The organism is Pseudomonas mosselii (assembly GCF_019823065.1).
In the GTDB taxonomy this organism is placed as follows: domain Bacteria; phylum Pseudomonadota; class Gammaproteobacteria; order Pseudomonadales; family Pseudomonadaceae; genus Aquipseudomonas; species Aquipseudomonas mosselii.
In genome coordinates, this window is record NZ_CP081966.1 from 3772402 (window position 1) to 3997954 (window position 225553).

A 225553-nucleotide genomic window follows, 5' to 3' on the forward strand; every position below is an offset into this window, starting at 1 on the left:
ACTGAGGTGCCCGACGATGCGCAAGTGCTTGCACTGGCCGCTCAGGTACTGACGGGAGGCCTCCTCGATATAGGGCCAATCGATGGCGGCTTCATGCAGCCCTCCCAGTTTGACCATCTCCTGATCGATCGCCTGGTAGGTTTCATCCTCGATATCGAAATAACCCGCTGGCGCGAGCGGGTCGACGGGCGCCAGCAACCTGGCGACCTCCTCGGTCGACACCGGCGCTACCAACGACATGCTGTGCGCGCCTGGTCGATCAACGGGTCCAACCCCTGCGCATCGAAACGCAAGCCATCCAGGGCCGGATGATCACTGACCACAAGGATGCGCTGGGCACCCTGCAGTACCTTGATCTGTTCGATGGCGGGCAAACCGCGACCGGCATCCAGCACCTGGCCATTTTCAAGCACCTGCCAGGCAAGCGAGCGGGTCGACCGGTGCTCCGTGCGCAGTTGCAGGGTCACCCGGTTGCCCTGGACGGGTTCGGCAGTGAGCAACTGCAGCCTGGAGATGTTCTGTACACAGCTCACGGCAAGATAGGGGCGCGGCTCGGAGGTTGCGATAGCTGGTGCGGAAATCACTACCTGCCGCCGCCCTGTCCGCTTGTCGTCCTCGAACCCCAGGATGAATGCCAGATTGTCGGGCGCTCGTCGGGCCTCGTTGGCCATCACTCGGGCCACGCTCGGGGCATCGAGCTCCGGGGCCGACCATCGCCTGCCGATCGCCGGCACGCGCGCCGGCGTCCCCGCCGCTTCATCGAAACACGCCAGGCGCTCGACATTGGAAACAATCCCCGTGCAGTCTCGCACGGGGGCTGCAAAGGTCGGTTCCAGCAGCGCGAACCATGCCAGACCAAGCACGCAACTATATGGATTGCACACCAGAATTAGACCTCACGGCTCGATGTAACTTCTTATTAAAAACATGCGAAGCAATAGAAAAAAGCCAATTGGCCATCGCTAAACAACAGACTTGACGCAAGCCTAGAACAACCTAACCATCACAAACAATCAAATATTTTTTTACATTTTTAGGCTCGACTTTGATTACTTCATTTCAGCATCGTCTAAAGGCAATTTACAGCACCGAAACATTAACGCGTATATAAAAAAATAAATATGTAGGACCCCTCCTACAAAATTCTAAAAAACTTCCCACAAGCACAACACCCCACAAACTTCAGCATCAGGAATAAACTTACATCATGTCCAGAAACTCAAGTTCCGTCGCGCCCAAAGAGCGCATCAACATCAAATATGTTCCCGCCACGGGGGATCAACAGGCCGAGGTTGAACTGCCCCACAAGATGCTGGTGCTGGGTGACTTCGGCCTGGTCGACAACCGCAACCTGGAGGACCGCCAGCCCATGCGCATCGACAAGCACAGCTTCGACAGCGTGCTCAAGGATGCCGACGTCAAGCTGAGCCTCTCGGTCCCTTCGGCACTCAACCCTGTCGCCGACGCCGAGCTGGCGGTCGAGCTGCGGTTCAGGACGATCAACGACTTCGGCCCCGACCAGATTGCCCGCCAGGTGCCGGAGCTGAACAAGCTGCTGGCGCTGCGCGAGGCCCTGGTCGCCCTGAAAGGCCCGCTGGGCAATGTCCCGGCATTTCGCCGGCACCTGCAGCACCTGCTGACGGACCAGCAGGCACGCAAGCAACTCGCGCAGGAGCTGGACCTGGTACTCGAAGCCCCGCCAGCGGAATGAAAACGCACTTCTGACAGATGGCATATGACATAGACAACGGAGCGTCTCGGATGTCCACCACCAACAACACGACAACCACTGCCGATACCACGACTGAAACCATCGGCAACTCGACACTGCTCGACCAGATCATGGTCGAAACCATGCTGGTACCCAGCCAGGAGGGATACCAGATCGCCAGGCAAGGCGTGGCGGCCTTTATATCGGAGATGCTGAAAACCGATGACCCGGACCAACTGGTCAACAAACATCGGGTCGACCAGATGATTGCCGAGGTCGACCGACTTCTCGGCAAACAAATGGATGCCATTCTTCATCAGCCCGAATTCCAGGCGCTGGAGTCCGCGTGGCGCGGATTGAAACTTCTGGTCGACCGTACCGACTTTCGCGAGAACATCAAGCTGGAAGTCCTGCATGTCAGCAAGAGCGACTTGCTCGATGACTTCGACAATGCCGCGGACATCACTTGCAGCGGGCTTTACAAACATGTCTACACCGCTGGTTACGGACAGTTTGGCGGTGAGCCCGTGGCGGCCATGATCGGCAACTACAACTTCGGCCCTTCTTCGCCTGACATCAAGCTTCTGAGCTATGTCGCCTCCGTGGGCGCGATGTCGCATGCCCCCTTCATCACCGCCCCAGCTCCCGAGTTTTTCAACCTGAGCAGCTTCGAGGACCTGCCTGACCTCAAGGAGGTCAAGGACATCTTCGAAGGACCACGCTTCGCCAAGTGGCGATCGTTGCGCGACAGTGAAGATGCCCGCCATATCGGCCTGGTGCTGCCGCGCTTCATGCTGCGCTCGGTCTATGACCGCCAGGAACACCCCATCAGCAGCTTCAGCTACGACGAAAACATCGACGCTCGACACCAGAACTACCTGTGGGGTAACGCCGCCTTCCTGATGGCCAGATGCATCAACGACAGCTTTGCCCGTTATCGCTGGTGCCCGAACATCATCGGCCCACAATCCGGTGGCGCCGTGGACGACCTGCCGGTGCACCTGTACGAGGCCCTTGGGCAGTTGCAGGCGAAGATCCCGACCGAGGTGCTGGTCTCCGATCGCAAGGAGTTCGAGCTGGCCGAAGAGGGCTTCATCGCCCTGACCATGCGCAAGGACAGCGACAACGCCGCGTTCTTCTCGGCCAACTCGGTGCAGAAACCCAAGCAGTTCCCCAAAACGTCCGAAGGCTTGCAGGCACAGACCAACTACAAGCTCGGCACCCAGCTGCCGTATCTGTTCATCGTCAACCGGCTCGCCCACTACATCAAGGTGCTGCAACGCGAGCAGATCGGCAGCTGGAAGGAGCGCAACGACCTCGAGGGTGAGCTCAACCGCTGGCTCAAGCAGTACATCGCCGACCAGGAAAACCCCTCGGCCGACATCCGCAGTCGCCGCCCCCTGCGTGCCGCGCAGATCGAAGTCACCGACGTCGCGGGCGATCCGGGCTGGTACCAGGTCTCGCTCGCGGTGCGCCCACACTTCAAGTACATGGGGGCGAACTTCGAGATCTCCCTGGTCGGCCGGCTCGACACCCAATGAGCAGCCTCTTCGACCGCCTGGCCAGCGACGCTGCCGCTGGCCGCCGAGAAAGCACCGGGCGCACCGTCGAGCGGATCAAACGCCACCTCGAGATGCTGCTCAACGCCCGTCGGGGCTGCTCGCAGAGCAGCCCCGACCTCGGCTTGCGCGACTTCAACGGCCATGACCAGGGCAGCGGCGACCTGCTGCGTCAGGTGAGCTCGGACATCCAGCGCACGATCCGACACTACGAGCCGAGGATCCAGGTGCTGAACCTGCAGGGGCAACCGGACGCGGACAACCCGCTGGAACTGCACTTTCGCCTGGATTGCCAAGTGCGGGTGGAAAACCACGCCGAACAGCTGCAGATCGAACTGCTGGTCAACGGCCACAACCGCAACACCCAGGTGAGGTAGGCCATGTCGTTGAAGGACCGCTTCGGCGAAGAACTGCGCTACCTGCGCGAACTGGGGGAGGACTTTGCGCGGGACAACCCCCAGCTCAGCCGCTATCTGGGCAAGGACAGTGGCGATCCCGGTGTCGAGCGCCTGCTGGAAGGCTTCGCTTTCCTGATCGCCAAGCTGCGCCTGAAACTCGAGGACGAGGTGCCGGAGCTGACCCATGGCATGCTGCAGCTGCTCTGGCCGAATTACCTGCGCCCCCTGCCCAGCGCGACGATCATTCAGTTCTCGCCCCTGGACGCTTCGCTCAGCCAAGCCCAGATCGTTCCCAGAGGCTCACGTCTGTTTTCCCGGCCGGTCGATGGCGTGGATTGCGAATTCCGCACCTGCACCGAGGTGAAGCTCTACCCCTTCACGCTCGGTGAGGTGGGCGCGACCCTGACGCCCGACAGCTCAGTCATTCACCTCCAGCTCGAGACCCAGGTGCAACGCCCGCTGAACACCCTGGGCTGCGACAGCCTGGAGTTCCACCTCGGTGGCGAGCGCAGCAACGCCCAGACCCTTTACCTGTGGCTGGCGCAATACCTTGAGCACATCAGCGTGACCATCGACGGCCAGGTGCGTCGCCTGCCGGCCAACCACCTGAGCTTCTCCGGCTTCGGCCCCGACGAGGCGTTGCTCCCCTACCCGCGCAATGTGTTCGATGGCTACCGGATCCTCCAGGAGTACCTGGTCTTCCCGCAACGCTTTCACTTCTTCAGCCTGGCCGGCCTGGACAGGGTCTGGCCGGCGCACGCCAGCTCCACGATACGCATCGAGTTCCACCTCGCGCGCCCACTGCCGGGCTCGACGCGGATCGGCCCCGATGACTTCAGGCTGTTCTGCGCCCCTGCCGTCAATCTGTTCGTGCACGGCGCCGAGCCCATCGACCTGTCCGGAACGGCTGACCAGCATCGCCTGGTACCCCATGGCCTGCGCCGCGACAGCCATGAAATCTTCAGCGTCGACCGGGTGATCAGCACCCGCACCAGCGCAGATGGCAGCCCTGGCGAGCAACTGCGGGTGTTCCAGCCTTTCGAGTCGTTCGCCCACGAGATCGAGCATGTGCAGGGACGCACCGCGCTGTACTACCGCTGCCGGGTCGAGCAGTCGCTGCTCGGTGACGGGCTGGATCACCAGATCGCCTTCGTGCGGGGCGACGAAAGCCAGTTCATCGGTCACATGGAAACCGCCTCGATCGAGCTGACCTGCACCAATCGGGACCTGCCGATGGCGCTGGGCCTGGGCGATATCAATGTCATCAACCAGGCCACCGCGCCGTTGATCCGCTACCGCAACATCTGCCTGCCGACCCGTCCGTACCGCCCGGTGCTGGATGGTCAGTTGCAGTGGACACTCATCTCCAACCTCTCGCTCAACTACCTGTCGCTGCTCTCGGCCGCCCCGCTCAAGGCGGTGATCGGCGCCTACGATTTCGCCGCCCTGCACGACATCCAGCAGGCCAGGACCACGCGCAAGCGCCTGGACGGCATCGGCGAGGCGCACACCGAACCGCTGGACTGGTTGATCAAGGGCCTGCCCATTCGCGGCCTGCGTACCCGCCTGCGGCTCGACCAGAAGGCTTTTCTCTGCGAAGGCGATCTGTACCTGTTCGGCTGCGTGCTGTCCCACTTCTTCGCCCTCTACGCGAGCATCAACTCCTTCCACCAGCTGGAAGTGATCAATACCACCAACAACGAGCACTACACATGGCCACTGCTGACCGGCAGACAACCGCTGATCTAGCCGAAACGCTGCTCGCCGAGGCTCACCGGCACAGTTTCTTCCAACTGCTGGAACGGCTGCATGGCTTGCACGGTGACGACCTCGAGCCGCGCTGGCCAGATACCGCCACACGCCAGCGCGTGCACCTTGCCAGCGACCCGCGGCTCAGCTTTCCAGTGGCCGATGTGCTGGCCGCCGAGCGGATCGCCGAGACGCCGTCGCGCTATCGCGTGCGCACCACCTTCCTGGGGCTGCACGGCACCGACTCGCCCCTGCCCAGCTACTACCTCGACGAACTGGCCTACGAATACGCCCAGGGCATTGGCGCGCGCCCCGCGCTGTTCGATTTCTTCAACCACTGCCTGCTCAGCCTGTTGCACCGCATCTGGCGCAAATACCGCTACTACGTGCGTTTCCAGACCGGGGCAAGCGATGACTTCTCGCGCTACGCCTTCGCCCTGATCGGCCTCGCCGACGAACGTCTGCGTGGCGACACGCCGTTGCCCTGGAGCCGCCTGCTGAGTTTCGTCGGCGTCATTGCCAGCCGCAGCCGGGCACCCGGTGTGGTCGCCGGGATCATTGCCCACTGCTTCGATCTGCCGTCGGTGCAAATCCGCGAGTTCGAGACCCGCACGGTGACCATCTCACACCGCCAGGTGGTGCGCCTGGGCCGCTGCAATGGGCAACTGGGCGAGAGCTTCATGCTCGGCGACCGCACGCGAACCCGCAGCAGCAAGTTCACCTTGCTGATCGGCGACCTCGACCTGGCACGCCTGCGCAGCCTGCTGCCCGGCGGCGTCGACTTCGAGCGACTGCGTGCACTGATCGATTTCCTGCTCCGCGACGGCCTGGCCTATGACCTCGAGCTGCGCCTGAAACCCCGTGAACTGCCACCGTTCCGCCTGCACCGCGAGCAGGGTGCGCACCTGGGCTGGACCAGCTTCATCGAAGACCGCAAGGGTGAAGTCAGCCCGATCGTGCGGATACGGGGGCGCGCATGACCAGACTCGCCCTCAGCATCGACAATCTTGATCGCCTGCACCACGGCGTCGTCGCGGGCCATCTGTTCGACCGCGATGGCGGCATCATCGGCAGCCACAAGGCCGACTGGTTGCTGCTGGATCGCGAGCGGCGGATTCACCCCGCCCATTGTGCGATCCGCTGGCTGGAGGGCGGCTTCTGCGTGATCGACCTCTGTGGCCAGACCCTGCTCAACGACAGCCCGCTGCCGCCCGGCCCCGACGTGCCGGTGCGCGTGGGCGATGGCGACTGCTTGCAGGTCGGCCCCTATCAACTGCACGCCCGCTATCAAGCCGGGCCAAGCGATCAAAGCTTTATCCGCGGCAACCTGGATGACCTGCTCAAGCCTGGCCGGCAGGCGCTCGCAGCGCTGCTGGACAGCTCGTTGGCCAGCCCCTGGCATCCCGTGCCCCGTACAGCGAGTCTCCCGGTCGATATCTGCACGCTGTTCGATCGACTGCAGGCCCCGGATCCCCTGGCCGCACTGACTGCACCGCAGCATCCGGCCCAGCTTGGGGCAAGCGCCCTGCAGCGACTCATCGCCGGAGGGAAGCCATGACGCTTCATCCACTGAGGGTGGCCACGCTCCTGCTTGCCCTCGGGTCGGCCACAGGCTGCACGGCCCTCGGCAAGATCGGCCAGGTGGTGATGGACCCTTCCATCCCGGTGGGTGCGCTGTCGGACCAGCCCACCGAGGTCGCCTTCAGCCTGCACGCCAGCCCAACCATCAACACCAACCCCCACAGCCTCGATGCGACGGTACCCGGTGAAGCAATGGAGCCCACGCCTTATGCCGTCAGCCTCCGTGCGAGCGATCCGCTTGCGTTGACTGAGCAGGTCGCCGGTCTGCTGGAGCATCTTCAAGCGCTGTTTCCAGCCATGTCCCCCGTGGAGCCGAACGACGAACAGGCACCGGCCCATTCACCCACGGAGCATGAAGGCCCAGGCAGTTATGACGCCAAGGACGTCCGGTTCGACGTGGCCGCCCCCAGCCAGAAAGCGACGTCCTCGATCGCCACGCCCGTCGCGATCAAGATCCTGCAACTGCGTGACGACTCGCTGCTGCGCAACAGCCTGTATACGCAACTCGACCAGGACCTCGCCAAGGCCCTGCGCAGCACCTACATCCGCGACGACGACTACCTGCTGGCACCGGGGCAGTTCAAGTTCGTGCGCTTCGAGCCCATCGCCGCCGACACGCGCTTCATCGCCGTGATCGCCAAGTTCAACGACATCACCAATGCCGACTGGCGGCAGGTGATACGCATCGCGCCACGCGGCCGTCAGGTCGTGCTCGCCGTGACCCTCGATGGCACGCAGATCCTGCTGCAGGAGGAAAGCTGATGCCCCGCCTGCAAGTCTCCACCCTCCCCCATTATTTGGAGCGCCCATGAGCTCACGCAATCCAGTTCTCTGGCCCGAAGGCATGTTCGTCAAGCCACAGCATTTCCAGCAACAGGCCAGGGCCAGCGACGCCGCGGTCCAGCAGCGCGTCAGCAGCCTGAATGCGGCGTTCTACGGTTTCAGCGAACTGCAGCTGAACCAGGAGTACCTGAGCCTTGGCAAGGTGGCCATCACCCGGGCCCGCGGCATCATGCCGGACGGCACGGTATTCGACATTCCCGGCGACCTGCCGCCGCCGCCCGCCCTGGAAATCACCGACGACGGCACGCAACGCAACGAGGTGTTCCTGTGCCTGCCTTTGCGCACCGAAGGAGGACGCGAAGTCAGCTGGCCCGAGAGCGGCGGCAACTACCGCTACGGCGCCCAGCCCCTGGAGATCAAGGACACCCACAGCGCCGACGGCGACCTGGTGCAGGTAGACCTGGCGGTCCCCAACCTTCAACTCATGCGCGAGACCGAGGACAACAGCGCCTACTCCCGGCTGCCCCTTGCCTGGATCCTCGAGCGCCGGCCCGACGGCAGCCTGCTGCTGGACGACGACTTCTATCCCACCTGTGTCTCGATTCAGGCCGCCCCGGCACTCAAGCGCTTTCTCGACGAAGTCAGCAACACCTTGCGCGAGCGCGCGCGCAACCTCGCGGCGCGTATCGGCTCGCCCGGCCAGTCGGGGGTGGCCGATATCCGCGACTTCAATCTGCTGCAAGCCATGAACCGTTGGTGGCCGTGCTTCCAGCACCTGGCCCGTCAGCCCCATACCCACCCTGAGCAGCTGTACCTGAGCCTGAGCCAGGCGTGCGGCGAGCTGCTGACCTTCACCGACGACGAGCGCCTGCCGCCGGAGCCGCCAGCCTACCGGCACAACGCCCTGCGCCAGTCATTCAAGCCGCTGGAGGATGCACTGCGCCGTACCCTGAGCATCGTCCGGCAACCGCGGGCCGTTTCCCTGCCATTGGTGGAGCAGCCGTTCGGCGTGCTGACCGTGACCCTGGACGATCGCCGCCTGATCGACGAGGCAACCTTCATCCTCGCGGTGCATGCCGACCTGCCCGCCGAGACGTTCCAGCAGTCGTTCCTGCAGAAAACCAAGATCACCTCCCTCGAGGCACTGGCTGACCTGGTGCCGCTGCAACTGCCCGGCATTGCGCTGCGACCGATGCCCGTGGCGCCGCGGGAGCTGCCGTTTCATGCCGGCTTCAGCTACTTCGAGCTCGACCGGCGCAGCCCGAACTGGGCCGCGATGAAGGACAGCAACGGCTTTGGTCTGCATGTCGCGGGGGAGTTCCCGGGGCTCCAGTTGCAGTTCTGGGCGATACGGAGCGAATGAAATGACCGAAGCAGCCAACAATCGCCCCACTGAGCCGGGCGCCAGCCTACTGAGCGTGCTCGCCGGCGAGAGCCAGACACAGCAGTCCGCGCCGGCCTCCGCCAGCGCGATGGACCACCCGGACTACGTACCCGACCCGGACTTCCAGCTCCGTGGAGCCTTCAGCAACCAGATGATCGATGCGGCGATGCCCCTGTTCGGCCTGGTGATGCGTCTGCGCAAGCAGGAAAGCCACCGGGATATCCCGTTTCTCTACAACGCCGTCTACAACCAGATCAACGCCATCATCGAGGAGATGCGCCGGTACGACTACGAGCCGGCCCAGCTGCAGGCCCACTCCTACGCGCTGTGCCTGTATATCGACGAGGCCGTGATGTCCACGCCATGGGGCAAGAGCTCGCTGTGGAGTCAGAAGCCCCTGCTCAGTGTCTTCCACCACGAGACCTGGGGCGGCGAGAAGATCTTCACCGTGCTGTCGCGCATGATGCAGGAGCCCAAGCGCTACCAGGACGTCCTGGAGTTCATCTACCTGTGCCTGTGCCTGGGCCTGCGCGGCAAGTACGGCATCGACCCCAAGGGCGACGAGGCACTGCAGGCCCTCATTCTCAAACTGCGCGAAATCATCCTCGAACTGCGTGGCCCGCCCCCGGACCTCTTCGGCGACCCGCTGGCCAACGTCGCCCCGCGAGACGTGCGCCTGCGCCGCGAATGGCCCTGGTGGAGCCCACTGGTGGTTTCGGCGATCACCCTGGCCGGGCTGTACGGCTACTACCGCTACCGCCTGGACCTGCTCACCCGCGAGGCGATCGAGGCGCTGAACACCCTGCTGCAGCCGTGAACGGCGCGCCCGCAGCAATGGATTTTCGGGGCCTGCGCCCCGTTGACAAGCCCATCGAGCCCGATGGCCACGCCACTTCCCGTGTGCGTGCTTACCCACATGGATGCAGGAGATATCTGCCATGCCAACACCCGCTTACATCAAGATCGAAGGCAAGACCCAAGGCCTGCTCACCGCAGGCGCCTTCACCTCCGACTCCGTCGGCAACGTGTTTGTCGAAGGCCATGAAGACGAGATCCTGGTGCAGGAAATCAAGCACAAGGTGACCGTGCCAACCGACCCGCAAAGCGGCCAGCCGACCGGGCAGCGGGTACACAAGCCGTTCATCTTCACCAGTGCGCTGAACAAGGCGACCCCGCTGATGTACAACGCCCTGGCGTCCGGTGAAATGCTGCCCAAGGTCACGGTCAACTGGTACCGCACCTCGGTGGAGGGCAAGCAGGAGCACTTCTTCACCACCGAGCTCACCGACGCCACCATCGTCGATATCAACACCGTCATGCCCCATGCCCAGGACAAGGAGAACGCCGACTTCACGCAGTTGATCGAGGTGTCCCTGGCCTACCGCAAGATCACCTGGGATCACACCGTCGCGGGCACCGCGGGCGCCGACGACTGGCGCGCGCCCGTCGTCTGACCCGACCGCAGGGTTCCGGGCAGGCGCGCCTGCCCGGGCTTCAGTCACCGTCAGAAGGCGGACAGGGACTTTCCATGCCTAATCAATCCGAACTGAGCTACCGCTTCGAGCCCCTGGCCAGCCAGGACCCGTTCGAGGTGGTCTCCTTCACCCTGGACGAAGCCCTCAGCACCCCGTTCCGGCTGGTGCTCGAACTGGTCAGCTACGAAGACAACGTCGACTTCGCCCACCTGCTCGACAAGCCCGCGCTGTTCACCATCCTGCGCGGCCAGCGCCCGATGCGCCATGTACACGGCCTGATCAGCGCCTTCAGCCAGGGCGACACCGGCAACTGCCGCACCCGCTACCAGGCCGTGGTCGAGCCCAAGCTGGCCCGCGCCGGGCTGCGTTCGAACTGGCGCATCTTCCAGCAACAAAGCGTGCCGCAGATCCTCGAAACCCTGTTCAAGGCCCAGCGCATCACCGACTTCGAACTGGGCCACAGCTTCTCTCACGCACCCCGCGAGTTCTGCGTCCAGGCCGGCGAAACCGACCTCGCCTTCATCACCCGCCTGGCCGCCGAGGAAGGCTTCATCTACCGCTTCGTCCACAGCGCCAAGGGCCACCGCCTGCTCGTCAGCGACCGCGTGCTGACCCTGGGCATGATCAGCTCCAGCCTGGTCAAGCCCGAGGACGATGACGACGACGAAGGCTTCATTGACGACGACTACCCCGACCCACTCGCCGTGCTCTACCACGCCAACAGCGGCGGCGACCAGGCCCGCCCCTGCCTGCGCCGCCTGCACTACCGCGAGCAGGTGCGCACGGCCCGCCAGGTGCAGCGCGACTACTCCTTCACCCATCCGGCCTACCACCTGCAGCAGGAATTCAACGCCAGCGACCTGCAGCACCAGGCCGACGACTACGAGCGCTTCGACTACCCCGGCCGCTACAAGCGCGACGAAGTCGGCCTCCCCTTCACCCGCACCCGCCTTGCCACCCTGCGCCACGATGCGCGCATCGCCGAGGTCGAAGGCGACGACGTGCGCCTGCAGCCGGGCCTGAGCTTCGACCTGGTCGAACACCCCCGCGCAGACCTCAACATGCATTGGCGGGTGGCCAGCGTGCGCCACGAGGGCGCGCAGTTCACCAGCCTGCAGGAGGAAGCCGCCGGCGCCGAGCAAGGCACGCGCTACACGCAAAAGGCCCTGCTGGTGCCCGGGCGCATCGAGTGGCGCCCCGAGGCGCCGCCCAAGCCGCGCATCGACGGCCCGCACATGGCCACGGTGGTCGGCCCCGAGGGCGAGGAGATCTTTTGCGACGAGTGGGGCCGGGTCAAGGTCAGCTTCCCCTGGGACCGCGAGAGCCGCGACAACGAGTACAGCTCCTGCTGGGTGCGGGTGTCCCAGGGCTGGGCCGGCGGCGGCTGGGGCGCCATGGCCATCCCACGGATCGGCCAGGACGTGGTCATCCAGTACGTCAACGCCGATCCCGACCAGCCGATGATCACCGGGCGCACCTACTGCGGCAACCAGCGGCCGCCCTACGAACTGCCCAAGCACCGCACGCGTATGACCATCAAGAGCAAGACCCACAAGGGGCAAGGTTTCAACGAGCTGCGCTTCGAGGATGAGCTGGGGCAGGAAGAGGTGTTCATCCATGCGCAGCGGGATCAGAACAATGTGGTCAAGCATGATGAGACCACGCAGGTTGGCAATGATCGCTCTGAACGAGTCGGGCGAGATGAACAGATCACTCTAGGCCGCAACCGTAGCGAGGAAGTGGGTAATGACGAGCATCTGGTAATCGGCAGAGATCGTCATGAGCAAATTGGCCAGGATGACACGCTGGAGGTCGGTCGCCACCGCACCATCATTACCGGCCAGGATCGCACCGAACAGGTCGGCAATCATCGCTATGACAAGACCACCGCAAATCACTCGGTAGATGTTGGCGGCAATCTGGAGCAACAGGTGGCCGGTCATGTCGCGCTGATGGCCGGACAAGCCATTCGCCATGAAACCCAGGTCATTGAACTCAGCGTATCGCAAAGCCTTGTCATCAAGGCGCCAGGAGCGACGCTACGTCTCGACGCAAGCGGCATGACGCTCGACGCCATCGCGATAAACATCAAAGGCCCGGTAACCCAGACAGCGGCAGGCGGTTCACGCCAACTGGCGATCAACGCGACCCCGGAGCCTGGGGAAGCCATTTGCGTCAGCTGTTTGCTCAAGGCCATCGCAGAGGGTCGAAATGTCGTTCGCATGGAAGGGGAAGGCTAATGAAAGGTACCTTCTACGACCGGTTATTGGCTCCCTTGTATCAATCGGAGCGCTATCGGCTATCCACCCTCCTCGAACTGTCACGGCTTGACGACGAACAGCTGGAAAAGCTCGGGCAGCGAAAAGAGGTGTTGCACTCACTGATGCCGCAGAAGGCGCTCAGCCATTTGCAGCAGGTCGGTACGGTACTGTGCGCTCCAGACGCCAGCGCCCGTTTGCAAGGCCAGTCCGACTTTTTCTGGCAGCTCACCGACCTGTGCAAGGATGCCATCTGTGGCTGGATCGTCAGCGCGCTGCCGGCCAAGGACCTGGCCGTACACCTGGCACAAGCCAACACTCTTCTGGCCCCAGACGGTCATCGCTACCTGTTGCGCTATCACACCGAGCAGGGCCTGCGTGTGCTGCACGCTCGTCAGGATCTACCCGACATCCTCGACTGGCTAGCCCCTATCCATACCTGGTGGGTGCCCTACCCCGATGCCGCCCGGCAACTCTGGTACGACTTTTCCGGCGGCGACCAGCCTGAGGTCAGAGCGCTCGATGGCCTCAGGCTTGATCAGGCCTGCTGGCAGGCATTGGCAGGAGATTCATTGGCCTATGGGCTTGCCGACCAGCTCAAGCACGCCCTGCGCACGAGTGGCAAACCTGAACAATGTCATGTCGTACGTTTGGGCCTCGCGCAGAGGCTCCTGGCCTTTGCACGTGAATCAGGCCTCGTACGGCAGGAAGACCAGATTGCCTATGTGATTTTCATGGCGCTGCTGGGTGAGGGCCTGACGAGCGATCCCGTCTGGCAAGCCGCCATCAATGACGCCCTCGACAAGCAAACGTCGCTCGTCGAGTCGGTACAAACCCACCTGCATGAACAGCTTCGCTGAGGACATCGGATGTTCGACTTCAACAAACTGCTCGAAATCAATCGGCAAGCCTGCGAGGCCCTGGAGGCCCCCTTCGCCAGCGGGCCCGCCGTCCATTGCACGCGCACCTTCACCATCCTGCCCCTGCGCTATGCGGCCGTTGCCGGCACTACCGGCCAGCGCCTGCGCTTGCCAACCCTGCCCGATCACCTGCGCCATCCCTACAGTGTTGCCACGCTCCAGCAGGCCGACTATGCCATTCGGCCACTGCGCCAAGGCTTCCTGTACGTCATGGAGAAACGCAAGCGCAGCGGGCAGCACAACCTGCACCCGCCCTATCGCATTGCGGCGAACGGTTCTTTGTCGCTGGTTGCCCCCGGGCAGTCCGAGCCGGACGCCACAGATGTCCACACCCTGCGCGACATGATTCGCAACACGGCCTTGGCGTTCAACGTCCATGACCTCGAAGACCTGGCCGAGCTGCGCCTGTTCTACAGCCCCGACCCGTTGACCGAAGCGGCCCAGCAGCAACTGCTGCGTCGACGCGACAGGCTGCCGGCCGTGGATGTTGCCGCTTTCACCGGCCTTGGCTGCCCGACGCCCAGGCCCTATGTGCTGCGCCATGACCAACTGGACCTGGTCGCCGATTTCGCTGCGCAAACCGACAGCTCATTGCGCAAGCTGCTGGACAACCAGCTGTTCAGTGAAACCAGCGTCCACTCGCTGACGGCAGCCCGGTACATGCTGGGCCCGGTTGCCGGCAAACCCGAAGCCCGTGGTATCGCGGTGGTGGTGGAAGATGCCATCGGCATCACCCAGCAACTCAATGCCTGGCGCAACGCGGGCATGGAACACCTGAAGGATTGGCTGCAAGCCTCGGAGTCGGTCGCGGGAAAACCCGGCCCCAGCAACGAGCGCAAGGTGCTGGTCGCCCAGGCCTTCACCGAACTGCATCAGCAATTCAGTGAGCGCAAGGTCGCCGCGCTGGTCGACCGTCACAAAGAGGCCATGCGCGCCCACCTCGCCGGTGCCGACCAGGGCGCCAACCCGCAGATGGCCGCCTGGTGGGCGCAGGCCAAGGAAGGCATTCTCGATACCGCAGGCGCACTCAGGCGCCAGGACCTTGAGGCCCGGGGGAACAACGGCGAGTTCGCCCGGCAGTTCGAGGCGCGTTACCTGCCACACGTCGACCTCAAGGCCATGCATGACCAGCTGGCCTGGTTCGAATCCCACGGCCTCGAAGCGCAGCGCCTGGCCGACGTGCGGGCCGACGACCACCTCGCCTGGCTGCAATCTGAGCAGCTGCTCGCGGCCCTGGCCTACTACGACGAGAACGACCTGCGCAGCGGCCTGTGCTTCGCTCACCAGACCGGGCTCAGCGTGGTCGGCATGGAGGGCGTGCCAGCCGGGGCGCGGCTGCTCGCCCAGTGGTGGCATGCCGACACGCTGACGCCCGACAACCTGGCCCTGCGTTCCTTCGTCTTCAACCAGCGCGCCATTGCCGAGGTGCTGGAGCAGACACGCCAGGCGTTGCAAGCGCTGCCACCGGAATACGATCACTGGCAGCAGGTGGACACTTCACTCAAGTACGCCAAGGAACTCGCCTCGCAGTTCAGCCGGGTGGACGGCCACCTCGACCAGCTGGCCCAGCACAGCGCCCTCAACACCGCCGGGGCCTTGGCCTGGCTGGGTCAACTGGGGCGCCAGAGCCTGCAGGCCGGCGCCCCCGGCAACATGGATCGCCTGCTATACCGGCGCCTGGGCACCTACCTCATCGCCTCGCTGGGCGAGCAAGCCATCAACCTGCGCCTGAGTGAACACGCACTCGAGGGTGACACCCCCTCGCGAGGACGGGTGGCGGCCCCCATGGTCCGACGCCTTGATCGCGCCTATGTGGAGACGTTGCAGGGCGCTCATGCTCATTCGTTCTATCGGCTTCGGCTGGCCAGTGGCCTGCTCCTGCTGGAGGCGGGACTGCTCCTGTTGCAGGGGCAGCGGGATGACAAGGACCGGCGTTTCTGGAGCGAGGTGGTGGCCGCAGGATTGGCCAGTGCGGCAGCGGGATTCGAGCTACTGGCAGTGGGGACGGAACAGACCCTGCTGGGCGTCGAGCGGAACAGCGCGATTGCGCGGGGAGCGGACATCAGCCTGGGGCGTTATCGGCTATGGGGGGCGGGGTTGGCTGCGGTGGGGGGCGTTGTCAGTATTACGTGGGACGTTTCAGATGCGAGAGAAGCCGACGTTCGATCTAAATCATTGCTGGCGACGACTTATTGGCTGCGAGCTGGATCTACGACCGCCCTACTTTTGGGGCAGGGAGGAATAACGTTTTCACAAGCGAGTGCGTTTTTCCAATGGCTATCAATGAGTGCCAACCAAACATGGAGAAGCAGCTTATACGCTACCCTTTCCACTCTTTCCGCACGGCTAGCCGCGAACCGAGCAGCCATGATGTTTCTGAGTCGCTTGAGCTGGATAGGCGGCGCAATTGTACTCGGCACCACTATAACCTTGCTCATCATCGATGATGACGCAATGGAGAAGTGGTGCAGCAAATGTTGCTTCCGCCTTAAATCATCCAACAAAGGATACATAAAGGACACCGAAGAACTCGAAGCCTTATTCAGCGCCATGAGTGAGGTCATATAATGTATTTTGTTGAATGGCTTGCATGGCTGGCCGCCATTGACCCCAAAGAAAAACGCGAAGCCTTTAAAAAGCAGAACAGAACAATTAAGAACAGAGGGGTGTACGAAAGCGAAGACGAAGAATACGTTGCAGCCGCAAAAAAATCAGTATGCAAAACCCCAAAAAGCCGTGGCCCAGTCTACGTGTACAACGAGCATGTGCTCGAAATGCGCTGCGGCATGTGGGAGGACAAGCGCGGGCTGATCAGTATATTATCTCTCACCATAATAATGCTGATAATCAGCGGACTAGAAATTGCTTCCCACTCGATAATGATATTGATCGATCTTGCTTCTAATTATCAGGGAGAGCCGTATGGTGAGAGGCTATATCTAGCAGTTTTCTTTCTCAGCACAACCCTCTGCATCTTGTGGTTTTACCTGAAATATGTTTTCCGTTTCACACGCTTTGAAATGTTCACGTCACGCCACTTGTTGATACGCTTCAACCGCACCACCCAACAAGTCTACCTCCACCGCCCGCCATATTGCGGAGGGATCGTCACGCTCCCGTGGAACGGCGTATCGTCCAGCGGCTCTGATAAAAAGTATGCTCCGCCAGGTGGCATGGGCATGCCTCTGGAACTCATATGGTCGCCCGTGTTCACTGGCACACTGCGTCCCGAACTGATCTGGGTAGGCAAATCCGCCAATAATTTCGCGGAGCTTCAAGCCGAATGGGAGTTCATCCGTCGCTTCATGGATGAGGGCCCAGAGGGTCTACCGCCCCCCCACATCACCTCGCACTTCCCCTGGCCCTGGCAAGCCTTCACGCCTCAATTCGAAGGCCTGACCCACTACTTCCGCAGTTCCTCACGGGTCATCAAATGCGGCCTGCTACTGCTCTCTCCTGCCTTCCTGATCATCGGAACAGGCCACTGGGTGAGTCTCCTGCTGTGCTGGAAGCCTCGATGGCCCAGGATCATCCGTGAAGCCGGCCTGCCGGGAAAACCCATCCCGGCACTAACCACAGTTGACGATTACCCACCCCATATCCAGGAGAGACTGCGGGAGAACGCCTACCTCTGGACTATACGCCCAGGCAAACGACCGGAGAGGAAACCCCGTGTCTCTAAACGTCGACCCAAGAGCCAAAGTCAAACTCCCAATATCGAGAAGGATGCGCCCCATGAGGTCGACAGTATCGATCAGCCATAGAGAGCAGCCTGATCTCAGTCGGCATGGAGGATGTAGCATCCAGGGAACGACCGCTTGCCCAGTAACGGTTCCGCCAACGCCCGGCAGATGATCGGCTACGTGCACAGCGCGGCGCTGCTGCGTTTTGCCGGGCAGCACATGACGCAGCTCGTCGTGCCGCTCAGGGCGGGCGAATACCTGAAGCTGCTCAACGAAGGCCTGCAGGCGCGCACCGATGCGCTGCTGGGCCAGCTGGACCAGGCCTTTCGCAAACCCGCCGCGCACAAGGTCAACGCCATGCTGCTCAGCGGCGCCATCACCGCGGCGGTGTCCGGCAAGCACGGCAAGATCGTGGAACTGGTGCTCTGGACTCTGGAGAGCGCCGAGGACCTGCAGGAACGGTTGCAGCACCTGCAGGCCAGCGCGGGTACCGGCACTGGCGAGGCGTTGCGCAGCGTGCGCATAGGGGCGGACAGCCTGCAATACCAGGCCGCCCACAGCCTGCGCCTGCTCAACCTGAGTGCGGAGCAGACCCGTGCCCTGGCCCGTGAGGCCATGGGCAACCTGCGCAGTGGCTTGTCTGGCTTGGGGCCGGGCCGCGCGGACTTGATGTTGAGCCTGGGTGGGTTGTGGTTCCAGCAAGACAGCCTGCGCAGGAATCATGACGCGCTGAACGCGACCCCAGGCAATGCGGAGGCCGAAGCGTTGGCAGCGGTGTGGTCGTCGTCCATTGGGATTTTGGGGTTGAGTATTGAAGCGACAGGGAAAGCGATCGAGAAAATGCGACCTGCTCGGGCCGCCGTAACGGCGGGATCGACATTGATGCAGGGAACGCAACTTGTGAGGTACGGTGGTGCCATTGCTGCCGTGGCCGGTATTGCAGATGGGGCTAATTATTTATTAGCAGCTCAACGAACAGCCTCTCAGGGAGACCACCCATCCAAAACCTCCTACTACGCATCTGGTATATTTGCGTTTGTTTCAGCAATTGCAGGAGCAAGTACACTGTTATTTGGCACTGCCTTTCTGGGACCAGTAGGGGTAGCCATAATATTTGCACTCTCATCTTATGTACTAGCGACGACTGCCAAGAAGAAAGAATCCTCCCCATTGGAAGTCTGGGCACGCCAGTCCAGATGGGGATTACCGGTTTCGCATCGCGAATGGCAGATCGCAGGAGACAACGATAACGCTATAGGCGCTCTCAACGCTGCTTTATTGGGCATTACTGCCCACGTCTCAATAGACATAAATTTCAAAGAAACCCACCCTCCAAAAACGATAGAACCGTTCGTCACGGTCAGGGACAACTTTTCCATCCCACTCGAGACACGCCTGGACTACACAATCACCATTCCAAACTTCATTCAAGAACGGGCAAGATACGAATGGACACTGGTAATTTACTCACCGGGAAGAAACACTGTGCCGACCGTGCACTCCGGAGACAGCGACAAGACAAGAACAGGGCTACATGAGAGCACCGCTAGTCCAGAGGATAGTTCCAGCCGAGGAGAAACCCTAAAAATAGAAGGCAGCATACCAACCGCAGATCTCAACACTATCGATGCGTTTGAGTTAACAGTCAACTATTGGCCCGACAGGGACGACACCACAAACCTAGCGAGACTAGTAAAAAAACAAGACAAACTGGACACAAGGGGATAAAAATGAAACGACCTACCCTGACTCCTCCATGTTCAGGCTGGAAAGAAGACTTCAATCTTCCAAGCGAACCTACCAAGATAGAACCATCACCCGAATTATTAAATGCAAACTACCAAGACAGCATCTACCTGGAAATATCCCGACACTCAATTTTCATGCGAGAGCTACTGCTTTTACTAGCACTAGCCAGCATCCCAGTGCTCATCCTATCCATATATACGCTAATAGATACCATAGCACATCGCCAACATGAACTATTCTTAATTGTAGTTATTGCAACATTAACAGGGATATGGCAGGCGGCATCATTCATCCGCGCAATCCTTCTCACCCCGCGCGATGAACCAATACGCTTCAACCGTGTCCGCCAAAAAATTTACGCCTACAACTTCAATTTCTGTTGGTGGAACCCCTTCATTCCATGGCCAATAAAAATCGTCAGCTACGACTGGAAGGATGTACGCGCAGAACGCTGGAGAAAACAAGCCGTAACCCACCAAGGTTCGCACCTCGTAAAAACAGGGATCATGCTGTCCATCGTGGAACCAGGCACCAATAACGTTATCGACCGATTCCCATTGAACAACGAATACGGTGAAGCATCAATTTGGGCCTATGTATGCACTTACATGCAACATGGCCTCTCCGCTGTCCCTCCCGCCCCGCTCAATAGAGACCACAACGATATCCTCTGGTGCCAATCCGCCATGCGTCTAGCACCAGAAGTCAAGTGGCCAGAAGCGATCGACCACGAATCACGAACGGCCCCACAAACCGCTCCACTTGCCCAGGTAGAGTCGCCATGAAGCCTGTCGTCCTCGTCGGCCATCGCCACCTTTGCCCTCTCCACGGGGAAGGCACTGTCATCAGTGGCGCGGCCAATGCCACAGTGAATGGTCGTGCAATTGCACGCATGGGGGATGAACTCAGCTGCGGTGCGGTCATCGAGACTGGTGCCGCGCATACGCTAATTGAGGGCAGCCCTGCGGCGCGCCAGGGAGACAAGACAAGCCATGGCGGCACACTGATAGAAGGTGAACCCGCCTGGCTGATCGAATAGGGCTAGCTAGAGTCGCCGAGCATCATCATGACGGGCGCCACGCAATGCACCCTGCGTGTGAAGAGGGGGACTGCCAGCGAGAACAGATAACCCGGCCACAATCAGATCCCCACCGTGGCCACCCAATCACTGGAATGCACCTGCAACCACCAAATCCCAGGCACAAAAAAAGAGGCCTTCCGGCCTCTTCTTTGTGATCCCAGCGACGCACTGCGGATCGAATTTGGAGCGGGAAACGAGTCATGCACTAGAGCGCTAAGTCTCTGTTTCCCAATCACTTTCTCCACTGTGGTGATCAGCGAAGAACTCAATTATAGCCTTGTTTTTCGCCCTCGGCAACAAAGTTCATCCAACCACTTCCACCAGCGTCCAAGGATGATCCATCCACCCGTCGTTACGCCTGATGCGTCCAGCTGCTGAGCGGGTTCGCTATCGAACTCCAACTTGCGACGATCATGACTTGCGCTCGCTCCGCAGGCAGCGCGGGGTGGTGTCGCGTGGACTACCTGGCACCTGGACGGCTGTAGGACACAACCGCCGGCATCGGAACACCGCAAGTACTCATCTTTACATCGCTGCGGCTAACTTCGCCGGAGCGCAACGCGGCGCCAGTGTAGTGGCAGCCAGCCTCAACGAAGGCGTGCAGCAATCCGGTTCATCTGCTCGATCTCCGCGCGCTGGCCATCGGAAATCGCTTGGCATAGGTTGACGAGTTCCGGATCTGAGAGCTGCGCCTCGCGGCACATGAGGATCGCTCCCGAATGGTGCGGGACCATAGACGCGATGAACTGTCGATCGCCGATTCCGGTTTGAGCACGGGTAGCGGCAAAAGAACCGAGTGTGAGAACGGCAAACAAGCCGTACAGCACGAGATTGAGCCGCCGGTTTGGAAACATGCCGGGCATTGTCGCTAGCATGAAGATGCCCATTGGCGCCCACATAGTGACCGCCATGTAGAGCATGTTGAGATTGTTTCTGAAGTCCCTGGCGCCGTCGATCATGCTGAACATTACGAAGTACATGACGACGAGGCCCAACACCATGTTCACCCAGAACTTGGCGTATGGTCGGCCGTGCTTACCCATCTGACCGGATGTGTGATGTTGATGTTCATGGGAATGTTCAGCCATCTCCGTCTCCTATGTGCTGGGGCAACCTGGCAGGGTCACTGGTACTGCGGCAGATACTTTGTCGATATATCAGCATGTGGAGCGATGCATCACTAACCGCTGATTTCCAGTCCCCAACTGGACGTAGGGGCGTCGAACGCTTCAACTCGCTGGTCTTGAACCGTCTGGATATCAGACCATACCAAATCGGTCTTGATGGGCTTTGCGCCACCTATGACGCTGGTACCGTGAGCGCCAATATCGAGCTTGCGTCCTCATCGCTCGATGGGCCGGCAACTGATCGATTCTTGCATATCAAGCAAGACAAGGCCACCTGCGGCGGACGCCAATGGCCTCCTCCGCCTTCGCTTAGGGCATCGCCTCAAGCGTCCGTCGCAGGCCATAACGACACAACAGCCCTTGGGCAAGAAAGGAGCCGGTGATGTAGCGCACCCGAAAGGAGACGAAGACATGCACAAGGACATTTCAACATCAAAGGTGTTCTATCGTCCCATCGAGGCGGCCATCCGATGGGCTGGGTTGCTGCGGTATCTCCCGATGATCCTGGCCACGATCGCGTCACCGCGTGTCCTGCCTCGGTCGCTGAACTGCCCTCGATGGAATGAGTGCCGGCTGCACTCGGAACGTATCTATGACGGCATCCTCAACGGAGAGCTGCCCTACGGCAAGAACGGGATCACGCTCAATGATCCGAACCTGCTCAATTCTCTGGATCTGACTGTTCGCCATGTCGATCTAAAACGCTGGATGCGCACCCACTATCCCGAGCACCGGCCAGGATTTCTGTTCAGCCGTGGCGAACGCATGGCGCATCCTTTCATCACCATGGAAACAGGACAGGCGATCCTCGTGGAGCGGCTGGCCCTTCAGGCCGCGCTTGAACAAGCCCGACGTGAGATGCGAGAACTGCAGGAGCAGCACGACACGCTACTCAAGCAATCCTCGGTGCTGTTGGCATCCAAGCAATGCGAGATCAGCGAACGGGCGGAAACGACCTATCTCAACATCATTGGAGGGATGTTGACGCTGATGCTGAGCCAGTCGCCTTCAGGCGTGCCCTATTCCAGCTTCAAAACGCAGGAGGCCCTTGTCTCTGCATTGGTCGCCCACTACGGCGGCACCATGGGCATCACTGAGCGCACCTTAAACGGAAAGTTCGCCAACGCTAAGAGGTACGTTCGTAGCGCAAGCGCATGAGGTTATCCAGCTTGTATGTGCAATCGCGGAGATTGCATTTGCAATGTCTTTCCGCAGCCAGGTCTATTGAATAGAGGTCACGCCAACAAACGCCACCGAGCGTTCAGGAGTGACCGCCATGTCGCAGACCCCTGTACTCCCGCCGAACGAGCGCCGCATCCTGCGGCTCGATGAAGTCGAAGCGAAGTCCGGCTTCAAACGCGCCCACATCTACAACCTGATGAAGAAGCGCCAGTTCCCTCAGGCGCTGCGCCTGGGCGTGCGCGCTGTCGGCTGGGATTCGATCGAAATCGACCAGTGGATCGCCGAGCGCCTCAACCACCGGACCTGACCCGCTCTCCCGCGGACTTCCCATTCCCAGCCGGAGAGCGCCATGCAGGTCGTGTCCATCATTTCAACGAAGGGCGGCGTCGGCAAGACCACGACGGCCGCCAACCTGGGCGGGCTCGCCGCGGACGCGGGCCTGCGCGTGCTGCTGCTCGATCTCGACGTGCAGCCCACCTTGTCCTCCTACTACGAACTGACCCAGCGCGCGCCGGGCGGCATCTATGAGCTGTTGGCCTTCAACGAGCGCGACCTTGGCCAGCTCGTGTCCCGCACGATCATCGCGGGCCTGGACCTGGTGCTGTCCGACGACCACCGGGGCGAGCTGAACACGTTGTTGCTGCATGCGCCGGATGGCCGCCTGCGGTTGCGGCATCTGCTGCCAGCACTTGCTCCCCTCTACGACCTGGTGCTGATCGACACCCAGGGCGCGCGTTCCGTGCTGCTGGAGATGGCGGTGCTCGCCTCCGATCTCGCGCTGTCGCCCGTCACGCCGGAGATCCTCGCGGCACGCGAGCTGCGGCGCGGCACCATGCAGTTGCTCGAAGACATTGCGCCGTACCGGCACCTGGGCATCGAACCGCCGCCGCTGCACTTGCTCATCAACCGCGTCCACCCGGTGTCCGCCAACGCACGGCTGATCCAGCAGGCCTTGCGCGACCTGTTCCAGGACAGCGCCGGCATCCGCGTGCTCGCCACCGACGTGCCGGCCATAGAAGCGTATCCACGTGCCGCAACGCGCGGCCTGCCGGTGCATCGGGTCGAGCACCGCCAGCCGCCCGGCAGAGTCGCCCCTGCCGCGCTCGACACGATGCGCGCGCTCGCCAGCGAGTTGTTCCCGCAATGGCAGGACCGACTGGCTCAAGTATCCGGCCGCCCGCAGCGACCTCTTGATCCTGGGAGGCCCCATGGCGAACGCACATGAGCTGGCCCGCGGCCACAAGCGGCTGCGCGCCCTGATCGAGTTCGCGGTCGGTGAGGGCTGGCACGTCAAGCGCACGCCGGGCGGGCACCTCAAGTTCACCAAGGCCGGCTGCGCGGCGATCTACACGAGTTCGACAGCGAGTGACCACCGGGCCGAATTGAACGCCCGTGCGCAGATCCGCCGCGCCGAGCGAGAGGCCCGCATGGCGCCGGCCGGCGGTCGTGGGGACTGCGAGGGGTGCGGCCATGGCTGACATGACCTCGCAGGACATGGCAGGCAAGCTGCTCGCGGCCGGCTTCGAGCGCAGCGGCCCAGCGGCTACGGCCTTGAGCGACCCGATCGCGGACACGCCCATGGTCGTGACGCTGGACCAGTTGCGGCCCTACGACCATGACCCGCGCATGAAGCGCAACCCGGCTTACGAGGAAATCAAGGCATCCATCCGCGAGCGCGGCCTGGACGCGGCGCCGGCCATCACGCGCAGGCCCGGCGAGGACCACTACATCATCCGCAACGGCGGCAACACGCGACTGGCGATCCTGCGCGAACTCTGGTCGGAGACCAAGGAAGAACGCTTCTTCCGCATATCGTGCCTGTTCCGACCATGGCCGGAGCGCGGTGAAATCGTCGCGCTGACCGGGCATCTTGCCGAGAACGAACTGCGCGGCGGCCTCACGTTCATCGAGCGCGCGCTCGGCGTCGAGAAAGCACGGGAGTTCTACGAGCAGGAGAGCGGCGCCGCCCTGAGCCAGTCGGAACTGGCCCGCCGCCTGGCGGCCGATGGCTTCCCCGTCCAGCGGTCGCACATCACCCGCATGGCCGACGCGGTGCGCTACCTGCTGCCCGCCATTCCCACTGTGCTCTATGGCGGCCTGGGGCGCCACCAGGTCGAGCGGCTGTCGGTCATGCGCACGGCCTGCAAACGCACCTGGGAGCACTACGCCAAGGACCGTTCGCTGCCGCTGGACTTCGACAGTTTCTTTCAGGAGGTGCTGGCGCAGTTCGACACGCAGGGCGACGAGTTCGCGCCGCAGCGCGTGCAAGACGAGCTGATCGGCCAGATGTCCGAGCTGCTGGGCATCGGCTACGACGTGCTGGCGCTGGACCTGACCGAATCGGAAAGCCGCCACCGGGCGCTGGTCAGTGACCCGACGCCACCTGCGGCGCAGCCGGCGTTGCCTTCGCCCACCGCCGGCACGCCGACTCCGCCGGGCGCAGCATCGTCCATCGCCACGCCTGCAGCGGCGGCCGGTCCTCCACCCGCCAGCCCTCCGGCGTCCGAGCCCACCTTGCGCCACGACGACACGGCGGTTGGCGAAGCGGCCACGGGAAGCCAGCCGGCCGCACCGGGCGATCTGCTTCGCGAGCACATCGTCTCGCCAGCACCGACGACAGAACGGCTCCAATCGATCCAGCGCATGGTCGCCGACCAGTTGGGCGATGCGCTGCCGCCCGACTTCTCGGCGAGCGTGCTGCAGTCCATCCCGGTGCAAGCCGGCGGACTCTATCCGATCTCCGACGTCTGGTACATCGACGCCGGCCTGGACACGCCCGATCGGCTGCGCATCCACATCGCGCAGTTCGCGCGCGAGATCGCCGGGGAGGCAGGCCTGGACGAGTGCATCGAGGATCGCGCCGATGGCATCGGGTTTGCGTGCCGCGCCCGCGGCCAAGCCCCGTCGCCGCTCGGCCGCGCGGTGCTGACGCTGCTCACTTCCCTGACGGGTCAGCCCGTCGCCGAAGCGGGCCTGGACGGCGCGCAGCTCGCCGCCGACCTGCCGACCCTGTTGCACGGCCAGAGCCAAGGCCATGGCAGCGGCGCAAGGCGCTTGAGCGACACGGCGTTGGTCAAGCTCTTTCGGCTGCTGCGCCTCGCCCGGCGTCTGCTGGACCTGGAAGCCGGCACCACGGCGCCCGGGACGTGAGCGAGGGAGGCCGCATGTCCACATCGCATCCGCTCAACCAGGCCGTGATTGCCCAGGCGCTGTATGACCTTCGCAACGGCCAACTGCGCCGCTGCAAGGCCATGGGCTTCGGCGAGGCCGAGCTGGATGCGCTCAAGCACCCCGCGCTGATCAGCGTGCTGGCCAACGCCAGCGTCTCGTGGTGCTCGGTCACGGTCAACCGCGAAGTGCTGCAGCGCCTGCTCAACCAGGCACAGGACGTGGAGAAGGAAATCGCCACGGTCGATCGCATGCTGCGGCTGGGGGCCAGCACGGAGATGGTCAGCCGCTTCTATGGCCTGACCCATCAGGAAGTCGCCCTGCGGCGGGAGATCCTCGGCCTGCCCAAGCGCAAGGGGCGCCACCCCGTCCTGGACGAGACCCAGGACACCGAACTGTGGCGGCAATGGAAAGCCGTGACCAGCAGCAGGAACGTCGATCTGGAGGACGAGACCTCGATTCTCGATGCGGCCATGGACCTGGCCGAGGGCATGTCGCTGCCGCTCTCGGTGGTCTGGGCCGCGATCAGGAACTGGGTCGATCAGGGATTGGGCTAGGCCATGGCCGTGGACGACACCGCCCCACGAGCCCAGCGCCCTGGCCCCATCGCACTCGCCGACCTGTTCGACGCTGCGCTGAAGGACCTCGCGCCCAAGTCCAGCTCTGGCGCTCCCGCGTCCCTGCCTGCTCCAACGCCCACGCCTCCTACGTCCGGCGACGCCTTCCTGTTCAGTGGCAATCGGCACGAGAGCGTGCCGCGGCGGCTGTTCCTCGACCGCCGCCTGACACCGCTGGAGCGCAACGCCTGGCAGGTGTTCCGATTGATGCTCAACGACGATGGCGTCACGGCATTTCCCACCTATGAGCAGTTGCGCCCCTGGCTGGCGTCGATGCCCTGCGCAGGCCAGGCCTCCCATGAGACCGTGGCGCGGGCGCTGACGCTGCTGCGCCTGACGCGCTGGCTGAGCCTCGTGCGACGACGGCGCGACCCCAAGACCGGTCGCATCCTCGGCAACCTCTACGTCCTGCACGACGAACCGCTGACGCCGTTCGAGGCGATGCAACTCGACGCCGACTACCTGGCCCTGGTCAGCCAGTCGCTGGGGCATTCGGCCAAGGCCGTCCAGGTGGTGGGACTCAACACCCTCCAGGAGATCGCGGACGACCCGATGCTGTCCGGACGCACCTTGCCGTCGCGGCTGCAAGTGCTCGCCGAGCGCCTGGCCGACCAGGGCATCACCGCCTCCGAAAGTTATCCACAGGAGGATGCGGTCCACGATTCCGAAGAAGGGCCCGCGAGCCTTCTTCGGAATGGCGATCGCCCATCTTCGGAATCCGAAGCAGGGCCGAAACCCGCGCCAGACGGCGCTCTTCGGAATTCGAAGCAGGACCGTACAGTACGTAGTAGTCGTATTGATGAAGTACGTACTACCGCGCAGGCGCGTGCGCTGGGCGACCTGCAATGGCCCAAGCGCTTCGCGGAACTGAAGGCGGAACAGCAGGCCGGAGCCAAGATGGCGTTGCAGCAGGTGGACGCTGCCCTGCGGCAGGCCGTGCTGGACGAATGGGCCGCACGGTGCGGCAAGCATGGCATCCGCAACCCCGCCGGTTATCTGTTCGGCATCATCCAGCGCGCCATGCGCGGCGAGTTCAATGCCTGGGCCAAGCAGACCGGCCCGGCACCGCCAACACCATCGGCGGCGCGAGCGCCACCAACCGAGCCGCCGCGCAACGTCGTGCCGCCCGAGGTGGCCCGGCAGCACATCGAGCGCCTGCGCGATCTGCTGCGCAAATCCTGAGCACAGGGCTTGTCAAAGCCGTGAAGTAGATCTCCATGGCGGTCGGCAGAAACGGTCCCCTGGGGACGGCTGTGCGGTGAAGCGCCGGGCGACGGCGCGACATGCTGCGCAAAACCTGAGTAGAGCGCATGCAAGACCATGAAGCAGACCTCCATGGCGCTCAACGGAACGGTCCCCTGGGGACGGCTGCGCGGCGAAGGATCGTGTCGAACGGCAGCGCGACGTGCGGTGCAGCACGCATACCGTCAACAACCGAGGACGGGAACGCCGATGTGAGTGCCCATCTGCGGAGCGGTCCCCAGGGGACCGTTGCGCGCTGCGCCGCCAGCGCGCACAGAACCGGGGGTCGGCTCATTTCGGTTTGTTGACTGACTGCCTTCCGCTGCATGCGGATGCTGGCGGCTCCCTGTCCACCAGCGAGCGATCACCATGGCAACCAGCAACGAACCATTGCAACTCAACCTCGGCTCCCTGCGCAGCGCGATGTCGCTGACGCTGCACACCCACCACGCCTCGCGCATCTGGCATGGCCGCGCCGCCGCCGAGGGGCGACCCGGCATCGTCGGCCTGAACGGCTACATCGCCGTGATGAACAAGATGAAGCGCGGCTCGGAGCAGGACGCCCCGTACAGCGACTGGTGGATGTTGCGCATCGAGGAAAAGCTCGACCAGACCAGGACCACGTTGCAATCGCTGCGCGAGCAGGTTGACCAGGCACTGGCCGGCGTGCCTGCGGCGTTGAGCCTGGGTGAGAACCTCAACGTGCAGCCGGTGAAGCTCCCCTTGTTCGTGAACGCGCAGCTCGGCTTTGCCGCCGTCTATCTGCTGGCCGACTACGACGACATCGCCCGCAAGCTGATCCTCGCCCACCACACCGCGCTGATCGATCGCTCGACGTTGGAGCGCTGGCTCAACGAAGGTGCCCACGCGCTGCGCAGCCTGTTCAGCCTGGCCCAGCAATACCGCTACTCGGGCTGCACCCGCGACGACTTCGCGGCCAAGAACGCCGCAGCTCGGGCAGCATTGGAGAAGTTCGGCGAACTGCCGCAGGACGTGCTCGAAGGCATGCGCCGCTCGAAGTTTGCGCCGCCCGTCGTGCGCCGTGGTCTGCAACAGCGTGGTGATAGCGCTGCCGCAGCCGCATCTCCCACCGACGAAGGCGCTGCCGCCGATTCGGCCGAGGCCAAGTCCACAGCCGCCGGCGAGGACGAACCGGCATGAGCGACCCGAACCGCGAACCGCGCTACTTCCGTCGTCTGGAACAGCCAGCCTTCATGCGGCTGGAACACGCGGCCTCTCTAAAAGGCCTTTTAAAGCCTTTTAAAGGTAAAGGGGACTTCGAGGCCTGGGCCAGCCAGTGCTTCGCCATGCGCGACGAGTTGATTGCCCTGGCGCAGCGACAGGTGCTGCCACAGGCGTGCGGGCATCCCTTCCACCTGCTTCCCGTCGAGCTGGCCCAGCAGACCACTGGCGCAGGCACGACCTTTCTTCGCTGGCGCAAGCACGATCGATCGGCCATGGGCGTGGCGTTGTGGCAGGAGCTGATGGCGAGCCCCAGCACGCCGGTCAACCTGCTGCACGACCTGCACGAGATCGAACTGCAGCGCGTCATGCTGAACATGCAGATCAGCCTGCTGCACACCCTGGGCAGGCAAGCACAGGAATGCGCCAGCAAGGCCGCGCAGGCGGACAACACCTACCTGCGCCGGCTCGCGTCCGTTCCTGCCGCAGTGCGCGATCGGTGATTGCGCCTGCCATCCGAGCACGCGCCCGAGCCCAACGAGGCACGGGTATTTCAACCACCACGGAGATTCCAACATGAGCACACAATTCATCGGCGAGGGCAACATCGGATCGCCTCCCGAGTACCGCGAATTCCCCAATGGCAACGACGATCCTCGCCGGTTGCTCCGGCTGAACGTGTACTTCGACAACCCCGTCCCCACCAAGGGCGGCGAGTTCGAGGACCGCGGCGGCTTCTGGGCGCCGGTGGAACTCTGGCACCACGACGCCGACCGCTGGCAGCAGCTCTACCAGAAGGGCATGCGGGTGCTGGTCGTCGGCCGCATGGAGCGCGACCCCTGGACGGACAACGAAGATCAGCCGCGTGAGACTTGGCAGGTCAACGCGCGCAGTGTCGGCATCCTGCCGTACCGCATCGAGTCTGTGGCCCTCAGCCCGAAGCCACAGGAGGCAGAGCCGAAGCCCCAGGCCACCCAGGAATCGACGGCGCCGAAAGAGACCAAGCGCAGGAAGTGATCGGGCATGGAGGGCGGCTGCCGCAGTGCTTCGCCGCCCTCCATGCGCTGCGAATTATCCCCAGGGGATAGCTCCACCAACGTCCACCGAGTTCCACGCGCGCTCCCGGAAATCGCGGCTCTCGGCCCGCACACTTCCGGCCACGCACCTTCCCCGCACTCGCCATTTCATCGGCGTGAAAGCGGTCGCTGCCGCATGCGGCTTGTTTGCTGCTGCCAGGGGCTGCGCTCGGCATCCTCGATCCCAGCAACTCCATGAACAACAGGAATCGGGATGGACGGATATGCGGCTGTTCTTGTGCGAGAAGCCCTCCCAGGGCAAAGACATTGGCCGGATTCTCGGCGCCACGCAGCGCGGTGAAGGCTGCCTCAACGGTTCCGGCGTCACGGTCACCTGGTGCATCGGCCATCTCGTGGAGGCGGCGCCGCCCGAGGCCTACGACGAGCAGCTCAAACGATGGTCCGTTGAGCAGTTGCCCATCATTCCCCAGCACTGGCGGGTCGAGGTCAAACCGAAGACCGCCACGCAATTCAAGGTCGTCAAGGCGCTCTTGGCGAAGGCGACTCACCTGGTTATCGCCACCGATGCCGACCGCGAGGGCGAATTGATCGCCCGCGAGATCGTGGAGCTTTGCGGCTACCGCGGCCCCATCGAACGCCTGTGGCTGTCGGCGCTCAACGATGCGTCCATTCGGGCGGCACTGGGCAAGCTGCGGCCTTCGGCCGAGACGCTTTCGATGTACCACTCGGCGCTGGCGCGCTCCCGTGCGGATTGGCTCGTGGGCATGAACCTGAGCCGGCTGTTCACGGTGCTGGGGCGACAGGCGGGTTACGACGGCGTGCTGTCGGTCGGCCGCGTACAGACCCCGACGCTCAAGCTCGTTGTGGACCGCGACCGCGAGATCGCGCGCTTCGTGTCCGTACCATACTGGGCCATCGCCGTGTCCCTGTTCGCAGGCGGTTCGACTTTCGCCGCGCAATGGGTTCCACCCGATGCGTGCACCGACGACGCAGGCCGCTGCCTGCGGCAGCCGGTCGCACAGCAGACCATGCAGCAGATCCGCGCTGCGGGCAGTGCCCACGTCGTGTCGGTGGAGACTGAGCGTGTCCGCGAAGGCCCGCCGCTGCCGTTCGACCTGGGCACCTTGCAGGAAGTGTGTTCCAAGCAGCTTGGGCTGGACGTGCAGGAAACCTTGGAGATTGCCCAAGCCCTGTACGAGACGCACAAGGCCACGACGTACCCCCGCTCGGACTCCGGCTACCTGCCCGAGAGCATGTTTGCCGAAGTGCCCACCGTTCTCGACAGCCTGCTCAAGACCGATCCCTCGCTGCGCTCGATCATGGGCCAGCTCGACCGCTCGCAGCGCTCGCGCGCCTGGAACGATGGCAAGGTCACGGCGCACCACGGCATCATCCCGACGCTCGAACCGGCGAAGCTCTCCGCCATGAGCGAGAAGGAACTGGCCGTGTACAGGCTCATCCGGTCGCATTACCTGGCGCAGTTCCTCCCTCACCACGAGTTCGACCGCACTGTGGCCAAGTTTTCGTGCGGGGGGCAGAACCTGGCGGCCACGGGCAAGCAGGTTGTCATCCCGGGTTGGCGCCAGGTGCTCGCCGAGCCGCAGGCCGAAGACGGTGATGGCGAGGGCGATACTGCGGTCCGCGCCCAGGTGCTGCCCGCGCTGCCGAAACTGTATGAGGGCCTGGCATGCCAGGTGGCCGACGTCGATCTCAAGGCACTCAAGACGCTGCCGCCCAAACCGTACACGCAAGGCGAGTTGGTCAAGTCCATGAAAGGCGTCGCCAAGCTGGTGTCCGATCCCCGCCTGAAGCAGAAGCTCAAGGATACGGTTGGCATCGGCACCGAAGCGACGCGGGCCAACATCATCGGCGGCCTGATCGCTCGCGGCTACCTCGTGAAGAAGGGGCGCGCCATCCGCGCCTCGGATGCGGCTTTCACTTTGATCGATGCCGTGCCTGCGGCGATTGCCGACCCTGGCACCACCGCCGTCTGGGAACAGGCGCTCGACATGATCGAGGCCGGACAGCTCACCCTGGACGTGTTCATCGGCAAGCAGGCCGCGTGGATTTCGCAGTTGATTGCGCAGTACGGCAGCGCCTCCCTGTCCATCAAGGTTCCCCAAGGGCCGGCATGCCCGCAGTGCGGCGCACCCACGCGCCAGCGCAGCGGCAAGAGCGGCCCGTTCTGGTCGTGCAGCCGCTACCCGGACTGCAAAGGCACGCTGCCAGTCGAATCCGGCAGCTCCAAGCGCGGCGCCTCGCGCCCGCGCCGTAGCGGCCGCAAAGGCTCCTGACCGCCCCCGTTCCCCGTGAGCCGTGCCCGCCTTCGGCGGCGTGGCCCCTGTCCCGCACTCCGCCGCATGCCCTGCGGGACGCCCAGCGCGCAACGCCTTCTTGATCCGTGTGCGCGTCCCGCCCAGCCGTCCCCGGCCGCGGGACCTGAAGGTAGCTTCTCTGCGAGCCGCACCACGCGCGTTCTGTTGATCTGCGTTTCTTCCGCCCTCTGCGAAGGGTCTCCCGGTGGCTTGCCAGGCTGCACGAGCCACCGGGAGACCCTTCGTGGTCAGCGGTAATCGGTGCCGGTGCCCGCCGGTGCAAAAACGGGCTCCCTTTGTGCGCGGATGTGCGCCAGACGATGCCGGCCCCAGCCACGACATGGGCCGGGTGTGATTGCTTGATGAGCAGACGGTTCTAGCGACGACCGGGCCTGCCAATCAGCCCACGGGTGGTTCCTCTTTTCTCCCGAGCCGAAGGCCGTTGGGCCTTCGGCGCCATTCTCCTGCCCATCAACGTCCCGGCCCGGCCATTGGCCTGGGCCACACGAACAGGAGAGACGACATGCACCCTCAACCTTGCGCACCGCTGCTGTACGGCAGACGGAGGTCGAGAACGGCATGCCCGCCTATCGCGCGGCCATCGCCAATGGTACGCTCGGCTGCAGCCGAGGCCGTAGCCCAAAGGCTGGACTACCTCTTTTGCAGAGGTAAACCTCGGGATGAACTGGGCGAAAACATGCCTTATGTGCCCGCCTTACGGCGAGCTGTTTCCGATGCTTCGCGCAGGATTTCCCGCCCCCCATTCGCTGCGATTGCGGCCACGATGACGCCCAGCACCAGATCCGGGATGTTCGACCCGAACCCCATCACCAGCACCCCGGACAGCACAATCGCACCATTGACGATGGAGTCGTTGCTGGTAAAGATCGCTGACGCCTTGAAGTTCACATCTTCCCCGCGATGGCGGCGCAGTAGTCTGAGGCACACTAGGTTCAAAGCCGCGTTCAGCGCGGCCATGGCCATCATGGCTGGGCCGACAGGCTCTTCCCCTCCAGCGAAGCGGCGTAGGACTTCCAACAGCAGCAGCGCGGCCAGGCCGATTAGCAAGAAACCCGACAAGCGGGCCGCGCCCACCTTGACCGTTGCCGCACGACCGACGGCATACAGGCTAACCGCATAGACCGACGCATCGGCGAGGTTGTCCAACCCGGCGCCCATCAGCGCCGTAGAGCCAGCCCAGATGCCAAGGGCAATGCCGGCGGCGGACTGCGTCAGGTTGATCAGCAACACAGTCAGAAGAATCTTTCGGTCCTTCGCATCGCTCGCATCTAGGCGGCCCAACTCGTCGTTTTCGTGATTTCTGTGGTTTTCAGCCATGCATTGTTCCTTCCAAATCGATGGATGCTGAAGCCTGTAGCGGCTGGAGAGTCAAGGCGCAGATGCAACGAACTTGCCACAGGGTCTTCCCGGACGCCCTTGACTCTACCGTAGCTAGAAGGTTTTCCAATCCAGTCAGAGCTTTAGGACAGAACAGATGAGCACCAATGCGCCCCCTTCATTGCGACTGTCATCCGGTATGGCTGCTATCCACTGATCCGTGGCGCCACTGCGGTTGTGCTCTTCGGCGAGCTCGCGACCGGCCGGCCGTCTTTTCCGACGGAGCTACTCACAGTGATCGTCGCGCTCGCTTGTGCCGCCTTGCTAGAGGGCGGGCGGCCTTTCCACTCCCCGTTGAGCCAGTAGCGGCGTTCCAAGCTGTGGTTGGCCGTCGGCGCATGGCTCGGCTTCTTGGTCGTGCATCTGGCCTTCCAGCACTCCAATCTGGGATACCGGGTCGGGCCGTTGGGATTGTTGATCGGGGTGGCTGAAGCCCATCGCTGGCATCACAAGCGTGAGCACGAAGACGCCCAAGTCAACTACGGCGATTTCTGGATGCCCGGGGGCCACTTGTTCAGCGCTTTCCGGTCGCAAAAGCACACGCTGGGCGCCAAAGAGTGACACTCAAGAAAGATGGACTTTCCAATGGACTACGGCCCGCAGCTTGTCTATCCCTTCCGGAGCCGGCCAGCAGCGGCAAACGCTTGCGCTGCTGGCTATACGATCTTGCCCACGTCGCATTCTTGCGCGAGTCGGGCCTTGCGGCTTCTTGCGAAGCGATCGCGAGTTGCGTGGCGTGCCCATGAGTCGGGCCGCGTCGTGGCGCACTGCTACCTTGGCCTGCACCTGCACCTGCGCAGCCACGCCGCGATGCTCGGTCTGGCCTGGAGAACCCGTAAGGTGGCGGAGATTGCGGCGCGCAGGTCGTCCGGCTCGCGCTGGCTCCTGTGGGCCACGCCCTCGGTCGCACGCCGTCTCAAAACGTCAGAATCGCGCGCTTTCGCATGATGGAGCGCGGCACGTGGCTCTCAGAACTGGACCCGATCACTTCCAGCACCGATGACACGCTCGAGCTTCAGGCGGGCTCGGCCAAGCTGTTGAGAATGCCGCACTCGCGCGAGGTTCGGGCGCTATCGCAGGAGCGTCGCAGATCCATTAACTCGCGCTCCAAGGCGCGCAATTCCTTCATCTTGGTCCGCACTTGCGCGATATGAGCGTCGACCAGCGCGTTCACCTCGCCGCAGCCCAACTCTGGCCGATCCCGTAAGTTCAGCAGTTGACGGATCTCATCCAGCGTCATGTCCTTCGCCCGGCAGCGGCGGATGAACAGCAAGCGCTGCAAATGGACTTCGTCATAGAGCCTGAAGTTGCCCTCGCTACGTGCAGGCTCGGGCAGCAAGCCTTCTGACTCGTAAAAGCGCACGGTCTGCACCAAGCAATCTGCCTTCTTGCCCAGTTCACCGATCCGCATCATGGTTGCTTCCTATAAAAAACTTGACTCTATATCTACTAGAGGTTTTCTAATGATGGCATCCGGGGAAAACCTTGTCAATGAAGAGCGATCTATGAACAAAGAACCTTCCAGCCCATGCGCCTGCTCCGGCGGCAATGGCCAACAGACGGCGTGCGCCAGTGAGCAGGCCAGCACTGAAACCACCGTTTTCCACGTGAGCAACATGGATTGCCGCAATGAGGAAGCACTGGTGCGGCGAACGCTGGAGGGCATGCCCGGTGTCGAGCGGCTCCTGTTCGATCTTCCGCAGCGTTTGTTGACCATTTCGCACCGCGAAGTCTCGGCCGATGCCTTGGAGCAAGCGCTGAATTCGGTGGGCATGAAGGCTCAGGCTGTCCGAGACGCCGCCGTGTCGACCACCTACCGCATCGAGAACATGGACTGCCCGAGCGAGGAGAAACTCATCCGCTCGCACCTCGGGGCAGTCGAGGGAATTCAGGACCTCGACTTCGACCTCGCTGAGCGCACCCTGTCGGTGAAACACCTCGCTCAGGCACGCGCGCAGATGGAGCAGGTCCTGGCCTCGATCGGCATGCGCGCCAAGGAGCAGACCTTCGGCCACACGGGGCCGATCGAAGCCGCGGCTGTGATCCCATCCTCGGCCCTGCAGCAGCAACCAACCGCTGCCGTTTCCGCGCCGCCGATCGGCGAGCGGGTGACGTACCGGATCGAGAACATGGATTGCCCGACGGAAGAAGCGCTGATCCGCGACCGGCTGGGCAAGCTGCCGGGTGTGACCGCGCTCGACTTCAATCTGATGCAGCGTGTGCTGGGAGTCCAGCACACGCTGGCGACCTCAGCGCCGATCGAGAAGGCGCTTGCTTCCATTGGAATGCAGGCTGCGCGGCAGGACATGCAGACAGCCACCACGGTACTTCGCATCGCGAAGATGGACTGTCCGACCGAGGAAAGTCTGATCCGCGGCAAGCTGCAAGGCATGCCGGGCGTGCAGGGAATGGATTTCAACCTGATGCAGCGCACGCTCACGGTTCGGCACACACCCGACGCGATCAAGCCGGCAGTCGAAGCCATCGAATCGCTGGGCATGGAAGCCGAGGTCCAGAGGACTGATGAGCCGCGCGATGCCCCGGTGGCCGCGCACAAGACCAATTGGTGGCCGATGGCGGTTTCGGGCGTTGCGGCGGTGGCCGCCGAAGGCGTGTACTGGGTCAACGACGGCAATCATTGGGCCGTGATCGTGCTGGCACTGGTTTCGATCTTCACCGGCGGCCTCAGCACCTACAAGAAGGGCTGGATCGCGCTGAAGAACCTCAACCTGAACATGAACGCCCTGATGGCCATCGCGGTCACCGGCGGCATGGCGATCGGCCACTGGCCGGAGGCCGCCATGGTCATGTTCCTGTTCGCGTTGGCGGAAGTGATCGAGGCGAAGTCGCTGGACCGCGCCCGCAACGCCATTCGGGGGCTGATGGACTTGGCGCCCGAGACCGCGACCGTGCGGCAGGCCGATGGCTCATGGACAGAGCTGCCGGCCAAGGAGGTCGCAAAGGGCGCGGTGGTCCGCGTGCGTCCTGGCGAGCGCATCGCACTGGACGGCCTGATCACCTCGGGTCGATCGGCCATCAACCAGGCGCCCATCACCGGCGAGAGCCTGCCCGTCGAGAAGGCCGAAGGTGACCAGGTCTTCGCCGGAACCATCAATGAGACCGGCTCTTTCGAATACAAGGTGACCGCAGGCGCCAGCGACTCGACGCTCGCGCGCATCATCCATGCCGTGGAGTCCGCGCAGGGCAGCCGTGCGCCCACGCAGCGCTTCGTCGACCAGTTCGCCCGCGTCTACACGCCGGCGGTGTTCGCGGTGTCCGTGCTGGTTGCCGTCGTGCCGCCGCTCGCCTTCGGCGGCGCATGGTTTGACTGGGTCTACAAGGCCCTGGTACTGCTGGTGATCGCCTGCCCCTGCGCTCTGGTCATCTCCACGCCGGTCACCATCGTCAGCGGCTTGGCCGCTGCCGCCCGACGCGGCATCCTGATCAAGGGTGGCGTCTACCTGGAGGGCGGGCGCAAGCTCAAGGCGTTGGCCCTGGACAAGACCGGCACACTCACACATGGCAAGCCCGAGCAGACCGACTTCGTGCCGCTGATCGGCGAGGCGCAGGAAGTTGCCGCCTGGGCCGCAAGCCTCGCGGCACGCTCGGACCATCCTGTGTCTCAGGCCATCGCCCGCAAGGCGAACCGTGACGGCATCGCGCTGCACGAGGTCGACGACTTCGCGGCGCTGCCTGGCCGCGGCGTGCGCGGCCGCGTCGCCGGGCGCATGTTGCACATGGGCAACCACAGGCTCGCCCAGGAGCTGGGCCTGAGCGAAGCGACGCTCCAGGCTCGGCTGGAGACCCTGGAGCGCCAAGGCAAGACAGCGATCCTGCTGATGGACGATGCGACCGTGCTCGGCATTTTTGCAGTGGCCGACACCGTGAAGGAAACCAGCCGTGAGGCGGTGGCCGACCTGCAGGCGCTGGGTGTGCGCACGCTGATGCTGACGGGGGACAACCAGCACACGGCCGCGGCCATCGCTGCCCAGGTCGGAATCTCTGAAGCCCGTGGTGACCAACTGCCCGAAGACAAGCTCAAGACCATCGAAAGCCTGGTCGGCGGCGAGGGCCAGGTGGGCATGGTGGGCGACGGCATCAACGATTCGCCCGCGCTCGCCCGTGCCGACATCGGCTTCGCCATGGGCGCGGCCGGCACCGACACCGCGATCGAAACAGCCGACGTCGCCCTGATGGACGACGACCTGCGCAAGATCCCCGCCTTCATCCGGCTGTCGCGTAGCACTGCGGCGATCCTCACGCAGAACATCGTTCTGGCCCTTGGCATCAAGGCGGTGTTCCTTGCGTTGACGTTCACAGGGCATGCCACCATGTGGATGGCTGTGTTCGCTGACATGGGGGCAAGTCTTTTGGTTGTCGTCAATGGGCTGCGCCTCCTGAAGTTCAAGGCGGCATGAACAATGGATGAACCATCTCTTCGCAAGACGCAGTGGTACTCACTCGCGATCGTTATATTCGCCGGCGATCAGGCAGCTAAGAGCTACATTGACGCGACAACTCCCTTGGGTTGGTCGCACGAGGTGGCGTCATTCTTCAACCTAGTTCACGCTCTCAATCCCGGCGCGGCGTTCAGCTTCCTTGCTGGCGCGGGCGGCTGGCAGCGGTGGTTTTTTCTGGCGATCGCGTTCGCAATATCGGCATGGCTCGCATGGCTGCTCTCCCGGCCGCTGCGCAAAACGGAAGGCCTTTCGTACAGCCTCATTCTGGGCGGCGCATTGGGCAACGCGTTCGACCGCGCCACGCGCGGGCACGTTATCGACTACATCGACTTTCACCTGCACGGCTGGCACTGGCCCGCCTTCAACATCGCTGACATGGCCATCGTGGGCGGGGCGATCGCGCTGGTGGCCCAGTCGTTCATGAGCGTGGAGAACCCGGCCGCCACAAAGGAGTCCCAGTGACATTGGGACGATCCGGAAATTCGCAATGCACACGGTGCAGGACACCAATCTGAAGAGAACGGCCCCCAGCATGAGCGGCCGCGGCTTGGCCCTCATGCTAGCGCCCACCGCCGCTTTTGCTGCAACGCCCTGTTGCGATGGCGGCGATTGCTGCAACGACGTCGCAATGCCTTGCTGTGAATAAACAGCACGCAAGCCAGTTGACCTGGCAATTATGAAAGTCCATCACGGCGATGCTGGCCTTTTTCGTTCCAATGAGCCGTCACGGAGAGGTGATGATGAAGCTATGCCGGGATCCTGCAAGCTTTAGGACGGTCTTCTTTACCGCATAGCGATATGCTGATGTCACCCGTTCGCCTCGCCTGGCAAGTACAAGTAGTTCGTCGCGGTTTTCTGGCCGTGTCCGCCCGCTTCGCTGGCCCTTTTGCCCCAAACAAGCGCAATCATGCCTGCGTTACCACCAAAGTTCGCCCCCGCCAGTTGCTGTTCCTAAAGGGCATCAAGCTCAACGCCATCGCCGACCGGCCAGCGTATTTCGCATCGCTGCGTGCCCGTCGGGGCCAGCCCATCGTCATCCTCGCAGAGCTGGGACCGGACGAGGCATTCGCCCTGTGGAAGCAGCATGTACTGGGCGACAGGCCTCGCTGACCCAGTTTCGCCTCATCCTCCTGACAGCCCCGCACTTATTGCGGGGCTTTCTTTTTTCCGCGTTCGCCAATCGGGGCTGTTGCAAATGCCGATTTCCGGCTGACGCGGCTCGCCTCGCGCATGAAGCTGCCCGCATGTGTCGCTGATTCGTCAGCACCATGCCAGCAGCCAGAGTTTCCAGGCTGCCGCGGATTCTTTCCGCGCTACCCGCCAGTCCGCCATCGCATCGAGTCTGCGGACGCGCGTCACCCGTGACGCCGATGCTTTTTTCTCAACCGCGTGCGGGAGCTGCCATCCCGTGAGGGACGAGGCCCCGCTTTTTCCAAGGAGCCCGTCCATGTCCCAGCAAGCCTCTTTCGGCCAGTTGGCCTTGATCCATTGCGGCAAGTTCCTGCCGCTCGAAATCCTGCATAGCGCCGCCGGCCACTACATCGGCACGCGCGATACAGAAGGTCCCGTTTCGCGGGAATCCTGCCAGTACTTCCGCAGCTATGCCGCGGCTCAACGTGCCCTCGAAAGAGGCGGCTGGTCCCAGCTCGCCACACCCTGATCCAACTGGAGGAACCACGTCATGAACCAGCTTTTGCCCCAGGAAGTCGTCGATCAGATCATGCGGGAAGAGCAGCATTTCGCCGCCGCGCCCCAAGCCTTCTTCGAGGTCTGGAAGCGCGGCGTCGAGATCGCAGGCCCGCAATGGTTTGGCGACGGCACGCGCGAAGGCCTGAACCAGGCAAAGAGCAAGTGGGATCTGCGTCCCGACATGCTGCGTGCCAACGACGCACTCGGCGTCCTGAGCAGCGGGGAACGCATGTTCCTGTCCGCCATGTTCAGCTTCTACAACGCGCGCGAGGGCGGTGCCATGCTCAAGCGCTGCCACTTCCAAGGACTGTCGGACTTCGATGGTCTCGATCTGCAACGTCGCCAGGTGATCGCCGACCTGCTGCTGAACTACAGCGGTTGGTGAGCCGGTCCCTGGCACACCTTCATCACTGCGTTCACGGGACCCCATGAGGGACATGCGCCTCGTTCGAGGCCATGTCCCTCGCGTTTTCTCCCCGCCCAGCGCCATCCGGCATCAGGCGGTTTCCCCTGCGGATGCCATCGTCCGCAAGGGCTGGCTCCGTTCATTCATCGAAAGGAGCCTTCATGGCCAACAACTACTACGAAGCCACCGGCGTTCTCGTGCTCGACCGTGTGACGCCCGTCATCCAGGCGCTGTTCGGCGCCTTCGCGCTGGACGAGAGCCACCCCGGCAACGGGCAGGCCTACATCGCCCAGATCGCCGAGACCACCAATCCGCAATGGCCGGACGTGCTCGATGGCCTGGAAGACCTGGCCACGCAACTCGGTATTCCGATGCCGGACGACGAAGGGCTGTCGATCCCGCCGCTGCTCGAACTGCTCGCCGTGCACTTCCGTGCCGATGAGGACGAAGAGCTGGGGAACTTGATCGACCGTCATTCGTTCGAGGACACCGCCGATCTCGACGCATTGTTTCTGATCGCCACCCGGTTCGATGACGGGCACCACCTGACCGCCATCCAGTTCGAGGGCTGCTGGTACTGCAGCAAGCCGCGGCTGTTCGAGTTCGGCGGCAACGGCTGCTACCTGAGCCGCGAGGTCCGCTTCATCAGCTCCTCCTCCCAGGCCCTCCAGCTCGGCGACCAATTGCGCAAGACCATTGTGGCCGCCGACATCGAAGAGGCTTCGGCCCTGATCGCGCTGGAGACCATCAATCTGCTGGCGGGCGTCAGCGACGAGCCATTCCGCATGAATTTGCGCCGGCGCGTCGCCGAGCGATTGGCCCAAACGCCAACGATCAGCGTCACCTGACGCTGTTTCCTTTCTTTCCACCCACCGGGGTCAATTCCCGGTGGCGGGGATTTGCTCCATCATTATTCTGTTGGAGAAATCCCATGTCCCAGAATCCCAATCCCTTTCTACGCGGCTACTGGAATCTGAAAATCGTCCGCACGCTGTCCATCAGCTACGAGGACGGAAGCCCGCATGTTTGGCGAAACATCCACCCGAGCCAGCAGCACCTCTGCGACGCGGCGCTGGTTTCTTCTCCTTGCATCATCACCAGCGACTTCGCGGTGGTCAGGACTGGCACCGAACCTGTCGGCGCCGCACTGATCGCCGAATGCGACGCGGCTGAAGGGGGCAGCGGCGAAGGCATGGTGGGTGCCGTGGTGTACGCGATCCACGGCGACGACTTCGACGGCCGCCCCGTCCACATTGGCGACACCTATTCGGCCGAGGCCGCACGGGAAGTCGTGCAGCGGTTGAGCTTCGAGACCGGCTACTACAGCCGGTGCTGGGAAATCAGCAGCGCGCACATCAGCCGCGAAACCGGCCAGTACCTGGCCAACCTGGCTGACCTCGCGACGCCGGAGGCCTTTTTGTTCATCGCGTTCCGGATTCCCTACAGCCCGGCGATCGGCGTCAAGCTGATCTCCACGCCCTGGACGGACCAGCACCTGCAGGACGTCGAGGGGATCGCCGCCGAGCAGCTTCGGCAGGAGCACCGCAGCAAGGGCATGCCGGACGAGCTGGCACAGATCCTTGAACTGGCCGGCCAGGCCGACGTGCGCATCCTCATCCTCGATGCCGACGCACCCGTGTTGCCGGGCCTATCGCTGGCCGGCGAATAGCTGCCACACACATCCCCGGCCTTCCTTGTCCTCACCGCATGCCGGCCCGGTCTCCCGCCAGAGAGCCGGGCCGGCGCACTTTCACAGGAGCGATCCCATGTTCCCCGACCTCATCACACCCGCATCCGACTTCGAGCACCAACTCGGAGCCTGCGTCAACGCCATGAGCCAGGAAGATGCCATCGGCCAGATCCTGGTATTCGAGCGCATGAGCGGCACGCTGCACATGCGCCATATCGCCAGCGCCGACCTGGTGGACACCGACGTGGACGACTACGAAATGGTCGTCTTCGACGGTGGCAACACAAGCGGCGACACGTGGAAACACGTGTTCTTTCCGCGTCAGCGCGAGCACTACTTCGTGTACCAAGCCTGATTCCTCCAGCCCCTTTCGAGGGGCTTTTTCTTGCCCGCAGCACAGGAAAACGGTTGTGGTGCGGTGCCGTTTCCTGCGGGCAGGCAGACCGCCCCAGGGCCATGCTTGCCCCATGTTCGTCGGCGTTGCCGGCACATGCCCAGGCAGTCGAGACCTTCGAGGCTGCAAGCGCGGGAAACCGTGCTGGTCGTTTCTTCCTACGGACCTACCGCGTCCATCCACGCCACCCACAAGGGACCTCTCCCTTGCGGGCGGGGAATCCCTTGTTTTTCCTCAAGGAGTTTCCCCATGGATCGTTCCCTCATCAAATCCATGATGCCTTCGCTGGTCGCAGGCCATGTGCCCCGCAACGTGCGGTCGTTCAAGTACCGCGTGTTCGATGATCAGCCGCTGTCCTCAACGCTGGGCTTCGCCATCGACCCCCAACCCTTCGACGGCAAGGTGGTCGCCGCGACCGACGATGCCATCGTCGTCAAGCTCAAGCCTTCCGAGTTCGCGGTGCTCGATCCCAGCCTGGTGACCACGGTTCCTGCCGAAGGCGCCAAGGTGCATGTCCAACCCTATGCCCGTCGTCGCTTCGACGGACTGCGCGCGGACACGCCGGAGGTCATCACCGAGGAGACTTCGGACGGCACGCCGTACACCATCACGAGGCACATCCTCGGCTCGGCGCCGGCCAAGCTGCCCATTCCCACGCCGCAGTGCATGGAGTTGGGCCAGCTCATCGAGCAGTTGGAGGAGATGCCGGCCCCCGATCGCTTCCGGCGCATCACCCACATGCTGGTGGATGCCGGTGCCCGCGACTTCACCTGGGTCGATCCCACGCCCTCCAAGATCATCGAGACCCCGCCGGCGATCAGCTTCACGGTCTCGACCGCGAAGTTCGAGGGCCGGGTGACGATCCTCTACGACCGCGGCGGAGACACCTACGTGGTGGAACTGCACCGTCAGAACGGTGAATCGGTCGAACTGGTCGATCGGCACGACGAGGTGTATTTCGACATGCTCGGCGAAGTGCTGGAGAGGCTCATCGACGACGGGCGCTGGCGCCAGATCGACGTGAGCATCCTCGACGCGAAAGCGGCCCGCAAGCGCCAGGCCGTCCCGGCATGACGCCCCGCAGCGAAACCGGGCGGTCCTGCGGCTGACCCGAGGCATCCGCCACGGCGTTCCAGCCGTTCCGGCCGCGTGCACTACAGGCCCTTCATCCCATCGGATGGAGGCCTTTCTCATTCTTCCACACAGGAGATTTCATCCATGTCACTGCGATTCAAAGGCGCTGACCTGCGCCCCGTGCTGACCGAAGCCATCGCCAATCAGGGGTCGTCTCAGAAAACGGAAAAAAATCGTACGCTAAGAGCCGAAGTGGGCCCTTTAGCAGCAATGCAAAGCTGCGATCAACGGGCAGGAAACATTGCCATGGTGCGCGTTGCACTCTCTCACTAGCGTCGACAGGGCCTCTTCCATCCGCGTGAGGTCCGCCATGCGTGCGCGCACATCGGCCAGCCGGTGAGCAGCCAGTTCGGCCGCCTCGCTGCAATGGGTGCCGTCCTCCAGTTTCAGGAGCTGGCCGACTTCATCCAGGCTGAATCCCAGGCGCTGGGCTGACTTCACGAACTTCACCCGCGCCACGTCCGCCTGCCCGTAGCGGCGGATGCGACCGTAGGGCCGCTCCGGCTGGGGTAGCAAGCCCTTGAGCTGATAGAAGCGGATCGTCTCCACGTTGACCCGGGCTGCCTTGGCGAAGGCCCCGATGGTCAGATTCTCTTGAGCGTTCTCCATGGCGCTTGACTCCGTAGTTGACTACGGAAGTAACGTTACAGCATCAAGCGAAGTCCCGGAAGGAGAACCTTATGTCGGAACCCAAGAACGGCTGCGGCGCACTGGCGACCGGCGGCGTCGCGGCCGTCCTCGCCTCGGCCTGCTGCCTCGGCCCCCTTGTCCTGGTCGCGCTCGGCTTCTCTGGCGCGTGGATCGGCAACCTGACCGTGCTGGAGCCGTATCGGCCGATCTTCATCGGCGCAGCGCTCATCGCGCTGTTCTTCGCCTGGCGCAGCATCTTCCGACCAGCCCATGCCTGCAAGCCCGGCGACGTTTGCGCCGTGCCCCAAGTGCGGACTGCCTACAAGGTGATCTTCTGGATCGTGGCCGCCCTGGTTCTGGTTGCCCTCGCGTTTCCCTACGTCCTGCCGCTGTTCTACTGAAAGGAGATCACCATGAAGAAACTCACCACCCTCACCACCCTCATCGCCCTGGCCGCCGCTCTAAGCGCGCCCGCCTGGGCTGCCACCAAGACCGTCACCCTGTCGGTGCCCGGCATGACCTGCGCCGCGTGCCCGATCACGGTCAAGACGGCTCTGTCCAAGGTCGCCGGCGTCGAGAAGGCCGAAGTCAGCTTCGAGAAGCGGGAGGCCGTCGTCACCTTCGACGAGGCCAAGACCAATGCCGACGCCTTGACCAAGGCCACCGCAAACGCGGGTTACCCGTCCAGCGTCAAGCAGTGAGGGCGTAATCATGGCCGAGGCGATCACCCTCCACATCGAAGGCATGACCTGCACGTCGTGCGCCGAGCACGTCCAGCAGGCTTTGACGAACGTGCCCGGCGTGCGCGCGGCCTCGGTGTCCTATCCGCAGCGGCAGGCCGAAATCGAGGCGGATGCAGGCGTGAGCGTGGCCCCGCTGGTTGCCGCAGTGGCCACGCTCGGCTATCGCGCACGGCTTACCGACACGCCGAACAAGCCTGCCGGCCTGCTAGACAAGGCGCTGGGCTGGCTCGGTGGCGAAACGAAGCATGTTGGCGGTGAACAAGCGCTGCACGTGGCTGTGATAGGCAGCGGCGGCGCGGCGATGGCGGCTGCCTTGAAGGCCGTGGAGCAAGGCGCCCGCGTCACGCTGATCGAGCGCGGCACCATCGGCGGCACCTGCGTCAATGTCGGCTGCGTGCCGTCCAAGATCATGATCCGCGCCGCGCACATCGTCCACCTGCGCCGCGAAAGCCCGTTCGATGCTGGCCTGCCGGCCGCAGCGCCCGCTGTACTGCGCGAGCGGCTGCTGGCCCAGCAACAAGGCCGCGTCGAGGAGCTGCGCCATGCCAAGTACGAAGGCATCCTGGCAAGCACTCCGGCCATCACCGTGCTGCGCGGCGAGGCCCGGTTCAGGGACACGCGCACGCTGACCGTGGCGACCGCTGACGGCGGCACGCACGAGGTGAACTTCGACCGCTGCCTGATTGCCACCGGCGCGAGCCCGGCGCTTCCGCCAATCCCGGGCCTTGCGGACACACCCCACTGGACCTCCACCGAGGCGCTGGAAAGCAGCTCGCTCCCCGAGCGGCTGGCCGTGATTGGTTCCTCCGTGGTGGCGGTCGAGTTGGCGCAAGCCTTCGCCCGGCTGGGCAGCCAGGTCACGATCCTGGCGCGCAGCACGCTGTTCTTCCGAGAAGACCCGGCCATCGGGGAAGCCGTAACAGACGCCTTCCGCGCCGAGGGCATCGAGGTGCTGGACCACACCCAGGCGAGCCACGTTGCCTATGCGGGCGGGGAATTCGTGCTCACCACCGGGCAGGGGGAAGTGCGCGCCGACAAGCTGCTGGTCGCCACCGGTCGCGCGCCGAACACGCGCAGCCTGAACCTTGAAGCGGCAGGCGTCGAAGTCAATGCGCAGGGAGCCATCGTCATCGACCGCGCCATGCGCACGAGCGCACCGCACATCTTTGCTGCCGGCGACTGCACCGACCAGCCGCAGTTCGTCTATGTGGCGGCGGCGGCCGGCACGCGCGCCGCGATCAACATGACCGGCGGCGACGCGGCGCTGGACCTGACGGCGATGCCGGCGGTGGTGTTCACCGATCCGCAGGTGGCGACCGTGGGCTACAGCGAGGCGGAAGCGCACCACGACGGCATCGAGACCGACAGCCGGCTGCTGACGCTCGACAACGTGCCGAGGGCGCTCGCCAACTTCGACACGCGCGGCTTCATCAAGCTGGTGGCGGAAGCTGGCTCAGGGCGGCTGATCGGCGTACAGGCGGTCGCGCCGGAAGCGGGCGAACTGATCCAGACGGCCGCGCTGGCGATCCGCCACCGGATGACCGTGCAGGAGCTGGCCGACCAGTTGTTCCCCTACCTGACCATGGTCGAGGGACTGAAGCTCGCGGCGCAGACCTTCAACAAGGACGTGAAGCAACTGTCCTGTTGCGCCGGATGAGGAAAAGGGAGGTGTTCGATGAACGCCTACAGCCGCGCCAACCGCCGCATCTACGCGGCCTTGTCCGATCCCCTGTCGGCCACCCACCGGCACCGCCTCGACGATCTGCTCAAGCGCCACGACAACGGCAAGACGACCTGGCTGGCCTGGCTGCGCCAGTCGCCCGTCAAGCCGAACTCGCGCCACATACTCGAACACATCGAGCGCCTCAAAGCCTGGCAGGCGCTCGACCTGCCTTCCGGCATCGAGCGGTCGGTGCACCAGAACCGCCTGCTCAAGATCGCCCGCGAAGGCGGCCAGATGACGCCCGCCGATCTGGCCAAGTTCGAGGCACAGCGCCGCTACGCGACCCTGGTGCGCTCGCCATCGAGGGCATGGCCACCGTCACCGACGAAATCATCGACCTGCACGACCGCATCCTGGGCAAGCTGTTCAACGCTGCCAAGCACAAGCATCAGCAGCAGTTCCAGGCGTCCGGCAAGGCGATCAACGCCAAGGTGCGGCTGGCCACCTCGATCAAGCAGGGCACGGTGACGGCCTCGCTGATGCTCAGGAAACTCGGCAGCTACCCGCGCCAGAACGGCCTGGCCGTGGCGCTGCGCGAGCTGGGCCGCATCGAGCGAACGCTGTTCATCCTGGACTGGCTGCAAAGCGTCGAGCTGCGCCGCCGCGTGCATGCCGGACTGAACAAGGGCGAAGCCCGCAACGCGCTAGCCCGCGCCGTGTTCTTCAACCGGCTGGGCGAAATCCGCGACCGCAGTTTCGAGCAGCAGCGCTACCGGGCCAGCGGCCTCAACCTGGTGACGGCGGCCATAGTGTTGTGGAACACGGTCTATCTGGAACGGGCCTCAAACGCCTTACGCGGTCACGGCCAGACTGTCGATGACGCCCTGTTGCAGTACCTGTCGCCGCTGGGCTGGGAGCACATCAACCTGACCGGCGATTACCTCTGGCGCAGCAGCGCCAAGATCGGCGCGGGCAAGTTCAGGCCGCTACGACCGCTGCAACCGGCTTAGCGTACGATTTTTTCCGTTTTCTGAGACGTCCCCAATCAGTGCCGCATTGTCCTGGTCAAGGATCAGGGCGTGTACTTCCTCGCCGAGCGTGGGGAGCGTCGCCCGGATGGGCGCCAGGCACTGCTCGCCTACGCCGTCGGATGCAACCCGGACACCGACCCGTTCGATGACTGGTGGCACCTCGCCGGCCGCGAGCTGGGCGGCGATGACTTCGCGGAGTATTTCGACCCGAAGGACGGCCTGTTCACGCGCCTCCAGCACTCGGCGGACGATCTCGTGCTTTCCGCCACCGCCACGCACCTGTCCTTAGCAGTGGTGCCTCCCGCCTGACGCGGCAACCGCCTCGCAGCCCCCGCATCGGGGGCCTTCTTTTGTTCGCACCGCCGCCATCGCCGCGCGTGCGCGTTTGTCTCCAGCCGCCGAGGCACGCCCCGCCGGCCACAACGCCGGCATGCCACCGGAGACAACCGCATGAACACGCCATCGACCTCGCCGAGGCTGCACCTCCTACCGGTGTCGCTGCGCACGGCCAATGCATTCGTTCTGTCGCACCATCGCCACCACCGCCCGGTCCAGGGCGCGAAGTTCGCCCTGGCCGTCACGCTGAGCGACAGCGACCTGATCCACGGCGTGGCCATTGTCGGCCGCCCGGTCGCGCGGCACCTGGACGCTGGAAGTCACGCGGCTGTGCACCGACGGCACACCCAGCGCCTGCAGCAAGCTCTACGGCGCGGCCTGGCAGGCGGCAAGGGCGCTGGGCTACATACGCCTGCTCACCTACACCATGCCCGACGAAGGTGGCGCCAGCCTGCGCGCCGCCGGCTGGCGGCTGATCGGCGCGCGCGGTGGCGGCGCCTGGAGCCGTCCCGGCCGTCCGCGCGCCGATACCCCCGAGCACCTGCGCGGCGCCAAGTGCCTGTGACAGGCGCCGGGTGGCGCGGACAAAGGGAAGCGCCCGGGTGCCGATTGATTGCTGCCGCGCGCGCGAGGCCCCGCCATGCTGGCCCCATGCCTGCTGACGTCGTCAGCGACATGCCAGGCAACCATCGGTCTTCGAGGTTGCGGCGCAGTTCCCACTGCGTGACCGAGCCAGCTCGCACCGCATCCTTCCGCGAGCGGCCACCAGCCTCTGGTGGCGGATGCTTTCGCCTTATCAACCCACCGCGGGGTCACGCACCTTCCCCGCATGCGTGGGCCGGTGTGTCTCCGCTTCATCCCAATGGAGATTCACCATGAACACCACGTCCAACGAGAAATCGTATTTCGACCTCCACACCTCGGGCATCGGCTACATCCAGCGTGTCCGTGAAGTGCCCGTCCGGGGCGGCCGCCGTGCGCAGCCTTTCCTGGCATGCACCATCGCCGCGCTGGTCGGCCCCGCCCGGGACCCCAGCTACCGCTACTTCGACGTCAAGGTCTCGGGTGCCGAGGCCAAGAAGCTCGTTCAGCGCTACATCGGCGTTGACGATCCCAAGCAGCGCCCGCTGGTGCGCTTTCGCCTCGGTGACCTGTGGGGCGATGTGTACATCCGCGACAAGGGTGAGCAGAAGGGTCAGGCCGCCGCGTCCCTCAAGGCGCGACTGCTCAAGGCCGAACTGATCGACCGGGCCGAACTGGCTTCGATCGAGCAGCACGAGTTGATCACCCGCGGCATCGGCTATCTCAATCGTGTGAAGGACGTCACCCCAAAAGCTGGCGACTCGTTCCTCTCTTGCACCGTCGCGGCACTGGCCGGGCCTGTCGATGAACCGGAGTATCGGTACTTCGACACCATCGTCGCCACCCCGGAAGCCGAGCACCTGGTTCGCCGGTGCGTTCAGGCCGTCGAGGGTGACCGCAAGGTGCTGATCGCCTTCCGTCTGAACGACATGAAGATCGATCCGTACATCCGCACCAAGGGTGAGCACGCCGGGGAACCGGCCGCCAGCCTGGAATCGACGCTGGTCCACATCGGTCTCATCAAGATCGACGGCACCCAGGTCTATCCGACGAGCCAGGCGCAAGCCGAGGCGCCGCCGGCCGAAGACGCATCCGCGTCCGAAGCCGACGATGCCATCGACACGGCCACCGAGCCCGCCGAGCGCGAGCCCGAGGCGCAAGTCCAGGAGCAGGAGCCGGCATTGGCTGCTTCGTTCTGATCCGGCACGGCCTCTCACGGGGCCTTGTCGCTTTTCCTCCCCACGTACGCCGCGTCCCCAGGACGCGTGCTTGCGCATTTCATCCCCCGAGTTCCGCGTGGTCTCACGGCCACGCGGTTGTCGAATTTCTCAAAGGAGATCAGCCATGTCTCTGGTATCCCGCTTTGCTCCGCAATCCCCGATCCTGCGCTCTGATCGCCCACTCTCGGACGACCGCATTCGTGCCGTCGTTCCGTCGATCTTCGCCGACGCTCCACATGGGAGCCGGTCCGATCGGTATGCCTACATACCGACCTCGACCGTGCTGACCAAGCTGCGCCAGGAGGGCTTCGAGCCCTTCATGGTGTGTCAGACGCGCGTGCGCAACGAAGACCGGCGCGAGTACACGAAGCACCTCATCCGACTTCGCCATGCAAGCCAGATCAACGGCGACGAGGCGAACGAGATCATCCTGCTCAACAGCCATGACGGCACGAGCAGCTATCAGATGCTCGCCGGCATGTTCCGGTTCGTCTGCCACAACGGCCTGGTTTGCGGTGACACCACCGCAGACATCCGCGTTCCCCACAAGGGCGACGTGGCCAGCCAGGTGATCGAAGGTGCCTACGGAGTCCTCGAAGGTTTCGAGCGCGTGCATAACGCGCGCGATGCGATGCGCACCATCACCCTCGATGAGGGCGAAGCGGAGGTCTTTGCGAACTCTGCGCTCGCACTCAAGTACGACGATCCGGCCAAGTCCACGCCTGTCACCGAGAGCCAACTGCTGGCCCCTCGGCGATGGGACGACCGCAAGAACGACCTGTGGGCCGTCTTCAACCGCGTCCAGGAGAACCTAGTCAAAGGGGGCCTGAACGGACGCACGGCCAACGGCCGCAATCAGCGCACCCGTCCGGTGCAAGGCATCGACCAGAACCTGCGCCTGAACCGGGCGTTGTGGCTGCTGGCCGAAGGCATGCGCCAGCTCAAGGCGTGATGCCACGCGGACCTCGCCCACCTCGGGCGAGGCCATTTCCTCTCATCCACCGGGTGCCGTCGGCGGCCCGTCATTCATCATCAGGAGAACCATCATGGCAACCCCATCGGCTTCCGAGAAATCTGTTGCGCCCATCGTCGTCCCCGGCCAGCTCACGCTGCGTACCATCCGCGGCAAGAACGGCCCGTTCACGGTTGGCCGCCTCGCGACGCACCTCGGTACTTTCGAGGTCAAAGACCCGGAGCTGGAGCAGTACCCCGAAGGCAAGTACGACGGGGAATTCATCATCAGGTACATCTTCCCGAAGTCCTATCCGGTCGGCGGCGGCATGCGGTTCGAGATCCGTGCCAGCCTCGACGGCATGACGCTCAACGGCATCGACAAACTCAGCCGCGACGAAGCCCGCAGCTTCGCCACCCAGGACGTCGATCCGCTCGATGAAGAGCAAGGGGCGCAGCCTGCGGCAACGCCGGCCAAGCCCACCAAAGCGTCCAGGCCCGCCAAGCCCGCACCCGTGCAGGCGTCCGCGGACCCGCTGGTCGATACCACGCCCTTCGGCGTGGATGCGCCACCGCCTGCTACGGCCGCTGCCCCCGGCAGCACCGAAGACGGTGACGCCGCGCTCTTCGGCCTGCTGTGGCCGCTGGGCGAGTCCGTGAAACTGGATTCGACCATCGACCGCCGCACCCTGCGCGCGCAGATCGCCCGCCTGGGCGAGCTGGGCTACGCGCTGGACTTCAAGACGCAGGAGTGGAGCCGCCAGGCCGAACCAAAACCTGCGTGATCGCAGACGCCGCATGCGCGGTGTTCTTCATCCACCCGCCGGGGTTCCTTTCCCATGCGGGGGAGGCCCTGGCCATTTTCTGGAGGTCTCCATCATGTCCACCATCGCTTGCGATACCCCGCGTTCAACGCTGGATGAACCCGCGTGGCGGGACCTTTGCAAAGCGGCCGCCGCACACGCCCAGCGCGGTTGCGGCTTGTCCTACGACCACTACGTGACGCTCTTCAGTTCGGCGATCGACGCACAGGCCAATCGTTTGCCGGATGAGCAACGTGCTCAGGCTCTCGAAATCGCGGCCCAGGAATGGGACTACGCAACACCTGCCGAACGGCAGGAAACCCAGGACTGGAATGCGGAGCATGGCTATTGCTCGCACGGGATCGAGTTCGGCTACTGCCCGGCCGGTTGTGATCGAGACGATGACGACTGGGATTGAGGGCGACGCATAGGTTCCTTCGCCGCAGATGCGGCATTCCATCACCCGCTGGGGGTTCTTCCCCACGGGGAGGCCTTCAGCTCAACTTTTCGAGGAGGCCTCTCATGGGCTGGTATTTCTCAAACCAATCGCGGTCCGAACTGATCGCGGAACTGATCGCACCGCAAGAGACCGAGCGCGCCAGCGTCAAGGTCATCGCTCACACCCTGCGCGGCAACGTGCTGTGGTCCGTCGCCGAAGTGACCGCCAAGGTCGAAGGCGTGCATCGTGATCTCGCACCGGGCCAGTCCCTGCGCTACATCCGCTGCGATCTGCTTGAACGAAGCGGCGGCCAGTGGGGCTACAAGTCCTTGGACGAGTCCATGCACCCGTACTACTACACGTGCCCGCTGTCCTATCTGGACCTCGCACCGGAGCAGTCCGCCGACTGGCGTGCAGGCGTTCGCGCCTACCACGCCCGGCGGCGCACACCCACGGCATCCGCGGCATCCGCCGCGGCGTCGATGGCCTGAGCCAGGAGGAACCGACATGGACCCGATCCTGGCAACGCTTCCGCCCTCGTTGCTGGCACTCGTTGAAGGGAGTTTGTCCAACGACGAAGTGTCCTCCGACGAGGAAATGCTGGCGTACTTCATCGACAACGGCCTCACCGAGGACCAGGCACGGCAGGCACTGACCTACCGCGACCAGTACCTCAACAACATCTACCTGGAAGGCTTCACGCCGATCACTTCGGCGGACGAGCCGCTTCACTTCAACCCGCACACCCGGCAGTTCGAGCCGGACTGAGCGGTTTTCTTCCACCCCCTGGGGCAGTACTTGCCCCAGCGGGCGGTGCTGTTCCCGTTCATCCGAGGACACCACCATGCCCGCAAACACTTCTTCCACGCTGTACCGCATCGACGAATGCCCGGACGTGATGGCCGACGCCTGCGTCGGCGATGACCAGGGCAACCTGATCTTCCTGTCCATCTGGGCGCGGGACACCGCCGTCCAGCAGTTCCTCGCTCGCCTGACCCTCGGGCGCGACGAGCAGGGACTGGACCAGTTCCACGTCATCACCGACCAGGGCGGCAGCGTCCCGGTATTCATCGGCAACGTCGATCGCCTGGAAAAGCGCATCACGCGCGCGTACCGGCGGACGCTGTTCGGCTCGCTGTCCAACGTGTGGCTGTTCGACCGGCGCTGCGTCAAGCCCGACAAGGCCAACGCCAGCGCATTGGCACTGCTGCCACGCGACAGCGCCCACAGGCTTGACCGCCTGTGGATGCTGGTGCGGGACACCTGCCCGTTGCCGCTGCTCGATCACTGGCGCGAGACCGTGCTGGAACTGCTGCAAACCCGCGAGATGCTGGCCCGCCTTCCGTTCGCCCTCGGGCCGCTGGAAGGCCATCGGCTCGCCATCGACGTGCCGGCGCTGACCCTGGCGCTCGGCTCCCTGATCCGCAGCGACGCGCTCACCGCCTATCCGTATCCGGCCAAGATTTGGACGCCGGAAGCGGTAGCGGCTTGACCCACCCTCGGAGGCACGCCTTGGCGTACTTCCGTGTTTCATCCCCGCCAACCAGGAGACTTCCATGGCCCTCATGTTCCCGCGGCTCGCCCGCAATTTCGTCAAGAACGGATATTTCCCGACCGACGAACCCACGCTCGAAAGAGCGCTCAACGCACTGATGCCCAGCGACGGGCCGATGTGCATCCTCGATCCCTGCGCCGGCGAAGGCGTGGCGATCGCCGAAGCCGCCCATGCCCTCGGGCGCGAGCAGGCAAAGGCGTTCGCCGTCGAGTTCGACGCGGAGCGGGCGCGCCATGCCCGCGGCCTGGTCGATCACTGCCTGCACGCGGACCTGATGGACACGATGGTCTCCAAGCAGTCCTTCGGGCTGCTCTGGCTCAACCCGCCGTATGGGGACCTGTCCAAGGACGTCAACGGCAACATCGGCTATCAGGGCCAGGGCCGTGCCCGCCTTGAAAAGCTGTTCTACCAGCGCACGCTCTCGCTGCTGCAATACGGCGGCGTGCTGGTTTTCATCGTCCCCGGCTACGTGCTCGACGCGGAGTTGGTCGGCTGGCTGACGCGCCACTACACGGACCTGCGCATCTACCGAGCGGTGGAGACGCAGTTCAAGCAGGTGGTGATCTTCGGACGCCGGGTGCGCCAGCGCGAGCAGGTGCCCGATGGCGTCAAGGCCGTGCGCAATCTGCTGTTGCAGGTAGGGCAAGGCGAAGTCGAAGCCGAGGAACTGCCGAGCGAGTGGCCGTTCCTGCCGTACATCGTCCCCGCCAGCCCGGCCGAGCCAGAGCATTTCTTCCGCGTGACGATGGAGCCCGAGCAGTTCGCCGATGAGGTTGGCAGGCTGCAAGGCTTGTGGCCATCGCAGGACACGCACCTGGGGGCTGCGCAGCAATCGCTGCGTCCACCGGCGCGGGCCTTGTCCCGCTGGCATCTCGCCCTGGCTCTGGCCGCGGGTGCGATCTCGGGGGTTGTGCGCTCCAAGACCGGGCGCGTGCTCGTCGTCAAAGGTGACACCCACAAGGACAAGACGCTCCAGCGGGAGTTCACCGAACGCGAAGACGGCTCCATCGCCGAGACCCGCATCCTCACCGACAAGTTCGTTCCCGTCATCCGCGCGTGGGACATGACACCTGGCTCCGCGACACGGGGCGAGGTGTTGACCATTCGCTGATCCACCGGACGCGCTGCCGTCCTGCTGTACCAACTCGAAGGAGAAACACCATGATCCCCAATCCGTTCAAGCGGCCTGCGCCGCACAAGCAACCGTTGTTCGCACCGAGTACGTTGAAGTTGAGCGAGAAGGTGCATTGGCTGGCCCGGCGAGGCCTGATCGACCCCTTGGCCTATGTCCAGCGCCATGTGCGCGGGGACTGGGGCGAGATCGATGAGGCCACACGCCAAGCCAACGACGTGGCGATCCAACAGGACAACCTAATGATCTCGCAGTTCAGGATCACGCCGGACCTGGCGCTGATCGTCAAGACCAGCGAGGACCACCAGACCACGGTGGTCCAGCTTCCCGAAGAGCGGGACCTGATCTGAGGCCCCACATCGTCATCCTCATCCACCTGACGGAGCCACTTCACTCCGGCAGGGGTGTCGTGGCTCAATGACTCATCAAGGAGGAGCCCATGGCATCGCATCGCATCGAAACCTACTGCCAGCGGCTGGCGTTCCCCATCGGGGCGCTCATCTTCAGCAGAGGTGTAGACCGCCTGGTCCGCGCGGGTCGCCTGGACCCGATCCCGTACTTCAGGCGCCACACCCGTGGCGACTGGGGCGACGTCAACATCCAGCAATGGCAGACGAACAGCAGCGCGCTTCAATCGGGCGCGTCGCTGGAATCGCACTACGTGATCCATCCGGGGCTCGCCATTCGCATCGTCACCGATTCGCAGCGCTGCGCAACCGTCATCGTGCTTCCGTCCGAAGACTGAGCACGGTTCACCTGCGGGCCGCCCAGGCCAGCACCTTCAACCACCCTCAGCCACGCGTCGATTCTCTTCCCACCACGGGGCATGCCATTGCCCCGCTGGGGGTGGTGCATGCCCCATTTTTCTTTGGAGCATCACCATGTCCCTCGATCTCGAAACCACTGCCGCTGAATCCGCGCCCGTACAGGGCGAACTGCTCGACGCGGAATCTTCCCCTCTGACCCTGAGCCTTCAGGATTTTGTCGGCGAGTTCGGCGACGAACTACTCGACGCCCTCAACAGCGCTAATCCGCCGGTCTATACCGGCCAACCGCAGGCGCACCGGCAACTGGTGGTCGCCAGCCTCAAGCGCAAGCTGTTCCCAGCCCAGGCCGAAGTCGTCCACGCCGCCGCCGAGCTGCTGATCGACCGTGGCGAACGTGCTGCGATCGTCAATGGCGAGATGGGCTGCGGCAAGACGACCGTCGGCATTGCCACGGCCGCCGTGCTCAACGCCGAAGGCTATCGCCGCACTCTGGTGCTGTCGCCGCCCCACCTGGTTTACAAGTGGCGGCGCGAGATCCAGGAGACGGTGGCCGGTGCCAAGGTGTGGGTACTCAACGGGCCGGATACGCTCGTCAAGCTCATCAAGCTGCGCGAGCAGTTGGGCGTGCAGCCCACGGGCCAGGAGTTCTTCGTCCTGGGGCGCGTCAGGATGCGGATGGGCTTTCACTGGAAGCCTGTCTTCACCACGCGGCGCACCCGCCACGGCGACGTGGCGGCCTGCCCGGACTGCGGCACGGTCATCACCGACCTCGACGGCGAGCCGGTCAACCCGATCGCGCTCCAAGCCGAGGAGTGCCGCAGGAAGTGCGGCCACTGCGCCGCGCCCCTGTGGACACTGATCCGCCCGCGCAGTCTGTCCGGCAGCGACCAGTCCTCGGCCGTGCTCAAAGCCTTAAAGCGCATACCGACCATCGGAGAGGTCACCGCGCAGAAGCTGATGCAAAAGTTCGGTGACGGGTTCCTGGCGTCGATGCTCGGCGACAACATCCATGAGTTCATCAACCTCATGGATGGCAACGGCGAGCTGGTGTTTTCCGACCGTCAGGCCACGCGCATGGAACGTGCGATGGCCAACATGGAGTTCGGCTTTGGCGAGGGCGGCTATCAGCCGTCCGAGTTCATCAAACGCTACCTGCCGCAAGGCACGTTCGACCTGCTCATCGCCGATGAGGCACATGAGTACAAGAACGGGGGCAGTGCCCAGGGCCAGGCCATGGGCGTGCTGGCGGCGAAGGCTCGCAAGACCTTGCTGCTGACCGGCACGTTGATGGGCGGCTACGGGGACGACCTGTTCCACCTGCTGTTCCGAGCCCTTCCGGGGCGGATGATCGAAGACGGCTACCGCCCGACCACGAGCGGCAGCATGACCTCGGCTGCGATGGCGTTCATGCGCGATCACGGGGTGTTGAAGGACATCTACTCCGAGAGCACCGGCACGGCGCACAAGACGGCCAAGGGCACCAAGGTATCGGTGCGCACGGTCAAGGCCCCGGGGTTTGGCCCCAAGGGCGTGCTGCGCTGCATCCTGCCGTTCACGATCTTTCTCAAGCTCAAGGACATCGGTGGCAACGTCCTGCCGCCGTATGACGAGGAGTTCCGTGAAGTCGCGATGGACACGGCGCAAGCCGCGGCCTACCGCGATCTGGCGGGTCGGCTGACCGCGGAGCTGAAACAGGCTCTGGCGCGACGCGATACGACCTTGCTGGGTGTGGTCCTCAACGTGCTGCTGGCCTGGCCGGATTGCTGCTTCCGGTCGGAGACCGTGGTGCATCCGCGCACGCGCAACACCTTGGCGTTTGTCCCGGCTCAGTTCAACGAGTTCGAGATCAGCCCCAAGGAGCGTGAGCTGATCGACATCTGCAAAGAGGAGAAGGCGCAGGGCCGCAAGGTCCTGGCCTACACGGTCTATACCGGCACGCGCGACACCACGTCGCGCCTGAAGGTGTTGCTGGAGCAGGAAGGCTTCAAGGTGGCGGTGCTGCGCGCGAGCGTGGATGCCAGCCGCCGCGAAGACTGGATCGCCGAGCAACTGGACCGTGGCATCGACGTGCTCATCACCAACCCCGAGTTGGTCAAGACGGGGCTGGACCTGTTGGAGTTCCCGACGATCGTGTTCATGCAGTCGGGCTACAACGTGTACTCGCTCCAGCAGGCGGCACGCCGCTCCTGGCGCATCGGGCAGAAGCAGCCCGTGCGTGTGATCTACCTCGGCTACGCCGGTTCCTCGCAGATGACCTGCCTGGAGCTGATGGCCAAGAAGATCATGGTCTCGCAGTCCACCTCGGGCGACGTGCCCGAATCCGGGCTCGATGTCCTGAACCAGGACGGTGATTCCGTCGAGGTCGCACTGGCCCGGCAGCTTGTCGCCGCATGACACGTTCCACTTACGGCCCTTCGGGGCCGTTTTTTTTGCCGCTCCCGGTAAATCGGACGCTGCCTGGTTCGCATTGTTTGCTGCCGCTCGCGGCCTGAGCGGCGATGGTGAGGGCTGGATGTTTCAGGACGCCGAGCTATGTGCCCCTCTCCACCGTGGTTTCACTATCCCGAACGCCGCCTTCTGGCGGGATTTCTCGGCCTGCTGTGGTCGGTGCTGGCCGGTGGCTGCGCGACGACGACTGCGCCGGTCGCGCCCGACACCATCGCGGAAGTCTTGGCCGCGCCTGAACCCGAGGCTTCCGAGTACATCCCGGTCGTGCGCTACGCCCGCTACACACTGGTCGAACTGGCACCCATGGCGGCGCAGCGCGACCTGTTGTTGCAGACCATCGACGTGTCCATGCCCGAGGATGCCCGCGCCACGGTCGGGGATGGGCTTCGGCACGTGCTCAAACGCAGCGGCTATGGCCTGTGCCAGACCGCGCATGCCGTGATCGAGCTGTACGCGCTGCCGTTGCCGGCGGTACACCTGCACCTCGGCCCCATGACCTTGCGCGATGCGCTGCTCACGCTGGCTGGCCCGGCCTGGGAACTGCACGCGGATGACCGCGCACGGCAAATCTGCTTCGAGCGGCCCGGCGATCGCGCGGTCGCCGAGTCCCCATCCGAGCCACCCGCCACCGAGGCGGTGCAGACGTTCCCGCTGGCACCCATGGTTTCGGGAGGCCAGCCATGAACGCCCCGCAACCTGCCCAGCGATCGACCGCCGCCGTGGTGGTGCAGAGCCTGATGTGGCTCTGGTTGATCTTCCTCAGCGTCTTGGCGGCCCTGGGCTACCAGGCCCTCAGCGACCAGGCCGACCAGGAGCGGCTGGATTCCCGCCTGCAACGCCTGGAAGCGCAGGCAACTGGCTTGGCCGAGACGATCGAGGCCATCCAGCAGCGCCCGGCCGTCGCGACGGACGCTGACCTCAAAGACACCCGCCAGATTCTGGAAGCACGCGCGGCCCAGGTCGAGAAATCTCTCAGTGGCTACGCAGCGGCCGACGACCTCCAGGCGCTGCGCGCGGAGGTCGAGCAGATCAAGGCGCGCCAAGCCGCCGCGCGTGCCACCGCACCCGCCCAGCGGCGCGCATCGCGCACGTCCGCCGCCTCCAAGACCGAGCTGCCGCCGCTGCCATTCCGCGTCGTCGGCGCCGAACTGCGCGCCGGCCAGCGCAGCGTGTCCGTCGCGCCGAGCATCGGGGACTTCACGCCCGCCCAACTTCAGGTGCTGCTGCCCGGGGATGCGGTCGGCCCGTGGCGCCTGCAGGCGATCGAGGGCAACACCGCAGTGTTCCAGGCCGGCAACCAGACCCGCCGCGTGGCGATTCCCTGACCGGAGCACCCCATGAAGCCGTCGATCCTCCTTTTCGCGGTCCTGGTGGCGTCGTCGCAATGGCCCGCCTGGGCGCAGCAGCCCGCAACGACCTCGGCGCGCAACGCACAGAGCCAGGAGCGCCCGCTGGCCGCCCGCGTGCTGGACGACCGGGTGGCAACCGAATGGGGCTTGCAGCCACAAGAATGGGCACGCTACCGCGAGCTGATGGATGGGCCGCTGGGTATCTACTCGCCCAACCTGGACCCGCTGTCCGCCCTGGGCATCGAAGCTCGCACGGACGAAGAACGGCGCCGCTATGCGGAACTGCAGGTGCAGGTGGAAGCGCGCCGCGTCGAGAAGCTGCTCGCCTACCAGCGCGCCTACGACGAGGCCTGGCAGCGCCTGAATCCGGGGATGCAGCGCGTGAACCTGCCCGACGACAAGCCGGGCGCCGGCCCATCCAGCAGTCCCTTGCGCGGCAGCGGCCGCATGGCGGTGTTCGTCAAGGACGGCTGCGCAGCCTGCGGACAGCTCGTGCAGCGCCTGCAATCCTCGGGCGCGGAGTTCGACCTGTACATGGTGGGCAGCCGCCAGGATGACGCGCGCATCCGCGACTGGGCCAAGCGCGCGCAGATCGACCCGGCGCGCGTGCGCGCCGGCAGCATCACGCTCAACCACGACGGCGGCCGCTGGCTGTCACTGGGCCTGCCCGGCGATCTGCCCGCCGCCGTGCGCGAAGTGAACGGCCAATGGCAGCGCCAGCCGTAGCCATGCCCCTGCGCGCACTGGTGCTCACTGCCGGCCTGTATGCCGTTGCCGCCCTGGCCCAGGAGGTTCCGCCACCGGCTTACCAGCTTGCCGCCCAGCGCGCAGGCATCCCCTCGACCGTGCTCTACGCCGTGGCCTTGCAGGAGAGCGGCATCCGGCGCAACGGGCGCCTGGTGCCGTGGCCGTGGTCCCTCAACGTCGCCGGCCAGTCGCGCCGCTTCGCCACGCGCGCCGACGCCTGCGCTGGCCTGCAGCAGGCGATGCGCGCCACGCCGCACACGCGCATTGATGCGGGCCTGGGCCAGATCAACCTCGGCTACCACAAGCACCGCTTTACCGGCGCGTGCGACCTGCTGGATCCGTATCGCAACCTGGCCGTTGCCGCCGAGATCCTGAAGGAGCAGCACACCCCCGGCGAGGACTGGCTGCTGGCGATCGGCCGCTACCACCGCCCCGCAGGCGGCGAGCCCGCCGCCCGCTATCGGCGCAGCGTGTCGCGCCACCTTGCCCGCGTGCAGGGCACGCGACCAGCCGCCGCGGTCCTCGCGGCGCGCCAGGAGACCTCCCCATGACGAAACCCCATCCCGCCCATCTCGCGTTCACGGGCCTACTCATGCTGCTGTCAGGCCTGCCGCTGGCCTCGCGTGCCGGCGAGCCACTGATCGTTGTCGAGGACCGTGGCGGCACGTCGGCATTGCCGTACTACGAAGCCCTGAATCTCCAGCCGCGCGCCAACGCACCGGCGCGGCCGTCCATCCCGACGCCCCAGGTTCCTGCCACACGGGCGGACGAAGCCGCGATGCTGCCGGTGCGCAGCGCCAAGCTCACGCCCGGCACCGTCGCGCGACGGGTGATCGAAGCGCCCGGCCTGCGGCCGTTCGTGGTCATCGGCGACGACGAGGCTTCCCGGGCCTGGTTGCAGCGCCGCGCCGCCGCTTTGCGCGAACGTGGCGCGGTCGGCCTGGTCGTCAACGTCGAGACCGCGCAGGGCCTGGCGCGGCTGCGCGCCCTGGTGCCGGGCGTGCCGCTCGCGCCCGTGGCCGGCGACGACCTGGCCGATCGCCTGGGCCTGCGGCACTACCCGGCGCTGATCACGGCCACCGGCATCGAGCAATGAAGCCATGTCGGGCAAACAGCCGGTCGAGGTTCTGCTACGCCCAGCGGTGGAGCTATACACCGTCGCGGCGTGTGCAGGCGCCGCGTTTCTGTGCCTGGTGGCCCCATGGTCGCTCGCGCTGAGCCCGGCCATGGGCATCGGCAGCGCCTTGGCGTTCGGCGCCTACGGCGCGATCCGCTACCGCGATGCCCGCATCATCCTGCGCTACCGGCGCAACATCCGCCGTCTGCCGCGTTACGTGATGACCAGCAAGGACGTGCCGGTCAGCCAGCAGCGCCTATTCGTGGGGCGCGGCTTTCTCTGGGAGCAGAAGCACACGCATCGGCTGATGCAGACGTACCGGCCCGAGTTCCGCCGCTACGTCGAGCCGACGCCGGCCTACCGGCTGACCAGGCGCCTGGAGGAACGGCTGGAGTTCGCGCCATTGCCGCTCTCGCGCCTGCCGAAGCTCACCGGCTGGGACGCGCCTTTCAACCCCGTGCGCCCGTTGCCGCCTGTCGGCGGCCTGCCAAGGCTGCACGGCATCGAGCCCGACGAAGTGGACGTCAGCCTGCCGCTGGGCGAGCGCGTCGGGCACTCGCTGGTGCTGGGCACCACGCGGGTGGGCAAGACGCGCCTGGCCGAGTTGTTCGTCACGCAGGACATCCGTCGCAGGAATGCTGCCGGCGAGCATGAGGTCGTCATCGTCATCGACCCCAAGGGGGATGCCGATCTCTTGAAACGGATGTACGTCGAAGCCCAGCGCGCTGGCCGCGAAGGCGAGTTCTACATCTTCCACTTGGGCTGGCCGGAAATCAGCGCCCGCTACAACGCCGTGGGCCGCTTCGGTCGGATCTCGGAAGTGGCGACACGCATCGCGGGGCAGCTCTCCGGCGAAGGCAACAGCGCGGCGTTCCGCGAGTTCGCATGGCGCTTCGTGAACATCATCGCCCGCGCCCTGGTGGAACTGGGGCAGCGCCCGGACTACATGCTGATCCAGCGCCACGTCATCAACATCGACGCGCTGTTCATTGAGTACGCCCAGCACTACTTTGCCAAGACGGAGCCCAAGGCCTGGGAGGTGATCGTCCAGATCGAGGCCAAGCTCAACGAGAAGAACATCCCAAGGAACATGATCGGGCGCGAGAAGCGTGTGGTGGCGCTGGAGCAATACCTCTCCCAGGCGCGCAACTACGACCCTGTGCTCGATGGCCTGCGCTCGGCGGTGCGCTACGACAAGACCTACTTCGACAAGATCGTTGCATCGCTGCTGCCGCTGCTGGAAAAGCTCACGAGCGGCAAGATCGCCCAGCTCCTGGCGCCGAACTACTCCGACCTGGCCGACCCGCGCCCGATCTTCGACTGGATGCAGGTGATCAGGAAGCGCGCCGTCGTCTATGTCGGCTTGGACGCGCTGTCCGATGCGGAGGTCGCCGCAGCGGTCGGCAACTCGATGTTCAGCGATCTCGTCTCGGTGGCTGGGCACATCTACAAGCACGGAATCGACGATGGCCTGCCGGGCGCATCGGCTGGTGCGCGCGTGCCGATCAACGTGCATGCGGACGAGTTCAATGAATTGATGGGTGACGAGTTCATTCCGCTCATCAACAAGGGCGGTGGCGCGGGCCTGCAAGTCACCGCCTACACGCAAACGCTTTCGGACATCGAGGCCCGCATCGGCAACCGCGCGAAGGCCGGCCAAGTGATCGGGAATTTCAACAATTTATTCATGTTGCGCGTGCGCGAGACGGCCACCGCGGAACTGCTGACGAGGCAGTTGCCGAAGGTCGAGGTCTATACGACCACCATCGTCTCGGGCGCGACGGACAGCTCAGACATCCGCGGCGCGACGGACTTCACGTCGAACACCCAGGACCGCATCAGCATGGCCAGCGTGCCGATGATCGAGCCGTCACACGTCGTCGGTCTGCCCAAGGGCCAATGCTTCGCGCTGCTGCAGGGCGGCCAGCTTTGGAAGGTGCGCATGCCGCTTCCGGCGCCAGACCCCGATGAAGTGATGCCGACGGACTTGCAGCAACTGGCCGGGTATATGCGCCAGAGCTACAGCGAGGCCACGCAGTGGTGGGAGTTCACCAGTTCCGCAGCCTTGCCGCATGCAGCCTTGCCCGACGACCTGCTGGATGACGCCGCTCCAGCCGAGCCTGACGCGGTGGCCACCGGCGCCGACGACAGCACCGGCGAGGCCGCACCATGAAGGATGCCGCCTCGACCGCGCAGCGGGAGCAGAACCAGCGCCAGGGGCTGATCGTCGGCACCATCACCTTGCCGTTCCGGCTGCTCGGGGTGCTCATCGGCTCGCTGCTGTTCTCGATCGTGGTGGAGTGCGTCGGCATGCACCTGTTCTGGAAGGACCAGGGCTGGCGCCACTCCCAGCAGATGCTGCAGTACGAACTCGGGCACCTGTCCAACCACTTCACGCGCAGCGTGGTGGTGCAGGAGCCCGGGCGCACGGCGCACGAGCTGGTGGATACCGGGTACGAGTGGGTGTTCGTGCGCTCGGGGTTGCTGGAGCGCATGAGCCAGACCGCCGAGCGCGCCCGCGCGGCCAGCCACGGGCAGAGCCGCAACTTCCGCTACTACATCAGCCAAGTCTATGTCTGGGCCGAAAGCTACCTGATCGCTGCGGCCTTCACGACGCTCACCTTCCTGGTGCGCCTGCTGGTCCTGGTACTCACGCTGCCGCTGATCCTCACTGCAGCATTCGTCGGCCTGATCGACGGCCTGGTGCGACGGGATGTGCGCCGGTTCGGCGCGGGCCGCGAATCCGGCTTCATCTACCACCGCGCGAAGGCCAGCCTGATGCCGTTGGCCGTGCTGCCTTGGGTCACCTATCTCGCACTGCCCATAGCGGTGCATCCTCTGGTCATCCTGCTGCCCAGCGCGGCGTTGCTGGGGATGGCAGTCAGCCTGACCGCAGGCAGCTTCAAGAAGTACTTATGAGGTGACACGGGCGGCACTGCTCTGCAAAGCCGTGTGCCGTTCATCGGTTCTGCAGGGTATCAAGAGCAGCATCCAACGCCGTAACCGCCTCGACGACCGTTCTTACCGTCGCCCGATCGAACTCATGATCGCGCTGAGCGTCGTGCACACCGCTATTGAGGTAACCCCATTCAATACTCGTACCGCTGACATTGAGCAGCCTGACCAACGCCCCTACGGCATCCGGCGCACCCGCATGTTGCGCCGCGATACGCTCGACGGCCGACCGCAACTTGGTGCATTTATTGTTCAGCTCCCAAGGCGCGCGGGGCCCGCTCAGCTTGATGTCGATCCGGCCGTCCGCCCGCCGACCCAGCCACGTCCACAGGCGGTCCGTCAGACTCTCCAGCGCCGGCCGGGCCTGGCGCAGTGCCTCGCGTTTCTCGTCAGCCGCCAACGCCTGCTGGGCCAGAAGAACATAGTTCTTCGCTGGCGGGTCGCTGTCGACCCGCAGTTCGTGCTCTCCCTGATGCGGGAGAAACTTGTAGCGCTTGATGGCCGCGGCGCGGCGCACGCCCAACTCCTGCTGGATGCGGTGCAGGAACTCCTCTGCGTGCGAGGTGAGGATAACCTGCTTGCCGTGGAGCAAACCGTCCTCGAAGAAGGTACGCCAGATGCCATCGCGATGGTCGTCGTCTATCGCATTGACGACGTCATCGAAGATGACCACGGGGCAGCCCTGCGCGAGGTTCTTGGCAAGCAGAATCGCCAGACCCAAGCATTTGATGTGCCCTTCGCTGAAGACGATCAACGCGTCGTAGCGCACGCCCGGCTCGCCGGCGAACTCCACCTCGATCTTGCCGTTCTCGGCCACGGGCAACCACAGCGCGTGCAGCAGATCGCCGGGCGGATCGGCCCGGTTGAATGCGTTGTAGAGATGGCGGGCTTGGTCTCCCAGCCCCTGTAGCAGAACCCCCGGCAGAGCGGTCAGGTATGCCTGAATCTCGGGTAGGAAGCCGTCGTAGGCGGCCTTGACCCGCTGATGGTGCACCACCACCGGCATTTCGTCCGTGGCCGCCTGGATCAGGCCGCGGTTCGCGTCGTCGAATTGGGCCACGGTTTGGCGGGCGGCCGCCAGCTCCTGATCCGCAGTCGTGCGCATGGTCCGCAGCCGTTCGATCTCCAGCTGATGCTGTTGCAGGCGGTCCCGCTCCTGGGCCATCGCGCCGCGCTGGGCATGCACGTCGCGCGCCTGCGCGTCGAAGCCTTCGATGATCTGTGCGATCCGTAAGAGGGCTTGCCAGGCGCGCTGGTCCCCATTCACCCAGCCGCCGAGCCAATTGCCCGCCGACGTGGGAGGCAGCAGTGGCAGGCCCGCGGCCTGCGATTCGGCAGGACAAGCGACCCCAGCCGCCGCCACCACGCGGCGCATTTCGTCCCACAGCGCTCGGACCGCCTCGCTCAACTGCGTCCGATGCCCGGCCTCTTGCTGCTGCAGGACGGCCAGTTGCGCGAGCTGCTCCAGGCCCATTCGCGCCCTGGCGAACGGGTCCTGTGCCACAGCGGCCAGTCCGGTTCCACATGCCGGACACGCGGTCGCCCCGTCCGCCAACGCTTGCACGGCCTCGTAGAGCTTCGCGTACGACACCTCGCCCGCGCGGGCCGCGAGTTGCGCGGAAGACGCTTGCCACAGTCCCTGGACGCGGTAGGCCTCTGCCAGCAACGCTTGCAGGCGGGCCTGGGTCACCTCGTGAATGGCAGGCGGGTTGGCGTCCAGCTGAGCCTGGACATACGGTAGCCGTCCTTGCTGCTGCGGCGTACCCAGCAGCCAGTCCACGCAGGCTTGATAGGTCGCGCCAGGTGACATGCGCTGCGCCAAAGCTTGTTCCAGGCCCTCGACCGCTGCGATCTTCTGCGGGTAGGCGGCGATGGTCTGTTCGGAGTTCGCCAACCGCAGGCGACGCTGCGCCAGCTGCGCCGCCTGCACGCCGGCAAGCATCAGGTCCTGATCGAGCGAGGGGTTGAAGCCGCGCACGAACTCGCTGAACTGGTCCACGCCGAACAGGGTGGCGATGAGCTGGCGCTGATCGCTCGGGGTCCGCGCGGCGATTCGGGCGAAATCGTCGAGGCGGTTCTTCTCGATGAAGCAGAAGCGATACTCAGCTTCGTCGGGCTGGACGGCCTGCGCTTCGCCCGCCGCCGTAGACGACAGGACTGGCGCGACGTGGCGGCGCAGGCGAGCGTTGTTGCAGTACGTCCGCTGGTCGACCCGCTTGGCCTGCGCTTCGCTGATCGAACCGAGCATCGCCACTTCCAAGGCTTCGCAGAAGCTGCTCTTGCCGGTGCCGTTGGCACCGTAGACCAAGGTGATGTCATGGCTGAGGTCGAACGTCTCCTGCCGCATGAATCCTCGAAACGGCCCGACTTCGAGCTGGTGCAGTCGCCCGAGCGCCGGCCCGTTTTCGGGGCCGCGCGCGTCCCCGTCGTAGGCGACAGGCATCTGCGCCAGATGCGCGATGGCCAGCGGCGCCAAGCGCGTGGAGCGCCCCCGGCGTGCAGCACCGACCTCGGCCAGTGGCTGCAGGTGATCGAGCACCAGGTGCGCCAGCCGGCGCACGTCGTCGTGCACGTGCCGCTGCGCCAAGTGCGCCAGGAACCGGTGGTACTCCGAACGTATGCTTGCCACAGCGCCCCCTCACTTGGTCAACCACTGACCGTAAGCCTCCACATCGATCATGGGGACCGTTCCACTGAACTGAAGCTGCGCGATCAGCTTGAAAAGAAACGCGGTCGCCGGCTTGTTTTCGTTGGTGTAGCTGTACGCGCCGCTGGCTTGGTCATAGAAAAAGTGCCCGTGGGCGGCAACGCATCCGATGTCCAGACGCCCCTCGGTGAGGTTTGCGTTCAGCGCCTTGTCCATGGATGGACCCAATGCAGGACTCCATTCGCTCTCGAAGGTGAGCAAGCCACCCAGAATCGGAATCAACGGCTTCGCTGGGTAGGTCCCGCCAGCGTGCGGGATCGGCAGGCTCGTGCGGTGCAGCCTGCGCACACTGGCGACCTTCTCCTGGGCATAGGCCACAAGCCCCGCGTCAGCCGTCTGCTTGGCCTCGAAAACGGCGTACACGCTTTCGGCTGGAATGATCGTCTCGTTCTCGTAGGTGAAGATAAAAGGCGAATATTGCCGATCAAACACCACCACATCGATCTGCTGGCTGAAGTTCCCCAGGCTGTCCACCACATGCGCCTTGGCCGCCTGGTACCGTTTGGGCAGATAGGTATCCAGCATGTCGATCCAGACGTTCTCGCTCGCATCCCCCTTCGTACCCGGGTGACCGAAGGTCTTGCGTACTACGGACAAGCGCTGCTGGATGTCCTCATGCAGGGACGACAGGAGCTGGGAAAGCGACCACTGGGACATGCTGTACCTCGATGGGACGTGTATGGAAGCCGATGGAATCAGGACAGTGGGAACTTGGGGCCAAACAGTGCGCGCCAGGCGCGAAGCGCTTCGATATTGCGACCACGACGCGCGTGGTCGATGGCGATGCTTGCGTCTTGGCTCGCCTGGAACAGCAGCTGCTGCGCGCGCTGCTTGCGCGCGGCATCCATATCGTTGCTGATCGCCGGGCCAAGTCCGGCGGGATCCGGCCACTCGTCATGAACTCGATCGGCAAGCGTGGCAAAGAACGACTGGATCTCGCGATCGAACGATCCTCCCCAGCCGCCGTAAAGACACTCAAGGGCCATTACCTCGATCAGGAACGAGGGCTTCACCGGCTTCAGATCGCCGTGCTTGGGATTGTTGTTCCAGTACTTCACCATGCGCACGAGACCTTTCCACTCATTGCCATAGGCTTGGTGCGCTGCGGTCGCCTTGTCCTTATGGATCTCCGGGTCCGTCTTGATCCACTTTCCGGACGCCGTATCGGGGATCTCATACTGGTCGCCGGTATCGAATGCGGGCACCGCATCCACGCTGACCACCCGGTAGTCCGTGTTGTCCTCCGCGTCGATGTGAACACCGAAATCCACGTTGATCGAGCGCGCCTGTTTGCGCACGGCCGCCGAACCGTATTTCTCCACCAATGCAGAGTGGAAATCATCCAGCACTACCGATGCGGCCTTGCCGTGGTAATGCTTCTCCGAGTCCTTCAGCACGAAGAAGATGTCGATATCCTTGAGCGGCTTCGTCTTCGTGTATCGAGCATAGGAACCGGTCAGGAAGCTGCGCGCAATGCCGAACTTGGTCTGCAGGTAGTCCCGCACTTCGTTCTGGCGTTGCGAGGCATTCTTCTGTTCGCGTTCGTTGAGTTCCAGACGCGACTTGAACTTGCGAAAAGCTTCATCGATCGACAGCATCAGCGTTGCCTCCAATATCCGGCCTGACCCGCCAGGCCGCTGTGTTCGACAGTCGAGCCTAGGCTCTGCTTGACCATTCCATCCGTCGAGCGATAACTTCCTTTGCTCCATCCCTCCACATCAGGTCGCCCTGGCTTTGTATCGAGCATTAACTTGTACTTGGCCTGCGATGGCAGCAGCCCAGCTTTCTTGATCGCGTACTTCAACTGCTCGGTATCTGTCCAGAAGCTGCCGTCGCCATCGGACCACCCATACACGATGTCGATATCCCATCGGGTCACGAGCTTGTCGGTTGCCGGGTTGTAGATCTCCAGAATCACCTTGCGCAGATCACCGGTCCCGAGCCACGTCTTGATGGCTCGGGTATTGCTCTCCCAGCGATCCGCAAAGTGCTCAGGGTCCAGCCCACTGAGCAGGATGATGTCTTTCAAGCTCTTGAGGATGTTGTCGGTCACATAGGTAACCGAGTGCGTGTACGAGTAGGTGGCGACGGTGCTCATGACTTGAGGAAACCTCCGAGGTCGAGCGACAGCGCTTGCCCAGCATCGGCCTGCGCCTGCGTGGCAATTCCTTGGCTCAAGTCCCGTGCAATGATGCGAGAACTGTGCTTTTTGAGCGCGCTTTGCACCCAGCCGAGCTGCTCCTTCGGACACGGCAGCGAGACTCCCCAGTCTCCCTTCAACGGCTCGAACCCCAAGACTTCTTCGTTGGCATCATCACCATAGATCGCGTCTTCGTCGAAGAGGCAGTAGATCCTGGTCCGTGGTCCATCGCATGTCGCAACGATGGGCGCGCTCTTGGGTGCCTGGTCGGCGATCAAGCTGGCGGCCACGCCCGTCACGGCCCTGAGTTCAGAGCGAGCCGTGCCGTCCTTGCCCTGAGTGAGCAGTTCGACAATGGCATCCCATGTCTGCAACGCATCGCGGTGCGGCGAGCTGCGAAACGTCCGGCTGACAACGGTGGTCATTTTTGCTTCCCTCCTTGAAGGCGCATTTGCTTTGCCTGTCGTATCGCACTGCGCAAGTGCTCTACGGAAAGCTTGTTCGGATCGATAGCCACTTGCGGGTCGGCCGCGAGGGCGTTGGCTACGACCTTGCGAATGGCCCGACCATCCAATCCGACGCACTCGCCAGCGCACGCGTCGAACTGGTGAGCCGAGGAAAGCTTGCCAATCCCCGGAAATGTCTTTGCCAGGCCATTCAGGCAGTCCACTAGGATCTGCTTGCAGGCATCCTTGCCGGGCAGTGGCACCTCCATCACCATGTCGCAACGAGATAGGAAGGCACTGTCGACGGCCTGTGGGAAGTTGCTGGTGGCCACGAACAGCAGATGCGGGTTGCGTTCGGCCAACATGTCCAACTGCACCAACACCGCGTCGGTGGCCCGGTGCACATCAACCGGGTTGGCTTCCAGGCTGAGCTTCGCTCGATCAGCCGCAAGCGTTTCGACCTCGTCCAGAAGGACGATCGTCGGGCCCGCCGCTGCGGATTCTGCGATCGATTGCGAGAACAGGTCTGCCACGGCGCGTTGAGTCTTTCCCATTGCAGAGCTCGTCAGCGTGTGAGGCTCCACTTCCAGCAATCGAAACTTCGCAGAAGAAAAAGATTCGGCCACACGATGCGCCAAGCCCCGTGCCAAGGAGGTCTTCCCAGTCCCCGGCGGGCCGACCAACAAGATCACGCCGTGCAGGGGGAGTACCGTGCGCTCCACCTTGGGGCGCACCGTGAAGTTGACGATCGCTTGTGACAGCAACTGTTTTTTGATGGCTTCGTCCATCACGATCGAATCCCACAAGTCACCCAGCGACTTATCCGGCAGCTTCCAGCTTCGATGGATGCCTTTCGGCAAAGTGGCGTCTGATGAAGGATTCTTGGTCATCCGTGGCTCTCGGCGGGTCAGAGAATGGTGCGATAGGTCGCCAGCACCTTGGTCGTTTGCACAAGGCCTTGGCGCAGCAGGATTTCGAGATAGCGGTCCACATCGATCGGCGGATGCTTGAGTTGGGCACGCTGGCGCTGCGCAGCCGACACTACGGCGGCCGCATCCAGATCCAGCAGGTTGTCCACAAACTCATCGGGGTGCTGCGATTCGATGCCGTACGGAGCCAGCAGATCGTTCGGGAAATCACGTTCGTTGAACGTCACAATCACGCTCGCACCGCAGCGAATCGCCGCAGCCAGGACGTGCCGATCGTTCGGATCGGGTAATGTCAGGCCTGCCACGAGCGCTTCGTAGCCCTCCACCAAGCCGTCCGGAATGGCCCTGTCCATGAGATCCGACGTCCTGTCGACCTGAACCCGGGTGAGATCGGGGCGGTTGATCAACAGATTGCGTTTCCACTCCTCATGAATGGCTTGGCTCCACCGCGCCCGGAAGCGGCCAGACAGGCCGAGCCACATCAGGAAATCCCGCAGTGGCGCGGGATATAGAACGCACGCGTCGTAGACGGCGGTGAATGGGGAATGCCTCATTCGTATCCCATTCCCAACTCTTGCGACTGCTGAGCGAGTTCGGCCATCGCCTGCTCACTGGCGCGCTCGCGCGCTTCCTTGTACTGCATCAGATCGGCGAACCTCACCCTGCGGTGCTTGCCGGTGCGATGAAATGCCAACACCCCATCTTCTAGCAGCTTGACGAAATGGGGACGGGACACGTTGAGCAAGTCCGCCGCCTCTTGGGTCGTCAGCTCTGCATGGACGGGCACCACCTTTACTGCATTGCCATCGGCCAACTCGGCCAGGATGTCGACCAGCAGGCGTAAAGCCGAGGTAGGCAGTTCCACCTGATGAGCCTGTTTGTGGTCATCAAAGATCTGGATGTGCTGCGTCTCGAACTGGGTTGCGAGGTAAGCCGCCAAGGCACGTTGACCCTGGACGGCTGCCTTAACCTCTCCCGCGGCGGGAAGGGTCATCTTGGATTGGGCAGTGGCGGTGGTCATGGGTAGCTCCTAAGCGAAAACGGTTGCAGAGCCGATCATATTCGAAACACTCGAAAAACGCAATAATCGAAACTCCACCCGGGCTTTTGTAGGTTCGCTCGCGGTATGCCCAATCCGGTCGTCCGCCAGTTCCTATTGTTTGCGGCCTAAAACAGCCCTGATCTCCACGATCACCCCATTGCTGATCACACAGGAATGGCGCGATGGTGGCTTCGATCTGGCTGCGCGCCGCGCATCGCGGCGTGCCCACTTTTCTCGTGACGGCCCTCCTGCTGGGTCAGTCCCAGATGGCCTTGGCCGAGTCTCCGGCACAGCGCCAGGAGCTGGTCGCCGCACTGCGCCAGCTCGACGCGCTGGAGCGCACCGTCGCGGACAGCGCCGCGCATGCCCCCATCCAGCCGGGCGAGCGCTACCACTTCGACTACCCGCGGCTGCTGGCTGACCTGGCGCGCGTTCGCGCCGGCATCCAGTTTCACCTGACGCCATCGCGCGCTCAGCCGCGCGACCCCTCCGAACTGGCCGGCGACTACCGCACCGAGCGGGCGGCCGAGCCGCTGCCGGCGACGACTGCGGGGGGCAAGCAATGAACGGCGCCCAGGTCTCGGCATTTCAAGCCAACAGCGGCATCGCGCCTTCCGCAATGGCGACCGTCCTGGTCGGCGTCGTGTTCGCGGTCCTGCTCGTGTGGGGCGTCTGGGCCATCCGAACGGCCTACGTGGGGTGGTCCGAGAGCCGCCTCAACCAGCGCCAGTTCCTCGGCGTCTGCATCCGCTTCGTCGCGATGTACCTCGTCCTGAGTTTCTTCCTTCTGTCCTGACCTGAAAGGCCCGACCATGCACAACCGCATCCTCACTTCCCGTCTCGCCCAGCGCGCCGCCATGGCCCTGGGCGCCGCCGCGCTGCCCGCGCTGTCGTTCGCGCAAGGCCTGCCGCAGTTGGAGAACCCGACGCGCGGCACCGGCAACGGCATCATGGAGACGATCCGCAACTACGGCTACGACATCATCATGCTCGTGGCCCTGCTGGTGGTGGCGTCGATGTTCATCGGCGTCTGCTACCACGCCTACGGAACCTACGCGGAGATCCACACCGGCCGCAAGACGTGGGGCCAATTCGGCCTCACGGTCGCCATCGGCGCCGTGTTGCTCGTGATCGGCATCTGGCTGCTCACCGAAGCCACGGGCATCCTGTAAGGCGAGGCCGGTATGTCCGAGCAGCAGCACGTCCGTGCGGACGGGACGGTCACGTTCCTTCCGCACCGGCTCAACCGCCATCCCGTTGTCGTGCGCGGCCTCACCGCCGACGAGCTGTGGATCTGCTGCGGCCTGTCCGGCGCCGCCGGCCTGCTGGTCGGCGCGCCGCTTTCGTGGGTGTTCCGCACGATCGCCATCGCACCGACGTTCGTTGTCCTGGGCGTGGCCTTGGGCGTGTTCATCGGCGGCGGCATCCTGCGCCGCCTCAAGCGTGGGCGCCCCGACACCTGGCTTTATCGGCAGTTGCAGTGGCGCATCGCAACGGGCCATCCGCTGATGGCCGGCTGGGTGGGCGGCCACGTGCTGATCTCGCGCTCGGGCTTCTGGTCCACCCGCAGGAGCATGCGATGAGTCGCTTCAAGAACGAGATCGCCCACCTGCAGGCGCACATCAAGACCTTGCGCCTGGGCGCGGGCGCGCTGGTCATTGTCGCCCTGGTCATGGGCGGCGGCTGGTGGAGCGCGCCGCGCGACCTGACCATCCACGTCCCGCCCGACCTGCGCTCTGGCAGTACCCGCAAGTGGTGGGAAGTGCCGCCCGAATCGGTCTATGCGTTCACGTTCTACGTGTTCCAGACGCTGAACCGCTGGCCGACCAATGGCGAAGAAGACTACTCGCGCAACCTCCACACGCTCTCGCCGTACCTCACCCCGTCCTGCCAGGCCTTCCTTCGCGCGGACTACGACTACCGCCGCTCCACCGGCGAGCTACGCCAGCGCGTGCGCGGCATCTACGAGATTCCCGGCCGCGGCTATGGCGACGACCCCACGGCGCGCGTGCGCACCGTGTCCGATCGCGACTGGGTGGTGACGCTGGACATCACGGCGGACGAGTACTACGGCGCCGAGCAGGTCAAGCGCGCCCTGGTGCGTTATCCGATCAAGGTCACGCGGGTGGACGTCGATCCCGCCCGCAACCCGTTCGGCCTGGCGCTGGACTGCTACGAAGGCGCGCCCCAGCGCATCAGTGCACCGGAGCCGGCGCGCCCGGCGTCGAGTGGCCTGTCTCCGCAAGCGCCTCAAGGAGGAAACACCCCATGAAGCATCCTGTACTCGCGCTGCTGGGGCTACTGGCCGTGGCCGCGGCACCCGTCGCCCAGGCGGTGGAGATCCTGCGTTGGGAACGCATGCCACTGGCAGTGCCGCTGAAGGTCGGTCAGGAACGCATCGTGTTCATCGACCGGAACGTGCGCGTGGGCGTGCCCGCGGGCGTGGGCGAACGCCTGCGCGTGCAGAGTGCGGGTGGCGCGGTGTACCTGCGCGCCAGCGAGCCGATCGAGCCCACGCGGTTGCAACTGCAGGACGCCGACACGGGCGCGCTGATCCTGCTGGACATCGCAGCCGAACCGCCCAAGGACGGGGAAGCCGAGCTGGAGCCGGTGCGCATCGTCGAGGGTGACAGCGCACCGGGACGCTATGGCGAGCAGGCCGACAGTGCCGAGGCCCCGGCACGCGCCCAGGGCCAGGCAGGTGCGCGGACCGCGCGGCGCGAAACTCCGGTCCCTGTCGTGCTGACGCGCTTCGCCGCGCAGAACCTCTACGCACCGCTGCGCACCGTCGAGCCGCTTCCGGGCGTCATGCGGGTCAACCTGCCCCGCGACCTCGACCTGGACACACTGATGCCAACGCTGCCGGTGCGCGCGGTCGCGCTCGCGTCGTGGCGCCTGGAAGACCAATGGGTGACTGCCGTGCGCCTTACCAACACCGGCGCCGACTGGGTCGCGCTCGACCCGCGCGTGCTGCAAGGCGATTTCCTCACCGCCACCTTCCAGCACGAGGCGCTGGGCCCGCGCGGCACGCCCGAGGACACGACCGTCCTCTACCTGGTCACGGGCGGCCGCGGCCTCGCGCAGTCGCTGCTGCCGGCGATTCACCGCTTCGACCCTGCCGTGCATCTGCCGCAGCCGGACGGCGACGAGAACGCCAAGGAGGCCCGCCATGCGCAGTAACGGCCTGCTCAAGTGGCTGATGATCCCTGTCGCCATCCTGGTGCTGTTCGTCGGTATCCGGCTGTTCTCGGGTGGAGGCAGCACGGCGCCACCCGCGGCGGACAACGGCGCCCAGCTCACGCCCGAGGAAATGAAGGCGCTGGGCATCGAAGGCGACACCCCGCGCGACACCGTGGCGACGCTCGTTGCCCAAGTGAAGCAGTTGCGCACCGAGCTTCAGACCGCGCTCTCGGACAACAAGTCGCAGCGTGAAGAGAACCAGCGACTGCGCCAGCGCGAGAACTCCATCGACCAGCGCATCAACTCGGCGCTCGAATCCGAGCGGTCCAACCTGCGCCGCGACCAGGAGCAGGCGGCCAGCGCGCGCCAGCAGACCGAAGGGCTGCTCGCCGACCTGCAGCGGCGCCTGGACAGCATCGGCGGGCGCGGCGGCGGCCATGCGGACCTGCCCGTGGGCCTGGGGCTGCAGGGCGGCGACGAGGCCGGCATGGAGGGCGGCGTGCGGTGGGTCGAGCCGGACGACGCAAAGCCCGCCGAGGGGCGCAACGGCGGTCGTGGCGCGAGCGGCGGAATGAGCTTCCCCACGAGCTTCGGCCCGGCGCAGAGCACGCTCGAAACCACCGCGGAAACCGTGGCCAACGCGGGCGCCCGCGCCTCTGGGGTCAAGAGTGCCAAGCCGGTCTATACCGTGCCGACCAACTCCACGCTCATGGGTTCGGTCGCCATGACCGCGCTGATCGGCCGCGTGCCGATCGACGGCACGGTCAACGATCCCTATCCGTTCAAAGTCCTGGTCGGGCCGGACAACCTGACCGCCAATGGCATCGACATTCCCGACGTGGCCGGCGCCGTGTTCAGCGGCACCGCATCGGGCGACTGGACGCTTTCGTGCGTGCGCGGCCAGGTGCGCAGCATCACGTTCGTCTTCAACGACGGCACGATCCGCACGATCCCCGAAGACCGCGAGGGCAACCAGCAGAACAACCAGCAACGCGACGGCTTGGGCTGGATCAGCGACCCGCACGGCATCCCCTGCGTCAGCGGCGAGCGGCGCAGCAACGCCCAGCAGTACCTCGGCTCGCAGGCCCTGATCACCGCGGCCGGTGCCGGCGTGGCCTCGCTCATCGAGAGCGACAGCGGCCGCATGTCCTATGTCGGCTCGGACGGCTCCATCGGCACCGTGGGCATCACCGGCCAGGAAGCGGTCGGCCAGATTCTCGCGGGCGGTGTCCGGGACATGTCGGCCTGGGTCAACAAGCTCTACGGCCAGGCGTTCGCCGCCGTCTATGTGCAGCCCGGCGCCAAGGTCGCCGTCCACCTCGAAAAACCGCTCGCCATCGACTTCGATCCCGAAGGCCGCAAGGTCGATCACCGCGCAGGAGAAAGCCATGCTCTCGAACTCGATTAAGGGCCTGGTGCTGGCCCTCGCCGTCGCGGTGCTCGGCGGCTGCGCCACCAGCAAGGAAAAGCTGCTGACCCACGGTGACCGCACGATGATGGACATCTGGCAGCAGGAGGCCGGCGACGGCGGTGGCGCAGCCGGACGGAACGCCGGCCGCCAGCTGCTCGATGCGCGCCAGAGCCTGCGTCGGCCCCTGACCGACGCCGACGTGCAGGCCGCACCTGTCGAGCAGATGCGCTACACGCGCACCGCGCGCAATGAGGTCCACCGCCAGTTCCAGCGCCTGCCCAATCCCGATCTCGTGATGTACGTGTACCCGCATCTGGCCGGCACCGATCCCGTGCCGGTGCCCGGCTACACGACCGTCTTCCCGCTCTACCAGCGCATCCAGTACGCGATGCCGGGCGAGCGCGTGGAGGACTACTGATGCGGTGGAAACTCCCATGGCCGAAGCTGGCCGGCGCCGGCTCCAGTAGCCCGGCTAGCGATGAGCAGCCGGACAGCTGGCAGCGCCACGTCGAGGCCTTGCGCCAGGCCGGCATCCCCGAACCCGGTTCGGCAGTCCACGGCCGCAAGCCAGCGACCGTGGCCGACGAGCAGGCGCTGTACGACGTTGCGCCGTCCTTCGTGGAACTGCTGCCCTGGGTGGAGTTCTTGCCCGGGTCGAAATCGATGCTCCTGGAGGATGGCCAATCGGTGGCGGCGTTCTACGAACTGGTGCCGCTGGGCACCGAAGGCCGGGAACCCGGCTGGCTCGCGCATGCCCGCGACGCCCTGGAAAACGCGCTTCAGGACAGTTTCGATGAACTGGACGAGAACCCGTGGGTGCTCCAGCTCTATGCCCAGGACGAACCGAGCTTCGACCAGTACATGCAGACCTTGCGCGATTACGTGCAGCCACGTGCGCGCGGCTCGGCGTTCACCGAGTTCTACTTGCGCTTCTTCGGCCACCACCTGCGCGCTGTGGCCAAGCCCGGCGGCCTGTTCGAGGACACGGTGGTTACGCGGCTGCGCTGGCGCGGGCAGACGCGGCGTGTGCGCATGGTGGTGTACCGCCGCGCGAGCGGACAGGGACAGGCAAACCGCCGCGGCCAGACACCCGAGCAGATGCTGGGCATCGTCTGCGACCGCCTATGCGGCGGCCTGGCGAACGCCGGCATCCAGGCCCGGCGCATGGTTGCAGCGGACGTTCACGACTGGCTGCTGCGATGGTTCAACCCGCGCCCCACGCTGCTCGGCCCTGGGGTGGAGGACCGGGAGCGCTTCTACGCGTTGGCGCGCTATCCGGACAGTACCGAGGAAAGCGAGGCCGGCGAGATCGAGTTGGCGAGCGGGCGGGATTTCAGCCAGCGGCTGTTCTTTGGGCAGCCGCGCTCGGACGTGGCGCAAGGGGCCTGGTACTTCGACGGCATGCCGCACCGCGTGCTGATCACCGACCGGCTGCGCATGCCGCCCGGCACCGGGCACCTGACCGGCGAGACCCGCAAGGGAGACGCGATCAACACGCTATTCGATCAGATGCCCGAGGACACCTTGATGTGTCTCACCATGGTGGCCACGCCGCAGGACGTCCTCGAATCGGACCTCAACCATCTGGCGAAGAAAGCTGTGGGCGAGACGCTGGCGTCGGAGCAGACGCTCAAGGACGTGCATGAAGCCCGCTCCCTGATCGGCAGCGCGCACAAGCTCTACCGGGGCACTCTGGCGTTCTACCTACGCGGGCGCGACGAGGCGGAACTGGATCGGCGCGGCCTGGACCTCGCGAACGTGATGCTCAACGCCGGCCTGCAGCCGGTGCGCGAGGACGACGAGGTGGCGCCGCTCAACAGCTACCTGCGCTGGCTGCCGTGCTGCTACAACCCCGGCAAGGACCGGCGCCGGTGGTACACGCAACTGATGTTCGCCCAGCACGCGGCGAACCTGTCGCCGGTGTGGGGCCGCGCCCAGGGCACGGGGCACCCCGGCATCACGATGTTCAATCGCGGAGGCGGCCCGATTACGTTTGACCCCTTGAACAGGTTGGATCGGCAGATGAATGCCCATCTGTTCCTGTTCGGTCCCACGGGCTCGGGCAAGAGCGCCACGCTCAACAACCTGCTGAACCAGGTCACCGCGATCTATCGGCCGCGCCTCTTCATCGTGGAAGCCGGCAACAGCTTCGGCTTGTTCAGCGACTTCGCCAGGCGCCTGGGGCTGACCGTGAACCGGGTCAAGCTGGCACCCGGCTCGGGCATCAGCCTGGCGCCGTTCGCCGACGCACGCCGGCTGATCGAAACGCCCAGCGACGTGCAGACGCTCGATGCCGATGCACTGGACGAAGACCTGCCACCGGATGCCTCGGCCATGGAGGCGGACGAGCAGCGCGACGTGCTGGGCGAGCTGGAGATCACGGCACGGCTGATGATCACGGGCGGCGAAGACAAGGAAGAAGCGCGGATGACGCGGGCCGACCGCTCGCTGATCCGCCAGTGCATCCTCGACGCGGCCGAACATTGCGTGGCAGAGAAGCGCACTGTGCTCACGCGCGATGTGCGCAATGCGCTGCGCACCCGCGGCCAGGACCCGACGTTGCCCGAGATGCGGCGCGTGCGGCTGCTGGAGATGGCGGACGCGATGGACATGTTCTGCCAAGGCACGGACGGCGAGATGTTCGACCGCGACGGCACGCCGTGGCCCGAGGCCGACATCACGCTGGTCGATCTGGCGACCTACGCCCGCGAGGGCTACAACGCGCAGCTCTCGATCGCGTACATCAGCCTCATCAGCACGGTGAACAACATCGCGGAGCGTGACCAGTATCTCGGCCGCCCGATCATCAACGTGACCGACGAAGGCCACGTGATCACCAAGAACCCGCTGCTCGCGCCGTATACCGTGAAAATTACAAAAATGTGGCGCAAGCTGGGGGCCTGGTACTGGCTAGCTACACAAAATATTGACGACCTACCGCGCGCCGCGGAGCCGATGCTCAACATGATCGAGTGGTGGATCTGCCTGTCGATGCCCCCCGATGAAGTGGAGAAGATCGCGCGGTTCCGCGAACTGAGCCAAGCGCAGAAAGCGCTGATGCTCTCGGCACGCAAGGAAGCGGGCAAGTTCACCGAGGGCGTCATCCTCTCCAAGAGCATGGAGGTGCTCTTCCGCGCCGTGCCGCCGAGCCTGTATCTCGCGCTCGCGCAGACCGAACCCGAAGAGAAGGCCGAGCGCTACCAGCTCATGCAGCAGCACGGCGTCAGCGAGTTGGATGCCGCCTTCAAGGTGGCCGAGAAGATCGACCGGGCACGCGGCATCGAGTCGCCGGCCCTGGACCTGCCCTGAATCTGCCGTACACCGGAGAACGCCATGGAACAGAAACGCCCATCCATTCCGATGCAGGTCCAGGCGTTCCGTCGTCGGCGCTGGCAGTTCCGCTGGCCCTGGGCATTGGCCGCGGTGCTGGTTGCGCTGCTGCTGATCTGGCTCGTGTCACGTTCGCCAGGCGGGTCCACACCTCAGACTTCGGCGCCAGTCAGCGACACGCAGGTGGCTGGGCCTCCGTGGCAGATGGGCAATCCGGAAGGGCGTTTCACGCTGACGCTCTACGCGGACCTCGAATGCCCGTTCTGCCGGTCCTATTTTCCAGTGCTCAAGCGTTGGGTGGCCGGCAATGCGGACGTGACCTTGCAATGGCACCACCTGCCGTTGGCCGCGCATGAGCCAGCCGCGTCCGCCGAAGCGCGCCTGGCGGAATGCGCGGGCGAAGCCGGCAGCCATGCCGCCTTTTGGCAGGCCGTCGAATGGGTCTATGCCCACACGCGGAGCGACGGCCAGGGCTTGCCTGAAGGGCTGCGCTACCCCGACCTCACTCCAGCGATCGAGCAGTGTCTGGCGAGCGAGCGGCCCGATGCACCGATCCGCGCCCAGACGGCGGAAGCCACGAACAGCGGCGTGATCGCCACGCCATCGCTGCGGCTGCACGATCGCGAAACCGGCAAGGCGATCCTGCTGCAGGGCCCGATCGAGGGCGATGCCTTGCTGTCGGCCATGGACATGCTCGCGGCCGGCGATCCCGCCGCCATACCCACATCGGAAATGCCTGCCGACGTCGTCGGCGACATGCCCAGGTAGCCCCGGTCTTCAAGGCTACGGCGCAGTCCGCTGCGCTGACCGCAACCCGTTCGCCTCGCATCCTGGCCGCGAACGATCACCGCCACCGCGGTGATGGATGCACCTTGTTCGTTCCCCAGGAGGGCTTGCCCTCCCCGGGCGCGCGCCCTCCGATCTCACCATTTGGAGGTTCGCCATGTCTTTCGTCGTCAATGACTCCTGCCTGGAGTCGCTTTCCGCCATCGCTGCCCAGCACGAGGACTGGATCATCCAGCAAGCCATTGCGCTGCTGGAGAAGCGGGTTTTCAAAGCGGGTCCGAAACTCCTCGACCCCACGGCCGTGCGCGACTACCTGCGCGTGAAGCTGGTGGCCGAGCCCAACGAAATATTCGTCGCTGTGTTCCTGGACAGCATGCACCAGGTACTGGCCTACGAGCCGCTGTTCAGGGGCACGATCAACGCGACTTCGGTCTATCCGCGTGTCGTTGTGCAGCGTGTTCTGCAGTTGAATGCGGCCGCGGTGGTCTTCGCGCACCAGCACCCCTCGGGCATTTCCGAGCCGTCGAGCGCGGATCGCATGCTGACCCAGCAACTGCAGGCCGCGCTGGCGCTCATCGATGTGCGGGTACTGGACCACATCATCGTCGGCCAGGGTGCCCCGTTCTCCTTTGCGGAGTCCGGCCTGCTGTAAGGGTTGTACTGCTTCGTTGATCAGCGCGGAGGCTTCGGCCTCCGCATTTTTCTGCGCGGCGACACAAGCAGGTATGCGGGGTGGCCGCGATGCGCATTGTTTGTTGGGGCCGCATGGGGTTCGGCGTTTGACTATGGCCCTGATCAACTTCCGGGGTGCAAGACATGCCAGGAGCTTTTACCCGGTTCGCACCAGGCTGGCGAACCCTTGGCCTGGCCATCGTGCTGCCGGCGTCGTTCGCGGCATTCAGCCCGGCCGCGTTCGCCGCCGACGTGGTGGTCGTCACCGACAGCCGCCACCCGGTCAAGACCATGGGCGGCGAGCGGCTGATCGAGCTGGACCGGGCATCCGGGCTCGAAGCAGAGCTTTCCGCAGATCTGCCAGCCGACCCCGAGCGCGCAGCAGCCATCGTCCGGCAACGCCTGAACCAAGGCGGCACCGACCTTCAGCGCCGCATTGGCACCGCCTACCAGGGCATCACCGACGCATGGAGTTTGGGTGTCACGACCATCCCGGCCGTCGTGGTGGACCAACGCTATGTGGTCTATGGCGAGCCTGACGTGGCCCGGGCCGTGTCCTGCATCGAGCAGCACCGGAGGAGGCAACCGTGACCTATCGCCCATTCGACCTGCTGCGCCGCCTGCGCGTCGCCGTGGCCTCGCTGCTGCTGGTCAGCGCCACGGGCAGCTACGCCCTGAACACCGTCACCATCGTGTCCTCCGTCATGTCGCCGGACTGCCTGGAGTACCGGGTGGTGGGCATCTGCTACTGGCTGTATTGCACCTATGGCGGCTGCTCGGTGCGCACGTCCACCAAGGTCCGGCACTACGTCCCCGATGCGGTCGTCTCCAGCTACAGCAACACCGGAGAGAACCCCTGGGTCGAAGTGCGAGCGATGAGCATGCCGAACGCCTCGGCCCAGGCAGGCGGCGACGGCACCACCAACGAAGACCACGAAAACAACCTCGCCAAATTCAAGAACGCCGATGTCATCGGCCATCCCGGCGGCGAGGTGTTCAACCAGTTCGCCTCGTCCTCGGGCTATTTTTGCCAAGGCGCGGGAACGGCCTTCATGCCGTATCTGCTCAGCACCTTGGACACGCTGGCCTGGCGCTACAACGTGCCCGAGATGGCCTACCCGGAGGCGCTGATCCCGGGCCGGCGCGAGGTCGGTGCGCGCACCACGATGAACCTCTGGGGCAATGTCTATCCGCGCGGCGGCTTCCTGCACCAGACCGACGACCACAAATCCGGGGCGGTCGTGGCTCAGCGCGCCGGTGACGTCGTCACGCGGCGCGGGCAGTTGCACGTGTACCAGCCGCTGCTCGCCAACGCGCGTGATGGCTACTGGCCGGCCGGCGCGCTGATGGAAGGTGATGCCTCGACCGGCAAGTGGCAGGAACTGACGCCGCGCCTGTCGAACACCTGCGTGGTGTTCCCCCACAGCGGCACGCTGACCCAAGCCCAGCAAGGCGACTACGCGTGGGCGCTGTGGCGTCCGTATGCGTGCTGCGAACGCCGGGGCCAGGTGTTCCTCGGCAGCGTCGATTTCCTCTGAGGTGCCACGATGAAGCGTCCTGAACCGAAGAACCTGTCCACCAAGGCGTGCCGCCTGCTGCGCCCGACGGCACTGGCCGGCACGCTCGCCCTGGTCTGCGGCCTGGCGTGGGCACAGGTCGGATACCAGAACAGCGGCCCCGTCATTGGCGATGACGTCATGTACTCGATCGGCGGCGGCAGCGCGGTGTCCATGGGCCGCGCGGCCGGCATGCGCTCCATCGGGGTCGGTGTGGGGTGGAACAGCAACCTGATCTGCGGCGACATGAGCATCCAGACCACGCTGCGCAATCAGCTCAACGGCATCACGAACGGCTTTCAGCAGATCATGAGCAACGTAATCCAGAGCGCCACCAGCGCGGTAGCGTCCCTGCCGGCGCTGATCATTCAGCGCGCCGATCCGGGCCTGTACAACCTGCTGACCAACGGCGTGCTGCAGGCGCGGCTGGACTTCGACCGCTCCAAGCTGACGTGCCGCGCCATGGCGGAGAAGATGGCCGAGACAGCGGGTGGCCAGCTTGGCTGGAGCCAGATGGCCGAAGGCATGGCCTTGCGTGACGCGGTTGGCAGCAACGATGCCGTGTCGGCCGTCGAGCAGGCCGAGACGCGCCGCGGCAACGACGGCGTGCCCTGGGTGGGTGGCAGCAATGCTGGTGGCGCAGGCCAGTCCGCCATCCGGGTGGTCGGCGACGTCACCCGCGCGGGCTACAACCTGGTCAACGGTCGTGGCGTGACGGACACATCCTCCATCGCGTCCGCCAGTTGTGCGAGCCTGTCCTGCCAGACCTGGACGTCGCCGCAGCAGGCGACCGAATGGGCCACGCGGGTCCTCGGAGAGCAGGTGCAGCGCACCTGCGACTCCTGCACCAAGACCGAGACGGTGCCCGGCGTCGGGCTGACGCCGCTGATCCAGGAAGAGTACGAGGCGAAGCTGGAGGTCCTTCAGGAGCTGGTTTCCGGCACGCGCACTACCACCTTTGAGAACCTGCGCGAGGCTGGCAGCACGTCGCTGCCAATCACGCGTGGCGTGATCGAGGCGCTGCGCGACGAGCCGGACCAGGACCTTCTGGCGCGGCGCCTCGCGTCGGAGGTGGCGCTGTCGTCGGTGCTGGAAAAAGCGCTGCTGCTCCAGCGCACGCTGCTCACGGGCAAGAAGGAGCCCAACGTCGCAGCCAACGAACTCGCGGTCAAGGCCGTGAACCACGAGAGCGACACGCTCGACCGGGAGATCCGCAACCTGAAGACGGAGCTGGAGCTTCGGCGCGAGCTGGCAAACAACTCACCGATGGCCATCATCCAGCGGCACGGTACGCGCGCGGCAGGCTCGCGCGGCATCTACGAGGGTGATCCGGTACCCGACCGCCTCGACCAGTTGCAGAAGGGCAATCCAGGAGCCAGGCCATGAGCGCGGCGCGCATGACTTGGCGCCCCTTGCGCTGGCTGTTCAGCCGGCGCGCGGCGAAGGCGCTGCTGTGGACGGTGCTGATCGTTGCCGCCGCGGTCGCGGCCAACATCGCCGGCATCTACCTGGTCGGCAGCGTTGCCGGCTGGGAGCGGTGGCTCGCCGCCGCTGCGGGTTACTTATTCGTGTGGCGGCTGTGTCTATACGGGGCGACGGTGTACGGGTGGATCTGGATGCGCCGCCGGCTGCTGGTACGTGAGGACGACGCCCAGGCGCGGCACCGCCTGGTGCGCACCGAGATCGCAGGCGTCGTCGCCATCGTGGCGCTGGAAGCCAGCCTGTTGATGCAGGGCTGAGAGGAGATTCGGGCCATGACTCTGTTCACGACCGACTACCTGGAGTATTACCTTACGCTGGTGTCCTGGATCGTCAACAACGGCATCTGGGCCGTGCTGGTATCCAGCGGCGTCTTCGCGCTGCCTTTCGTGGCGATCATCGTGCAGGAGTGGTTGAAGGCCCGTGCAGAAGGCGCCGACGAGGGCAATAAAGGCGTGCTGAGCGCCGCCCGCATCGAGAACCGGGTCTTCGTCGCCATCGTGGTGGTGATGTTCGCGGGCATCCCGTTCATCGACGTGGACCTCAACACCATCCAGTACGACAGCTCGCGCTCGGCGCAATGCCAGGTCAGTGTGCCGCAGCCCTCGAATACCGGCTGGTCGCAATCTTTCAGCACCATCAACAACCAGTCGGCGAAGGTGCCGGTGTGGTGGGCGTTCATGCACGCGCTCTCGCGCGCCGTCACGGGCGCTTCAGTGGCAGCGATCCCGTGCGGCACGGACCTGCGGCAGATGCGCATGGAGATCGACGCGACTCGCATTGACGACCCAGTGTTGGCTCAGGAAGTAGCGGATTTCTCGCGGGATTGCTATGGGGCTGCGCGGGCGAAATTGTTCATGCAGCGGCCTCAACTCGATGAGCAGCAGCTGCACGACGTAACCTGGATCGGCTCACGCTTCTTCACGGACACGAACGGCTACTACGACACATACCGTTCCAGCACCCCGCGCGAGGACTGGCCCTATGACAGCACGCGCGACGCAGGGCTTGCGCAGGTGGCCAGCGGCGGCGGCTATCCGACCTGCAGGCAATGGTGGGCCGATGGCAGCAATGGACTGCGGGCACGCTTGCTGGGTCAGGTGGACCCGAGCCTGCTCAATCGCCTGGCGGGCTGGGCTGGCTTCCTGAGCCGTGCCGAGGTGGACGATTCGGTGATCCGCGCGATCGCGTCACCGCGACAGCAGAAGCTGAACCAAGGCAGCGTCTATACGGACTACGGTGGCCAGATCGAAATGACCGACCCAAACATCATCACCCGGGCGGCGGCCGACGTAGGACTGGCGGTAGGCTCGCTGGGCTACTTCCCCTCCATGGATGCAATGCGCCAGGCTCTTCCGATGGTGCTGGCGCTCTTGAAGATGGCGCTGGTTGTCTGCATTCCGGTGGTGCTCATGGTTAGCACCTACAACCTGAAAACACTCGTGACGGTCAGCGTGGTGCAGTTTGCGCTGTTCTTCGTGGATTTCTGGTTCCAACTCGCGCGCTGGATCGACAGCACCATTCTGGACGCGCTCTACGGATGGGGCTGGGGATGGAACCGGCCGCATACGAATTTCGATCCGGTCATGGGCCTCAACAATGCCTTCGGAGACATGCTGTTGAATTTCGTCATGGCGACGATGTTCATCGTGCTGCCCTTGTTCTGGGTAACCGCCTTGGGATGGGCGGGCTACGCCGTGGGGGGCATGTTGCAAGGGCTTGCTGCTGGTACGGCAGGCGCCAAAGCGGCCGGCGGCAAAGCCGCCGACATGGCCTTTGGCGGCGCTATGAAGTGGGCATCGACACCCAGCAAGAGGAAGTAGTGCCTTGCTTCTTCGCTAGGTCTCATCAGATGGATCATGTGAATCTATCCGATACTCATCGTGGGTATAGAGGCCAAAACCGGCGTGCCCGTGCCGCCACTCTGGTTCGGGCGGCTCCCATTCGACGGTATCGTGCCCCCGGGCCACAAACACCAGCGCGACCAGCAGCAACGCCAGCCAGAAAGCAACGTAGAGCAGCAGCCCCAGGACAGCCAGTTTGCCGGCCCACAGCAGCGCGGCGGCGGCAGCCAACGGCACACCCTTGGACACCAACCAGTTCGACGCCCGACGTTCGCTGCGCGCATAGGCGCGCCACCCGCGGCCAAGGGCGCGGCCGAGGCGTTCCGCAGTGCTGATGCGGGTCGTGGTGCTCATGGTCGTCTCCTGCTACTGAGGGATGCCTATTCCAATTTGGTCCATTTCATTCTGCTGCGGGCTTCAAAGTGCTTCATGACGCTTCGTCATCCGGTTCCACCGGGCCGGGGTCAGGCTCCACGTCGACGCGATACGTGGCAACGAAGTGCGGCCAGTCCACATGGTCCACCAGGTCGATGTCATCGACAACGCCTACCTTTGCTGCCGCACGCTCGAACAGGGCGATGCTCTTGGCGGGATAGTTGTTGCGCGACGGATAGAGCACCCCGTCGAACAGCGCTTGGCCGTCGTCTCCGAGAATTGCATGCACCTGGGCGGACACTTGCTGCGTGTGCGTGTAGTCGCGGCTGGCCAACTGCTCCAGGTTCAGGCCGAAGTAGCCCGCCATGACGCCCGGCGCCGTGAGGTCGGCCAAGAGCACATCGTCCATCACGCCTACTGCGCGCACCATCCGGGCCTGGACTTCTTTCAGCGCGATCGAGCGCTTCGTGTCCGCAAGCCACTGGTGCTTATGAAACACCGACTCCATCAGCGCCGTGGGCAGGTCGCGCCCCAGGTAGAGCACGCCGTAGGCCCGCGCCGGGTCATCGTAGCGATTGGTGCTGCTGCGGCCATAGTACAGCGGGCTGCCCCGATAGACGACGCGGCTCACATGCTGGAGCAGTTCACCGGCATCGATCAGGAACGAAGGCAGCTCGTGGCTCATGGCGATCTCGCTTCAATGCACCTGAACGCCCAGTACGTTGAACACGGCATCGGCCACGTCATCGATCGTGCTGTGCGTCACCGCATCCACCGGGGAGCGGCCGCCCAAGCCTTCGAGCGGTTCGGACAGCGCGCGGTAGATCGTCCAGGGGTCGATGCCCTCGACCTCCTGAAGCACGGTTTGGGTCAACTGCTGCTTTACCGGGTCGAGCTGCCAGTCGGGCAGCTTCTGACCGCGCGGCCCCACGTTCAGCGCCAACAGCCGACGGGCGAGGATGTCCTTGTAGATCTGCTGGCGCGACTTGTCCGCCAGCTTGGCGTACTCGGGGATCGGCAGGTTATGCGGCTGGTTGAAGGCTTCCAGCAACACGGCGCGGCCTCGCTGGACGTCGGTTTCAGTCGGTGCCCAGCGCGTTTCGGTGCGCAGCGCGGCCGCCTTGCGTGCCAGGGCCTGCCCCACCGTCTCTCCGTCCAAGTTGGCGGGCAGCTTCACCGCCTCCACGCGCTCGTGAATGAAAGCCTGCAACTCGGCCGCGAAAGCCGGCGCATCCCGGATTTCGACGGTATCCGCGAAGCGGCGCACATCCTCCACCGTGACGCGCGGCAGGCGATCGGCAATGAATTCAATGGCATTGGGCATGGTGATCTCCCAGGCAGGTTTGAGACAGGATTCACTCTAGTCTCTATTGTCGCTTTTGTCAACTTTGTCGCCTTTCGAGAACCTGCCCGGCGGAAGCGGCGTCCACTCAGCATAGAGCGCGACCAGCACCGGCTCGCCGTCCAATCCATTCCACCGAGTTCCCCATTGACGCTGGAATCGCATCCCGTGCCCCGCTATACCGAAACGGTGAAAGGCCAGAGGGCCGAAATGGCAAGGGAACGGGGTGCAAGGGGAAAGGCCCTACCTCGAAAAGGCCAAAAGGCCTCCCGATCGGCCCGTCATCAGGACACCCACATGCTTTCCCTGTTCCAGCGAAAACGGCCCGCGGTCGCTACCGCTCCAACGCCACCACCCGCATCCGACCTCCCGAAAGGGTTGATGCGGCCCGAGTCGGCCGCATCGCTGCTGGCCACCCCGCGTCGGCAGAAGCTGCTGGAGCACATCTGGCAGCGCACGTCTCTGTCGCGCAAGCAGTTCGCCGTCCTGTACCGCGCGCCGCTGGAGCGCTACGCCGAACTGGTTCAGGCCTTCCCGGCTTCCGAATCGCATCATCATGCGTACCCGGGCGGGATGCTCGACCATGGCCTGGAGATCGTTGCCTATGCCCTCAAGCTGCGGCAGTCCCATCTGCTTCCCATCGGCGCAAGCCCCGAGGACCAAGCTGCGCAGGCTGAAGCCTGGACTGCTGCGGTCGCCTATGCCGCGTTGTTGCACGACATCGGCAAGATCGCCGTCGATCTGCACGTCGAACTGGCCGATGGCTCGCTGTGGCACCCGTGGTACGGTCCGCTGCACCAGCCGTACCGCTTCCGCTACCGCGACGATCGCGAATACCGCCTGCATAGCGCGGCGACGGGCTTGCTCTACCGCCAACTGCTGGACACCCAACTCCTGGACTGGCTCAGTGACTATCGCGACCTGTGGGGACCGCTGCTCTACGTCCTGGCCGGCCAGTACGAGCATGCCGGTGTGCTGGGCGAACTCGTGGTGCAGGCCGACCGCGCCTCCGTGGCCCAGGAACTGGGCGGCGATCCGGCGCGCGCCATGGCCGCGCCCAAGCACGCGCTGCAACGCAAGCTGCTTGACGGGTTGCGCTACCTGCTCAAGGAAGAGTTGAAGTTGAATCAGCCCGAGGCCTCCGATGGCTGGCTCACCGAGGATGCCTTGTGGCTGGTGAGCAAGACGGTCTCGGACAAGCTGCGCGCGCACCTGTTATCGCAGGGCATCGATGGCATCCCTGCGAACAACACCGCCGTCTTCAACGTGCTGCAGGACCACGGCATGTTGCAGCCCACACTGGACGGGAAGGCGGTCTGGCGGGCGACCGTGACCAGCAACGCCGGCTGGACCCACTCATTCACGCTGCTGCGCCTCGCACCTGCGCTGATCTGGGAGGCTGGCGAGCGACCGGCGCCGTTCGCCGGGACGGTAGCGATCGACACGTCACCTGTCGAGAAGCACGCCGCTGCGGCATCGTCGCCGGAGGTCGCGGCGAAACCGACCCCAGGAGGTCAGGAATCGCCGCCATGGGAAGGCGGCAGCGCTGCTGACCCAATTATCGCCCCCCTGGCTGAGGCCATGCCCGACGTCATGGAGGATCTGCTGACGATGGTAGGAATGGGCGATTCGTCCGCCACACAGCAGGATGAGTCAACCATCCCCACCGAACTCTCTGCCACACGCCCTGAAGCACCACCACCATCGATCGTGGCATCTTCACCCTCATCACCGGCGCCCGCGGCCACACCAGCAGCGACAACGGTGCAGCCATCTGGCGAGCACTTCATGGCATGGCTGAAACAGGGGATTGCCTCGCGTCGGCTCATCATCAATGACGCGAAGGCACTCGTGCATACCGTCAGCGATACCGCATACTTGGTCAGCCCAGGAGTGTTCCAGCGATACGCTCAAGAGCATCCGCAGTTGGCAGCCATTGCCCGCCAGGAAAAACTGGAGCCGTGGCAGTGGGCACAAAAGCGCTTCGAGAAGCTGGCCGCGCACCGCAAGCAGGCCAGCGGCCTGAACATCTGGACTTGTCACGTCTCAGGGCCGCGCAAATCGCGGCAGTTGCACGGCTACCTGTTGACGCAGCCCGGTGCGTTGTTCGAGCGAGTGCCGCCCAACAACCCCTACTTGTGCCTCTTCAACGAGGAGGCGGGGCGTGAAGTCTCGCTGGCTGCGAAATGAGGATATCCAGTGGGCGCGGTCCGGATGCCCGCTCTTCGGTGCACAGGTCAGAGCGTAACCCCATGGGAAATGCCCTGCTGCGCCGCCCGGTATCGTCCGGGGGTCATACCCGTCCAGTGGCGGAACGCGCGGTGGAAGACGGCAGGGGCACTGAAGCCCAAAGCATCGGATATCTCCTCCAGTGAGCTGTCGTTGCGCACAAGGTGGAGGATGGCCAGATCCCTGCGCAACTCATCCTTGATGCCCTGGAACGACAGCCCTTCCTGCTGCAGCTTGCGCATCAATGTCCGCGAGGACATGTGCAGCCGGCTGGAAACATCGTCCAGCGTCCGTCCGAGATCCACATGCAGCAGCTCACGCACCTTCAGCCGGAGGGCGTGCTGGTGGTAGGAGGTGAAAATCCAGTCGCGCGGCGCCCGCTCCAGGAAGCTGCGCGCGTCGGACGCGCTGCGTTTCGGCCGGACCTTTGCGAGTTCGGCGTGAAAGGTGATCTGAGAGAGGGGTCCGCAGAAATCGATCGGGGCCGGAAACAGGATCGAATAGTCGGCTGCAAATGATGGGCGTGGAAAAGCGAAGGCCACACTGCGCACCGGGACCTCTCGGCCGGCGAGCCATGACACGATGCCGTGCGTCAGCTTCAGCATCAGTGCGTGCCCGAATCGGTTCCCCCCCGCTTTGGAAGACCGCGGGACAAGTTCCAAGCGCAAGGAGGCGTCTGCCTTCGTGAGACTCAGCCTGTAGTCGTCCAGCAGCAGGTTCCAGACCTGCGTGAAGCGATACAGCGCTACCTCGATGCTTGGCGCGTCCATGACCGCTCGGACGATGTACTTCAAAGCGCCGGTCCGTATGGGCCGGCTCCACAGTCCCATCATTTCATCGCCGGTGGCAGCGGCGCTTCGTCGGTACAGCCCGACCAGTTGATCGTGCGTCAGACGCGAGCCGGGGTGGCTGATGAATGCCTTCACGATGCCGGCCTGCTGCAGGCAGCGATCCAGGGCCTGGTCCGAGCACAGCGAGCGCAGGCTGCGCAGCAGGTCCTCCACCAGATCGCATGAGACCGTGGCCGCCGCGACGGCATTTGGGCTCGCAGGAAGTCCTCTTGGCGGCCTGACGAGATTGTCAGTTTTTGCAAATTTCACGGCGCTATTGGCAATTGAGCCCAGCATCCCCGGTAAGTAATCTACGGGCATGGAAAAGGTAAAGGCCCCTCAATAGTATCGGCTGCGAGGTTCGACCGCGATTCCGGCGGTCTCTCTGCACTTCGCGCCCAGGCCAGGCTCAGTGCGCAAGAATTGGCAACATTGGCATAGATCCTCGGCCTTGAACGGATGGTCCGCTTCAGTGCGGGCCATGCCGTCACCGCAGCGGCGAGGCGGCCGATGCCTGCCGGACCGAGCATATCGACCTGCCCGCCGCAGACCACCATGTTCATGACCCACTGCAAGGAGAACTTCATGTCCGAGCCCATTCTGCTGACCTCCGAACAAGACAACATCGGCATCGTCACGCTCAACATGGCGCACAAGCGCAACGCGCTCAATGAGGAAGCGATCGCCGCCATCGACGCCTATTTCTCAGCGGTGCCCAGCCACATCCGGGCCATCCTCCTGACGGCCAAGGGCGATCACTTCTGTGCCGGCCTGGACCTCAAGGAACATCACGACAAGGCACGCAGCGGCGTCGAGTTCATGCGCGTCTGCCAGGGCTGGCACCGCGCGTTCGACAAGATCCAGCATGGCGGCATTCCCGTGGTCGCCTGCCTGCAGGGAGCGGTCGTGGGCGGCGGGCTGGAACTGGCCAGCGCAGCCCACGTGCGCGTTGCCGACAGCCGCACCTTCTTCGCACTGCCCGAGGGCACCCGAGGCATCTTCACGGGCGGCGGCGCCACGGTGCGCACTGCGCGGATCATCTCCGCCCCTCGCATGGTGGAGATGATGCTCACCGGACGGGTCCTCGATGCGCGGGAGGGCCGCGAACTGGGTTTGGCCCACTACGTATGCGACATCGCGAAAGGCGACACGCCCGCACCCGAGTTCGCCCTGACCCTCGCAAAGAAGATCGCGGGCAATGCGCCCCTTTCAAACTACGCCATCGTCAGCGCCATCAGCCGCATCGCCGACATGTCGGCCACGGACGGGCTGTTCACCGAGGGGCTGGTGATGGCCATGATCCAGCAGGGTGACGATGTGCAGGAGCGCCTGGGCGATTTCGTGAACAAGAAGGCGCACAAGGTCCAACTGAATGCTTGATCTTCAAGACGCGCGCTACCGGCCTCGGCCAGCGATGCGCGACCGCGTCATGGCTGGGCTCAGGTCACTTGCAAGGACCCCCTGGCGCCCATCAGCAACTCCACCACATCGGGTGCGTTGATGACGCTAAAACGCGGGTCCATCTGCGCGGCGGTCATACCGTTGTGGATCATGCACGAGCCGCAGATGGCAATGCGACCTCCATTTTCCAAGAATTTCTCCAGCAGATCGGCAACGGGTTCGAAAGGCTTGCCGATGTCCAATCCAGCGGCCGCGCCGGGTTGTCCCAGTTCCACGGCTTCCACCATCAGGATGATGGTCGCCGTATGTCCCTTGAGCAGCGCGTTGAGCGCCATGATGAAGGTCACGGTCACCTTGTTGGGATTGCTTCTTCCGTCAAAAATGGTCGCAACGAAGTCGGTGGTCTGCATGGCTAGGTCCTTGTGATAAACAGCGACTGTGGGGATGCGAGTTGGAGGGTGCAAAGCTCTGGCACCGGATGCAGGCGGTCCGCGGCGCCGCACGACGGACCGGGCCCAGGCTACGGGGCGCTGGCCGGCGCGCCCGGAATGCTGGACAGCGCCGCGAACTCGTTGAAGGCGGCCACCGCGTTCGATGCGTACATCGCCGACGGACCCCCTCCCATATAGATGGCCACGCCCAGGGCCTCATGGACCTCCGCAGCCGTCGCGCCGAGCTTGACCAATGCCTTGGCATGAAAGCCGATGCAGCCATCGCACCGCGCGGCCACGCCGATCGCCAACGCGATCAGCTCTTTCGTCTTGGCGTCGAGTGCGCCGTCGGCGATCGCTGCCTTGCCCATCTCACCAAAACTCTTCATGACCTGCGGCACTCCCTTGTGCAGGGGCGCCAGGTGAGCCACCACGTCCTGCGTCAGTTGCCGGTAACTTGTCGTCATCGCGAACTCCTCATGGTTTTGGAACATCGAATATGAAACCGGGTTGACCCGCACGCTCGACCGGACCCAGACGGCTTCATGGCGCAGCGGCCGCCGCCGACTGCCGGCGGTTGCGCCAAGCCAGCCAACCCAGCAGGGCCAGCACGAGCGCGATGAGGGGCAGCATCAGGCCGTTGATGGTTTCCCAGCCCGAGGTGTTCAGCAGCCGGCCCGACCCGAACGAGGCGACGGCCACGGTGCCGAACACCAGGAAATCGTTGAGTGCCTGCACCTTGGCGCGCTCGGGCGCGGTGTAGCAGTCGGTCACCAGCGCCGTGGCGCCGATGAAGCCGAAATTCCAGCCCACGCCCAGCAGGATCAGCGAGCCCCAGAAGTGCAGAAGTTCGAGGCCGGCCAGGGCCAGCAGGCCAGAGGTGCCGATCAACACCAGTCCGCACGCCGTGATGGCGGTCTTGCCGAAACGCGCGATCAGGTGGCCGGTGAAGAAGCTCGGCGCAAACATGGCGAGCACGTGCCACTGGATGCCCAGCGCCGCCTCGCCCACGGTGTGGCCGCAACCCACCATGGCCATCGGCGCGGCCGTCATGATGAAAGCCATCAGGCCGTAGGACACGATGCCCGCCGTGACGGCCACGACGAAGCCTGGACTGCGCGCGATCACTGCCAGCGGGCGCGCCGCGCCCACGACGGCGGACGCCTGGGGCGGCGGCATGCGCAGCATCAGCAGCAGCGGCAAGGCCAGCAGCGCCAGGCCCGCCTGCCCGAGGAAGCTGCCAGCGAACGGCGCCATGGGCCAGGCGTCGCGCGTCCAGATGACGACCTGCGGGCCGATGACCGCGGCGATCAGGCCGCCGATCATGATGCGCGAGATGACGGTGGCGCGCTGCGGCGGCGGCACCGCATCGCTGGCCGCGAAGCGGTAGCTCTGCACGCACGCGCCGTAGAAGCCAGCCATCGCCGTGCCCACGCAGAAGGTCTCGAAACTGCCCCACAGGACGCCCAATGCGGCGATGAGCCCGGACACCGAACCCAGCAGCGCCCCCAACGCATAGGCCGCGCGCCGGCCCAGACGACGCATCAGCAGGGCCGCAGGGATGGTCGACAGCGCCAGCCCCAGGTTGTAGAGGCTGACCGGCAGTGTGGCCAGCGAAGGGTTGCTGGCCAGCATCTGACCCACGATGCCGCCCAGCGAAATGATGATGGGTGGCGCGGCGCCGCCCAGCGATTGGGCGGCCATCAGCAGGCCCACATTGCGGCGGGCATCTGTCGCAGCGGGCGGTGGCAGCGAAGCAGGTGGCGTCATGAACGAATCAGGAATGAGGTGTCAGGCGAACCCACGCCGCAGCATGAGAACACCGGCAGGAAGACCTGCCGCACTTCCTGCCTTCGAGGAAGTGCCTTGATATTTTATTAGCTTATGCTAAATTAGATACATGTTAAATACAAGCTGCCATGATGGTTGACAAGAAAGACCAGTCGTTTCTACAGGACGGCGCGGCCAAGGCTGCGGCCATGCTGCGGACGGTCGGCAATGAGCATCGCCTGCTCGTTCTCTGCCTGCTGATCGAGCATGGCGAGATGACCGTCGGTGCCCTGCACGAAAACGTGGCGCTGAGCCAGTCCGCCTTGTCCCAGCACCTGGCCAAGATGCGCGAGGAAGGCCTGGTGACCTATCGGCGAGAGTCGCAGACCCTGCACTACCGTATCGACAACCCCGACGTGGCCAAGCTCATCGCCACGCTCAAGGCCATCTTCTGTCCCTGATCCACCCTCGGAGGCCATTGCCATGTCCCTGAAATCCATCTCGCCCCAAGCTGCCAGCGAACTCATGAACCAGGGTGCCGTTCTGGTGGACATCCGTGCGGCGGACGAACATGCCCGTGAGCGCATCGCGCAGGCACGCCATGTGCCGATGGACCGCTTGCGAAGCGGCGGCCTGCCGCTCGACGGCGCTTCGGCAATCATCTTCCACTGCCGCTCGGGCAACCGGACGCGGGTGAACGCCCCGACGCTGGGGGCATGCACGGCCTGCGAGGCCTACGTGCTTGAAGGCGGGCTGGACGCCTGGAAGAAGGCCGGCCTGCCCGTCGTGGCGGACGCCTCTCAACCCCTGGAGCTGCAACGGCAGGTGCAGATTGTTGCGGGGTCCTTGATCGTGCTGGGTGCCGTGCTGGGCGCCACGATTTCGCCATGGTTCCATGTGCTTTCGGGCTTCGTGGGCGCGGGGCTGGTCTTCGCCGGTGTCTCGGGGTTCTGTGGGCTCGCGCGCGTGCTGATGCGCATGCCCTGGAACCGCCGCGCGCTGGCCGGCTGAGTCTACGGGTGGGGAAGCGATTTCTTCACTCGGCCGCCGGTCGGCAAGAACATGCGACGGCAAGTTTTTAATTTTGAGTTAATTCGACCCGGACACCATCTGGCATGTGAGAACGACCCACAAACATCCGATCAAGGGAGCTTGGGCGACAACAGACGGGTCATACATTCAGCGAGGCAAAGACACCGTGAAGATCGAACCCTTCTTTGACGAGGACACCAGCACCTTCAGCTACATCGTGCTGGACACGAAAAGCGGTCAGTGCGCCATCATCGACAGCGTGCTCGGCTACGATCCTAAATCCGGCCGCACCTCGCGCGCCGGCGCGGACCGCATGGCCGAGCGCGTGCGGGAACTGGGGGCGAGCGTCCAGTGGATTCTGGAGACGCATGTGCACGCAGATCACCTGAGCGCCGCGCCGTATCTCCATTCGTGCCTGGGCGGCCGAACCGGCATTGGGGCGAACATCCGTACCGTACAGCAGGTGTTCGGCCAGCTCTTCAACGCCGAGCCGGCCTTCGCGCGTGACGGCCGGCAGTTTGATCGTCTGTTCGACGACGGCGAGACCTTCATGCTCGGCACGCTGCAGGTGCGGGCCATGCATACCCCCGGCCATACGCCCGCTTGCATGACCTATCTGGTCCAGGACAACGCCACACCTGAAGCGCCTGCCGCAGCCTTCGTGGGCGACACGCTGTTCATGCCCGACTATGGCACGGCGCGTTGCGACTTTCCGGGTGGCGACGCGCGCACACTGTTCCGCTCGATCGGCCGCGTGCTGTCGCTGCCGCCGGAGACCGTGCTCTACATGTGCCACGACTACCGCCCCGGGGGGCGCGAGCTTCAATGGAAGACCACCGTGGCCGAGGAGCGTGCGCACAACATCCATGTGCGTGACGGCATCAGCGAGGATGACTTCGCGGCCACGCGCGAGCAGCGCGACGCCACGCTGGCGATGCCCGTGCTTCTGCTGCCCTCCGTGCAGGTGAACATGCGGGCCGGCGAGTTGCCGCCTGCCGAATCCAACGGCGTCCACTACCTCAAGATTCCCATCGATGCCCTCTGAGAGCGGCACCGACCGGCTGAAAGGACAATTTCCGGGCAGGAGACCCTCATGGACATCAAAGCCTTGGACCAGGGACTGGCCGTCAGCGGCCAGATCGCTGCCACCGACCTGCAGGCCATCGCCGAGGCTGGCTACCGCTCGGTGATCTGCAATCGGCCCGATGGAGAAGCGGGCGATCAGCCCGGCTTCAGCGAAATCGAGCAGGCCGCCCAGTCACTGGGTATGGCGGCGACCTACCTGCCCGTCGAGTCCGGCAAAGTGACCGACCAGCAGGCCCAGGCCTTCGGGACGCTGATGACGCAACTGCCCGGCCCGGTGTTCGCCTACTGCCGCACCGGCACGCGCTCGGCCACGCTGTGGGCGCTGAGCCAGGCGCAGCGTCAGCCGTTGGCCTCCATCCTCGAAGCCGCGCGCGGTGCCGGCTACGACCTGTCCGGCGTGGCCCGGCGCATCGCCAACGGCGGGCGCACACCCACCGAAGTCGTGGACGCCACGCATGACATCGTGATCGTCGGCGCGGGCGCGGCGGGCATCGCGGTGGCGTCCAGCCTGCTCGCGCGCAAGCCGGACGCGGACATCGCCGTCATCGACCCGGCGGATGTGCACTACTACCAGCCGGGGTGGACGATGGTGGGCGCGGGCATCTTTCCGCCTGCGCACACGGCGCGCACGATGGCGAGCGTGCTTCCGCGCGGCGTCAAGTGGATCAAGATGGCCGTCGCCGCGTTCGAGCCCGAGCGCGACGCCCTCGTGCTCGATGGCTGCCGCGTCGTCAAGTACCAGCAGCTCGTGGTCTGCCCGGGCCTGAAACTCGACTGGAACGGCATCGAGGGCCTACCTGAAACACTGGGCCGCAACGGCGTCACCTCCAACTACCGCTACGACCTCGCGCCCTACACCTGGGAACTGGTGCAGAACCTCAAGAGCGGCCAGGCCCTGTTCACGCAGCCGCCCATGCCCATCAAATGCGCGGGTGCGCCGCAGAAGGCGATGTACCTCTCGGCCGATCACTGGAAGCGGCAGGGCGTGCTCAAGAACATCCACATCGAGTTCTGCAACGCGGGAGGCGTGCTCTTCGGCGTGCCGGACTACGTGCCCGCGCTCATGGAGTACGTGAAGGCTTATGGCATCGATCTGCAATTCAGCAACCAGCTCGTGGCCGTCGATGGCGCAGCGCATGAAGCCACCTTCATCCGCACGAACGCCGACGGCACCAAGGAGCGCGTCACCCGTCCATTTGACCTGCTGCACGCCGTGCCGCCACAGAAGGCGCCGGACTTCATCCGAGTGAGCCCGCTGGCGGACGCTGCGGGCTGGGTGGACGTGGACCCGTCGAGCCTGCGCCACAAGAAGTACGCCAACGTCTTCGCACTCGGCGACTGCACCAACACCACCAATGCCAAGACTGCTGCGGCCGCACGCAAGCAGGCGCCGGTGGTCGCGCACAACCTGCTCGCCGCCCGGAGCGGGTCCACGCGCCTGGCCAGCTATGACGGCTATGGCTCCTGCCCGCTCACTGTCGAGCGCGGCAAGATCGTGCTGGCGGAATTTGCCTACGGCGGCAAGCTGGCGCCTTCGTTTCCGAAATGGTTCATCGACGGCAAGCGGCCGTCATCGCTGGCGTGGCTGCTGAAGGAACGCATCCTGCCGCCGGTCTATTGGGACGGCATGCTCAAGGGCCGCGAATGGCTCGCGCATCCTGTCCTCTCGGACGGGTGAGCCGCCGCATGCGTCATCGCCGGGACATGGGAAACCGACGCTCATAGTGCGGGCGAAAGGAGGAGCGGCATTCGGCCCTCCGAGCCTCAACAGCGGCTATCCCTGCCAGGGGAGACTGTCCTTCGGGATGCGGGTGGTTATAACGGATACGTGCGTCCACTGTGATTTCCTGGCACTAGGCGAACAAGCGATCGTCCCGCCCCCTGCCGATGCTGACCCCAGGCGCAGCGCCGGTGTCTGCCGCGAGGCGGCCGAGACCTTCGCGTCACGACGATTCGAATATCCGGGCCGACTGTATTTGGATCTCGCCATCCAGACAGTCCACGGTCAAAGAGCGCGGGGCACCTCGAAAAACACTCTTAACTTTCGCTTAATCGAGGCTGACCATCATTCCCGTGATTCACATGCGACATTCATAAAAACAATGCTGAGGCAAGCCCTGATGGAACACTATCGCCAACACCAGTGGTTGGCATCGGAACCAATTCGGATGGTTGCGCGCCATTTCTGGAGCGCCCATGAATGAAAGCCTAGGGTTTCTCCTTGCTCTGAGCTTTATCGTCTCGCTGGCGGCTCTGGGCGCGTTGATCTGGTCCATCGTGACGCGCCAGATCCATGCGGGAAAGAAGGAGGCTTCGACCATATTTCTGGAGGGCGAGGCCGGCTCCCCGGATGATCCATCTTCATTCGATGAAGGGGCGGCCGAGCATCGATTCGACGCCTTGCGTGCCGGCGTCGACGCCCCGGGTCGGAACGTCGTACTGGTCCTGTCCATCGCTTCCTTCCTGTTCCTGATCGTTGGCTCGCTGTTCGGGATGATCGCCTCGCTGAAGTTGCACTGGCCCGACTGGCTGGCGAGTCAGGCGTTCACCACCTTCGGGCGCGCGCGCACCGTCCATCTGAATCTGGTCGCGTACGGCTGGCTGTCCACAGGGGGCATAGCGGTCGCGCTCTGGATCATCCCTCGCATGTTTCATACGCCCCTGCGAAGGCCCGCAATGGCGATGGTGGGCGCGGTGCTGTGGGCCCTCGGCGTGGCGGCCGGTGCCATTGCCATTGCCAATGGATGGAGCGACGGCCTGGAGTGGCTCGAAATCCCATGGCAGATCGACATCGTCCTGGCCCTCGGCGGCTTCTTCATCGCATGGTCCGCCATCGCGACGACCCGAAAACGCAACGTTCACCACATCTACGTCAGCGGCTGGTACTACCTCGCGGGACTGGCATGGTTCCCCATTCTGTTCTTCATCGCGAATATCCCGGGCCTGCATTCAGGCGTGCAGCAAGCCACCACCAACTGGTGGTTCGCGCATAACGTGCTTGGCCTCTGGCTGACACCGCTGGGGCTGGGTGCTGCCTATTACCTGATTCCCAAGATCATCGGCAAGCCGATCTATTCGTATAGCGTTTCGCTGCTGGGCTTCTGGGGCCTTGCCTTGTTCTACAGCCAGGTGGGTATTCATCACCTGATCGGTGGGCCCGTGCCGACGTGGGTGGTCACGCTGTCGATCGTGCACAGCGTCATGATGTTCATTCCTGTCATCGCGGTGGCGATCAATCAGCACGTGACGGTCGCGCAGAATTTCTGGGCGTTCAAGGAGTCCATGGCGCTGCGCTTCGTGTCCACGGGCGCATTGATGTACACGGCCGCATCCTTCCAGGGATCGCTGGAGGCTGTACGGGCCATCAACTCGATCACCCACTTCACGCACTACACGGTGGGGCATGCGCACCTGGGAGCTTACGCATTCGTCTCCATCGTGCTGTTCGGCGCCTTCTACTATCTCTTGCCCTACCTGACGGGCAAGAACTGGCCCTGTCCGCGACTCATCGCCATCCACTATTGGCTGACGGTCCTGGGTTTTCTGATCTATTTCCTGTCATTGACCATCGGCGGTTTCCTGCAAGGCATGTCGCTGCTCGATCCACAGACCAGTTTCGCTGACATCACCCGCAACATCGTGCCGTATCTCGAAGGTCGATCGGTGGGCGGCGGCATGATGACGCTGGGACACTTCGTCTTTGCCTTCCATGCGATGGCCCTACTCTGGTCGAAACGGCGAGGTGACGCATGAACCGGCTGATTCCATTGTTCGTCGGCGCTGTCGGAATCTTGGTGTTCGCGACCGTCATGCTCGTGGTGCTCCCCGGCCTGCAGGTCCGTACGGTCCAGGCACCTGCGCAGTTGCAGAACTACACGATCGAACAGCTAAGAGGCCGTGCGCAGTACGTGGCCAATGGCTGTGTCTACTGTCACAGCCAGCAGCCTCGTTCGAGTGGCCAGACGCTGGCGGATCAGGCCCGGGGCTGGGGAAGGCCGTCCACGCCGGGCGACTACGCCTACGACGCTCCCCAACTGCTCGGGACGATGCGCACCGGCCCCGATTTGCTGAATGTCGGGGTGCGCCTGCCGAGCCGGGACTGGCAATTGACCCACCTGTACCAGCCCAGGGCCATCTTCGACTGGAGCATCATGCCTTCGTACCCCTTCCTCTTCGAGGTCAAGGAGAAGGCCGCGCCCGGCGAGGTCGTGGTCAAGTTGCCGCAGGAGTACCGTCCCGCGGACGGGAAAGTGGTGGTGGCCCGACAGGAGGCGCTCGACCTGGTCGCGTACCTGTTGAGCCTGGACCGTTCCTACCCCGTCAGCGCCAAAGAGGCGACATTGCGTGATCGTGGCTACGATCCGAAAACTCAGAAGGGCCCGCGTCAATGAGGGGCGAGATGAAATCCGAGCTGAGCGGCAAGGGGCGTCGTGTTCAAGACGTAGACCCGACATTCGACCCCTGGGAGCAATCGCGTCCCATTCCCTTGTTTGTGCTGGCCATCTTCCTGGCGCTGGCGATCTGGGGCGCTTTGAGCTACATCGCCGACCTGGCGCCGAATCGCGGGGCGGCGATTGGCGGGACCGTTGCGCCGAAGCAGCAGGCGCCCGCAGTTCCCGATGACGCGCCGGTGCTCGTCTTTCAGGGCAACGACATCGTCTGGGCCTGCGCGTCATGTCACGGCGACCACGGTGCTGGCGCGGGGCTGACGCCCGCGCTGGCCGGCCTGTCCGAAGCCTACATCGCGAAGCAACTCCACGACTTCGCTACCGGAAGCCGCCCCAACGAGTCCATGCGGTACGTGGCCAGTGCAATGAGCGCCGAGGAGATCGGGCAAGTCTCGGCCTATTACGCTGCGCTGCCGCACGTTGCCGGGCCGCCCGTCGATCTGGGCGGAGACGCGGCGCGTGGAGAGGCACTGAGCCGAACGGGCGACTGGAAAAAGGATATCCCGGCGTGCGTGACCTGTCATGGCCAGCAGGGTGAGGGTGTCGGCGGCCATTTCCCTGCGCTGGCGGGTCAGCAGCCCGAGTACATCTTCCACCAGTTGGTCTCATGGAAAGGCGGCCATCGCCACAATTCGCCGCAATCCTTGATGGATGACATCGCGTCGCGCATGTCGGACCAAGACATGCGCGATGTGGCTCAGTATTTCGGATCTTTGCGTCCGGGCAGCAAAGGAGGCAATCATGACGAACAACGGTGATCGCCGCTCTGCGCACACGGGGACACTCCGGCGTGCCGGTTATGCTGCGGCGCTGGGTCTCCTGCTGTTTTCGGCAGGTTACGGCGTCTACGAGAGCGGCGTGATGGGGTATCTGTACAGCGCGATCAGCGGCAAAACGGTCACGATTCCTTCGGCCGCGCCCTATTCGAGAGCAGATATGGAAGCTGCTCGCAAGGCCTACGCAAAAGACGCCAAGGCGTCTCCGCCCGGTATGCCCGTCGGTGCGGACGGCTACTACCTCCCGCCTGCGGAGGATGACATTCCGAAAGGACCCTATGGCGATGCCATCCGGCGAGGAATGAAAATCTTCACCGACACTGGCGCCATGGTCAAAGACCACGTGGGCAATTCGCTGGCCTGCGCGAACTGCCACCTCGACTCGGGACGGCGAGAGAATGCCGCACCGATGTGGGCGGCCTATGCGTCCTACCCCGCTTTTCGCAGCAAGACCGGGACCATCAGCACGCTCGAAGACCGGATCATGGGCTGTTTCACCTATTCGATGAACGCCCAGGCGTCGTCCTCCGGGAAACCGCCGCCCGCTGGCAGCGATGTGTACCGCGATCTCATGACCTATATGGCCTGGATGGCCGATGGGCTGCCCGCCGGCAACAAGCCGCGCGGAGCGCTCTATCCCAAGGTGCCGAAACCAAAGGACGACTACGACGTGGGCCGAGGTCTGGCGGTCTATCAACAAAATTGCGCACTGTGCCATGGTCCTGATGGACAGGGCACGCGGGAGGAAAACGGCAAGATGAGATTTCCCCCGCTTTGGGGACCCGAGTCGTACAACTGGGGCGCCGGCATGGCCCGCATCGATACTGCAGCGGGCTTTATCTGGGCGAACATGCCGCTTGGAAAGCCATACAGTCTGACAGAACAGGAGGCCTGGGACGTGGCGGCATTCATCAACAGCCACGAACGCCCCAAGGACACACGCCAGACCGGAACCGTGGCTGAGGCGCTGGAGAAATACCACGAAGGTGAGCAAAGCTACTACGGGAAGGTCGTGGGCGGAAAACTGCTTGGGGTTGGAACGGATGCCAAGAGCGGACCGTAGTTCCGGTGGGGATTTCGACTATGAGCAGGCCCGTGTGGCGGGCCGGATGGTGTTTTTCGTAGACGGGCTTTGGTGCGTGAGCTGTGCGATGGCCTTGCAGCGCGTCCTGCAGCGTGTGCCCGGCGTGGTCTCGGCGACGGTGAATTTCACCTCCGGTTCGGCGCTGGTGACCTGGGTCCCGGAGTCGATCGACTTCCCCTTGCTGCTGCGAAAGGCCGAGGGTCTGGGCTACGCACTGTCCCCGTTGAAAGGCAGCGACGAGCTGGAAGCGGCCCTGCAGCGGCAGGCCAGGAAGATCCGCTTGCAGTTGACCGTCGCGGTCGTCTTCGGGATGTGGAGCATGCTGGGCTCATGGGTGCTTTACCTGAACGCCGACGAGGCGGCGGCGCTCGTCATCGCCTGGGCCAGCGTCGTAGCAAGCCTTCCCGTCGTCGGATATTCGGCGTGGGATTTCTACCGCGCCGCCGCCCGTTCGCTGCGCGCCGGGATCGCAGGGATGGACGTCTTTGCCTCTGTTGCTGTCCTTGGCTCCCTCTTTGTGTCGGTCGGGTCCCTGGCCATGGGGTCCGTGGCGATTTACACCGACGCCGCCACCATGTTGATCACTTTTCTGCTGATCGGAAGATTGATCGAAATCCATGCCCGGCAGGAGAGCGGACTTGCCGTACAAGCATTGCGCAGCCTTGCGCCGGAAACCGCGACGAAGCTGACTTCTGCCGGCGGCGAAAAGGCCGAGAGCACCGTCCTGCTGGCAGAGCTCGCGCCCGGTGATACCGTTTTGATACGCGCCAACGAGCGCATCGCGGTCGATGGCATCGTCGTAGCGGGACAGTCGGCCGTCGATCTCTCGCTGCTGCAAGGCGAGTCCGCGCCTCGCAGCGTTCAGCCTGGCGAACGGGTCTTCGCCGGGTCCGTGAACCTGCGCGGACCTCTGACGGTCCACGTGACCGCCGGTGCGGGGGACCGACGATTGGACGTGCTCGGCCTGCGCATGCTTGAGCTGTTTGGCGCTCGTTCGTCGTTGTCCGAGACGGCCGAGCGCTTCGTCCGGATACTGCTCCCGGTCGTGGTGACGGCATCTCTGCTCGCCTTCGTCCATTACCTGTGGAACGGCTCAAGCGCAGACCAGGCGTTGCTCGGTGCGCTGAGCCTTCTGGTCGCAGCCTGCCCTTGCGCGGTCGGTCTGGCGATGCCGCTGGCCTACGCCTTTACCTGCCGCGAGGCCGCGCGGCGCGGCGTCCTCCTGAGAGACTCCGCGAGCGTCGAAGCGCTCGCCAGGGCAAGGATCATGGCGTTCGACAAGACCGGCACATTGACGTGCGGTCAGATGCGTATCGTCAGCATCCAGACGCGGCACGGGGGGGCCGAACAGGACCTCATCGACCTTGCGGCAAGGGCCGAGGCCGGCGTCGCGCACCCCATTGCACACGCGGTGGTCCTCGCGGCCCGGCAGTCTGGAATGAGCAGCGCGTGCGAGCCCGACGGATGCCAGGTGACGGCGTGCGCGAAAGGCGTGACGATGCATGTCCCCGGCGGCGAGACCGTGTGGGTGGGTGAAAGGCATTGGCTGCTCGCCGCGGGAGTCGAGGGCATGCCGCCGGAAGATGGCCTGCCAGGGCTGGTACACGTAGCCAATGGCCGGGATTGGCTCGGCTCCTTGCGTCTGCAGGATGCCCCTCGCGACGACGCCCGTTCGTCACTGCAGCGGTTACGTGCGCAGGGATTGAAACTCTGGTTGCTGACCGGGGATTCCAGCGCAGCGTCCGAACGCCTGACGGCTGACCTGGGCATAGACTTCGACCGGGTCGAGGCCGATTGCTCTCCGGAAGAAAAAGCCGACATCGTGGCAAAGAGCCCAGCGCCTGTCGCATTCGTGGGCGACGGCGCCAACGATGGCCTGGTCCTGGCCCAGGCAGCCTGCGGAATCGCCATCCCAGGATCGAGTTCCGTGGCTGTTTCCGCAGCCGGGGTGGTGATCGCGCACGGCAGCGTGGGCGCTGTCGTCGAGACCCGTGAGTTGGCTCGCAAGTTTGATCGCATCGTCCGGCAGAATCTCGCATTTTCCGTCGTGTACAACCTCGCCGTGATTGTCGTGCTGTTCGAAGCAGGCGTGACGCCCTTTGCCGCCGCGCTCGCCATGCTGGCCAGCAGCGCGTCGGTGCTCCTGAACACCTGCAGGCTGCTGCAGGGCCGCGTCGTCTGTGACAAGTCGATGCAGGCCAAGCCGGCTGCGTCCTGAAAGGAGCACTGGAATGCTCAGGCTGTGAGCAGGCTTGCGCGGTGGCGAAATGCCGCGACCTTGGCGTTTGCCGGTAGCGCACATGCGTTGACGTTCGCCCCGGATCCGTTGCCCCAGTGGTCGCTGCCCATCGTTCAAATCCTCGCGCTGGCGGTGCTGGCACGCGCCAGCTTTGCCGCCGAGCGCGGCCGGCAGGCATTCCTTCGCGGATGGGCGTTCGGCTTCGTCAATTTTGCGGTCGGCTTGTACTGGCTGTTCATCAGCATCCATGACTACGGTGGTTTGTCCGCGCCACTGGCCGGTGCGAGCGTCGTGGCGCTGTCTGCCTTTCTCGCGCTGTTTCCCGCTCTTGCCTGCGCGATCAGCAAGTGGCTGCAGTCTCGCACTCGGCGGGGAGCAGCGCTGTCACAAGTGCTGGTCTGGTCAGCTGTCTGGGCCGCCTCGGAATGGCTGCGCGGCGTGCTGTTCTCGGGCTTTCCGTGGCTGAACATTGGCTACGCCCATGTGGACAGCCCCTTGGTCGGCTGGGCGCCGTTGCTGGGCGTGCATGGCGTCGCGCTGCTCGCGGCGTGCGCCTCGGGGACCGTGGCGTTCCTGTCGCGTCCGGCCGCGGCTTCCATGCGCTCGAACGTGTCTTTGCTGGCGACGGTGCTGATCCTGATCGCCACGGGATGGACACTTACTCGCCTCGATTGGTCGACGGCCGAAGGCGAGCCGCTGCATCTGAGGCTAGTGCAGGGAAACATCGATCAATCGCAGAAGTTCGACCCGACCCTGCTTGAAGACGGCATCGCCAGTCACTTGCGGCTGGCCGCACAGCCACCGGGCCCCGGAGAGCCGCATCCGGACCTGATCGTCTTGCCAGAGACCGTCGTGCCCGTATTCCAAGACCAGCTCGACCCGATGATTTGGAAAACCTGGCTCGACGTAGCGGCGAACCAGCGCAGCACGATCGCGATGGGCGTCCCTTTGCACAGCATGGCGGCCGACGGCAGTTCGCGCTACACCAACAGCGCCATCGGCTTCGACTCCGGCACGCCGTTGCAGCAGCTTGTCGACGCCTCCGTGCCGCTACGCTACGACAAGCACCACCTCGTGCCCTGGGGCGAATATGTACCGGCTGGGTTCGAGTGGTTCACGCGGATGCTGAAAATGCCGCTGGGTGACTTCGATCGTGGAGCCCCGGTCCAGAGACCATTCTCGGTGAATGATCAGCATTTGGCGTTCAACATTTGCTACGAGGATGTTTTCGGTTCCGAGCTGCTCCCGTCGCTCCTGCCGACCCCAGGCGCAGGACCCGGCGCGAGCGTGCTCGTGAACTTGAGCAACCTCGCTTGGTTCGGCCAGACCTGGGCGCTTCGCCAGCATCTGCAGATCGGGCGGTTGCGCAGCATCGAGACCGCTCGGCCTATGGTGACCTCCACGAATACAGGCATCACGGCCTCGATCGATCCGAAAGGACGGGTCGTTGCCGCTCTGCCGCCACATCGGCCGGGCGTGTTGTCCGCGACCGTACAAGGCATGAGCGGCCTGACGCCGTATGTTCGCTATGGCGACCAGCCGGTCCTGTTGCTGGTAGGGATAGTATTGGCTGCTCTCGTACGGCGCCCGACCCCACGGTAGTCGCAAGAGCGGCAGCCGCACGAGCACCGCCATGCGCCTGATCCCTGGCGGATGCCTACTCCGAAGTCAGGCGCTGGATCGAACGAAGGCGAACCACATCAGCACGCCTGCGTCCATTGGCTGTGACCGCGCTATCCCTGGCAGGGTCCGAACCTACGGTTTTGAATCCAAGCCACGCCCTGCAGGCCTAGCTTGACCTTTTTTGGGTGCGGGGTCGGTGGGCACGAGAAATTTCGCAACCAGGCCTCCGCCTTCCCGGGGTTCGAGATTCAGGGCCCCACCAAATCTCTCTGCAATGGCCCGAACGATCGAAATGCCCAGGCCCGCCCCGTCCTTGCTCTTTCGGCCCTGATCACCGCGCCAGAAACGTTGGCCAATTTGGCATGCCTGCTCGGCAGTCAGCCCGGGGCCACGGTCCGACACGCTAATCACACACTGCTGTGCATTCGGATCCAGGAACACGCCCACCTCGATGGCCGTATCTCGCGGCGAATAGCGCATCGCGTTGTCAACCAGATTGCGAACCGCCGTTTCCAGCATCGACTTGGGCACCGGGGTTCCGATGTCCTCGCCGCTGACGTTCAACGACAAGCGCTCTTTTTCTGCGGCCTTCCACTGTTCCAGCACGCCGCCGACGGAAGCGACCACCGAAGTGCAACCATCCGCCTTGTCGGCAGACGTCTCGGCGCGGGCCAGTATCATCATCTGGTCCAAGGTGCGCCTCAGCCGCTTCACGCCTTCCTCTGCACTGGAAAGAGAGGACGCCACCTCGTCGCCTTCACTGATCCGGGCCACCTGCAGGTGCGTATCGATCACGGTCAACGGCGTGCGCAGCTCGTGCGCCGCGGCGTCGGTGAATGCCCGTTGGCTGGCGAGTGTCCGTGCCAGGCGCTTGAGAAGCCCATTCATTGCGTCCAGAACCGGGCGCAGTTCCGAGGGTGAATGGTTGACGGCGATCGGGGACGTGTCGTCCGCGTGTTTGTCGCGCAATTGCTGCGACAGAGCCTCCAGGGGGGCGAGCCCCCGTCCGATGCCGATCCAAAGGGCAGCCAGGCCGCCCAGGAAGGCAATCAAGAAGGGCACGCCAGCCACGCTTAGCAATTCGTTGATCAGCATATCCCGCTGATCCACGCGATCCGCCGTCGTGATCTGGTAGCCATTGGCACGAAGAACGTAGACCCTCCACTGATGTCCCAAAACGTCCCGCGTGCTGAAGCCGGCCGGCAGTGACTCGAACTCCGAGTGAGGTCCGGTGGTCGTTCGTGCCAGGATCTCTCCCTGCAAAGACCGGATTTCGCATGCGATGCCCTCCTTGCCGCTGACGCGCACCGCCTCGGTGAAGTCGTTGGACGCTGCATTCGGAGCCAGCGCGGCGCGTTCAAGAAGCCCCGACACCATGCGTGCCGACATGGCAAGACGACCGTCGAGGGTCCGGTCGAGATTGGAATGAACGCCGCGCATCATCCAGCCGGCGGCAGCGCCCCACAGAACCAACAGCGAAATGCCGGCGATCAGAACGGCGCGCAGCCGCAGGCTCATGATGCAAGCCTCCAGCCCAGCCGATAGCCGAGCCCACGGACCGTCTCGATGGCTTCGGCGCCGAGCTTGCGGCGGATGTTGTGGATATGCACATTCAGCGCGTTGCTGCCGATCTCTTCCCCGAGGCCGTACAAGCGCTCGTTGAGCATGTCGGGCGGGACCCACCGGCCATCGGCGTTGGCGAGATGGGCCAGCAGATCGACCTCGCGGCGCGACAAGGAGACGGGCTCGCCCTGGAACCAGGCCAGCCCGCTCTCCGGCTCCAGCCGCAGGGGACCGGCCGAGATGACCTGGGCCGCACGGCCTTGCGTGCGTCTGACCAGCGCATGCAACCGGGCTGCGAGTTCACGCAGGTCGAACGGTTTGATCATGTAGTCGTCGGCACCTTCATGCAGCCCTTTGAGCCTGTGTTCGATGGCGTCCCGCGCCGTGAGGATCAGGACGGGCAATTGAGGTTCGACGGCCCGCATGCTGGCCAGCAACTCCATGCCGTCCCGGTCAGGCAGCCCGAGATCGAGCACCAGGGCATGGAAGGTGTCTTCCGCATGCGTGGCTTCGGCTTCTTCTGCGGTGCCGACGTGATGCACCGCGATGCCGTGCTTGTGCAGACCGGCCACGATCCCCCGTCCGATCAGTTTGTCGTCTTCCACCAACAGTATTCGCATGGCGCCTACCAACCTGAATTTGCTTGTTTGACACGCTCATGTTAGGCCAGAAATGACAGCAAGGTAGGACGCAAGTTCCCGCTAATTCTCAGTTAATCGGGAGAAGACATGATTTTGAAGATTGCCCCTTGAGGGCGCACCTTCCAGGGATGCCCATGTGCATGAACTATGACCCGGCCCATGCTTGAAGCTCTCGATCTCGCGGGCGTTCGCGGGGAGCGCCGCCTGTTTGACCATTTGACTTTCCGGATCGTGCCGGGCGAGTGCCTGTCGGTGCACGGCGAGAACGGCAGCGGGAAGACCACGCTATTGCGAACGCTTGCAGGGTTCGCTACGCCTGCTGCTGGCAGAGTCTTGTGGAAAGGAAAGCCGCTGCGCAACCAGTGGAGTGAATACCAACGCGAACTGGTTTACAACGGCCATGGCATTGGACTCAAAGAAGACCTGAATGCCTTGGACAACCTGCTTGCCGCGGCCGCCATCGCTGGTGAGCCGGTCACCACGGAATGCGTGGAATCAGCGTTGGACGAAGTTGGCTTGGCCGAGCACAGGCACTTGCCGTTCCGGATGTTGTCACAAGGCCAAAAGCGTCGTGCAAGCCTGGCTCGATTGCTCCTCTACAGGAGGAAGTTGTGGATTCTCGATGAGCCCTCCACAGCGCTGGACCAATTCGGTGCGCGATGGCTTGGTGAACTGATCCATCGGCACCAGTCACGCGGCGGCATGGTCGTTCTGACGAGTCACCAGGAGCTGGCCTTGAAAACTTCTCAGACCGTCCGGATGGGGGCATGAGCCGGCCCCTCGTTGCCAATCCGGTATTTGTCGTGATGCGCCGGGACTTGAAGCTCGCCTTGCTCCGAAGGTCAGACGCGCTGATACCTCTTTGCTTCTTTGTCGTGGTCGTCAGTCTGTTTCCATTGGGTATCGGCCCCGAGCGCGAAATGCTCCGACGGATCGCTCCGGGCGTCCTGTGGGTATCGGCGTTGCTGGCCAGCATGCTTTCGCTCAATCGCCTGTTCGAGCAGGATCACGCCGATGGCACGCTGGAGCAGATGATGCTGTCGCCAGCGCCGTTGGCCATGTTGGTCGTCGGCAAGATCGCGGCGCATTGGCTGTTGTCCGGTTTGCCCTTGGCCTTGCTTGCGCCCGCGCTGGCATTGCAGTTCGACCTGCCTGCCTTGTCCCTCTGGATTTTGACCGCATCGCTCGTTATCGGTACGCCGGTGCTCAGCCTCATCGGCGCCGTCGGCGCGGGGCTGACGCTGGGCGTACGCGCAGGGGGTGTCCTCGTTGCTGTGCTGGTGCTGCCGCTCTACATCCCGGTGCTGATCTTCGGTGCCGGCGCGGTCGATGCGTCGATCATCGGTCAGGGAGCGTCGGCCAACCTCTCTTTGCTCGCCGCCGTGTTCGTCTTGGCGGCGTTCTTCACGCCATTCGCAGCGAGTGCATCGCTGCGCATCGCACTGGAGTACTGAGGAGCGAAGCGTATGGTCAACTGGTTCAAGTTTTCATCTCCCAAGGCGTTCTACCCACTCGCGGGGAAGCTCGTCCCTTGGCTCGGCGTGACCGCCGCGGCGCTGTCGCTCGCGGGCGTCTATGTGGGGTTCTTCTTGGCACCCACCGACGCCCAGCAGGGAGAGGGGTATCGCATCATCTTCCTGCACGTGCCGGTTTCATGGATGTCCATGGTCATCTATCTGGCGATGGCGTTCTGGGCCGGCATTGGCCTGGTGTTCAACAGCCGCCTGTCGGCAATGATGGCCTCGGCGCTGGCCCCCACGGGTGCACTGTTCACCTTCCTTTCTCTGTGGACCGGCGCCTTGTGGGGAAAGCCGATGTGGGGAACCTGGTGGGTCTGGGATGCGCGGCTGACCTCTGAACTAGTCCTGCTGTTTCTGTACATCGGTTTCATCGCACTCCAGTCGGCGATCGAAGATCGTCGCCGTGCCGACCGGGCAGGCGCCGTGCTGGCACTGGTCGGCGTGGTGAACATCCCTGTGATCTATTTCTCCGTGCAGTGGTGGAACACCTTGCACCAGGGCGCCTCGGTATCGCTGACTCGTTCGCCCTCCATGGCGACGGTCATGTTGTTGGGCATGCTGATCATGGTTCTTGCGGCCTGGGCTTACACGGCTGCGGCGGCGCTGGCGCGTGTGCGCTGCATCATCCTGGAACGCGAACATCACGCCGGCTGGCTGCAGGACATCGAGGAGGTGAAGCGATGAACTGGGCCAGTGTGGGTGAGTTCCTGGCGATGGGCGGATATGGCGTGTACGTTTGGGGATCCGTCCTGACGACGGTGGTGTTGCTCTGGACTGAATGCCGAATGCTCCGGCGCCGGCGCCGAGCAGCGCTATGGCGCATCCAGTCGGAATTGCTGGGCAAGGAGGCGCGGCGTGAAGCCACGAAATAGACGCATCGCACTCATCGTCGCCGGGCTATCCGCCCTCGGCATCGCCACCGCGCTGGTGCTCAATGCCTTTCAGAGCAACCTTGTGTTCTTCTTCACGCCCTCGCAGGTCAGTGCCGGGGAGGCACCACTGGAGCGCACCTTTCGAGTCGGCGGCATGGTGGAACGAGGTAGTCTGAAGCGCCAGCGTGGTGAGCTTGCCGTGCAGTTCGTCATCACCGATACGGTCAAAGCAATCCCGGTCACGTATTCGGGCATCTTGCCTGACCTGTTCAGTGAAGGAAAAGGGGTGGTTGTTCAAGGACGGCTGGACAGTGCCGGCCTCTTTCGCGCCGAGGAGGTGCTGGCCAAGCACGACGAGAACTACATGCCGCCCGAGGCCCAGCATGCGCTGGACGAAGTCCAGAAGAAGCCGGCTTCAAGGAAGCCTTGACCCATGATTCCAGAAATCGGCCACCTCGCCCTCATCGCTGCCTTGTTCGTGGCACTCGCTCAAGGTGTTCTTGCCCTGGCCGGCGCGGCGCGAGCCAACCTCACCTGGATCGCGTTCGCCCGCCCCGCTGCACGCGCTCAATTCCTGTTGGTGATGGTCGGTTTTGCCGCGCTCACCTGGGCCTTTGTCGCGAAGGACTACTCGGTCGCCTACGTCGCTCAAAACTCCAATTCTCAGCTCCCGCTGGGCTACAGAATGGCCGCGGTCTGGGGCGGACATGAGGGTTCGCTCCTGCTCTGGCTGCTGATGCAGACCGGCTGGGCCTATGCGGTCAGCCGGTTGTCGAAACAGCTTCCGGATGCCATGGTGGCGCGCGTTCTGGGCGTGCTCGGCCTGGTGACGGCCGGCTTCCTGCTGTTCGTCCTGTTGACCTCCAATCCCTTCGAGCGACTTTTCCCGGTACCGCAAGATGGATGGGATCTGAATCCGCTCCTGCAGGATATCGGCTTGATCTTTCATCCACCGCTGCTTTACATGGGGTACGTCGGATTTTCGGTGGCCTTCGCATTCGCGATTGCTGCATTGCTTGCCGGACAACTGGACTCGACGTGGGCACGCTGGTCTCGTCCCTGGGCCACCGCAGCCTGGGCAAATCTGACGGTCGGAATCGCCTTGGGGAGTTGGTGGGCCTACTACGAGTTGGGCTGGGGGGGCTGGTGGTTTTGGGACCCGGTCGAGAACTCGTCGTTCATCCCCTGGCTGGTGGGCACCGCCTTGATCCACTCTTTGGCGGTGACGGAAAAGCGGGCCAGTTTCAAGAACTGGACGGTGCTGCTCTCGATCGGCGCATTTTCTTGCTCGCTTTTGGGTGCCTTTCTGGTGCGCTCGGGCGTACTGACTTCTGTGCATGCATTTGCCACCGATCCGCGACGCGGGTTATTCATTCTGATTCTGCTGACGGTCATTGTGGGCACGTCGCTCGCTTTGTTCGCATGGCGAGCCCCTAAGGTCGGCATGGGAGGACGGTTCGACATGGTCTCCAGGGAGTCCTTGCTGCTGGTCAACAATGTGCTGTTGGTCGTCACTGCCGGCGCTGTCGCGCTCGGTACGCTGTACCCACTGCTCGTCGATGCGCTGGGCCTGGGCAAGCTCTCCGTGGGGCCGCCATACTTCAATGCGGTGTTCGTGCCATTGATGATCCCCGCGTTGCTTCTGATTGCGGTAGGACCCGCCGCCAATTGGAAGGCCGCCCAGTTCGGTGCCATCTTCAGGCAGTTGCGCGTGCCGATGATTGCTGCACCCCTGGTGGGCCTGACCGCCCCGTTCGTGCTGGGGCACTGGTCAGCTTCTGCGGCGTTGGGCTTGATGCTCGCCACGTGGATTGCGGTGTCGGTGGTGACGGGCATCTTCGGCCGAATGCGCGCCACCCGCGGCGGGTTGCGTGCCCAGCCACGCAGTTGGCTTGGGATGCATATGGCGCATCTGGGCATCGCGGTATTCGTGACTGGCGTGACCATCGTCAGTGGGTATGAGACCGAGCGAGACGTTCGATTGGCCCAGGGCGAGTCCGTCAGCATCGGCGGCTACGACCTCACTTTGATCGGCGTCAGAAGCACGCGGGGGCCCAACTACGTGGCGCAGATAGGCGATATCGAACTGTCGCGCGACGGCAAGGTCTTGCGTCGGCTGCATCCGGAAAAGCGCAATTACCCGGCCTCGCAGATGCCGATGACCGAGGTGGCGATCGATGCAAACGGACTGCGCCACGTCTACGCGGCGCTCGGCGAACCGCTCGGCGACGGTGTTTGGAGCGTTCGTGTCTACCACAAGCCATTCGTTGACTGGATCTGGATCGGCTGCATCCTGATGGCGCTTGGCGGTGGCTTGGCCATCAGCGATCGTCGATACCGTCTGAAGCCTCGCCGTCAACACGTCGCTCCGCCATTGCCCGAGGCCGCATCATGAACCGTTTCCTATGGCCGCTGCTCGGATTCCTTGTCTTGGTGTCGTTCCTCGCAGTGGGCCTGACGCTCAAGCCCAGCGAGGTGCCATCGCCCTTGATCAACAAGCCCGCGCCGCGCTTCAGCCTTCCGCAACTGCAAGCTCCGGACCTGACCTTCTCATCCGAGAGCATGATCGGGAAAGTTTGGGTACTGAACGTGTGGGCTTCCTGGTGCGCGCCCTGTCTTGAGGAGCATCCTGTCATCACCGAATTGGCCAGCAGGCATGCTGTTTCGGTGGTCGGCATGAACTACAAGGACACGCCCCAGAACGCCATCGCCTGGCTACGGCGCAATGGCAATGCCTTTGAAACGACGGTCTCCGATGCGCATGGGGCGGTCGGCATCGACTTCGGGGTGTACGGCGTGCCGGAAACCTATGTGATCGATAAGGCAGGCATCATTCGCTACAAGCACACCGGGGCGATTGACGCGGGGGAAATGCGCGGCGAGCTGCTGCCGCTGGTGCGGGAGCTTGAGAAATGATTCTCTGGCGGGTGGCATTGTTTTTCTTTCTGTTCACGGCTCCGGTCTGGGCCAGCGACCAAGCGGCCGAGGACCGAATGCTGGGCATTGCATCCGAGTTACGTTGCCTGGTTTGCCAGAATGAATCGATTGCAGCTTCGCAGGCCGATCTTGCCGCTGACTTGCGCCAACAGATCCGCGAGCAGATCCGTGCCGGCAAGAGCGATGACGACATCCGGACTTATATGGTCGAGCGATACGGCGATTTCGTGCTCTATCGCCCGCCCTTGAAGCCGACAACGATGTTGCTTTGGTTTGGCCCGTTCGTGGTGCTTGCCTTGGGCATTGTGGTCTTGGTCATGAATCTGCGCAGCCGAAACCGCAAGCCGAAGCATGCTGCACTCAATGAAGAGGAGCGCAGACACGCGGACGCGCTGCTGGCTCCGCCACACAATGTACTGGACGAAACATGAGCATCGTTTTCCTGACTCTGGCGTCGGTGCTCGTGGGAGGCGTCTCGATATGGCTTTCTTTCGTTCTCTGGCGAGGGGGACATGGTGCGAGCGACCAAGTTGCCCCTGAAAGCGTGAACGTCGCGGTACTGCGCGATCAATGGGCGGAGTTGGAGAGAGACCACATCAATGGCACGTTGTCGGCCAATGAATTGGCCGATGCAAGATCTGATCTTCAGCGGCGAGCGCTGAATGAAACTGCTGCTCCTCCGTTGAAATTGGGGCCGCCTGCTGGAAGCAAGCGGGCAGCGATCACTGTCGCCATTCTGCTGCCGATCGCGACAGCGCTCACCTATTCGTACCTGGGAAATCCGGCCGCCACGGACCCGTCACAGGTTCGCAGCGCGAGCATGACGACGCAAACCGATGTGCAAGCAATGGTGGCCTCTCTTCAGGCACGGCTGGCCCAGCACCCCGATGATCCTGGAGGCTGGCTCATGCTGGCGCGTTCCTACCGTTACTTCGGCGATCATGAGCAAGCCGTCAATGCCTTCACCCACGCCAATGAGCTGGTCCAGAACGATCCACAGGCGTTGGCGGAGTACGCGGAGTCGCTGTCCAGAATCCGTGGCTCCGGTTTTGAGGGAGAGCCCACTCGTCTGCTTGAGCGCGCCTTGTCGCTCGATCCCAATGCAGCCCTGCCTCTGACTCTGGCCGGCGCTGCTGCGGTGCAGCGCCGGGACTATCAAACGGCCATCGCGCACTGGGAGAAGCTGCTCGGGATGATGCCCCCCGATTCCGAGGCGGCGAAAGTCGTCGCGGCCGGGATTGAACGGGCCCGGACGGAGCAGGCGGAACTCGCCCATGGTCGATCACCAGAGCCAAGCGCAAAGCCTTGATGGCATCCCCGTCCCCCACGGGCCATTGGGGGGACCTTTAGTTTCGCTTAATCGGGTCATCGCATGATCCAGGCAGCTTTGCTTGGAGGACTCGGATTTGGCTTTTTATCGGCGCATCGTAGCGATCTTTCTCCTGTGTGGTTGTGCGGTCGGCAGTGCGTGGGCGGACGGCCTTTTTCCCTCCTGGGGCCGCAGCGAGCGGCAATTTCTGGACGTTGCCGAAGTTCTCAAGCTGGACGCTGTGCAGCAGCAGGGCGATTCGTTCTCGGCCGCTGGACACGTTGCCGATGGCTACTACGTTTATCGCCATGCCATCAAGTTGGTCGATGCGCAGGGCCATGAAGTCAGCCTGACGCTTCCGGCAGGAACAGCCAAACACGACGAATTCTTTGGCGATACGGAAATCTATACGGGCGATGCCCTCAATCTGCGCTTTCCCGCCACCGCCCCCGGCCCGCTGACACTGCATTGGCAAGGGTGCGCGGAGGCAGGTATCTGCTATCCGCCGCAGACCATGAATGTGGCATTGCCGGCAGTGGTGGCCGGCACATCCCCGACCGGCAATGACTCCGTACAGCGGAGTTCGGCTTTGACCTCCACCAACACAGTCAGCTTGGGCGGAGCTACCGAGGTGGCAGAGGATCAAGCGGCAGCGCAGCGCCTAGCAGCATTGGGCCCCGTGTGGGGAACACTGCTGTTTTTTGGCTTCGGCTTGCTGCTCGCTTTCACACCATGCTCGCTCCCGATGATCCCCATCGTCTCCACCATGGTCGTCGGCAGCCAGGCCAAGCCGCGGCGGGCTTTCTTCCTCTCTCTGTCCTATGTCCTGGCGATGGCGGGCACCTACGCCGCGGTGGGCGTGGCCGCTGGCTTGGCCGGGGCCAACCTGCAAGCCACACTGCAATCGCCTTGGCTGCTCGGAGCGTTTGCAGCCTTGTTCCTGGTCCTGGCGAGTTCACTGTTCGGCCTGTTCGAGCTGCAGATGCCCTCGGCGCTGATCAATCGGGTCGAATCCGCCGGTAGAGATCGCTCGGGCGGGAGCATCTCCGGCGCGGCGGCGCTGGGCTTCCTCTCGGCGCTTCTGGTCGGGCCTTGCATGACCGCTCCATTGGCAGGCGCATTGCTGTACATCGGGCAGACCGGCAGCGCGGTCTACGGTGGCATGGCCTTGTTCGCGCTGGGTTTGGGCATGGGACTGCCCCTGCTGGCCATCGCCGTGTTCGGTGCCCGGGTCCTGCCACGGCCTGGCGCGTGGATGGACCGCGTGCGCGTGGCATTCGGCTACGTCATGGTGGGCATGGCCGTGATGATGCTGACGCGCTTCCTGCCCGGCACGGTCAGCCTGGTTCTGTGGGGCGCATGGGTCTTGTCGGTGGCGATTGGCCTGATCGCGTGGGGCCAGGCCGTGGCAGCGAAGCATCGGCTGGCATGGTCGCTGCGGTCCGGCGCCGTCTTCGCCGGCTTGTGGTCCATCCTGATGCTGGTCGGCGCGGCCTCTGGCGGCGAATCGGCATTGCAGCCGCTGGCCCACCTGCGCGGTGGTTCGACTTCGCCAGCACCGGCGGCGGGCGGCGTCGCTTACCTGCAGGCGAAATCGGTCGAGGACGTGGATGCGCATTTGGCACAGGCCGCTTCGCGCGGCCAATGGACCCTGATCGACTTCTACGCCGACTGGTGCGTCAGTTGCCATGTGATCGAACGCAACGTATTCGGCGACCCCGCCGTCGCGTCCCGCCTGGCCCGGATGCAGGTCGTGCGACCAGATGTGACGCGCAATGATGCGACCGATCAGGCCTTGCTCAAGCATTGGGGTGTCATGGGGCCGCCCACGCTCATTCTGGTTGGCCCGGACGGTACGGAACGCCGGGACCTGCGCGTCGTCGGTGAGATCGATGCCCGCGCCTTCCTGGTGCGCTTGGACAAGGCAGGTTCCTGATGATCAGCGTAGGTCCGTTCTCCGTCCAAGTCGTTGCCGTCTTCCTGGCCGTCCTGCTGGCCTGGGCGGTGGCGCGCATGGTTGCCAAGCGGTTGCCCGACTCTCCGTACAAGGCGGCCGGCGGAATGTTGCTGGACGCCGCTTTTGTGGGGTTTGTGGCGGCTCGCCTCGGCTACATCGCGCAATGGTGGGAAGAGTACGCGCAGTCGCCGATGTCCATGATTTCCATTGGCGACCAAGGCTTTTCGTGGTGGGTCGGTGTCCTGGCAGCGCTGGCGCTCATCTGGTGGCGCACCCGTGCGGTTCGGGCATTGCGCCGGCCTGTATTGGCGGGAGTTGCGGTCGGACTCGCAGCCTGGTTTGCTACCGGGGGCGTACTGGCTCTGCTGCAGCGCTCGGCACCGCCGTTGCCAGCGTTGACGCTCGCAACGCTCGATGAACAGCCAGTCGTCCTGAATTCCTATGCTGGGCGGCCCGTCGTGCTCAACCTCTGGGCGTCGTGGTGTCCACCATGCCGTCGCGAGATGCCGGTGTTCGAGCAGGCACAAGCGCAGTATCCCGATATCGCTTTTGTCATGGTCAACCAGGGAGAGAGCGCCCAGCAAGCCCGCGCCTTTCTTGAGAGCGAACGCCTGCATCTCAAGGATGTGCTGCTCGACCCCGCTTCCCAGACCATGCAGGCCGTCGCATCGCGAGGCCTGCCCACCACCTTGTTCTTCGATGAGCAAGGACGCCTGGTGGATACCCATCTGGGCGAACTCACGATGGCCAGCCTCAAACACACGGTGTCGCGCCGATTCGCGCCAGCCCAACAGATCAAGACAGACAAGGAGTAACCATGTTTGCACAACGCTCGCACATTTCGTTCCTGCTGGCCGCCAGCTTCATGGTGGTCACCGGCTGCAGCAAGGCAGAGACGGCTGACAAGCCGGCCGTCCTCAAGGCGCTGGAAGGTCAGGGCCTGACCGTCACGCAGGAATTCAAGGTCGGCGGCGGTCTGCGCGCCTTCGCTGCCGTCGCGGGTGACCGGCCCATTGCCGTGTACATCACGAGCGATGGCAATGCCATCGTGGGAACTCGCCTGAACGCCAAGGGCGAGCCAATGGACGAAGCGGACCTGGAAAAGCTGGCCGCCAAGCCGGTCAGCGACAAGGAATGGTCGCAGCTGCAGTCGTCCACCTGGGTGCTGGACGGCAAGGCAGATGCGCCGCGCGTCATCTACACCTTCAGCGATGCCAACTGCCCCTATTGCAACGCCTTCTGGGAAGCTGCACGCCCCTGGGTGGATTCCGGCAAGGTCCAGTTGCGGCACATTCTGGTAGGCATCATCAAGGATGACAGCCCGGCCAAAGCCGCGGCCATTCTTGGCGCGCCTGACCGGAGTGCGGCGTTGTTGACGAACGAGCGGCAGTTTGGCCAGGGCGGGATTACGCCAGCCAAGAGCGTGCCTGCCGATGTGCGCAAGATCCTCGATGACAACCTGGCACTCATGGCGAGCACCGGCTTCCGGGGGACGCCCGGCATCGTTGTACGCGGCCCCAATGGGATCCTCAAGAAGTACAACGGCATGCCGCGAGGGGCGCAATTGGGTGAAGTGCTGGGGCCGCGCTGAACCAGCCGCCCAGGCGCCGAACCTGATGGCCGCTTCTCTCAGCCCGCATCTCAGGCTGCTCAACGGAAATTGCACAAAGGATCATTCACTATGCTCTCGCTGACGGGTGGAGTGCTGGGCCTCATCATCGGAGCCGTGCTGGGATTGACTGGCGCCGGCGGCGGCATCTTCGCGGTGCCGGCGCTGGTGTTCGGCCTGGGCATGGACATCCGTCAGGCCGCGCCCGTGGCGCTGCTCGCCGTGGGAGCAGCGGCGACCCTGGGCGCTTTGCAGGGCTTGCGCCAGGGGGTAGTTCGGTACAAGGCAGCGATGATGTTGGCGGCTGCCGGCGCCGTGACGGCTTCGCTGGGCGTGCAGTTTGCCCACTGGCTTTCGCCTCGATGGCTGAACCTGATCTTCGTCGCCATCATGCTCGTGGTGGCCTACCGGATGTTCATGTCATCTCGCGGCAGCCAGACGCAGGACGATCTGGCTGACGAGCCAGCCCGGGTCTGCAAGATCTCCAAGGACACCGGCCGCTTCGTCTGGAACGTGCGAACAGCGACCACGCTGGGGAGCATCGGCATCGTCTCCGGTTTGGCCACGGGCATGTTGGGGGTGGGCGGCGGATTCATCATCGTCCCGGCTCTGGCGCATTTCAGCGAGCTGCGCATGCACAGCATCGTCGCGACCTCGCTCATGGTGATCGCGCTGCTGTCCGCTGTAACCGTGTTCATCGCGTGGAGTCATGGCATGACGCTCACCGCGCCCGCCTGGACATTCGTTCTCACGGCGCTCGTGGGCATGTCGCTCGGCCGTGTTCTGGCACGCAGGATTCCCTCAAAGATGCTCCAGCGGGTGTTTTCGATCACCTGCGTGGCCGTGGCGGCCCTCATGCTCATGCGCAATGTTGGCTAGAGGTCCGATGTTCGATTAATTGATTGTGGACGGGAAAATTCAATGCAGACAAGGAAAGTAGATGTCGCCATCATTGGCGCGGGAACCGCTGGCAGCACCGCATTCCATGCGCTGAAAGCGACAGGCAAACAGGTGGTTCTGATCGATCGGGGGCCATTGGGGACGACCTGCGCGCGCGTCGGATGCATGCCCTCGAAGGCGGCCCTGCATGCCGGCATGCACTGGAAGGTCGCCAAGGCACTGGCAGCGAGCGCCACGCCATCGACCCAAGGGCCGCAGGCCTTATGGTCCCACGCCCGCCAGACCAGGGATGCGCTGGCCGGCGCCGCCGCGGAGCGCACGCGCAAGGCGGCTGGCGAGAGCCTGATCATGGCCGAAGCGCGCTTCGTCGCGCCGGGCATCTTGCAGGCAGGTGAACAACGGATCGAGGCCAGCGCCTTCATCGTGGCGACGGGCTCTCGCCCGGTGGTCCCCAAAGCGCTCGACGGCGTTGCCTCCCGCATCCTGACCACCGATACCCTGTTCGACCTGGGCGTCCTGCCCGCACGGATGGGAATCCTGGGACTGGGCGCCATCGGGCTGGAACTCGGCCTGGCCCTGTCTCGCTTGGATGTGCAGGTGGTCGCGGCAGACCAGAAAGACGCCATCGGCGGCATCCAGGACCCCGATGTCCTGGAGCGGGCGATCGCCAGGTTCGAGACCGAGTTGCCGATGTGGTTGGGCGCCGCCGTCGAAGTCAGCCTTGAAGGCGACCAGGTGCGCATGCGCGCCGGCGAGCGCGACGCGCTCGTGGATCGGCTTCTCGTCGTGACGGGACGACAACCCAATACCGAGGCGCTCGATCTCGCCGCGGCCGGCATCTCCTTGGATCAGGCTGGCCGACCGAGCATCGACCCCGCGACCATGCAGGCCTGCGGGCCGTCCCAGGTGCCGATTTTCTTCGCAGGCGATGTGCAGCCGGATCGCCCTCTGATGCACGAGGCCGCGGACGAGGGTCAGATGGCAGCGCAAGCCGCACTGGCGAGCTTGCGCGGCGAAAGTTGGCCGGGCGCATCCCGGCGCGTGCCGATCACGATCCTGTTCACCGACCCGGATGCGTGCGCAGTCGGCATGACCTACGAGGCGGCGGTGCAGGAAGGCGCGGTCGTCGGCACCGCGGAAGGCAGCGGCAACGGGCGCTCCAAGATTCTTGGTGCTCCGGAAAACCTGCTGCACATCTATGCCGACCCCGGCTCAGGCGCCTTGCTCGGTGCCAGCATGCTCCTGACGCAAGGCGAGCACCTGGCGCACCTGATCGCTTGGGCGATCCAGGCGAAGCAGACCGTCAACGATCTGCTGGCCATGCCGTACTACCACCCCTCCATCGAGGAGATGCTGCAAAGCGCCTTGAAATCCGCATCCCAGCAGATGCGCCCGTGAACAACCCTTCTGACTGCACCACCGACCGACCATGACCCAAGACACCCAGCGCCCCACATTGAAAGTGATCCTCCACGCACCGACGGCAGAAGCCTTTGAGCGTGCGCGAAGCAATGCAACCAATCTCAAGCGCGCGGCGCCCGATGCCGATGTGCGCATCGTTGCGAACGCGCAAGCCGTCGCCGCCGCCCTGGACACGGCACCTTCCGACCTCGACGCGCTCACCTGGGTATGCCCGAACACACTTTCGCGGATCGGCAGGGACAACAGAGAGCCGCTCGAAGTACTGGACGGGCCTGCTGTTATCGAGATGGCGCGCATGCAGCAAGCGGGATGGATCTACATACGGGCGTAGCACGCGACTGCCGGTTCGGCATGGGGGGGCTGAGACCATGGAATTACGACATCTGCGCTATTTCATGGCCCTGGCTGAAGAGTTGCATTTCACGCGCGCCGCCGAGCGCCTGCACATCGAACAGCCCCCCTTGTCCCGTGCCATCAAAGAACTGGAGGACGAGCTAGGGGTCGTGCTGTTCGACCGGAACCGCCGTGGAACCGTGCTGACGTCGGCGGGTGTTGTCTTTCTTCAAGATATCCGCAGATTGTTCACCGTGCTCGAACAGGCACGCGAAAACGCCCAGGCCGTGGCAGCAGGTTTGCGAGGCAGTCTGCGCATCGCGATTTCCGACGGGGCAATCGATGCTCGCCTGTCGGCATTTCTGGCCCGGTGCCGCGCGGAGGAGCCGGAGATCGAGATACGGCTGTCCGAGGTTCCGCTGGCCGAGCAGTTGCGCGGCCTGCGGTCCGGGGATTTCATGATCGGATTCGCGCATACGGCCGACGTCGGCGACGACATACGGGCTGAGCCCATCTGGCGAGATCCATTGGTCATTGCCGTGCCGGCACGGCACGCACTGCTCGCCCACAAAAAGGTCCCGCTCCAAGAAGTCGGGATCCATCCACTGGTCTTGTGCGATCCCCATGCGTGCGAGGGCTACTGCCGGGAACTGACACGACTGCTGCAGGTGCTTGAGCACAAGTTGAACGTCGTCGAGGAGGTGTCCTCGCTGGACATGATGCTCACCTTGGTCGGTGCTGGTTACGGTATCGGCTTTCTCGCGGCGAGCAAGATTCCGGTTTGCCAACGCCCGGACGTGGTGATCCGTCCCCTGGCCATCGATTCAGCCGTCATCACGACTTACTTGCTGCGGGCCGACAGCAGTGATTTGTCGGCTTCGCTGGAGCGGTTCATCGTTCGCCTACGTGACTCTGCGAGCGGCTGAAGGCCCCGCTGGCAGACACCCTCAAAGATCGGTTTCGGCACGAAGATTGCGCTCGGTGGCCGCCATCAATTCAGCCGCGCTTATCCCAAGTGCTACTGAAATTTTCAGTATGAGGGGCAGCGTGGGCACGTGCTCTCCACGCTCGATCTTGCCCATGTGCGAGCGCGAAATGCCTGCCCGAGATGCGAACTCGTCTTGCGCGACTCCTTGTGCGACGCGCGCAGCGCGCACGGCCTGTCCGAAAGCTGTCGCCGCTGCGGATTCATACGTTGTTGTGCCAGAAGGACGGCCTGGCTGAATGGTTGATTTCTGCATTAGCAGAAGCGTCAAACAATCTGCCAAAATTAACCACGTTAAAGATAACGGCGTTAAACTTCACTCTTGACCACGATGCAAGTTCACCTACTCGGCCAGAACACTTTTTGGGGGCTCGCATGCATGATGCCACCAGCCAGTTTCCCCATCTCAGGCTTGCGATAGCACCTGGGGTGCCATCCTCATGCTTCTCCTCGCTTCTCGCCCTGCAACGCGCGGAAGAGCCGGAAATCACTATCGCGTTCTTTGAGACATCAAGTGACGACCTGGTGACGGGCATTGATGAAGGTCGTTACGACGCAGGAATGTCGCTTCGGGCCGTAAGCGCTCCGTCTCTGAAAAGCCAACCCTTGTGGATCGAGAACATCGCTGTTGCCATGCCATTGTGGTCCCCCTTGCTCGCCCAGACAAAGCTTACGATCGCCGAACTTTTGGACTACCCCGTGTTTCGCTGGCCGGCAGAAAGCTGCTCACTACTGGATCAGCGGCTGTCATCCCTCCCGTCTTTAAGCCGGCAGAGCGTCCAGCATGTGACCTCGTTCGACATGTTGGCGCTATGGGTCGGCGCTGGCTATGGTGTCGGGATCACCGCGCAATCGCGCATCGAGCGCGCTGATGCATGGGGGATCACCGCCCGGCCGCTGGCCGAGGGGCCCTACGAGGTCGTGACTCATCTGCAGCGCCTCAAAGGACGAACTAACGCGGTTTCTGAGCGGTTCGAGCGCAGAGCGATGCAGGTAGCCAAGGATAGTGCAGTCCAATCGAATACCCGATAGCGCGCCCGCGCTGAGCGTTCCCTGATGTGCAGACGCCAGGCGTCCGGCGATCTGCTGGACATGCATGATCGTCTGCTCGATTTCTCGACGGCGCATACCGGCGCCGTGTCCTTCGCTCCCGCACAGCGTGCTGAGCGAACTCATGCAGGCGGTGCAGATGTAGCGCGGGGGCCGTAAGGCCCCCGCGAGGGCTGTAACCCTATGCGCCGTCCAAGGCGACAGCGCTCTCCATCAGCCGGCGAACACTCTGGCGCACCTCTTCGGAGATAGGCCGCGGCGGTACGACCTCGGGAGCATTCGCATGTGGCTCGCTGCCTGCGATGATCTGTACCACCATGCCCAGATTGCTTGGCGTCACGATGTCGATGGCCGCGCGGTCACCCAGGTCGGGATGTGGCTGGGTCAGCATGCGGTAAAGCTCCCATGAATCCGCCTGGGGGTACTGGCGCATGAGCACCTGGGCCAGCTTGTGTTTGAGCGGCACCAGTTGCCAATCGGGAACTCGCTGCCCCCGGTTGCCCAGGCTGATGGAGAGCAGCTTGCCCGCCTTCAACTCGCGGTTGATCTGGTCCTTGGACTTTCCAGCCAACTTGCCGAACAGGGGCACCGGCAGACTGCTCGGCGATTCGTAGATGGCCAGCATTTCCTCGCGCTCGCGCTGGATGGCCGACACCTCGGGTTCTGGCGCATGAGTCGGGGATGGCGGCACCTGCGACAACCGTTGGAAGGTGATGCCCCCTTCGTTCGGCGTCACGACGATGGGGGTGGCCACCACCGGCGGAACGGGAGGCGCAGAGGAAGCTGCAACGATGGCGTCGGGCTTGTCCTCCTCCGCCATGGCCGGTACGCCCTCGATGTGGATAGTGAGGTGCGCGCTGGCCGCTTCGACTTGGCCCTGTTCGAGCAAGTCGAGGCGGTCGGCCCAGTCCTGCATCATCCGGCGGCGCGGTTCCACGTACTTGGCGTGGTTGTAGGCCGAACTCACCTTGTTTGGGTCGGAATGCGAAAGCTGCGCGTCCACCCAAATCTTGGGATAGCCGATCTCGTTGAGTGCCGTCGAGATGGTTCCACGAATACCGTGGCCGGTCAGTTTGTCCTCGTAGCCCATCCGCTTCAAGGCGGCGTTGAGCGTGTTCTCGCTGATGCGCTTCTTGAGTTCGCTGCGGTGCGTCAGCAGGTGGCGCTGGGCGGGCCGCATCACCCCCAGGAGGTAGCGCACGATCTCGATGGCCTGAAGGGACAGCGGCACGATGTAGGGCGGTACGTCCTGCGGCCGCTTCCCCGCTTTGCGCATCTCGTCCTGAAGCTGCTTGACGATCTGCGGGGGGATGATCCAAAGCCCACGGTCGAGGTCGAACTGATCCGGGGTCGCCAGCCGCAGTTCGCCGGTGCGCACGCCGGTCAAGAACAGCAGGCGGATACCGAGCTGGGTTTGCCAGCCGCGCGGGTTGTAGAGCCTGAGCTTCTGGAGGAACTCGGGAAGCTCGGGCAGGTGCAGGTAGGGGTTATGGGTCACCGCGGGCTTGGGCTCGGCCACTACGTCCAGGTCCGTGGCCGGATTGGCCTCCATGCCCTCGACGATGACGAGCGCATAGCGGAATAGCTGCCCCAGCCAGGTCCGGACCTTTTCGGCAGTGGTGAAGGCCTCGCGCTTCTCGATCCGCGCCAGGACGCCCAGGAGTTGCGGCCTGCGAATGTCATAGATCGACATCTGCTTGAGGCTGGGCAGCACGTCTTTCTCGAAGATCCGCTTGATCTGCGACAGTGTGCTGTTCCGGCCTTCCTTGAGTTCCTTGGCGCGGTGCTCGACCCAAGCATCGAAGACTGCCTTGAATGTGTAGTCCGAGGCCAGCTTGACCGCATGCCGTTTCTGCTTGCGGTCGGTGTGGGGGTTGATGCCTTGGGCCAGGAGCGCCCTGGCTTCGTCGCGCAAGGTGCGGGCTTCGCGCAGGCCGATCTCGGGATAGTTGCCCAGGGATATGCGTTTTTGCTTGCCGAGCCAGTAGTAGCGCAGGTGCCACGATTTGCCGCCGGTGGGGGCGACCACCAGGCCGAGGCCATCGGTATCGGGGATGCTGTAGGTTTTCTTGGCGGCCTTGGCTTGCCGCACGGTCAGATCAGAGAGTGCCATCATCAAACTCCTAAGTCGTGAGACTTAGGCTCAATGCTGCTGGTCATCCCGATCCAACCCCAGCAACAACCCGGAACCGGCACCACCCGCATTCTCTGGCCTCAATTTTGGCCTCAAAAACGCTGGCTGTCGGTGGATTTCCGTGGCTTTGGCTGGAATGAAAAAAGGGGCCGAAGCCCCTAATTTCAATGACTTACAGACGTCAGTGGAAGTCTGTAGATCAAAACTTGGAGCGGGAAACGAGACTCGAACTCGCGACCCCGACCTTGGCAAGGTCGTGCTCTACCAACTGAGCTATTCCCGCGTCGTGATGGGTGCCATTCTAGCGATTTCCAGAACGGCGTCAACCCCTTGATTCAAAAAAACTTTTACTTCTGCTCCGAACCTTCGCGCAGGTGCGGCCAGGCGGCCAGCAGGTAGTGCACCATCGAGATCAGGGTCAGGCCCGCCGCGACCAGCAGCAGCCCATAGCCCAGCACCACCCAGAAGGTCAGCAGCGGCGGGTTGGCCAGCAGGATCACCAGCGCCAGCATCTGCGCGGCGGTCTTCCACTTGCCCAGGTTCGACACCGCCACGTGGGCGCGGGCGCCGAGCTCGGCCATCCACTCGCGCAGCGCCGAGACGACAATCTCGCGGCCGATGATCACCGCCGCCGGCAGCGTCAGCCAGAAGTTGGCGTGCACCTGCACCAGCAGGACCAGGGCCACGGCGACCATCAGCTTGTCGGCCACCGGGTCGAGGAAGGCGCCGAACGGGGTGCTCTGCTGCAAGCGACGCGCCAGGTAGCCGTCGAGCCAGTCGGTGGCGGCGGCGATGGCGAACACCGTGCTGGCGGCCATGTAGCTCCAGTGATAGGGCACATAGAACAGCAGGATGAAGATCGGGATGAGCAGGACGCGTAGAACGGTGAGCAGGTTTGGAATATTCATCGGTACGACTGGCTGCGAGTTGAACCCGGCATTCTACTCGCTATGCAGGCTGGCATAAATCGACTCGGCAAGCTTTTTACTGATGCCGGGGGCTTTGGCGATCTCGTCGACACTGGCGCGGTTGAGCTCCTGCAGGCCGCCGAAATGTTTCAGCAGGTCGCGACGGCGCTTGGGGCCGACCCCGGCGACGTCCTCCAGGCTCGATGTGCGCCGGGCCTTGCCGCGCCGGGCGCGGTGGCCGGTGATGGCAAAACGGTGGGCTTCGTCGCGAATCTGCTGGATCAGGTGCAGGGCCGGCGAGTCGCCCTTGAGGGTGAACTCGTGGGCCACGTCGTTCAGGTACAGGGTCTCGAAACCGGCCTTGCGGGTCACGCCCTTGGCCACCCCCAGCAGCGTCAGGTCAGCAAAGCCCAGTTCCTGCATCACGTCGCGGGCCATGTTCAACTGGCCCTTGCCGCCGTCCACCAACAATACGTCGGGCAACTTGCCCTCGCCGTCCTTGATCCGCCCATAGCGGCGCTGCAAGGCCTGGTGCATGGCCGCGTAGTCGTCGCCAGCGGTAACGCCTTCGATGTTGAAGCGGCGGTAGTCGGACTTGAGCGGGCCTTCGGGGCCGAACACCACGCAGCTGGCCACGGTGGCTTCGCCGCTGGAGTGGCTGATGTCGTAGCACTCCAGGCGTTGCGGCACCTCGTCCAGGTCGAGCACCTGGGCCAGCGCCTCGAAGCGCGCGGCCATGTGCTGGCGGTTGGCCAGGCGGGCATTGAGGGCCTGCTCGGCGTTGGTCACCGCCAACTGCTGCCAGCGCGCGCGGGTGCCGCGCACCCGGTGGCTGATGCTGATTTCGCGGCCGCGCAGGGTCTGCAGCGCCTCGCTGATGGCGGCGAAGTCGTCGTGCACCACGTTGACGATCAGCTCGCCCGGCAGCTCGCGCTCGGCGTTGCCCAGGTAGTATTGGGAGAGGAACGCGGCCATGACTTCGGCCACCTCCTCCTCGATGCCCACCTGGGGAAAGAAGTTCTTGCTGCCCAGCACCCGGCCGCCACGCACGCTGATCAGGTGCACGCAGGCGCCGCCCGGGTTGACGAAGGCCGCCACCACGTCGACGTCGCCGGAGCCGCCCTCCATGTACTGCTGATCCTGGACCCGGCGCAGCAGGGCGATCTGGTCGCGCAGCTCGGCGGCCTTCTCGAAGTTCAGGGCCATGGCGGCCTTTTCCATCTCGGCGCTGAGCTCGTTGCCCAGTTGCTGGCTGCGGCCTTCGAGGAACATCACCGAATGGCGCACGTCCGCGGCGTACTCCTCGGCGGCGACCAGCCCCACGCACGGACCCTTGCAGCGCTTGATCTGGTACTGCAGGCACGGGCGGGTGCGGTTGGCGTAGTAACTGTCCTCGCACTGGCGCACCGAGAACGCCTTCTGCAACAGGCTCAGGCTCTCGCGGATGGCACCGGCGCTGGGGTACGGGCCGAAATAACGGCCCTTGGCCTTCTTCGCGCCACGGTGGATGCCCAGGCGCGGGAATTCACCGTCGGACAGGAACACGTACGGGTAGGACTTATCGTCGCGCAGCAGGATGTTGTAGGGCGGCCGCCACTCCTTGATCAGCGTCTGCTCAAGCAGCAGCGCCTCGGTCTCGTTGGCAGTGATGGTGGTTTCGACCTGGGCGATGCGCCCCACCAGGGCAGCCGTCTTCGGCGCCAGCCCGGTCTTGCGGAAATAGCTGGCCAGGCGCTTCTTGAGGTTCTTGGCCTTGCCCACGTACAGCAGCCGGGCCTCGGCGTCGAACATCCGGTACACGCCCGGGCGACCGCTGCAGGTCGCCAGGAACGCGCTTGCATCAAAAGGTTGTGACATGAGGTGTGCTTACAGACTTGCGTCGACCATACCGTGGCGGACGGCCAGCAAGGTCAGTTCGACGTCGCTGGTGACCGAGAGTTTTTCGAAGATTCGATAACGGTAAGTATTGACGGTCTTGGGGGACAGACACAACTTGTCAGAGATGATCTGCACCTTCTGGCAGCCGACGATCATCAGCGCAATCTGGATTTCCCGCTCGGACAGCGCGTCAAACGGCGAGCCCTGGGGCTGGAACGACTTGAGCGCCAGCTGCTGGGCAATCTGCGGGCTGATGTAACGCTGGCCGGCGAAGGCCAGGCGAATCGCCTGGACCATTTCGTCGAGCCCGGCACCCTTGGTGAGGTAGCCCGCGGCACCCGCCTGCAACAGGCGGGTGGGGAACGGGTCTTCCTCGCACACGGTTACCGCGACCACCTTGATGTCCGGATGGCTGCGCAACAGCTTGCGCGTGGCTTCCAGACCACCGATCCCTGGCATCTTCACGTCCATCAGGACCACATCCGGCTTGAGCTCGCGGGCCAGCTTGAGGGCGGACTCGCCAGAGTCCGCCTCCCCCACCACCTGCAGCCCGTCGATGTCGGCCAGCATGCGTGTGATGCCGGTACGCACCAGATCGTGATCGTCGACCACCAGGACCCTAATCAAGCAGACACCTCGTCAGTGGGGCGATTGGATCCCGCCACCTTAACAAAATTTTTCACAACGAACCTAGCGCAAAGCGTCATGGAAATATGCCTGCCGGTCAGGCCGCCGAATGCGCAGCACTTGCGCCCCCCCCTCCTCGCCCGCCAGGCGGTTGAGCAGGTGCCAGACCGCGGCTTGGTCGGCCGAAGGCAGGCGGCGGAACGCGTCGAGCAGACGGTTTTCGTCGGACGTGAGGCTGTCCAGCGGCGCGGGGGTGTGCACGCCGCTCAGCACATAGAGCGCATCGACGCCCTTGCTGGCGACGGCCGCGAGGTAATCCATGCGCGGCGTGCGTTCGCCGCTCTCGTATTTGCCCTGGGCGTTGGGCTCGACACCGCCGATATCGCCAAAGATACGCTGGGTCAGCCCCAAGCGTTCGCGCTCTTCTCTGAGTCGCGGACCGAATCCGTTCATCTGCTTGCCTCCTTTGCATGAATGGAAGACGGGTGCATCCCGCACCCGAGTGAATGCTTGCGCAGTCGTCCGGCACTATGCCAATTGGATCCAATCCTTGCAAGCCATCATTGCGCCACAGCCGGACGGCTGGTGGACATGGAAGCGCCCGACGACAGACGAAAATAGCACTTCCAAGAATCAGAAAAATCACCCAAGTCAGTAAAAAAGCGTACATCGAAGCACGACTGAAACGGCGGGAAAAGTGTCGAAAAACGCCATTTTGGCGTCATTTTATCGGCACAAACAAGCATATCATTTTTTTGACGCCCAACTTTTATCTAACTTTAACTCATTGTTTTAAAAGTAATTTTTAACTCATTCACAACACACTTAGAATTTATCAAAACAACAACACAACAAAGCTTGCCGAACTATCAGAAAACTCCTTAGGATGTAAAAAGACCACCAAGAAACAGCCTGCATCGCTATATATCTAGCGCGGCCTGATCCTGCGCGTCTGGCATCTTCACAACTTCTTGAACTGAGTATCTCGGCCGGCCTTGCGCCGCGCCTGGGGAGAGGGATCTATGAACATCAGTATCTTCGGACTTGGCTATGTGGGGGCGGTCTGCGCCGGCTGCCTGTCGGCACGCGGGCACCAGGTACTGGGGGTGGACGTCGCCCAGGCGAAGATTGACATGATCAACCAGGGCCGCTCGCCCATCGTCGAGCCAGGCCTGGAACAGCTGCTGCTCGACGGCGTGCGCCAGGGCCGCCTGCGCGGCACCACCGATGTCCAGGCGGCGATCCTGGCCACCGAACTGTCGCTACTGTGCGTCGGCACGCCAAGCAAGGCCAATGGCGACCTCGACCTAGTGTACATGGAAGCGGTGTGCCGGGAGATCGGCGCGGCCCTGCGCGACAAGGCGAGCCGTCATACCGTGGTGGTGCGCAGCACGGTGCTGCCGGGCACGGTGAAGAACGTGGTCATCCCGCTCCTCGAACAGGCCTCGGGCAAGCAGGCCGGGCGTGATTTCGGCGTGGCGGTCAACCCGGAGTTCCTGCGCGAGAGCACGGCGATCCAGGACTACGACTTCCCCGCCATGACCGTGATCGGCGAACTCGACAGCCGCTCGGGCGACCTGCTCGCCGCGCTGTACGAAGGCCTCGACGCCCCGGTGATCCGCAAGTCGATCGAGGTCGCCGAGCTGATCAAGTACACCTGCAACGTCTGGCACGCCACCAAGGTCAGCTTCGCCAACGAGATCGGCAACATCGCCAAGGCCTCGGGGGTCGACGGCCGCGAGGTGATGGACGTGGTCTGCCAGGACTACAAGCTCAACCTGTCGCGCTACTACCTGCGCCCGGGCTTCGCCTTCGGCGGCTCGTGCCTGCCCAAGGACGTGCGCGCCCTCACCTACCGCGCCAGCCAGCTGGACGTGGCGCACCCACTGCTGGCCTCGATCATGGACAGCAATCGCAACCAGGTAGAGAACGCCTTCGACCTGGTGACCCGGGCCGGCAAGCGCCGCATCGCCCTGCTCGGGCTGGCCTTCAAGGCCAACAGCGACGACCTGCGCGAAAGCCCGCTGGTGACCCTGGCCGAACAACTGATCGGCAAGGGCTACGACCTGCGCATCTTCGATGCCAACGTCGACCACGCCCGTCAGTTCGGCGCCAACCGCCAATACATCGAGCAGCAGATTCCCCATGTCAGCGCCCTGCTGCGCAGCGACCTGCAGCAGGTCATCGACGAGGCCGAGGTGATCGTGCTGGGCAACAACGACGAGCGCTTCGTCCAGGCCCTGGACGTCGGCAACGGCAAGCAGGTGATCGACTTGGTCGGCTTCATGGCCGGCAGCAGCGACGCCCAACGCCACGGCATCTGCTGGTAAGGCACGCCGCCGCCCGCCGTCACGGCGGGCCCCGACCCAAGGAGCTACAACGCCATGGAACGACAGCAACAGCGGCCTTTCGCGGCCCCGGCGTACATGCGCGCGGCGGCCGGCTTCTGCGCCTGGGCGCTGCTCGCCGGGCTGATCGCCCTGGCCGCGCAGATGGTCGCGCCACAGTACCTGGACCCCAGCCACCACCAATTCATCTTCATCATCGGCACCCTGGGCATGTGGCGCTACGGCAACGCCATCGTCCACTACCTGCGCGGCATGTACTTTTTGCACTGGCGCTTCCCACGCCTGCGCCGCCGGGTCGAGCGCCTGGGCGACGCGGCCTTGCCGTCGCACATGTTCATGGTGGTGACCAGTTTTCGCATCCCCACCCATACCACCTTCAAGGTGTACCAGTCGGTGTTCCAGGAGGTGCAGCGGCTCAAGGTGCCGTGCACGGTGATTGCCTCGATCGTCGAGAAGGGCGACGAGCAGTTCATCAAGGACATCATGCGCGACGAGGTGCAGGGACGCGACGACATCGACCTGGTGATCGTCCGCGCCCGCGGCACCGGCAAGCGCGATGGCCTGGCCCATGCCTTCCGCGCGCTGTCGCGGCAGATGCCGCTGGACGACGCGGTGGTCGGCGTGGTCGACGGCGACACCATGATGCTACCCGGCTGCGTCGAGCGGGCGGTCAAGCTGTTCGCCGTGCTGCCCGACGTCGGCGGCCTGACCACCAACGAGTTCTGCGAGGTCGAAGGCAGCCGCTGGATGCGCCAGTGGCACTCGATGCGCTTCGTCCAGCGGCACATCAACATGTGCTCGATGGCCCTGTCGCACCGGGTGCTGACCCTCACCGGGCGGCTGTCGTTCTTCCGCGCCGGGGTGATGACCGACCCTGGCTTCATCCGCGATGTCGAGGCGGATTTTCTCGAGCACTGGCGCCTGGGCCGCTTCCAGTTCCTCACCGGCGACGACAAGTCGAGCTGGCTGAGCCTGATGCGCGCCGGCTGGGACACCTTCTACGTGCCCGACAGCCACACCCTGACCGTCGAGCACCCGCCCAGCGACAGTTTCTGGGTGGCCACCCGCCAGCTGATGTTCCGCTGGTACGGCAACTCGCTGCGCCAGAACTTTCGCGCCACCGCCCTGCTCGGCCGCGCGCGCCTGGGACTGTTCACCCTCTATGTACTGCTCGACCAGCGGGTGTCGATGTGGACCTGCCTGATGGGCCTGACCGCCTCGGTGGTGGCCGGCCTGGTGTTCGGCATCCAGTACCTGCTGGTGTACCTGTTCTGGGTGCTGGTCTCGCGCAGCCTGGTGACGGTGCTGTTCGTCTTCGCCGGGCACCCGGTCAGCCCGATGTACCCGTTCGTTCTCTATTACAACCAGATCGTCGGTTCGCTGATGAAGGTCTACGCGATGTTCCACATGGACCAGCAACGCTGGACGCGGCAGAAGACCACCCTGGCCACCGGCAGCGTCGACTTCGACGCCAGCCTCAACCGCTGGTCCTCGAAGGCGATGCTGTGCTCCTCGATCGCCATCTTCTTCGGGGTCATCACCGTTCTCCTGGAACTCACGCAACGTTAAGGAAAGGCGCCTGCACATGAGTACTTCGAATACCCCGGCGGCCCCGGGCAAGACCGCGGCCAACATCGTCCACGAGGCCATCGACGAGCGTCAGTACGTGCGCACCCGCATGCACGCCCGGGTGCGCCTGTCCGGCGCCGGACACGAACCGTTCGAGGCCGACCTTGCCGATATCTCGCTGGGTGGCATCGGCCTGCTGCACGAGGCGCCACTGACCGTCGGCGCGCTGTACGACGCCTCGATCCAGCTGCGTCTGAACCAGGTGGACCTGTCGATCGACGGCAAGGTGCGCATCGTCTCCCAGCGCGGCAAGGAGGTCGGCGCGCAGTTCGTCGACCTCGACGCGCAAAAGCGCGACATCCTGCGCTACCTGATCAGCGCTTATCTGTCGGGCGAAGTCGCAGACATCAATGGCCTGTTCAACGTGATGCAGCGCGAGAACTACATCAAGGCGCGCAAACACCAGCAGGCCAGCGCCCGCACCCCGGCCGAGCGCCTCAAGGCCGTGGCCGGCACCGCGCTTTACGCCGCCGCCGGCCTGGCCGCCCTGGGCTTCGTTGGCTACAAGGGCTACCTGCTGTTCTTCCGCATCCCGGCGCTGCAGGCCACGGTCGCCGGCAATGCCCAGGTCATCAGCATGCCGGACAACGGCTACGTGAAGTACCTGCTGCCGGACGGCGCCAGCGAGGTGCAGGCCGGCCAGCCGCTGGCGAACATCTCCACCCAGTTGGCCACCAGCTTCACCAGCCCGGCGGACATGAAGGCTCTGGCCGACCTCGCCCCGGGCGACCTGCAGGCGCTGCTGGGCCGCGCCAGCGTCGAGACGGTGATCAACAGCCCGTGCGACTGCCAGGTCTGGTACCCGTCGCCGCCGCTGAACGGCTATGGCTACAAGGCCGCGCCGATGATGCACCTGCTGCCGAAGAACGAGGGCTTGTTCGTGCGCGCCAACGTGCCGTTCGACAAGCTCGCCGATGTCGGCCGCGTGCGCTCGGTGGACATGCAGGTGTTCGGCCTCGACCAGCACTTCAGCGGCACCGTGGTCGACGCCCGCTCCGACGAGCTGAACCACAACCTGGCGCTGACCATCCAGCCGGACAGCCCACTGCCGGCGGCGGCCTACCAGAAGGCCGTGGCGGTCGACCTGTACCTGGGCCTGCCGTTCGGCAACGGCAACTGAGGGCCGCTCATGAACGCCAAGAAAGCCCCGCGCCTGTTGCTGGCCGGTCTCGGCCTGGCCTGGGCCGGCAGCGGCTGGGCCGGGCAGAGCCTGGAGCAGATCCGCTACGCGCTGTACAAGGACCCAAGCGCCGACGTCACGAGCGACCTGCGCGCCCTCGCCGAGCGTGGCGACCTGGCCTCCAAGCAGCTGCTCGGCGATGTGCTGGCCAACAGCGACAATGCCAACCGCCAGGACATCGTGAGCCTGTACCAGGAGGCCTTCGCCGATGGCCACGGCCAGATCCCGGCGCTGGCCTCGCTGGCACGCCTGCTCGACCGCACCCCGCGCCTGCAGCGCAGCCACGAGGCGTGGGTGCGTCAGGCCCTGGCCCGCTACCCCAACGACCGTGATCCGCGCAGCACCAGCACCAGCCTGGAGGTGTTCCTGGTCTATCCGCAGCTGTTCCCCGGCGAGCGCGCCGCCGAACTGCTGGCGCTGTACGAACAGAGCTGCCTGCTCAACTGCCGCCCCGAGCTATACCGCGCCGTGGTCGCCGAGCGCCAGGGCGACCGAGCCGCCGCCGAGCGCTGGTACCAGCAGGCGGCACGCATCGACCCGCGCGGCATCGAGCGCTACTACCGCTTCCTCGGCGAGCGCCAGGACCCGGCCTTCCTCGCCTTCGCCCGTAGCCTGGAGCCAGAGATGGCCAGTCTGCCGGTGGAGGTGGTGCAGCGCATCGGCGCGCTGCTGGACAGCATCCACGGCACCACCCGCGCCGAGCTGGATGCCGAGCGCGAGCAGCGCCAGAGTCGCGCCATGGGCCCCAAGGTCGAGCCGACGCCCGAGCAACTGGCCCGCGACAAGGCCGACGACCAGCTGCGCGCCGACGGCATCGCCGAGGCCCAGCGCTGGCTGGACAACGCCGTCGCCCGCGGCTACCTGCCGGCGCAGGTGTCCAAGGCCAACTTCATGATTTCCAACCCCACCGAGCACAACGCCGAGCAGGCCCAGGCGCTGATCGCCCAGGTGCGGGCCAAGGACCCGACCCGGGCCAAGGCGCTGGACGCGGCGTTCTACATGGTCAACAACTGGCTGACCCTGGATCCGCAAAAGTCCCAGGCGCTGATCGACGAACTGATCGCCGCCCATTACCCCGACGCGCAACTGCTGCTGGGCGACCTGTACAGCAAGGGCGGCCTCGACCAGCCCGACCAGGAACGCGCCCTGGCCATCTGGCAGCGACTGGCCGAACAGGGCTCGACCGCGGCCTGGTACCGCATGGCCACTGTGCACCTGCGCGGCCGGGCCATCTGCCACGACCCGGTCAAGGCCTACACCTACGCCCGCATCGCCCTAGACCTGGGCGAGACCCGTGCCCGTGGCCTGATCAAGCGGTTGGACAAGACCTTGCCCAAGGATGACATCGAGCGCGCCCTGGCCGCGCGCAACGATCTGTTGAAGGAGGCCACCCTGTGAAAGCCCATCCACCCCTGCTCGGCGCCCTGCTCGCCCTGGCGCCCCTGACAGTGCTGGCGGGCGAGGAAGTCACCGGCCCCGAGGCCGACAGCAGCGCGCCGGTGCGCGTCGCGACCGTTGACGGCAGCGAGCCGGTGATCACCTCGGAGTTCTTCAACAAGCTCACCGTGCAGACCGGCTACGGGCCTCAGGACGCCCAGGTCGGCCGCGAGCGCGAAAGCTTCTACAGCCTGCGCTACGAGCCGTCGTTCGCCTGGTACTCGCCGGAAAAACGCTGGGCCAGATGGATGGTCTACGGCCGCCTGTGGCTGACCTACGACTCCAGCCAGTCGAGCAACCTGGCCAACGAGTCGACCAACAACAATGAACGCGAGCAACCCGAGGGCTGGTACGCCGAGCTGCGCGAGCTGTACGTCAAGCGCAACCTGATCGGCGACGACCCGCGTTTTTCGCTGTCGTTCGGTCGCCAGCGCTTCTACGACGACTACGGTATCTGGTGGGACGACAGCCTGGAGTCGCTGCGCTTCAACTACCAGGACACCTTCAGCGATGCCTTCGTCGCGGTCGGACAGAAATTTCGCAACTACAACACCGACGTCAATTCGCTGGCCGCAAGCGAAGCGCGCACGCTGTACCTGATGGGCCAGTACGCCTATCGCTGGAGCCCGAACAACCAGGTCGGCATGCGCCTGATGCAGGAGAACGACCGCAGCGGCCACGACGTCGACGACCGCTACGACTTCAAGGGTTGGCGCTACGGGTTGTTCTTCAAGGGCGACAATCTGCCGCTGGCCAGCGACTACCACCTGGAACTGGCGGCACTGGACGGCACGATGGACAACACCGCCGGCAACGGCGTCACCAGCACCGGCCACGGCAGCCGCGGCTGGGCAGCGCTGGGCGAGGTCGGCAAGCGTTTCGAGACCTTGCCCTGGACCCCGCGCGTGGCCCTGCGCGGCGGCCTGACCGACAAGCCGGACGACGACAACGACGGCTTTCGGCTCAACCCGATCCAGTCCGACCGCATCACCCGCCAGGGCTCGTACAGCACGCGCCTGGCCAGCTCGTTCGTCGCCCTCGACCTGCGCAACCTGAGCTACTACGGCTTGGCCCTGGAGACCCGGCCCACGGCGCGCAGCGCCCTGGACCTGCGGGTGACCCAGCTCAACCTGCGCGATGAAGGCGGCGCCCTGCCGATCCGCATGGCCGCCGATGCCCGCGCCCGGCGCCAGAGCGAACTGAACGCCGGCCTGCATGGCAAGGGCGACAACGTCGGCCAGATGATCGACCTCAACTACTACTGGAAGATGTTCCCGGTAGCCCTCGACGGCAAGCACCTGGACGTCAACACCCTGGTCAGCGCCAGCTACCTCAACGCAGGCAGCGCGCTGGACAGCGGCGACGACTACCAGCTGAGTGTCGGCGTGGTGATCAGCTACTAAGGACCGGCCAGCATGATCTTCGCCTCCAACGTCTTCCTGTTCCTCTACCTGCCGCTGTTCCTGGCCATCTACTACCTGGCCCGGCCGCAGTGGCGCTCGCTGGTGATCGTCGCCGCCAGCTACGTGTTCTACGCCTGGTGGCGCCCGGACTTTTTGCTGCTGTTCGTCGCCATCACCGCCTGGAACTACGGCTTCGGTCTGCTCATCAAGGCGCGCCTGGACGCCGGCGACAAACGCCGCGCCCTGCGCCTGCTGTGGCTTGGCGTGGTCGGCAACCTGGCCACGCTCGGCTACTTCAAGTACGCCAACTTCGGCGCCGAGGTGCTGGCCCTGCTGCTGGCGCCGCTAGGCATCAACACCTGGACCCTGGAAAACATCTTCCTGCCGCTGGGTATCTCGTTCTACGTGTTCCATGCCCTGAGCTACATCGTCGACATCTACCGCAAGGATGCCACGCCCACCCGTAGCTTCATCGACTTCGCCGCCTTCGTCGCGCTGTTCCCGCACCTGGTGGCGGGGCCGATCCTGCGCTACAGCCAGCTCGCCCCGCAGCTGCGCCAGCGCAGCCACTCGCTTGAGCTGTTCTCGCTGGGGGTGTGCCGTTTCATGCTCGGCTTCATCATGAAGGTGCTGATCGCCGACCGCCTGGCGCCGATCAACGTGCTGTTCGTCGGCGAAGGCACCCTGCAATTCAGCGATGCCTGGTTCGGCCTGGTGGTCTCGACCCTGCAGCTGTACTTCGACTTCGCCGGCTACAGCCACATGGCCCTGGGCCTGGCGCTGATGATGGGGTTCCGCTTCCCGGAAAACTTCAACCAGCCCTATGTGTCGCAGAGCATCACCGAGTTCTGGTCGCGCTGGCACATGACCCTGGCGCATTTCTTGCGCGACTACGTGTACCTGCCGCTGGTACGCAAGCGCGTGGCCGGCGCCCTGCCGGCGCTGGTATGGACCATGCTGCTGTCGGGCCTGTGGCACGGGGCCAGTTTCGCCTTCATCTGCTGGGGGCTTTTCTTCGGCATCGGCATGGTGCTGGAGCGCAGGTTCAACCTCGCGACCAAGGTCACCACGCCCTATCACCTGGGTCGCAACCTGCGCACCGCGCTGCTGATCATCCTGAGCATGCCGCTGTTCTTCACCATGGACCTGCGCCACAGCCTGCAGATCTACCAGGCGCTGCTGGGCTTCAACGGTTTCGGTTCGCTGGAGCTCTACGTGCTCGGCGCCTCGAAGATGGCCATGGCCTTCGCCCTGGTGGCGGTCGCCTGGCTGATCCTGGCCGGGATCAACAACGTGCGCTTCTACGCCGGCAACAAGGAAGGCTACTTCATGCGTCACGTCGGCGTGCTGCACAGCCTGCTGCTGTGGGGCGGCTTCCTGCTGGCGCTGAGCAGCCTGGCGGCCAGTTCGTTCTCGCCGTTCCTGTATTTCCAGTTCTAGGAGAGTGCCATGTACCCGGTGATGAATTCGGCCGGCAAGGCCAACGGTGTGGTCTTCGCCCTGGCGCTGGCGGCGATGTTCGTCTATTCGCTGCCGCCGGTGCTGAGCTTCGCCCGCGCCCAGACCGACAGCTGGAACCTGTTTGTCGATGGCAAGCTGCTGCGCAAGTTCGAACAGGTCTACGACAAGCGCCTGTTCCTGCGCGCACCTTCACAGCGGCTGTGGGCCGACGCCCAGTTCCAGCTGTTCGGCGAAGGCACCAAGGGCGTGGTGCTGGGCAAGGACGGCTGGCTCTACACCAACCAGGAATACCGCGTGCCCAACGACCTGGACGCCAGCCTGGCGAGCCAGCTGGAGCAAATCGTCAAAGTCCAGAGGCAACTGGCCGAGCACGGCAAGCACCTGGTGCTGCTGCCGCTGCCGATGAAGCTGGATATCTACGCCAGACACGCCGAGCGCGCCTTCGATCCGCGGGTGCACAGCCTCTACGACCGCTTCGTCGCCGACCTGCAGCTACGCCGGCTGGACGTGGTGCCACTGCGCGACGCCTACCTGCGCCACCTGGCCGGCCCACGGCTGTTCCTCAAGTCCGACACCCACTGGAGCCCGGACGGCGCGCGCCTGTCGGCCTATGAACTGGCCCGCCAGCGCCCGCAGCTGCTCGGCGACCAGGTGTACGTCTCGCACAAGGCCGGTGACAAGACGGTCAATGGCGACCTGATGAACTACCTGCAGTTCGACCATGCGCGCCTGGCGCCGCAGTTCGGCCCCAACCCGATCGAGCTGTACGAGACCCTCCAGGCCGAACAGGACAGCGACGCGCTGTTCGCCGAACAGTCGCAAAGCCTGCTGCTGGTGGGCACCAGCTACAGCAAGATCGACGACTGGAACTTCGTCGGGTTCCTCAAGGAGGCGCTCAACCGCGACCTGCTGTCCATCGCCGTGGAGGCCCGCGGGCCGTTCGAGGCGATGAACCAGTTCCTCGCCGGCGACCAGTTGCAGAACCCGCAGATCGATACCGTGGTCTGGGAGTTCCCCCTGCGCACCCTGTTGGCCCATCGTCCCGGCGCGCTGACCCGCAGCGCCCAGCCCGGGCATTTCTGACGTCCCTAGGAGAACCTGATGAAGCTTTCACCCCTGTTCACCGCCCTGGCGCTGGCCGCCGCCAGCCACACTGCCCTGGCCGCCGAAGGCAACGCCGACCTGTACGACGCCGTGGCCCCGGCCGATTCGGCGTTCGTGCGCGTACTCAACCTGTCCGACAGCAATGTCGAGGTGGCCCTGAGCGGCAAGCTCAACCCGCAGAAGGTCGCCCCCGGTCAGCTCAGCGGCTACCGCTTCGTGCCGGCCGGCGTGCACAGGATCGGCATCGGCGCCAAGGCCATCGAACCGAACCTGGCGGCCAACGCCGCCAGCACCGTGGTCTATGACGGCAAGCAGTTGCAGTTGATCGCCGACCAGTACGTCAACGAGCCGAAGAAGGCCCAGGTGGCCTTCTACAACCTGACGCCAGCCCAGGCCACGCTGCGCACCGCCGACGGCAAGCACGAGGTGGTCAAGGCCCTGGCCAGTGGCCAGACCGGCGCGCGCATGGTCAACGAGATCAAGATCGACTTCGCCGCCTATGTCGGCGACCAGGAAGTGGCCAGCTTCGACGAGCTGTTCCTCAAGAAGGGCCGCTCGTACAGCTATGTGCTGCTGCCAGGCAACCGCAGCCTGAGCCTGGCCAACAGCATCGACCCGACCGAGTGACGCCGTGCCGCACGCAAGGATGACTGGCCCATGAACACCCTCCTCCCCCTCGGCCTTGCGGCCACCCTGGCCCTGCTCGGCACGCAGGCAAAGGCCGCCGAGCCCGCCCGGCCCGGCTGCGAAAACCTGCAGTGCATGGTCTGCCCGGCCCTGGCCGAACCGCAGCACTATGCCGAAGGGCGCATGAAGCTGATGCGCCAGATCGTCCCCGGCAAGGAGCGCTGGCTGTTCCGCTCGATGGTCGACCTGACCAATGACTTCGGCATTCCCGCGCCCATGCGCCCGGAGTTCGCCCGGCTGATGAACGCGTTCCACCGCCAGGGCATCCAGGTGGCCATGGCGATCCAGCCGACCCGCGGCCTGATGCACCGCGACAAGCTCTACCCCGATCAACTGCACGGATTCGACTACCCGCGCGCCAGCCGCAACCTAGACAGCTACCTGGGGCAACTGCGTCAGGCCGGTGCGGTGGTGGCGCCGATGATGCAGTTGGTGCGCCAGCCACCCCAGGCTGAGTACTTCTTCCGCCGCGACCACCACTGGACGCCGAGCGGCGCCGAGGCGACGGCCAAACTGATGGCCGAAGAGATCCGCCGCCAGCCGTTCTACGACAGCCTGACCAAAAAGCGCTACAGCACCGAGCCCGGCGTGATGGTGCCCAAGGACGGCACCCTGAACCTGGCCTTGAGCTACATCTGCGGCAACAACTACGGTTTCCAGTACGTGCGCGGCTACCAGACCGTGCCGCTGACCGACAGCAGCGATGCCCTGTTCGACGAGGCGCCCGACCCCGAGGTGATCCTGGTCGGCGACAGCAACGCCGCGGCTCGCGAGGACGAGAGCAAGCAGTTCAACTTCGACGGCTACCTGAAACAGTACCTGGAGGCGGATGTCCTCAACTACGCCCTGCCCGGCGTGGGCGAGGACGGCTCGCTGCTGGAGTACCTGCTGTCCGCCGACTACAAGCCCGAGGCGCCGCCCAAGCTGATCGTCTGGGAACTGCCGGCCAACTACCGCCTGGATTCGCCGTTGATGTACCGCCAGTTGGTGCCGGCGATACACGGCGGCTGCAAGGCGTCCAGGGAAATCCTTGGCACGAAATTGCAGCATCCGCCACTCAAGGTCGGCGAGCGCATAGAGTTGCTGAGCAATGCTGGCGGCGCCCGGCAGGCCGTGTCCAAGGGCTTTCTCGATATCCGCCTGAGCGACAGGAGCGTCAAGGACTTCTACATCATCGTCTATTACGACAATGGCGCCCGCGACAAGGTGTGGTTCCGCCGCGAGGCGGCCGTAAGCGGCGGCCAGTACTACCTGGAACTGAGCAAGGCCCCCGAGTTCGCCGGCGCCAACCTGCTTTCGGTGTTCCTCGAACCAACCAAGGCCGGCACCGCCGCCACCGATGTGGAGACCCGCCTGTGCCTGTGAAACCGGCCCCTGGGGTGCTCCTGCTACTTGCAATCGCCCTGCTGCCCCTCCCCACCCACGCAGCTCAATCGATCTGGCCCGCCCGCGCCACCGCGCAATCGGCCATGATCGGCGACTACCGCACCCTCACCTGCAGCAAGGCGCCGCCACCGCCCTACACCGCCAGCCTGCACCTGCAAAGCAAGTACGACCCGCGCGACGCCAGCAAGTCCACCCTGCGCGCCAGCCCCGATGCCGACAGCGAGCGCGTCGCCCGGCAGATCAAGCAGTTCGTCGGCGGCCTGATCCAGGCCGGCAAGCGCTTCCAGAACGCCAGCAAGCCGCAGCAGGCCAACATGGCCCTGGCCTGCCAGGACCAGTGGCTGGAACACTGGGCGCAAGCGGGCGCCCTGCTCGACCCGGACGCCAGCAACACCGGCATGGCAGCGCGCAAGTGGGCCCTGGCGGCCATGGCCGGCGCGGTGCTGCTGACCCAGGCGGCAGCCGACGGCAAGGCGCCGCTCAGCCCCGCGCAACGACGCTGGTTCAACCAGCTCGGCGAGCAGGTGATCCGCGAATACGACCCGCGCCGCCAGTCCACCACGGTCTACTTCAACAACCACGACTACTGGGCCGCCTGGGCGGTGGCCGCCGCCGGCATGCTGGTGGACCGCGACGACTTCATCCGCTGGGCCGACGGCAACCTGCGCCGGGGCCTGGCCCAGGCCGTGCGCAGTGGCGACCAGGCCTACCTGCCGCTGGAAGTGGCGCGCAGCAAGCTGGCCGCCAACTACAGCCAGTACGCCCTGGTGCCGCTGGTGCTTCTTGGCGAGTCGGCCCGGGCCAACGGCCTGGCCTGGAGCGAGGACGACCAACGCACCCTCGACCAGCTGGCCACCTTCGCCGCCCGCAGCGTGCTCGCCCCGGACTCCCTGCCCCAGCTCAAGGGCCAGCGCCAGGCCGACGTCGCGCCCTACAAGCTGGCCTGGCTGATCCCGTTCCTGGCCCGTCGACCCGAGCATGCCCTCGCCCGCCAGCTCTACGACAGCGAGGACGGCGAAGTGGACAACTACAGCCAGATCGGCGGCCCGCTCAAGCCGGCCTACCCCAACCTGCCTTGATCAAGGACGCTCCCATGGCACCGTTCAGCCGCTTTTATTTCACCTGCCTGGCCGCCCTGCTGCTGGCGACCACCGCGCGGGCCGCGCCGGTGATGGACACATTGCCCCAGGCGCAGCACCAGCAGCAGCTGGAGCAACTGCGCCACCAGACCCGTCAGGCGGTGACCTTCGAGCAGGCGCGCCGCCCGCCACCTGCGGGCCGCGCCAGCGTCAGCCTGCAGCCGATGTTCTCGTCCCAGGCCGGCAGCTGGCCGTTCGAGCCGTTCGTCAACAACGGCCTGTTCCGCGCCATCGCCGGCTACCAGGCGCATCACCCCCAGGCCGTGGTGCTGCGCGGTGGCAGCATCACCTTGGCGCAGCTGCACGATGCGCTGCACGACCCACGGGTGCTCAAGCGCTACAAGGACGGCTACCTGCTGAGCTACCCGTTGATGATCGGCGCCGATGCGGGGCTGCGGCTGGAGGGCACGCGCCTCTACCTGTACAGCTTCTCCGGTACCGCACTGATCAACCAGGGCTGGCTGGGGCTGAACCAATCGACGCTGGAAAGCGTCGCCGGCGACAAGCCCGGCAACACCGACCGTGCCTGGCGGCCCTTCGTGGTGGCCTGGGCTGGCAGCCATACCGAGGTGATCGGCTCGACGCTCAAGCGCCTGGGCTACAACGCCAACCTGTCCCGCGGCCTGAGCACCGCGCTCAGCACCCAGCAGGCGGCCAGTACGCGTCCCGCCACGCTGCTGGTGGAAGCCAGCCATTTCAGCGAGCTGTCCAGCGCGGTGGAGCTGCAGCACAGCCAGGCGACCATCATCGACAGCCGTTTCGAAGGCTCGCAGCAGTATGCCATCGACACCCGCGACAGCCAGCTGAGCCTGCGTGGCAACCAGTTGCGCGGCGTCGACAACAACAGCGGCGTGCGCCTGCGTGGCCAGACCCGGGCATTGATCGAAAACAACCTGATCCTCGGCGCCACCAAGGCCGCCATCGAGATCAGCGACCAGCACGGCACCGTGCTGCTGGCCGGCAATCGCATCGGCGACAGCCGTGGGCATGGCATCCAGCTGCGCGACCTCGCGCCGACGGCCGAAGCCCCGTTGCTGATCGACGACAACCTGCTGGCCAGCAGCCAGGGCAGCGCGGTGGATGCCAGCGAGGTCACGGGCCTGACGCTGGTGGGTAACCGGATCGGCAATACGCCGGAGTACGCCATCAGCCTGCGCAACGCCACGCCGCAGCCCGGGCCGCTGGTGATCAGCGGCAATCGCCTGGGGCAGGTGGGTAAGGCCGTGGTGCGGGTCGAGGGGGTGCGCGAGGTCGAGTTGGGGGGCAATCGCTTCGATGGCAAGGCACTGCTGCAGAACCTGCTGGCCGGCGACCTGCTGGCGTTGCAGGGGCCGGTGCTGGAGGCAATGCTGGTACAGGAACAGATGGTCAGGGTGCGCCAGGACTGAAAAATACACGGCCCCTGAGCGGCCTTGTGTCGCGAAAGGGGCGCGGAGCGACCCCAGGATTTCAGCGTAAAAGCAAAGATCGCCGGGGGCCGCGTTGCGGCCCTTTCGCGACGCAAGGCCGCTCACAGGATCGTGTCAGGGCACCGGACGCTGCATCCGCACGAAACACTCGTCCATCCCGACCTCGACGAACCCTCGGCGCTGATACAGGCGCCGCGCCGGGTTGCTGCTGAACACCATCAGCCGCAGCCACGGCAACCGGCGCTGTACAGTCCAGCCAGCCAACTGCTCCAGCACCCAGCCGCCCACGCCCCGGCCACGATGCTCGGGCAGCAGATGCAGCTCGCGGATATACAGCGCCTGGCGGTCCTGGCTGAGGCTGCAAAAGCCCAGCACCCGATCGTCCTCGACCACCAGCCACTGTTCGCGCCAGCCCCAGGCTTCATCGAAGGCTTCCTCGATCCACAACAGGTCGAATTCGCGGTAATACGGCAGCATGGCGCGGCGCGTGAGGTCACGGGCAAACGTGAGGTGTTCGTCGGTCGCAGGGATCAGTTCAAGGGGCATAACACACCGGCGAACTGGCCGGCCCACGGCGCTCCAGTTCGTCCTCAAGCCACCGGGCCAGCACCTGGGCGTTGTTGTGCTCGGAGTCCTTGCCGGCGTACAGCAAGGTCAGGTCGCCTTTGCCGGCCAGGTCCAGCAGCGGATACCAGTGCTCGGGGTGGGCGGCCAACTCCTGCTGGTAGCGCTGGGTGAAACCGGCAAAGTCGAGCTCGCCGGCGTGAAACGCCTTGCGCAGTGCGTCGGACGGCGCCACTTCACGCAGCCACTGCCCGTGCAGGTCCTCCTTGCGTTTGTTGCGCGGCCAAAGACGATCGACCAGCACGCGTTGGCCATCCCCGCCCTCGAGCGCCTCGTAGACGCGTTTACAGCGAATCATGCAGCACTCCTGCGACATCGTTCCCCAGACAGCCTAGGGCCTTCATTGATCGAGGTCACGCCCTGGTAACGAATTGTTTCTATGCTGAAGACTTTCGGCACCACCGCCCGACGCCAACCGGAGCCCTCATGGCAACCCCGTCCCTGGCCAGCCAGTCCGACCTGACCCTGCCCAGCCCGCGCCCTCACCTTGCCCACAAACCCGGACGCGCCACCCTCACCCTGTTCTTCGGCCTGCTGCTGGCCGGCCTGGCCTACACCTTCTGGAGCCTGAAGCAGGATGTCAGCGCCAGCGGCACCGTGGTCACCACCGTCACCCCCTTCCTGCTGCTGGGCCTGGCCCTGCTGATCGCCCTGGGCTTCGAGTTCGTCAACGGCTTCCACGACACCGCCAATGCCGTGGCCACGGTGATCTACACCCATTCGCTGCCGGCGCCGGTGGCGGTGGTCTGGTCTGGGTTGTGCAATTTCCTCGGCGTGCTGCTCTCCAGCGGCGCGGTGGCCTTCGGCATCATCGCCCTGCTGCCGGTGGAGCTGATCCTGCAGGTCGGCTCGTCGACCGGCTTCGCCATGGTCTTCGCCCTGCTGCTGGCGGCGATCATCTGGAACCTCGGCACCTGGTGGCTGGGCCTGCCAGCGTCGTCCTCGCACACCCTGATCGGCTCGATCATCGGCGTGGGCGTGGCCAACGCGCTGATGCACGGGCGCGACGGCACCAGCGGCGTGGACTGGACCCAGGCCAGCAAGGTCGGCTACGCCCTGCTGTTCTCGCCGCTGATCGGCTTCGCCTGCGCCGCCCTGCTGCTGCTCGCCCTGCGCGCGCTGGTCAAGCGCCGCGAACTGTACCAGGCGCCAGAAGGCCAGACGCCGCCGCCCTGGTGGATCCGCGGCGTGCTGATCCTCACCTGCACTGGCGTGTCGTTCGCCCACGGCTCCAACGATGGCCAGAAAGGCATGGGCCTGATCATGCTGATCCTGGTCGGCACCCTGCCGATGGCCTATGCGCTGAACAAGACCATGCCCAACGAGCAGGCCCTGCAGTTCTCGGCGGTCGCCGAGGTCACCCGCCAGGCCTTGGTGCGCGCAGTACCGTCCCCTGCCCCGGCCGATCCACGCCAGGTCCTGACCACGTTCATCGGCGAGCCCAAGGCCAGTGCCGAGCTGATCCCGGCGCTGGCCGCGCTGACCGGCATGATTGGCGAGGAAGTCAAAGGCTACGGCTCGCTCAAGCGCGTGCCGGCCGAGGCCATGGCCAACGTGCGCAACGACATGTACCTGACCAGCGAGGCCATCCGCCTGATCGACAAGCACCAACTGGCCCGCTACGACGCCGATACCCGCCGCCATGTGCAACTGTTCAAGCGCCAATTGGACGACGCAACCCGCTATATCCCGCTGTGGGTCAAGGTGGCGGTGGCCATCGCCCTGGGCCTGGGCACCATGGTCGGCTGGCGGCGCATCGTGGTGACGGTGGGCGAGAAGATCGGCAAGACCCACCTGAGCTATGCCCAGGGCGCTTCGGCCGAGGTGGTGGCGATGTGTACCATCGGCGCCGCGGACCTGTTCGGCCTGCCGGTGTCGACCACTCACGTGCTGAGTTCAGGCGTGGCCGGGAGCATGGTGGCCAATGGCTCGGGGATTCAACGCAAGACGCTGGTCAACCTGCTGATGGCCTGGGTATTGACGTTGCCGGCTGCAATGTTGCTGGCGGGTTGCTTGTACTGGTTGCTGAACCAGATCCTCTGAGGACTCGCGACGGGGGCGCCTTGCGCCCCCAGCAAGGTTATTCCGGGATCTTCAGGCCACGCTGTACAGCCGGGCGTTCAAGGAACTTCGCCAACACCCGCTGTACTTCCGTGAAATCATCGAACCCCACCAGCTCGCGCGCGTTGTAGCGCTCCACCAGGTTGCGCACCCAGGGGAAGATGGCGATATCGGCGATGCTGTACGCATCGACCATCCACTCCCGCCCCTGCAGGTGCCGGTCGAGCACGCCCAGCAGGCGCTTGGACTCATTGACGTAGCGATCCCGGGGCCGCTTGTCCTCGTACGCCTTGCCGGCGAAGAAGTGAAAGAACCCCACCTGGCCGAACATCGGCCCGATGCCGCCCATCTGGAACATCAGCCACTGCAAGGTCTGGTAGCGCTGGGCAGGGTCCTGGCTGAGCAACTGCCCGCTCTTCTCGGCCAGGTACTGCAGGATCGCCCCGGACTCGAACAACGGCAGCGGCTGGCCACCAGGGCCATCGGGGTCGAGGATTGCCGGAATCTTGTTGTTGGCGCTCAGGGAGATGAACTCGGGGCTCAGCTGGTCGTCGTTGTCGAAACTGATCTTGTGCACCTCGTAAGGCAGGCCGATCTCTTCGAGCATGATCGAGACCTTGACGCCGTTGGGCGTGGCCAGCGAATACAGCTGCAGGCGCTCGGGATGCCGGGCCGGCCATTTGCGGGTGATGGGGAATACGGAAAGATCGGTCATGTTCGCGCCCTGAAGGTTGAGGGACTCAATTTAAAGACTGTCGGGCGTCCTGACCATCACCCAGTCTCGGTGTCGCTCGTCACCGCAGGGAAAGATCGCCTCGCCCACCTTGCGAAAGCCATTGCGCCCGTAGAACCGGATGGCCCTGGCGTTGAGTTCGTTGACGGTCAGGCGGACCGGGCCACGGGTATGGGCCAGGATAGCCTCGAGCAGTGACTGCGCGGCACCCGTGCCGTGGGCGGCGGGCAGCACATAGCAACGGGAAATCTCCACCAGATGATCGGCCGCGGCGATCCCCAGCTCACCGGGCGCCAGGTCCAGCATGCTGTAGCCCAGCACCTGGCCGCCCTCCTCGACCACCAGCAGGCGCTTGTGCGGGTGGCGCAGGTGCGCCTGGAAATGCTCGGGCTGCAGGTTGTGGGCGATGTAGTGCCGCTGCGCCGCCGGAGCGCTGTCGGGCGGACTGGCCAGGGCGAAGGTGGCCTGGCCGATGTGGCTCAGGGCTGTACAGTCATTGCTGCGGGCCTGGCGGATCTGGTAGGGCATGGCAACATCCTGTCGGGCATCCGGATCACCCTCGACAATGCCAGCCCCTCCCAACCGGCGCAAGGTTCAGGCGTCGCCGTGGGCTTGCCGCTTGAGCTTCTCGGTATCGACCCGTACGAACACTGAATCGGCGGTAACGGTCAGCACATCCCCAGCCCAGACCTCGCAGATCACTCGGCTCTTGCGCCCCACCTCACCCTCGACCCGTGCCTTGAGCAGCAGCTCGACGCCCATCGGGGTGGGTTTGAGGTAGGTCAGGCTCAGTTGGCCGGTAACACAGTCGATACGCGGCAGGCTGCCGGGCTCGCGGCCTTCGGCGCGGTAGTGGTGGGCCATGGCGGTCCAGTTGGAATGGCAATCGACCAGCATGGCCAGCAGGCCGCCGTAGACCAGGCCGGGCCAGCCGATGAAGGTCGGGTCGGGGGAATGACGGCACAGCAGGTGGACGCCGTCGTCATCCCAGTGACTCTGCACATGCAGGCCGCTGGGGTGGGAGCACCCGCAACCGTAGCATGTGCCATCAGGGGCGGCGAGTTGTTGCAGGGAGGGGGCTTGTTCGGTCATACACGTCCTTGGCTTGTTGGTATTGGGAAGGAGGCTGACTGCCGATGGTAGCCCCATGCTTCCCGGCCGCCAAATGGAGGGGGCCGCCATATGCCCCCTGAGCGTATCAGGCCGCCTGCCACGCCGAGCCCCGCTTGCGCCGCTGGGTCAGCGAAACCAGCAGGATGAACAGGGTCACCCCCGCGGTCATCAGTGTTTCATAGCGGTAGGCATCGCTGAACAGCATGTAGCCCAGCACCATGACGATGGTGCCGATCACCAGCCAGGTCAGCCACGGGAACAGCCACATCTTCAGCTCCGGCGTGCGCCCCTCGCGCTCGGCACGGGCCCGCATGCGCAGTTGCGACACGGCGATCACCAAGTACACCAGCAAGGCGATGGCGCCGGTGGTAGATAGCAGGAACCCGAACACCTTGCCGGGAAACACGTAGTTGACCAGGCAGCCGGCAAAGCCCGCCAGGGTCGAGAGAACGACCGCCACGGTGGGCACGCCCGCGCCGGAGATCCGCCTGGTCATAAGCAGTGCCTGGCCACGGGCCCCCAGCGAGTAGAGCATGCGCGAGGCGGTGTACAGCCCTGAGTTCATGCAACTGGTGACCGCCACCAGCACGACGATGTCGACCAGCAGCTTGGCGCCGGGCACGTTGAGCACTTCCAGCACCCGCTGGAACGAGCCCACCGCCTTGAGCCCCGGATCGTTCCAGGCCACCAGCGAAACCACCAGGAAGATCGACGCCAGGTAAAAAATGGCGATGCGGTACACCACCAGGTTGGTGGCGCGGCGGATCTTGTCCTTGGGGTTGGCTGTCTCGTCGGCGGCGATGGTGACGATCTCGGCGCCGAAGAACGAGAAGATGGTGATCAGCACGCCGCCGAGCACGGTGCCGAAGCCATTGGGCATGAAGCCGCCGGCGTCCCACAGGCGACTGACGCCGGAGACGTCGGCCAGTGGCCAGACGCCGAACACCGCCAGGCTGCAGACCACGATGAAGGCAATGATGGCCAGTACCTTGACCAGGGCGAACCAGTACTCGAACGCGCCGAAGTTCTTCACGCTGACCAGGTTGGTGCCCGACAGCACGATCATGATCAGGAAGGCGAACAGCCAGGACGGCACCTGCGGGAAGTAGGCATGGAGGATATCCGCGCCAGCGATGGCCTCGACCGGGATGATCAGCACCCAGAACCACCAGTACAGCCAGCCGATGGTGAAGCCGGCCCAGGGGCCGATGGCTTCGCTGGCGTAGGTGGAGAACGAGCCGCTGTTGGGGTTGGCGATGGCCATTTCACCGAGCATGCGCATCACCAGCAGCACCAGCAGGCCGGTCATGGCGTAGGAGATGAGAATAGCCGGGCCGGCGGTGGCGATGGCGTTGGACGAGCCAATGAAAAGGCCGGCGCCGATGATGCCGGCAATAGAGATCATCGATACCTGACGTGAAGTCAGGCCATGCTGCAAGGACCGCTGTTTTTTGTTGTCTGGCGATGCCATGGAGAACCCTCGAGTGGGTCGGCCGCAACGAAGGCGGCTGAAAGTGGCGGCAGCGTTCCTGTGGGGGCGGGCATGCCGGCAAGGGCATCGGCACGCGTCTCCCACACGTCTCGGACTTGTTGCGGGAATTGGCTACCGGCGTATTTTTGTATTGATGGACCTGTCGGTTGCCAGGGTCCAGCCAGGCCAGTATTCATCTCCAGGCAGGTCACAACAAACGACCTTTTCGCAAAACATCATTCCAACTAGGAATCAATACGCTTCACATCCTGCTCAGAATCTTCTGTCATGAAGCTTGCAGAGAGAGCCTTCAGACATCAGGAATTAAACGAATGAGAGCAATCGAATAATTCGTTTGCGCCACCGATTCCCGACGCGCTTGGATACGACCTGACTCGAACAACAGGCCGCGTGCAGATGAATCAGGAAAATATCAGCCAGTCCATCGCCATCGTTCACCCGATCACCCTTTCCCATGGACGCAACGCCGAAGTCTGGGACACCGCCGGCAAACGCTACATCGACTTCGTCGGCGGCATCGGCGTGCTCAACCTGGGCCACTGTAACCCGGCGGTGGTCGAGGCGATCCAGCAGCAGGCCGCGCGCCTGACCCACTATGCCTTCAACGCCGCGCCCCACGGTCCGTACCTGGAACTGATGGAGCGCCTGTGCCAGTTCGTCCCGGTCAGCTATCCGCTGACGGGCATGCTGACCAACAGCGGCGCGGAAGCGGCGGAAAATGCCCTCAAGGTCGCCCGCGGCGCCACCGGCAAACGGGCCATCGTCGCCTTCGACGGCGGTTTCCACGGCCGTACCCTGGCCACCCTCAACCTCAACGGCAAGGTCGCCCCGTACAAGCAGCGCGTGGGCGAACTGCCCGGCCCGGTCTATCACCTGCCCTACCCCAGTCCGGACACCGGGGTGAGCTGCAAGCAGGCGCTCCAGGCTATGGAGCGCCTGTTCAGCGTGGAGCTGGCGGTGGAGGACGTGGCCGCGTTCATCTTCGAGCCGGTGCAGGGCGAAGGCGGTTTCCTCGCCCTCGACCCCGCCTTCGCCCAGGCCCTGCGCCGCTTCTGCGACGAGCATGGGATCCTGATCATTATCGATGAGATTCAGTCCGGCTTCGGTCGCACCGGCCAGCGCTTCGCCTTCCCACGGCTGGGTATCGAACCGGACCTTCTGCTGCTGGCCAAGAGCATCGCCGGCGGCATGCCGCTGGGCGCGGTGGTCGGGCGACAGGCGATCATGGGCGCGCTGCCCAAGGGCGGGCTGGGCGGCACCTACTCGGGCAACCCGATCGCCTGCGCGGCGGCGCTGGCGAGCCTGGCGCAGATGACCGACGCGAATATCGCCACCTGGGGCGAACGGCAGGAACAGGCCATCGTGGCGCGTCACGCGCGCTGGAAAGCGTCGGGAAGGTGCGCCGCGCTCGGTCGCCTGACCGGTACAGGGGCCATGCGCGGGCTGGAGATGGTCAACCCGGACGGCAGCCCGGCGCCGACGCAACTGGCCAAGGTGCTCGAGGCGGCGCGTGGCAAAGGCCTGCTGCTGATGCCCAGCGGCAAGGCGCGGCATATCATCCGCCTGCTGGCACCGCTGACCATCGAGCCCGAGGTGCTCGAGGAAGGGTTGGATATCCTCGAGCAGTGCCTCATGGAGCTGGGCTGAGGGTTACAGGCCCAGCTCTTCGGGGGGGGGCATGTCGCATTCGAAGGCGATCCAGCCGCCTTCGAGCTCGGCGTGGCCGTTGACGATCGGGCCGTAGTAACTCAGGCCGTTCTCCAAGGTGACGCAGATGTGCGTGGCGCCTTTTTCCGGTGCCCCGAGGGTACCGACGAAATGCACTTTCTTCAGCACCTCGGTCACCGCCTCAAGGCCCACGCGCATGTTGGTGTTCTCCGAGGCCTCGGTATCGCCCCCACGGTCTTCGGCGCTGATGGTCACGGTGGCGGTGTACGGGTACTTGGTACTCAAGCGGGGTTACCTCAACAGGTGTATTAGGCGTATGGGCGCGTAGAGTACGGCAGGCGTTCCCGGTTGTCTCTACCGACCTCATCGCGGGGCAAGCCCGCTCCCACGCTGGCCATCGAGCATGGCCTCCCCTGCCCCGATCTGTTAGGGTGCCCGCCGATGCACGCCATACCACGCGAGGATACCGAGTGAGCGCCGAACAACCCCTGATCGCCGACCTGTTCGAGGTCGACAAACGCCTGACCCTCAAGCCCGTCGTGGACTTCAACGCCTACCTGCGCAACGCTTTCGGCGACGGCCCCTGCCGCTGCCACCGCTGCGTCGAGGGCAGTGGCGACGAAAGCGGCTACGAACACCGTCACAGCTTCGAGCTGGAAGGCCGCACCCTGCACCGGCGCTTCGCCAGCACCGCCGGCAGCGACGTGCTGATGGTGCTGAAAAAAGCCTGGTTGTCGTACACCAAGGCCGAGCTGATCACCGTCGGCGTGCTAGACATGACCACCCTCAAGTCATTCACCGAAGCCGCCCTGCACGAACGCCTGCTGGCCCTGCTGCCGGCCAGCGGCCTGGCCCGCGAAAGCGAAGGCCAGTGGCAGTTGCAGGTGCTCGCCGACTGACGGTCGCCCCGGCAGGATTCTCCCGCTCTGCTACCTTGGGAGAATCCTCACCCACAGGTGACCGACCATGGCCCGCACGACCCCCATCGAGCTGTACCGCAACATCGGTATCGTTGCCCACGTGGATGCCGGCAAGACCACCACCACCGAGCGGATCCTGTTCTACACCGGGGTCAACCACAAGATGGGCGAGGTGCACGACGGCGCCGCGACCATGGACTGGATGGCCCAGGAGCAGGAGCGCGGCATCACCATCACCTCGGCGGCCACCACGGCCTTCTGGCAAGGCTCGACCAAGCAGTTCGAGCACAAGTACCGCTTCAACATCATCGACACCCCCGGCCACGTCGACTTCACCATCGAGGTCGAGCGCTCGCTGCGCGTGCTCGATGGCGCGGTGGTGGTGTTCAGCGGCGCCGACGGCGTCGAGCCGCAGTCCGAGACCGTATGGCGCCAGGCCAACAAGTACCATGTGCCGCGCCTGGCCTACATCAACAAGATGGACCGCCAGGGCGCGGATTTTCTGCGGGTGGTGAAGCAGATTGACCAGCGCCTGGGCCACCATCCGGTGCCAATCCAGCTGGCCATCGGCAGCGAGGAAAACTTCATCGGCCAGATCGACCTGGTGAAGATGAAGGCCATCTACTGGAACGACGCCGACCAGGGCACCAGCTACCGCGAAGAAGCCATTCCCGCCGAACTGCAGGATCTGGCCGACGAATGGCGTGCCCATATGATCGAGGCTGCGGCCGATGCCAACGAAGAGCTGACCCTGAAATTCCTCGAAGGCGAAGAATTCACCACCGAGGAAATCAAGGCCGCCCTGCGCCAGCGCACCATCGCCAACGAGATCGTGCCGACCATCCTCGGCTCATCGTTCAAGAACAAGGGCGTGCCGCTGATGCTCGACGCCGTGATCGACTACCTGCCCGCCCCCAGCGAGATCCCGGCGATCAAGGGCACCGACCCGGACGACGAGGAAAAACACCTGGAGCGCCACGCCGACGACAACGAGCCGTTCTCGGCCCTGGCCTTCAAGATCGCCACCGACCCGTTCGTCGGCACCCTGACCTTCGCCCGGGTGTATTCCGGCGTGCTCAGCTCCGGCAACGCCGTGCTCAACTCGGTCAAGGGCAAGAAGGAACGCATCGGCCGCATGGTGCAGATGCACGCCAACCAGCGCGCCGAGATCAAGGACGTGTGCGCCGGCGACATCGCCGCGCTGATCGGCATGAAGGACGTCACCACCGGCGACACCCTGTGCGACATGGACAAGCCGATCATCCTCGAACGCATGGACTTCCCCGACCCGGTGATCTCGGTGGCGGTGGAGCCCAAGACCAAGGGCGACCAGGAGAAGATGGGCATCGCCCTGGGCAAGCTGGCCCAGGAGGACCCGTCGTTCCGGGTCAAGACCGACGAGGAGACCGGCCAGACCATCATCTCCGGCATGGGCGAGCTGCACCTGGACATCATCGTCGATCGCATGCGCCGCGAGTTCAACGTCGAGGCCAACATCGGCAAGCCGCAGGTGGCCTACCGCGAGAAGATCCGCAACACCTGCGAGATCGAAGGCCGCTTCGTCCGCCAGTCCGGCGGGCGTGGCCAGTATGGGCATTGCTGGATCCGCTTCGCCCCGGGCGACGAAGGCAAGGAAGGCCTGGAGTTCATCAACGAAGTCGTCGGCGGCGTGGTGCCACGCGAGTACATCCCGGCGATCCAGAAAGGCATCGAGGAGCAGATGAAGAACGGCGTACTTGCCGGCTATCCGCTGATCAACCTCAAGGCGGCGGTGTATGACGGCTCGTACCACGACGTCGACTCCAACGAGATGGCCTACAAGATCGCCGCGTCCATGGCCACCAAGCAGTTGTCGCAGAAAGGCGGCGCGGTGCTGCTGGAGCCGGTGATGAAGGTCGAGGTGGTGACCCCCGAGGAGTACCAGGGCGACATCCTCGGCGACCTGAGCCGGCGCCGGGGGATGATCCAGGATGGCGACGAGACCCCGGCCGGCAAGGTGATCCGTGCCGAGGTACCGCTGGGCGAGATGTTCGGCTACGCCACCTCGATGCGCTCGATGACCCAGGGGCGGGCCAGTTTCTCGATGGAGTTCACCCGCTATGCCGAGGCGCCGGCGAGCATTGCCGATGCCATCGTGAAGAAGAATCGCGGGGAAGCCTGAAACTTCGCGGTGGAGCCTAACGAAAAAAGGGGCGATCCTTGCGGATCGCCCCTTTTTGATTTGGTAGGCACAATTGGACTCGAACCAACGACCCCCACCATGTCAAGGTGGTGCTCTAACCAACTGAGCTATGTGCCTGTCGTGTGGGGCGCATTCTACGCGATCCAAATGCACTGTCAACCATTTTTTTCACGCTAAGCTACTGAATCTTAAAATATTTATAGAAGGCCAGGGTTCAGCGTCAGGCAAAGGATTTTCACCGGACGACTAGCGGGTGTTTATTATTATTGATAGCATCGGTACATTCGTTAAAAATATAAAACACGAGGTTCCTCGAGCATGGCCAACACCCCCTACCCCCAGTCCTACTACGCCGCCTCGGCCAACCCGGTGCCGCCACGTCCGGCGCTGCAGGGTGAGGTGGAAACCGATGTGTGCATCATCGGTGCCGGCTACACCGGCCTGTCCAGCGCCCTGTTCCTGCTGGAGAACGGCTTCAAGGTGAGTATCGTCGAGGCCGCCAAGGTCGGCTTCGGCGCTTCGGGCCGCAACGGCGGCCAGATCGTCAACAGCTACAGCCGCGACATTGACGTCATCGAACGTACCGTCGGCCCCAAGCAGGCACAACTGCTGGGCCAGATGGCCTTCGAGGGCGGGCGCATCATCCGTGAACGCGTGGCCAAGTACAACATCCAGTGCGACCTGAAGGACGGCGGCGTATTCGCCGCGCTGACCAGCAAGCAGATGGGCCACCTGGAATCGCAGAAGCGCCTGTGGGAACGCTTCGGCCACACCCAGTTGGAGCTGATGGACCAGAAGCGCATCCGTGAAGTGGTGGCCTGCGACAACTATGTGGGCGGCATGCTCGACATGAGCGGCGGCCATATCCATCCGCTGAACCTGGCCCTGGGCGAAGCTGCCGCGGTCGAGTCCCTGGGCGGCATCATCTACGAGCAGACCCCGGCCGTGCGCATCGAGCGTGGCGCCAACCCCGTCGTGCACACCCCGCAGGGCAAGGTCCGCGCCAAGTTCATCATCGTCGCCGGCAACGCCTACCTGGGCAACCTGGTGCCGGAACTGGCGGCCAAGTCGATGCCGTGCGGCACCCAGGTCATCACCACCGAGCCGCTGGGCGACGAACTGGCGCGCACCCTGCTGCCGCAGGACTACTGCGTCGAGGACTGCAACTACCTGCTCGACTACTACCGTTTGACCAGCGACAAGCGCCTGATCTTCGGTGGCGGCGTGGTGTACGGCGCGCGCGACCCGGCGAACATCGAGGCGATCATCCGTCCGAAGATGCTCAAGGCCTTCCCGCAGCTCAAAAACGTCAAGATCGACTACGCCTGGACCGGCAACTTCCTGCTGACCCTGTCGCGCCTGCCGCAGGTCGGCCGTATCGGCGACAACATCTACTACTCCCAGGGCTGCTCGGGCCACGGCGTGACCTACACCCACCTGGCGGGCAAGGTGCTGGCCGAGGCCCTGCGCGGCCAGGCCGAGCGCTTCGACGCCTTCGCCGGCCTGCCGCACTACCCGTTCCCGGGTGGCCAGATGCTGCGTGTGCCGTTCAGCGCCATCGGCGCCTGGTACTACAGCCTGCGCGACCGCCTGGGCTTCTGATCCAGCGCCAACCGGAAAGCCCGCTCCCCTGAGCGGGCTTTTTCGTTTCCACACGGCATGCTCTCAACCCGCTTCACGGTAGGGATTGCGCGGATCCTGGGTCCAGTTCATGTACGGCTTGCCGGTCTCCTGCGCCTGCATGTCGATGCAGCCCTCCACCGGGCATGTGATCTGGCACAGGTTGCAGCCGACGCACTCGGCCTCGATCACGCTGTAGGCGTGGGTGCCGTCGGCCTTCGGGGTGCTGGCGATGGCCTGGTGCGAGGTGTCCTCGCAGGCGATGTGGCAGCGCCCACAGCCGATGCAGGCGTCCTGGTCGATACGAGCCACCGACTTGTAGTTGATGTCCAGGTACTTCCAGTCGGTGGTGTGCCCCACGGCCTGGCCGCGAAACGCCTCGAGGCTGCGGTGGCCGTGCTGGTCCATCCAGCGCGCCAGGCCGTCCTTCATGTCGTCGACGATGCGAAAACCGTGCAGCATCGCCGCCGTGCACACCTGCACCGCGCCACTGCCCAGGGCGATGAACTCGGCGGCATCGCGCCAGGTGCCGATACCGCCGATACCGCAGATCGGCAGGCCGTGGGTCTCGGGGTCGCGGGCAATTTCGGCGACCATGTTCAGGGCGATCGGCTTGACCGCCGAACCGCAATAGCCGCCATGGGTGCTCTGGTCGCCGACGATGGGGTGGGCGACCATGCGGTCGAGGTCGACGCTGGTGATCGAGTTGATCGTGTTGATCAGCGACACCGCGTCCGCCCCGCCCCGGTGCGCGGCGCGTGCCGACTGACGAATATCAGTGATGTTGGGGGTGAGCTTGACGATTACCGGCAGCGCGCAGTGGGTCTTGCACCAGCGGGTGACCATTTCCACGTACTCCGGCACCTGGCCGACGGCCGCGCCCATGCCGCGCTCGGGCATGCCGTGGGGGCAGCCGAAGTTGAGCTCGATGCCATCGGCACCGGTGGCTTCCACCAAGGGCAGGATGAACTTCCAGGACTCTTCCACGCACGGCACCATCAGCGACACGATCAGCGCGCGGTCGGGCCAGTCCTTCTTCACCTGGGTGATCTCGCGCAGGTTGATCTCCAGCGAGCGGTCGGTGATCAGCTCGATGTTGTTGATGCCCTGCACCTGCCGGTTGGGGCCGAAGTGCGCCGAGTAGCGCGACGACACATTGACCGCCGCCGGGTCCTCGCCCAGGGTCTTCCAGACCACCCCGCCCCACCCGGCCTCGAAGGCGCGGACCACGTTGTAGGCCTTGTCGGTGGGTGGCGCGGAGGCCAGCCAGAACGGATTGGGCGCCTTGATGCCGGCAAATTCGATGGACAGGTCGGCCATTTACGCAGCCTCCACGTTGAGCATGAGTTGGGCATGGATGGCTTCGGCGGCCAGCTTGCCATGTTGCACGGCCTGGACGGTGAGGTCCTGGCCCAGCGCGGTGCAGTCGCCGCCGGCATAGATACCGGGGATGGAGGTCTGCATGTGCGCGTCCACCTGGATGCGCTCACCGTCGCGGGCCAGTTGCGCCGCCAGCGGGTCGGCCAGGCTTGCGTCATCGAAGCGTTGGCCGATGGCCTTGAAGATCGCGTCGGCGGCCAGCTCGAAGGTTTCGCCGGTATCGCCCAGGCGTCCGTCGATCAGTTGGGTGCGCGCGAAGCGCATGCCGCGCACGCGCCCGGCATCATCCAGCAGCACGGCCTCGGGCCTGGCCCAGGTGTGCAGACGCACCTGGTTGTGCTTGGCGATCTCCTGTTCATGAGCGGTGGCGCCCATGTCGGACACGCCACGGCGGTAAACCAGGTTGACGTCGCGGGCCCCCAGGCAACTCATCTGCACGGCCATGTCGATGGCGGTGTTGCCGGCGCCTAGCACCAGGCAGCGGTCGGCCAGCGGCAGCTGGGTGAGGTCGTCGGCCTGGCGCAGCTCGCGGATGTACGTGGTGGCGGCGAGCAGGCCCGGGGCGTCCTCGTCCGCCAGGCCCAGCTGGCGCGCGGCATCCAGGCCCAGGCCGAGGAACACCGCGTCGTGCTGGGCATGCAGCTCTCCCAGCGACAGGTTGGCGCCCAGGCGCTGGCCATGGCGGATCTCGATACCGCCGATGCCCAGCAGGAACTCCACCTCGCGCTGGGCGTAGTCGTCCACCAGCTTGTAGCGGGCGATGCCGTACTCATTGAGGCCACCGGCTTTCTCCCGCGCCTCGAAGATCACCACGTCGTGGCCGTGCATGGCCAGGCGGTGCGCGCAGGACAGCCCGGCGGGGCCGGCGCCGACCACGGCGATGCGCTTGCCGCTGGCCGGCGAGCGCTGGAACGGATGTTCGGTGAAGCCGGCGTGGTCCAGGGCGTAGCGCTGCAGCTGGCCGATCAGCACCGGCGCGCATTCCTGGGCGTTGTTGCGCACGCAGGCCTGCTGGCAGAGGATCTCGGTGGGGCACACCCGGGCGCAGCTGCCGCCGAGGATGTTGGCCGAAAGAATGCGTTCGGCGGCGCCCTGCAGGTTCTCGTCGCTGATGCGGTGGATGAACGAGGGGATGTCGATCTCGCTGGGGCACGCATTGACGCAGGGCGCGTCGTAGCAGTACAGGCAGCGCGCGCTCTCGACGGCGGCCTGGCGGGCGGTGAGTGGGGGCGCGAGGTCGCTGAAGGCCTCGGCCAGCTGGTCGGCGCCGGCCCGGGGGCGCGGCAAGTGGTTCAGGGCGTCGATCACGGTTGTAGCCTCTCGCTTTTTTATGGGCTCAGGCGGCGGTCACTCGCCTGTCCGTTCTGGGGGATGGCAGTCAACAGGAGCATGGGTGTTGTTATCAGGGGGCGCTTGCGCCCCTTTCGCGACACAAGGCCGCTCCCACAGCCAAAGCACCGATCCCTGTGGGAGCGGCCTTGCGTCGCGATGGGCTACGAAGCGGCCCCAATGGCCTCAGCGCTGAACCGGTGTCGGCCGCTGATGCTCGGCACGCCGCTCCAGCACCTCGTACACCGATGGGTACGCCGGCCGCTCCACATAGCGCCCCGCGCCCGGCTCGGCGCGCAGGTCGCCATCTGCCCAGAGCACCTTGCCCTGGCTGATGGTATGGCTGGGGATACCGCGCACGGTGCGGCCTTCGAAGATGTTGAAGTCGACCCGCTGGTGATGGGTCTGGGCGCTGATCGTGCGCGTGCCCTGCGGATCCCACAGCACCAGGTCGGCGTCGGCGCCGACGCGGATGGCGCCTTTGCGCGGGAACAGGTTGAAGATCTTCGCGGTGTTGGTGGAGGTGAGCGCGACGAACTCGTGGATCGACAGGCGCCCGCTGTTCACCCCGGCATCCCACAGCACCGCCATGCGGTCCTCGATGCCGGCGGTGCCGTTGGGGATGCGGCTGAAGTCGTCGCGGCCCATGGCCTTCTGCTCGGCGCAGAAGCAGCAGTGGTCGGTGGCGGTGGTGTGCAGGTTGCCCGACTGCAGGCCGCGCCACAGCGCCTCCTGATGCTCGCGCGGCCGGAACGGCGGGCTCATCACGTAGCCGGCGGCTGTGGCCCAGTCCGGGTCGCGGTAGACGCTGTCGTCCAGCAACAGGTGGCCCGGCAGCACCTCGCCGTACACCGGCTGGCCCTTGGCCCGGGCATAGGTGATCTCATCCAGCGCCTCGCGGCTGGAGACATGCACCAGGTACAGCGGCGTGCCAAGGGTCTCGGCGATGCGGATGGCGCGGCTGGCGGCCTCGCCCTCGACCTGCGACGGGCGCGACAGCGGATGCGCCTCGGGCCCGGTTAGGCCCTGGGCCAGCAGCTTCTTCTGCAGGTGATAGACCAACTCGCCGTTCTCGGCGTGCACTGTCGGCACCGCGCCCAGTTGCAGGCAGCGTTCGAAGCTGGCCACCAGGGTGTCGTCGGCGGCCATGATCGCGTTCTTGTAGGCCATGAAGTGCTTGAAGCTGTTCACCCCGTGCTTGGCCACCAGCTCGCCCATCTCCTCGGCGACCTGCTCGCTCCACCAGGTGATGGCGACATGGAAGCCGTAGTCGCTCGCGCTCTTCTGCGCCCAGCCACGCCAGGTATGGAAGGCCTCGAGCAGCGATTGCTGCGGATTGGGGATAACGAAGTCGATGATCGAGGTAGTGCCCCCGGCCAGGCCCGCGGCGGTGCCACTGAAAAAGTCCTCGCTGGCCACCGTGCCCATGAACGGCAGTTGCATGTGGGTGTGCGGGTCGATGCCGCCGGGCATCAGGTACTGGCCTGAGCCGTCGAGGACTTCGCAATCGGTGGGGGTTTCGAGGTGGCTGCCGATGGCGCGGATCAGACCATCGACACACAGGACATCTGCACGGTAGCTCTCTTCATGGGTAACCACGGTGGCGCCACGGATCAACAGGGACATGCCGTTTTCCTCGCAGGCTGACCGGTCTTCTGGCCGGTTCTTGGAATAGTTTCGGGCCGGGCGCTGGAGGTGACGCGTTCAATCCTGTCAGGCCTGACAAGAATCGAGGCTAGTATCTGATCGGATATTCATCAAGAAAAAATATATGCAAATATTATATTTTGTAACTGTTTGATTTTTAATAAAAAATTTAACAATTAACCAAAATGTGACACCCCTTCACCATTTTGACGCACTTGACAGGAAGCCAAATTGGTCAAGATTTTCTACGCAAAATCAGCAGTTTGTTTCCTGGCTGGAAGGCGCAGGCCGCGCCAGTGGTTTTCCAGGTTGCACCCGTTTGAACCACGCGGGTGGCGGACCGGCCAGACAGACGGCGCACCAGGGTGCCCACCCCACCCTCGTCGTCGCGCTGAAGAATGCCCTTGCAAGACAGTGAGTTACCTCCGGTTGGCGGCGGCCGCCGGGAAGGCGCGGGCTTTCCCGGCACGTTTGTTGAAAACGCAGGCCACAACCGCCTGGCCGGACCGGAGGAGCAGTACTGCTGGTGTGTGTACTCCGGCCATCGCGGCAGCCCGATGAGCGACAACTACAAGAAAAAAGACCTGGAGAACCCCATGCAACAGAGCAGATCGCAAGTGGTCGAGCAGCATGGCCTGTTCGAGCTCGACGCCGGCAGCGACGTCCTCGACAGCCCCCGCTACAACCACGACATCGCCCCGACCAAGGTGCACCAGCGCACCTGGAACAAGTGGCACATCACCGCGCTGTGGGTGGGCATGTCCATCTGCGTGCCCACCTATACCCTCGGCGGCGTGCTCACCGCCTACTTCGGCCTGAGCGTGGGCGAGGCGCTGCTGGCGATCCTGCTGGCCAACCTCATCGTGCTGATTCCGCTGACCCTCAACGCCTTCCCCGGCACCAAGTACGGCATCCCCTTCCCGGTGCTGCTGCGCGCCTCGTTCGGCATCTTCGGCTCCAACGTGCCGTGCCTGATCCGCGCCGTGGTGGCCTGTGGTTGGTTCGGCATCCAGACGATGTTCGGCGGGCTGGCCATCCACCTGTTCCTCGGCTCGCTGTTCCCCGAGTGGAAGGCACTGGGCGGCACCGGCGAGGTGATCGGCTTCATGCTGTTCTGGTCGCTGAACCTGTGGGTGGTGCTGCGCGGCGCCGAGTCGATCAAGTGGCTGGAGACGCTATCGGCGCCGCTGCTGGTGGCGGTGGGTGTCGGCCTGCTGTTCTGGGCGCTGCCGCACATGTCGATGAGCGAACTGCTGGCGCAGCCGCCCAAGCGCCCCGAGGGCGCCAGCGTGGTCGGCTACTTCTGCGCCGGGCTTACCGCGATGGTCGGCTTCTGGGCCACGCTATCGCTGAACATCCCCGATTTCAGCCGTTACGCGAAGAGCCAGAAGGACCAGATCCTCGGGCAGATCTTCGGCCTGCCGCTGACCATGTTCCTGTTCGCTTCGCTGGGCGTGATCATGACCGCCGCTTCCGCCTCGCTGGTGGGCCAGACAGTGTCCGACCCGGTGAGCCTGATCGGCCATATCCAGAGCCCCGGCTGGGTGGCCCTGGCCATGGCGCTGATCATCATCGCCACGCTGTCGACCAACACCGCGGCCAACATCGTCTCGCCCACCAACGACTTCCAGAACATTGCCCCGCGGCTGATCGGGCGCAGCCGCGCGGTCTGGCTGACCGGCTTCATCGGCCTGGCGCTGATGGGTCACGAGCTGCTCAAGAAGCTCGGCTGGATCGTCTCCGACCTGAGCCTGGAGAGCGTGTACTCCAACTGGCTGCTGGGCTACTCCAGCCTGCTCGGGCCAATTGCCGGGATCATGGTGGTGGACTATTTCCTGGTCCGCCGCCAGCACCTGGACCTGGCCGGGCTGTACCGCGACGACGTGTACCCGGCCTGGAACTGGGCCGGGTTCGTCGCCTTCGGCGTGCCGGTGGCGCTGACCGTGATGGCCATCGGCAACAGCAGTTTCAGCTGGTTCTACGACTATGGCTGGTTCACCGGCTCGCTGCTCGGCGGCGGGCTCTACTACGCCCTCGGTGGCCTCGCGGTGCGCGGACCGGCGCGGCTGGCCAAGCCGTTGCCTTGATGCACTGCAGCTCCCACGTGATGCCAAAAACAACAGCCTGAGGAGATACCCATGACCACCCTCGCCAAGGAAGTTCTGCAATCGAGCAAGCAGCACATCGACAGCGCCCGCCTGTGGCAGTCACTGATGGACCTCGCCCACCTCGGCGCCACGGCCAAGGGCGGCGTCTGCCGCCTGGCGCTGACCGACCTCGACCGCCAGGCCCGCGACCTGTTCGTGCAGTGGTGCGAGGCGGCCGGCTGCACGGTGAGCATCGATGCGGTCGGCAACATCTTCGCCCGCCGCCCCGGGCGCAACGCCAAGCTGCCGCCGGTGATGACCGGCAGCCATATCGATACCCAGCCCACCGGCGGCAAGTTCGACGGCTGCTTTGGCGTGATGGCCGGGCTGGAGGTGATCCGCACCCTCAACGACCTGGGCGTGGAGACCGAGGCGCCGCTGGAGGTGGTGGTGTGGACCAACGAGGAAGGCTCGCGCTTCGCCCCGTGCATGATGGGTTCGGGGGTGTTCGCCAACAAGTTCACCCTCGAAGAGACCTTGGCCAAGCGCGACGCCCAGGGCGTGAGCGTCGGCGAGGCACTGAACGCCATCGGCTACGCCGGCAGCCGCGTCGTGACCGGCCACCCGGTGGGCGCCTATTTCGAGGCGCACATCGAACAGGGCCCGATCCTCGAGGACCAGCGCAAGACCATCGGCGTGGTGCTCGGCGCCCTTGGCCAGAAATGGTTCGACCTGACCCTGCGCGGCGTCGAGGCCCACGCCGGTCCCACGCCGATGCACCTGCGCAAGGACGCCCTGGTCGGCGCCGCCGCCGTGGTCGAGGCGGTCAACCGCACCGCCCTCGCCCACCAGCCCCATGCCTGCGGCACGGTCGGCTGCCTGCAGGCCTATCCAGGCTCACGCAACGTGATCCCCGGCGAAGTGCGCATGACCCTGGACTTCCGTCATCTCGAAGGCGAGCAACTGGACGCGATGATCGCCGAAGTGCGCCAGGTGATCGAGGCCACAACTGCGAAACACGGGCTGAGCTACGAGCTGGTACCCACCGCCGACTTCCCGGCCCTGTACTTCGACAAGGGCTGTGTCGAGGCGGTGCGCGACTCGGCGCGCAACCTGGGCCTGGCGCACATGGACATCGTCAGCGGCGCAGGCCACGACGCGATCTTCCTCGCCGAGCTGGGCCCGGCCGGGATGATCTTCGTGCCCTGCGAAGGCGGCATCAGCCACAACGAAATCGAGAACGCCGCCCCTGGGGATCTCGCGGCCGGTTGCGCGGTGCTGTTGCGGGCGATGCTGGCGGCGTCGGAGGCGATTGCCGGCGGGCGTTTGGCGGCCTAGCAGGCGATAAAGGACCGCGCGGGCTTGGCCCGCGACGCAGGCAACGAGGTGCATGGCACAGGCGGTGCCGGTGTTGGCGGGGCAAGCGCGTGTTACACATGCACCTTCCAAGAACCTTGGCTGAGCCCGGAGCAGGCCACTGGCCGCAAAATTCCCGCGTGCGGCGGTATACTCGCCAGCTTTCGAACCGCACCCGGGAATCCGCCATGCAGCAAGTCCTGCTCATCGTCGATGTGCAATCCACCTTCAGCCCCTCCGAGAAACTGGTGGATGGCATCCGCGTGCTGTCGGCGAACATTCCCACCATCGCCTCGATCGAACTGCACGACGAGCAGGCCACCCCGTTCCAGCGCCAGCTCGGCTGGCACCCGGCCGCTGAGGATGTGGCCCTGGTCGAGGCGGACAAGGTGTTCATCAAGCATGGCTATGGCCAGACCGCCGAGACACTGGACTACATCAAGCAGCTGGGCGTCGAACGCGTGCTCGTGTGCGGGCTGCAGACCGAAACCTGCGTGCTGGCTGCCGGCTTCGCCCTGTTCGATGCAGGCCTGACGCCGACACTGGTCACCGACCTGACCATGGGCTCCTCGCTGGACCGTTCCGGTCAGCTGGGCATCGACCTGTGGAAACACCACTTCGGCCACGTCACCACCGCCGCCGAAGTGCTGGCAGGGCTGCGCGCCCCGCGAGACAACCCATGACCCCCAAGCGCGTATTGATCGTCGAGGACGACGCCGATGGTGCAAGCATCCTGGAGGCCTACCTGAAGCGCGACGGTTTCGAGGTGGACATCGCCGAGGACGGCGCCCGCGGGCTTGCCCTGTTCCGTCAGCGCACGCCGGCGATCGTGCTGCTGGACATGATGCTGCCAAAAATCTCCGGCCCGGAGCTGCTGACCGAGATCCGCCGCAGCGCCGACACCCCGGTGATCATGGTCACCGCCATCGGCGACGAGCCGGACAAGATCGGCGCCCTGCGCTACGGCGCCGACGACTACGTGGTCAAGCCTTGCAACCCCAAGGAGGTGGTGGCCCGGGTACACGCGGTGCTGCGCCGCTACGGCACGCCGGCAGACAATCGCCAGCGCCTCGAGTGTCAGGGCGTCTGGGTCGACGCCGAGCGCTTCGTGGCCGGAGTACGGACCCGCGATGGCGAGGAGCAGGTGCTCGACCTGACCCGTTCGGAACTGCTTCTGCTCGCCGCGCTGCTGCGCACACCGACCAAGGCCTTCAGCCGCGAGGAACTGCTTGAGCTGTGCATGCCCGAGAGCGATGCGCTGGTGCGCATCATCGACACCCACGTGCACAACCTGCGGCGCAAGCTCGAAGCCCTGGGCATCAGCGGCGTGCTGGTGACCGTGCGCTCCGTTGGCTACCGGTTCCGCTGACCGCTTATGCGCAAACGTCCGCTGTGGCTGTGGGTCGGCCTGAGAATGACCCTGCTCGCCGTCGGCGCGGTGATCACCATTACCGTGTGCATGTACCTGTACTTCTGGATCAGCGACTACCTGGTGCTGCAATCGATGCGACCCGAGGACCGCGCCGCGCTGGTGGCCGGCCTTGCCGATGTGCCGCGCAACGAGTCCAGGCTGTGGCAGTTGCTGCAGACCTACTACGACATCCACGACTTTCTTCCCGGCCCCGGTAACAGCATCGACTGGCTGGTGCTCTACGGCTTCGTCATCGTGATCATTCCGTTCACCTTGATGGTCGGCCTGTACCTGTCCAGGCCGCTGTCCCGGCAGTTCCGCCAGATCGCCGTAGGGGCACGGCGGGTGGCCGAGGGCGACCTCAGCGTGCGGGTCAGCCAGCACCCGCGCCAGCCCAAGGAAATGCAGCGCCTGTGCACCGACTTCAACAAGCTGGTCGAACGCCTGGCGCTGTATGAAAGCGAAGTGGCCGAGTCGAGCTCCAACCTGGCCCATGAACTGCGCACCCCGCTCAATGCCGCGCTGGGTCGGGTGCAGGGCATGCTCGACGAGGTGTTCCCGCTGTGCCCTGAGCAATTGCGCCTGGTGCAGAACCAGCTGTACAACCTCAACACCCTGGTGGGCGACCTGCACCTGCTGTCCCTGGCCCATGCCGGGCAGCTGCCCCTGCACATCAGCCTGTTCTCCCCGGCCAGGCTGGTCGAGGAGCGTCTGGCCTGGTTCGCGCCGCAATTCGAGGCCGCCAGGATGCAGTTGCACACGGCGCTTGCCGATGACGTGGTGATCGAGGCCGACCCGGCGCGGATCGGCCAGTTGATCAACATCCTGATCGAGAATGCCCTCAAGTACGCCTCCGACGGCCGCGAGCTCAGTGTCGCCGTGCGCCAGGCCAAAGACTGCGTGCAGCTGGAATTCCTCGATCGTGGGCAAGCGGTCGAGCAGAAGGACCTGGGCAACATGTTCGTGCGCTTCTGGCGCGCCGAACAGTCGCGGGCGCGGGTCAGCGGCGGCGGCGGCCTGGGCCTGTCGATCGCCCAGGCGATCTGCGAGGCCCATGGCGGCCGCATCACCGCACATCGCCGGAGCGAGGGCGGGCTGGCACTGCAGGTGACATTACCTCTGGTCACGACAGCCTGAAGGCTTGACACGTTGCCGTGTAGCAGCGGCCTTGCACCGCGAAAGGGCTGCGCAGCACCGCAAAAACGCACCCGATCACCAACGCAGCAGTCGAGGCCCTGCCACCGCCCCGACGACGGTCGGCAACAACATCCCCAGCAGGTACCACAGCCCCCAGAACGGTACTCCCATTTCCGGGCAGTGCAGGCAGTACACGAGGGTCGCGGTGGATCCGGCGAGCAGCCCGCCAGCTGCGCCGGCCTGGCGCAGCCGGGTCGGTGCCAGGCCGCGCAGGGCCCAGAACACGGCGGCGAATACGGGTGCCGAGAGCAGGGCTATGTTCAACGCGCAGGTGCGCCAGGTGCGGCCGAAGATCAGGTCGGCGCGGGCCTCCACCGGCGCGCCGGAAAGGCTGACGGCTGCCCCCAGCCACACCAGCAGCAGCGGCAGGCCGAGCAATCCCCACAGCGCGCCACCGCGCACACCCGGCCTGGCCAGGCGCTGGGTCAGCCAAAGGGCCAGCAGGCCCAGGCTGGTGGGCAAGGCCAGCTTGGCCCAGAACAGCGGCGTGCTCGCCACCTCGGCCAGATCGCTGCGCACGCCGTAGATGGCAGCGGTCATCAGCAATGCGCCCAGCATGCCGGCCAGCAGCGCCAGCAGCAGCCGTCGCGCCAGCACGTGACGATCCACCGGCTCTGCGGCGGTCGCCAAAAGGCTGATCAGCTCATCGGTCTTCATGGTCGTCTTTACCTCGAATCAACCTTCCCAGGGCCTTGAGCCCCCGGTGTATGCCCACCTTCACCGCCGAACTGGACAGCCCGGTGAGACGCGCGGTTTCCTCCACCGACAGCCCTTCCAGCTTGACGTGGACGATGGGCAGGCGCTGGCGGTCGGGCAACAGCCCAAGCAGCTTGTTCAGGTCCCGGCGAGCCTCGGCCGGCGCTTCATCAGCACAGGCGAACAGCTCGCTGTCGTCCTCCAGCGGCTCATGGCGTGCCTCGCGCCGGGCCTGGCCGCGCCAGTGGTCGGCCAGCTTGTAGCGGGCGATCGCCTGCACCCAGGCGGTCAGCGGTTGCTGCGCCTGGTAGGTGTGACGGGCATTGTGCACCGCCAGCAGCACATCCTGCAGCAGGTCCTCGACCTCGGCCGGTCGCTGCGCCAGGCGCCGACGCAAGAAACCACGCAGGTGCACCGCCAGCGCCGCGAGAAATTCGCGATAGGCCCCGGCGTCACCGGCCAGCCCAAGCAACAGCAGGGCCTGCAAGTGTGACTCGCGTGCACTGAGCACATCCTGTGGGTTAGTTCGTTGCATCGGCCGCCAGGGTTACACCGTCTGTGGGTTTCTTTTTTATCCAACCATCGCCGCAACGCCATACGCAAGCACCGACGCCACCTCCTTACCTTAGGAGGCCGGCGCAGGTGGCGAAAAATATTTTCGCAGGCGCTGTAACCGCCTCGCCCATCACCGCGAACTACTCCATGAGCCGCCGGTACATCACCACGGCCCCACCTTCTGGAGACGACACCATGAAAACCCTCGCCCTCGCCACCGCCGCCCTCGCCCTCGCCTCCCTGGCAGGGGCAGCCGTGGCCGACGACACCACCAAGGCAGCCACCATGGAGAAATGCTACGGCGTGGCCATGGCCGGCAAGAACGACTGCAAGGCCGGCGCCGGCACCACCTGCGCCGGCAGCGCGAAAAAGGACTACGACGGCATGCACTGGAAAAACGTACCGACCGGTACCTGTACCTCGATCAAGACCCCCAACGGCATGGGTTCGCTGACCCCAGTCAAATCCTGAGCAGAGGCCATCGACCATGAACGGGAATCAGCCGATGGGCGCAGGGCTCGGCTTGAAGGCCGAGCACTATGACCAGGCCTGGACCTGCCACGCCGAGGGGTTGTGGTTCGAAGTCCATCCGGAGAACTACATGGTCGGTGGCCCTCGCCTGGCCTGGCTGGAGCGGATGGCCGAGCGCCATCTGCTGTCGCTGCACGGCGTGGCACTGTCACTGGCGGCGGATGCCGAACCTGACGCCACGCACCTACGGCGCCTGCGTACCCTGATCGACCAGGTACACCCGGCCCTGGTGTCGGAACATCTGGCCTGGTCGACCTGGCGCGGCCAGTACCATCCTGACCTGCTGCCCTTTCCACGCAGCGACGAGGCCCTGGCCCGTATTGCCGACAACATCCAGCGCACCCAGGACGCTTTGGGCTGCCGCATCTCCATCGAGAACCCCAGCCACTACCTGCATCTGCAGGGTCATGACCTGGATGAGATCGACTTCTTCGCCGAGCTGGTGCGACGTACCGGCTGCGGCCTGTTGCTGGACGTCAACAATGTGTACGTCAGCGCCCACAATCTCGGCTTCGACGCCGCCGACTACCTCGCCCGCTTCCCTGCCCAGGCCATCACCGAGATCCACCTGGCCGGCCACAGTCACGACGACCAGGGCGCTCTGCTGGTCGATTCCCACGATGCCGCCATCGCTGCGCCGGTGTGGTCGCTGTACCAGCAGTTGATCGCCCGCATCGGTCCGCGCCCGACCTTGATAGAACGCGACGGCAACATCCCGGCGTTCGACGAACTGCTCGCCGAACGCGCCCTCGCCCAGGCCACCCTGGACCTGGCAGGAGCCTTGCCATGAACCTCAGCCTCGGACAGTTCCAGAACGCCTTCATCGACGCCCTCTATCAGCGCCCCGCGCCTGAGCTGGCGACACTGACGGCGCAGCCCGCGTTCGCGGTGTATCGCAACACGGTGCTGTCCGGTTGCGTCGAGGCCCTGCGCGCCAACTTTCCCAGCGTCGAGACCCTGGTCGGGCAGCAATGGATGCACGACGCCGCCGCGGAATATGCCCGGCAATCGCCGCCCTGTGATGTGCGGCTGATCCGCTATGGCGCGGCGTTTCCGGCATTTCTCGAGGCGTTGCAGCCCGTCCATGGACTTAGCTACCTGGCGGATGTCGCACGGCTGGACTTCGCCTGGTGCGAAGCATTCAGCGCCGACGACGATCCCTGGCTGAGATTGGCCGACCTGGCCGGCATGACCGCCTCGGACCTCGAACACAGCCAGTTGAGCCCGCGCTCCGGCGTACGCTGGCACTGGTTCGACCAGCATCCTGCCTACAGCCTCTGGCAGCACGGCCGCGATGGCAGGCCCTGGCCCGAGGACCAGCCCTGGGTGGCCGAAGGCGCCCTGCTCAGCGGCGACCGCGAAGGCGTCGTCCACCAGCCGTTGAGCCTGGGGGGATGCATCTTCCTCGATGCCTGTGCCGCCGGCTACTCATTGGACAAGGCCTCGCAGTTGGCCCTGCACGCCCAACCCAACCTGGACTTCAGTGACCTGCTGGGCAGGCTGCTGAATGCCCGGGCCTTGCGCCCGCTCGCCTTCACCTGAGGAACACGCCATGGACATCAGCCACGCCAGTTCATCGCCCCACGGCCTGCGTTTTTACTGGAACCGCCTCGCCGAACAGCTGCAACGCCTGCTTGGCGACAGCGTCCTGTGCCTGGTCGCCCGCCTGGGCATCGCCTCGATCTTCTTTCTGTCCGGTCGGACCAAGGTCGAAGGCCTGCTGAGCATCACCCCCGGCACCTACGAGCTGTTCCAGAGCGAGTACGCCTTGCCGCTGGTGTCACCCTGGCTGGCGGCGCACCTGGCGACCTACGCCGAGCACCTGTTCCCATTGTTGCTGGTGCTCGGCCTGTTCACCCGGCTGTCAGCCCTGGCCCTGCTGGGCATGACCCTGGTGATCGAGATCTTCGTCTATCCGGACGCCTGGCCCACCCACCTTTCCTGGGCCGGCCTGCTCCTGCTGCTGATCGCCCGGGGCGGCGGTGCACTGTCCCTGGACCGGGTATTGCGCTTGCGTTAAGAAAAAAGGGTCGCCAAGCGACCCTTTTCATTCATTCGAGCGACTCGGCTCAGAGCCCTGCCGCCCGCGCCCGCGCCGCGTGCAGCTTCTTGTAGCTCTCCACCAGGCGCAGGTGGCGATCCAGTCCCTCGAGCTGCAGGTTGGTCGGCGTCAACCCATGGAACCGGACGCTGCCGTCCACCGAGCCCAGCACCGCGTCCATCCGCTCATTGCCGAACATGCGACGGAAGTTGTGCTCGTAGTCGGCCATCTCCAGCTCATCGTCCAGCACCACCTCCAGCACCACGTTCAACGCCTGGTAGAACAGCCCGCGCTCGACGGTGTTGTCGTTGAACTGCAGGAACATCTCGACCAGCTCCTTGGCCTCCTCGAAACGCTGCAGCACCAGGTGGATCAACAGCTTCAGCTCGAGGATGGTCAGCTGACCCCACACCGTGTTGTCGTCGAACTCGACGCCGATCAGCGTGGTGATGGTGGTGTAGTCATCCACCTCGGCGTTGTCCAGGCGCTTGAGCAGCAGCTTCAGCGAACGATTGTCCAGCTTGTGCAGGTTGAGGATATCGGCACGGAACCCCAGCGCGCGGTTGGTGTTGTCCCAGATCAGGTCCTCGACCGGGTAGATCTCGGAATAACCCGGCACCAGGATGCGGCAGGCAGTGGCGCCAAGGTCGTCGTACACGGCCATGTACACCTCCTTGCCCAGGTCCTCGAGGATGCCGAACAGGGTCTGCGCCTCCTGCTGGTTGGAGTCCTCGCCGTGCCCCGAGAAGTCCCACTCGACGAACTCAAAGTCGGCCTTGGCGCCGAAGAAGCGCCACGACACCACGCCGCTGGAATCGATAAAGTGCTCGACGAAGTTGTTCGGCTCGGTCAGCGCGAGGCTGTCGAAGGTCGGCTGCGGCAGGTCGTTCAGGCCCTCGAAGCTGCGGCCCTGGAGCAGTTCGGTGAGGCTGCGTTCCAGCGCCACCTCGAAGCTCGGGTGGGCGCCGAACGAGGCGAACACGCCGCCGGTGCGCGGGTTCATCAGGGTCACGCACATCACCGGGAACTCACCGCCCAGCGACGCGTCCTTGACCAGCACCGGGAAGCCCTGCTCCTCCAGCCCCTGGATGCCGGCGACGATGCCCGGGTACTTGGCCAGCACCTCCTGCGGCACGTCCGGCAGGCACAGCTCGCCTTCGAGGATCTCGCGTTTGACCGCTCGCTCGAAAATTTCCGAAAGGCACTGGACCTGTGCCTCGGCCAGGGTGTTGCCGGCGCTCATGCCGTTGCTCAGGTACAGGTTCTCGATCAGGTTGGACGGGAAGTACACCGTCTCGCCGTCCGACTGGCGCACGAACGGCAGCGAGCAGATGCCACGCTCCTTGTTGCCCGAGTTGGTGTCGTACAGGTGCGAGCCGCGCAACTCGCCATCGGGGTTGAAGATCTGCAGGCAGTGCTCATCGAGAATCTCGGCCGGGAGCGCGTCCTTGGGTCCTGGCTTGAACCACTGCTCGTTGGGGTAGTGCACGAACGCCGCGTTGGCGATGTCCTCGCCCCAGAACTGGTCGTTGTAGAAGAAGTTGCAGTTCAGCCGCTCGATGAACTCGCCCAGCGCCGAGGCCAGCGCCGCTTCCTTGGTCGCGCCCTTGCCATTGGTGAAGCACATCGGCGACTGCGCGTCGCGCACGTGCAGCGACCAGACATTGGGCACGATGTTGCGCCAGGAGGCGATCTCGATCTTCATCCCCAGGCCCGCGAGGATCGCCGACATGTTGGCGATGGTCTGCTCCAGCGGCAGGTCCTTGCCCGGAATGTAGGTGCTGGTATCCGACACCGGCATCAGCAGCGCCTGGGCGTCGGCGTCGAGGTTGTCGACCTGCTCGATGATGAACTCGGGGCCGGTCTGCACCACCTTCTTCACGGTGCAGCGGTCGATGGAGCGCAGGATGCCCTGGCGGTCCTTCTCGGAGATGTCCTCGGGCAGCTCGACCTGGATCTTGAAGATCTGGTTGTAGCGGTTCTCGGGGTCGACGATGTTGTTCTGCGACAGGCGGATGTTCTCGGTCGGAATATCGCGGGTCTGGCAGTACAGCTTGACGAAGTACGCCGCGCACAGCGCCGACGACGCCAGGAAGTAGTCGAACGGCCCCGGGGCCGAGCCGTCGCCCTTGTAGCGGATCGGCTGGTCGGCGATCACCGTGAAGTCGTCGAACTTGGCTTCGAGACGAAGGTTGTCGAGAAAATTGACCTTGATTTCCATGCGCAGGGGTACCAAAAGCGGGCGGGAACGGATAAATGGCGGGCATTATCCGGGATTTTTGCCGGAAAGTGTTGGCCTGCGACGAGCTGGGGATTGCTGCCCCTCGCAAAAGCCAGCCGTGCTTACTACGCTGGGTCATCGACAGGGAGAGCGAGACGACAATGCCCCATCACGCGACACTTCAGCAGGCCGGTTACGTCCTGCTTCGCCAGGCCGTCCCCCGGGGATGGCTGGAAGAACTGCGCCATGTGTTCGAGGCCGGGGTGAAACCTGCGCGGCAGTGGCCAGTGCCGCGCGCCAGCGACTGGCGTCACTCGCAACTGGACTGCGCCAAGCGGGTCCAGGCGGTCTGCCGCCTGCCGCGGTTGCTGGCAGCGGTGGGCGCGCTGATCGGCGAACGGTTCTTTCTCTACCAGGTGGAGGGCCGTGCCCCCGTGGCCGGTGGCGGCCACCAGGCGCTGCATCGCGACCTGTCGATGCAGCGGCCGGGCGACCTGGTGGGTGTCATGGTCTATCTGGACGACTACGGCCCGCACAACGGCGCCACCCGCATTGTCCCTGGCAGCCACCGGCCTGAACCTGGCGAGACGCCCTTCGACTACAGCGACGAATCCCGGAGCCTTCACCTGTCGGGGCGCGCGGGGGATGCCCTGGTGTTCGATGTAGACCTGGTGCATGCCGCCAGCCTGAATGCCAGCGGCGCACCGCGCCGCGCCCTGCTCATCGGCTATGCCGCCGAACCGCTCCAGGTGGCACTTCAGCAAACCGAGTATTTGCGCAATGTGCACATGAACACGCAGGAATGCTTCGAACCCTCGGACTACGTGTTCACGGCACCATGACCGGGAGCCTGCCATTCACCCGAATGATGGCCTTAAGTCACACAGCGTCGATATCGACGCCATCCCAGGCGATGTTGTTCAGCACGCTTGACGTTGTCATGCGTCACGTAGTCGCTCAAGTCGACACAACATCACCTGGCGCAACACTGCGGCGGCTTCAGGCTACCTGGTGAAGCCGCTTGATCACCGGTTGCTGGCGCTGGCGGACCTGCCAGATGTCGTAGTCAACCTGAATCGTCAGCCACAGCCGCGCCGTGCTGATGCCGGCCATTTCCAGGCGTACCGCCAGATCCGGAGAAACCGCCGCCCGGCCATGAAGGACCCGCGACAGCGCCTCCCGGGAAAAGCCCAGGTGCTCGGCGAATGCCTTCACCGTCAGGCCCAGGGTGGGCAGGACATCTTCACGCAGGGTTTCGCCGGGGTGAGGCGGGTTGTGCATAGCCATGATTTGGCCCCTTGATCAGTGGTAGTCGAGATAGTCGACCAGTTCGACATCACAGCCTGTGAAACGGAACACCAGGCGCCAATTGCCGGACACGCTTATCGACCAGAAACCGAGCCGCTCTCCTTGGAGCGGGTGCAACTGCCAGCCAGGCACACTCATGTCCTCGGCGACCACGGCACTGTCGAGAAACAGCAACTGTCGCCGCAGTCGCTGGACATGGGCAGCCTGAATCCCGCGGGTATTGCCCGTTTCGTGGAAGAGCCGCAGGCCTTTGTGGCGAAAGCTGATAATCATGGGGCACGCATCCGTTCCATGCGACAAAACCCGAGTGTGACCCCATGCGTCACACATGGCAAAGTATCATATGTGACCCTATGCGTCACACCCTGCCGATGAAAATGTCGCACTCGGCCTCGTAGAGCTGCCAAAGGCTGTGAAGCGTCGAAGTACATCGCCATACTCGTACGATCAGCCGTTCAGAAGACAGGACAACTCCAGTGATAGCCAACCTGGCCTCTGTACATGGATGCAAGACTTCAGGAGCGACAAGATGACCGCCCCAGCCTTCACCCCAGAGCACCTGGCCAGGCACGTTGGCAATGGGCCGATCGACAAACAGGTCAGAAACTGGCTCGCCACACTCTCCAGCGCGGAGCGCATCACCTTTTTGAAGGGCCTGTGGTCTACCAATACCCGCTACGCCCTGTTGCTGACACAAGGCGCCAGACTCTCCCGACAGGAAAATGCAGCATTGCTCCGTCACTGGCTGGAGTCAGGCAACCATAATGCAGCGCAGGCACTGATCAGTTATTTGGAACCCGTTCTCGGCAAACGGGTGTTCTGGCGTATCGCCGCACAATCGGCACTCACCGAGGCGATGGGCGACTTTCTCAACTATCACAGCCAGGGTCGGCTGGACGCCGAGCGCTCACCGCCAACGGTTTGCACATGAATACCCGGGAGAAACCATCCACCTCTGCGCGATGGGTTTCGCGGTAGCCGAGCTTCTGATAGATCCCTATGTTCTCCGTCATCCGCTCATGGGTGTAGAGCCTGATCGCCGCACACCCTGCTGCACGTGCATGGGCCTCGACAAAATCGAGCATGTGTCGACCGATACCTTGCCCTTTGCAGGCAGGTCGTACGGCAACGTTCACCAGCAGCAGGTCGCCCTTTTCACGGCGTACAACAACAACGCCAGCAATACGCCTGGCCTGCATGGCCACGAACACATCGTCGTCACGCACGACCTGCGCATAGTCATCCAGCATGGGGGCCGGCTTACGACCGACTCGTGCGATGTAGGGGCTGTACGCTTCAGCGACCAACTCTGCTATTTCGCCAGCATCTTCCACACGGGCCGGACGCAGGGTGACGACAGTGCGCATCGTGTCATCCCTGAGAGGCGGCGCCATGGACTGGCCACAATACCGCCTGTGCAGCCACTACATAGCCCTTGCTGCTATCGAAGGTCACGCTGGGCGAACCATAAAGCTGATAGCCCAAGGCCTGGATCTCGGAAATCCGCTGGCAGAAACTGGCGTCGTCCTTGCCGGTGATCAAGCGATAGACCGGCAGGCCATTGGGTGGGGTCGAGGGCATCTGAGTATTCCTTTCATGGCAGGCGTCTATCGCGTGCGGGGCCGGGCATCATGCCATAGCTAGCGTGTCGATTCGCCTCGGTGGGATCTGAGCGGGCATGCTCCATAAGGATGGCACCGGCTGCGCCGGTATCGCGGGACAAGCCCGCTCCTACAAGATCTATGCTTGGCTGGAAATCCTGTCGCAGACACTGCACAGCACCTGTAGGAGCGGGCTTGCCCCGCGATAGCGCCAGTGCAGCCACCCACGCAGCCAACGTCAATCATCGCCAGACATGCCCACTTCAACCACTACATTCCACGCGAGATGCGCAAACTCAATGGTGTGTCTGCACCTGAACTGGCACCTGCACCTGCGCCAACGCGGAGTCCAGCAACGCGCGCACGGTTTCCATCTCGTGCACCGCCGTCAGCGCCAGCGTTGCACCAAGCGAATGCGGATGTGAGGCCAGCACCGACTGATGGGCCACGATCAGGGCGCAACGCACATATTCTGCGGCCTGGATCAGGGTGTCTTCAAGGTGATGAGGGGAAGGATTGGATGGCGGTGGATCGGGGACGATCTTCAACATTTCGACTTCTCCTGCGGTAAGGATACGCCGCCATCCTTCCTTTGCAGTGGAAGGGTGGCGGCTACGTACAGGCTGCAAAAACCGGGGCAGAAGAAGGTAACCCGGCAGGTCCGAAGACCTCCCGCACGCAGCCACCATGAAACAAGCCTCCAGGTGCTTTGATGCACCTGGGGCCTGGCAACGGCGTCCTTCTTCTTTGGCTCGGGTTTGCAGACCCGGTCGCTGAATTGGCAGCGACCGGGGGAGCCTAGGTTGCAGGGAGAGCCGTAGCAATGGCTGAAAGGCGGCAAAAGGATGATTCGGAAATGGACTACAAGCAATGAGGAAAAACTGATTGCCCAGCATCAGAAGTCGCAGGCTCAGTCACCGCCTTTCGCCCGATCCCGTGCCGGACACTGCGCCCGGTGCAGGTTCAACGCCGTATTGATGATCCCGATATGGCTGAACGCCTGCGGGAAATTCCCCAGCATGCGCTTCCCCGCCGGGTCGTACTGTTCGGCCAGCAGCCCCACGTCATTGCACAAGCCCGTCAGTCGCTCATACAGCACCTGCGCCTCGTCCTGCCGCCCCAGCAGCACATACACATCCGCCAGCCAGAACGAACACACCAGGAACGTCCCCTCCCCCGGCGTCAGGCCGTCGCTGCAACTGTCGCTGTCGTAGCGCAGCAGCAGGCCGTTGCGCAGCAGGCGCCTTTCGATCTGTTCCAGGGTGCCCAGAAAGCGTGGATCGTCGGCCGGCAGAAAGCCGGTCAGGGCGATCTGCAGCAGACTCGCGTCCAGCTCCGTCGAGCCGTAGGCCTGGACGAAGTGCCGGCCGCCGGCGTCCAGCCCGCGCCGGCAGACCTCGTCACAGATCTCGTCCGCCACCTGGCGGTAATGCCGGCTGCGCTCACGCCCCTCCTCGGTGGTGTCGGCCAGGCCCGCCGCCCGGTCGAAGGCAACCCAGGCCATGACCTTGGAGTGCACGAAGTGCTGGCGGCCGCCCCTCACCTCCCACAGCCCCTCGTCCGGCTCTCGCCAGATGCCTTCCAGGTACGGCAGGATCGCACGGGCGATGGCTGCGCCGCGCGAGTGGCGCGGCAGCCCGCCCTTGATGGCCTGGGTCATGGCGTCGGCCAGTTCGCCGTAGATGTCCAGCTGCAACTGCCCGGCGGCGGCATTGCCGACCCGAACCGGTTGCGAGCCCTCGTAACCCGGCAGCCAGGGCAAGGTGAACTCGGGAAGATCCCGCTCCCCCGCCAGGCCGTACATGATCTGCATCTGCTCGGGGTTGCCGGCCACCGAGCGCAGCAGCCATTCGCGCCAGGCCTGGGCCTCGTCGAAGTAGCCCAGGTTCATCAACGCCAGCAGGGTCATGGTGGCGTCGCGCAGCCAGCAGTAGCGGTAGTCCCAGTTGCGCTCGCCGCCGACGCGCTCGGGCAGCGAGGTGGTGACGGCGGCGACCATGCCGCCGGTGGGCGCGTAGGTCATGGCCTTGAGGGTCAGTAGCGAACGACGTACCCGGTCGGTGTAAGGCCCGACATCAGGGCAGCGGGCGGCGAAGGCGCGCCACTGCTCCAGGGTCTGTTCGAAGTCGTGGTCAATGTCGCATTCGGGCTGCACGGGCAGGTGCGAGGCCTGGTGGCAGAGGCTGAATACCTGGCGCTGCCCCGCGCCCACGCGAAAACGGGCGACGCTGTGGTGGTCGCGGCCATGGATTTCGGTGCTGCTGCGCAGGATCAGCCGATCGGGACCGGCGACGGCGCTCAGGGTCAGCGGGTCGATCTTTTCCACCCAGGGCACACTGCGGCCGTAGTCGAAGCGCAGCACCAAGTCCATCTCGAAGGCCGTCTCGCCGGCCAGGCCCTCGACGATGCGCAGCACGGCGTTGCGCTCGCCCAACGGCATGCAGTCGAGCACCCGGGCGCGACCACTGGCGGTGGTCCAGGTGGTCTCCAGTACCAGGGTGTCGTCGAGGTAGCGGCGCGCGCTGTGCTCGACCGGGTCGCTGGGGGCGATGCGCCAACGTCCGTTTTCCTCGTTGCCCAGCAGCGCGGCGAACACCGCGGGAGCATCAAAGCGTGGCAGGCACAGCCAGTCGAGGGCGCCGTCGCGGTTGATCAGGGCGGCGCTACGGCAGTTGCCGATGAGGGCGTAGTCTTCGATGTGGGCGGGCATCTCGGAGCCTCGGGAGGGAGGTTGAGGTTGGATGCCGGAGAGGGATTCAGGGTTCCGCTGAAGTGCTCTCGGGGTGGAGTAGAAGTTGTCGATATCGATGCTCAGGAACATTGATCCACGACATTGAGCCACTCTTTTCCTGTGCTAGAAATAGCGGGCCAGAGGCTGCTTACAGGAATGAGCATGCCTCTGCCCATGCGTAGCCATTACGCAGGATCAATCCCCTCAACAAGGACGTTATATGAAGATCGTCGGACTTTCCGCAATACTGCCGTCACGCCAAGTCACCAACCAGGACGTCATCAACCTGGTCGAACAACACTCCAGGGACACCTTCCAGGAGGACTTGCCGAAAACCTTGAAGACCATCGGCAAGTTGCTGGAGAAAAGCGGCAGCGACACCCGCCATTGGCTGGCGGCTGACGAGACGCCGATGGCCCTGATGGAAGCGGCGTTCGACGCGGCGCTGGCCCAGGCCAATATCAGCAAGGCCGACCTGGACCTGCTGATCTATCCCAACGTCACCCGTGGTTTCATCGAACCGGCCAACAGTACCTTCATCGCCAAGGCGCTGGGCCTGAACTGCCGCAACTTCGATGTGGTCGATGCCTGCAACGGCTGGGTGACGGCCATGGACGTCATCAACAGCAAGATGCAAGCCGGTGAAATCCGCTACGCCGCCATCGTCAACATGGAGTTCGGCATGTCGGAAGGCGGGCCGGTGATGCCCAAGAACTTCTCGCTGCAGTCGCCGGCCGAACTGGCCTACAAGTTCCCGAGCTTTACCATTGGCGAGGCCGCCGTCGTCACCATCCTGAGTAACGAGGCACCGGGGAACTTCAAGTTCTCCTATATCAACCGACCTGATCTGAGTGACTTGTCGACGATCTCCTTGCCGGACTGGAAGCTGTTCTGCAACGAGGCCGATATCGCCAAGATCGAACCAACCGGTGGCCAGTACCAGTTCAACTCCTATGCCGCCGCCTTGCATGAAGACGGGCGCAACGAAGCGATGAAAGTCTTCAACATGCAGAACCTCACCGCGGACGACGTGCACAAAGTGTTCATCCATACCGGCTCGCCAAAGATGTGGGAACACATTGGCCAGATGATTGGCGTCGATCACAAGTTGCATCACGTCGGGCACAAGACCGGCAACATCATTACCGCGTCGATTCCCTTCGGCATCTTTGATGCCACGAGCCGGGGCGAAGCCGAGCCAGGCCAGTTCTGCATGGGCTGGGCGGGCAGTGGCGGGATGGTGTTCTCGGCGCTGTCGTTTACCTTGTAAGGTTGCTTTGAAGACCTGCCGCCGTGCTGCGACGGCGGCAGGTCGCGATCCCCGCTGGCGTCACCCCAGCGTGTGCCACTCGCGCTTATCCCGCGCCAGCAGTTCGTCGCCGGCCCCGGGGCCATCCTCCCCCGCCGCATACCCGTGCACTTCACCGCCCTCGGCCGCCCAGGCATCGAGGAACGGTTGCACCGCGCGCCAGCCGTTCTCGATGTTGTCGGCTCGCTGGAACAGGGTCTGGTCGCCGGTGAGGCAGTCGTAGATCAGCGTCTCGTAACCGGTCGCTGGGGTCATCTTGAAGAAGTCCTTGTAGGCGAAGCCCATCTCGACATTTTCCATCACCAACTCCGGCCCTGGGCGCTTGGCCTGCAGGTCGAACCACATGCCTTCGTTGGGCTGGATCTGGATCTTCAGGTAGTTCGGCTTGGGCCGCTCCAGCTCGCTTTCGCGAAACTGCGCGTAGGGCGCCGGCTTGAAGCAGATGGCGATCTCGGTGTCGCGCACGCTCATGCGCTTGCCGGTACGCAGGTAGAACGGCACCCCGGCCCAGCGCCAGTTGTCGATCATAACCTTGAGGGCCACGTAGGTCTCGGTCTGGCTGTGCGGGGCGACGTTGGCCTCCTCGCGATAACCGGGCAGTTGCTTGCGGCCCTGCTTGCCGGCGCTGTACTGGCCACGCACGGAATTGCGCAGGGCCATCTTGTGCGACCAGGGGCGGATGGCGCCGATCACCTTGGCCTTTTCACCGCGCACGGCGTCGGCGCCGAAGGCCGCCGGTGGCTCCATGGCGACCATGGCCAGCAACTGGAACAGGTGGTTGGGCACCATGTCGCGCAGGGCGCCAGTGTTGTCGTAGAACGCCCCGCGCGTCTCGACGCCGACAGTTTCGGCGGCGGTGATCTGCACGTGGTCGATGTAATGATTGTTCCAGAACGATTCGAACAGGCCGTTGGAGAAACGGCTGACCAGGATGTTCTGGACGGTCTCCTTGCCCAGGTAATGGTCGATACGGTAGATCTGCCGCTCGTTCATCACCTTGAGCAGGCGGGCGTTGAGCGCCTCGGCGCTGGCCAGGTCAGTGCCGAAGGGCTTTTCCACCACCACCCGGCGAAAGCCACCGCCCGATTCGTCGAGCAGGCCGGCATCGCCCAGGCGCTGGGCCACCTCGGGGAAAAAGCGTGGCGAGGTGGCCAGGTAGAAGATGGCGTTGCCGTGGCGCGTCTTGTCGATGCGCCGGGCCAGGGCCTGGTAAGTCTGCGGATCGAGGAAATCGCCGGTCTGGTAGTCCAGGCGCTTGGCCAGGCGTGCCCAGAGCTTCTCGTCCAGGCACTTGCCGGCATCGCGCTCGGCCATGAAGGCATGCAGGCGCTCGGCGAACGCCTCGGCCGTGGCGGCATTGTGGTCGACTCCGACGATGCGCATGTTGCGATCGAGCAGGCCGTCACGGCTGAGGTTGTACAGCGCCGGCATCAGCAGGCGCTTGACCAGGTCGCCGCTGGCGCCGAACAGGAACAGGGTGCAGGGCGGCGCAGCGGGGATGGTCGATTTGCTCATTCAGTCCTTCTTCTTCTCGACGTGGCCGCCAAAGCCCAGGCGCATGGCGGAAAGGATCTTGTCACCGTAGGTGCCCTGCTGCTGGCGCGAGCGGAAGCGGGCGAACAGCGCGCTGGACAGCACCGGCACCGGCACGGCCTGCTCGACGGCGGCGTCGATGGTCCAGCGGCCTTCGCCGCTGTCGGACACCGAGCCACTGAACTCGGTCAGTTGTGGGTCGGCGACCAGCGCGTCGGCGGTCAGGTCCAGCAACCAGGAGGTGACCACGCTGCCGCGGCGCCACACTTCGGCGATCTCGGCCACATTCAGGTCAAAGCGCTGGTCCTCCGGCAGTTCCGGGCCGCCCTTGCTGCGCAGCAGGTCGAAGCCTTCGGCGTAGGCCTGCATCAGGCCGTACTCGATGCCGTTGTGCACCATCTTCACGTAGTGGCCGGCACCGGGCGGGCCGGCGTGGATGTAGCCGTGCTCGGCGCGCTCGTGCTCGCCGCTGCGGCCCTGGGTGCGCGGAATGTCGCCGACGCCCGGGGCGAGGGCCTTGAACAGCGGCTCCAGGCGCTCGAACACCGCCTTCTCGCCGCCGATCATCATGCAGTAGCCACGGTCCAGGCCCCACACGCCGCCCGAGGTGCCGACGTCGAGGTAGTGCAGGCCACGCTTGCCCAGTTCGGCGGCGCGGCGCACATCATCCTTGTAGAAGGTGTTGCCGCCATCGATGATGGCGTCGCCCGGCTCGAGCAGGTCGGCGAGCTGGGCGATGGTCTGCTCGGTGATTTCGCCCGCCGGCAGCATGACCCATACTGCCCGCGGCGCCTTGAGTTTCTGCACCAGCGCACCCAGGTCGTGGGCGCCCACGGCACCTTCGACTTCCAGGGTGGTGATGGCTTCGCGGTTGCGATCGTGGACCACAGTGCTGTGACCTGCGCGCATCAGGCGCCTTGCGATATTGCCGCCCATGCGGCCAAGCCCGATGATTCCCAGTTGCATGTGACGACGCTCCCGTTGGTTTTGCTTTACAACAATTGACGATTTCAGATTAGTCCAGCGTTCTGGCGGAGGGTTCACCGACGAACGGGGCGACAACGATAAACAAAAAAGTTCCCAAGGGCCTGCGAAGAATTCAGAATGCGCGCCGCGCGAAGCGACTACGCTTCAAATTGTCACCAGCCATGCGAGGTGTGCCATGGGTACCCTGATGCCAGCCACTCCCACCCAGACCCTCTACGTCACCGTGCGCCGCGACGAGCTGCGCCAGTTGAAGGACGAACGTGACCAGCTGCGCCAGCAGGTCGCCCAGCTGAACCTGCTGCTCGAGCAGGCCCGCGTGCACGGCAAGGCAGCCGGTCTCTGATTCACCCTTCCTGTGTGGGAGCACCTTGGCTCCCACCCGCTCACTGACGCCCTTTCTTGTTGCCGTATCGCGCCCGTAGCGGGTCGAACCCTGACGTAGCGCTGCGACCCTCATATTTTGCAACAACTCGCCAACGTTTGCGCGGGCAAACGTCCGCGAGAAACATGACCAACGGGTCACTTTTCTTGCATTTGGTCTCCTACACTACAGTTTCGGCCCGCGTTTTGCTCATAAAAAAGTGACGTAAAAAAGTCGAACTTTGCAAAGCACGGGCAGGTCAGGACTTAAGTGGGCCGGTGCAAAAGGACTTCCTCACGCCAGGCCCGCCCACCCCAACCAGTCCATACGTCTTTCGGCCGGAATGCCGAACGTGCCGTGCCTGCGCGCACGAATCTGGGGCAAGGACCGCACTACGAAGATGCAACAACGATCAGAGAGCACACCCACGAGCCAACGTTAAGCACACACCAGAACAAGGGACGGAGAGAAGTATGATCAGTGCCGCTGTCGAACCTCACGTAGAATCATTCAACCCGGATAGCCGCGAGCCGCTGCCAGCGGCGCTCGCTCCGACAGTCAAGGCACCCGGCGCCCAGCGCCAGCACAATCCGAACAAGCGCAAGATCCTGTTCGTCACCTCGGAGATCGCCGACCTGGTCAAGACCGGCGGCCTGGGCGACGTGTCCTCCGCCCTGCCCCGCGCCCTGGCGCATTTGCACGATGTGCGGGTACTGATCCCCGGTTACCGGCAGGTAATGGAAAGCGACAACCCCATCCATATCGTCGGCGAACTGGGTGGCCACGCAGCCCTGCCACCGTGCAGGATCGGCCGCATGGACCTGGCCGACGGCCTGGTGATCTACGTGCTGATCTGCCCCGAGCTGTACCAGCGCGACGGCACGCCCTATGGTGCCAACAACGGCCGCGACTGGCCCGACAACCATATCCGCTTCGCCCGCCTGGGCTTGGCGGCGGCGGAAATCGCGGCTGGCGAAGGCATGGCCCACTGGCGCCCCGACCTGGTGCACGCCCACGACTGGCCGGCCGGGCTGGCCCCGGCCTACATGCACTGGCGCGGCTTGAGCACCCCGACCCTGTTCACCATCCACAACCTGGCCTATCAGGGCGTGTACAGCCGCGGCTGCAGCCCGGAGCTGGCGATCCCCGACCACGCCATGCAACAGGAAGGCATGGAGTTCTACGGCAAGCTGTCGTTCCTCAAGGCCGGCCTGGCGTACTCCAGCCACATCACCACGGTCAGCGCCACCTATGCCCGGGAGATCACCACCCCCGAGTTCGGCTGCGGCCTGGACGGTTTCCTGGCCAGCAAAGCGCAACAAGGGCTGCTCGGCGGCATCCCCAACGGCATCGATGAAAGCTGGGACTCGGCCACCGACCAGCACCTGCACCACAATTTCAGCCTCAACGACTGGGCCGGCAAGGCGCGCAACGCCCAGCAGGTACGTGAGCTGTTCGAACTGGAGCCGTCGGACGGTCCGCTGTTCGCCGTGGTGTCGCGGCTGGTCTACCAGAAAGGCCTGGACCTGACCCTGGGGGTGGCCGACTACATCGTCCAGCAGGGCGGCCAGATCGCCATCATCGGCCGCGGCGAACCCGAGGAGGAACAGGCCATGCGCGAGCTGGCCCTGCGTCATCCGGGCCGTATCGGCGTGCGTATCGGCTTCAACGAGACCGACGCCCGGCGCATGTTCGCAGGCAGTGACTTCCTGCTGATGCCGTCGCGCTACGAGCCTTGCGGCCTGAGCCAGATGTACGCCCAGCGCTTCGGCTCGCTGCCAGTGGCGCGCAACACCGGTGGGCTGGCCGACACCATCGAGAACGGTGTCACCGGCTTTTTGTTCGACGATTCGACCGTCGACAGCTACCGCGAGGCCCTGGCCCGCGCCTTCTACGTGTACGGCAAGAAGAGCCTGTTGAACGCAATGCGCTGCCTGTCGATGACCCAGCCGTTCAACTGGTGCCAGGCGGTGGAGCCCTATGCACGCCTGTACGAGGACTTGGTCAAGCAGGCGCAGCACAGCCACTACTGAGCGGGGAATTGAAGATGCACAGGCATGGCGCACACCTGCTGGACGCCACGTCGGCGCGCTTCGCCCTCTGGGCGCCGGATGCGCGCAGCGTGAGCGTGGAACTGGAGCAGCAGCCGGCGATCGAGCTGTTGCCCGACGGTGACGGCTGGTACACCGGCGTGGCCCCGTGCCGGGCCGGTGACCGTTACCACTACCGTATCGACAATGCACTGAAGGTGGCCGACCCGGCCTCGCGCTACCAGCCCGATGGCGTACAGGGGCCGAGCCAGGTGGTGGATGTGGCCAGCTACGCCTGGCGACACCCCTGGCAGGGCCTCCCCTGGCACGAAGCGGTCATCCAGGAGCTGCATGTCGGCTTGCTCGACGGCTACGTCGGGGTGGCCCGGCACCTGCCGCGTCTGGCCGAACTGGGCATCAGCGCCGTCGAACTGATGCCGCTGGGACAGTTCCCTGGCGAGCGGAACTGGGGTTACGACGGCGTGCTGCCCTATGCGCCGCAAAACACTTATGGCAGTCCCGAGCAATTGTGTGAGCTGGTCGACCAGGCACATGGCCAGGGGCTGATGGTGCTGGTCGATGTGGTGTACAACCATTTTGGCCCCGACGGCAATTACCTGCAGCAGTACGCCAGCCCATTCTTTCGCGAGGACCGGCAGACTCCCTGGGGTGCAGCCATCGACTTCCGTCGCCCGCAGGTGCGCGAGTACTTCATCCAGAACGCCCTGATGTGGTTGTGCGACTACCGCATTGATGGCCTGCGCCTGGATGCCGTGCACGCCATCGATCAGCCCGACTTCCTGGTCGAGTTGGCGCAACGGGTACGCGCGGCCGTGGAGCCGGGCCGTCACGTATGGCTGGTGCTGGAAAACGAGCACAACCAGGCCGCACTGCTGCAGCAAGGCTTCGACGCGCAGTGGAACGACGATGGCCACAACGCCCTGCATGTGTTGCTGACCGGCGAGACCGAAGGCTACTACGCCGACTACAAGGACCGACCGATCAACCAGCTGGCCCGCTGCCTGGCCGAAGGCTTCGTGTTCCAGGGCCAACCCGACCGCCACGGCACGCCCCGCGGCGAGCCCAGCGGCCACCTGCCACCGAGCGCCTTCGTGCTGTTTTTGCAGAACCACGACCAGATCGGCAACCGCGCCCTGGGTGAACGCCTCACCCGCCTCTGCCCACCGCCGGCCCTGCGCGCCGCCACCGCGCTGCTGCTGCTGGCGCCGATGATCCCGCTGCTGTTCATGGGCGACGACGACGGCAGCCGTGAGCCGTTCCTGTTCTTCACCGATTTTCACGATGAGCTGGCCGACGCCGTGCGTGAGGGCCGCCGCGGCGAGTTCGCCCATTTCGACGCCTTCGCCGATCCGCACAAGCGCGAGCAGATACCCGACCCGAATGCCGAGGCGACCTTCGCCTCATCCAGGCCCCGGCAACGGAATGTACTGGCCGGCTGGCACGGTCTGTACCAGCAATTGCTCGACCTGCGCCGGCGCCATGTCGTACCGCACCTGCCCGGCGCACGCGCCCTCGGCAGCGAGGTGCTCGGCGACCAGGCGCTGACCGCCCGCTGGCGCCTGGGCAATGGCGACGAGCTGCGCATCGACCTCAACCTCGCCGCCCAACCCCAGCCGGTCGCGCTGCCCGCCCTTCAGCGGCGCCTGTACGACAGCAGCGACAACGCCCACCCCGACTCGGCCCTCGCCGCGCACAGCTGCGTGGTCAGCCTGCTGCCCCCCGACCAGGAGACGCCATGAGCGAACAGCCCCTCCACCGCCTGGCCGCGCGGGTCGGCCTGGCCCGCGACTGGATCGACGCCAACAACCGCCCGCAGCAGGTCAGCGACGAGGTATTGCGCCGAGTGCTCGCAGGCCTCGGCCACCCGGCCGGCGATGCCGCCGCCATCGCTGCCAGCCTGCGCGCCGTCGAGCAAGCCGAGGACAGCGAGCACCTGCCGCCACTGCTGACCGTCGATATCGGCCAGCCCCTGGACCTGCGGCGCTATTTCACCGCCGACCGCCAGGCGCACTGCACACTGGAGGACGGCAGCCTCCGCCACCTGGCCCTGGACACCCAGGCGCGGTTGCCGGGCGAGCTGCCGCTGGGCTACCACCGGGTTGACATCGATGGCCGCAGCTTCAGCGTGGCCGTGGCGCCGCCGCGCTGCCATGCCCTGGAGGACCGCGTCGAGCAGCAACCGCCGCGCTGCTGGGGCATCGCGGCGCAGCTGTACAGCCTGCGCCGCCCCGGCGATGGCGGCTACGGCGACTGCCTGGCCCTGGAGCAACTGGCGCGCAACGCCGCAGAGCGCGGCGCCGATGCCTTGGCGATCAGCCCGATCCACACCCTGTCGGCGTTCGATCAGCGCCACTTCAGCCCCTACTCGCCCTCCAGCCGGCTGCTGCGCAACGTGCTGTACGCCAGCCCCGGTGTGGTCTTTGGCGAGCGCGAGGTGCGCATGGCCATCGAGGCCTGCGACCTGCAGGCGACCCTCGACACGCTGGAGCAGCAGGCGCTGGTGGACTGGCCACGGGCCGCCGATGCCCGCCTGCGCCTGCTCGAGGCGCTCTACCGGCAGTTCAGCCAGGGCGAGCATCCATTGCGCGAGGACTTCGAGAGTTTCCGCGCCAGCGCCGGCGAGCGACTGGAGCACCATTGCCGCTTCGAAGTGCTGCAGGCGGAAGCTGTCAGTACGGGCCTGGGCGCCGACTGGCGCCGCTGGCCCAAGGCCTGGCACGACCCCTACCACCCCGAGGTCGAAGCCTTCGCCAACGCCTATCCGGCGCGGGTCGAGTTCCACGCGTTCTGCCAGTGGCTGACCGAGCGCAGCCTGCAGCGGGCCCAGGACGCGGCGCGCGGCAACGGCATGGCGGTAGGCCTGATCGCCGACCTGGCGGTGGGGGCCGACGGCGCCGGCAGCCAGGCCTGGAGCCGCCAGGACGAACTGCTGGCCGAGCTCAAGGTCGGCGCGCCACCGGACATCCTCAACCGCTCCGGCCAGGATTGGGGCATCTGCGCCTTCTCCCCCGAAGGCCTCAGGCGCAACGGCTACCGCGCGTTCATCGAGATGCTGCGGGCCAACCTGGCCCATGCCGGTGGCCTGCGCATCGACCATGTGATGGGCCTGCGCCGGCTGTGGCTGATCCCCCGCGGCGCCAAGCCGAGCGAAGGCGCCTATCTGGACTATCCGCTGGACGACCTGCTGCGCCTGCTGGCGCTGGAATCGGCGCGACACCAGGCGATCATCCTCGGTGAAGACCTGGGCACCGTGCCCGAGGGCCTGCGCGAACGCCTGGCCGACAAGGCCGTGCTGGGCATGCGCGTGCTACCGTTCGAGCAGGCCGCGCCCGGACAGCTCAAGCCGATCCTCGACTGGCCGGACAATGCCCTGGCCACCACCGGCACCCACGACCTGGCGCCCCTGGCCGGTTGGCTGGCGGGCCGCGACATCGACTGGAGCCATCGCCTGCAACTGATCGACGCCGCCACCGAGCTGCACTGGCGCCACACCCGGGCCCTGGAACGCGACGGCCTGCGCCGCACCCTGGAGCAGAACTACGGGCCACTGCGCGGCGACGACGCGCTGATCGACGCGGCGATCCGCTATGTTGGCCACACCCGCGCCCCCCTGGTACTGGTGCCGCTGGAAGACCTGCTGGGCAGTGACGAGCAGGCCAACCTGCCCGGCACCACCGAAGGCCACCCCAACTGGCGCCGGCGCTTCAAGGCGCCAGCATGCGATCTGCTCGACGACGAGGACGCCGCCCGCCGCCTGGAGCTGCTGGCCCAGGCTCGCGAACAGGCCTGGGAGCGTGACCGATGAAACCGTTGACCGCGACCCTGCGACTGCAACTGCACAGCGACTTCACCCTGGATGACGCGGTGCCGCTGGTGCCCTACTTCGCCCGCCTTGGCATCAGCCACCTGTACGCTTCGCCGATCCTCACCGCCCGCGCCGGCTCCCGGCATGGCTACGACGTGGTCGACCCGACCCGGGTCAACCCGGAGCTTGGCGGCGAGGCGGCGCTCGAACGCCTGGTGGCCGTCTTGCGCCAGCACGGCATGGGGCTGATCCTCGACACCGTGTCCAACCACATGGCCGTCGGCGGCGCCGACAATCCCTGGTGGCAGAGCCTGCTGGCCTGGGGCCGGCGCAGCCCCTATGCGGAATTCTTCGATATCCAGTGGCATTCCAGCGACCCGTTGCTGGCCGGGCAACTGTTGCTGCCGTTCCTGGGCAGCGATTACGGCGCGGCCCTGCAAAACGGCGAGATCCCGCTGACCTTCGAGGCGCCACAGGGGCGTTTCGAGGTGGCCCACCATGAACATCGCTTCCCGATCTGTCCGCTGGACTACGGGCGCATCCTCGATCAGGCCGAGGATCCGCGCCTGCAGGCACTGGCCGCGCACTTCAGCGCCCTCGGCGAGGCCGACGACCCACTGGCCGCGGCCCTGTCCCTGCAGCACGAGCTGGCGCGCCTGGCCGCCGCCGGCGCGGACCTGCAAGCGGCCCTCGGCGCCTTCGACAGCCGCACCGAGGCCGGTTTCAAGCGCCTGCACCTGCTGCTGGAACGCCAGACCTACCGCCTGGCCAGCTGGCGCACCGCCGCCGACGACATCAACTGGCGGCGCTTCTTCGACATCAACGAACTCGGTGGCCTGCGCGTCGAGCGCGCGGTGGTGTTCGAGGCCACCCATGCCAAGCTGTTCGAGCTGATCGAACGCGGCCTGGTGGACGGCCTGCGCATCGACCATATCGATGGCCTGGCCGATCCGCGACGCTACTGCCGCAACCTGCGCCGCCGGGTCGACCGCTTGCTGGCGCGACGGCCACTGGATGCCGCACTGGCGCACTTCCCGATCTATGTGGAGAAAATCCTCGGCGCCGACGAACACCTGCACCGCGACTGGCTCACCGACGGTACCACCGGCTACGAGTTCATGAACCAGGTGTCGTTGCTGCAGCACGATCCCGCCGGCGAGGGGCCGCTGGGCGAGTTGTGGAACAGCGTCAGCGAGCGCCCCGAGTTCGCCGAGGAGGTGCGCACTGCCCGCCACCTGGTACTCAACGCCAGCCTGGCCGGCGACTGCGAGTCGGTGGCCCAGGCCCTGCTGCAGGTGGCCCGCGACGACCTGATGACCCGCGACCTCACCCTCGGCGCCATTCGCCGGGCGCTGCAGGCGCTGGTCGAACACTACCCGGTATACCGCACCTACATCAACGCCTGTGGCCGCCCCGCCGAGGACGAGGCGTTTTTCCAGCAGGCGTTGGCCGGGGCGCGGCAGTCACTGGGCGAAGCCGACTGGCCGCTGCTCGAGCAGCTAGAGCGCTGGCTCGGTGGCCAGCCGTGGCGCCGCTTGCCGCCGGGCCGGCCGCGCAAGCACCTGCGCCATGCCTGCGTGCGCTTCCAGCAACTGACCGCGCCCAGCGCCGCAAAGGCCGTCGAGGACACCGCGTTCTATCGCTCGGCCCGCCTGCTGTCGCGCAACGACGTGGGCTTCGACGCCGAGCGCTTCAGCGCCGCGCCGGCCTGGTTCCACAACGAGGCCCAGCGCCGCCTGCGCGACTTCCCCGACAACCTGTTGGCCACCGCCACCCACGATCACAAGCGCGGCGAGGATTGCCGGGCGCGCCTGGCCGTGCTCAGCGAGCACGGCCCCTGGCTGGCCAGCCGCGTCGAGCACTGGCGCGAGCTGGCCGCGCCGCTGCGCGAAGCACTGGACGATGGCGAGGCCCCCAGCCCCGCCGACGAACTGCTGCTGTTGCAGACGGTGCTCGGCAGCTGGCCGCTGACCCTCGACCTGCATGACCCAACGGCCCTGCGCGCCTATGCCGAACGCATCCGCCAATGGCAGCGCAAGGCCCTGCGCGAAGCCAAGCTGCGCAGCAGCTGGGCCGCGCCGAACGAGCGCTACGAGCAGGCCTGCGCGGCCTATGTCGACGGCCTGCTGCTGAACGACGAAAACCAGCAGTTGCGCCAGTCCCTGCACGAAGCGGCGCGCCGCCTGGCCTGCCCCGGCGCCTTGAACGGCCTGGTGCAGTGCCTGTTGCGCATGACCACGCCCGGCGTGCCGGATCTTTACCAGGGCAACGAGTACTGGGACCTGTCGCTGGTCGACCCGGACAACCGCCGCCCGGTGGACTACCCTGCAAGACGGGCCAGCCTGGACGACGCAACGCCCCTGGCCGATCTGCTCGCCCACTGGCGCGACGGCCGCCTCAAGCAGGCCCTGGTGGCCCGGGTGCTGGACGCCCGCCAGGCCCACCCCGAACTGTTCCAGCGTGGCGCCTACCTGCCGCTTGCCGTGCGCGGGCGCCATGCCGACAAGGTGCTGGCCTTCGCCCGCCTGGGCGAGGACGCCCGCGCCATCATCGTCGTACCGCGGTTGGCCAGCGCCCTGCTGGGCCCGGCCACCACTCCGTTGATCCCGGCACAGAACTGGGACGACACCCGGCTTGTCCTGCCGTTTGCCTTGTCGCCTGCCAACTGCTCGGGACTTTTCGGCGGCGGTGCTGTCACCCCTTCAAGGGAACTGATGTTGAGCACCGTGCTGATGGAGTTTCCAGTCAATGTGTTGATTGAACATGCCTAACTGCATTCAGGAGTGTCGAGATGAGCGTCGAAGAAAAACGAATTCGCGAGTTCGCCTATCAGATCTGGGAGTCGGAGGGTAAGCCCGAGGGGCGCGAAGAGGAACATTGGGACAAGGCCCGCAAGCTGGCCGAAGCCGAGGCGCTGGCGCCCAAGACGCCACCGCGCAAGAAGGCGGCGGCAAAACCCAAGCCCACCACTGCCGTGGAAAAACCGCTGGCGGTGAAGAAGCCCAGGGCAGTGAAGAAGCCGGCAAGCTGATTGCCTTGTAGCGCCTGTACCGGCCTCATCGCTGGCAAGCCAGCTCCCACAGGGTCCGTGCAGGCTTCTCGAGTACCGCTGTACCTGTGGGAGCTGGCTTGTCGTAGCGACGATCCGCAGCAATGGGCCGCACAGCGGCCCCGCTTCCGCCCCAAGGACCATGAGGACCGCCATGAGCCCCCGCACCCCGAAGAAGACCCGCTCCGTCGCCCCGTCGCGCATTCGCGAAGGCCTGCCCTTTCCGCTCGGCGCCACCTGGGACGGCCTGGGGGTCAACTTCGCGCTTTTCTCGGCCAACGCCACCAAGGTCGAGCTGTGCCTGTTCGACGCCAGCGGCGAGCAGGAAATAGAGCGCATAGAACTGCCCGAGTACACCGACGAGATCTATCACGGCTACTTGCCGGACGCCCACCCTGGCCTGGTCTACGGCTACCGTGTGCACGGCCCGTACGACCCCGAGAACGGCCACCGTTTCAACCCCAACAAACTGCTGATCGACCCCTACGCCAAGCAGCTGGTCGGCTCGCTGAAATGGTCCGAGGCGCTGTTCGGCTACACCATCGGCCACCCCGATGCCGACCTGTCGTTCGATGAGCGGGACAGCGCGGCATTCGTGCCCAAGTGCAAGGTCATCGACCCGGCCTTCACCTGGGGTCGCGACCAGCGCGTGTCGATCCCGTGGGAGCGCACCATCATCTATGAAGCCCACACCCGCGGCATCAGCATGCGCCACCCGGCGGTGCCCGAGCACCTGCGCGGCACCTTCGCCGGGCTGGCCAACGACGAGCTGCTGGCGCATATCAAGGAACTTGGCGTATCGAGCATCGAGCTGCTGCCGATCCATGCCTTCGTCAACGACCAGCACCTGCTGGACAAGGGCCTGAACAACTACTGGGGCTACAACAGCATCGCCTTCTTCGCGCCCCATCCGCGCTACCTGGCCAGCGGCAAGATCGCCGAGTTCAAGGAGATGGTTGCGCACCTGCACGACGCCGGGCTCGAGGTGATTCTCGACGTGGTCTACAACCACACCGCCGAAGGCAACGAGCGCGGACCGACCCTGTCAATGCGCGGCATCGACAACGCCTCGTACTACCGCCTGATGCCCGATGACCGGCGTTTCTACATCAACGATTCGGGCACCGGCAACACCCTCGACCTGAGCCACCCCCGGGTGCTGCAACTGGTCACCGACTCGCTGCGCTACTGGGCCGGCGAGATGCACGTGGACGGCTTTCGCTTCGACCTGGCAACCATCCTCGGCCGCTATCACGACGGCTACAGCGAGCGACACGGCTTTCTTGTCGCCTGCCGCCAGGACCCGATGCTCAGCCAGACCAAGCTGATCGCCGAACCCTGGGACTGCGGCCCGGGCGGCTACCAGGTAGGCAACTTCGCCCCTGGCTGGGCCGAGTGGAATGATCGCTTCCGCGACACCGTGCGCAGCTTCTGGAAGGGCGACGAAAGCATGCTTGCCGACTTCGCCTCGCGCATGACCGCCTCGGGCGACCTGTTCAACAACCGTGGTCGACGCCCCTACGCCTCGGTCAACTTCATCACCGCCCATGACGGTTTCACGTTGCGCGACCTGGTGTCGTACAACGACAAGCACAACGAGGACAACGACGAGAACAACCAGGACGGCACCGACAACAACCTATCGTGGAACTGCGGCGTCGAAGGCCCCACCGACGACCCGGCGATCAACGCCCTGCGCATGCGCCAGATGCGCAACTTCTTCGCCACACTGCTGCTGGCCCAGGGCACGCCGATGATCGTCGCCGGCGACGAATTCAGCCGCACCCAGCACGGCAACAATAACGCCTACTGCCAGGACAGCGAGATCGGCTGGGTGAACTGGGACCTGGACGAGGACGGCCAGGCGCTGATGGCCTTCGTCAAGCGCCTGACCCGGCTGCGCCTGGCCTATCCGATCCTGAGGCGCTCGCGCTTCCTGGTCGGCGACTACAACGAGGCGATTGGCGTCAAGGACGTCACCTGGCTGGCCCCGGACGCCAGCGAGATGACCGTCGAGCAGTGGGAAGACCCGCACGGGCGCTGCCTGGGCATGCTGATGGACGGTCGCGCCCAGGTCAGCGGCATTGCCCGGCCGGGCGCCGAGGCGACCATGCTGCTGATCGTCAATGCCTACCACGACGTGGTGCCGTTCACCCTGCCGGCGGTGCCGGAGGGCGACTACTGGAGCTGCCTGGTGGACACCGACCGGCCCGAGTTGCGCAAGCCGCAGCACCTGGCGTTCGACACGGTGTTCGAGGTCACTGGACGGTCATTGCTGTTGCTGGTGCTGCAGCGCGAGGAGGACTGAACCCCAAAGGGGAAGGCCTGTCCTAGACTGTGTTGTGTCAGTAAAAACCTGGGGTTGCTGCGCAGCCCATCGCGACACAAGGCCGCTCCCACAGAGGCCGCGATCTCCTTTGGGAGCGGCCTTGTGTCGCGATGGGCCGCAAAGCGGCCCCGTCAGCCAGGAGCACCCGTGAACCTCGAAGCCGGCAGTCCAGGTTTCGCCAACGTCAACCAGGCGCCGGCCGTGCACCGGGTCAAGGTACTGACGGTCAACACCCACAAGGGCTTCACCGCCTTCAACCGACGCTTCATCCTGCCAGAGCTGCGCGAGGCGGTGCGCAGCACCGGGGCCGACATCGTGTTCCTCCAGGAGGTGCTCGGCAGCCATGACCGCCACGCCGCGCGCTACCCCGGCTGGCCGCGGACCTCGCAGTACGAATTCCTCGCCGACAGCATGTGGAGCGACTTCGCCTATGGCCGCAACGCGGTCTACCCCGACGGCCACCACGGCAATGCGCTGCTGTCGAAGTACCCGATCATCGAGCACCGCAACCTCGACGTGTCGATCACCGGCCCCGAGCGCCGCGGCCTGCTGCATTGCGTGCTGGACGTACCCGGGCGGCGCCAGGTGCATGCCATCTGCGTGCACCTGTCGTTGCTCGAGCGCCACCGCCAGCAACAGCTGCACCTGCTGCGCCGGCTGCTCGACGCCCTGCCCGCCGACGCCCCGGTGATCATCGCCGGCGATTTCAACGACTGGCGGCTGCGCGGCAACCACACCCTGGGGCTGCAGCATGGTCTGCACGAGGCCTTCGAGCGCCACCATGGCCTGCTGGCCCGCACCTACCCCGCGCGCCTGCCGCTGCTGCGCCTGGACCGTATCTACCTGCGCAACGCCGAAAGCCACGCACCGAGAATCCTTGGCAACAAACCCTGGACCCACCTCTCCGACCATCTGCCGCTGGCAGTGGAAGTGCGGTTGTAGCAACGATTCGGCATAGCCGCCGCACGGCAAATCACCATTTTCGATATGCACGCTTAAAAATCACATAAATTCAATAGGTTGAGCTGTCAAACAGTAATTTTGCAATCCATTCACGTTTTCTTGACGCAAGCGCTGTCCTCTCCTTAGCTGAACAGTAATCACCAGACGTAAAAACTCGTGCCGGGCCTCTAGCGCGCGCCTTCGTGCGCTCTCCAGAAGGTTGGTGCGCTGGTTCGTGTCGCCCCTGTTCTTGTCGTACAGCACGTGACATCAGGCCAGGTCTTGGGCTGTTCACTTCACACACCAACAGGAGATCCGCCATGAAAAGCACCTCGAATCCTTCGCGCTTCGACGCTTTTTTCTGTGCGGTTTCCACGTCGCTGCTCTTGGCAACCCCGGTGGAAACCTTCGCCTTCGAAACCCAGGAGGGCGAACCCTTCGCCCCCGTCCTGGCGCAGCCCGAGGTGCCGCGATTGTCGCTCGATCCGGTCAGCGTCAGCGGCCTCAACCAGGGCCTGCTCAGCGCCTTCTCCGAGCGCATGGATGAACGTCATGGCCAGCCCGACACCAACCCTATCGCCAGCCAGTGGGCGCAGTTCTTCCCTGGCACGCCGCGCCCGGGCGCCCAGCCGCCAGCGCAGGTGGAGGCACCCAGCCAGCAGATGCTGATCGGCCCGGACCTGTTCGTGCGTGAAACCAGCGGCGGCAACGTGCACCGCGCGGGGATCTTCGTCGGTCACAACAACCTGCAGAGCAGCTTCAACGGCATGCGCCCGCTGCTGGGCGACAAGCAGCGTGACGCGGTAAACCTCAGTGGCGAGAGCCTCGGGGTGTACTGGAGCATGACCCATGAACAGGGCTGGCACGTGGATGCACTGGCCATGGGCACACGCATCGATGTCAACGGCCGCTCACAGGCGGGGCAGCGCTTCGACGACAGTGGTCATGCCATGACGCTCTCGGTGCAAGGCGGCTATCCCATCGGCCTGGGCGCCGGCTGGGTGATCGAGCCCCAGGCGCAGTTGATCAACCAGCAGTTCTTCCCGGGTAGCCAGGTACAGGAGGAAACCCTGCAGGCCTTCGACAGCCAGCCCAGCTGGAGTGGCCGGGTCGGTGCCAAGCTGTCGGCGCGCTACGAAGTGCGCGGCATGCCCATCGAACCCTATGTGCGCACCAACGTCTGGTACGACTTCAGCAATGCCGATTCGGTGAAGCTCGACCAGGTCGACAAGATCTCCAGTTCGCGCAGCGCCACCACGGTGGAACTGGGCTTGGGCCTGGTGGCCCGGGTGACGCCGAACGTGGCGCTGTTCGTCAGCGCCGACTACAGCTCCGACGTGGATGACAACGACCTCAACGGCTTGATCGGCAGCCTTGGCGTGAGAATGCGCTGGTAGACGGGTTCGGCCTCATCGCCGGTTTGCGATGAGGCCGTGCGTCGCGTTGTCGATCAGGCCTGGTCCACCTTGTGCCGCGCCGCATACAGGCACAGCATCTCCATCGCCAGCGTTGCCCCGGCCAGCGCGGTGATATCGGCATGGTCATAGGCCGGCGCCACCTCCACCAGGTCCATCCCCACCAGGTTGATCCCGCGCAAGCCGCCGAGAATTTCCAGTGCCTGCACCGTGCTCAGCCCGCCGCATACCGGCGTGCCGGTGCCAGGCGCGAAGGCCGGATCCAGGCAGTCGATATCGAAGGTCAGGTAGACCGGCCTGTCCCCCACCCGCTGACGGATCGCGGCGATGATCGCCTCGGTGCCCTGGCGATGCACCTGACGGGCATCGAGGATGGCGAAGCCCTGGCTGTCGTCATTGGTGGTGCGCAGGCCGATCTGCACCGAATGCGCCGGGTCCACCAGGCCTTCGCGCGCCGCGTGCCAGAACATGGTGCCGTGATCGATGCGCTTGCCCTCCTCGTCCGGCCAGGTGTCGCTGTGGGCGTCGAAGTGGATCAGCGCCAGCGGACCGTGCTGGCGGGCATGAGCCTTGAGCAGCGGGTAGCTGATGAAGTGGTCGCCACCGAGGGTGAGCATGGCGCAGCCGGCCCCGAGGATGTGCTCGGCGTGTGCCTCGATGCTGTCCGGCACCGAGGCTGGCGTGCCGCTGTCGAACGCGCAGTCACCGTAGTCGATCACCGCCAGGTGATCGAACGGGTCGAACGTCCAGGGCCAGTGGCGGGCCCACGCCTGCTGCACCGAGGCGGCGCGGATCGCCCGCGGGCCGAAGCGCGCGCCGGGGCGGTTGCTGGTGGCGGTGTCGAACGGCACCCCGTTGACCACCACGTCGACACCGCGCAGGTCGCGGCTGTAGCGGCGCCGGGAAAAACTGGTAATACCGGCGTAGGTGCTCTCGGCGGCGGTGCCGTAGAGGCTGTCACGGGTCATGGCCTGGTCGTTGTCCTGGGCGAGGTCCACGGTCTGTCTCCTGTCGTTGTTGTTCACTGGCGGCTGCGGAAGGTGGTCCACAGGCGGTTGCGCTGGCGCAGGTCGGACAACGCCATGCTGCGGTCGGCAAACAGGCGCTGGCGCACCTCGGCCGATGGGTAGATGTCCGGGTCATTGCGGATTGCCGCGTCCACCAGCGGCGTGGCGGCCTGGTTGGCGTTGGCGAAGAACAGCGTGTTGGTCAGTGCCGCCACCGACTCGGGGCGCAGCATGAAGGCGATGAAGGCGCGGGCCGCCTCGGGGTGCGGCGCGTCCTTGGGGATCACCAGGTTGTCCTGCCAGACCAGCGTGCCCTCGCGGGGAATGCGGTAGATCAGCTCGAACGGCTTGCCGGCGCGTCGGGCCTGGTCGGCGGCCATGGCCGCATCGCCGTTGTAGGTCAGCGCCAGGCACACGCTGCCGTTGGCCAGGTCGTTGATCTGGCGACCGTTGGCCACGTAGCTGATCGATGGCTGCAACTGCTGCAACAACGCCTGGGCGGCGTCCAGGTCGGCCTTGCTCTGGCTGTACGGGTCCTTGCCCAGGTAGTTGAGGGTCACCCCGATCACCTCCTGGGGCGAGTCCGGCATGGCGATCCCGCAGTCCTTCAGGCGACTGGCGTATTCGGGCTTGAACAGCAAGTCGAGGCTGTCCAGCGGCACGTCACCGAGGCGCTGGCGCACGGCCTCGACATTCACCCCCAGACCCAGCGTGCCCCAGGTGTACGGCACGGCATGGCGGTTGCCGGGATCTGCCTCGGCCAGCTTGGTCAGCAGGTCCGGGTCAAGGTTGGCATAGCCGGGCAGCGCCTGGGCATCGAGCGGCTGCAGGGCACCGGCCTTGAGTGCCCGGGCCAGCACCGTGGCCGACGGCACCACCACGTCGTAGCCACTGCCGCCGGTGAGCAGCTTGGTTTCCAGCACCTCGGTGGTGTCGAAGGTGTCGTAGCGGACCTTGTAGCCGGTCTCCTGCTCGAACCGCGCCAGGGTTTGCGGGGCGACATAATCGGCCCAGCTGTACAGGTTGACGACCTTCTCCTCGGCCTGCAGTGGCAGGGCGATCAGCAATGAAAGCAGGCACAACGTTCGACGCATGGCGGGCACCTCGGCTTGGGGGTGGATGCCGCCAGCATGCCTGCCGGGTTACATTGTAAAAATGACAACTATTCAAAGCTGACATTCACCAGGATCAATGTAATGCTCGGACAATTGCACGACCCCGACCTGCACCTGCTGCGGCTGTTCGTCACTGTAGTCGAGGCCGGCGGCTTCAGCGCCGCCCAGGGCGTGCTGGGGCTCAGCCAGCCCAGCATCAGCCAGCAAATGGCCAGGCTCGAGACCCGCCTGGGTTATCGCCTGTGCAGCCGTGGCAAGGGCGGCTTCCGGCTGACCGAGAAAGGCGAGCTGCTGCTCCAGGCGACCCGCGGCCTGCTGCTGCAGATCGAACAGTTTCGCCAACAGGCCAACGGCGTGGCCGGGCGTTTGCTCGGCACGCTGCGCATCGGCCTGGCCGAGAACCAGGACCGCGAGGTCACCTTGCGCCTGGCCCGGGCCATCGCCCGGTTCCGTCAACGCGACGAGCAGGTGCGCCTTGAATTGACCAGTGCGCCACCCGCCGAGCTTGAGCGGCTGTTGCTGGAGCAGCGCCTGGACTGCGCCATCAGCTACTTTTCCGGCAACCAGGCGGCGTTCGATTACCTGCCGTTGTTCGAGGAACGCCAGCGACTCTACTGTGGCCTGGGGCATGAACTGTTCGACCGGTCCCTGGTCAGTCGCGAGCACTTGCTGGAGGCCGACCAGGTCTGTCATCCCTATCGTTTTCTCAAGCAAGGTGAACCCTTCCAGAGCCGCCACAGCCTGGCGGTGGCGGAGCAGATCGACAGCGCGCTGACCCTGATCCTGTCAGGCCAGCATATCGGCTACCTGCCCTGCCACTGCGCCGCGCCCTGGGAAGCCCAGGGACTGTTGCGGGCACTGGACCCGACACTGGATTTCGTGGTGCCGTTTACCTTGGCGCGGCACCGTGGGCAGGAGCCCGGTGAGGCGCAGCAGGCGTTCATGGAGGATCTGCACCGTGTCTTTGTCGAACAGGGAACGCACTGAGCCCCGCTTTCCTCGCCGCCGCGCATTTGCCACACTGCGGACTCGCCCGTGCCCCGAGGTCCCGATCACCATGCATGCCCGCGTCTGTCTGATCCTGCTGCTGACCCTTGGCCTGAGTGCCTGCGCCCTGTTCCAGGCGCGTGATCCGCTGAACATCAGCGTGATCGGTATCGATCCTCTGCCCGGCCAGGATCTGGAGCTGCGCATGGCGGTGAAGATCCGCGTGCAGAACCCCAACGAAACCCCCGTGGACTTCAATGGCATCGCCCTCAACCTGGAAGTCAACGACCAGCCCCTGGCCGCCGGGGTGAGCGACCAGCGCGGGCATATTGGCCGCTACGACGAAGCGGTGATCGTGGTGCCGGTGAGCATCACCGCCTTTGCCTTTCTGCGCCAGGCCTATGGCCTGAGCCGGGTGGAGTCCCTGCAGGGCCTGCCCTATGTATTGCGCGGCAAACTGGCAAGCGGCCCGCTGGGCACCGTACGCTTCACCGACAAAGGCAAACTGGACCTGCCCGCAGCCACAAGCGCCGGATGGTGAACCTGTTGTCGAGCAAACGAACGATCACTTGCCAGCAGTGGCTTGACCGACAAAGCGCACGCCGGGACGCGGACGCTCGTCCACGCTGAGCTCGAACACGTCCGGCCGCGCATAGTGGCCGACCACATCGAAGTCGTAGCGCGCACGCACCAGCTCGTCGGTATCGATTTCGGCGCAGAGCAGGCCGCGCTCGCCCACCAGCGGCCCGGCCAGCACCTCGCCGAGGGGGCCGACGATCACGCTGCCACCGTTGATCAACGGCCGCTCGGCCGGCCAGTTGGCCACCTCAAGACCCAGCGCCGCCGGAGAATCCTGCACCTGGCAGGCGCTGATGACGAAACAACGCCCTTCGGCGGCGATGTGGCGCATGCTGATCTGCCACAGTTCGCGCTCATCCACCGTCGGCGCGCACCACAGTTGCACGCCCTTGGCGTACATCGCGGTGCGCAGCAGCGGCATGTAGTTCTCCCAGCACACCGCCGCGCCGATGCGCCCGGCGCGGCCCTCCACCACCGGTAGCGTGGAGCCGTCACCCTTGCCCCAGATCAGCCGCTCGGTGCCGGTGGGCATCAGCTTGCGGTGCTTGGCCACCAGACCGCCCACGGGCTCGAAGAACAGCACGGTGCAGTACAGGGTGTTGCCGCTGCGCTCGATCACCCCGAGCACCAGGCTCGCGCCGGTCCGTGCCGCCAACCCGGCCAGCGCTTCGGTCTCGACGCCCGGTACATCGATGGCGTTGGCGAAATAGCGGGCGAAGGCTTCGCGCCCTTCAGGCAGGCGATAACCGAGCTGGGTGCCAAACCCCTCGCCTTTCGGATAACCGCCGAGCAACGCCTCGGGCATCACCACTAGGCTGGCGCCGGCCTCGCGGATGGCCTGCTCGTAGTCGAGGATCTGCGCCAGGGTAGCGGCCTTGCCCGCCGGCAGCGAACCGATCTGCAAGGCGGCAACGATGGATCTTGGCATCTTGGAGACTCCTGTCAGAAGAAAGCCGAAAGGTGCGCGCCGCCTCAGCGCAAGTGTTCGCCTGACTCAGCGGTTGGCGCTGGCGGCGGCCATCATCTTGTTCACTTCACTGCGTACCAGCTGGTTGAACTCCACTGGCGACATGCCGTCGAGTTCGGCGCGCACCCATTCTGCCCACTTGCCCTTGCGCCGCGGTTTCTCCGCGATCAGCCGCGCGGCCTCGCCCTTGGCCTTGGCAAGGTTGTTCTGCCAGTACTCGAACAAACGCGCCTTCTCTGCCTCGATCTGCGCCCGTTCCTGGAAGCTCATGTTGGCCAGATTGAAACTCATGGGGGTATTACCTGCCGCTGGAAAATGGACGCTATCTTACACTTAGCGACGGGCCATCGGTACGCCGCTGCAACTTTCCCGGCGCCGTGGCATCCACTGTTCAACGCCCAACCCTTCATGAGGATGTGTACATGGCCAGGAAAACCGCCGCGCAAGCCGACAACGACCAGATCAAGGATCAGGTATTCAGCGAACTGCAGGCATTGATCGAGGAGTCGGAGAAACTGCTCAGCGACAGCGCGTCGCTGGTCGGGGAAGAAGCAGAGGGCCTGAGGGCGCAACTGGGGCTGAAACTGCGCCAGGCACGCGAAGCCACTGGCCGGCTGGGGGAGAAGGCGCAGCCGGTGGTCGAGGCGACCCAGGAATACATTGGCGGCCATCCCTGGCAGACGGTGGCGATCTCCGCGGGCTTCGGCCTGGTGGTCGGCCTCTTGCTCGGACGCCGGCAATAGCTCAGGCGGCTTGCGCCATCGGGATCCCACTGTGGAAGCGCAGTTCCTGGTCGGGTGAGGTAATCAGCCCGGCCTCGGCCTCGCGCACCTGCTCCACTACTTTGGCGATATCCGCCTCGTCACCGTACTGGTGAGCCAGTTTCAGATAGCCCTGATAGTGCCGTGCCTCGCTCTTGAGCAAGCCGTGGTAGAACGTGCCGAGCTCTTCATCCAGGTGCGGCACCAGGGCGGCGAAGCGCTCGCAGCTGCGCGCCTCGATGAAGGCGCCCACCACCAAGGTATCGACCAGCTTGACCGGCTCATGGGCACGCACCAGCCGCCGCAGGCCCGAGGCATAGCGCCCGGCCGAGACCGGACGCAGCGGCACGCCACGGCGCTTCATCAGGCGCAGCACCTGCTCGTGGTGCACCAGCTCCTCGCGGGCCAGGCGCGACATCATGTTGATCAGGTCCAGGTGGGTGTTGTACTTGGCGATCAGGCTTAGCGCAGTGCTGGCGGCCTTGAATTCACAGTTCTTGTGATCGATCAGCAGCGTCTCCTGGTCGGCCAGCGCCGCCTCGATCCAGGCATCAGGGGTACGGCAACCGAGGAAGGCGTCGATTTCGGGAATCAGGGACATGGCACTCACAATCACACAGGACATCGGCAGGACCGGCGATTATACCGGCGACCGCGTCGAGCACCAGTGACTATGCTTGATACATATCAAGCGGCGGCGGCAGCGGCGCCGTCTATAGTCAGGCATTGGCCGCCATTCTGAACGGAGTTCACGCCCATGCAAGCCGTACGCAGCATTCTTGTCGTCCTCGACCCCGAGCACGCCCACAGCCGTGCCCTGACACGGGCCAAGCTGATCGCGGGGGTGACCGGCGCGCGCCTGCACCTGCTGATGTGCGACAAGAAACAGGATCATGACGCGCTGCTCAGCCTGCTCAGCAGCCAATTGCATGACGACGGTTACGACAGTGTCACCCACGAGCAGCACTGGAAGGACAACCTGCACAAGTCGATCATCCATGTGCAGCAAGCCGAAGGCTGCGAACTGGTGATCAAGGAGCACCGGCCGGACAATCCGCTGCGCAAGGCCTTGCTCACCCCCAGCGACTGGAAACTGCTGCGCGAGTGCCCGTGCGCGGTGCTGATGGTCAAAAGCGAGCGGCCATGGACGGGGGGCAAGATCCTGGCGGCCGTGGATGTCGGCAACCAGGATGAAGCCCATCGCCTGCTGCATGCCAGCATCATCGACCATGGCTATGACATTGCCAGCCTGGCCAAGGGCGAACTGCACGTGATCAGTGCCCACCCCTCGCCCATGCTGTCGGCGTCCGACCCGGTCTACCAGCTGACGGAGACCATCGAGAAACGCTATCGTGAGGCATGCCTGGCGTTCCAGGCGGAGTTCGATATTACCGATGACCGACTGCATATCGCCGAGGGGCCGGCGGATGTGTTGATTCCCCATACCGAGAAGAAGCTCGATGCCGTGGTGACCATTATCGGCACCGTGGCACGAACAGGTATCTCGGGGGCCTTGATCGGTAACACCGCGGAGGTCGTGCTGGACTCGCTGGAAAGCGATGTACTGGTGCTCAAGAGCGAGGAGGCCAAGTCGCACCTGGCCGAGCTGGCGCGGGGCTAGACCCGCTTCGGGCAGAAGCCTCCAGGGTAGTGGCGAAATGCCTGGCATGCGCAGTCATCCAGGCATCGGTCGCCCCATCTCGGTGCAAAGTCACTAGAATGGGCGGTCTCTCCAGCCACAGAACCTTCCCATGGACATCGATCAGGCCCGTACCTTCCTGGAAATTGTCCGCTGCGGCAGCCTGGTCGCCGCCGCCGAACGCCTGTTCGTGTCGCAGACCGCGATCACCGCCCGGGTCCAGCGCCTGGAGCAGCAACTGGGCTGCCAGCTGTTCGTGCGCAGCCGCAATGGCGCCAGCCTCACCAGCGACGGCGAGGCGTTCGTCCCCTATGCCAACCAGCTGGTGCAGACCTGGGAAGCAGCACGCCGTGACCTGCCGCTGCCCCAGGGCTGCCAACAGGTACTGCACGTGGGCGCCGAAGTGAGCCTGGGCAATCCGATGCTGCTCGACTGGGTCAGCGCCCTGCATCACGAGCTGCCCAGCCACGCCATCCGCAGCGAGGTCAGCGACGGCGAATCGCTGCTGCGCAAGGTGCAGATGGGCCTGCTCGACGCCGCGCTGGTCTACCAGCCGACCTATGGTCCGGGCCTGCAGGTCGAGCAGTTGATGGAAGAGAAGCTGATCCGCGTGCGTCGGGCCGATGCGCCCGATCCCTATGTCTACATCGACTGGGGCGAGGCCTTCCGTCGCCAGCACGATGCGGCCCTGCCCGAGCTGTCACGCCCGGCCCTGAGCTTCAACCTTGGGCCGCTGGCTCTGCAGTTCATCCTCGACCGTGGCGGCAGTGGCTATTTCCGTACGCGCGTGGTGCAGGCCTACCTGCAGAACGGCGTGTTCGAGCGCGTGCCCCAGGCGCCGGAGTTCACCTACCCGACCTTCCTGGTGCATGCCCGCGAGCGCGACAGCGAGGCTTTGCAGCAGGCCTTCAACGTGCTGCGCCGGCTGGTGGCCGCTGGCGAAAGCGACTGGTCACAACGCTGGGATCCGTTGATCTGAGCCCGACGCGGCGGCGCTAAGCAGGTGTCGCTTGAGGCCGGCGATCAGGTCGGTCTGGGTGATCACCCCCACCAGACGCTCGCCGTCGAGCACCGGCAGGCAGTGCAAGCCTTGCTCGCCGAGCAACGGCAACAAGCGCTCCAGGGGCTGCCCGCAGTCGACACTGACCACCCGGCGACTCATCACCTGTTCCAGACGCACGGGCTGGCGACGGAACAGGCCACGCCAGCTGAATCGCCCACGGGCCATGGCCGCGCCGACCAGGTCGCTGAGGCTGACCATGCCGACCAGGTGGCCATCTTCCAGCACCGGCAAGGTCTTCAGGTGGTGATCGGCCAGCATCCGCCAAGCCTGCTCCAAGGTGGTGGCCGGAGTGGCGGCCTGAATATCGCGGGACATCACCAAGCACGCGGTGATGCCGCCCAGGCTGCGCTGCAGGGCATGCTGCTCGGTGGCCAGGATGATGCGTTCCAGCTCATCGCGGGTGACATCGACGAACTCGCCAATCTCTGCCAGGGCCTGGTCCAGGTCTTCGCCCCGGATACCGACCCGTTCGCCCGGCAGGGGATCGTGGGTATGGTGCGGGTCCTTGCGCGGCGCCGCATTCTTGGGATAGCGCACGCCGGTCAGGCGGTTGTACAGCACCGCCACCGCCACCAGCACCAGCGCGTTGAGCAGCACCGGTTCGAGCAGATGGTCCCCCATGGCCACAAGGCCCGGATCGGCCAGCACCGCGCTCACCGCCACGCCGCCACCAGGCGGGTGCAGGCAGCGCAGCAGGCACATCGCCAGGATCGCGACACCCAGCGCCGCCGCCGCCACCCACAGGCCATCACCGAAACCGTGGCGCATGGCCAGGCCCACCACGCCAGCCAGGGCATAACTGCCCAGCACCGGCCAGGGCTGGGCCAGGGGCCCGGAGTGCACGGCGAACACCAGCACCGCCGAGGCCGCCAGCGGCCCGAGCAGGTGCAGGGCGATGGACGGGCCGTAGGCCAGGCTGCACAAGTAGCCGGCGAGAAACAGGCCCAGCAGCGCGCCGAAGCCAGCGCGCAACCACTCTTTGCGAGGAATGTTCAGGGGCGCCGGGAGCAGGCGCTGCAAGCGGGATTGGGGACGCGAGGCAGGCATCGAGGTATTCGGATCGTGTTCTTGTGCGAAAAAGAAAGCCCAGCGCGACCGGCCTGGGCCCTGTGTTGCGCAGTGCAATCGCGCAAGGGGCTCCGTCCATGGAGAGATGGAAACCGCAGGGTTTCGTGGGGAATGATTGTGCCGGGCGCGGGTGGCCATGGGCCAATTCAAAAAACTGCGGCTGTACTGCAATTTTTTTGCAGGGTTGATCCGCCTTTCTTCAAGGCATACGCCATCCCTGTGGGAACGGCCTCGCCGATCAACGCCCCTTGCGCGGCAGGTCAATGCTGACCCGCAACCCGCCCTGGGGGCTTTCCAGCAGCGCAATCCGCCCGCCCCAGGCCTCGACGATATCGCGCACGATGCCCAGCCCCAGGCCATGGCCATCGACCTGCTCGTCCAGCCGCGAACCGCGTTCAAGCACCTGCAGGCGCTGCGTCTCGGGGATGCCCGGGCCATCGTCGTCCACCCACAGCCGGTAACCCTCGGCGGTCGGCGCGATACCCAGGCGCACCTCGCTGTCGGCCCATTTGCAGGCGTTGTCCAGCAGGTTGCCGAGCAGTTCCAGCAGGTCTTCGCGGTCCCAAGGCAACAACAACCCGGGCGGTACATCGCGCTCGAGCAGCAGGCCCTCGCCATGGATCATGCCCAGCGTCGCCAGCAGCCCGGGCAACTCAGCGTCGCAGTCGAACTGCGCCCCCGGCAGCGCATCGCCGGCCAGGCGCGCGCGGTTGAGCTCGCGGGCCAGGCGCTGCTGGATCTGCTCGAGTTGCTCGCGCATCTGCGCACGTACCTCAGGCAATCCTTGGAGGCGCTCGCTGGCGGCCAGGCTGAGCAGGACCGCCAACGGTGTCTTCAAGGCATGGCCGAGGTTGCCCAGGGCATTGCGCGAGCGGCGCAAACTGTCCTCGGTGTGGGCCAGCAGGTGGTTGATCTGGTCCACCAGCGGTTGCAGCTCGCTGGGCACCTCGGCGTCCAGTTGCGAGCGCTGGCCCTGCTGCAACTGGGCGATCTGCTGACGCGCCCGTTCCAGTGGACGCAGCGAACGGGTCACGGTGATGCGCTGCAGCACCAGCACCAGCAGCAGCGCCACCAGGCCCAGGCCCAGGCCGATCTGCTGCATGCGCCGAAAGCCCTCGCGCACCGGCGAATAGTCCTGGGCCACGCTGATCGAGATGTCCTGCCCCAGGCGCCGGTAATCGCCGCGATAGGCCAGCAGCTGCTGGCCCTCGGGCCCCAGCTTGTGACCATCGTCCAGCCCCGGCTTGCCGGGCTTGGGCATGTCCATGTCCCACAACGAACGCGAGCGCCAGGTGCCCTGGTCGAAATCGATGCGAAAGTAGTAGCCCGAGAATGGCTGCTGGTAGGCCGCCGACAGCCGTCGCTCGTCCAGTTGCAAACCGGACGGGCCGCGCACCAGCGCCACCAGCAGGTTCTCGCTTTCCTTGCGCAGGCCGGCTTCCAGGTAGCGCTGCAGGCCGGCTTCGAACAGCCACAGGGTCAACTGCGCCAGGGCCAGCCCGACCACCACCAGCACCGCCACCAGGCCCAGGCTCAGGCGCGCCTGGATCGACTTCACGCGGTGCTCCCGGCGTACACGTAGCCCTGACCGCGACGGGTCTCGATCACGCTGCGCCCAAGCTTGCGCCGCAGATGGTTGACGTGAACTTCCAGCACATTGGAATCGCGCTCGGTTTCACCGTCATACAGGTGCTCGGCCAGGTGGCTCTTGGACAGCACCTGCCCCGGGTGCAGCATGAAGTAGCGCAGCAGGCGGAACTCGGCGGCGGTGAGCTGGACATCGACGCCTTCGCGGCTCACGCACTGGCGCGATTCGTCCAGGTGCAGGCCGGCCGCTTCCAGCTTCGGCTGGTTGGCCACCCCCTTGGCCCGGCGCAGCAGGGCCTGGATGCGCAGTTGCAGCTCCTCGGGGTGGAAGGGCTTGCTCAGGTAATCGTCGGCGCCAGCCTTGAGCCCCTCGATCCGCTCGGCCCAGGAACCGCGGGCGGTGAGGATCAGCACCGGAGTGGCCAAGCCGCCCGCCCGCCACTGCGCCAGCACCTCGAGCCCCGGCAGACCGGGCAGGCCGAGGTCGAGGATGATCAGGTCATAGGGTTCGCTCTGGCCCTGGTACACCGCGTCGCGGCCATCGGCCAGCCAGTCCACGGCGTAGCCCTGGCGTTGCAGGGCGGCGGTCAGTTCATCGGCCAGGGGGACATTGTCCTCGACAAGCAACAGGCGCATCTCAGTCGTCTTCCTCGTCTTTGAGCAACTCGCCGGTGCGGGCATCGAGCTTGATCTCGCGTACCACGCCGGCCGGGGTCAGCAGTTCGACCTCGTACTCGTAGCGCTCGTGCTTTTCTTCCAGCTCCGCCTCCAGCAGCCGCGCCCCGGGGTAACGCCCCAGGGCGGACTCGAGCAGTTGCTCGAGCGGCAGGATGATGCCCTGTTGCCGAAGCGCCAGGGCTTCATCCTGATCCAGGTCGCGCGCGGCGGCCAGCGAACACACGACCATCAGGGCCAAGGCCAGGTAGCGTGCCGTTCGCGGTAGTGCGTGCATCAGTTGTCTCGCTCGTCCTTCAGGACTTCACCGGTCTTGGCGTCCAGATCCACATCCCATTCGACGTTCTGGGCATCGCGCAGGTCGACCTTGTAGATGTAGCGACCGTACTCGTTCTCGAGCTCCGAGTCGGTCACAGTGGCGCCGGGGTGCTTGGCGACGGCGGCGGCCTTGAGTTCGTCCAGCGATTTGATGGTCTTGGCGTTCACCAGTTTGACCACTTCATCGGGCTGCACGTCCTTGGCAAAGGCGACGTTGGCACCGAAAGCGAGGGCAGCGGCGGTGAACAGGGCAGTCAAAGTTTTCATGAGGTTCTCTCCAGCGAGATGTGTAATTTGTCTACGGGGTTAAGATTAACCACCGGCCCTTAACTCAACCTGAAAACAGCTGGCCGCATGATAGCGCAGCTCTTGGTACCCATGCGCAGCCCCTTGCAGGAGCACCTCGGCAAGGCCGGCAAATCCCCTATACTGCCCGCCTGCCCCACCCGAGACCCCGCCATGAGCGCGATTCACATCAAGTACCCCGCCCTGACCTTCAAGGCCGGCCAGCGTGCCCTGCGGCAGATCCGCGAACGCGGCCTGCGGGCCGAAGATGTCGGTGTGTTGCCGGGCGCCGCCGGTGGCCCCAAGCCGCTGGGGATCCAGGGCCTGGACCTGGCGTTGTTCGGTGAATGGCTGACCAGCGCGCCGCGCCAGCGTGCGCTGATCGGCGCCTCGATCGGTGCCTGGCGCTTCGCCAGCGCCTGCCTCGACGATCCGGTCGCCGGCATCCGCCGCCTGGGCGAGCTGTACACCGAGCAGGACTTCGCCAAGGGCGTGACACCCAAAGAGATCAGCCAGAGCTGCCAGCGCATGCTCGACGACCTGCTGCAAGGCCGCGACGGGCAGGTCCTGGCCAACCCGCACTACCGCCTGAACATCCTGGTGGTGAAGAGCCATGGCCAGCTCGCCCACGACCACCGCGGCCGTCTGGGCATGGGCCTGTCCTCGGTGATCGCCAGCAACCTGCTGGGACGCGCGCGCCTGGGCCGGCATTTCGAGCGGGTCATCCTCCACGACCAACGCGCCGCGCCGCCGCTGGAGCCACTGACCGACTTCCCGTCGCGCAGCCTGCCGCTGGACCTGGCCAACCTGCGCCACGCCCTGCTCGCCTCGGGCTCGATCCCCATGGTCATGGAAGGCGTGCGCGACATCCCCGGCGCCGGGGCCGGCACCTACCGCGACGGCGGCCTGCTCGACTATCACCTGGACCTGCCCTACCAGGGCGACGACCTGGTGCTCTACCCGCACTTCACCGACAAGGTGGTGCCCGGCTGGTTCGACAAGGCCCTGCCCTGGCGCAAAGGCGACGCCACGCGCCTGCAGAACGTGCTGCTGATGACCCCGTCACCGCAGTACCTGGCCGCCCTCCCCTACGGCAAGCTGCCAGACCGCAACGACTTCAAGCGTTTCATGGGCGATGCGTCGGGCCGCAGGCGCTACTGGTACCAGGCCATGGCCGAAAGCCGGCGCCTGGGCGACGAACTGCTGGAACTGATCGCCACCGGGCGGTTGCAGGATCGGTTGCAAGCCTTGTAGCGGGCATGCTGGTAGACTGCGCGCATCGTTGATTCACACAGAGTTATGCCAGCGTGGAAATCTTTAAGGAATTTACCTTCGAATCGGCTCACCGCCTGCCCAACGTCCCTGCCGGCCACAAGTGCGGTCGCCTGCATGGCCACTCGTTCAAGGTTGCCCTGCACCTGACCGGCCCGCTCGATCCGCACACCGGCTGGATCCGCGATTTCTCCGAGATCAAGGCGATCTTCAAGCCGATCTACGAGCAGTTGGACCACAACTACCTGAACGATATTCCAGGCCTGGAAAACCCCACCAGCGAAGTGATCGCCAAGTGGATCTGGGACCAGGTCAAGCCGCTGCTGCCGGAGCTGTCGAAGGTGCGGATCCATGAGACCTGCACCAGCGGGTGCGAGTACACCGGCGACTGATCTGCACCGGCCTTTTCGCGGGTAATCCCGCGAAGAGGCCAGCACCGTTACCCCAGAGCTTCAGCCCTGCCCGCGGTCCAGGGCGTCTCGCAAAAAGCTCGGCGCGATATAGCGCTGGTAATGCGCCTCCGACAACAGGAAAAACTCCCGGTCGATGGCATCGCGCAACTGCGGCAGTTCCCAGTCGCGAAACTCCGGCAGCAGCGCCATCCCGTACGCCTCCAGGTCACGGATCATCCGCGCCCCACGGGCGATCAGCTGATACGCCCAGCAATACTCGGACTGGTGCGCGACGAAGCGGACCGAGCGCTGCTCCAGTTGCTGGCGCAGCAGCGCTTTGTCGAACACTTCCAGCTTGGCCATCATCACCTGCACCAGCAGTTGCTCCAGGCGCAGCCACACCGCGCGCTTCTGCTCGTCGTCGTAGCCGTTCCAGTGGATCACTTCGTGGTGAAAGCGCTTGCAGCCGCGGCACACCAGGTCGCCGTAGACCGTGGAGCACAGGCCGACGCAAGGGGTCTTGATGGATTGGTTGGACATGTAGAAACAACAGCTTGGCGGTGGAACACCGGTTCATGTTAGCCCTTTGTCTAACCAGGGTCACCCGTTAAAGTCATCTACGCCGCCTTACTTTCGGCTTATTTTTGCCGTAGAATCACCCCGCCTTTTCAAGGCAACAATGTCCGTTGGAAGCTGTTTTCAAAGCGTCACGAGCACAGTTAATCCGGTAGAACGGCGTTGGCCCTGTCCATGCAAGCGTGCATGGCCATGGCCAACCCCTCATCAGCCTTCCGTTCTACAGGCGTAAAACTTTGAAAGCAGCTTCTGTAAGGATTCTCTGCGACCCTGGCTTGCCGGCCCAAAAAGCCGTCTTGAGCGCATGGGTGCATGGGAATGCTGGATGAGCGTCCCGGACTCCCTTTAGGGACCACTGATGAGGGTAATAACTGTGCTTGAAGCCTACCGCAAACACATCGAAGAGCGTGCCGCTCTGGGTATCGTGCCCCAGCCGCTGAACGCCGAACAAACTGCAGGCCTGGTCGAGCTGCTGAAAAACCCGCCGGCCGGCGAAGAAGCCTTCCTCGTAGACCTGGTCACCAACCGCGTTCCGCCAGGAGTGGACGAAGCCGCCTACGTCAAGGCCGCGTTCCTCTCCGCCGTCGCCAAGGGTGAAGCCAAATCCCCGTTGATCGACCGTAAGCACGCCACCGAGCTGCTGGGCACCATGCAGGGCGGCTACAACATCGAGACGCTGGTCGCGCTGCTGGACGACGCCGAACTGGGCGCCGTCGCGGCCGAACAGCTCAAGCACACCCTGCTGATGTTCGACGCCTTCCACGATGTGGCCGAAAAAGCCAAGGCGGGCAACGCCCACGCCAAGGCCGTGCTGGAATCCTGGGCTGCCGGCGAGTGGTTCACCAGCCGTCCGGCGATCGCCGACAAGTACACCCTGACCGTGTTCAAGGTGCCTGGCGAAACCAACACCGACGACCTGTCCCCTGCTCCGGACGCCTGGTCGCGCCCTGACATCCCGCTGCACGCCCTGGCCATGCTGAAGATGGCCCGCGACGGCATCGAGCCTTCGCAGCCAGGTTCGGTCGGCCCGATGGCCCAGATCGAAGCCATGAAAGCCAAAGGCTTCCCGGTTGCCTACGTCGGTGACGTGGTCGGTACCGGTTCCTCGCGCAAATCCGCCACCAACTCGGTGCTGTGGTTCTTCGGCGACGACATTCCGTACGTGCCGAACAAGCGCGCCGGTGGTTTCTGCTTCGGCACCAAGATCGCCCCGATCTTCTACAACACCATGGAAGACGCCGGCGCCCTGCCGATCGAGTTCGACTGCACCAACCTGGCCATGGGCGACGTCATCGACGTCTACCCGTTCAAAGGTGAAGTGCGCCGCCACGGCAGCGACGAACTGGTCACCCACTTCGAGCTGAAGACCGAAGTACTGCTCGACGAAGTCCGCGCCGGCGGCCGTATCCCGCTGATCGTCGGCCGTGGCCTGACCGAGAAGGCCCGCGCCGAACTGGGCCAGGCCCCATCGGACCTGTTCAAGAAACCCGAGCAGCCAGCCGCTTCGACCAAGGGCTTCACCCTGGCGCAGAAGATGGTCGGTCGCGCCTGCGGCCTGCCGGAAGGCCAGGGCGTGCGTCCAGGCGCCTACTGCGAGCCGAAGATGACCACCGTCGGCTCCCAGGACACCACGGGCCCGATGACCCGCGACGAGCTGAAAGACCTGGCGTGCCTGGGCTTCTCCGCCGACCTGGTGATGCAGTCGTTCTGCCACACCGCGGCCTATCCGAAGCCGATCGACGTCACTACCCACCACACCCTGCCAGACTTCATCCGCACCCGTGGCGGCGTGTCGCTGCGCCCGGGCGACGGCATCATCCACAGCTGGCTGAACCGCATGCTGATGCCTGACACCGTGGGTACCGGTGGCGACTCGCACACCCGCTTCCCGATCGGCATCTCGTTCCCGGCCGGTTCCGGCCTGGTGGCCTTCGCCGCCGCCACCGGCGTCATGCCGCTGGACATGCCAGAATCCGTGCTGGTGCGCTTCAAGGGCAAACTGCAGCCAGGCATCACCCTGCGTGACCTGGTCCACGCGATCCCTTACTACGCCATCCAGAAGGGCCTGCTGACCGTCGAGAAGAAAGGCAAGAAGAACATCTTCTCCGGCCGCATCCTCGAGATCGAAGGCCTGAACGAGCTGACCGTCGAGCAAGCCTTCGAGCTGTCCGACGCCTCGGCCGAACGTTCCGCCGCCGGTTGCACCATCAAGCTGCCAGAGAAGGCCATCGCCGAGTACCTGCAGTCCAACATCACCCTGCTGCGCTGGATGATCGGCGAAGGCTACGGCGATGCCCGCACCCTGGAGCGCCGCGCCCAGGCCATGGAAGCCTGGCTGGCCAAGCCTGAGCTGCTGTCGGCCGACGCCGACGCCGAGTACGCCGAAATCATCGAGATCGACCTGGCCGACGTCAAGGAGCCTGTGCTCTGCGCGCCGAACGACCCGGACGATGCCCGCCTGCTGTCCTCGGTACAAGGCGAGAAGATCGACGAAGTGTTCATCGGCTCGTGCATGACCAACATCGGTCACTTCCGCGCTGCCGGCAAGCTGCTGGACAAGGTCAAGGGCGGTATTCCGACCCGTCTGTGGCTGGCTCCGCCAACCAAGATGGACGCCCACCAGCTGACCGAAGAAGGCTACTACGGCATCTACGGCAAGGCTGGCGCGCGCATGGAAATGCCAGGCTGCTCGCTGTGCATGGGTAACCAGGCACGTGTGCAGACCGGTTCGACCGTGGTCTCCACCTCGACCCGTAACTTCCCGAACCGTCTGGGCGACGCCACCAACGTGTACCTGGCCTCGGCCGAGCTGGCTGCTGTCGCTTCGATCATCGGCAAGCTGCCGACCGTCGAGGAGTACATGCAGTACGCGAAAGACATCGACAGCATGGCTGCCGACGTCTACCGCTACCTGAGCTTCGACCAGATCGCCGAGTTCCGCGAAGCGGCGGCCAACGCCAAGATCCCGGTGGTTCAGGCGTAAGCTGAGCAGGACGTTGTAGAAGAAAGCCCCGGTAGCGATACCGGGGCTTTTTTGTTGGATTTACGATCCTGTCGCGGGGCAAGCCCGCTCCCACGTCAACATGAATTTCCCCACGCGGGAGCGGGCTTGCCCCGCGATTGTCGTCAGATCACGAACAGATCAACGAACCTGTGCACCGGCATCACCTCCAGCGCCTGCTGATCCTTGCACACGTCCAGGATCGCCTCACAGCGCTGCCGCGCGAACCGCGTCGCCAGGTTCTCGCGGAACTTGGCCTCGAGCAACGGCATCCCCTCCTCCCGCCGCCGCCGATGCCCGATCGGGTACTCCACCACCACCTGCGGCGTGTGCGAGCCATCCCTGAAGAACACTTGCACGCCATTGGCGATGGAGCGCTTGTCGGGCTCCAGGTACTCGCGAGTGAAGCGCGGCTCCTCGACGATCACCATCTTCTCGCGCAGGCGGTCGATGCTCGGGTGCGCGGCGTGGAAGGCATCCTCGTAGTGCTCCGCCACCAGGTCGCCGAAGATCAGCGGCACGGCGGTCATGTACTGCAGGCAGTGGTCGCGGTCGGCGGCGTTGGCCAGCGGCCCCTCCTTGGAAATGATGCGGATCGCCGACTCATGGGTGGTAATGACGATCCGGTCGATCTCATGCAGGCGGTTGCGCACCTGCGGGTGCAGGGTCACTGCAGCCTCGCAGGCGGTCTGGGCGTGGAACTCGGCGGGGAAACTGATCTTGAACAGCACGTTTTCCATCACGTAGCTGCCCAACGGCTGCGGCAGGCGCAGTTCACGCAGCGGCTCGGGCTTGAGCGCCAAGTCCTTGTTGGTGTGGCTGAACGACACATCGTAGAAGCCCCACTGTCTGGCGGTCAGCGCACCGGGCACGCCCATCTCGCCACGCAGGGCAATATCGGCCAGGCGCACGCCGCGACTGGAGGCATCCCCCGCCGCCCACGACTTGCGCGACCCGGCGTTGGGCGCGTGACGGTAGGTGCGCAGGGCCTGGCCATCGACGAAGGCGTGGGACAGCGCCGACAGCAACTGCTCGCGATTGGCGCCCATGAGCCTGGCGCAGACCGCCGCGGAGGCGACCTTGACCAGCAGCACATGATCCAGGCCGACCCGGTTGAACGAATTCTCCAGCGCCAGCACGCCCTGGATCTCGTGGGCCATGACCATGGCATCGAGTACCTCGCGCATGACCAGGGGCGCCTCGCCATTGGCCACACGCTTTTGCGAGAGGTGGTCGGTGACCGCCAGGATGCCGCCGAGGTTGTCCGAGGGGTGCCCCCACTCCGCCGCCAGCCAGGTGTCGTTGTAGTCCAGCCAGCGGACGATGCAGCCAATGTCCCAGGCGGCCTTGACCGGATCGAGGCGATAGCTGGTACCAGGCACGCGGGCGCCATGGGGGACAAGGGTGCCCTCGACCAGCGGGCCTAGATGCTTGGTGCATTCAGGAAAGCGCAGGGCCAGCAGGCCGCAGCCCAGGGTGTCCATCAGGCAATAGCGGGCGGTGTTCAGGGCTTCGGCGCAATCGACGCGGTAGCCAAGCACGTAGTCGGCGAGGGTCTGCAGGACCTGGTCGTAGTCGGGGCGGGTGTTGAGGTCTACGTTTGCGCTCATATACAGCTCCCTTCTGGATTGCCGGGGCCGCTTTGCGGCCCCAACCAACGAAAGCCGAACGCTAGATGCCTTAGAAACTATCACCGGGCACGCGCACCCAGCCCTCCATCAGCACCCGAGCGCTTCGGCTCATGATTGCCTTGGTCACGGTCCACTGCCCATTCACCTGACGCGCCTCGGCCCCGACCCGCAACGTCCCGGACGGATGACCGAAACGCACGGCACTGCGTTCACCGCCACCGGCGGCAAGGTTGACCAGCGTCCCCGGGATCGCTGCGGCGGTGCCGATGGCGACCGCCGCGGTGCCCATCATCGCGTGGTGCAGCTTGCCCATCGACAACGCACGCACCAGCAGGTCGACGTCCTCGGCTGCGACAACCTTGCCACTGGAGGAGGTATAGCCGGTCGGCGCCGCGACGAACGCGATCTTCGGCGTGTGCTGGCGCCCGGCGGCCTGGTCGATGTGCTCGATCAGCCCCATGCGCACCGCGCCATGGGCACGGATGATCTCGAAACGCTGCAATGCCGCGGCATCGCCGTTGATCGCGTCCTGCAGCTCGGTTCCGGTATAGCCGATATCGGCGGCATTGACGAAGATGGTCGGTATGCCGGCGTTGATCAGGGTCGCCTTGAAGGTGCCGACACCCGGCACCTCGAGGTCGTCGACCAGGTTGCCGGTGGGGAACATCGCCCCGCCGTCACCGTCCTCGTCGGCGGCCGGATCAAGGAATTCCAGCTGCACCTCGGCAGCCGGGAAGGTCACGCCATCGAGCTCGAAATCGCCGGTTTCCTGCACCTCGCCTTCGGTGATCGGCACATGGGCGATGATGGTCTTGCCGATATTGGCCTGCCAGATCCGCACGGTGGCGATACCATTGCGCGGAATCCGACTGGCATCGACCAGCCCGCTGCTGATGGCGAACGAGCCGACCGCGGCGGACAGGTTGCCGCAGTTGCCGCTCCAGTCGACGAAGGCCTTGTCGATCGACACCTGGCCGAACAGGTAGTCGACGTCGTGGTCGGGCTTGATGCTCTTGGACAGGATCACCGTCTTGCTGGTGCTGGAGGTGGCGCCGCCCATGCCGTCGATCTGCTTGCCGTACGGGTCGGGGCTGCCGATCACCCGCAGCAGCAGGGCGTCGCGGGCAGGACCAGGAATCTGCGTCTGCTCGGGCAGGTCCTGGAGGCGGAAGAACACGCCTTTGCTGGTGCCGCCGCGGATATAGGTGGCGGGAATTTTGATCTGGGGTACGTGAGCCATTGTCTTGGGCATCCTGATAGTCCGGTGAAGTACCCTGGGGCTGCCCTGCAGCCCTTTCGCGACACAAGGCCGCTCCCACAGGTACTGCGCCGCTCGTTGTGGGAGCGGCCATGTGTCGCGAAAGGGCCGCAAAGCGGCCCCCGTTTCATGCTCAGGCCGCCCCCTCCAGGAAGTCCTGGGCAAAGCGCTGCAACACCCCACCCGCCTCGTAGATCGATACCTCTTCGGCGGTATCCAGGCGACAGGTCACCGGCACCTCGACACGCTCGCCATTGCGCCGCGTCACCACCAGGGTCAGCGTCGCCCGTGGCGTGCGCTCGCCGAGCACATCGTAGGTCTCGCTGCCGTCCAGGCCCAGGGTCTTGCGGTCGGTGCCCGGCTTGAACTCCAGCGGCAGCACGCCCATGCCCACCAGGTTGGTGCGGTGGATACGCTCGAAGCCTTCGGCGACGATGGCCTCGACACCTGCCAGACGCACGCCCTTGGCCGCCCAGTCACGGGACGAGCCCTGGCCGTAGTCGGCACCGGCGATGATAATCAGCGGCTGCTTGCGCTCCATGTAGGTCTCGATGGCCTCCCACATGCGGGTCACCTTGCCTTCCGGCTCGAGGCGCGCCAGCGAACCCTGCTTCACGCTGCCGTCGTCCTTGCGCACCATTTCGTTGAACAGCTTGGGGTTGGCGAAGGTGGCGCGCTGGGCGGTCAGGTGGTCACCGCGGTGGGTGGCGTAGGAGTTGAAGTCCTCCTCCGGCAGGCCCATCTTCGCCAGGTACTCGCCGGCGGCGCTGTCGAGCATGATGGCATTGGACGGTGACAGGTGGTCGGTGGTGATGTTGTCCGGCAGCACCGCCAGCGGGCGCATGCCACGCAGGGTACGCTCACCGGCCAGGGCGCCTTCCCAATACGGCGGACGGCGGATGTAGGTGCTCATTGGGCGCCATTCATACAGCGGCGCGACTTTCGGCCCCTTGTCTTCCTCGATGGTGAACATCGGGATGTACACCTGGCGGAACTGCTCGGGCTTGACCGAGGCGCGCACCACGGCGTCGATCTCTTCATCGCTCGGCCAGATGTCCTTCAGGCGAATCTCCTTGCCGTCGACCACGCCCAGCACATCCTTCTCGATATCGAAGCGGATGGTGCCGGCGATGGCGTAGGCCACCACCAGCGGCGGCGAAGCCAGGAATGCCTGCTTGGCGTACGGGTGGATGCGGCCATCGAAGTTGCGGTTGCCCGACAGCACGGCGGTGGCGTACAGGTCGCGGTCGATGATTTCCTGCTGGATCACCGGGTCCAGCGCGCCGGACATGCCGTTGCAGGTGGTGCAGGCGAAGGCGACGATGCCGAAGCCCAGCTGCTCCAATTCCTGCTCCAGCCCTGCTTCCTTGAGGTACAACTGCACGGCCTTGGAGCCCGGCGCCAGCGACGACTTGACCCATGGTTTGCGGACCAGGCCGAGCTTGTTGGCGTTGCGCGCCAGCAGGCCGGCGGCGATCACGTTGCGCGGGTTGCTGGTGTTGGTGCAACTGGTGATGGCGGCGATGATCACCGCGCCATCGGGCATCTGCCCAGGCACTTCTTCCCATTGGCCAGCGATGCCCTTGGCCGCCAGGTCGCTGGTGGCCACGCGGGCGTGCGGGTTGGACGGGCCGGCCATGTTGCGCACCACGCTCGACAGGTCGAAGCTCAGGGCGCGCTCGTACTCGGCCTTGGCCAGGCTGTCGGCCCACAGGCCGGTGGCCTTGGCATAGGTTTCCACCAGCTGCACTTGCTGGTCATCACGGCCGGTGAGCTTGAGGTAGTCGATGGTCTGCTGGTCGATGGCGAACATCGCCGCGGTGGCGCCGTATTCCGGGGCCATGTTGGAGATGGTGGCGCGGTCGCCCAGGGTCAGCGCGCTGGCGCCGGCGCCGTGGAACTCCAGGTAGGCGCCGACCACCTTCTGCTTGCGCAGGAACTCGGTGAGCGCCAGCACCAGGTCGGTGGCGGTGATGTTCGGCGCCAGGCGACCGGTCAGCTCGACGCCGACGATCTCCGGCAGGCGCATCCACGAGGCGCGGCCGAGCATCACGTTCTCGGCCTCCAGGCCGCCGACGCCAATGGCGATCACACCCAGGGCATCCACGTGCGGGGTGTGGCTGTCGGTGCCGACACAGGTGTCCGGGTAGGCCACGCCGCGATCGTTGTGGACCACCGGCGACATCTTCTCCAGGTTGATCTGGTGCATGATGCCGTTGCCCGGCTGGATCACGTCGACGTTCTTGAAGGCCTGCTTGGTCCAGTTGATGAAGTGGAAACGGTCTTCGTTGCGGCGATCCTCGATGGCACGGTTCTTCTCGAACGCCTGCGGGTCGAAGCCGCCGCACTCCACGGCCAGCGAGTGGTCGACGATCAGCTGCACCGGCACCACCGGGTTGACCTGGGCCGGGTCGCCGCCTTTATCTGCAATGGCATCGCGCAGGCCGGCCAGGTCGACCAGGGCGGTCTGGCCGAGGATGTCGTGGCAGACCACGCGGGCGGGGAACCAGGGGAAGTCGAGGTCGCGCTTGCGCTCGATCAGCTGCTCCAGCGAGGCGTTGAGCGTGGCCGGATCACAGCGGCGCACCAGGTTCTCGGCCAGCACGCGGGAGGTGTACGGCAGGCCGTCGTAGGCGCCGGGCTTGATCGCCTCGACCGCGGCACGGGCGTCGAAGTAGTCCAGGGCGGTGCCTGGCAGGTTCTTGCGGAATGCGGTGTTCATATCGTTATCGGGCTCGGTCACGGTGTTCAGTAGGCAGGTCTGGCCTTGGGGGGCGCTACGCGCCCCTTTCGCGACACAAGGCCGCTCCTACAGGGACTGCGCCGCACCTGTGGGAGCGGCCTTGTGTCGCGATAGGGCTGCACAGCAGCCCCAGCGCTCTATCAGTCAACGCTGCTCGATCGGCACGAACTGGCGTTGCTCGACGCCGACGTACTCGGCGCTCGGGCGGATGATGCGGTTGTTGGCGCGCTGTTCGAACACGTGCGCGGCCCAACCAGTCAGGCGCGAGCAGACGAAGATCGGGGTGAACAGCTTGGTCGGGATGCCCATGAAGTGGTACGCCGAGGCATGGTAGAAGTCGGCGTTGGGGAACAGGCGCTTCTGCTCCCACATGGTCTTGTCGATGGCCTCGGAAACCGGGTACAGGACCTTGTCGCCGACTTCATCGGCGAGTTGCTTGGCCCAGCCCTTGATCACCTCGTTGCGCGGATCGGACTCTTTATAGATGGCGTGGCCGAAGCCCATGATCTTGTCCTTGCGCTCGAGCATGCGCAGCAGCTCGGCAGTGGCTTCCTGCGGAGTCTGGAAGCGTTCGATCAGCTCCATCGCCGCTTCGTTGGCGCCGCCGTGCAGCGGGCCGCGCAGCGAGCCGATGGCCGCGGTCACGCAGGAGTACAGGTCGGACAGGGTCGAGGCGCAGACCCGGGCGGTGAAGGTCGAGGCGTTGAACTCGTGCTCGGCGTAGAGGATCAGCGAGACGTTCATCACCTTGACGTGCAGCGCGCTCGGCTTCTTGCCGTGCAGCAGGTGCAAGAAGTGGCCGCCGAGGGTGTCCTCGTCGCTGGTGCAGTCGATGCGCACGCCGTGGTGGGTGAAGCGGTACCAGTAGCACATCACCGCCGGGAACAGCGCCAGCAGGCGGTCGGTCTTCTCGCGCTGGGCGTCGAAGGTCAGTTCCGGCTCCAGGGTGCCGAGCACCGAGCAGCCGGTGCGCATCACGTCCATCGGGTGGGCGTCGCGCGGGATGCGCTCGAGCACTTCCTTCAGCGCTTGCGGCAGGTCGCGCAGGCCCTTGAGCTTGCGCTTGTAGTCGGCAAGCTCCGCCTTGCTCGGCAGCTCGCCGTACAGCAGCAGGTAGGCGACTTCCTCGAACTCGGCGCCGGCGGCCAAGTCGCGCACATCATAGCCGCGGTAGGTCAGGCCGGCCCCGGCCTGGCCGACGGTCGACAGCGCGGTCTGGCCGGCCACCTGGCCACGCAGGCCAGCGCCACTGAGTACTTTTGCTTCGGCCATGGTGTTTCTCCTTTCTTGAATTTGTTATCGAAGTCTTTTCTGGCTAATCGGGTATCGGGCCTGTTCGCCGGCAAGCCGGCTCCTACAGGGCGACGTGCGCTTGAATCATCCCTTCTTCTGCGCGAACAGCGCATCGAGGCTCTGCTCGAAGGCGTGGTAGCCGATGGCATCGTAGAGCTCCATGCGGGTCTGCATGGTGTCGATCACGTTCTTCTGCGTGCCGTCACGGCGCAGCGCGGTGTAGACGTTCTCGGCCGCCTTGTTCATGGCGCGGAAAGCCGACAGCGGGTAGAGCACCAGCGACACGTCGACCGAGGCCAGCTCCTCGGTGGTGTACAGCGGCGTGGCGCCGAACTCGGTGATGTTGGCCAGGATCGGCGCCTTCACCCGGTCGGCGAAGGTCTTGTACATCGACAGCTCGGTAATGGCTTCCGGGAAGATCATGTCGGCGCCGGCCTCGATGCAGGCGGCAGCGCGGTCCAGGGCGGCGTTCAGGCCTTCCACCGCCAGCGCGTCGGTGCGCGCCATGATCACGAAACTGTCGTCGCTGCGGGCATCCACGGCGGCCTTGATGCGGTCGACCATCTCCTGCTGCGAGACGATCTCCTTGTTTGGGCGATGGCCACAGCGCTTGGCGCCGACCTGGTCCTCGATATGAATGGCCGCGGCGCCGAACTTGCTCATCGACTTGACGGTGCGGGCGACGTTGAAGGCCGAGGCGCCGAAGCCGGTGTCAACATCCACCAGCAGCGGCAGGTCGCATACATCGGTGATGCGCCGTACGTCGGTGAGCACGTCGTCCAGGCCGCTGATGCCCAGGTCCGGCAGGCCCAGGGAGCCGGCGGCGACACCGCCGCCGGACAGGTAGATGGCCTTGAAGCCGGCACGCTTGGCCAGCAGAGCGTGGTTGGCGTTGATGGTCCCGACCACCTGCAGCGGATGTTCGGCGGCGACCGCGTCACGGAAACGCTGGCCGGGCGTGCTCTTCACTGTCATGACTCACCTCGTGGGCTATTGTTGTCGGCACCTTGGTAGTGGCGCTCGATATTGCGTTTGGACGCGCCGATGTGGCGGCGCATCAGGAGTTCTGCCAGTTCGCCGTCGCGGGCTTCGATCGCATCGAGGATGCGGTGGTGCTCGGCGAAGGCCTGGCGCGGGCGGTTGGGCGTGCTGGAGAACTGGATGCGGTACATGCGCACCAGTTGGTACAGTTCGCCGCAGAGCATCTTGTACAGGGTCTGGTTGCCGCTGCCCTGGATGATCCGGTAGTGGAAGTCGTAGTCGCCTTCCTGCTGGTAGTAGCCCTGGCCGGCCTGGAACGCGGCGTCACGCTCGTGGGTGTCGAGCACATGGCGCAGCTCGTCGATGGCCGCCTGGCTCATGCGTTCGGCGGCCAGGCGGCAGGCCATGCCTTCGAGGGATTCGCGGATTTCGTACAGCTCGATCAACTCGGCATGGCTGAGCGACACCACCCGGGCGCCGACATGGGGCACGCGCACCAGCAGGCGCTGGCCCTCCAGGCGGTGGATCGCCTCGCGCAGCGGGCCGCGGCTGATGCCGTAGGTGCGCGCCAGCTCCGGCTCGGAGATCTTGCTGCCGGGGGCGATCTCGCCCTTGACGATGGCGGCCTGGATGCGCCGGAAGACGTGCTCCGAGAGGGTCTCGGTCTCGTCCTGAGGCAGCGTGGTGGCCGGGGCTGTGTCCAGCATGATTGTCGACACCTTCAAAATCAGTGACGCCAAAACTAGCCAAATAGAGGAATGGAGTCAAAGACAAAAAGAATATTGTCGACAATCGTCTAATAACGAACTTACCCCGCCTTCATGGGGTCTGATCGCGGGCGCGCTGGCGTCAAGACATCGGCGTGATAGAATGCCGCGCTCCTTCGGGAGCATGGATAGTGTGTCTGTCATCATTTCATGTTGTTGACAGATCAATGAGGACGCTTGGCCAGTCGCCTTGCCCTGAAACCTGCACAGCACCGCGCCAGGATTATGAGACTCAAACCCGCTTTATTGCTGCTCTGCCTGACCCTGCTGCCGGCGCTCGCGCCCGCGGCCGAGAAAACCGTGTACGGCCTGAACGAATACGCCCGCCTGGGCGACCTTGACCTGGAAGTGGCGGCCAAGCTCGACACCGGCGCCAAGACCGCCTCGCTCAGCGCCCGCGACATCAAGCGTTTCAAGCGCAACGGCGAGAGCTGGGTGCGCTTCTACCTGGCCATCGACGCCGCGCACAAGCACCCCATCGAACGCCCCCTGGCCCGCGTCAGCAAGATCAAGCGCCGCGCCGGGGACTATGATGCCGACTCGGGCAAGGCCTACACTGCCCGCCCGGTCATCGAACTCGAGATCTGCATGGGCCAGACACAACGCACCATCGAGGTCAACCTCACCGACCGCAGCGCCTTCCAGTTCCCGCTGCTGATCGGTTCCGAGGCCCTCAAGCACTTCGGTGCGCTGGTCGACCCAAGCCTTAAATACGCGGCCGGCAAACCTGCCTGCGCCACCGAAGCTCCCAAAGCAGAGTAATTCCGATGCGCTCTCTTACCCTTCACCTGAAAGTCCTGATCACCGTCCTGGTGCTGCTGGGCATCGCGATCACGGCCTACCAGATCTTCGCCCTCGGCATCCCGGTGACCGAGGACGAGACCGACGACCTGTGGAACATCGACGCCAAGGTCGAGTTCGTCGCCAGCGCCAAGGACCCGGTCAAGGTGCAGATGTTCGTGCCCCCGCTGAACCGTGACTACGTGAGCCTCAACGAGAGCTTCATCTCCAACAACTACGGGGTCAGCGTCAACCGCGCCGACGGCAACCGCAAGGTGACCTGGTCGGCCCGTCGCGCCAGCGGCAACCAGACCCTCTACTACCGCCTGGTGCTGACCAAGCGCTACAGCAACGAAAAGACCAAGATCAAGGGCCCGACCTTCCGCGACAGCCTGGCCGTCGAGGGCCCGGAGAAGATCGCCGCCGAAGCGCTGATGGCACCGATCCGCCAGCACTCGGCCGACGTCGAGACCTTCGTCAGCGAGACCATCAAGCGTGTCAACAATGTCAACGACGACAACGCCAAGCTGCTGCTGGCCGGCGACAACTCACCGCTGAAGAAGGCCCAGGTCATCGACCTGCTGCTGTCCATCGCCCACGTGCCGCTGGAGAAGGTTCACACCATCCGCCTGGTGGCCGACACCCCGCAGAACCCCGAACTGTGGCTGCGCAGCTTCAACGGCAACGACTGGCTGTACTTCAACCCGGAGACCGGCGAGCAGGGCCTGCCCAGCGACCGCCTGCTGTGGTGGACCGGTGACGACAACCTGATCACCGTCGATGGCGGCAAGAAGGCCACCGTCACCTTCAGCATGAACAACAGCGAGATGAACGCCATCCGCCTGGCCAAGCTGACCGACGAGAACACCGACGCCGACTTCCTCGAATACTCGCTGTACGGCCTGCCGCTGCAGACCCAGCAGACCTTCATGATCATGGTGATGATCCCGATCGGCGTGCTGGTGATCCTGGTGCTGCGCAACCTCATCGGCATCCAGACCCTGGGTACCTTCACCCCGGTGCTGATCGCCCTGGCCTTCCGCGAGACCCAGCTGGGCTTCGGCATCATCCTGTTCACGGTGATCACCGCCCTGGGCCTATCGCTGCGCTCGTACCTTGAGCACCTCAAGCTGCAGATGCTGCCGCGCCTGTCGGTGGTGCTGACCTTCGTCGTGGTGCTGATCGCCGCCATCAGCCTGTTCAGCCACAAGCTGGGCCTGGAGCGCGGCCTGTCGGTGGCACTGTTCCCGATGGTGATCCTGACCATGACCATCGAACGCCTGTCGATCACCTGGGAAGAGCGTGGCGGTGGCCATGCCATGAAAGTGGCCGTTGGCACCCTGTTCGCCGCCTCCATCGCGCACCTGCTGATGACCGTGCCGGAAGCGGTGTACTTCGTCTTCACCTTCCCGGCGGTACTGCTGATCCTGGTGGGCTTCATGCTGGCGATGGGTCGCTATCGCGGCTACCGCCTGACCGAGCTCGTGCGCTTCAAGGCATTCCTGAAGAAGGCTGACGCCTGATGTTCGGCCTGATCAAGACGTGGAAAGCCCTGGAGGCCCGGGGCATCATGGGTATCAACCGGCGCAACGCGGACTACGTGCTGAAGTACAACAAGCGCCACCTGTACCCGATCGTCGACGACAAGATCATCACCAAGGAGCGTGCCCTGGCAGCCGGCATCCATGTGCCGGAGATGTACGGCATCATCGAGACCGAGAAGCAGATCGAGAAACTCGACGAGATCATCGGCGGGCGCAGCGACTTCGTCATCAAGCCGGCCCAGGGCGCCGGCGGTGACGGCATCCTGGTGATCGCCGACCGCTTCGAGGACCGCTACCGCACGGTCTCCGGCAAGATCATCAGCCACGAGGAGATCGAGCACCAGATCTCCAGCATCCTTACCGGCCTGTACTCGCTGGGCGGGCACCGCGACCGCGCGCTGATCGAGTACCGGGTCACCCCGGACCAGATCTTCAAGAGCATCAGCTACGAAGGCGTGCCGGACATCCGCATCATCGTGCTGATGGGCTACCCGGTGATGGCCATGCTGCGCCTGCCGACCCGCCAGTCTGGCGGCAAGGCCAACCTGCACCAGGGCGCCATCGGCGTGGGCGTTGACCTGGCCACCGGCCTCACCCTGCGCGGCACCTGGCTGAACAAGATCATCAGCAAGCACCCGGACACCACCAACGCGGTGGACGGTGTGCAGTTGCCGAACTGGGACGGCTTCATGAAGCTTGCCGCCAGCTGCTACGAGCTGTGCGGCCTGGGCTACATCGGCGTGGACATGGTTCTGGACCAGGACAAGGGCCCGCTGATCCTCGAGCTCAACGCCCGCCCCGGCCTGAACATCCAGATCGCCAACGACTGCGGCCTGACCCAGCGCACCCACGCCATCGAGGCGCACCTGGAGATGCTGGCCAAGGAAGGTCGCAGCGAGGATGCCGAGCAGCGCGTGAAGGTCTCGCAGGGATTGTTCGGGCACGTCAATCCGCTATAGCCCAGGCCCTGCGCAATCCCTGCAGGAGCGGCCTTGTGTCGCGAAAGGGCTGCAAAGCAGCCCCAATTTCAGCGTTTATGCAGAGATTGCCGGGGCCGCTTTGCGGCCCTTTCGCGACACAAGGCCGCTCCTACAGGGGAACTGCGCAGAACCGGACGATGAAT

At 64.8% G+C, this 225553-nt stretch carries 222 protein-coding genes, 2 tRNA genes and 2 pseudogenes (1 of these 226 cut by a window edge); 157 read left to right on the forward strand and 69 right to left on the reverse strand.

Going from position 1 to position 225553, the window contains the following annotated elements; all coding sequences use genetic code 11:
• Both tssA and vasI read right to left on the reverse strand, forming a co-directional pair.
• Positions 1 to 240: the start of a type VI secretion system protein TssA gene (tssA, locus tag K5H97_RS17395; protein WP_028691406.1), read on the reverse strand. 1218 nt of this gene lie to the left of the window's left edge; only the first 240 of its 1458 coding nucleotides appear in the window; the start codon lies at positions 238 to 240; its stop codon lies off the left edge, out of view.
• Entirely contained in the window at positions 228 to 884 is a 657-nt protein-coding gene (vasI, locus tag K5H97_RS17400; RefSeq protein ID WP_155952696.1) for a type VI secretion system-associated protein VasI, read from the reverse strand. The genes tssA and vasI overlap by 13 nt, the downstream gene beginning before the upstream one ends.
• 323 nt (positions 885 to 1207) lie before the next feature.
• Here vasI and tssB point away from each other — a divergent pair, with 323 nt between their 5' ends.
• The 17 genes from tssB to K5H97_RS17485 all read left to right on the forward strand — a co-directional run bounded on the left by tssB (position 1208) and on the right by K5H97_RS17485 (position 20289).
• The gene (gene tssB / locus K5H97_RS17405; RefSeq protein ID WP_028691404.1) at positions 1208 to 1711 is read left to right on the forward strand and encodes a type VI secretion system contractile sheath small subunit; all 504 of its coding nucleotides are present in this window, start codon (positions 1208 to 1210) and stop codon (positions 1709 to 1711) included.
• 50 nt (positions 1712 to 1761) lie between these two features.
• Positions 1762 to 3252 (forward strand): type VI secretion system contractile sheath large subunit, encoded by a 1491-nt coding sequence (gene tssC / locus K5H97_RS17410; RefSeq protein WP_028691403.1) that lies wholly within the window; start codon positions 1762 to 1764, stop codon positions 3250 to 3252.
• Positions 3249 to 3647 carry a type VI secretion system baseplate subunit TssE gene (gene tssE / locus K5H97_RS17415; RefSeq protein ID WP_028691402.1) on the forward strand — a complete coding sequence of 133 codons (399 nt, stop codon included), beginning with the start codon at positions 3249 to 3251 and terminating at the stop codon, positions 3645 to 3647. The genes tssC and tssE overlap by 4 nt, the downstream gene beginning before the upstream one ends.
• A 3-nt stretch (positions 3648 to 3650) precedes the next feature.
• On the forward strand, positions 3651 to 5417 hold the full coding sequence (gene tssF / locus K5H97_RS17420; protein WP_028691401.1) for a type VI secretion system baseplate subunit TssF: 1767 nt from the start codon (positions 3651 to 3653) through the stop codon (positions 5415 to 5417).
• On the forward strand, positions 5381 to 6397 hold the full coding sequence (tssG, locus tag K5H97_RS17425; RefSeq protein ID WP_028691400.1) for a type VI secretion system baseplate subunit TssG: 1017 nt from the start codon (positions 5381 to 5383) through the stop codon (positions 6395 to 6397). Before tssF ends, tssG begins: the two co-directional genes overlap by 37 nt.
• Complete coding sequence (locus K5H97_RS17430; RefSeq protein ID WP_028691399.1) at positions 6394 to 6975, forward strand: FHA domain-containing protein; 582 nt, start codon at positions 6394 to 6396, stop codon at positions 6973 to 6975. The genes tssG and K5H97_RS17430 overlap by 4 nt, the downstream gene beginning before the upstream one ends.
• Positions 6972 to 7760, forward strand: a complete 789-nt coding sequence (gene tssJ, locus K5H97_RS17435; protein ID WP_028691398.1) for a type VI secretion system lipoprotein TssJ — start codon at positions 6972 to 6974, stop codon at positions 7758 to 7760. The genes K5H97_RS17430 and tssJ overlap by 4 nt, the downstream gene beginning before the upstream one ends.
• A 46-nt stretch (positions 7761 to 7806) precedes the next feature.
• Positions 7807 to 9144, forward strand: a complete 1338-nt coding sequence (gene tssK, locus K5H97_RS17440; RefSeq protein ID WP_028691397.1) for a type VI secretion system baseplate subunit TssK — start codon at positions 7807 to 7809, stop codon at positions 9142 to 9144.
• 1 nt (position 9145) lies between these two features.
• The gene (gene icmH, locus K5H97_RS17445; RefSeq protein ID WP_028691396.1) at positions 9146 to 9982 is read left to right on the forward strand and encodes a type IVB secretion system protein IcmH/DotU; all 837 of its coding nucleotides are present in this window, start codon (positions 9146 to 9148) and stop codon (positions 9980 to 9982) included.
• Between the two features lie 121 nt (positions 9983 to 10103).
• A complete protein-coding gene (locus K5H97_RS17450) occupies positions 10104 to 10619 on the forward strand; it encodes an Hcp family type VI secretion system effector (RefSeq protein ID WP_028691395.1) in 516 nt (171 codons plus the stop codon).
• A gap of 74 nt (positions 10620 to 10693) precedes the next feature.
• Positions 10694 to 12880 carry a type VI secretion system Vgr family protein gene (locus tag K5H97_RS17455; RefSeq protein WP_028691394.1) on the forward strand — a complete coding sequence of 729 codons (2187 nt, stop codon included), beginning with the start codon at positions 10694 to 10696 and terminating at the stop codon, positions 12878 to 12880.
• Positions 12880 to 13758, forward strand: a complete 879-nt coding sequence (locus K5H97_RS17460) for a DUF4123 domain-containing protein (protein ID WP_028691393.1) — start codon at positions 12880 to 12882, stop codon at positions 13756 to 13758. Before K5H97_RS17455 ends, K5H97_RS17460 begins: the two co-directional genes overlap by 1 nt.
• Positions 13759 to 13767: 9 nt before the next feature.
• Complete coding sequence (locus K5H97_RS17465; protein ID WP_222577995.1) at positions 13768 to 16386, forward strand: T6SS effector BTH_I2691 family protein; 2619 nt, start codon at positions 13768 to 13770, stop codon at positions 16384 to 16386.
• Positions 16386 to 17582 carry a DUF6708 domain-containing protein gene (locus K5H97_RS17470; protein ID WP_155952708.1) on the forward strand — a complete coding sequence of 399 codons (1197 nt, stop codon included), beginning with the start codon at positions 16386 to 16388 and terminating at the stop codon, positions 17580 to 17582. Before K5H97_RS17465 ends, K5H97_RS17470 begins: the two co-directional genes overlap by 1 nt.
• Positions 17583 to 17636: 54 nt before the next feature.
• On the forward strand, positions 17637 to 19229 hold the full coding sequence (locus K5H97_RS17475; RefSeq protein WP_222577996.1) for a hypothetical protein: 1593 nt from the start codon (positions 17637 to 17639) through the stop codon (positions 19227 to 19229).
• A gap of 2 nt (positions 19230 to 19231) precedes the next feature.
• The gene (locus K5H97_RS29735; protein WP_247283281.1) at positions 19232 to 20035 is read left to right on the forward strand and encodes a DUF6708 domain-containing protein; all 804 of its coding nucleotides are present in this window, start codon (positions 19232 to 19234) and stop codon (positions 20033 to 20035) included.
• Positions 20032 to 20289 carry a PAAR domain-containing protein gene (locus tag K5H97_RS17485; RefSeq protein WP_069016329.1) on the forward strand — a complete coding sequence of 86 codons (258 nt, stop codon included), beginning with the start codon at positions 20032 to 20034 and terminating at the stop codon, positions 20287 to 20289. Before K5H97_RS29735 ends, K5H97_RS17485 begins: the two co-directional genes overlap by 4 nt.
• Positions 20290 to 20918: 629 nt before the next feature.
• Here the strand turns inward: K5H97_RS17485 and K5H97_RS17490 are convergent.
• Positions 20919 to 21419, reverse strand: coding sequence for a DUF305 domain-containing protein (locus K5H97_RS17490; RefSeq protein WP_003098996.1), 501 nt, complete (start codon positions 21417 to 21419; stop codon positions 20919 to 20921).
• Positions 21420 to 21869: 450 nt separating this feature from the next.
• Here K5H97_RS17490 and K5H97_RS17495 point away from each other — a divergent pair, with 450 nt between their 5' ends.
• From K5H97_RS17495 to K5H97_RS17545, 11 genes are all read left to right on the forward strand, one after another.
• Positions 21870 to 22616, forward strand: a complete 747-nt coding sequence (locus tag K5H97_RS17495; protein WP_003098991.1) for a hypothetical protein — start codon at positions 21870 to 21872, stop codon at positions 22614 to 22616.
• Positions 22617 to 22734: 118 nt separating this feature from the next.
• A complete protein-coding gene (locus tag K5H97_RS17500) occupies positions 22735 to 22947 on the forward strand; it encodes an AlpA family transcriptional regulator (protein ID WP_003090093.1) in 213 nt (70 codons plus the stop codon).
• Between the two features lie 42 nt (positions 22948 to 22989).
• Positions 22990 to 23865 carry a ParA family protein gene (locus K5H97_RS17505; RefSeq protein WP_003098988.1) on the forward strand — a complete coding sequence of 292 codons (876 nt, stop codon included), beginning with the start codon at positions 22990 to 22992 and terminating at the stop codon, positions 23863 to 23865.
• Positions 23849 to 24118: a hypothetical protein gene (locus tag K5H97_RS17510; protein WP_003050422.1), complete on the forward strand. Its 270-nt coding sequence runs from the start codon at positions 23849 to 23851 to the stop codon at positions 24116 to 24118. Before K5H97_RS17505 ends, K5H97_RS17510 begins: the two co-directional genes overlap by 17 nt.
• On the forward strand, positions 24111 to 25790 hold the full coding sequence (locus K5H97_RS17515) for a ParB family protein (protein ID WP_004350508.1): 1680 nt from the start codon (positions 24111 to 24113) through the stop codon (positions 25788 to 25790). The genes K5H97_RS17510 and K5H97_RS17515 overlap by 8 nt, the downstream gene beginning before the upstream one ends.
• Positions 25791 to 25804: 14 nt before the next feature.
• Entirely contained in the window at positions 25805 to 26365 is a 561-nt protein-coding gene (locus K5H97_RS17520) for a DUF2857 domain-containing protein (protein WP_003090097.1), read from the forward strand.
• Positions 26366 to 26368: 3 nt separating this feature from the next.
• The gene (locus K5H97_RS17525; protein WP_003116837.1) at positions 26369 to 27607 is read left to right on the forward strand and encodes an STY4528 family pathogenicity island replication protein; all 1239 of its coding nucleotides are present in this window, start codon (positions 26369 to 26371) and stop codon (positions 27605 to 27607) included.
• A 429-nt stretch (positions 27608 to 28036) separates the two neighbouring features.
• A complete protein-coding gene (locus K5H97_RS17530; RefSeq protein ID WP_028692520.1) occupies positions 28037 to 28828 on the forward strand; it encodes a PFL_4669 family integrating conjugative element protein in 792 nt (263 codons plus the stop codon).
• Entirely contained in the window at positions 28825 to 29352 is a 528-nt protein-coding gene (locus K5H97_RS17535; protein ID WP_003098978.1) for a DUF3158 family protein, read from the forward strand. The genes K5H97_RS17530 and K5H97_RS17535 overlap by 4 nt, the downstream gene beginning before the upstream one ends.
• Before the next feature lie 73 nt (positions 29353 to 29425).
• Positions 29426 to 29866, forward strand: a complete 441-nt coding sequence (locus K5H97_RS17540; protein ID WP_003098976.1) for a single-stranded DNA-binding protein — start codon at positions 29426 to 29428, stop codon at positions 29864 to 29866.
• A 283-nt stretch (positions 29867 to 30149) separates the two neighbouring features.
• On the forward strand, positions 30150 to 32180 hold the full coding sequence (locus tag K5H97_RS17545) for a DNA topoisomerase III (protein WP_003116834.1): 2031 nt from the start codon (positions 30150 to 30152) through the stop codon (positions 32178 to 32180).
• 723 nt (positions 32181 to 32903) lie between these two features.
• Here K5H97_RS17545 and K5H97_RS17550 read toward each other — a convergent pair.
• Complete coding sequence (locus K5H97_RS17550; protein ID WP_003098972.1) at positions 32904 to 33539, reverse strand: cation transporter; 636 nt, start codon at positions 33537 to 33539, stop codon at positions 32904 to 32906.
• 411 nt (positions 33540 to 33950) lie between these two features.
• Between K5H97_RS17550 and K5H97_RS17555 the strand changes: the two genes are divergently transcribed.
• On the forward strand, positions 33951 to 34160 hold the full coding sequence (locus K5H97_RS17555) for a hypothetical protein (protein ID WP_014747696.1): 210 nt from the start codon (positions 33951 to 33953) through the stop codon (positions 34158 to 34160).
• Between the two features lie 24 nt (positions 34161 to 34184).
• Positions 34185 to 34547, forward strand: a complete 363-nt coding sequence (locus K5H97_RS30045; RefSeq protein WP_196495817.1) for a DUF3703 domain-containing protein — start codon at positions 34185 to 34187, stop codon at positions 34545 to 34547.
• A 67-nt stretch (positions 34548 to 34614) separates the two neighbouring features.
• On the opposite strand, the gene cadR is transcribed toward K5H97_RS30045, so the two are convergent.
• Positions 34615 to 35013 carry a Cd(II)/Pb(II)-responsive transcriptional regulator gene (cadR, locus tag K5H97_RS17565; RefSeq protein ID WP_003098965.1) on the reverse strand — a complete coding sequence of 133 codons (399 nt, stop codon included), beginning with the start codon at positions 35011 to 35013 and terminating at the stop codon, positions 34615 to 34617.
• 358 nt (positions 35014 to 35371) lie between these two features.
• Between cadR and K5H97_RS17570 the strand changes: the two genes are divergently transcribed.
• From K5H97_RS17570 to K5H97_RS17610, 9 genes are all read left to right on the forward strand, one after another.
• Positions 35372 to 38017, forward strand: a complete 2646-nt coding sequence (locus K5H97_RS17570) for a heavy metal translocating P-type ATPase (protein ID WP_425311436.1) — start codon at positions 35372 to 35374, stop codon at positions 38015 to 38017.
• 3 nt (positions 38018 to 38020) lie between these two features.
• The gene (gene lspA / locus K5H97_RS17575; RefSeq protein ID WP_003098955.1) at positions 38021 to 38521 is read left to right on the forward strand and encodes a signal peptidase II; all 501 of its coding nucleotides are present in this window, start codon (positions 38021 to 38023) and stop codon (positions 38519 to 38521) included.
• Positions 38522 to 39001: 480 nt separating this feature from the next.
• A complete protein-coding gene (locus tag K5H97_RS29740) occupies positions 39002 to 39169 on the forward strand; it encodes a hypothetical protein (RefSeq protein WP_003098953.1) in 168 nt (55 codons plus the stop codon).
• Between the two features lie 337 nt (positions 39170 to 39506).
• Positions 39507 to 39719: a hypothetical protein gene (locus tag K5H97_RS17585; protein ID WP_003116833.1), complete on the forward strand. Its 213-nt coding sequence runs from the start codon at positions 39507 to 39509 to the stop codon at positions 39717 to 39719.
• Between the two features lie 21 nt (positions 39720 to 39740).
• Positions 39741 to 40133 carry a hypothetical protein gene (locus K5H97_RS17590; protein WP_003116832.1) on the forward strand — a complete coding sequence of 131 codons (393 nt, stop codon included), beginning with the start codon at positions 39741 to 39743 and terminating at the stop codon, positions 40131 to 40133.
• Between the two features lie 182 nt (positions 40134 to 40315).
• Entirely contained in the window at positions 40316 to 41002 is a 687-nt protein-coding gene (locus K5H97_RS17595) for a hypothetical protein (RefSeq protein WP_003116830.1), read from the forward strand.
• Positions 41003 to 41085: 83 nt separating this feature from the next.
• Positions 41086 to 41823, forward strand: a complete 738-nt coding sequence (locus K5H97_RS17600) for a DUF5983 family protein (protein WP_003116829.1) — start codon at positions 41086 to 41088, stop codon at positions 41821 to 41823.
• A gap of 97 nt (positions 41824 to 41920) precedes the next feature.
• Positions 41921 to 42199 carry a hypothetical protein gene (locus K5H97_RS17605; protein ID WP_003116828.1) on the forward strand — a complete coding sequence of 93 codons (279 nt, stop codon included), beginning with the start codon at positions 41921 to 41923 and terminating at the stop codon, positions 42197 to 42199.
• Positions 42200 to 42487: 288 nt separating this feature from the next.
• Positions 42488 to 43312: a hypothetical protein gene (locus K5H97_RS17610; protein WP_003098941.1), complete on the forward strand. Its 825-nt coding sequence runs from the start codon at positions 42488 to 42490 to the stop codon at positions 43310 to 43312.
• A 261-nt stretch (positions 43313 to 43573) separates the two neighbouring features.
• Here the strand turns inward: K5H97_RS17610 and merR are convergent, their stop codons facing one another.
• Positions 43574 to 43981: an Hg(II)-responsive transcriptional regulator gene (merR, locus tag K5H97_RS17620; RefSeq protein WP_003098939.1), complete on the reverse strand. Its 408-nt coding sequence runs from the start codon at positions 43979 to 43981 to the stop codon at positions 43574 to 43576.
• A 71-nt stretch (positions 43982 to 44052) separates the two neighbouring features.
• On the opposite strand from merR, the gene merT reads away from it, so the two are divergent.
• The 25 genes and pseudogenes from merT to K5H97_RS17745 all read left to right on the forward strand — a co-directional run bounded on the left by merT (position 44053) and on the right by K5H97_RS17745 (position 63804).
• The gene (gene merT, locus K5H97_RS17625; protein WP_003116827.1) at positions 44053 to 44403 is read left to right on the forward strand and encodes a mercuric ion transporter MerT; all 351 of its coding nucleotides are present in this window, start codon (positions 44053 to 44055) and stop codon (positions 44401 to 44403) included.
• A 12-nt stretch (positions 44404 to 44415) separates the two neighbouring features.
• A complete protein-coding gene (merP, locus tag K5H97_RS17630) occupies positions 44416 to 44703 on the forward strand; it encodes a mercury resistance system periplasmic binding protein MerP (RefSeq protein WP_003116826.1) in 288 nt (95 codons plus the stop codon).
• Positions 44704 to 44713: 10 nt separating this feature from the next.
• Entirely contained in the window at positions 44714 to 46402 is a 1689-nt protein-coding gene (merA, locus tag K5H97_RS17635; RefSeq protein ID WP_003098932.1) for a mercury(II) reductase, read from the forward strand.
• Positions 46403 to 46420: 18 nt separating this feature from the next.
• Positions 46421 to 46936 (forward strand): Tn3 family transposase, encoded by a 516-nt coding sequence (locus K5H97_RS30180; protein WP_003098931.1) that lies wholly within the window; start codon positions 46421 to 46423, stop codon positions 46934 to 46936.
• A pseudogene (locus K5H97_RS30185) lies at positions 46900 to 47418 on the forward strand (Tn3 family transposase); the annotation flags it as partial. The gene K5H97_RS30180 and the pseudogene K5H97_RS30185, both read left to right, overlap by 37 nt.
• Before the next feature lie 45 nt (positions 47419 to 47463).
• The gene (locus K5H97_RS17645) at positions 47464 to 47748 is read left to right on the forward strand and encodes a DUF3085 domain-containing protein (protein WP_031629745.1); all 285 of its coding nucleotides are present in this window, start codon (positions 47464 to 47466) and stop codon (positions 47746 to 47748) included.
• A gap of 141 nt (positions 47749 to 47889) precedes the next feature.
• A pseudogene (locus K5H97_RS30050) lies at positions 47890 to 48340 on the forward strand (XF1762 family protein).
• Positions 48341 to 48650: 310 nt separating this feature from the next.
• Entirely contained in the window at positions 48651 to 49556 is a 906-nt protein-coding gene (locus K5H97_RS17660) for a DUF3577 domain-containing protein (protein WP_003116825.1), read from the forward strand.
• A 145-nt stretch (positions 49557 to 49701) separates the two neighbouring features.
• Positions 49702 to 50529: a DUF932 domain-containing protein gene (locus K5H97_RS17665; RefSeq protein ID WP_003116824.1), complete on the forward strand. Its 828-nt coding sequence runs from the start codon at positions 49702 to 49704 to the stop codon at positions 50527 to 50529.
• Between the two features lie 94 nt (positions 50530 to 50623).
• A complete protein-coding gene (locus K5H97_RS17670; protein WP_003116823.1) occupies positions 50624 to 51313 on the forward strand; it encodes a DUF3275 family protein in 690 nt (229 codons plus the stop codon).
• A gap of 94 nt (positions 51314 to 51407) precedes the next feature.
• Complete coding sequence (locus tag K5H97_RS17675; protein WP_003116822.1) at positions 51408 to 51749, forward strand: hypothetical protein; 342 nt, start codon at positions 51408 to 51410, stop codon at positions 51747 to 51749.
• A gap of 104 nt (positions 51750 to 51853) precedes the next feature.
• Complete coding sequence (locus K5H97_RS17680) at positions 51854 to 52261, forward strand: hypothetical protein (RefSeq protein WP_003116821.1); 408 nt, start codon at positions 51854 to 51856, stop codon at positions 52259 to 52261.
• Positions 52262 to 52277: 16 nt separating this feature from the next.
• Complete coding sequence (locus K5H97_RS17685) at positions 52278 to 52538, forward strand: hypothetical protein (RefSeq protein WP_003090124.1); 261 nt, start codon at positions 52278 to 52280, stop codon at positions 52536 to 52538.
• Positions 52539 to 52614: 76 nt separating this feature from the next.
• Positions 52615 to 53262 (forward strand): hypothetical protein, encoded by a 648-nt coding sequence (locus tag K5H97_RS17690; RefSeq protein WP_003116820.1) that lies wholly within the window; start codon positions 52615 to 52617, stop codon positions 53260 to 53262.
• 64 nt (positions 53263 to 53326) lie between these two features.
• Complete coding sequence (locus K5H97_RS17695) at positions 53327 to 54436, forward strand: DUF6094 domain-containing protein (RefSeq protein ID WP_003116819.1); 1110 nt, start codon at positions 53327 to 53329, stop codon at positions 54434 to 54436.
• A 50-nt stretch (positions 54437 to 54486) separates the two neighbouring features.
• Positions 54487 to 54807 carry a hypothetical protein gene (locus tag K5H97_RS17700; protein WP_003116818.1) on the forward strand — a complete coding sequence of 107 codons (321 nt, stop codon included), beginning with the start codon at positions 54487 to 54489 and terminating at the stop codon, positions 54805 to 54807.
• A gap of 89 nt (positions 54808 to 54896) precedes the next feature.
• Complete coding sequence (locus K5H97_RS17705; protein WP_003116817.1) at positions 54897 to 55202, forward strand: hypothetical protein; 306 nt, start codon at positions 54897 to 54899, stop codon at positions 55200 to 55202.
• Between the two features lie 136 nt (positions 55203 to 55338).
• Entirely contained in the window at positions 55339 to 57618 is a 2280-nt protein-coding gene (locus K5H97_RS17710; protein ID WP_004350563.1) for a helicase-related protein, read from the forward strand.
• A 138-nt stretch (positions 57619 to 57756) separates the two neighbouring features.
• A complete protein-coding gene (pilL2, locus tag K5H97_RS17715; protein WP_003098890.1) occupies positions 57757 to 58356 on the forward strand; it encodes a PFGI-1 class ICE element type IV pilus protein PilL2 in 600 nt (199 codons plus the stop codon).
• Entirely contained in the window at positions 58353 to 58997 is a 645-nt protein-coding gene (locus K5H97_RS17720; RefSeq protein WP_003098888.1) for a hypothetical protein, read from the forward strand. The genes pilL2 and K5H97_RS17720 overlap by 4 nt, the downstream gene beginning before the upstream one ends.
• Before the next feature lie 12 nt (positions 58998 to 59009).
• Positions 59010 to 59747: a TIGR03759 family integrating conjugative element protein gene (locus K5H97_RS17725; RefSeq protein WP_003098886.1), complete on the forward strand. Its 738-nt coding sequence runs from the start codon at positions 59010 to 59012 to the stop codon at positions 59745 to 59747.
• Entirely contained in the window at positions 59729 to 60319 is a 591-nt protein-coding gene (locus tag K5H97_RS17730; protein WP_003109780.1) for a transglycosylase SLT domain-containing protein, read from the forward strand. The genes K5H97_RS17725 and K5H97_RS17730 overlap by 19 nt, the downstream gene beginning before the upstream one ends.
• Entirely contained in the window at positions 60316 to 60864 is a 549-nt protein-coding gene (locus K5H97_RS17735; protein WP_003109779.1) for an integrating conjugative element protein, read from the forward strand. The genes K5H97_RS17730 and K5H97_RS17735 overlap by 4 nt, the downstream gene beginning before the upstream one ends.
• Before the next feature lie 4 nt (positions 60865 to 60868).
• Positions 60869 to 63058, forward strand: a complete 2190-nt coding sequence (traD, locus tag K5H97_RS17740; protein ID WP_004350569.1) for a type IV conjugative transfer system coupling protein TraD — start codon at positions 60869 to 60871, stop codon at positions 63056 to 63058.
• Complete coding sequence (locus K5H97_RS17745; protein WP_003153644.1) at positions 63055 to 63804, forward strand: TIGR03747 family integrating conjugative element membrane protein; 750 nt, start codon at positions 63055 to 63057, stop codon at positions 63802 to 63804. The genes traD and K5H97_RS17745 overlap by 4 nt, the downstream gene beginning before the upstream one ends.
• 40 nt (positions 63805 to 63844) lie before the next feature.
• Here K5H97_RS17745 and K5H97_RS17750 read toward each other — a convergent pair whose 3' ends face one another.
• From K5H97_RS17750 to K5H97_RS17785, 8 genes are read right to left on the reverse strand one after another with little or no spacing between them, the layout of a single operon-like run.
• Positions 63845 to 66469 (reverse strand): AAA family ATPase, encoded by a 2625-nt coding sequence (locus K5H97_RS17750; RefSeq protein WP_003153642.1) that lies wholly within the window; start codon positions 66467 to 66469, stop codon positions 63845 to 63847.
• Between the two features lie 9 nt (positions 66470 to 66478).
• Positions 66479 to 67204: a CBASS effector endonuclease NucC gene (gene nucC / locus K5H97_RS17755; protein WP_003050273.1), complete on the reverse strand. Its 726-nt coding sequence runs from the start codon at positions 67202 to 67204 to the stop codon at positions 66479 to 66481.
• Positions 67205 to 67242: 38 nt separating this feature from the next.
• A complete protein-coding gene (locus tag K5H97_RS17760) occupies positions 67243 to 68145 on the reverse strand; it encodes a CBASS oligonucleotide cyclase (protein WP_003153640.1) in 903 nt (300 codons plus the stop codon).
• Positions 68145 to 68645 carry a type III CBASS phage resistance system CD-NTase-associated protein Cap7 gene (cap7, locus tag K5H97_RS17765; protein WP_003090159.1) on the reverse strand — a complete coding sequence of 167 codons (501 nt, stop codon included), beginning with the start codon at positions 68643 to 68645 and terminating at the stop codon, positions 68145 to 68147. Before cap7 ends, K5H97_RS17760 begins: the two co-directional genes overlap by 1 nt.
• Positions 68642 to 69112, reverse strand: a complete 471-nt coding sequence (gene cap8 / locus K5H97_RS17770) for a type III CBASS phage resistance system CD-NTase-associated protein Cap8 (protein WP_003153638.1) — start codon at positions 69110 to 69112, stop codon at positions 68642 to 68644. Before cap8 ends, cap7 begins: the two co-directional genes overlap by 4 nt.
• A complete protein-coding gene (gene cap6 / locus K5H97_RS17775; protein WP_003050256.1) occupies positions 69109 to 70023 on the reverse strand; it encodes a CBASS system CD-NTase-associated protein Cap6 in 915 nt (304 codons plus the stop codon). The genes cap8 and cap6 overlap by 4 nt, the downstream gene beginning before the upstream one ends.
• 17 nt (positions 70024 to 70040) lie before the next feature.
• Positions 70041 to 70616, reverse strand: a complete 576-nt coding sequence (locus K5H97_RS17780) for a PIN domain-containing protein (protein ID WP_003153636.1) — start codon at positions 70614 to 70616, stop codon at positions 70041 to 70043.
• Positions 70613 to 71083: a helix-turn-helix domain-containing protein gene (locus K5H97_RS17785; protein WP_003050245.1), complete on the reverse strand. Its 471-nt coding sequence runs from the start codon at positions 71081 to 71083 to the stop codon at positions 70613 to 70615. Before K5H97_RS17785 ends, K5H97_RS17780 begins: the two co-directional genes overlap by 4 nt.
• Before the next feature lie 203 nt (positions 71084 to 71286).
• On the opposite strand from K5H97_RS17785, the gene K5H97_RS17790 reads away from it, so the two are divergent.
• From K5H97_RS17790 to K5H97_RS17865, 16 genes are all read left to right on the forward strand, one after another.
• Entirely contained in the window at positions 71287 to 71670 is a 384-nt protein-coding gene (locus K5H97_RS17790; RefSeq protein WP_003090167.1) for an integrative conjugative element protein, RAQPRD family, read from the forward strand.
• Positions 71667 to 71900, forward strand: coding sequence for a TIGR03758 family integrating conjugative element protein (locus tag K5H97_RS17795; RefSeq protein WP_003050225.1), 234 nt, complete (start codon positions 71667 to 71669; stop codon positions 71898 to 71900). The genes K5H97_RS17790 and K5H97_RS17795 overlap by 4 nt, the downstream gene beginning before the upstream one ends.
• Positions 71901 to 71916: 16 nt before the next feature.
• Complete coding sequence (locus tag K5H97_RS17800) at positions 71917 to 72276, forward strand: TIGR03745 family integrating conjugative element membrane protein (protein ID WP_003153634.1); 360 nt, start codon at positions 71917 to 71919, stop codon at positions 72274 to 72276.
• A gap of 12 nt (positions 72277 to 72288) precedes the next feature.
• On the forward strand, positions 72289 to 72687 hold the full coding sequence (locus K5H97_RS17805) for a TIGR03750 family conjugal transfer protein (protein ID WP_003153632.1): 399 nt from the start codon (positions 72289 to 72291) through the stop codon (positions 72685 to 72687).
• The gene (locus K5H97_RS17810) at positions 72684 to 73376 is read left to right on the forward strand and encodes a PFL_4703 family integrating conjugative element protein (RefSeq protein WP_004350603.1); all 693 of its coding nucleotides are present in this window, start codon (positions 72684 to 72686) and stop codon (positions 73374 to 73376) included. The genes K5H97_RS17805 and K5H97_RS17810 overlap by 4 nt, the downstream gene beginning before the upstream one ends.
• Positions 73373 to 74284 (forward strand): TIGR03749 family integrating conjugative element protein, encoded by a 912-nt coding sequence (locus K5H97_RS17815; RefSeq protein WP_004350604.1) that lies wholly within the window; start codon positions 73373 to 73375, stop codon positions 74282 to 74284. Before K5H97_RS17810 ends, K5H97_RS17815 begins: the two co-directional genes overlap by 4 nt.
• Positions 74274 to 75692 (forward strand): TIGR03752 family integrating conjugative element protein, encoded by a 1419-nt coding sequence (locus K5H97_RS17820; RefSeq protein WP_004350605.1) that lies wholly within the window; start codon positions 74274 to 74276, stop codon positions 75690 to 75692. The genes K5H97_RS17815 and K5H97_RS17820 overlap by 11 nt, the downstream gene beginning before the upstream one ends.
• Complete coding sequence (locus tag K5H97_RS17825) at positions 75673 to 76113, forward strand: TIGR03751 family conjugal transfer lipoprotein (protein WP_003149753.1); 441 nt, start codon at positions 75673 to 75675, stop codon at positions 76111 to 76113. The genes K5H97_RS17820 and K5H97_RS17825 overlap by 20 nt, the downstream gene beginning before the upstream one ends.
• Positions 76113 to 79004, forward strand: coding sequence for a conjugative transfer ATPase (locus K5H97_RS17830; protein WP_011516996.1), 2892 nt, complete (start codon positions 76113 to 76115; stop codon positions 79002 to 79004). The genes K5H97_RS17825 and K5H97_RS17830 overlap by 1 nt, the downstream gene beginning before the upstream one ends.
• 24 nt (positions 79005 to 79028) lie before the next feature.
• On the forward strand, positions 79029 to 79793 hold the full coding sequence (locus tag K5H97_RS17835) for a DsbA family protein (protein WP_003149757.1): 765 nt from the start codon (positions 79029 to 79031) through the stop codon (positions 79791 to 79793).
• A 175-nt stretch (positions 79794 to 79968) separates the two neighbouring features.
• The gene (gene radC, locus K5H97_RS17840) at positions 79969 to 80463 is read left to right on the forward strand and encodes a RadC family protein (RefSeq protein WP_003149760.1); all 495 of its coding nucleotides are present in this window, start codon (positions 79969 to 79971) and stop codon (positions 80461 to 80463) included.
• A gap of 164 nt (positions 80464 to 80627) precedes the next feature.
• Complete coding sequence (locus K5H97_RS17845) at positions 80628 to 81074, forward strand: TIGR03757 family integrating conjugative element protein (protein WP_004350615.1); 447 nt, start codon at positions 80628 to 80630, stop codon at positions 81072 to 81074.
• Entirely contained in the window at positions 81071 to 82021 is a 951-nt protein-coding gene (locus K5H97_RS17850) for a TIGR03756 family integrating conjugative element protein (protein ID WP_004350617.1), read from the forward strand. The genes K5H97_RS17845 and K5H97_RS17850 overlap by 4 nt, the downstream gene beginning before the upstream one ends.
• A gap of 9 nt (positions 82022 to 82030) precedes the next feature.
• Complete coding sequence (locus K5H97_RS17855; protein WP_003149765.1) at positions 82031 to 83425, forward strand: integrating conjugative element protein; 1395 nt, start codon at positions 82031 to 82033, stop codon at positions 83423 to 83425.
• On the forward strand, positions 83422 to 83778 hold the full coding sequence (locus K5H97_RS17860) for a hypothetical protein (RefSeq protein ID WP_003149767.1): 357 nt from the start codon (positions 83422 to 83424) through the stop codon (positions 83776 to 83778). Before K5H97_RS17855 ends, K5H97_RS17860 begins: the two co-directional genes overlap by 4 nt.
• 15 nt (positions 83779 to 83793) lie before the next feature.
• Positions 83794 to 85341, forward strand: a complete 1548-nt coding sequence (locus K5H97_RS17865; protein ID WP_004350620.1) for a conjugal transfer protein TraG N-terminal domain-containing protein — start codon at positions 83794 to 83796, stop codon at positions 85339 to 85341.
• A gap of 15 nt (positions 85342 to 85356) precedes the next feature.
• Here K5H97_RS17865 and K5H97_RS17870 read toward each other — a convergent pair whose 3' ends face one another.
• From K5H97_RS17870 to K5H97_RS17880, 3 genes are all read right to left on the reverse strand, one after another.
• Positions 85357 to 85716, reverse strand: a complete 360-nt coding sequence (locus K5H97_RS17870) for a DUF3742 family protein (protein ID WP_003149770.1) — start codon at positions 85714 to 85716, stop codon at positions 85357 to 85359.
• 73 nt (positions 85717 to 85789) lie between these two features.
• Positions 85790 to 86422 (reverse strand): RES family NAD+ phosphorylase, encoded by a 633-nt coding sequence (locus K5H97_RS17875; protein WP_003149772.1) that lies wholly within the window; start codon positions 86420 to 86422, stop codon positions 85790 to 85792.
• Between the two features lie 12 nt (positions 86423 to 86434).
• On the reverse strand, positions 86435 to 87061 hold the full coding sequence (locus K5H97_RS17880) for a hypothetical protein (RefSeq protein ID WP_003149774.1): 627 nt from the start codon (positions 87059 to 87061) through the stop codon (positions 86435 to 86437).
• A 315-nt stretch (positions 87062 to 87376) separates the two neighbouring features.
• On the opposite strand from K5H97_RS17880, the gene mobH reads away from it, so the two are divergent.
• Complete coding sequence (mobH, locus tag K5H97_RS17885; RefSeq protein ID WP_004350623.1) at positions 87377 to 89269, forward strand: MobH family relaxase; 1893 nt, start codon at positions 87377 to 87379, stop codon at positions 89267 to 89269.
• Between the two features lie 47 nt (positions 89270 to 89316).
• Here mobH and K5H97_RS17890 read toward each other — a convergent pair whose 3' ends face one another.
• Entirely contained in the window at positions 89317 to 90459 is a 1143-nt protein-coding gene (locus K5H97_RS17890; protein ID WP_023120494.1) for an AraC family transcriptional regulator, read from the reverse strand.
• 264 nt (positions 90460 to 90723) lie between these two features.
• On the opposite strand from K5H97_RS17890, the gene K5H97_RS17895 reads away from it, so the two are divergent.
• Entirely contained in the window at positions 90724 to 91518 is a 795-nt protein-coding gene (locus K5H97_RS17895) for a crotonase/enoyl-CoA hydratase family protein (protein WP_004350627.1), read from the forward strand.
• A gap of 59 nt (positions 91519 to 91577) precedes the next feature.
• Here the strand turns inward: K5H97_RS17895 and K5H97_RS17900 are convergent, their stop codons facing one another.
• The 3 genes from K5H97_RS17900 to K5H97_RS17910 form a co-directional block, all read right to left on the reverse strand.
• Positions 91578 to 91949 (reverse strand): DsrE family protein, encoded by a 372-nt coding sequence (locus tag K5H97_RS17900; protein ID WP_028692521.1) that lies wholly within the window; start codon positions 91947 to 91949, stop codon positions 91578 to 91580.
• A gap of 110 nt (positions 91950 to 92059) precedes the next feature.
• Positions 92060 to 92437 carry a carboxymuconolactone decarboxylase family protein gene (locus K5H97_RS17905; RefSeq protein WP_004350630.1) on the reverse strand — a complete coding sequence of 126 codons (378 nt, stop codon included), beginning with the start codon at positions 92435 to 92437 and terminating at the stop codon, positions 92060 to 92062.
• Between the two features lie 76 nt (positions 92438 to 92513).
• Positions 92514 to 93740, reverse strand: coding sequence for an MFS transporter (locus K5H97_RS17910; protein ID WP_004350634.1), 1227 nt, complete (start codon positions 93738 to 93740; stop codon positions 92514 to 92516).
• A 149-nt stretch (positions 93741 to 93889) separates the two neighbouring features.
• Between K5H97_RS17910 and K5H97_RS17915 the strand changes: the two genes are divergently transcribed.
• The 10 genes from K5H97_RS17915 (at position 93890) to lnt (ending at position 106007) form a co-directional block, all read left to right on the forward strand.
• Positions 93890 to 94201 carry an ArsR/SmtB family transcription factor gene (locus tag K5H97_RS17915; RefSeq protein WP_003149789.1) on the forward strand — a complete coding sequence of 104 codons (312 nt, stop codon included), beginning with the start codon at positions 93890 to 93892 and terminating at the stop codon, positions 94199 to 94201.
• A 22-nt stretch (positions 94202 to 94223) separates the two neighbouring features.
• The gene (locus K5H97_RS17920; protein ID WP_004350638.1) at positions 94224 to 94751 is read left to right on the forward strand and encodes a rhodanese family protein; all 528 of its coding nucleotides are present in this window, start codon (positions 94224 to 94226) and stop codon (positions 94749 to 94751) included.
• A gap of 187 nt (positions 94752 to 94938) precedes the next feature.
• Entirely contained in the window at positions 94939 to 95817 is an 879-nt protein-coding gene (locus tag K5H97_RS17925; protein ID WP_003149790.1) for an MBL fold metallo-hydrolase, read from the forward strand.
• A 48-nt stretch (positions 95818 to 95865) separates the two neighbouring features.
• A complete protein-coding gene (locus tag K5H97_RS17930; protein ID WP_004350643.1) occupies positions 95866 to 97536 on the forward strand; it encodes a bifunctional protein tyrosine phosphatase family protein/NAD(P)/FAD-dependent oxidoreductase in 1671 nt (556 codons plus the stop codon).
• Between the two features lie 518 nt (positions 97537 to 98054).
• Complete coding sequence (locus K5H97_RS17935) at positions 98055 to 99611, forward strand: cbb3-type cytochrome c oxidase subunit I (protein ID WP_003149798.1); 1557 nt, start codon at positions 98055 to 98057, stop codon at positions 99609 to 99611.
• Complete coding sequence (locus K5H97_RS17940) at positions 99608 to 100249, forward strand: cbb3-type cytochrome c oxidase subunit II (RefSeq protein ID WP_003149800.1); 642 nt, start codon at positions 99608 to 99610, stop codon at positions 100247 to 100249. Before K5H97_RS17935 ends, K5H97_RS17940 begins: the two co-directional genes overlap by 4 nt.
• Positions 100250 to 100257: 8 nt before the next feature.
• Entirely contained in the window at positions 100258 to 101064 is an 807-nt protein-coding gene (locus K5H97_RS17945) for a c-type cytochrome (RefSeq protein ID WP_023120493.1), read from the forward strand.
• Positions 101048 to 102145 carry a c-type cytochrome gene (locus K5H97_RS17950; RefSeq protein ID WP_004350647.1) on the forward strand — a complete coding sequence of 366 codons (1098 nt, stop codon included), beginning with the start codon at positions 101048 to 101050 and terminating at the stop codon, positions 102143 to 102145. The genes K5H97_RS17945 and K5H97_RS17950 overlap by 17 nt, the downstream gene beginning before the upstream one ends.
• A complete protein-coding gene (locus tag K5H97_RS17955) occupies positions 102126 to 104384 on the forward strand; it encodes a heavy metal translocating P-type ATPase (RefSeq protein WP_011517003.1) in 2259 nt (752 codons plus the stop codon). The genes K5H97_RS17950 and K5H97_RS17955 overlap by 20 nt, the downstream gene beginning before the upstream one ends.
• A gap of 87 nt (positions 104385 to 104471) precedes the next feature.
• Positions 104472 to 106007, forward strand: a complete 1536-nt coding sequence (gene lnt, locus K5H97_RS17960) for an apolipoprotein N-acyltransferase (protein WP_023120491.1) — start codon at positions 104472 to 104474, stop codon at positions 106005 to 106007.
• A 153-nt stretch (positions 106008 to 106160) separates the two neighbouring features.
• On the opposite strand, the gene K5H97_RS17965 is transcribed toward lnt, so the two are convergent.
• Complete coding sequence (locus K5H97_RS17965; protein WP_003149813.1) at positions 106161 to 107546, reverse strand: ATP-binding protein; 1386 nt, start codon at positions 107544 to 107546, stop codon at positions 106161 to 106163.
• Positions 107543 to 108211, reverse strand: a complete 669-nt coding sequence (locus K5H97_RS17970; RefSeq protein WP_003149815.1) for a response regulator — start codon at positions 108209 to 108211, stop codon at positions 107543 to 107545. The genes K5H97_RS17965 and K5H97_RS17970 overlap by 4 nt, the downstream gene beginning before the upstream one ends.
• Positions 108212 to 108391: 180 nt before the next feature.
• Between K5H97_RS17970 and ccmA the strand changes: the two genes are divergently transcribed.
• The 16 genes from ccmA to K5H97_RS18050 all read left to right on the forward strand — a co-directional run bounded on the left by ccmA (position 108392) and on the right by K5H97_RS18050 (position 122017).
• The gene (ccmA, locus tag K5H97_RS17975) at positions 108392 to 109003 is read left to right on the forward strand and encodes a cytochrome c biogenesis heme-transporting ATPase CcmA (protein WP_004350655.1); all 612 of its coding nucleotides are present in this window, start codon (positions 108392 to 108394) and stop codon (positions 109001 to 109003) included.
• A complete protein-coding gene (gene ccmB / locus K5H97_RS17980; protein ID WP_003149819.1) occupies positions 109000 to 109686 on the forward strand; it encodes a heme exporter protein CcmB in 687 nt (228 codons plus the stop codon). The genes ccmA and ccmB overlap by 4 nt, the downstream gene beginning before the upstream one ends.
• Positions 109687 to 109698: 12 nt before the next feature.
• Positions 109699 to 110436, forward strand: coding sequence for a heme ABC transporter permease CcmC (gene ccmC, locus K5H97_RS17985; RefSeq protein WP_003149822.1), 738 nt, complete (start codon positions 109699 to 109701; stop codon positions 110434 to 110436).
• Between the two features lie 29 nt (positions 110437 to 110465).
• A complete protein-coding gene (ccmD, locus tag K5H97_RS17990; RefSeq protein ID WP_231138511.1) occupies positions 110466 to 110624 on the forward strand; it encodes a heme exporter protein CcmD in 159 nt (52 codons plus the stop codon).
• The gene (gene ccmE / locus K5H97_RS17995) at positions 110608 to 111054 is read left to right on the forward strand and encodes a cytochrome c maturation protein CcmE (RefSeq protein WP_003149827.1); all 447 of its coding nucleotides are present in this window, start codon (positions 110608 to 110610) and stop codon (positions 111052 to 111054) included. Before ccmD ends, ccmE begins: the two co-directional genes overlap by 17 nt.
• 3 nt (positions 111055 to 111057) lie before the next feature.
• Positions 111058 to 113019 carry a heme lyase CcmF/NrfE family subunit gene (locus tag K5H97_RS18000; protein WP_003149828.1) on the forward strand — a complete coding sequence of 654 codons (1962 nt, stop codon included), beginning with the start codon at positions 111058 to 111060 and terminating at the stop codon, positions 113017 to 113019.
• A complete protein-coding gene (locus tag K5H97_RS18005) occupies positions 113016 to 113540 on the forward strand; it encodes a DsbE family thiol:disulfide interchange protein (protein ID WP_003149830.1) in 525 nt (174 codons plus the stop codon). The genes K5H97_RS18000 and K5H97_RS18005 overlap by 4 nt, the downstream gene beginning before the upstream one ends.
• Complete coding sequence (locus tag K5H97_RS18010; protein ID WP_003149833.1) at positions 113537 to 113992, forward strand: cytochrome c-type biogenesis protein; 456 nt, start codon at positions 113537 to 113539, stop codon at positions 113990 to 113992. The genes K5H97_RS18005 and K5H97_RS18010 overlap by 4 nt, the downstream gene beginning before the upstream one ends.
• Complete coding sequence (gene ccmI / locus K5H97_RS18015; RefSeq protein ID WP_003149835.1) at positions 113989 to 114870, forward strand: c-type cytochrome biogenesis protein CcmI; 882 nt, start codon at positions 113989 to 113991, stop codon at positions 114868 to 114870. The genes K5H97_RS18010 and ccmI overlap by 4 nt, the downstream gene beginning before the upstream one ends.
• 82 nt (positions 114871 to 114952) lie before the next feature.
• A complete protein-coding gene (dsbD, locus tag K5H97_RS18020; protein ID WP_004350664.1) occupies positions 114953 to 116806 on the forward strand; it encodes a protein-disulfide reductase DsbD in 1854 nt (617 codons plus the stop codon).
• Positions 116806 to 117642 carry a TlpA disulfide reductase family protein gene (locus tag K5H97_RS18025; RefSeq protein ID WP_004350666.1) on the forward strand — a complete coding sequence of 279 codons (837 nt, stop codon included), beginning with the start codon at positions 116806 to 116808 and terminating at the stop codon, positions 117640 to 117642. Before dsbD ends, K5H97_RS18025 begins: the two co-directional genes overlap by 1 nt.
• Positions 117643 to 117644: 2 nt before the next feature.
• Positions 117645 to 118418 carry a thiol:disulfide interchange protein DsbG gene (gene dsbG / locus K5H97_RS18030; RefSeq protein WP_003149839.1) on the forward strand — a complete coding sequence of 258 codons (774 nt, stop codon included), beginning with the start codon at positions 117645 to 117647 and terminating at the stop codon, positions 118416 to 118418.
• A gap of 90 nt (positions 118419 to 118508) precedes the next feature.
• A complete protein-coding gene (locus tag K5H97_RS18035; RefSeq protein ID WP_028692523.1) occupies positions 118509 to 119315 on the forward strand; it encodes a sulfite exporter TauE/SafE family protein in 807 nt (268 codons plus the stop codon).
• Positions 119316 to 119357: 42 nt separating this feature from the next.
• Positions 119358 to 120734, forward strand: a complete 1377-nt coding sequence (locus tag K5H97_RS18040) for a dihydrolipoyl dehydrogenase (RefSeq protein ID WP_004350672.1) — start codon at positions 119358 to 119360, stop codon at positions 120732 to 120734.
• Between the two features lie 31 nt (positions 120735 to 120765).
• A complete protein-coding gene (locus tag K5H97_RS18045) occupies positions 120766 to 121089 on the forward strand; it encodes a hypothetical protein (protein WP_003149844.1) in 324 nt (107 codons plus the stop codon).
• A gap of 37 nt (positions 121090 to 121126) precedes the next feature.
• Positions 121127 to 122017 carry a LysR family transcriptional regulator gene (locus tag K5H97_RS18050; RefSeq protein ID WP_004350675.1) on the forward strand — a complete coding sequence of 297 codons (891 nt, stop codon included), beginning with the start codon at positions 121127 to 121129 and terminating at the stop codon, positions 122015 to 122017.
• 21 nt (positions 122018 to 122038) lie between these two features.
• Here K5H97_RS18050 and K5H97_RS18055 read toward each other — a convergent pair whose 3' ends face one another.
• Positions 122039 to 122332: a helix-turn-helix domain-containing protein gene (locus tag K5H97_RS18055; protein ID WP_003149846.1), complete on the reverse strand. Its 294-nt coding sequence runs from the start codon at positions 122330 to 122332 to the stop codon at positions 122039 to 122041.
• A gap of 119 nt (positions 122333 to 122451) precedes the next feature.
• Here K5H97_RS18055 and K5H97_RS18060 point away from each other — a divergent pair, with 119 nt between their 5' ends.
• On the forward strand, positions 122452 to 123108 hold the full coding sequence (locus tag K5H97_RS18060) for a substrate-binding domain-containing protein (protein ID WP_003149848.1): 657 nt from the start codon (positions 122452 to 122454) through the stop codon (positions 123106 to 123108).
• Positions 123109 to 123307: 199 nt separating this feature from the next.
• Here the strand turns inward: K5H97_RS18060 and K5H97_RS18065 are convergent, their stop codons facing one another.
• From K5H97_RS18065 to K5H97_RS18090, 6 genes are all read right to left on the reverse strand, one after another.
• Positions 123308 to 125239 carry a tyrosine-type recombinase/integrase gene (locus K5H97_RS18065; protein ID WP_004350679.1) on the reverse strand — a complete coding sequence of 644 codons (1932 nt, stop codon included), beginning with the start codon at positions 125237 to 125239 and terminating at the stop codon, positions 123308 to 123310.
• Positions 125240 to 125467: 228 nt separating this feature from the next.
• Positions 125468 to 125543: transfer RNA gene (locus tag K5H97_RS18070), tRNA-Gly, on the reverse strand.
• A gap of 64 nt (positions 125544 to 125607) precedes the next feature.
• Positions 125608 to 126168: a CDP-diacylglycerol--glycerol-3-phosphate 3-phosphatidyltransferase gene (pgsA, locus tag K5H97_RS18075; RefSeq protein WP_028692524.1), complete on the reverse strand. Its 561-nt coding sequence runs from the start codon at positions 126166 to 126168 to the stop codon at positions 125608 to 125610.
• Between the two features lie 33 nt (positions 126169 to 126201).
• Positions 126202 to 128025, reverse strand: a complete 1824-nt coding sequence (gene uvrC, locus K5H97_RS18080; protein WP_028692525.1) for an excinuclease ABC subunit UvrC — start codon at positions 128023 to 128025, stop codon at positions 126202 to 126204.
• A gap of 9 nt (positions 128026 to 128034) precedes the next feature.
• A complete protein-coding gene (gene gacA / locus K5H97_RS18085; RefSeq protein WP_028692526.1) occupies positions 128035 to 128673 on the reverse strand; it encodes a response regulator transcription factor GacA in 639 nt (212 codons plus the stop codon).
• A 63-nt stretch (positions 128674 to 128736) separates the two neighbouring features.
• The gene (locus K5H97_RS18090) at positions 128737 to 129126 is read right to left on the reverse strand and encodes a helix-turn-helix domain-containing protein (protein WP_028692527.1); all 390 of its coding nucleotides are present in this window, start codon (positions 129124 to 129126) and stop codon (positions 128737 to 128739) included.
• 569 nt (positions 129127 to 129695) lie between these two features.
• Between K5H97_RS18090 and K5H97_RS18095 the strand changes: the two genes are divergently transcribed.
• Genes K5H97_RS18095 through K5H97_RS18145 form a run of 11 tightly spaced genes read left to right on the forward strand, consistent with a single transcriptional unit; the run spans position 129696 to position 143835 of the window.
• A complete protein-coding gene (locus tag K5H97_RS18095; RefSeq protein ID WP_028692528.1) occupies positions 129696 to 131003 on the forward strand; it encodes a nucleotide sugar dehydrogenase in 1308 nt (435 codons plus the stop codon).
• A 54-nt stretch (positions 131004 to 131057) separates the two neighbouring features.
• Positions 131058 to 132590 (forward strand): glycosyltransferase, encoded by a 1533-nt coding sequence (locus tag K5H97_RS18100; protein WP_028692529.1) that lies wholly within the window; start codon positions 131058 to 131060, stop codon positions 132588 to 132590.
• 16 nt (positions 132591 to 132606) lie between these two features.
• On the forward strand, positions 132607 to 133770 hold the full coding sequence (locus K5H97_RS18105) for a PilZ domain-containing protein (RefSeq protein WP_028692530.1): 1164 nt from the start codon (positions 132607 to 132609) through the stop codon (positions 133768 to 133770).
• A gap of 9 nt (positions 133771 to 133779) precedes the next feature.
• A complete protein-coding gene (locus K5H97_RS18110; RefSeq protein WP_028692531.1) occupies positions 133780 to 135228 on the forward strand; it encodes a tetratricopeptide repeat protein in 1449 nt (482 codons plus the stop codon).
• A complete protein-coding gene (locus K5H97_RS18115) occupies positions 135225 to 136670 on the forward strand; it encodes an alginate export family protein (protein ID WP_028692532.1) in 1446 nt (481 codons plus the stop codon). Before K5H97_RS18110 ends, K5H97_RS18115 begins: the two co-directional genes overlap by 4 nt.
• A 12-nt stretch (positions 136671 to 136682) precedes the next feature.
• Positions 136683 to 138110 carry an MBOAT family O-acyltransferase gene (locus K5H97_RS18120; protein WP_028692533.1) on the forward strand — a complete coding sequence of 476 codons (1428 nt, stop codon included), beginning with the start codon at positions 136683 to 136685 and terminating at the stop codon, positions 138108 to 138110.
• A 9-nt stretch (positions 138111 to 138119) separates the two neighbouring features.
• The gene (locus K5H97_RS18125) at positions 138120 to 139214 is read left to right on the forward strand and encodes an alginate O-acetyltransferase (protein ID WP_028692534.1); all 1095 of its coding nucleotides are present in this window, start codon (positions 138120 to 138122) and stop codon (positions 139212 to 139214) included.
• 18 nt (positions 139215 to 139232) lie between these two features.
• Positions 139233 to 139862: an alginate O-acetyltransferase AlgF gene (locus tag K5H97_RS18130; protein ID WP_028692535.1), complete on the forward strand. Its 630-nt coding sequence runs from the start codon at positions 139233 to 139235 to the stop codon at positions 139860 to 139862.
• Between the two features lie 30 nt (positions 139863 to 139892).
• Positions 139893 to 141287, forward strand: coding sequence for an alginate O-acetyltransferase AlgX-related protein (locus K5H97_RS18135; protein ID WP_028692536.1), 1395 nt, complete (start codon positions 139893 to 139895; stop codon positions 141285 to 141287).
• Positions 141278 to 142387: a polysaccharide lyase gene (locus K5H97_RS18140; RefSeq protein ID WP_028692537.1), complete on the forward strand. Its 1110-nt coding sequence runs from the start codon at positions 141278 to 141280 to the stop codon at positions 142385 to 142387. The genes K5H97_RS18135 and K5H97_RS18140 overlap by 10 nt, the downstream gene beginning before the upstream one ends.
• Before the next feature lie 14 nt (positions 142388 to 142401).
• A complete protein-coding gene (locus K5H97_RS18145) occupies positions 142402 to 143835 on the forward strand; it encodes a right-handed parallel beta-helix repeat-containing protein (RefSeq protein ID WP_081791641.1) in 1434 nt (477 codons plus the stop codon).
• A 135-nt stretch (positions 143836 to 143970) separates the two neighbouring features.
• On the opposite strand, the gene K5H97_RS18150 is transcribed toward K5H97_RS18145, so the two are convergent.
• Entirely contained in the window at positions 143971 to 144402 is a 432-nt protein-coding gene (locus K5H97_RS18150; RefSeq protein WP_028692538.1) for a GNAT family N-acetyltransferase, read from the reverse strand.
• Positions 144392 to 144778, reverse strand: a complete 387-nt coding sequence (locus tag K5H97_RS18155) for a DUF488 domain-containing protein (protein ID WP_028692539.1) — start codon at positions 144776 to 144778, stop codon at positions 144392 to 144394. The genes K5H97_RS18150 and K5H97_RS18155 overlap by 11 nt, the downstream gene beginning before the upstream one ends.
• A 128-nt stretch (positions 144779 to 144906) precedes the next feature.
• On the opposite strand from K5H97_RS18155, the gene K5H97_RS18160 reads away from it, so the two are divergent.
• Complete coding sequence (locus tag K5H97_RS18160) at positions 144907 to 146523, forward strand: inorganic phosphate transporter (RefSeq protein WP_028692540.1); 1617 nt, start codon at positions 144907 to 144909, stop codon at positions 146521 to 146523.
• Between the two features lie 37 nt (positions 146524 to 146560).
• On the opposite strand, the gene K5H97_RS18165 is transcribed toward K5H97_RS18160, so the two are convergent.
• From K5H97_RS18165 to K5H97_RS18180, 4 genes are all read right to left on the reverse strand, one after another.
• Positions 146561 to 147256 carry a glutathione S-transferase N-terminal domain-containing protein gene (locus K5H97_RS18165; RefSeq protein ID WP_028692541.1) on the reverse strand — a complete coding sequence of 232 codons (696 nt, stop codon included), beginning with the start codon at positions 147254 to 147256 and terminating at the stop codon, positions 146561 to 146563.
• A gap of 30 nt (positions 147257 to 147286) precedes the next feature.
• Positions 147287 to 147802 (reverse strand): GNAT family N-acetyltransferase, encoded by a 516-nt coding sequence (locus K5H97_RS18170; protein ID WP_028692542.1) that lies wholly within the window; start codon positions 147800 to 147802, stop codon positions 147287 to 147289.
• Between the two features lie 66 nt (positions 147803 to 147868).
• A complete protein-coding gene (locus tag K5H97_RS18175) occupies positions 147869 to 148366 on the reverse strand; it encodes a PaaI family thioesterase (protein ID WP_028692543.1) in 498 nt (165 codons plus the stop codon).
• 106 nt (positions 148367 to 148472) lie between these two features.
• The gene (locus K5H97_RS18180) at positions 148473 to 149858 is read right to left on the reverse strand and encodes an amino acid permease (protein WP_028692544.1); all 1386 of its coding nucleotides are present in this window, start codon (positions 149856 to 149858) and stop codon (positions 148473 to 148475) included.
• A gap of 417 nt (positions 149859 to 150275) precedes the next feature.
• On the opposite strand from K5H97_RS18180, the gene K5H97_RS18185 reads away from it, so the two are divergent.
• Positions 150276 to 151526, forward strand: a complete 1251-nt coding sequence (locus K5H97_RS18185) for a 2-aminoadipate transaminase (protein WP_028692545.1) — start codon at positions 150276 to 150278, stop codon at positions 151524 to 151526.
• A gap of 3 nt (positions 151527 to 151529) precedes the next feature.
• On the opposite strand, the gene K5H97_RS18190 is transcribed toward K5H97_RS18185, so the two are convergent.
• Positions 151530 to 151832 carry a hypothetical protein gene (locus tag K5H97_RS18190; RefSeq protein ID WP_028692546.1) on the reverse strand — a complete coding sequence of 101 codons (303 nt, stop codon included), beginning with the start codon at positions 151830 to 151832 and terminating at the stop codon, positions 151530 to 151532.
• A gap of 185 nt (positions 151833 to 152017) precedes the next feature.
• Here K5H97_RS18190 and K5H97_RS18195 point away from each other — a divergent pair, with 185 nt between their 5' ends.
• Positions 152018 to 152446: a hypothetical protein gene (locus K5H97_RS18195; protein WP_028692547.1), complete on the forward strand. Its 429-nt coding sequence runs from the start codon at positions 152018 to 152020 to the stop codon at positions 152444 to 152446.
• A gap of 67 nt (positions 152447 to 152513) precedes the next feature.
• On the forward strand, positions 152514 to 154628 hold the full coding sequence (fusA, locus tag K5H97_RS18200) for an elongation factor G (RefSeq protein ID WP_028692548.1): 2115 nt from the start codon (positions 152514 to 152516) through the stop codon (positions 154626 to 154628).
• 61 nt (positions 154629 to 154689) lie between these two features.
• Here the strand turns inward: fusA and K5H97_RS18205 are convergent.
• Positions 154690 to 154766 (reverse strand) — tRNA-Val (locus K5H97_RS18205).
• Positions 154767 to 154967: 201 nt separating this feature from the next.
• On the opposite strand from K5H97_RS18205, the gene K5H97_RS18210 reads away from it, so the two are divergent.
• Entirely contained in the window at positions 154968 to 156251 is a 1284-nt protein-coding gene (locus tag K5H97_RS18210) for an NAD(P)/FAD-dependent oxidoreductase (RefSeq protein ID WP_028692549.1), read from the forward strand.
• A 63-nt stretch (positions 156252 to 156314) separates the two neighbouring features.
• On the opposite strand, the gene preA is transcribed toward K5H97_RS18210, so the two are convergent.
• From preA to hydA, 3 genes are all read right to left on the reverse strand, one after another.
• Positions 156315 to 157589: an NAD-dependent dihydropyrimidine dehydrogenase subunit PreA gene (gene preA / locus K5H97_RS18215; RefSeq protein WP_028692550.1), complete on the reverse strand. Its 1275-nt coding sequence runs from the start codon at positions 157587 to 157589 to the stop codon at positions 156315 to 156317.
• Complete coding sequence (locus tag K5H97_RS18220; RefSeq protein WP_028692551.1) at positions 157590 to 158957, reverse strand: NAD(P)-dependent oxidoreductase; 1368 nt, start codon at positions 158955 to 158957, stop codon at positions 157590 to 157592.
• Positions 158958 to 159164: 207 nt separating this feature from the next.
• Positions 159165 to 160604, reverse strand: coding sequence for a dihydropyrimidinase (hydA, locus tag K5H97_RS18225; RefSeq protein WP_028692552.1), 1440 nt, complete (start codon positions 160602 to 160604; stop codon positions 159165 to 159167).
• Positions 160605 to 161221: 617 nt separating this feature from the next.
• Between hydA and K5H97_RS18230 the strand changes: the two genes are divergently transcribed.
• From K5H97_RS18230 to K5H97_RS18250, 5 genes are all read left to right on the forward strand, one after another.
• Positions 161222 to 162712 carry an NCS1 family nucleobase:cation symporter-1 gene (locus K5H97_RS18230; protein ID WP_028692553.1) on the forward strand — a complete coding sequence of 497 codons (1491 nt, stop codon included), beginning with the start codon at positions 161222 to 161224 and terminating at the stop codon, positions 162710 to 162712.
• Between the two features lie 51 nt (positions 162713 to 162763).
• Complete coding sequence (locus K5H97_RS18235) at positions 162764 to 164050, forward strand: Zn-dependent hydrolase (RefSeq protein WP_028692554.1); 1287 nt, start codon at positions 162764 to 162766, stop codon at positions 164048 to 164050.
• Positions 164051 to 164256: 206 nt separating this feature from the next.
• Positions 164257 to 164751, forward strand: coding sequence for a cysteine hydrolase family protein (locus tag K5H97_RS18240; RefSeq protein ID WP_028692555.1), 495 nt, complete (start codon positions 164257 to 164259; stop codon positions 164749 to 164751).
• Complete coding sequence (locus K5H97_RS18245; protein ID WP_028692556.1) at positions 164748 to 165437, forward strand: response regulator transcription factor; 690 nt, start codon at positions 164748 to 164750, stop codon at positions 165435 to 165437. The genes K5H97_RS18240 and K5H97_RS18245 overlap by 4 nt, the downstream gene beginning before the upstream one ends.
• A 6-nt stretch (positions 165438 to 165443) precedes the next feature.
• Positions 165444 to 166616 carry an ATP-binding protein gene (locus K5H97_RS18250; protein WP_028692557.1) on the forward strand — a complete coding sequence of 391 codons (1173 nt, stop codon included), beginning with the start codon at positions 165444 to 165446 and terminating at the stop codon, positions 166614 to 166616.
• Positions 166617 to 166691: 75 nt separating this feature from the next.
• Here the strand turns inward: K5H97_RS18250 and K5H97_RS18255 are convergent, their stop codons facing one another.
• Complete coding sequence (locus K5H97_RS18255; protein WP_028692558.1) at positions 166692 to 167333, reverse strand: DUF1109 domain-containing protein; 642 nt, start codon at positions 167331 to 167333, stop codon at positions 166692 to 166694.
• Entirely contained in the window at positions 167320 to 167907 is a 588-nt protein-coding gene (locus K5H97_RS18260; RefSeq protein ID WP_028692559.1) for a sigma-70 family RNA polymerase sigma factor, read from the reverse strand. The genes K5H97_RS18255 and K5H97_RS18260 overlap by 14 nt, the downstream gene beginning before the upstream one ends.
• Positions 167908 to 168122: 215 nt before the next feature.
• Between K5H97_RS18260 and K5H97_RS18265 the strand changes: the two genes are divergently transcribed.
• From K5H97_RS18265 to K5H97_RS18280, 4 genes are read left to right on the forward strand one after another with little or no spacing between them, the layout of a single operon-like run.
• Positions 168123 to 168398 carry a BufA1 family periplasmic bufferin-type metallophore gene (locus tag K5H97_RS18265; RefSeq protein WP_028692560.1) on the forward strand — a complete coding sequence of 92 codons (276 nt, stop codon included), beginning with the start codon at positions 168123 to 168125 and terminating at the stop codon, positions 168396 to 168398.
• A gap of 16 nt (positions 168399 to 168414) precedes the next feature.
• Positions 168415 to 169248: an MNIO family bufferin maturase gene (bufB, locus tag K5H97_RS18270; protein WP_028692561.1), complete on the forward strand. Its 834-nt coding sequence runs from the start codon at positions 168415 to 168417 to the stop codon at positions 169246 to 169248.
• Complete coding sequence (locus K5H97_RS18275; RefSeq protein WP_028692562.1) at positions 169245 to 170000, forward strand: HvfC/BufC N-terminal domain-containing protein; 756 nt, start codon at positions 169245 to 169247, stop codon at positions 169998 to 170000. Before bufB ends, K5H97_RS18275 begins: the two co-directional genes overlap by 4 nt.
• Positions 170001 to 170010: 10 nt before the next feature.
• Complete coding sequence (locus K5H97_RS18280; protein ID WP_096049848.1) at positions 170011 to 170478, forward strand: DoxX family protein; 468 nt, start codon at positions 170011 to 170013, stop codon at positions 170476 to 170478.
• Between the two features lie 49 nt (positions 170479 to 170527).
• On the opposite strand, the gene K5H97_RS18285 is transcribed toward K5H97_RS18280, so the two are convergent.
• Positions 170528 to 172720 carry an OsmC domain/YcaO domain-containing protein gene (locus tag K5H97_RS18285; protein ID WP_028692564.1) on the reverse strand — a complete coding sequence of 731 codons (2193 nt, stop codon included), beginning with the start codon at positions 172718 to 172720 and terminating at the stop codon, positions 170528 to 170530.
• Between the two features lie 161 nt (positions 172721 to 172881).
• Here K5H97_RS18285 and K5H97_RS18290 point away from each other — a divergent pair, with 161 nt between their 5' ends.
• On the forward strand, positions 172882 to 173562 hold the full coding sequence (locus K5H97_RS18290; RefSeq protein WP_028692565.1) for a phytanoyl-CoA dioxygenase family protein: 681 nt from the start codon (positions 172882 to 172884) through the stop codon (positions 173560 to 173562).
• Positions 173563 to 173719: 157 nt separating this feature from the next.
• Here K5H97_RS18290 and K5H97_RS18295 read toward each other — a convergent pair whose 3' ends face one another.
• A complete protein-coding gene (locus tag K5H97_RS18295; RefSeq protein ID WP_028692566.1) occupies positions 173720 to 174007 on the reverse strand; it encodes a HigA family addiction module antitoxin in 288 nt (95 codons plus the stop codon).
• Positions 174008 to 174022: 15 nt separating this feature from the next.
• Positions 174023 to 174301, reverse strand: coding sequence for a type II toxin-antitoxin system RelE/ParE family toxin (locus K5H97_RS18300; protein ID WP_028692567.1), 279 nt, complete (start codon positions 174299 to 174301; stop codon positions 174023 to 174025).
• Between the two features lie 256 nt (positions 174302 to 174557).
• Here K5H97_RS18300 and K5H97_RS18305 point away from each other — a divergent pair, with 256 nt between their 5' ends.
• Positions 174558 to 174959, forward strand: a complete 402-nt coding sequence (locus tag K5H97_RS18305) for a hypothetical protein (protein WP_028692568.1) — start codon at positions 174558 to 174560, stop codon at positions 174957 to 174959.
• Here K5H97_RS18305 and K5H97_RS18310 read toward each other — a convergent pair.
• From K5H97_RS18310 to K5H97_RS18325, 4 genes are all read right to left on the reverse strand, one after another.
• A complete protein-coding gene (locus K5H97_RS18310; protein WP_028692569.1) occupies positions 174898 to 175395 on the reverse strand; it encodes a GNAT family N-acetyltransferase in 498 nt (165 codons plus the stop codon). The genes K5H97_RS18305 and K5H97_RS18310 overlap by 62 nt on opposite strands.
• Positions 175396 to 175399: 4 nt before the next feature.
• Entirely contained in the window at positions 175400 to 175609 is a 210-nt protein-coding gene (locus K5H97_RS18315; protein ID WP_028692570.1) for a DUF1737 domain-containing protein, read from the reverse strand.
• Between the two features lie 316 nt (positions 175610 to 175925).
• Positions 175926 to 176180, reverse strand: coding sequence for a hypothetical protein (locus K5H97_RS18320; protein ID WP_028692571.1), 255 nt, complete (start codon positions 176178 to 176180; stop codon positions 175926 to 175928).
• Between the two features lie 359 nt (positions 176181 to 176539).
• Complete coding sequence (locus tag K5H97_RS18325; protein ID WP_028692572.1) at positions 176540 to 178339, reverse strand: glycoside hydrolase family 15 protein; 1800 nt, start codon at positions 178337 to 178339, stop codon at positions 176540 to 176542.
• Between the two features lie 241 nt (positions 178340 to 178580).
• Here K5H97_RS18325 and K5H97_RS18330 point away from each other — a divergent pair, with 241 nt between their 5' ends.
• Positions 178581 to 179630 carry a 3-oxoacyl-[acyl-carrier-protein] synthase III C-terminal domain-containing protein gene (locus tag K5H97_RS18330; protein WP_028692573.1) on the forward strand — a complete coding sequence of 350 codons (1050 nt, stop codon included), beginning with the start codon at positions 178581 to 178583 and terminating at the stop codon, positions 179628 to 179630.
• Between the two features lie 60 nt (positions 179631 to 179690).
• Here the strand turns inward: K5H97_RS18330 and zwf are convergent, their stop codons facing one another.
• Together zwf and gnd are read right to left on the reverse strand one after the other, a co-directional pair.
• Positions 179691 to 181184 (reverse strand): glucose-6-phosphate dehydrogenase, encoded by a 1494-nt coding sequence (gene zwf, locus K5H97_RS18335; RefSeq protein WP_028692574.1) that lies wholly within the window; start codon positions 181182 to 181184, stop codon positions 179691 to 179693.
• Entirely contained in the window at positions 181185 to 182204 is a 1020-nt protein-coding gene (gnd, locus tag K5H97_RS18340; protein WP_261401123.1) for a phosphogluconate dehydrogenase (NAD(+)-dependent, decarboxylating), read from the reverse strand.
• 160 nt (positions 182205 to 182364) lie between these two features.
• Between gnd and K5H97_RS18345 the strand changes: the two genes are divergently transcribed.
• The 9 genes from K5H97_RS18345 to K5H97_RS18385 all read left to right on the forward strand — a co-directional run bounded on the left by K5H97_RS18345 (position 182365) and on the right by K5H97_RS18385 (position 196123).
• Positions 182365 to 182532, forward strand: coding sequence for a DUF6026 family protein (locus K5H97_RS18345; RefSeq protein WP_172402379.1), 168 nt, complete (start codon positions 182365 to 182367; stop codon positions 182530 to 182532).
• Positions 182533 to 183023: 491 nt separating this feature from the next.
• Positions 183024 to 184583, forward strand: coding sequence for a glycogen synthase GlgA (gene glgA / locus K5H97_RS18350; RefSeq protein ID WP_028692576.1), 1560 nt, complete (start codon positions 183024 to 183026; stop codon positions 184581 to 184583).
• A 14-nt stretch (positions 184584 to 184597) separates the two neighbouring features.
• Positions 184598 to 186340, forward strand: coding sequence for a malto-oligosyltrehalose trehalohydrolase (gene treZ, locus K5H97_RS18355; RefSeq protein WP_028692577.1), 1743 nt, complete (start codon positions 184598 to 184600; stop codon positions 186338 to 186340).
• Positions 186337 to 188406, forward strand: a complete 2070-nt coding sequence (gene malQ / locus K5H97_RS18360) for a 4-alpha-glucanotransferase (protein ID WP_028692578.1) — start codon at positions 186337 to 186339, stop codon at positions 188404 to 188406. Before treZ ends, malQ begins: the two co-directional genes overlap by 4 nt.
• Positions 188403 to 191177 (forward strand): malto-oligosyltrehalose synthase, encoded by a 2775-nt coding sequence (locus K5H97_RS18365; RefSeq protein WP_028692579.1) that lies wholly within the window; start codon positions 188403 to 188405, stop codon positions 191175 to 191177. Before malQ ends, K5H97_RS18365 begins: the two co-directional genes overlap by 4 nt.
• Before the next feature lie 20 nt (positions 191178 to 191197).
• Positions 191198 to 191437, forward strand: a complete 240-nt coding sequence (locus K5H97_RS18370) for a DUF2934 domain-containing protein (RefSeq protein ID WP_028692580.1) — start codon at positions 191198 to 191200, stop codon at positions 191435 to 191437.
• A 172-nt stretch (positions 191438 to 191609) separates the two neighbouring features.
• Positions 191610 to 193763 (forward strand): glycogen debranching protein GlgX, encoded by a 2154-nt coding sequence (gene glgX / locus K5H97_RS18375; RefSeq protein WP_028692581.1) that lies wholly within the window; start codon positions 191610 to 191612, stop codon positions 193761 to 193763.
• 168 nt (positions 193764 to 193931) lie between these two features.
• On the forward strand, positions 193932 to 194726 hold the full coding sequence (locus K5H97_RS18380; protein WP_028692582.1) for an endonuclease/exonuclease/phosphatase family protein: 795 nt from the start codon (positions 193932 to 193934) through the stop codon (positions 194724 to 194726).
• Positions 194727 to 195046: 320 nt separating this feature from the next.
• The gene (locus K5H97_RS18385; protein WP_028692583.1) at positions 195047 to 196123 is read left to right on the forward strand and encodes an autotransporter domain-containing protein; all 1077 of its coding nucleotides are present in this window, start codon (positions 195047 to 195049) and stop codon (positions 196121 to 196123) included.
• A 53-nt stretch (positions 196124 to 196176) separates the two neighbouring features.
• Here K5H97_RS18385 and speB read toward each other — a convergent pair whose 3' ends face one another.
• The gene (gene speB, locus K5H97_RS18390; RefSeq protein WP_028692584.1) at positions 196177 to 197139 is read right to left on the reverse strand and encodes an agmatinase; all 963 of its coding nucleotides are present in this window, start codon (positions 197137 to 197139) and stop codon (positions 196177 to 196179) included.
• Positions 197140 to 197162: 23 nt separating this feature from the next.
• Entirely contained in the window at positions 197163 to 198242 is a 1080-nt protein-coding gene (locus K5H97_RS18395) for an extracellular solute-binding protein (RefSeq protein WP_028692585.1), read from the reverse strand.
• A 102-nt stretch (positions 198243 to 198344) separates the two neighbouring features.
• On the opposite strand from K5H97_RS18395, the gene K5H97_RS18400 reads away from it, so the two are divergent.
• A complete protein-coding gene (locus tag K5H97_RS18400) occupies positions 198345 to 199250 on the forward strand; it encodes a LysR family transcriptional regulator (RefSeq protein WP_028692586.1) in 906 nt (301 codons plus the stop codon).
• Positions 199251 to 199320: 70 nt separating this feature from the next.
• Positions 199321 to 199791, forward strand: coding sequence for an LEA type 2 family protein (locus tag K5H97_RS18405; protein WP_028692587.1), 471 nt, complete (start codon positions 199321 to 199323; stop codon positions 199789 to 199791).
• 24 nt (positions 199792 to 199815) lie between these two features.
• Here K5H97_RS18405 and K5H97_RS18410 read toward each other — a convergent pair whose 3' ends face one another.
• Together K5H97_RS18410 and K5H97_RS18415 are read right to left on the reverse strand one after the other, a co-directional pair.
• Positions 199816 to 200757, reverse strand: a complete 942-nt coding sequence (locus K5H97_RS18410) for a carbon-nitrogen hydrolase family protein (RefSeq protein ID WP_028692588.1) — start codon at positions 200755 to 200757, stop codon at positions 199816 to 199818.
• Between the two features lie 66 nt (positions 200758 to 200823).
• Positions 200824 to 201087, reverse strand: a complete 264-nt coding sequence (locus K5H97_RS18415) for a hypothetical protein (RefSeq protein WP_028692589.1) — start codon at positions 201085 to 201087, stop codon at positions 200824 to 200826.
• 131 nt (positions 201088 to 201218) lie between these two features.
• On the opposite strand from K5H97_RS18415, the gene K5H97_RS18420 reads away from it, so the two are divergent.
• Complete coding sequence (locus tag K5H97_RS18420) at positions 201219 to 201539, forward strand: DUF883 family protein (RefSeq protein ID WP_028692590.1); 321 nt, start codon at positions 201219 to 201221, stop codon at positions 201537 to 201539.
• Position 201540: 1 nt separating this feature from the next.
• Here K5H97_RS18420 and miaE read toward each other — a convergent pair whose 3' ends face one another.
• Positions 201541 to 202158: a tRNA-(ms[2]io[6]A)-hydroxylase gene (gene miaE / locus K5H97_RS18425; RefSeq protein ID WP_028692591.1), complete on the reverse strand. Its 618-nt coding sequence runs from the start codon at positions 202156 to 202158 to the stop codon at positions 201541 to 201543.
• A gap of 156 nt (positions 202159 to 202314) precedes the next feature.
• Here miaE and K5H97_RS18430 point away from each other — a divergent pair, with 156 nt between their 5' ends.
• Together K5H97_RS18430 and K5H97_RS18435 are read left to right on the forward strand one after the other, a co-directional pair.
• Positions 202315 to 203178, forward strand: a complete 864-nt coding sequence (locus K5H97_RS18430; RefSeq protein WP_028692592.1) for a universal stress protein — start codon at positions 202315 to 202317, stop codon at positions 203176 to 203178.
• Between the two features lie 130 nt (positions 203179 to 203308).
• Positions 203309 to 204175: a LysR family transcriptional regulator gene (locus K5H97_RS18435; RefSeq protein ID WP_028692593.1), complete on the forward strand. Its 867-nt coding sequence runs from the start codon at positions 203309 to 203311 to the stop codon at positions 204173 to 204175.
• On the opposite strand, the gene K5H97_RS18440 is transcribed toward K5H97_RS18435, so the two are convergent.
• The 5 genes from K5H97_RS18440 to K5H97_RS18460 all read right to left on the reverse strand — a co-directional run bounded on the left by K5H97_RS18440 (position 204149) and on the right by K5H97_RS18460 (position 208174).
• The gene (locus tag K5H97_RS18440; RefSeq protein ID WP_028692594.1) at positions 204149 to 205306 is read right to left on the reverse strand and encodes an HPP family protein; all 1158 of its coding nucleotides are present in this window, start codon (positions 205304 to 205306) and stop codon (positions 204149 to 204151) included. The two genes, K5H97_RS18435 and K5H97_RS18440, sit on opposite strands and share 27 nt — an antisense overlap.
• A 259-nt stretch (positions 205307 to 205565) precedes the next feature.
• The gene (locus K5H97_RS18445; RefSeq protein ID WP_028692595.1) at positions 205566 to 206885 is read right to left on the reverse strand and encodes a sensor histidine kinase; all 1320 of its coding nucleotides are present in this window, start codon (positions 206883 to 206885) and stop codon (positions 205566 to 205568) included.
• Positions 206882 to 207550 carry a response regulator transcription factor gene (locus tag K5H97_RS18450; RefSeq protein ID WP_028692596.1) on the reverse strand — a complete coding sequence of 223 codons (669 nt, stop codon included), beginning with the start codon at positions 207548 to 207550 and terminating at the stop codon, positions 206882 to 206884. The genes K5H97_RS18445 and K5H97_RS18450 overlap by 4 nt, the downstream gene beginning before the upstream one ends.
• A 1-nt stretch (position 207551) precedes the next feature.
• On the reverse strand, positions 207552 to 207866 hold the full coding sequence (locus K5H97_RS18455) for a PepSY domain-containing protein (protein ID WP_036986688.1): 315 nt from the start codon (positions 207864 to 207866) through the stop codon (positions 207552 to 207554).
• On the reverse strand, positions 207866 to 208174 hold the full coding sequence (locus K5H97_RS18460) for a PepSY domain-containing protein (RefSeq protein ID WP_028692598.1): 309 nt from the start codon (positions 208172 to 208174) through the stop codon (positions 207866 to 207868). The genes K5H97_RS18455 and K5H97_RS18460 overlap by 1 nt, the downstream gene beginning before the upstream one ends.
• 192 nt (positions 208175 to 208366) lie before the next feature.
• Between K5H97_RS18460 and K5H97_RS18465 the strand changes: the two genes are divergently transcribed.
• Both K5H97_RS18465 and queD read left to right on the forward strand, forming a co-directional pair.
• Positions 208367 to 209446 carry a patatin-like phospholipase domain-containing protein gene (locus K5H97_RS18465; protein ID WP_028692599.1) on the forward strand — a complete coding sequence of 360 codons (1080 nt, stop codon included), beginning with the start codon at positions 208367 to 208369 and terminating at the stop codon, positions 209444 to 209446.
• A gap of 53 nt (positions 209447 to 209499) precedes the next feature.
• A complete protein-coding gene (gene queD, locus K5H97_RS18470; RefSeq protein WP_023630589.1) occupies positions 209500 to 209856 on the forward strand; it encodes a 6-carboxytetrahydropterin synthase QueD in 357 nt (118 codons plus the stop codon).
• A 60-nt stretch (positions 209857 to 209916) separates the two neighbouring features.
• Here queD and K5H97_RS18475 read toward each other — a convergent pair whose 3' ends face one another.
• Complete coding sequence (locus K5H97_RS18475; RefSeq protein ID WP_028692600.1) at positions 209917 to 210396, reverse strand: DUF1289 domain-containing protein; 480 nt, start codon at positions 210394 to 210396, stop codon at positions 209917 to 209919.
• Positions 210397 to 210805: 409 nt separating this feature from the next.
• Here K5H97_RS18475 and acnB point away from each other — a divergent pair, with 409 nt between their 5' ends.
• Positions 210806 to 213415, forward strand: a complete 2610-nt coding sequence (gene acnB / locus K5H97_RS18480) for a bifunctional aconitate hydratase 2/2-methylisocitrate dehydratase (RefSeq protein WP_028692601.1) — start codon at positions 210806 to 210808, stop codon at positions 213413 to 213415.
• A gap of 143 nt (positions 213416 to 213558) precedes the next feature.
• On the opposite strand, the gene prpD is transcribed toward acnB, so the two are convergent.
• The 6 genes from prpD to K5H97_RS18510 all read right to left on the reverse strand — a co-directional run bounded on the left by prpD (position 213559) and on the right by K5H97_RS18510 (position 222046).
• Complete coding sequence (gene prpD, locus K5H97_RS18485; protein WP_028692602.1) at positions 213559 to 215043, reverse strand: 2-methylcitrate dehydratase; 1485 nt, start codon at positions 215041 to 215043, stop codon at positions 213559 to 213561.
• Positions 215044 to 215113: 70 nt separating this feature from the next.
• Positions 215114 to 216304: a 2-methylaconitate cis-trans isomerase PrpF gene (prpF, locus tag K5H97_RS18490; RefSeq protein ID WP_028692603.1), complete on the reverse strand. Its 1191-nt coding sequence runs from the start codon at positions 216302 to 216304 to the stop codon at positions 215114 to 215116.
• Positions 216305 to 216455: 151 nt separating this feature from the next.
• Positions 216456 to 219044: a Fe/S-dependent 2-methylisocitrate dehydratase AcnD gene (gene acnD, locus K5H97_RS18495; protein WP_028692604.1), complete on the reverse strand. Its 2589-nt coding sequence runs from the start codon at positions 219042 to 219044 to the stop codon at positions 216456 to 216458.
• Between the two features lie 165 nt (positions 219045 to 219209).
• Entirely contained in the window at positions 219210 to 220337 is a 1128-nt protein-coding gene (gene prpC / locus K5H97_RS18500; RefSeq protein WP_028692605.1) for a bifunctional 2-methylcitrate synthase/citrate synthase, read from the reverse strand.
• Positions 220338 to 220442: 105 nt separating this feature from the next.
• Positions 220443 to 221333 (reverse strand): methylisocitrate lyase, encoded by an 891-nt coding sequence (gene prpB, locus K5H97_RS18505; RefSeq protein WP_028692606.1) that lies wholly within the window; start codon positions 221331 to 221333, stop codon positions 220443 to 220445.
• Positions 221330 to 222046: a GntR family transcriptional regulator gene (locus K5H97_RS18510; protein ID WP_028692607.1), complete on the reverse strand. Its 717-nt coding sequence runs from the start codon at positions 222044 to 222046 to the stop codon at positions 221330 to 221332. The genes prpB and K5H97_RS18510 overlap by 4 nt, the downstream gene beginning before the upstream one ends.
• A 285-nt stretch (positions 222047 to 222331) precedes the next feature.
• Between K5H97_RS18510 and rloA the strand changes: the two genes are divergently transcribed.
• Genes rloA through K5H97_RS18525 form a run of 3 tightly spaced genes read left to right on the forward strand, consistent with a single transcriptional unit; the run spans position 222332 to position 225389 of the window.
• A complete protein-coding gene (rloA, locus tag K5H97_RS18515; RefSeq protein ID WP_028692608.1) occupies positions 222332 to 222868 on the forward strand; it encodes a retropepsin-like aspartic peptidase RloA in 537 nt (178 codons plus the stop codon).
• 5 nt (positions 222869 to 222873) lie between these two features.
• Positions 222874 to 224409, forward strand: coding sequence for an osmotic stress tolerance membrane protein RloB (gene rloB / locus K5H97_RS18520; RefSeq protein WP_028692609.1), 1536 nt, complete (start codon positions 222874 to 222876; stop codon positions 224407 to 224409).
• Positions 224409 to 225389, forward strand: coding sequence for an alpha-L-glutamate ligase-like protein (locus K5H97_RS18525; RefSeq protein ID WP_028692610.1), 981 nt, complete (start codon positions 224409 to 224411; stop codon positions 225387 to 225389). Before rloB ends, K5H97_RS18525 begins: the two co-directional genes overlap by 1 nt.
• Positions 225390 to 225553 lie beyond the last annotated feature (164 nt).

Excerpts from the sequence above, each read along its gene's own strand:
- K5H97_RS17745 (WP_003153644.1), top strand. The coding sequence starts at position 63,055 with ATGAAGGATGCCGCCTCGACCGCGCAGCGGGAGCAGAACCAGCGCCAG.
- K5H97_RS18310 (WP_028692569.1), bottom strand. The coding sequence starts at position 175,395 with ATGCGCACTGTCGTCACCCTGCGTCCGGCCCGTGTGGAAGATGCTGGC.
- K5H97_RS17880 (WP_003149774.1), bottom strand. The coding sequence starts at position 87,061 with ATGCCCAATGCCATTGAATTCATTGCCGATCGCCTGCCGCGCGTCACG.
- K5H97_RS18440 (WP_028692594.1), bottom strand. The coding sequence starts at position 205,306 with ATGCCTGCCTCGCGTCCCCAATCCCGCTTGCAGCGCCTGCTCCCGGCG.
- K5H97_RS18035 (WP_028692523.1), top strand. The coding sequence starts at position 118,509 with ATGCTCTCGCTGACGGGTGGAGTGCTGGGCCTCATCATCGGAGCCGTG.
- K5H97_RS17950 (WP_004350647.1), top strand. The coding sequence starts at position 101,048 with ATGACGAACAACGGTGATCGCCGCTCTGCGCACACGGGGACACTCCGG.
- K5H97_RS17860 (WP_003149767.1), top strand. The coding sequence starts at position 83,422 with ATGAGCGCGGCGCGCATGACTTGGCGCCCCTTGCGCTGGCTGTTCAGC.
- K5H97_RS17460 (WP_028691393.1), top strand. The coding sequence starts at position 12,880 with ATGAAAGGTACCTTCTACGACCGGTTATTGGCTCCCTTGTATCAATCG.
- K5H97_RS17675 (WP_003116822.1), top strand. The coding sequence starts at position 51,408 with ATGTCCACCATCGCTTGCGATACCCCGCGTTCAACGCTGGATGAACCC.
- K5H97_RS18465 (WP_028692599.1), top strand. The coding sequence starts at position 208,367 with ATGAGCGCGATTCACATCAAGTACCCCGCCCTGACCTTCAAGGCCGGC.
- K5H97_RS18365 (WP_028692579.1), top strand. The coding sequence starts at position 188,403 with ATGAAACCGTTGACCGCGACCCTGCGACTGCAACTGCACAGCGACTTC.
- ccmA (WP_004350655.1), top strand. The coding sequence starts at position 108,392 with ATGCTTGAAGCTCTCGATCTCGCGGGCGTTCGCGGGGAGCGCCGCCTG.
- fusA (WP_028692548.1), top strand. The coding sequence starts at position 152,514 with ATGGCCCGCACGACCCCCATCGAGCTGTACCGCAACATCGGTATCGTT.
- K5H97_RS18450 (WP_028692596.1), bottom strand. The coding sequence starts at position 207,550 with ATGCGCCTGTTGCTTGTCGAGGACAATGTCCCCCTGGCCGATGAACTG.
- cap7 (WP_003090159.1), bottom strand. The coding sequence starts at position 68,645 with ATGAGCACCGTCGCCACCTACTCGTACACGCACTCGGTTACCTATGTG.
- ccmI (WP_003149835.1), top strand. The coding sequence starts at position 113,989 with ATGAGCATCGTTTTCCTGACTCTGGCGTCGGTGCTCGTGGGAGGCGTC.
- K5H97_RS17710 (WP_004350563.1), top strand. The coding sequence starts at position 55,339 with ATGTCCCTCGATCTCGAAACCACTGCCGCTGAATCCGCGCCCGTACAG.
- K5H97_RS18155 (WP_028692539.1), bottom strand. The coding sequence starts at position 144,778 with ATGATTCGCTGTAAACGCGTCTACGAGGCGCTCGAGGGCGGGGATGGC.
- K5H97_RS29735 (WP_247283281.1), top strand. The coding sequence starts at position 19,232 with ATGAAACGACCTACCCTGACTCCTCCATGTTCAGGCTGGAAAGAAGAC.
- K5H97_RS18385 (WP_028692583.1), top strand. The coding sequence starts at position 195,047 with ATGAAAAGCACCTCGAATCCTTCGCGCTTCGACGCTTTTTTCTGTGCG.
- miaE (WP_028692591.1), bottom strand. The coding sequence starts at position 202,158 with ATGTCCCTGATTCCCGAAATCGACGCCTTCCTCGGTTGCCGTACCCCT.
- K5H97_RS17500 (WP_003090093.1), top strand. The coding sequence starts at position 22,735 with ATGTCGCAGACCCCTGTACTCCCGCCGAACGAGCGCCGCATCCTGCGG.
- tssG (WP_028691400.1), top strand. The coding sequence starts at position 5,381 with ATGGCCACTGCTGACCGGCAGACAACCGCTGATCTAGCCGAAACGCTG.
- tssJ (WP_028691398.1), top strand. The coding sequence starts at position 6,972 with ATGACGCTTCATCCACTGAGGGTGGCCACGCTCCTGCTTGCCCTCGGG.
- K5H97_RS18320 (WP_028692571.1), bottom strand. The coding sequence starts at position 176,180 with ATGTTGAAGATCGTCCCCGATCCACCGCCATCCAATCCTTCCCCTCAT.
- K5H97_RS17725 (WP_003098886.1), top strand. The coding sequence starts at position 59,010 with ATGAAGCCGTCGATCCTCCTTTTCGCGGTCCTGGTGGCGTCGTCGCAA.
- K5H97_RS18135 (WP_028692536.1), top strand. The coding sequence starts at position 139,893 with ATGAACACCCTCCTCCCCCTCGGCCTTGCGGCCACCCTGGCCCTGCTC.
- K5H97_RS18255 (WP_028692558.1), bottom strand. The coding sequence starts at position 167,333 with ATGAAGACCGATGAGCTGATCAGCCTTTTGGCGACCGCCGCAGAGCCG.
- tssB (WP_028691404.1), top strand. The coding sequence starts at position 1,208 with ATGTCCAGAAACTCAAGTTCCGTCGCGCCCAAAGAGCGCATCAACATC.
- ccmC (WP_003149822.1), top strand. The coding sequence starts at position 109,699 with ATGGTCAACTGGTTCAAGTTTTCATCTCCCAAGGCGTTCTACCCACTC.
- K5H97_RS17890 (WP_023120494.1), bottom strand. The coding sequence starts at position 90,459 with ATGCCCGTAGATTACTTACCGGGGATGCTGGGCTCAATTGCCAATAGC.
- K5H97_RS18055 (WP_003149846.1), bottom strand. The coding sequence starts at position 122,332 with ATGCAGAAATCAACCATTCAGCCAGGCCGTCCTTCTGGCACAACAACG.
- radC (WP_003149760.1), top strand. The coding sequence starts at position 79,969 with ATGTCTTTCGTCGTCAATGACTCCTGCCTGGAGTCGCTTTCCGCCATC.
- K5H97_RS18000 (WP_003149828.1), top strand. The coding sequence starts at position 111,058 with ATGATTCCAGAAATCGGCCACCTCGCCCTCATCGCTGCCTTGTTCGTG.
- K5H97_RS17605 (WP_003116828.1), top strand. The coding sequence starts at position 41,921 with ATGTTCCCCGACCTCATCACACCCGCATCCGACTTCGAGCACCAACTC.
- K5H97_RS17495 (WP_003098991.1), top strand. The coding sequence starts at position 21,870 with ATGCACAAGGACATTTCAACATCAAAGGTGTTCTATCGTCCCATCGAG.
- K5H97_RS18455 (WP_036986688.1), bottom strand. The coding sequence starts at position 207,866 with ATGCACGCACTACCGCGAACGGCACGCTACCTGGCCTTGGCCCTGATG.
- malQ (WP_028692578.1), top strand. The coding sequence starts at position 186,337 with ATGAGCGAACAGCCCCTCCACCGCCTGGCCGCGCGGGTCGGCCTGGCC.
- K5H97_RS18105 (WP_028692530.1), top strand. The coding sequence starts at position 132,607 with ATGAGTACTTCGAATACCCCGGCGGCCCCGGGCAAGACCGCGGCCAAC.
- K5H97_RS17695 (WP_003116819.1), top strand. The coding sequence starts at position 53,327 with ATGGCCCTCATGTTCCCGCGGCTCGCCCGCAATTTCGTCAAGAACGGA.
- K5H97_RS17595 (WP_003116830.1), top strand. The coding sequence starts at position 40,316 with ATGGCCAACAACTACTACGAAGCCACCGGCGTTCTCGTGCTCGACCGT.
- K5H97_RS18395 (WP_028692585.1), bottom strand. The coding sequence starts at position 198,242 with ATGCGTCGAACGTTGTGCCTGCTTTCATTGCTGATCGCCCTGCCACTG.
- K5H97_RS17805 (WP_003153632.1), top strand. The coding sequence starts at position 72,289 with ATGTCCGAGCAGCAGCACGTCCGTGCGGACGGGACGGTCACGTTCCTT.
- K5H97_RS18025 (WP_004350666.1), top strand. The coding sequence starts at position 116,806 with ATGATCAGCGTAGGTCCGTTCTCCGTCCAAGTCGTTGCCGTCTTCCTG.
- K5H97_RS17855 (WP_003149765.1), top strand. The coding sequence starts at position 82,031 with ATGAAGCGTCCTGAACCGAAGAACCTGTCCACCAAGGCGTGCCGCCTG.
- K5H97_RS18045 (WP_003149844.1), top strand. The coding sequence starts at position 120,766 with ATGACCCAAGACACCCAGCGCCCCACATTGAAAGTGATCCTCCACGCA.
- K5H97_RS18110 (WP_028692531.1), top strand. The coding sequence starts at position 133,780 with ATGAACGCCAAGAAAGCCCCGCGCCTGTTGCTGGCCGGTCTCGGCCTG.
- K5H97_RS17970 (WP_003149815.1), bottom strand. The coding sequence starts at position 108,211 with ATGCGAATACTGTTGGTGGAAGACGACAAACTGATCGGACGGGGGATC.
- K5H97_RS18130 (WP_028692535.1), top strand. The coding sequence starts at position 139,233 with ATGAAGCTTTCACCCCTGTTCACCGCCCTGGCGCTGGCCGCCGCCAGC.
- bufB (WP_028692561.1), top strand. The coding sequence starts at position 168,415 with ATGAACGGGAATCAGCCGATGGGCGCAGGGCTCGGCTTGAAGGCCGAG.
- dsbG (WP_003149839.1), top strand. The coding sequence starts at position 117,645 with ATGTTTGCACAACGCTCGCACATTTCGTTCCTGCTGGCCGCCAGCTTC.
- K5H97_RS17790 (WP_003090167.1), top strand. The coding sequence starts at position 71,287 with ATGGTGGCTTCGATCTGGCTGCGCGCCGCGCATCGCGGCGTGCCCACT.
- K5H97_RS17700 (WP_003116818.1), top strand. The coding sequence starts at position 54,487 with ATGATCCCCAATCCGTTCAAGCGGCCTGCGCCGCACAAGCAACCGTTG.
- K5H97_RS17505 (WP_003098988.1), top strand. The coding sequence starts at position 22,990 with ATGCAGGTCGTGTCCATCATTTCAACGAAGGGCGGCGTCGGCAAGACC.
- K5H97_RS17690 (WP_003116820.1), top strand. The coding sequence starts at position 52,615 with ATGCCCGCAAACACTTCTTCCACGCTGTACCGCATCGACGAATGCCCG.
- K5H97_RS18095 (WP_028692528.1), top strand. The coding sequence starts at position 129,696 with ATGAACATCAGTATCTTCGGACTTGGCTATGTGGGGGCGGTCTGCGCC.
- K5H97_RS18280 (WP_096049848.1), top strand. The coding sequence starts at position 170,011 with ATGGACATCAGCCACGCCAGTTCATCGCCCCACGGCCTGCGTTTTTAC.
- K5H97_RS17735 (WP_003109779.1), top strand. The coding sequence starts at position 60,316 with ATGACGAAACCCCATCCCGCCCATCTCGCGTTCACGGGCCTACTCATG.
- prpC (WP_028692605.1), bottom strand. The coding sequence starts at position 220,337 with ATGGCCGAAGCAAAAGTACTCAGTGGCGCTGGCCTGCGTGGCCAGGTG.
- K5H97_RS18435 (WP_028692593.1), top strand. The coding sequence starts at position 203,309 with ATGGACATCGATCAGGCCCGTACCTTCCTGGAAATTGTCCGCTGCGGC.
- K5H97_RS17590 (WP_003116832.1), top strand. The coding sequence starts at position 39,741 with ATGAACCAGCTTTTGCCCCAGGAAGTCGTCGATCAGATCATGCGGGAA.
- K5H97_RS17485 (WP_069016329.1), top strand. The coding sequence starts at position 20,032 with ATGAAGCCTGTCGTCCTCGTCGGCCATCGCCACCTTTGCCCTCTCCAC.
- K5H97_RS18185 (WP_028692545.1), top strand. The coding sequence starts at position 150,276 with ATGAATCAGGAAAATATCAGCCAGTCCATCGCCATCGTTCACCCGATC.
- K5H97_RS17930 (WP_004350643.1), top strand. The coding sequence starts at position 95,866 with ATGGACATCAAAGCCTTGGACCAGGGACTGGCCGTCAGCGGCCAGATC.
- K5H97_RS17965 (WP_003149813.1), bottom strand. The coding sequence starts at position 107,546 with ATGAGCCTGCGGCTGCGCGCCGTTCTGATCGCCGGCATTTCGCTGTTG.
- K5H97_RS17900 (WP_028692521.1), bottom strand. The coding sequence starts at position 91,949 with ATGCAGACCACCGACTTCGTTGCGACCATTTTTGACGGAAGAAGCAAT.
- K5H97_RS17920 (WP_004350638.1), top strand. The coding sequence starts at position 94,224 with ATGTCCCTGAAATCCATCTCGCCCCAAGCTGCCAGCGAACTCATGAAC.
- K5H97_RS17525 (WP_003116837.1), top strand. The coding sequence starts at position 26,369 with ATGGCCGTGGACGACACCGCCCCACGAGCCCAGCGCCCTGGCCCCATC.
- traD (WP_004350569.1), top strand. The coding sequence starts at position 60,869 with ATGTCGGGCAAACAGCCGGTCGAGGTTCTGCTACGCCCAGCGGTGGAG.
- K5H97_RS18250 (WP_028692557.1), top strand. The coding sequence starts at position 165,444 with ATGCGCAAACGTCCGCTGTGGCTGTGGGTCGGCCTGAGAATGACCCTG.
- K5H97_RS17870 (WP_003149770.1), bottom strand. The coding sequence starts at position 85,716 with ATGAGCACCACGACCCGCATCAGCACTGCGGAACGCCTCGGCCGCGCC.
- K5H97_RS17430 (WP_028691399.1), top strand. The coding sequence starts at position 6,394 with ATGACCAGACTCGCCCTCAGCATCGACAATCTTGATCGCCTGCACCAC.
- K5H97_RS17830 (WP_011516996.1), top strand. The coding sequence starts at position 76,113 with ATGCGGTGGAAACTCCCATGGCCGAAGCTGGCCGGCGCCGGCTCCAGT.
- K5H97_RS17705 (WP_003116817.1), top strand. The coding sequence starts at position 54,897 with ATGGCATCGCATCGCATCGAAACCTACTGCCAGCGGCTGGCGTTCCCC.
- K5H97_RS18235 (WP_028692554.1), top strand. The coding sequence starts at position 162,764 with ATGACCACCCTCGCCAAGGAAGTTCTGCAATCGAGCAAGCAGCACATC.
- K5H97_RS18460 (WP_028692598.1), bottom strand. The coding sequence starts at position 208,174 with ATGAAAACTTTGACTGCCCTGTTCACCGCCGCTGCCCTCGCTTTCGGT.
- K5H97_RS17895 (WP_004350627.1), top strand. The coding sequence starts at position 90,724 with ATGTCCGAGCCCATTCTGCTGACCTCCGAACAAGACAACATCGGCATC.
- K5H97_RS17815 (WP_004350604.1), top strand. The coding sequence starts at position 73,373 with ATGAAGCATCCTGTACTCGCGCTGCTGGGGCTACTGGCCGTGGCCGCG.
- K5H97_RS18400 (WP_028692586.1), top strand. The coding sequence starts at position 198,345 with ATGCTCGGACAATTGCACGACCCCGACCTGCACCTGCTGCGGCTGTTC.
- K5H97_RS18315 (WP_028692570.1), bottom strand. The coding sequence starts at position 175,609 with ATGCCCTCGACCCCACCCAATGGCCTGCCGGTCTATCGCTTGATCACC.
- K5H97_RS18305 (WP_028692568.1), top strand. The coding sequence starts at position 174,558 with ATGACCGCCCCAGCCTTCACCCCAGAGCACCTGGCCAGGCACGTTGGC.
- K5H97_RS17905 (WP_004350630.1), bottom strand. The coding sequence starts at position 92,437 with ATGACGACAAGTTACCGGCAACTGACGCAGGACGTGGTGGCTCACCTG.
- merP (WP_003116826.1), top strand. The coding sequence starts at position 44,416 with ATGAAGAAACTCACCACCCTCACCACCCTCATCGCCCTGGCCGCCGCT.
- cadR (WP_003098965.1), bottom strand. The coding sequence starts at position 35,013 with ATGATGCGGATCGGTGAACTGGGCAAGAAGGCAGATTGCTTGGTGCAG.
- K5H97_RS18295 (WP_028692566.1), bottom strand. The coding sequence starts at position 174,007 with ATGGCTATGCACAACCCGCCTCACCCCGGCGAAACCCTGCGTGAAGAT.
- K5H97_RS30180 (WP_003098931.1), top strand. The coding sequence starts at position 46,421 with ATGAACGCCTACAGCCGCGCCAACCGCCGCATCTACGCGGCCTTGTCC.
- K5H97_RS17660 (WP_003116825.1), top strand. The coding sequence starts at position 48,651 with ATGAACACCACGTCCAACGAGAAATCGTATTTCGACCTCCACACCTCG.
- K5H97_RS18420 (WP_028692590.1), top strand. The coding sequence starts at position 201,219 with ATGGCCAGGAAAACCGCCGCGCAAGCCGACAACGACCAGATCAAGGAT.
- K5H97_RS30045 (WP_196495817.1), top strand. The coding sequence starts at position 34,185 with ATGGACTACGGCCCGCAGCTTGTCTATCCCTTCCGGAGCCGGCCAGCA.
- K5H97_RS17680 (WP_003116821.1), top strand. The coding sequence starts at position 51,854 with ATGGGCTGGTATTTCTCAAACCAATCGCGGTCCGAACTGATCGCGGAA.
- uvrC (WP_028692525.1), bottom strand. The coding sequence starts at position 128,025 with ATGTCACAACCTTTTGATGCAAGCGCGTTCCTGGCGACCTGCAGCGGT.
- K5H97_RS18370 (WP_028692580.1), top strand. The coding sequence starts at position 191,198 with ATGAGCGTCGAAGAAAAACGAATTCGCGAGTTCGCCTATCAGATCTGG.
- tssE (WP_028691402.1), top strand. The coding sequence starts at position 3,249 with ATGAGCAGCCTCTTCGACCGCCTGGCCAGCGACGCTGCCGCTGGCCGC.
- prpD (WP_028692602.1), bottom strand. The coding sequence starts at position 215,043 with ATGAGCGCAAACGTAGACCTCAACACCCGCCCCGACTACGACCAGGTC.
- merA (WP_003098932.1), top strand. The coding sequence starts at position 44,714 with ATGGCCGAGGCGATCACCCTCCACATCGAAGGCATGACCTGCACGTCG.
- K5H97_RS18240 (WP_028692555.1), top strand. The coding sequence starts at position 164,257 with ATGCAGCAAGTCCTGCTCATCGTCGATGTGCAATCCACCTTCAGCCCC.
- K5H97_RS17455 (WP_028691394.1), top strand. The coding sequence starts at position 10,694 with ATGCCTAATCAATCCGAACTGAGCTACCGCTTCGAGCCCCTGGCCAGC.
- K5H97_RS18060 (WP_003149848.1), top strand. The coding sequence starts at position 122,452 with ATGCATGATGCCACCAGCCAGTTTCCCCATCTCAGGCTTGCGATAGCA.
- K5H97_RS18405 (WP_028692587.1), top strand. The coding sequence starts at position 199,321 with ATGCATGCCCGCGTCTGTCTGATCCTGCTGCTGACCCTTGGCCTGAGT.
- K5H97_RS17910 (WP_004350634.1), bottom strand. The coding sequence starts at position 93,740 with ATGACGCCACCTGCTTCGCTGCCACCGCCCGCTGCGACAGATGCCCGC.
- K5H97_RS17465 (WP_222577995.1), top strand. The coding sequence starts at position 13,768 with ATGTTCGACTTCAACAAACTGCTCGAAATCAATCGGCAAGCCTGCGAG.
- K5H97_RS17800 (WP_003153634.1), top strand. The coding sequence starts at position 71,917 with ATGCACAACCGCATCCTCACTTCCCGTCTCGCCCAGCGCGCCGCCATG.
- nucC (WP_003050273.1), bottom strand. The coding sequence starts at position 67,204 with ATGTCCCAGTGGTCGCTTTCCCAGCTCCTGTCGTCCCTGCATGAGGAC.
- K5H97_RS17515 (WP_004350508.1), top strand. The coding sequence starts at position 24,111 with ATGGCTGACATGACCTCGCAGGACATGGCAGGCAAGCTGCTCGCGGCC.
- K5H97_RS18300 (WP_028692567.1), bottom strand. The coding sequence starts at position 174,301 with ATGATTATCAGCTTTCGCCACAAAGGCCTGCGGCTCTTCCACGAAACG.
- K5H97_RS18510 (WP_028692607.1), bottom strand. The coding sequence starts at position 222,046 with ATGCTGGACACAGCCCCGGCCACCACGCTGCCTCAGGACGAGACCGAG.
- K5H97_RS18180 (WP_028692544.1), bottom strand. The coding sequence starts at position 149,858 with ATGGCATCGCCAGACAACAAAAAACAGCGGTCCTTGCAGCATGGCCTG.
- K5H97_RS17610 (WP_003098941.1), top strand. The coding sequence starts at position 42,488 with ATGGATCGTTCCCTCATCAAATCCATGATGCCTTCGCTGGTCGCAGGC.
- glgX (WP_028692581.1), top strand. The coding sequence starts at position 191,610 with ATGAGCCCCCGCACCCCGAAGAAGACCCGCTCCGTCGCCCCGTCGCGC.
- K5H97_RS17820 (WP_004350605.1), top strand. The coding sequence starts at position 74,274 with ATGCGCAGTAACGGCCTGCTCAAGTGGCTGATGATCCCTGTCGCCATC.
- K5H97_RS17865 (WP_004350620.1), top strand. The coding sequence starts at position 83,794 with ATGACTCTGTTCACGACCGACTACCTGGAGTATTACCTTACGCTGGTG.
- K5H97_RS17780 (WP_003153636.1), bottom strand. The coding sequence starts at position 70,616 with ATGAGGCATTCCCCATTCACCGCCGTCTACGACGCGTGCGTTCTATAT.
- K5H97_RS17520 (WP_003090097.1), top strand. The coding sequence starts at position 25,805 with ATGTCCACATCGCATCCGCTCAACCAGGCCGTGATTGCCCAGGCGCTG.
- icmH (WP_028691396.1), top strand. The coding sequence starts at position 9,146 with ATGACCGAAGCAGCCAACAATCGCCCCACTGAGCCGGGCGCCAGCCTA.
- K5H97_RS18525 (WP_028692610.1), top strand. The coding sequence starts at position 224,409 with ATGTTCGGCCTGATCAAGACGTGGAAAGCCCTGGAGGCCCGGGGCATC.
- pgsA (WP_028692524.1), bottom strand. The coding sequence starts at position 126,168 with ATGAATATTCCAAACCTGCTCACCGTTCTACGCGTCCTGCTCATCCCG.
- merT (WP_003116827.1), top strand. The coding sequence starts at position 44,053 with ATGTCGGAACCCAAGAACGGCTGCGGCGCACTGGCGACCGGCGGCGTC.
- pilL2 (WP_003098890.1), top strand. The coding sequence starts at position 57,757 with ATGTGCCCCTCTCCACCGTGGTTTCACTATCCCGAACGCCGCCTTCTG.
- K5H97_RS18245 (WP_028692556.1), top strand. The coding sequence starts at position 164,748 with ATGACCCCCAAGCGCGTATTGATCGTCGAGGACGACGCCGATGGTGCA.
- K5H97_RS18230 (WP_028692553.1), top strand. The coding sequence starts at position 161,222 with ATGCAACAGAGCAGATCGCAAGTGGTCGAGCAGCATGGCCTGTTCGAG.
- prpF (WP_028692603.1), bottom strand. The coding sequence starts at position 216,304 with ATGGCTCACGTACCCCAGATCAAAATTCCCGCCACCTATATCCGCGGC.
- K5H97_RS18010 (WP_003149833.1), top strand. The coding sequence starts at position 113,537 with ATGATTCTCTGGCGGGTGGCATTGTTTTTCTTTCTGTTCACGGCTCCG.
- cap8 (WP_003153638.1), bottom strand. The coding sequence starts at position 69,112 with ATGACCACCGTTGTCAGCCGGACGTTTCGCAGCTCGCCGCACCGCGAT.
- K5H97_RS17550 (WP_003098972.1), bottom strand. The coding sequence starts at position 33,539 with ATGGCTGAAAACCACAGAAATCACGAAAACGACGAGTTGGGCCGCCTA.
- K5H97_RS18100 (WP_028692529.1), top strand. The coding sequence starts at position 131,058 with ATGGAACGACAGCAACAGCGGCCTTTCGCGGCCCCGGCGTACATGCGC.
- K5H97_RS17665 (WP_003116824.1), top strand. The coding sequence starts at position 49,702 with ATGTCTCTGGTATCCCGCTTTGCTCCGCAATCCCCGATCCTGCGCTCT.
- K5H97_RS17490 (WP_003098996.1), bottom strand. The coding sequence starts at position 21,419 with ATGGCTGAACATTCCCATGAACATCAACATCACACATCCGGTCAGATG.
- K5H97_RS18330 (WP_028692573.1), top strand. The coding sequence starts at position 178,581 with ATGAAGATCGTCGGACTTTCCGCAATACTGCCGTCACGCCAAGTCACC.
- K5H97_RS18120 (WP_028692533.1), top strand. The coding sequence starts at position 136,683 with ATGATCTTCGCCTCCAACGTCTTCCTGTTCCTCTACCTGCCGCTGTTC.
- ccmB (WP_003149819.1), top strand. The coding sequence starts at position 109,000 with ATGAGCCGGCCCCTCGTTGCCAATCCGGTATTTGTCGTGATGCGCCGG.
- K5H97_RS17955 (WP_011517003.1), top strand. The coding sequence starts at position 102,126 with ATGCCAAGAGCGGACCGTAGTTCCGGTGGGGATTTCGACTATGAGCAG.
- K5H97_RS17685 (WP_003090124.1), top strand. The coding sequence starts at position 52,278 with ATGGACCCGATCCTGGCAACGCTTCCGCCCTCGTTGCTGGCACTCGTT.
- ccmD (WP_231138511.1), top strand. The coding sequence starts at position 110,466 with ATGGGCGGATATGGCGTGTACGTTTGGGGATCCGTCCTGACGACGGTG.
- K5H97_RS17785 (WP_003050245.1), bottom strand. The coding sequence starts at position 71,083 with ATGACCACCGCCACTGCCCAATCCAAGATGACCCTTCCCGCCGCGGGA.
- K5H97_RS17450 (WP_028691395.1), top strand. The coding sequence starts at position 10,104 with ATGCCAACACCCGCTTACATCAAGATCGAAGGCAAGACCCAAGGCCTG.
- K5H97_RS17795 (WP_003050225.1), top strand. The coding sequence starts at position 71,667 with ATGAACGGCGCCCAGGTCTCGGCATTTCAAGCCAACAGCGGCATCGCG.
- K5H97_RS18125 (WP_028692534.1), top strand. The coding sequence starts at position 138,120 with ATGTACCCGGTGATGAATTCGGCCGGCAAGGCCAACGGTGTGGTCTTC.
- K5H97_RS18145 (WP_081791641.1), top strand. The coding sequence starts at position 142,402 with ATGGCACCGTTCAGCCGCTTTTATTTCACCTGCCTGGCCGCCCTGCTG.
- K5H97_RS18005 (WP_003149830.1), top strand. The coding sequence starts at position 113,016 with ATGAACCGTTTCCTATGGCCGCTGCTCGGATTCCTTGTCTTGGTGTCG.
- tssK (WP_028691397.1), top strand. The coding sequence starts at position 7,807 with ATGAGCTCACGCAATCCAGTTCTCTGGCCCGAAGGCATGTTCGTCAAG.
- K5H97_RS17945 (WP_023120493.1), top strand. The coding sequence starts at position 100,258 with ATGAAATCCGAGCTGAGCGGCAAGGGGCGTCGTGTTCAAGACGTAGAC.
- K5H97_RS18290 (WP_028692565.1), top strand. The coding sequence starts at position 172,882 with ATGCCCCATCACGCGACACTTCAGCAGGCCGGTTACGTCCTGCTTCGC.
- K5H97_RS18050 (WP_004350675.1), top strand. The coding sequence starts at position 121,127 with ATGGAATTACGACATCTGCGCTATTTCATGGCCCTGGCTGAAGAGTTG.
- K5H97_RS18040 (WP_004350672.1), top strand. The coding sequence starts at position 119,358 with ATGCAGACAAGGAAAGTAGATGTCGCCATCATTGGCGCGGGAACCGCT.
- prpB (WP_028692606.1), bottom strand. The coding sequence starts at position 221,333 with ATGACAGTGAAGAGCACGCCCGGCCAGCGTTTCCGTGACGCGGTCGCC.
- mobH (WP_004350623.1), top strand. The coding sequence starts at position 87,377 with ATGCTTTCCCTGTTCCAGCGAAAACGGCCCGCGGTCGCTACCGCTCCA.
- K5H97_RS18065 (WP_004350679.1), bottom strand. The coding sequence starts at position 125,239 with ATGGCACTCTCTGATCTGACCGTGCGGCAAGCCAAGGCCGCCAAGAAA.
- K5H97_RS17585 (WP_003116833.1), top strand. The coding sequence starts at position 39,507 with ATGTCCCAGCAAGCCTCTTTCGGCCAGTTGGCCTTGATCCATTGCGGC.
- acnD (WP_028692604.1), bottom strand. The coding sequence starts at position 219,044 with ATGAACACCGCATTCCGCAAGAACCTGCCAGGCACCGCCCTGGACTAC.
- K5H97_RS17845 (WP_004350615.1), top strand. The coding sequence starts at position 80,628 with ATGCCAGGAGCTTTTACCCGGTTCGCACCAGGCTGGCGAACCCTTGGC.
- lspA (WP_003098955.1), top strand. The coding sequence starts at position 38,021 with ATGGATGAACCATCTCTTCGCAAGACGCAGTGGTACTCACTCGCGATC.
- K5H97_RS17825 (WP_003149753.1), top strand. The coding sequence starts at position 75,673 with ATGCTCTCGAACTCGATTAAGGGCCTGGTGCTGGCCCTCGCCGTCGCG.
- K5H97_RS18175 (WP_028692543.1), bottom strand. The coding sequence starts at position 148,366 with ATGACCGAACAAGCCCCCTCCCTGCAACAACTCGCCGCCCCTGATGGC.
- treZ (WP_028692577.1), top strand. The coding sequence starts at position 184,598 with ATGCACAGGCATGGCGCACACCTGCTGGACGCCACGTCGGCGCGCTTC.
- K5H97_RS17670 (WP_003116823.1), top strand. The coding sequence starts at position 50,624 with ATGGCAACCCCATCGGCTTCCGAGAAATCTGTTGCGCCCATCGTCGTC.
- K5H97_RS17570 (WP_425311436.1), top strand. The coding sequence starts at position 35,372 with ATGAAGGCTCAGGCTGTCCGAGACGCCGCCGTGTCGACCACCTACCGC.
- cap6 (WP_003050256.1), bottom strand. The coding sequence starts at position 70,023 with ATGACCAAGAATCCTTCATCAGACGCCACTTTGCCGAAAGGCATCCAT.
- K5H97_RS17940 (WP_003149800.1), top strand. The coding sequence starts at position 99,608 with ATGAACCGGCTGATTCCATTGTTCGTCGGCGCTGTCGGAATCTTGGTG.
- K5H97_RS17760 (WP_003153640.1), bottom strand. The coding sequence starts at position 68,145 with ATGCTGTCGATCGATGAAGCTTTTCGCAAGTTCAAGTCGCGTCTGGAA.
- K5H97_RS18275 (WP_028692562.1), top strand. The coding sequence starts at position 169,245 with ATGAACCTCAGCCTCGGACAGTTCCAGAACGCCTTCATCGACGCCCTC.
- K5H97_RS17720 (WP_003098888.1), top strand. The coding sequence starts at position 58,353 with ATGAACGCCCCGCAACCTGCCCAGCGATCGACCGCCGCCGTGGTGGTG.
- K5H97_RS17545 (WP_003116834.1), top strand. The coding sequence starts at position 30,150 with ATGCGGCTGTTCTTGTGCGAGAAGCCCTCCCAGGGCAAAGACATTGGC.
- glgA (WP_028692576.1), top strand. The coding sequence starts at position 183,024 with ATGATCAGTGCCGCTGTCGAACCTCACGTAGAATCATTCAACCCGGAT.
- K5H97_RS18430 (WP_028692592.1), top strand. The coding sequence starts at position 202,315 with ATGCAAGCCGTACGCAGCATTCTTGTCGTCCTCGACCCCGAGCACGCC.
- rloA (WP_028692608.1), top strand. The coding sequence starts at position 222,332 with ATGAGACTCAAACCCGCTTTATTGCTGCTCTGCCTGACCCTGCTGCCG.
- K5H97_RS17510 (WP_003050422.1), top strand. The coding sequence starts at position 23,849 with ATGGCGAACGCACATGAGCTGGCCCGCGGCCACAAGCGGCTGCGCGCC.
- K5H97_RS17915 (WP_003149789.1), top strand. The coding sequence starts at position 93,890 with ATGATGGTTGACAAGAAAGACCAGTCGTTTCTACAGGACGGCGCGGCC.
- preA (WP_028692550.1), bottom strand. The coding sequence starts at position 157,589 with ATGGCCGACCTGTCCATCGAATTTGCCGGCATCAAGGCGCCCAATCCG.
- K5H97_RS18165 (WP_028692541.1), bottom strand. The coding sequence starts at position 147,256 with ATGACCGATCTTTCCGTATTCCCCATCACCCGCAAATGGCCGGCCCGG.
- K5H97_RS17540 (WP_003098976.1), top strand. The coding sequence starts at position 29,426 with ATGAGCACACAATTCATCGGCGAGGGCAACATCGGATCGCCTCCCGAG.
- K5H97_RS18265 (WP_028692560.1), top strand. The coding sequence starts at position 168,123 with ATGAAAACCCTCGCCCTCGCCACCGCCGCCCTCGCCCTCGCCTCCCTG.
- K5H97_RS17470 (WP_155952708.1), top strand. The coding sequence starts at position 16,386 with ATGTATTTTGTTGAATGGCTTGCATGGCTGGCCGCCATTGACCCCAAA.
- K5H97_RS18160 (WP_028692540.1), top strand. The coding sequence starts at position 144,907 with ATGGCAACCCCGTCCCTGGCCAGCCAGTCCGACCTGACCCTGCCCAGC.
- K5H97_RS18260 (WP_028692559.1), bottom strand. The coding sequence starts at position 167,907 with ATGCAACGAACTAACCCACAGGATGTGCTCAGTGCACGCGAGTCACAC.
- K5H97_RS18475 (WP_028692600.1), bottom strand. The coding sequence starts at position 210,396 with ATGTCCAACCAATCCATCAAGACCCCTTGCGTCGGCCTGTGCTCCACG.
- zwf (WP_028692574.1), bottom strand. The coding sequence starts at position 181,184 with ATGAGCAAATCGACCATCCCCGCTGCGCCGCCCTGCACCCTGTTCCTG.
- K5H97_RS18345 (WP_172402379.1), top strand. The coding sequence starts at position 182,365 with ATGGGTACCCTGATGCCAGCCACTCCCACCCAGACCCTCTACGTCACC.
- K5H97_RS18210 (WP_028692549.1), top strand. The coding sequence starts at position 154,968 with ATGGCCAACACCCCCTACCCCCAGTCCTACTACGCCGCCTCGGCCAAC.
- hydA (WP_028692552.1), bottom strand. The coding sequence starts at position 160,604 with ATGTCCCTGTTGATCCGTGGCGCCACCGTGGTTACCCATGAAGAGAGC.
- K5H97_RS17530 (WP_028692520.1), top strand. The coding sequence starts at position 28,037 with ATGGCAACCAGCAACGAACCATTGCAACTCAACCTCGGCTCCCTGCGC.
- rloB (WP_028692609.1), top strand. The coding sequence starts at position 222,874 with ATGCGCTCTCTTACCCTTCACCTGAAAGTCCTGATCACCGTCCTGGTG.
- merR (WP_003098939.1), bottom strand. The coding sequence starts at position 43,981 with ATGGAGAACGCTCAAGAGAATCTGACCATCGGGGCCTTCGCCAAGGCA.
- K5H97_RS17875 (WP_003149772.1), bottom strand. The coding sequence starts at position 86,422 with ATGAGCCACGAGCTGCCTTCGTTCCTGATCGATGCCGGTGAACTGCTC.
- tssC (WP_028691403.1), top strand. The coding sequence starts at position 1,762 with ATGTCCACCACCAACAACACGACAACCACTGCCGATACCACGACTGAA.
- K5H97_RS17600 (WP_003116829.1), top strand. The coding sequence starts at position 41,086 with ATGTCCCAGAATCCCAATCCCTTTCTACGCGGCTACTGGAATCTGAAA.
- K5H97_RS18285 (WP_028692564.1), bottom strand. The coding sequence starts at position 172,720 with ATGGAAATCAAGGTCAATTTTCTCGACAACCTTCGTCTCGAAGCCAAG.
- K5H97_RS17730 (WP_003109780.1), top strand. The coding sequence starts at position 59,729 with ATGGCAGCGCCAGCCGTAGCCATGCCCCTGCGCGCACTGGTGCTCACT.
- K5H97_RS18090 (WP_028692527.1), bottom strand. The coding sequence starts at position 129,126 with ATGAACGGATTCGGTCCGCGACTCAGAGAAGAGCGCGAACGCTTGGGG.
- tssF (WP_028691401.1), top strand. The coding sequence starts at position 3,651 with ATGTCGTTGAAGGACCGCTTCGGCGAAGAACTGCGCTACCTGCGCGAA.
- K5H97_RS17810 (WP_004350603.1), top strand. The coding sequence starts at position 72,684 with ATGAGTCGCTTCAAGAACGAGATCGCCCACCTGCAGGCGCACATCAAG.
- K5H97_RS18325 (WP_028692572.1), bottom strand. The coding sequence starts at position 178,339 with ATGCCCGCCCACATCGAAGACTACGCCCTCATCGGCAACTGCCGTAGC.
- K5H97_RS17835 (WP_003149757.1), top strand. The coding sequence starts at position 79,029 with ATGGAACAGAAACGCCCATCCATTCCGATGCAGGTCCAGGCGTTCCGT.
- K5H97_RS18170 (WP_028692542.1), bottom strand. The coding sequence starts at position 147,802 with ATGCCCTACCAGATCCGCCAGGCCCGCAGCAATGACTGTACAGCCCTG.
- K5H97_RS18415 (WP_028692589.1), bottom strand. The coding sequence starts at position 201,087 with ATGAGTTTCAATCTGGCCAACATGAGCTTCCAGGAACGGGCGCAGATC.
- K5H97_RS18150 (WP_028692538.1), bottom strand. The coding sequence starts at position 144,402 with ATGCCCCTTGAACTGATCCCTGCGACCGACGAACACCTCACGTTTGCC.
- K5H97_RS18410 (WP_028692588.1), bottom strand. The coding sequence starts at position 200,757 with ATGCCAAGATCCATCGTTGCCGCCTTGCAGATCGGTTCGCTGCCGGCG.
- K5H97_RS17535 (WP_003098978.1), top strand. The coding sequence starts at position 28,825 with ATGAGCGACCCGAACCGCGAACCGCGCTACTTCCGTCGTCTGGAACAG.
- K5H97_RS17935 (WP_003149798.1), top strand. The coding sequence starts at position 98,055 with ATGAATGAAAGCCTAGGGTTTCTCCTTGCTCTGAGCTTTATCGTCTCG.